Annotated in this window: 216 protein-coding genes and 9 pseudogenes (1 of these 225 running past the window's edge); 103 read left to right on the top strand and 122 right to left on the bottom strand. The window is 72.5% G+C overall.

Features of this window, described 5'->3' with window-relative positions:
* Positions 1-68, top strand: partial view of an ATP-dependent DNA ligase gene (locus tag AB0F82_RS01130; RefSeq protein ID WP_362622415.1) — the end only. 958 nt of this gene lie to the left of the window's left edge; the window shows 68 of its 1,026 coding nt (coding positions 959-1,026); its start codon lies beyond the left edge, outside the window; its stop codon occupies positions 66-68.
* 215 nt (positions 69-283) lie between these two features.
* On the opposite strand, the gene AB0F82_RS01125 is transcribed toward AB0F82_RS01130, so the two are convergent.
* Positions 284-1,750, bottom strand: a complete 1,467-nt coding sequence (locus tag AB0F82_RS01125; RefSeq protein ID WP_362622413.1) for an aminotransferase class I/II-fold pyridoxal phosphate-dependent enzyme — start codon at positions 1,748-1,750, stop codon at positions 284-286.
* 230 nt (positions 1,751-1,980) lie between these two features.
* Between AB0F82_RS01125 and AB0F82_RS01120 the strand changes: the two genes are divergently transcribed.
* Complete coding sequence (locus tag AB0F82_RS01120) at positions 1,981-2,208, top strand: hypothetical protein (RefSeq protein WP_362622411.1); 228 nt, start codon at positions 1,981-1,983, stop codon at positions 2,206-2,208.
* A gap of 410 nt (positions 2,209-2,618) precedes the next feature.
* Here the strand turns inward: AB0F82_RS01120 and AB0F82_RS01115 are convergent, their stop codons facing one another.
* The 4 genes from AB0F82_RS01115 to AB0F82_RS01100 all read right to left on the bottom strand — a co-directional run bounded on the left by AB0F82_RS01115 (position 2,619) and on the right by AB0F82_RS01100 (position 6,563).
* Positions 2,619-4,208 carry a phytoene desaturase family protein gene (locus AB0F82_RS01115; protein WP_362622409.1) on the bottom strand — a complete coding sequence of 530 codons (1,590 nt, stop codon included), beginning with the start codon at positions 4,206-4,208 and terminating at the stop codon, positions 2,619-2,621.
* Positions 4,201-4,653 carry an SRPBCC family protein gene (locus tag AB0F82_RS01110; RefSeq protein ID WP_356810947.1) on the bottom strand — a complete coding sequence of 151 codons (453 nt, stop codon included), beginning with the start codon at positions 4,651-4,653 and terminating at the stop codon, positions 4,201-4,203. The genes AB0F82_RS01115 and AB0F82_RS01110 overlap by 8 nt, the downstream gene beginning before the upstream one ends.
* Positions 4,654-4,751: 98 nt before the next feature.
* The gene (locus AB0F82_RS01105) at positions 4,752-5,081 is read right to left on the bottom strand and encodes a plasmid stabilization protein (protein WP_356810946.1); all 330 of its coding nucleotides are present in this window, start codon (positions 5,079-5,081) and stop codon (positions 4,752-4,754) included.
* A 288-nt stretch (positions 5,082-5,369) separates the two neighbouring features.
* Entirely contained in the window at positions 5,370-6,563 is a 1,194-nt protein-coding gene (locus AB0F82_RS01100; RefSeq protein ID WP_362622405.1) for an amidohydrolase, read from the bottom strand.
* A gap of 918 nt (positions 6,564-7,481) precedes the next feature.
* Here AB0F82_RS01100 and AB0F82_RS01095 point away from each other — a divergent pair.
* The gene (locus tag AB0F82_RS01095) at positions 7,482-7,880 is read left to right on the top strand and encodes a profilin (RefSeq protein WP_362622402.1); all 399 of its coding nucleotides are present in this window, start codon (positions 7,482-7,484) and stop codon (positions 7,878-7,880) included.
* A gap of 273 nt (positions 7,881-8,153) precedes the next feature.
* Here AB0F82_RS01095 and AB0F82_RS01090 read toward each other — a convergent pair whose 3' ends face one another.
* Positions 8,154-8,594: an STAS domain-containing protein gene (locus tag AB0F82_RS01090; protein ID WP_362622400.1), complete on the bottom strand. Its 441-nt coding sequence runs from the start codon at positions 8,592-8,594 to the stop codon at positions 8,154-8,156.
* 234 nt (positions 8,595-8,828) lie between these two features.
* Here AB0F82_RS01090 and AB0F82_RS01085 point away from each other — a divergent pair, with 234 nt between their 5' ends.
* The gene (locus tag AB0F82_RS01085; RefSeq protein ID WP_362622397.1) at positions 8,829-9,263 is read left to right on the top strand and encodes a hypothetical protein; all 435 of its coding nucleotides are present in this window, start codon (positions 8,829-8,831) and stop codon (positions 9,261-9,263) included.
* Positions 9,264-9,648: 385 nt separating this feature from the next.
* Positions 9,649-9,750, top strand: a pseudogene (locus tag AB0F82_RS01080) (VOC family protein); the annotation flags it as partial.
* Between the two features lie 336 nt (positions 9,751-10,086).
* On the opposite strand, the pseudogene AB0F82_RS01075 reads toward AB0F82_RS01080, so the two are convergent.
* Positions 10,087-10,350: pseudogene (locus AB0F82_RS01075) on the bottom strand (GAF domain-containing protein); the annotation flags it as partial.
* Positions 10,351-10,779: 429 nt separating this feature from the next.
* On the opposite strand from AB0F82_RS01075, the gene AB0F82_RS01070 reads away from it, so the two are divergent.
* From AB0F82_RS01070 to AB0F82_RS01060, 3 genes are all read left to right on the top strand, one after another.
* Positions 10,780-11,259: a DUF5133 domain-containing protein gene (locus AB0F82_RS01070; RefSeq protein ID WP_362622394.1), complete on the top strand. Its 480-nt coding sequence runs from the start codon at positions 10,780-10,782 to the stop codon at positions 11,257-11,259.
* Positions 11,260-11,354: 95 nt separating this feature from the next.
* Entirely contained in the window at positions 11,355-11,768 is a 414-nt protein-coding gene (locus tag AB0F82_RS01065; RefSeq protein WP_362622392.1) for an SRPBCC family protein, read from the top strand.
* Between the two features lie 326 nt (positions 11,769-12,094).
* Complete coding sequence (locus AB0F82_RS01060) at positions 12,095-12,841, top strand: UdgX family uracil-DNA binding protein (RefSeq protein WP_362622389.1); 747 nt, start codon at positions 12,095-12,097, stop codon at positions 12,839-12,841.
* Between the two features lie 417 nt (positions 12,842-13,258).
* On the opposite strand, the gene AB0F82_RS01055 is transcribed toward AB0F82_RS01060, so the two are convergent.
* The 8 genes from AB0F82_RS01055 to AB0F82_RS01020 all read right to left on the bottom strand — a co-directional run bounded on the left by AB0F82_RS01055 (position 13,259) and on the right by AB0F82_RS01020 (position 20,597).
* A complete protein-coding gene (locus AB0F82_RS01055) occupies positions 13,259-13,627 on the bottom strand; it encodes a PRC-barrel domain-containing protein (RefSeq protein ID WP_362622386.1) in 369 nt (122 codons plus the stop codon).
* A gap of 99 nt (positions 13,628-13,726) precedes the next feature.
* A complete protein-coding gene (locus AB0F82_RS01050) occupies positions 13,727-13,888 on the bottom strand; it encodes a hydrophobic protein (protein WP_356810935.1) in 162 nt (53 codons plus the stop codon).
* A 622-nt stretch (positions 13,889-14,510) separates the two neighbouring features.
* Positions 14,511-15,227, bottom strand: a complete 717-nt coding sequence (locus AB0F82_RS01045) for a potassium-transporting ATPase subunit C (RefSeq protein ID WP_362622383.1) — start codon at positions 15,225-15,227, stop codon at positions 14,511-14,513.
* Between the two features lie 22 nt (positions 15,228-15,249).
* Positions 15,250-17,358, bottom strand: coding sequence for a potassium-transporting ATPase subunit KdpB (kdpB, locus tag AB0F82_RS01040; RefSeq protein ID WP_362622381.1), 2,109 nt, complete (start codon positions 17,356-17,358; stop codon positions 15,250-15,252).
* Entirely contained in the window at positions 17,355-19,034 is a 1,680-nt protein-coding gene (gene kdpA, locus AB0F82_RS01035) for a potassium-transporting ATPase subunit KdpA (protein ID WP_362622378.1), read from the bottom strand. The genes kdpB and kdpA overlap by 4 nt, the downstream gene beginning before the upstream one ends.
* Positions 19,035-19,042: 8 nt before the next feature.
* The gene (gene kdpF / locus AB0F82_RS01030; RefSeq protein WP_037860493.1) at positions 19,043-19,132 is read right to left on the bottom strand and encodes a K(+)-transporting ATPase subunit F; all 90 of its coding nucleotides are present in this window, start codon (positions 19,130-19,132) and stop codon (positions 19,043-19,045) included.
* Between the two features lie 304 nt (positions 19,133-19,436).
* Positions 19,437-19,928 (bottom strand): helix-turn-helix transcriptional regulator, encoded by a 492-nt coding sequence (locus AB0F82_RS01025; RefSeq protein WP_362622374.1) that lies wholly within the window; start codon positions 19,926-19,928, stop codon positions 19,437-19,439.
* Positions 19,929-20,177: 249 nt separating this feature from the next.
* Entirely contained in the window at positions 20,178-20,597 is a 420-nt protein-coding gene (locus AB0F82_RS01020) for an arsenate reductase ArsC (RefSeq protein WP_356810932.1), read from the bottom strand.
* Between the two features lie 95 nt (positions 20,598-20,692).
* Here AB0F82_RS01020 and AB0F82_RS01015 point away from each other — a divergent pair, with 95 nt between their 5' ends.
* The 7 genes from AB0F82_RS01015 (at position 20,693) to AB0F82_RS00985 (ending at position 25,433) form a co-directional block, all read left to right on the top strand.
* Positions 20,693-21,007, top strand: coding sequence for an ArsR/SmtB family transcription factor (locus AB0F82_RS01015; protein ID WP_362622371.1), 315 nt, complete (start codon positions 20,693-20,695; stop codon positions 21,005-21,007).
* Positions 21,008-21,099: 92 nt separating this feature from the next.
* Positions 21,100-21,876: an MIP/aquaporin family protein gene (locus AB0F82_RS01010; protein WP_362622368.1), complete on the top strand. Its 777-nt coding sequence runs from the start codon at positions 21,100-21,102 to the stop codon at positions 21,874-21,876.
* Positions 21,877-22,126: 250 nt separating this feature from the next.
* Positions 22,127-22,390 (top strand): hypothetical protein, encoded by a 264-nt coding sequence (locus AB0F82_RS01005; RefSeq protein WP_362622365.1) that lies wholly within the window; start codon positions 22,127-22,129, stop codon positions 22,388-22,390.
* An 86-nt stretch (positions 22,391-22,476) separates the two neighbouring features.
* The gene (locus AB0F82_RS01000) at positions 22,477-23,463 is read left to right on the top strand and encodes a bile acid:sodium symporter (protein WP_362622363.1); all 987 of its coding nucleotides are present in this window, start codon (positions 22,477-22,479) and stop codon (positions 23,461-23,463) included.
* A gap of 353 nt (positions 23,464-23,816) precedes the next feature.
* Entirely contained in the window at positions 23,817-24,446 is a 630-nt protein-coding gene (locus tag AB0F82_RS00995; protein WP_362622361.1) for a DNA polymerase ligase N-terminal domain-containing protein, read from the top strand.
* Between the two features lie 46 nt (positions 24,447-24,492).
* A complete protein-coding gene (locus tag AB0F82_RS00990) occupies positions 24,493-24,828 on the top strand; it encodes a hypothetical protein (RefSeq protein WP_362623390.1) in 336 nt (111 codons plus the stop codon).
* Positions 24,825-25,433 (top strand): endonuclease, encoded by a 609-nt coding sequence (locus AB0F82_RS00985; protein WP_362622359.1) that lies wholly within the window; start codon positions 24,825-24,827, stop codon positions 25,431-25,433. Before AB0F82_RS00990 ends, AB0F82_RS00985 begins: the two co-directional genes overlap by 4 nt.
* A 54-nt stretch (positions 25,434-25,487) precedes the next feature.
* Here AB0F82_RS00985 and AB0F82_RS00980 read toward each other — a convergent pair whose 3' ends face one another.
* Both AB0F82_RS00980 and AB0F82_RS00975 read right to left on the bottom strand, forming a co-directional pair.
* The gene (locus AB0F82_RS00980) at positions 25,488-25,730 is read right to left on the bottom strand and encodes a hypothetical protein (RefSeq protein WP_362622356.1); all 243 of its coding nucleotides are present in this window, start codon (positions 25,728-25,730) and stop codon (positions 25,488-25,490) included.
* Positions 25,731-26,047: 317 nt separating this feature from the next.
* The gene (locus AB0F82_RS00975) at positions 26,048-26,368 is read right to left on the bottom strand and encodes a helix-turn-helix transcriptional regulator (protein ID WP_362622353.1); all 321 of its coding nucleotides are present in this window, start codon (positions 26,366-26,368) and stop codon (positions 26,048-26,050) included.
* A 129-nt stretch (positions 26,369-26,497) separates the two neighbouring features.
* Here AB0F82_RS00975 and AB0F82_RS00970 point away from each other — a divergent pair, with 129 nt between their 5' ends.
* The 3 genes from AB0F82_RS00970 to AB0F82_RS00960 all read left to right on the top strand — a co-directional run bounded on the left by AB0F82_RS00970 (position 26,498) and on the right by AB0F82_RS00960 (position 30,072).
* Entirely contained in the window at positions 26,498-26,851 is a 354-nt protein-coding gene (locus AB0F82_RS00970) for an STAS domain-containing protein (protein ID WP_362622350.1), read from the top strand.
* Between the two features lie 172 nt (positions 26,852-27,023).
* Positions 27,024-27,347 carry a plasmid stabilization protein gene (locus tag AB0F82_RS00965; protein ID WP_362622347.1) on the top strand — a complete coding sequence of 108 codons (324 nt, stop codon included), beginning with the start codon at positions 27,024-27,026 and terminating at the stop codon, positions 27,345-27,347.
* 244 nt (positions 27,348-27,591) lie between these two features.
* Positions 27,592-30,072 (top strand): SpoIIE family protein phosphatase, encoded by a 2,481-nt coding sequence (locus AB0F82_RS00960; protein ID WP_362622344.1) that lies wholly within the window; start codon positions 27,592-27,594, stop codon positions 30,070-30,072.
* 26 nt (positions 30,073-30,098) lie between these two features.
* Here the strand turns inward: AB0F82_RS00960 and AB0F82_RS00955 are convergent, their stop codons facing one another.
* Positions 30,099-31,607, bottom strand: coding sequence for an SDR family NAD(P)-dependent oxidoreductase (locus AB0F82_RS00955; RefSeq protein ID WP_362622341.1), 1,509 nt, complete (start codon positions 31,605-31,607; stop codon positions 30,099-30,101).
* A 490-nt stretch (positions 31,608-32,097) separates the two neighbouring features.
* On the opposite strand from AB0F82_RS00955, the gene AB0F82_RS00950 reads away from it, so the two are divergent.
* Positions 32,098-34,071 carry a copper resistance CopC/CopD family protein gene (locus AB0F82_RS00950; protein WP_362622339.1) on the top strand — a complete coding sequence of 658 codons (1,974 nt, stop codon included), beginning with the start codon at positions 32,098-32,100 and terminating at the stop codon, positions 34,069-34,071.
* Between the two features lie 84 nt (positions 34,072-34,155).
* Here AB0F82_RS00950 and AB0F82_RS00945 read toward each other — a convergent pair whose 3' ends face one another.
* Both AB0F82_RS00945 and AB0F82_RS00940 read right to left on the bottom strand, forming a co-directional pair.
* Positions 34,156-34,893: a DUF1775 domain-containing protein gene (locus AB0F82_RS00945; RefSeq protein ID WP_362622336.1), complete on the bottom strand. Its 738-nt coding sequence runs from the start codon at positions 34,891-34,893 to the stop codon at positions 34,156-34,158.
* Between the two features lie 385 nt (positions 34,894-35,278).
* On the bottom strand, positions 35,279-36,217 hold the full coding sequence (locus tag AB0F82_RS00940) for a glycoside hydrolase family 16 protein (RefSeq protein ID WP_362622334.1): 939 nt from the start codon (positions 36,215-36,217) through the stop codon (positions 35,279-35,281).
* A gap of 430 nt (positions 36,218-36,647) precedes the next feature.
* On the opposite strand from AB0F82_RS00940, the gene AB0F82_RS00935 reads away from it, so the two are divergent.
* The 3 genes from AB0F82_RS00935 to AB0F82_RS00925 all read left to right on the top strand — a co-directional run bounded on the left by AB0F82_RS00935 (position 36,648) and on the right by AB0F82_RS00925 (position 40,543).
* The gene (locus tag AB0F82_RS00935) at positions 36,648-37,082 is read left to right on the top strand and encodes a hypothetical protein (RefSeq protein WP_362622332.1); all 435 of its coding nucleotides are present in this window, start codon (positions 36,648-36,650) and stop codon (positions 37,080-37,082) included.
* Between the two features lie 105 nt (positions 37,083-37,187).
* Entirely contained in the window at positions 37,188-39,269 is a 2,082-nt protein-coding gene (locus AB0F82_RS00930) for a bifunctional polysaccharide deacetylase/glycosyltransferase family 2 protein (RefSeq protein WP_362623383.1), read from the top strand.
* Positions 39,266-40,543: an acyltransferase family protein gene (locus AB0F82_RS00925; RefSeq protein WP_362622329.1), complete on the top strand. Its 1,278-nt coding sequence runs from the start codon at positions 39,266-39,268 to the stop codon at positions 40,541-40,543. The genes AB0F82_RS00930 and AB0F82_RS00925 overlap by 4 nt, the downstream gene beginning before the upstream one ends.
* A 35-nt stretch (positions 40,544-40,578) precedes the next feature.
* Here AB0F82_RS00925 and AB0F82_RS00920 read toward each other — a convergent pair whose 3' ends face one another.
* Both AB0F82_RS00920 and AB0F82_RS00915 read right to left on the bottom strand, forming a co-directional pair.
* A complete protein-coding gene (locus AB0F82_RS00920; RefSeq protein WP_362622327.1) occupies positions 40,579-41,067 on the bottom strand; it encodes a peptidoglycan recognition protein family protein in 489 nt (162 codons plus the stop codon).
* Between the two features lie 379 nt (positions 41,068-41,446).
* A complete protein-coding gene (locus AB0F82_RS00915) occupies positions 41,447-42,019 on the bottom strand; it encodes a DM13 domain-containing protein (RefSeq protein WP_362623381.1) in 573 nt (190 codons plus the stop codon).
* A gap of 57 nt (positions 42,020-42,076) precedes the next feature.
* Here AB0F82_RS00915 and AB0F82_RS00910 point away from each other — a divergent pair.
* A pseudogene (locus tag AB0F82_RS00910) lies at positions 42,077-42,507 on the top strand (SDR family NAD(P)-dependent oxidoreductase); the annotation flags it as partial.
* A 201-nt stretch (positions 42,508-42,708) separates the two neighbouring features.
* Here AB0F82_RS00910 and AB0F82_RS00905 read toward each other — a convergent pair.
* A complete protein-coding gene (locus tag AB0F82_RS00905) occupies positions 42,709-43,650 on the bottom strand; it encodes a 5'-nucleotidase (RefSeq protein WP_356810913.1) in 942 nt (313 codons plus the stop codon).
* 255 nt (positions 43,651-43,905) lie between these two features.
* Between AB0F82_RS00905 and AB0F82_RS00900 the strand changes: the two genes are divergently transcribed.
* Positions 43,906-44,178 carry a hypothetical protein gene (locus AB0F82_RS00900; RefSeq protein WP_362623378.1) on the top strand — a complete coding sequence of 91 codons (273 nt, stop codon included), beginning with the start codon at positions 43,906-43,908 and terminating at the stop codon, positions 44,176-44,178.
* A gap of 158 nt (positions 44,179-44,336) precedes the next feature.
* Here the strand turns inward: AB0F82_RS00900 and AB0F82_RS00895 are convergent, their stop codons facing one another.
* Both AB0F82_RS00895 and AB0F82_RS00890 read right to left on the bottom strand, forming a co-directional pair.
* A complete protein-coding gene (locus tag AB0F82_RS00895) occupies positions 44,337-46,760 on the bottom strand; it encodes a phospholipase D-like domain-containing protein (protein WP_362622324.1) in 2,424 nt (807 codons plus the stop codon).
* A 199-nt stretch (positions 46,761-46,959) separates the two neighbouring features.
* Positions 46,960-47,559, bottom strand: coding sequence for a TetR/AcrR family transcriptional regulator (locus AB0F82_RS00890; RefSeq protein ID WP_362622321.1), 600 nt, complete (start codon positions 47,557-47,559; stop codon positions 46,960-46,962).
* Positions 47,560-47,858: 299 nt separating this feature from the next.
* Between AB0F82_RS00890 and AB0F82_RS00885 the strand changes: the two genes are divergently transcribed.
* Positions 47,859-48,326, top strand: a complete 468-nt coding sequence (locus AB0F82_RS00885) for an ATP-binding protein (protein WP_362622318.1) — start codon at positions 47,859-47,861, stop codon at positions 48,324-48,326.
* On the opposite strand, the gene AB0F82_RS00880 is transcribed toward AB0F82_RS00885, so the two are convergent.
* The 10 genes and pseudogenes from AB0F82_RS00880 to AB0F82_RS00835 all read right to left on the bottom strand — a co-directional run bounded on the left by AB0F82_RS00880 (position 48,290) and on the right by AB0F82_RS00835 (position 66,526).
* Positions 48,290-49,282 (bottom strand): helix-turn-helix transcriptional regulator, encoded by a 993-nt coding sequence (locus AB0F82_RS00880; RefSeq protein WP_362622315.1) that lies wholly within the window; start codon positions 49,280-49,282, stop codon positions 48,290-48,292. The genes AB0F82_RS00885 and AB0F82_RS00880 overlap by 37 nt on opposite strands.
* 137 nt (positions 49,283-49,419) lie before the next feature.
* Complete coding sequence (locus AB0F82_RS00875) at positions 49,420-53,157, bottom strand: S8 family peptidase (protein WP_362622312.1); 3,738 nt, start codon at positions 53,155-53,157, stop codon at positions 49,420-49,422.
* A 99-nt stretch (positions 53,158-53,256) separates the two neighbouring features.
* Positions 53,257-56,136 carry an NHLP bacteriocin export ABC transporter permease/ATPase subunit gene (locus tag AB0F82_RS00870; protein ID WP_362622310.1) on the bottom strand — a complete coding sequence of 960 codons (2,880 nt, stop codon included), beginning with the start codon at positions 56,134-56,136 and terminating at the stop codon, positions 53,257-53,259.
* A gap of 1 nt (position 56,137) precedes the next feature.
* Positions 56,138-58,429, bottom strand: a complete 2,292-nt coding sequence (locus tag AB0F82_RS00865) for an NHLP family bacteriocin export ABC transporter peptidase/permease/ATPase subunit (protein ID WP_362622307.1) — start codon at positions 58,427-58,429, stop codon at positions 56,138-56,140.
* Positions 58,426-59,232, bottom strand: coding sequence for an HlyD family efflux transporter periplasmic adaptor subunit (locus AB0F82_RS00860; protein ID WP_362622304.1), 807 nt, complete (start codon positions 59,230-59,232; stop codon positions 58,426-58,428). Before AB0F82_RS00860 ends, AB0F82_RS00865 begins: the two co-directional genes overlap by 4 nt.
* 99 nt (positions 59,233-59,331) lie before the next feature.
* Positions 59,332-59,571 carry a hypothetical protein gene (locus AB0F82_RS00855; RefSeq protein WP_356811498.1) on the bottom strand — a complete coding sequence of 80 codons (240 nt, stop codon included), beginning with the start codon at positions 59,569-59,571 and terminating at the stop codon, positions 59,332-59,334.
* A gap of 439 nt (positions 59,572-60,010) precedes the next feature.
* Positions 60,011-62,014, bottom strand: coding sequence for a DNA helicase RecQ (gene recQ, locus AB0F82_RS00850; RefSeq protein ID WP_362622301.1), 2,004 nt, complete (start codon positions 62,012-62,014; stop codon positions 60,011-60,013).
* A gap of 485 nt (positions 62,015-62,499) precedes the next feature.
* A pseudogene (locus AB0F82_RS00845) lies at positions 62,500-62,769 on the bottom strand (hypothetical protein); the annotation flags it as partial.
* A gap of 399 nt (positions 62,770-63,168) precedes the next feature.
* Positions 63,169-64,020: a class I SAM-dependent methyltransferase gene (locus AB0F82_RS00840; protein ID WP_362622299.1), complete on the bottom strand. Its 852-nt coding sequence runs from the start codon at positions 64,018-64,020 to the stop codon at positions 63,169-63,171.
* 52 nt (positions 64,021-64,072) lie between these two features.
* Complete coding sequence (locus AB0F82_RS00835; RefSeq protein WP_362622297.1) at positions 64,073-66,526, bottom strand: SpoIIE family protein phosphatase; 2,454 nt, start codon at positions 66,524-66,526, stop codon at positions 64,073-64,075.
* A 708-nt stretch (positions 66,527-67,234) separates the two neighbouring features.
* On the opposite strand from AB0F82_RS00835, the gene AB0F82_RS00830 reads away from it, so the two are divergent.
* Positions 67,235-68,524 (top strand): extracellular solute-binding protein, encoded by a 1,290-nt coding sequence (locus AB0F82_RS00830; RefSeq protein WP_362622294.1) that lies wholly within the window; start codon positions 67,235-67,237, stop codon positions 68,522-68,524.
* 162 nt (positions 68,525-68,686) lie between these two features.
* On the opposite strand, the gene AB0F82_RS00825 is transcribed toward AB0F82_RS00830, so the two are convergent.
* On the bottom strand, positions 68,687-69,853 hold the full coding sequence (locus AB0F82_RS00825; protein WP_362622291.1) for a hypothetical protein: 1,167 nt from the start codon (positions 69,851-69,853) through the stop codon (positions 68,687-68,689).
* A gap of 212 nt (positions 69,854-70,065) precedes the next feature.
* The gene (gene eno / locus AB0F82_RS00820; protein ID WP_362622289.1) at positions 70,066-71,373 is read right to left on the bottom strand and encodes a phosphopyruvate hydratase; all 1,308 of its coding nucleotides are present in this window, start codon (positions 71,371-71,373) and stop codon (positions 70,066-70,068) included.
* A 188-nt stretch (positions 71,374-71,561) separates the two neighbouring features.
* Here eno and AB0F82_RS00815 point away from each other — a divergent pair, with 188 nt between their 5' ends.
* Complete coding sequence (locus tag AB0F82_RS00815; RefSeq protein WP_362622287.1) at positions 71,562-71,984, top strand: MarR family winged helix-turn-helix transcriptional regulator; 423 nt, start codon at positions 71,562-71,564, stop codon at positions 71,982-71,984.
* A 6-nt stretch (positions 71,985-71,990) separates the two neighbouring features.
* Here the strand turns inward: AB0F82_RS00815 and AB0F82_RS00810 are convergent.
* Positions 71,991-72,196, bottom strand: a pseudogene (locus AB0F82_RS00810) (diaminopimelate decarboxylase); the annotation flags it as partial.
* Positions 72,197-72,297: 101 nt separating this feature from the next.
* Entirely contained in the window at positions 72,298-72,633 is a 336-nt protein-coding gene (locus AB0F82_RS00805) for an SAV_915 family protein (RefSeq protein WP_362622285.1), read from the bottom strand.
* Positions 72,634-73,042: 409 nt separating this feature from the next.
* On the opposite strand from AB0F82_RS00805, the gene AB0F82_RS00800 reads away from it, so the two are divergent.
* Genes AB0F82_RS00800 through AB0F82_RS00790 form a run of 3 tightly spaced genes read left to right on the top strand, consistent with a single transcriptional unit; the run spans position 73,043 to position 74,885 of the window.
* Positions 73,043-73,447 carry a hypothetical protein gene (locus AB0F82_RS00800; RefSeq protein WP_362622282.1) on the top strand — a complete coding sequence of 135 codons (405 nt, stop codon included), beginning with the start codon at positions 73,043-73,045 and terminating at the stop codon, positions 73,445-73,447.
* A gap of 52 nt (positions 73,448-73,499) precedes the next feature.
* The gene (locus AB0F82_RS00795) at positions 73,500-73,901 is read left to right on the top strand and encodes a hypothetical protein (RefSeq protein WP_362622279.1); all 402 of its coding nucleotides are present in this window, start codon (positions 73,500-73,502) and stop codon (positions 73,899-73,901) included.
* A gap of 9 nt (positions 73,902-73,910) precedes the next feature.
* Positions 73,911-74,885, top strand: a complete 975-nt coding sequence (locus tag AB0F82_RS00790; protein ID WP_362622276.1) for a phosphotransferase family protein — start codon at positions 73,911-73,913, stop codon at positions 74,883-74,885.
* Positions 74,886-74,988: 103 nt separating this feature from the next.
* On the opposite strand, the gene AB0F82_RS00785 is transcribed toward AB0F82_RS00790, so the two are convergent.
* The 9 genes from AB0F82_RS00785 to AB0F82_RS00745 all read right to left on the bottom strand — a co-directional run bounded on the left by AB0F82_RS00785 (position 74,989) and on the right by AB0F82_RS00745 (position 89,215).
* Entirely contained in the window at positions 74,989-75,732 is a 744-nt protein-coding gene (locus AB0F82_RS00785) for a class I SAM-dependent methyltransferase (RefSeq protein WP_362622273.1), read from the bottom strand.
* Between the two features lie 203 nt (positions 75,733-75,935).
* A complete protein-coding gene (xdhC, locus tag AB0F82_RS00780) occupies positions 75,936-76,817 on the bottom strand; it encodes a xanthine dehydrogenase accessory protein XdhC (protein WP_362623376.1) in 882 nt (293 codons plus the stop codon).
* A 1-nt stretch (position 76,818) separates the two neighbouring features.
* Positions 76,819-79,218 carry a xanthine dehydrogenase molybdopterin binding subunit gene (gene xdhB, locus AB0F82_RS00775; protein ID WP_362622270.1) on the bottom strand — a complete coding sequence of 800 codons (2,400 nt, stop codon included), beginning with the start codon at positions 79,216-79,218 and terminating at the stop codon, positions 76,819-76,821.
* Positions 79,215-80,672 (bottom strand): xanthine dehydrogenase small subunit, encoded by a 1,458-nt coding sequence (locus tag AB0F82_RS00770; protein WP_362622268.1) that lies wholly within the window; start codon positions 80,670-80,672, stop codon positions 79,215-79,217. Before AB0F82_RS00770 ends, xdhB begins: the two co-directional genes overlap by 4 nt.
* A 433-nt stretch (positions 80,673-81,105) precedes the next feature.
* On the bottom strand, positions 81,106-82,554 hold the full coding sequence (locus AB0F82_RS00765) for a serine/threonine-protein kinase (RefSeq protein WP_362622265.1): 1,449 nt from the start codon (positions 82,552-82,554) through the stop codon (positions 81,106-81,108).
* Positions 82,551-83,363, bottom strand: coding sequence for an FHA domain-containing protein (locus AB0F82_RS00760; RefSeq protein ID WP_362622262.1), 813 nt, complete (start codon positions 83,361-83,363; stop codon positions 82,551-82,553). The genes AB0F82_RS00765 and AB0F82_RS00760 overlap by 4 nt, the downstream gene beginning before the upstream one ends.
* 303 nt (positions 83,364-83,666) lie before the next feature.
* Complete coding sequence (locus AB0F82_RS00755; RefSeq protein WP_362622260.1) at positions 83,667-85,733, bottom strand: family 43 glycosylhydrolase; 2,067 nt, start codon at positions 85,731-85,733, stop codon at positions 83,667-83,669.
* Between the two features lie 40 nt (positions 85,734-85,773).
* Positions 85,774-87,288: a peptidoglycan DD-metalloendopeptidase family protein gene (locus tag AB0F82_RS00750; RefSeq protein WP_362622257.1), complete on the bottom strand. Its 1,515-nt coding sequence runs from the start codon at positions 87,286-87,288 to the stop codon at positions 85,774-85,776.
* Between the two features lie 265 nt (positions 87,289-87,553).
* The gene (locus tag AB0F82_RS00745) at positions 87,554-89,215 is read right to left on the bottom strand and encodes a peptidase M23 (RefSeq protein WP_362622255.1); all 1,662 of its coding nucleotides are present in this window, start codon (positions 89,213-89,215) and stop codon (positions 87,554-87,556) included.
* 215 nt (positions 89,216-89,430) lie between these two features.
* Between AB0F82_RS00745 and AB0F82_RS00740 the strand changes: the two genes are divergently transcribed.
* Positions 89,431-90,084 (top strand): cutinase family protein, encoded by a 654-nt coding sequence (locus AB0F82_RS00740; RefSeq protein WP_356811516.1) that lies wholly within the window; start codon positions 89,431-89,433, stop codon positions 90,082-90,084.
* Here the strand turns inward: AB0F82_RS00740 and AB0F82_RS00735 are convergent, their stop codons facing one another.
* Together AB0F82_RS00735 and AB0F82_RS00730 are read right to left on the bottom strand one after the other, a co-directional pair.
* Positions 90,085-91,224 (bottom strand): BTAD domain-containing putative transcriptional regulator, encoded by a 1,140-nt coding sequence (locus tag AB0F82_RS00735; protein WP_362622253.1) that lies wholly within the window; start codon positions 91,222-91,224, stop codon positions 90,085-90,087. It abuts the gene before it with no gap.
* 124 nt (positions 91,225-91,348) lie between these two features.
* The gene (locus AB0F82_RS00730) at positions 91,349-91,846 is read right to left on the bottom strand and encodes a metallophosphoesterase family protein (RefSeq protein WP_362622250.1); all 498 of its coding nucleotides are present in this window, start codon (positions 91,844-91,846) and stop codon (positions 91,349-91,351) included.
* A gap of 363 nt (positions 91,847-92,209) precedes the next feature.
* Between AB0F82_RS00730 and AB0F82_RS00725 the strand changes: the two genes are divergently transcribed.
* On the top strand, positions 92,210-92,578 hold the full coding sequence (locus tag AB0F82_RS00725; RefSeq protein WP_362622248.1) for a hypothetical protein: 369 nt from the start codon (positions 92,210-92,212) through the stop codon (positions 92,576-92,578).
* A gap of 13 nt (positions 92,579-92,591) precedes the next feature.
* Here the strand turns inward: AB0F82_RS00725 and AB0F82_RS00720 are convergent.
* Together AB0F82_RS00720 and AB0F82_RS00715 are read right to left on the bottom strand one after the other, a co-directional pair.
* Positions 92,592-93,609, bottom strand: a pseudogene (locus AB0F82_RS00720) (amidase); the annotation flags it as partial.
* A 52-nt stretch (positions 93,610-93,661) separates the two neighbouring features.
* Entirely contained in the window at positions 93,662-95,401 is a 1,740-nt protein-coding gene (locus AB0F82_RS00715) for a SpoIIE family protein phosphatase (protein WP_362622245.1), read from the bottom strand.
* A gap of 371 nt (positions 95,402-95,772) precedes the next feature.
* Between AB0F82_RS00715 and AB0F82_RS00710 the strand changes: the two genes are divergently transcribed.
* Positions 95,773-96,252, top strand: coding sequence for an MSMEG_6728 family protein (locus AB0F82_RS00710; RefSeq protein WP_362622243.1), 480 nt, complete (start codon positions 95,773-95,775; stop codon positions 96,250-96,252).
* Between the two features lie 84 nt (positions 96,253-96,336).
* Entirely contained in the window at positions 96,337-97,521 is a 1,185-nt protein-coding gene (locus AB0F82_RS00705) for a zinc-dependent alcohol dehydrogenase (protein ID WP_362622240.1), read from the top strand.
* An 81-nt stretch (positions 97,522-97,602) separates the two neighbouring features.
* Here AB0F82_RS00705 and AB0F82_RS00700 read toward each other — a convergent pair whose 3' ends face one another.
* Positions 97,603-97,812, bottom strand: a complete 210-nt coding sequence (locus AB0F82_RS00700) for a DUF2945 domain-containing protein (protein WP_362623373.1) — start codon at positions 97,810-97,812, stop codon at positions 97,603-97,605.
* Positions 97,813-98,037: 225 nt separating this feature from the next.
* On the opposite strand from AB0F82_RS00700, the gene AB0F82_RS00695 reads away from it, so the two are divergent.
* Entirely contained in the window at positions 98,038-99,231 is a 1,194-nt protein-coding gene (locus AB0F82_RS00695) for a spore photoproduct lyase family protein (RefSeq protein ID WP_362622237.1), read from the top strand.
* Positions 99,232-99,363: 132 nt separating this feature from the next.
* Positions 99,364-100,557 carry a glycoside hydrolase family 64 protein gene (locus AB0F82_RS00690; protein WP_356811524.1) on the top strand — a complete coding sequence of 398 codons (1,194 nt, stop codon included), beginning with the start codon at positions 99,364-99,366 and terminating at the stop codon, positions 100,555-100,557.
* 64 nt (positions 100,558-100,621) lie between these two features.
* Here the strand turns inward: AB0F82_RS00690 and AB0F82_RS00685 are convergent, their stop codons facing one another.
* The gene (locus tag AB0F82_RS00685; protein WP_362622234.1) at positions 100,622-100,951 is read right to left on the bottom strand and encodes a hypothetical protein; all 330 of its coding nucleotides are present in this window, start codon (positions 100,949-100,951) and stop codon (positions 100,622-100,624) included.
* Positions 100,952-101,033: 82 nt separating this feature from the next.
* Positions 101,034-101,339 carry a hypothetical protein gene (locus AB0F82_RS00680; RefSeq protein ID WP_362622231.1) on the bottom strand — a complete coding sequence of 102 codons (306 nt, stop codon included), beginning with the start codon at positions 101,337-101,339 and terminating at the stop codon, positions 101,034-101,036.
* Between the two features lie 391 nt (positions 101,340-101,730).
* Here AB0F82_RS00680 and AB0F82_RS00675 point away from each other — a divergent pair, with 391 nt between their 5' ends.
* Genes AB0F82_RS00675 through AB0F82_RS00655 form a run of 5 tightly spaced genes read left to right on the top strand, consistent with a single transcriptional unit; the run spans position 101,731 to position 106,067 of the window.
* A complete protein-coding gene (locus AB0F82_RS00675; RefSeq protein WP_362622229.1) occupies positions 101,731-103,293 on the top strand; it encodes an ATP-binding protein in 1,563 nt (520 codons plus the stop codon).
* Positions 103,294-103,299: 6 nt separating this feature from the next.
* Positions 103,300-103,704, top strand: coding sequence for a roadblock/LC7 domain-containing protein (locus AB0F82_RS00670; RefSeq protein ID WP_356811528.1), 405 nt, complete (start codon positions 103,300-103,302; stop codon positions 103,702-103,704).
* On the top strand, positions 103,701-104,060 hold the full coding sequence (locus tag AB0F82_RS00665) for a DUF742 domain-containing protein (protein ID WP_356811529.1): 360 nt from the start codon (positions 103,701-103,703) through the stop codon (positions 104,058-104,060). The genes AB0F82_RS00670 and AB0F82_RS00665 overlap by 4 nt, the downstream gene beginning before the upstream one ends.
* Positions 104,041-104,661 (top strand): GTP-binding protein, encoded by a 621-nt coding sequence (locus AB0F82_RS00660; protein ID WP_356811530.1) that lies wholly within the window; start codon positions 104,041-104,043, stop codon positions 104,659-104,661. Before AB0F82_RS00665 ends, AB0F82_RS00660 begins: the two co-directional genes overlap by 20 nt.
* Complete coding sequence (locus tag AB0F82_RS00655; RefSeq protein WP_362622225.1) at positions 104,658-106,067, top strand: cytochrome P450; 1,410 nt, start codon at positions 104,658-104,660, stop codon at positions 106,065-106,067. Before AB0F82_RS00660 ends, AB0F82_RS00655 begins: the two co-directional genes overlap by 4 nt.
* A gap of 57 nt (positions 106,068-106,124) precedes the next feature.
* Here AB0F82_RS00655 and AB0F82_RS00650 read toward each other — a convergent pair whose 3' ends face one another.
* From AB0F82_RS00650 to AB0F82_RS00630, 5 genes are all read right to left on the bottom strand, one after another.
* Positions 106,125-107,234: a terpene synthase family protein gene (locus AB0F82_RS00650; RefSeq protein WP_362622223.1), complete on the bottom strand. Its 1,110-nt coding sequence runs from the start codon at positions 107,232-107,234 to the stop codon at positions 106,125-106,127.
* Positions 107,231-108,148 (bottom strand): methyltransferase domain-containing protein, encoded by a 918-nt coding sequence (locus tag AB0F82_RS00645; RefSeq protein WP_362622220.1) that lies wholly within the window; start codon positions 108,146-108,148, stop codon positions 107,231-107,233. The genes AB0F82_RS00650 and AB0F82_RS00645 overlap by 4 nt, the downstream gene beginning before the upstream one ends.
* 343 nt (positions 108,149-108,491) lie before the next feature.
* The gene (locus AB0F82_RS00640) at positions 108,492-109,271 is read right to left on the bottom strand and encodes a DUF72 domain-containing protein (protein ID WP_362622217.1); all 780 of its coding nucleotides are present in this window, start codon (positions 109,269-109,271) and stop codon (positions 108,492-108,494) included.
* A 213-nt stretch (positions 109,272-109,484) separates the two neighbouring features.
* Positions 109,485-110,387, bottom strand: a complete 903-nt coding sequence (gene bla / locus AB0F82_RS00635; protein WP_362622215.1) for a class A beta-lactamase — start codon at positions 110,385-110,387, stop codon at positions 109,485-109,487.
* 91 nt (positions 110,388-110,478) lie between these two features.
* Entirely contained in the window at positions 110,479-111,726 is a 1,248-nt protein-coding gene (locus AB0F82_RS00630; protein WP_362622212.1) for a saccharopine dehydrogenase family protein, read from the bottom strand.
* Positions 111,727-111,839: 113 nt separating this feature from the next.
* Between AB0F82_RS00630 and AB0F82_RS00625 the strand changes: the two genes are divergently transcribed.
* The gene (locus AB0F82_RS00625) at positions 111,840-112,547 is read left to right on the top strand and encodes a TetR/AcrR family transcriptional regulator (protein WP_362622209.1); all 708 of its coding nucleotides are present in this window, start codon (positions 111,840-111,842) and stop codon (positions 112,545-112,547) included.
* A 223-nt stretch (positions 112,548-112,770) separates the two neighbouring features.
* On the opposite strand, the gene AB0F82_RS00620 is transcribed toward AB0F82_RS00625, so the two are convergent.
* Positions 112,771-113,346, bottom strand: a complete 576-nt coding sequence (locus AB0F82_RS00620) for a hemerythrin domain-containing protein (RefSeq protein ID WP_362622207.1) — start codon at positions 113,344-113,346, stop codon at positions 112,771-112,773.
* Between the two features lie 177 nt (positions 113,347-113,523).
* Between AB0F82_RS00620 and AB0F82_RS00615 the strand changes: the two genes are divergently transcribed.
* Together AB0F82_RS00615 and AB0F82_RS00610 are read left to right on the top strand one after the other, a co-directional pair.
* Positions 113,524-113,790: a DUF4235 domain-containing protein gene (locus AB0F82_RS00615; protein ID WP_362622205.1), complete on the top strand. Its 267-nt coding sequence runs from the start codon at positions 113,524-113,526 to the stop codon at positions 113,788-113,790.
* 54 nt (positions 113,791-113,844) lie between these two features.
* Positions 113,845-114,399, top strand: coding sequence for a GNAT family N-acetyltransferase (locus AB0F82_RS00610; protein ID WP_362622203.1), 555 nt, complete (start codon positions 113,845-113,847; stop codon positions 114,397-114,399).
* A gap of 306 nt (positions 114,400-114,705) precedes the next feature.
* Here AB0F82_RS00610 and AB0F82_RS00605 read toward each other — a convergent pair whose 3' ends face one another.
* The 4 genes from AB0F82_RS00605 to AB0F82_RS00590 all read right to left on the bottom strand — a co-directional run bounded on the left by AB0F82_RS00605 (position 114,706) and on the right by AB0F82_RS00590 (position 120,524).
* Entirely contained in the window at positions 114,706-115,695 is a 990-nt protein-coding gene (locus AB0F82_RS00605) for a hypothetical protein (RefSeq protein WP_362622200.1), read from the bottom strand.
* 58 nt (positions 115,696-115,753) lie between these two features.
* Positions 115,754-116,272: a hypothetical protein gene (locus AB0F82_RS00600; RefSeq protein ID WP_356811541.1), complete on the bottom strand. Its 519-nt coding sequence runs from the start codon at positions 116,270-116,272 to the stop codon at positions 115,754-115,756.
* 108 nt (positions 116,273-116,380) lie between these two features.
* On the bottom strand, positions 116,381-118,798 hold the full coding sequence (locus tag AB0F82_RS00595; RefSeq protein ID WP_362622197.1) for a proprotein convertase P-domain-containing protein: 2,418 nt from the start codon (positions 118,796-118,798) through the stop codon (positions 116,381-116,383).
* Between the two features lie 112 nt (positions 118,799-118,910).
* Entirely contained in the window at positions 118,911-120,524 is a 1,614-nt protein-coding gene (locus tag AB0F82_RS00590) for a phospholipase A2 (RefSeq protein ID WP_362622194.1), read from the bottom strand.
* A gap of 186 nt (positions 120,525-120,710) precedes the next feature.
* Between AB0F82_RS00590 and AB0F82_RS00585 the strand changes: the two genes are divergently transcribed.
* The 3 genes from AB0F82_RS00585 (at position 120,711) to AB0F82_RS00575 (ending at position 123,565) form a co-directional block, all read left to right on the top strand.
* Positions 120,711-121,460 (top strand): hypothetical protein, encoded by a 750-nt coding sequence (locus AB0F82_RS00585; RefSeq protein WP_356811544.1) that lies wholly within the window; start codon positions 120,711-120,713, stop codon positions 121,458-121,460.
* A gap of 59 nt (positions 121,461-121,519) precedes the next feature.
* A complete protein-coding gene (locus AB0F82_RS00580; protein WP_362622191.1) occupies positions 121,520-122,998 on the top strand; it encodes an MFS transporter in 1,479 nt (492 codons plus the stop codon).
* Between the two features lie 162 nt (positions 122,999-123,160).
* The gene (locus AB0F82_RS00575; protein ID WP_362622189.1) at positions 123,161-123,565 is read left to right on the top strand and encodes an ATP-binding protein; all 405 of its coding nucleotides are present in this window, start codon (positions 123,161-123,163) and stop codon (positions 123,563-123,565) included.
* 128 nt (positions 123,566-123,693) lie between these two features.
* Here AB0F82_RS00575 and AB0F82_RS00570 read toward each other — a convergent pair whose 3' ends face one another.
* The 4 genes from AB0F82_RS00570 to AB0F82_RS00555 form a co-directional block, all read right to left on the bottom strand.
* On the bottom strand, positions 123,694-123,960 hold the full coding sequence (locus AB0F82_RS00570; RefSeq protein WP_356811547.1) for a DUF6296 family protein: 267 nt from the start codon (positions 123,958-123,960) through the stop codon (positions 123,694-123,696).
* Positions 123,961-124,209: 249 nt separating this feature from the next.
* A complete protein-coding gene (locus AB0F82_RS00565; protein ID WP_362622186.1) occupies positions 124,210-124,743 on the bottom strand; it encodes a copper chaperone PCu(A)C in 534 nt (177 codons plus the stop codon).
* Between the two features lie 50 nt (positions 124,744-124,793).
* Positions 124,794-127,100: a heavy metal translocating P-type ATPase gene (locus AB0F82_RS00560; RefSeq protein WP_362623371.1), complete on the bottom strand. Its 2,307-nt coding sequence runs from the start codon at positions 127,098-127,100 to the stop codon at positions 124,794-124,796.
* 53 nt (positions 127,101-127,153) lie between these two features.
* Entirely contained in the window at positions 127,154-127,396 is a 243-nt protein-coding gene (locus tag AB0F82_RS00555) for a hypothetical protein (protein WP_362622183.1), read from the bottom strand.
* A gap of 142 nt (positions 127,397-127,538) precedes the next feature.
* On the opposite strand from AB0F82_RS00555, the gene AB0F82_RS00550 reads away from it, so the two are divergent.
* Complete coding sequence (locus AB0F82_RS00550; protein ID WP_362622182.1) at positions 127,539-127,814, top strand: hypothetical protein; 276 nt, start codon at positions 127,539-127,541, stop codon at positions 127,812-127,814.
* The gene (locus AB0F82_RS00545; RefSeq protein WP_362622179.1) at positions 127,814-128,107 is read left to right on the top strand and encodes a hypothetical protein; all 294 of its coding nucleotides are present in this window, start codon (positions 127,814-127,816) and stop codon (positions 128,105-128,107) included. Before AB0F82_RS00550 ends, AB0F82_RS00545 begins: the two co-directional genes overlap by 1 nt.
* A gap of 93 nt (positions 128,108-128,200) precedes the next feature.
* On the opposite strand, the gene AB0F82_RS00540 is transcribed toward AB0F82_RS00545, so the two are convergent.
* Complete coding sequence (locus AB0F82_RS00540) at positions 128,201-128,551, bottom strand: SH3 domain-containing protein (protein ID WP_362622176.1); 351 nt, start codon at positions 128,549-128,551, stop codon at positions 128,201-128,203.
* 327 nt (positions 128,552-128,878) lie between these two features.
* On the opposite strand from AB0F82_RS00540, the gene AB0F82_RS00535 reads away from it, so the two are divergent.
* Both AB0F82_RS00535 and AB0F82_RS00530 read left to right on the top strand, forming a co-directional pair.
* The gene (locus tag AB0F82_RS00535) at positions 128,879-129,310 is read left to right on the top strand and encodes an SsgA family sporulation/cell division regulator (protein WP_362622173.1); all 432 of its coding nucleotides are present in this window, start codon (positions 128,879-128,881) and stop codon (positions 129,308-129,310) included.
* Between the two features lie 181 nt (positions 129,311-129,491).
* A complete protein-coding gene (locus AB0F82_RS00530; RefSeq protein ID WP_362622170.1) occupies positions 129,492-129,686 on the top strand; it encodes a hypothetical protein in 195 nt (64 codons plus the stop codon).
* Positions 129,687-129,809: 123 nt separating this feature from the next.
* On the opposite strand, the gene AB0F82_RS00525 is transcribed toward AB0F82_RS00530, so the two are convergent.
* Entirely contained in the window at positions 129,810-130,184 is a 375-nt protein-coding gene (locus AB0F82_RS00525) for a helix-turn-helix transcriptional regulator (protein WP_362622167.1), read from the bottom strand.
* Positions 130,185-130,379: 195 nt separating this feature from the next.
* Here AB0F82_RS00525 and AB0F82_RS00520 point away from each other — a divergent pair, with 195 nt between their 5' ends.
* Together AB0F82_RS00520 and AB0F82_RS00515 are read left to right on the top strand one after the other, a co-directional pair.
* Entirely contained in the window at positions 130,380-131,300 is a 921-nt protein-coding gene (locus tag AB0F82_RS00520) for a SigB/SigF/SigG family RNA polymerase sigma factor (protein WP_436842019.1), read from the top strand.
* A gap of 85 nt (positions 131,301-131,385) precedes the next feature.
* Positions 131,386-132,522, top strand: coding sequence for a mechanosensitive ion channel family protein (locus AB0F82_RS00515; protein ID WP_362622162.1), 1,137 nt, complete (start codon positions 131,386-131,388; stop codon positions 132,520-132,522).
* Here AB0F82_RS00515 and AB0F82_RS00510 read toward each other — a convergent pair.
* The 8 genes from AB0F82_RS00510 to AB0F82_RS00475 form a co-directional block, all read right to left on the bottom strand.
* Positions 132,503-133,345, bottom strand: coding sequence for a class II glutamine amidotransferase (locus tag AB0F82_RS00510; RefSeq protein ID WP_356811555.1), 843 nt, complete (start codon positions 133,343-133,345; stop codon positions 132,503-132,505). The two genes, AB0F82_RS00515 and AB0F82_RS00510, sit on opposite strands and share 20 nt — an antisense overlap.
* Positions 133,346-133,518: 173 nt before the next feature.
* On the bottom strand, positions 133,519-133,770 hold the full coding sequence (locus tag AB0F82_RS00505) for an EF-hand domain-containing protein (RefSeq protein WP_030652127.1): 252 nt from the start codon (positions 133,768-133,770) through the stop codon (positions 133,519-133,521).
* Positions 133,771-133,870: 100 nt separating this feature from the next.
* On the bottom strand, positions 133,871-134,422 hold the full coding sequence (locus tag AB0F82_RS00500) for a rhodanese-like domain-containing protein (RefSeq protein WP_362622158.1): 552 nt from the start codon (positions 134,420-134,422) through the stop codon (positions 133,871-133,873).
* Between the two features lie 315 nt (positions 134,423-134,737).
* Entirely contained in the window at positions 134,738-135,247 is a 510-nt protein-coding gene (locus tag AB0F82_RS00495; protein WP_356811557.1) for a hypothetical protein, read from the bottom strand.
* A 107-nt stretch (positions 135,248-135,354) separates the two neighbouring features.
* Entirely contained in the window at positions 135,355-136,287 is a 933-nt protein-coding gene (locus tag AB0F82_RS00490) for a 2-dehydropantoate 2-reductase (protein ID WP_362622156.1), read from the bottom strand.
* Positions 136,284-137,243, bottom strand: a complete 960-nt coding sequence (locus AB0F82_RS00485) for a DMT family transporter (protein ID WP_362622153.1) — start codon at positions 137,241-137,243, stop codon at positions 136,284-136,286. Before AB0F82_RS00485 ends, AB0F82_RS00490 begins: the two co-directional genes overlap by 4 nt.
* Before the next feature lie 53 nt (positions 137,244-137,296).
* Positions 137,297-138,031, bottom strand: a complete 735-nt coding sequence (locus tag AB0F82_RS00480; protein ID WP_362622150.1) for an ArsR/SmtB family transcription factor — start codon at positions 138,029-138,031, stop codon at positions 137,297-137,299.
* A 59-nt stretch (positions 138,032-138,090) separates the two neighbouring features.
* Positions 138,091-138,615 carry a hypothetical protein gene (locus tag AB0F82_RS00475; RefSeq protein ID WP_362622147.1) on the bottom strand — a complete coding sequence of 175 codons (525 nt, stop codon included), beginning with the start codon at positions 138,613-138,615 and terminating at the stop codon, positions 138,091-138,093.
* A gap of 117 nt (positions 138,616-138,732) precedes the next feature.
* On the opposite strand from AB0F82_RS00475, the gene AB0F82_RS00470 reads away from it, so the two are divergent.
* Positions 138,733-139,566 carry a class I SAM-dependent methyltransferase gene (locus AB0F82_RS00470; protein WP_356811562.1) on the top strand — a complete coding sequence of 278 codons (834 nt, stop codon included), beginning with the start codon at positions 138,733-138,735 and terminating at the stop codon, positions 139,564-139,566.
* Here the strand turns inward: AB0F82_RS00470 and AB0F82_RS00465 are convergent.
* The 3 genes and pseudogenes from AB0F82_RS00465 to AB0F82_RS00455 all read right to left on the bottom strand — a co-directional run bounded on the left by AB0F82_RS00465 (position 139,547) and on the right by AB0F82_RS00455 (position 141,004).
* Positions 139,547-140,072 (bottom strand): annotated as a pseudogene (locus AB0F82_RS00465) (NUDIX hydrolase). The gene AB0F82_RS00470 and the pseudogene AB0F82_RS00465 sit on opposite strands and share 20 nt — an antisense overlap.
* Positions 140,073-140,141: 69 nt before the next feature.
* The gene (locus AB0F82_RS00460; RefSeq protein WP_362622144.1) at positions 140,142-140,639 is read right to left on the bottom strand and encodes a GNAT family N-acetyltransferase; all 498 of its coding nucleotides are present in this window, start codon (positions 140,637-140,639) and stop codon (positions 140,142-140,144) included.
* Entirely contained in the window at positions 140,636-141,004 is a 369-nt protein-coding gene (locus AB0F82_RS00455) for an ArsR/SmtB family transcription factor (protein ID WP_356811564.1), read from the bottom strand. The genes AB0F82_RS00460 and AB0F82_RS00455 overlap by 4 nt, the downstream gene beginning before the upstream one ends.
* Before the next feature lie 482 nt (positions 141,005-141,486).
* Here AB0F82_RS00455 and AB0F82_RS00445 point away from each other — a divergent pair, with 482 nt between their 5' ends.
* From AB0F82_RS00445 to AB0F82_RS00435, 3 genes are read left to right on the top strand one after another with little or no spacing between them, the layout of a single operon-like run.
* Positions 141,487-141,693: a hypothetical protein gene (locus tag AB0F82_RS00445; protein ID WP_362622142.1), complete on the top strand. Its 207-nt coding sequence runs from the start codon at positions 141,487-141,489 to the stop codon at positions 141,691-141,693.
* A 56-nt stretch (positions 141,694-141,749) separates the two neighbouring features.
* A complete protein-coding gene (locus tag AB0F82_RS00440) occupies positions 141,750-143,117 on the top strand; it encodes an FAD-dependent oxidoreductase (protein WP_362622138.1) in 1,368 nt (455 codons plus the stop codon).
* Positions 143,114-144,355 carry an MFS transporter gene (locus AB0F82_RS00435; protein ID WP_436842018.1) on the top strand — a complete coding sequence of 414 codons (1,242 nt, stop codon included), beginning with the start codon at positions 143,114-143,116 and terminating at the stop codon, positions 144,353-144,355. The genes AB0F82_RS00440 and AB0F82_RS00435 overlap by 4 nt, the downstream gene beginning before the upstream one ends.
* A gap of 87 nt (positions 144,356-144,442) precedes the next feature.
* On the opposite strand, the gene dacB is transcribed toward AB0F82_RS00435, so the two are convergent.
* A complete protein-coding gene (dacB, locus tag AB0F82_RS00430; RefSeq protein ID WP_362622132.1) occupies positions 144,443-146,089 on the bottom strand; it encodes a D-alanyl-D-alanine carboxypeptidase/D-alanyl-D-alanine endopeptidase in 1,647 nt (548 codons plus the stop codon).
* 141 nt (positions 146,090-146,230) lie between these two features.
* Here dacB and AB0F82_RS00425 point away from each other — a divergent pair, with 141 nt between their 5' ends.
* Positions 146,231-146,449, top strand: coding sequence for a hypothetical protein (locus AB0F82_RS00425; protein WP_362622129.1), 219 nt, complete (start codon positions 146,231-146,233; stop codon positions 146,447-146,449).
* Positions 146,450-146,534: 85 nt separating this feature from the next.
* Here AB0F82_RS00425 and AB0F82_RS00420 read toward each other — a convergent pair whose 3' ends face one another.
* The 6 genes and pseudogenes from AB0F82_RS00420 to AB0F82_RS00395 form a co-directional block, all read right to left on the bottom strand.
* On the bottom strand, positions 146,535-146,789 hold the full coding sequence (locus AB0F82_RS00420; protein ID WP_362622126.1) for a hypothetical protein: 255 nt from the start codon (positions 146,787-146,789) through the stop codon (positions 146,535-146,537).
* Entirely contained in the window at positions 146,786-147,658 is an 873-nt protein-coding gene (locus AB0F82_RS00415; RefSeq protein ID WP_356813237.1) for an isocitrate lyase/PEP mutase family protein, read from the bottom strand. Before AB0F82_RS00415 ends, AB0F82_RS00420 begins: the two co-directional genes overlap by 4 nt.
* A gap of 144 nt (positions 147,659-147,802) precedes the next feature.
* Positions 147,803-148,111, bottom strand: coding sequence for a carotenoid oxygenase family protein (locus tag AB0F82_RS00410; protein ID WP_436841994.1), 309 nt, complete (start codon positions 148,109-148,111; stop codon positions 147,803-147,805).
* An 8-nt stretch (positions 148,112-148,119) separates the two neighbouring features.
* Positions 148,120-148,377, bottom strand: a pseudogene (locus tag AB0F82_RS00405) (carotenoid oxygenase family protein); the annotation flags it as partial.
* A 168-nt stretch (positions 148,378-148,545) separates the two neighbouring features.
* Positions 148,546-148,950, bottom strand: a complete 405-nt coding sequence (locus AB0F82_RS00400) for a hypothetical protein (protein ID WP_362622123.1) — start codon at positions 148,948-148,950, stop codon at positions 148,546-148,548.
* 124 nt (positions 148,951-149,074) lie between these two features.
* Complete coding sequence (locus AB0F82_RS00395; protein WP_356813240.1) at positions 149,075-149,971, bottom strand: oxygenase MpaB family protein; 897 nt, start codon at positions 149,969-149,971, stop codon at positions 149,075-149,077.
* 108 nt (positions 149,972-150,079) lie between these two features.
* Here AB0F82_RS00395 and AB0F82_RS00390 point away from each other — a divergent pair, with 108 nt between their 5' ends.
* Both AB0F82_RS00390 and AB0F82_RS00385 read left to right on the top strand, forming a co-directional pair.
* On the top strand, positions 150,080-150,430 hold the full coding sequence (locus AB0F82_RS00390) for an STAS domain-containing protein (protein ID WP_362622120.1): 351 nt from the start codon (positions 150,080-150,082) through the stop codon (positions 150,428-150,430).
* A gap of 64 nt (positions 150,431-150,494) precedes the next feature.
* Positions 150,495-150,953 (top strand): DUF5709 domain-containing protein, encoded by a 459-nt coding sequence (locus tag AB0F82_RS00385; protein ID WP_356813242.1) that lies wholly within the window; start codon positions 150,495-150,497, stop codon positions 150,951-150,953.
* A 41-nt stretch (positions 150,954-150,994) separates the two neighbouring features.
* Here the strand turns inward: AB0F82_RS00385 and AB0F82_RS00380 are convergent, their stop codons facing one another.
* On the bottom strand, positions 150,995-151,531 hold the full coding sequence (locus AB0F82_RS00380; protein ID WP_362622117.1) for a SixA phosphatase family protein: 537 nt from the start codon (positions 151,529-151,531) through the stop codon (positions 150,995-150,997).
* A 111-nt stretch (positions 151,532-151,642) separates the two neighbouring features.
* Here AB0F82_RS00380 and AB0F82_RS00375 point away from each other — a divergent pair, with 111 nt between their 5' ends.
* On the top strand, positions 151,643-152,017 hold the full coding sequence (locus AB0F82_RS00375; RefSeq protein ID WP_356813244.1) for a hypothetical protein: 375 nt from the start codon (positions 151,643-151,645) through the stop codon (positions 152,015-152,017).
* 40 nt (positions 152,018-152,057) lie between these two features.
* Here the strand turns inward: AB0F82_RS00375 and AB0F82_RS00370 are convergent, their stop codons facing one another.
* Positions 152,058-152,243, bottom strand: coding sequence for a hypothetical protein (locus tag AB0F82_RS00370; protein WP_356813245.1), 186 nt, complete (start codon positions 152,241-152,243; stop codon positions 152,058-152,060).
* Positions 152,244-152,379: 136 nt separating this feature from the next.
* On the opposite strand from AB0F82_RS00370, the gene AB0F82_RS00365 reads away from it, so the two are divergent.
* Positions 152,380-153,597 (top strand): FUSC family protein, encoded by a 1,218-nt coding sequence (locus AB0F82_RS00365; RefSeq protein WP_362622113.1) that lies wholly within the window; start codon positions 152,380-152,382, stop codon positions 153,595-153,597.
* Positions 153,598-153,643: 46 nt separating this feature from the next.
* Positions 153,644-154,030 (top strand): VOC family protein, encoded by a 387-nt coding sequence (locus AB0F82_RS00360; protein WP_356813247.1) that lies wholly within the window; start codon positions 153,644-153,646, stop codon positions 154,028-154,030.
* 46 nt (positions 154,031-154,076) lie between these two features.
* On the opposite strand, the gene AB0F82_RS00355 is transcribed toward AB0F82_RS00360, so the two are convergent.
* The 3 genes from AB0F82_RS00355 to AB0F82_RS00345 form a co-directional block, all read right to left on the bottom strand.
* On the bottom strand, positions 154,077-154,232 hold the full coding sequence (locus AB0F82_RS00355) for a DUF6131 family protein (protein WP_167389254.1): 156 nt from the start codon (positions 154,230-154,232) through the stop codon (positions 154,077-154,079).
* Positions 154,233-154,845: 613 nt separating this feature from the next.
* The gene (thpR, locus tag AB0F82_RS00350) at positions 154,846-155,466 is read right to left on the bottom strand and encodes an RNA 2',3'-cyclic phosphodiesterase (RefSeq protein WP_362622109.1); all 621 of its coding nucleotides are present in this window, start codon (positions 155,464-155,466) and stop codon (positions 154,846-154,848) included.
* A gap of 26 nt (positions 155,467-155,492) precedes the next feature.
* Positions 155,493-157,100: an FAD-binding oxidoreductase gene (locus tag AB0F82_RS00345; protein WP_362622106.1), complete on the bottom strand. Its 1,608-nt coding sequence runs from the start codon at positions 157,098-157,100 to the stop codon at positions 155,493-155,495.
* Positions 157,101-157,168: 68 nt separating this feature from the next.
* On the opposite strand from AB0F82_RS00345, the gene AB0F82_RS00340 reads away from it, so the two are divergent.
* Positions 157,169-157,807 (top strand): TetR/AcrR family transcriptional regulator, encoded by a 639-nt coding sequence (locus tag AB0F82_RS00340; protein WP_362622103.1) that lies wholly within the window; start codon positions 157,169-157,171, stop codon positions 157,805-157,807.
* Between the two features lie 57 nt (positions 157,808-157,864).
* Here the strand turns inward: AB0F82_RS00340 and AB0F82_RS00335 are convergent, their stop codons facing one another.
* Positions 157,865-158,827 (bottom strand): ArsR/SmtB family transcription factor, encoded by a 963-nt coding sequence (locus tag AB0F82_RS00335; protein ID WP_362622101.1) that lies wholly within the window; start codon positions 158,825-158,827, stop codon positions 157,865-157,867.
* An 84-nt stretch (positions 158,828-158,911) separates the two neighbouring features.
* Between AB0F82_RS00335 and AB0F82_RS00330 the strand changes: the two genes are divergently transcribed.
* On the top strand, positions 158,912-159,985 hold the full coding sequence (locus AB0F82_RS00330; protein WP_362622098.1) for an alpha/beta hydrolase family protein: 1,074 nt from the start codon (positions 158,912-158,914) through the stop codon (positions 159,983-159,985).
* A gap of 144 nt (positions 159,986-160,129) precedes the next feature.
* Here the strand turns inward: AB0F82_RS00330 and AB0F82_RS00325 are convergent, their stop codons facing one another.
* Positions 160,130-161,113 carry an aldo/keto reductase gene (locus tag AB0F82_RS00325; protein WP_362622095.1) on the bottom strand — a complete coding sequence of 328 codons (984 nt, stop codon included), beginning with the start codon at positions 161,111-161,113 and terminating at the stop codon, positions 160,130-160,132.
* A 100-nt stretch (positions 161,114-161,213) separates the two neighbouring features.
* Here AB0F82_RS00325 and AB0F82_RS00320 point away from each other — a divergent pair, with 100 nt between their 5' ends.
* The gene (locus AB0F82_RS00320) at positions 161,214-161,795 is read left to right on the top strand and encodes a TetR family transcriptional regulator (RefSeq protein WP_362622092.1); all 582 of its coding nucleotides are present in this window, start codon (positions 161,214-161,216) and stop codon (positions 161,793-161,795) included.
* A gap of 136 nt (positions 161,796-161,931) precedes the next feature.
* On the opposite strand, the gene AB0F82_RS00315 is transcribed toward AB0F82_RS00320, so the two are convergent.
* Positions 161,932-162,387 carry a hypothetical protein gene (locus AB0F82_RS00315; RefSeq protein ID WP_362622089.1) on the bottom strand — a complete coding sequence of 152 codons (456 nt, stop codon included), beginning with the start codon at positions 162,385-162,387 and terminating at the stop codon, positions 161,932-161,934.
* 321 nt (positions 162,388-162,708) lie between these two features.
* Here AB0F82_RS00315 and AB0F82_RS00310 point away from each other — a divergent pair, with 321 nt between their 5' ends.
* From AB0F82_RS00310 to AB0F82_RS00290, 5 genes are all read left to right on the top strand, one after another.
* A complete protein-coding gene (locus AB0F82_RS00310) occupies positions 162,709-164,121 on the top strand; it encodes a family 2B encapsulin nanocompartment shell protein (RefSeq protein WP_362622086.1) in 1,413 nt (470 codons plus the stop codon).
* 89 nt (positions 164,122-164,210) lie between these two features.
* On the top strand, positions 164,211-165,581 hold the full coding sequence (locus AB0F82_RS00305) for a family 2 encapsulin nanocompartment cargo protein terpene cyclase (protein ID WP_362622084.1): 1,371 nt from the start codon (positions 164,211-164,213) through the stop codon (positions 165,579-165,581).
* A gap of 14 nt (positions 165,582-165,595) precedes the next feature.
* Positions 165,596-166,480 (top strand): geranyl diphosphate 2-C-methyltransferase, encoded by an 885-nt coding sequence (locus AB0F82_RS00300; protein WP_362622081.1) that lies wholly within the window; start codon positions 165,596-165,598, stop codon positions 166,478-166,480.
* Positions 166,481-166,596: 116 nt separating this feature from the next.
* Positions 166,597-167,538, top strand: a complete 942-nt coding sequence (locus AB0F82_RS00295) for an NAD-dependent epimerase/dehydratase family protein (RefSeq protein WP_356813261.1) — start codon at positions 166,597-166,599, stop codon at positions 167,536-167,538.
* Entirely contained in the window at positions 167,535-170,906 is a 3,372-nt protein-coding gene (locus tag AB0F82_RS00290) for an aminotransferase class I/II-fold pyridoxal phosphate-dependent enzyme (protein WP_362623368.1), read from the top strand. The genes AB0F82_RS00295 and AB0F82_RS00290 overlap by 4 nt, the downstream gene beginning before the upstream one ends.
* Before the next feature lie 11 nt (positions 170,907-170,917).
* Here the strand turns inward: AB0F82_RS00290 and AB0F82_RS00285 are convergent, their stop codons facing one another.
* The 11 genes from AB0F82_RS00285 to AB0F82_RS00235 all read right to left on the bottom strand — a co-directional run bounded on the left by AB0F82_RS00285 (position 170,918) and on the right by AB0F82_RS00235 (position 182,424).
* Complete coding sequence (locus AB0F82_RS00285) at positions 170,918-171,496, bottom strand: toxin (RefSeq protein ID WP_362622077.1); 579 nt, start codon at positions 171,494-171,496, stop codon at positions 170,918-170,920.
* Positions 171,493-171,945: a helix-turn-helix domain-containing protein gene (locus AB0F82_RS00280; RefSeq protein ID WP_362622075.1), complete on the bottom strand. Its 453-nt coding sequence runs from the start codon at positions 171,943-171,945 to the stop codon at positions 171,493-171,495. Before AB0F82_RS00280 ends, AB0F82_RS00285 begins: the two co-directional genes overlap by 4 nt.
* 300 nt (positions 171,946-172,245) lie before the next feature.
* Positions 172,246-173,409, bottom strand: coding sequence for an MAB_1171c family putative transporter (locus AB0F82_RS00275; RefSeq protein WP_362622072.1), 1,164 nt, complete (start codon positions 173,407-173,409; stop codon positions 172,246-172,248).
* Between the two features lies 1 nt (position 173,410).
* Positions 173,411-174,139, bottom strand: a complete 729-nt coding sequence (locus AB0F82_RS00270; RefSeq protein ID WP_362622068.1) for a TetR-like C-terminal domain-containing protein — start codon at positions 174,137-174,139, stop codon at positions 173,411-173,413.
* A 141-nt stretch (positions 174,140-174,280) separates the two neighbouring features.
* Positions 174,281-176,833 carry a discoidin domain-containing protein gene (locus AB0F82_RS00265; protein WP_362622065.1) on the bottom strand — a complete coding sequence of 851 codons (2,553 nt, stop codon included), beginning with the start codon at positions 176,831-176,833 and terminating at the stop codon, positions 174,281-174,283.
* 173 nt (positions 176,834-177,006) lie between these two features.
* On the bottom strand, positions 177,007-179,391 hold the full coding sequence (locus tag AB0F82_RS00260; RefSeq protein WP_362622062.1) for an excinuclease ABC subunit UvrA: 2,385 nt from the start codon (positions 179,389-179,391) through the stop codon (positions 177,007-177,009).
* Positions 179,392-179,488: 97 nt separating this feature from the next.
* Positions 179,489-179,902 (bottom strand): VOC family protein, encoded by a 414-nt coding sequence (locus AB0F82_RS00255; protein ID WP_030027260.1) that lies wholly within the window; start codon positions 179,900-179,902, stop codon positions 179,489-179,491.
* Between the two features lie 10 nt (positions 179,903-179,912).
* Entirely contained in the window at positions 179,913-180,365 is a 453-nt protein-coding gene (locus tag AB0F82_RS00250; RefSeq protein WP_362622058.1) for a helix-turn-helix transcriptional regulator, read from the bottom strand.
* Positions 180,366-180,542: 177 nt separating this feature from the next.
* Entirely contained in the window at positions 180,543-181,637 is a 1,095-nt protein-coding gene (locus AB0F82_RS00245; protein WP_356813270.1) for a carboxylate-amine ligase, read from the bottom strand.
* Positions 181,638-181,821: 184 nt separating this feature from the next.
* Complete coding sequence (locus AB0F82_RS00240; RefSeq protein ID WP_362622054.1) at positions 181,822-182,070, bottom strand: hypothetical protein; 249 nt, start codon at positions 182,068-182,070, stop codon at positions 181,822-181,824.
* Positions 182,071-182,100: 30 nt separating this feature from the next.
* Complete coding sequence (locus tag AB0F82_RS00235; protein WP_356813272.1) at positions 182,101-182,424, bottom strand: plasmid stabilization protein; 324 nt, start codon at positions 182,422-182,424, stop codon at positions 182,101-182,103.
* Positions 182,425-182,589: 165 nt separating this feature from the next.
* On the opposite strand from AB0F82_RS00235, the gene AB0F82_RS00230 reads away from it, so the two are divergent.
* On the top strand, positions 182,590-182,832 hold the full coding sequence (locus AB0F82_RS00230; protein WP_356813273.1) for a DUF6213 family protein: 243 nt from the start codon (positions 182,590-182,592) through the stop codon (positions 182,830-182,832).
* A gap of 18 nt (positions 182,833-182,850) precedes the next feature.
* Here AB0F82_RS00230 and AB0F82_RS00225 read toward each other — a convergent pair whose 3' ends face one another.
* Entirely contained in the window at positions 182,851-183,285 is a 435-nt protein-coding gene (locus AB0F82_RS00225) for a DUF5133 domain-containing protein (protein WP_362622051.1), read from the bottom strand.
* A gap of 207 nt (positions 183,286-183,492) precedes the next feature.
* Here AB0F82_RS00225 and AB0F82_RS00220 point away from each other — a divergent pair, with 207 nt between their 5' ends.
* The 5 genes from AB0F82_RS00220 to AB0F82_RS00200 all read left to right on the top strand — a co-directional run bounded on the left by AB0F82_RS00220 (position 183,493) and on the right by AB0F82_RS00200 (position 189,209).
* Entirely contained in the window at positions 183,493-184,410 is a 918-nt protein-coding gene (locus AB0F82_RS00220) for a hypothetical protein (protein WP_362622048.1), read from the top strand.
* Between the two features lie 138 nt (positions 184,411-184,548).
* Complete coding sequence (locus tag AB0F82_RS00215; protein WP_362622045.1) at positions 184,549-186,702, top strand: CHAT domain-containing protein; 2,154 nt, start codon at positions 184,549-184,551, stop codon at positions 186,700-186,702.
* Between the two features lie 12 nt (positions 186,703-186,714).
* The gene (locus AB0F82_RS00210; RefSeq protein WP_362622043.1) at positions 186,715-188,133 is read left to right on the top strand and encodes a lipase/acyltransferase domain-containing protein; all 1,419 of its coding nucleotides are present in this window, start codon (positions 186,715-186,717) and stop codon (positions 188,131-188,133) included.
* Between the two features lie 43 nt (positions 188,134-188,176).
* The gene (locus AB0F82_RS00205) at positions 188,177-188,689 is read left to right on the top strand and encodes a GNAT family N-acetyltransferase (protein WP_362622040.1); all 513 of its coding nucleotides are present in this window, start codon (positions 188,177-188,179) and stop codon (positions 188,687-188,689) included.
* A 94-nt stretch (positions 188,690-188,783) separates the two neighbouring features.
* A complete protein-coding gene (locus tag AB0F82_RS00200; RefSeq protein WP_362622038.1) occupies positions 188,784-189,209 on the top strand; it encodes a secondary thiamine-phosphate synthase enzyme YjbQ in 426 nt (141 codons plus the stop codon).
* Positions 189,210-189,229: 20 nt separating this feature from the next.
* Here the strand turns inward: AB0F82_RS00200 and AB0F82_RS00195 are convergent, their stop codons facing one another.
* On the bottom strand, positions 189,230-189,688 hold the full coding sequence (locus AB0F82_RS00195) for a hypothetical protein (RefSeq protein ID WP_362622035.1): 459 nt from the start codon (positions 189,686-189,688) through the stop codon (positions 189,230-189,232).
* 186 nt (positions 189,689-189,874) lie between these two features.
* On the opposite strand from AB0F82_RS00195, the gene AB0F82_RS00190 reads away from it, so the two are divergent.
* The 6 genes and pseudogenes from AB0F82_RS00190 (at position 189,875) to AB0F82_RS00165 (ending at position 195,482) form a co-directional block, all read left to right on the top strand.
* Positions 189,875-190,795, top strand: a complete 921-nt coding sequence (locus AB0F82_RS00190) for a YhjD/YihY/BrkB family envelope integrity protein (RefSeq protein WP_362622032.1) — start codon at positions 189,875-189,877, stop codon at positions 190,793-190,795.
* Positions 190,796-190,836: 41 nt separating this feature from the next.
* Positions 190,837-193,521, top strand: a complete 2,685-nt coding sequence (locus AB0F82_RS00185; RefSeq protein ID WP_362622030.1) for a LuxR C-terminal-related transcriptional regulator — start codon at positions 190,837-190,839, stop codon at positions 193,519-193,521.
* Between the two features lie 185 nt (positions 193,522-193,706).
* The gene (locus tag AB0F82_RS00180; RefSeq protein ID WP_030662027.1) at positions 193,707-193,904 is read left to right on the top strand and encodes a hypothetical protein; all 198 of its coding nucleotides are present in this window, start codon (positions 193,707-193,709) and stop codon (positions 193,902-193,904) included.
* Between the two features lie 124 nt (positions 193,905-194,028).
* On the top strand, positions 194,029-194,493 hold the full coding sequence (locus AB0F82_RS00175) for a DUF7144 family membrane protein (protein WP_362622028.1): 465 nt from the start codon (positions 194,029-194,031) through the stop codon (positions 194,491-194,493).
* Positions 194,494-194,731: 238 nt separating this feature from the next.
* Positions 194,732-194,998: pseudogene (locus AB0F82_RS00170) on the top strand (NAD(P)-dependent oxidoreductase); the annotation flags it as partial.
* Between the two features lie 244 nt (positions 194,999-195,242).
* On the top strand, positions 195,243-195,482 hold the full coding sequence (locus tag AB0F82_RS00165) for a chaplin (RefSeq protein ID WP_356814989.1): 240 nt from the start codon (positions 195,243-195,245) through the stop codon (positions 195,480-195,482).
* A 65-nt stretch (positions 195,483-195,547) separates the two neighbouring features.
* Here the strand turns inward: AB0F82_RS00165 and AB0F82_RS00160 are convergent, their stop codons facing one another.
* The gene (locus AB0F82_RS00160; protein WP_436842017.1) at positions 195,548-195,889 is read right to left on the bottom strand and encodes a carbonic anhydrase; all 342 of its coding nucleotides are present in this window, start codon (positions 195,887-195,889) and stop codon (positions 195,548-195,550) included.
* Between the two features lie 350 nt (positions 195,890-196,239).
* On the opposite strand from AB0F82_RS00160, the gene AB0F82_RS00155 reads away from it, so the two are divergent.
* Positions 196,240-196,887, top strand: a complete 648-nt coding sequence (locus tag AB0F82_RS00155) for a hypothetical protein (RefSeq protein WP_362622025.1) — start codon at positions 196,240-196,242, stop codon at positions 196,885-196,887.
* 27 nt (positions 196,888-196,914) lie between these two features.
* Here the strand turns inward: AB0F82_RS00155 and AB0F82_RS00150 are convergent, their stop codons facing one another.
* Complete coding sequence (locus AB0F82_RS00150; RefSeq protein WP_362622022.1) at positions 196,915-198,399, bottom strand: glycoside hydrolase family 18 protein; 1,485 nt, start codon at positions 198,397-198,399, stop codon at positions 196,915-196,917.
* A gap of 221 nt (positions 198,400-198,620) precedes the next feature.
* Here AB0F82_RS00150 and AB0F82_RS00145 point away from each other — a divergent pair, with 221 nt between their 5' ends.
* The gene (locus AB0F82_RS00145; protein WP_362622019.1) at positions 198,621-198,893 is read left to right on the top strand and encodes a hypothetical protein; all 273 of its coding nucleotides are present in this window, start codon (positions 198,621-198,623) and stop codon (positions 198,891-198,893) included.
* Positions 198,894-199,110: 217 nt separating this feature from the next.
* Here the strand turns inward: AB0F82_RS00145 and AB0F82_RS00140 are convergent, their stop codons facing one another.
* From AB0F82_RS00140 to AB0F82_RS00130, 3 genes are all read right to left on the bottom strand, one after another.
* Positions 199,111-199,479, bottom strand: coding sequence for a VOC family protein (locus tag AB0F82_RS00140; protein WP_362622016.1), 369 nt, complete (start codon positions 199,477-199,479; stop codon positions 199,111-199,113).
* Positions 199,480-199,517: 38 nt separating this feature from the next.
* Complete coding sequence (locus AB0F82_RS00135; RefSeq protein ID WP_362622013.1) at positions 199,518-200,624, bottom strand: PP2C family protein-serine/threonine phosphatase; 1,107 nt, start codon at positions 200,622-200,624, stop codon at positions 199,518-199,520.
* A gap of 111 nt (positions 200,625-200,735) precedes the next feature.
* Entirely contained in the window at positions 200,736-201,566 is an 831-nt protein-coding gene (locus AB0F82_RS00130; RefSeq protein ID WP_362622011.1) for a LysR family transcriptional regulator substrate-binding protein, read from the bottom strand.
* Positions 201,567-201,624: 58 nt separating this feature from the next.
* Between AB0F82_RS00130 and AB0F82_RS00125 the strand changes: the two genes are divergently transcribed.
* Positions 201,625-202,029: a DUF5997 family protein gene (locus AB0F82_RS00125; protein ID WP_362622008.1), complete on the top strand. Its 405-nt coding sequence runs from the start codon at positions 201,625-201,627 to the stop codon at positions 202,027-202,029.
* Between the two features lie 88 nt (positions 202,030-202,117).
* Here AB0F82_RS00125 and AB0F82_RS00120 read toward each other — a convergent pair whose 3' ends face one another.
* Together AB0F82_RS00120 and AB0F82_RS00115 are read right to left on the bottom strand one after the other, a co-directional pair.
* Positions 202,118-202,693, bottom strand: coding sequence for a YdeI/OmpD-associated family protein (locus AB0F82_RS00120; RefSeq protein ID WP_362622005.1), 576 nt, complete (start codon positions 202,691-202,693; stop codon positions 202,118-202,120).
* A gap of 74 nt (positions 202,694-202,767) precedes the next feature.
* Entirely contained in the window at positions 202,768-203,223 is a 456-nt protein-coding gene (locus AB0F82_RS00115) for a DoxX family protein (RefSeq protein ID WP_356814980.1), read from the bottom strand.
* A gap of 473 nt (positions 203,224-203,696) precedes the next feature.
* Here AB0F82_RS00115 and AB0F82_RS00110 point away from each other — a divergent pair, with 473 nt between their 5' ends.
* The 5 genes from AB0F82_RS00110 to AB0F82_RS00090 all read left to right on the top strand — a co-directional run bounded on the left by AB0F82_RS00110 (position 203,697) and on the right by AB0F82_RS00090 (position 208,715).
* A complete protein-coding gene (locus AB0F82_RS00110) occupies positions 203,697-204,650 on the top strand; it encodes a tellurite resistance/C4-dicarboxylate transporter family protein (RefSeq protein WP_362622003.1) in 954 nt (317 codons plus the stop codon).
* A 128-nt stretch (positions 204,651-204,778) separates the two neighbouring features.
* Positions 204,779-205,213, top strand: coding sequence for a VOC family protein (locus tag AB0F82_RS00105; protein ID WP_362622001.1), 435 nt, complete (start codon positions 204,779-204,781; stop codon positions 205,211-205,213).
* A 79-nt stretch (positions 205,214-205,292) separates the two neighbouring features.
* A complete protein-coding gene (locus AB0F82_RS00100) occupies positions 205,293-205,979 on the top strand; it encodes an epimerase (protein ID WP_362621998.1) in 687 nt (228 codons plus the stop codon).
* A 57-nt stretch (positions 205,980-206,036) separates the two neighbouring features.
* Entirely contained in the window at positions 206,037-208,322 is a 2,286-nt protein-coding gene (locus AB0F82_RS00095; protein WP_362621995.1) for an AAA family ATPase, read from the top strand.
* 24 nt (positions 208,323-208,346) lie between these two features.
* Positions 208,347-208,715: an NTP pyrophosphohydrolase gene (locus AB0F82_RS00090; protein ID WP_362621992.1), complete on the top strand. Its 369-nt coding sequence runs from the start codon at positions 208,347-208,349 to the stop codon at positions 208,713-208,715.
* A 7-nt stretch (positions 208,716-208,722) separates the two neighbouring features.
* Here the strand turns inward: AB0F82_RS00090 and AB0F82_RS00085 are convergent, their stop codons facing one another.
* Entirely contained in the window at positions 208,723-209,220 is a 498-nt protein-coding gene (locus AB0F82_RS00085) for a hypothetical protein (RefSeq protein WP_362621989.1), read from the bottom strand.
* Between the two features lie 476 nt (positions 209,221-209,696).
* On the opposite strand from AB0F82_RS00085, the gene AB0F82_RS00080 reads away from it, so the two are divergent.
* The 6 genes from AB0F82_RS00080 (at position 209,697) to AB0F82_RS00055 (ending at position 213,253) form a co-directional block, all read left to right on the top strand.
* The gene (locus AB0F82_RS00080) at positions 209,697-210,110 is read left to right on the top strand and encodes a response regulator (protein ID WP_362621986.1); all 414 of its coding nucleotides are present in this window, start codon (positions 209,697-209,699) and stop codon (positions 210,108-210,110) included.
* Between the two features lie 135 nt (positions 210,111-210,245).
* Positions 210,246-210,620 (top strand): YbjQ family protein, encoded by a 375-nt coding sequence (locus AB0F82_RS00075; RefSeq protein ID WP_356814973.1) that lies wholly within the window; start codon positions 210,246-210,248, stop codon positions 210,618-210,620.
* Between the two features lie 47 nt (positions 210,621-210,667).
* The gene (locus AB0F82_RS00070) at positions 210,668-211,297 is read left to right on the top strand and encodes a class I SAM-dependent methyltransferase (protein ID WP_362621983.1); all 630 of its coding nucleotides are present in this window, start codon (positions 210,668-210,670) and stop codon (positions 211,295-211,297) included.
* Positions 211,298-211,575: 278 nt separating this feature from the next.
* Positions 211,576-212,046, top strand: a complete 471-nt coding sequence (locus AB0F82_RS00065) for an LPXTG cell wall anchor domain-containing protein (protein WP_362621980.1) — start codon at positions 211,576-211,578, stop codon at positions 212,044-212,046.
* Between the two features lie 8 nt (positions 212,047-212,054).
* A complete protein-coding gene (locus AB0F82_RS00060; RefSeq protein WP_362621977.1) occupies positions 212,055-212,738 on the top strand; it encodes an RNA polymerase sigma factor in 684 nt (227 codons plus the stop codon).
* Positions 212,735-213,253: a hypothetical protein gene (locus tag AB0F82_RS00055; protein ID WP_362621974.1), complete on the top strand. Its 519-nt coding sequence runs from the start codon at positions 212,735-212,737 to the stop codon at positions 213,251-213,253. Before AB0F82_RS00060 ends, AB0F82_RS00055 begins: the two co-directional genes overlap by 4 nt.
* A gap of 54 nt (positions 213,254-213,307) precedes the next feature.
* On the opposite strand, the gene AB0F82_RS00050 is transcribed toward AB0F82_RS00055, so the two are convergent.
* Positions 213,308-213,763, bottom strand: coding sequence for a MarR family winged helix-turn-helix transcriptional regulator (locus tag AB0F82_RS00050; RefSeq protein ID WP_362621972.1), 456 nt, complete (start codon positions 213,761-213,763; stop codon positions 213,308-213,310).
* A gap of 189 nt (positions 213,764-213,952) precedes the next feature.
* Between AB0F82_RS00050 and AB0F82_RS00045 the strand changes: the two genes are divergently transcribed.
* The 3 genes from AB0F82_RS00045 to AB0F82_RS00035 all read left to right on the top strand — a co-directional run bounded on the left by AB0F82_RS00045 (position 213,953) and on the right by AB0F82_RS00035 (position 217,369).
* A complete protein-coding gene (locus AB0F82_RS00045) occupies positions 213,953-215,200 on the top strand; it encodes an MFS transporter (RefSeq protein ID WP_362621969.1) in 1,248 nt (415 codons plus the stop codon).
* A gap of 40 nt (positions 215,201-215,240) precedes the next feature.
* The gene (locus tag AB0F82_RS00040; RefSeq protein ID WP_362621966.1) at positions 215,241-215,687 is read left to right on the top strand and encodes a GlcG/HbpS family heme-binding protein; all 447 of its coding nucleotides are present in this window, start codon (positions 215,241-215,243) and stop codon (positions 215,685-215,687) included.
* Positions 215,688-215,749: 62 nt separating this feature from the next.
* A complete protein-coding gene (locus AB0F82_RS00035; RefSeq protein ID WP_362623365.1) occupies positions 215,750-217,369 on the top strand; it encodes a beta-N-acetylhexosaminidase in 1,620 nt (539 codons plus the stop codon).
* A 69-nt stretch (positions 217,370-217,438) separates the two neighbouring features.
* Here AB0F82_RS00035 and AB0F82_RS00030 read toward each other — a convergent pair whose 3' ends face one another.
* Positions 217,439-217,744: a DUF3040 domain-containing protein gene (locus AB0F82_RS00030; RefSeq protein WP_362621963.1), complete on the bottom strand. Its 306-nt coding sequence runs from the start codon at positions 217,742-217,744 to the stop codon at positions 217,439-217,441.
* Positions 217,745-217,858: 114 nt separating this feature from the next.
* On the bottom strand, positions 217,859-218,683 hold the full coding sequence (locus tag AB0F82_RS00025; protein WP_362621960.1) for an endonuclease I family protein: 825 nt from the start codon (positions 218,681-218,683) through the stop codon (positions 217,859-217,861).
* A gap of 227 nt (positions 218,684-218,910) precedes the next feature.
* Between AB0F82_RS00025 and AB0F82_RS00020 the strand changes: the two genes are divergently transcribed.
* Positions 218,911-219,483 (top strand): DJ-1/PfpI family protein, encoded by a 573-nt coding sequence (locus AB0F82_RS00020; protein WP_362621958.1) that lies wholly within the window; start codon positions 218,911-218,913, stop codon positions 219,481-219,483.
* Between the two features lie 107 nt (positions 219,484-219,590).
* Here the strand turns inward: AB0F82_RS00020 and AB0F82_RS00015 are convergent, their stop codons facing one another.
* Positions 219,591-220,403 carry a glutamate ABC transporter substrate-binding protein gene (locus AB0F82_RS00015; protein ID WP_362621955.1) on the bottom strand — a complete coding sequence of 271 codons (813 nt, stop codon included), beginning with the start codon at positions 220,401-220,403 and terminating at the stop codon, positions 219,591-219,593.
* 218 nt (positions 220,404-220,621) lie between these two features.
* On the opposite strand from AB0F82_RS00015, the gene AB0F82_RS00010 reads away from it, so the two are divergent.
* Both AB0F82_RS00010 and AB0F82_RS00005 read left to right on the top strand, forming a co-directional pair.
* Positions 220,622-221,740 carry a hypothetical protein gene (locus AB0F82_RS00010; RefSeq protein WP_356814961.1) on the top strand — a complete coding sequence of 373 codons (1,119 nt, stop codon included), beginning with the start codon at positions 220,622-220,624 and terminating at the stop codon, positions 221,738-221,740.
* 126 nt (positions 221,741-221,866) lie between these two features.
* The gene (locus AB0F82_RS00005) at positions 221,867-222,418 is read left to right on the top strand and encodes a TerD family protein (RefSeq protein ID WP_362621953.1); all 552 of its coding nucleotides are present in this window, start codon (positions 221,867-221,869) and stop codon (positions 222,416-222,418) included.
* The last annotated feature ends 133 nt before the right edge of the window (positions 222,419-222,551 follow it).

Raw genomic sequence — 222,551 nt, 5'->3', positions numbered from 1 at the left:
TGCGCCTGGACGTGGCTGCGGAGGAGGTGCCGCTCTTCAGCCCCGGGCCGAGCGCGGCCACCGGCTGAAAGCCGGGGTGAGCACCTGCACGGAGGGGGAGGTGGAGCAGGTGCTCACGGGTGGCGGCCGGAGGCCGCTCAGCGCGCCGGCCGCCATGTCCAGCGTAAATTGACCAGGCGGGCGACGTCACATGCCGGTCGTGCGGAGCTGCCGAGAGGCCCCGGCGCGCCCAGCGACGCCGTGCCGGTCGCAGGGAGCCGACGGAGCCGGCGCGTTGCCGTGGTCAGTCTTCGCGGAGTACGCGGATGCTCTTCACCTCCGTGTCGACGGCGTCCGGCACGACCATGCCGGATTCCACCCCGGTCCGCAGGTAGCGCAGGACGTCAGCGGTGAGGCGTTCGCCGGGCAGGGCCGCGGGAATGCCGGGCGGGTAGGGGGTCAGCATCTCGGCGGCGATCCGACCTTCAGCCTTCTCCCAGGGCACCTGCTCGGTAGGGCCGAAGAAGGCGTCGCGGGGCAGCGCCCCCTGCTCCAGACGCAGCCTTGGGGGTGACGGCACCTCCACGGGCTGTCCCGTCCGAAGCTCTGCGGTGTGTGCAGCCAGGTCGGTCAGGGCCGCCAGCAGCACTTCGACCGTGTCACCGTCGTCGGCGTGGGTGAGCTGGGCACTGATGCGGCGGTGGTCGGCGAGATGGAGGTTGATGCGGTGGTTCTCCCGCAGCCAGTCGGCCGCACGGTAGCCCGTGACTCCGGACGCGCTGATGTCGACGATGACTTGGAGAGGATCCATGTCCGCTGCCCGGCCCGGCCCGCAGAAGTCCTCGTGGCCGTGCACGTGCATGCCGTCGATACGGGAAATGCGGTCGCGGGACTTCCGTGCGAGGGCGAGCGCGTGGTCGTAGAGGGCCTCGCCCTGCTCGACCATCTGTCGACGCCATCCGTCCAGTGCCGCGTACACGAGGACCGAGGGGCTGGTGGTGCCGAGCAGGTCTTCCCGGCTCTTGAGGACCTCGGCCTTCACCAGGTCGCCCTGGAGGTGGAAGACGGAACTCTGCTCCAGGCCGGAGCCCATCTTGTGGACGGAGGTCACGCACACGTCTGCGCCGGCGTCCATGGCCCAGGTCGGCAGGTCCGGGTGGAAGGGGAGGTGGGCGCCCCATGCCTCGTCGACGATCAGGGGGCGGCCCCGGCGGTGGCACACCTCGGCGATGGCGGACAGGTCGGAGCAGGTGCCGTAGGGGGTGGGCGTGGTCACCAGCGCGCCGCGGGCGTCGGGGTGCTCCGCGAAAGCCGCCTCGAAGGCCTCGGCGGAAGGCGGGTGGGCGAGGTGCCGCTCTGCGTCCCATTGCGGATCGACCCAGACGGGCTGGATGCCCGAAAGGATCAGGCCCGAGATGACGGACTTGTGCGCGTCGCGTCCCACCAGCAGCTTCTCGTGCGGACCGGCGACCGACAGCATGGCCGACTTCACCGACAGGGAGCTGCCGCACGTGGAGAAGAAGGCGTGGTCCGCCCCGACGGCATCGGCCATCAGCGCCTGCGCCTCCTCCACGATCCCTTGGGAGGACGTACGGTCGTCCAGCCCGCTGGTGGCGAGGACATCGGACCGGAACACCGCCTCGCCGAGCACCGCCAGGACACGGGGGTCGGTGCCGCGTCCTTGTTTGTGCCCCGGGGGTGTGAACGGAGTCTGGCCGCTTTCGTGGTAAGCGGCCAACGCGTCGAGTACTGGTGCCTTCGATTGATCCATATCGCACGTCTGCCCCGAGGCGGCCCATGAGAACGGACATTTTGCGGGTCCCCCTCAGTGCAGGCGCCGCCACCGCCACGACCACGGTGAGCTCTCCAGGACGCCGGCCCCGGCCGTCGTCGAGCTCGCCTCGACGGTGGTGCGGGAGCAAGCGTGCCCCGCGCCGATTGGGGCAGGGGGTTCGTGGGACCCTGCCGCAGCGCGGTGATCTCAGAAGGGATCTGATCCCCATGACGCGCGAGCTTCATCCTTCTTCCCGGCTCCAGGAGCGTTTGGCCGAACCGGCGCGGTCGTGGGCGGTCGGCATGTTGACGGCGACGCTTCCGGGCCCTGCCTGTTCGGCGGAGCAGGTCCTGTCCGCCGTGGCCGCGCGAACCGGCCTGCCGGTAACCGAAGTGGCGCGTGCGATGGTGGCCGAATCCCGTGGCACACCTCTACCGGTCGGTCTGGAGCTTTGAACCAAGCCGTGCAAGCCGCCCGCGGCAGCATCGCGCCCCGAGACCCTGGAACGTACCTGACGCCGAACCGCGCGGATGCCGAGCGGGCTCTGAGCCGGTTCTTCGACGCCCGTCTGCGGCGATCGGTTCCCGCGGGACGGCCGAAGCCGTTCGTGTTCGCCCTTTGCGTGGCGATGGGGCAGCGCAGCGCCCACAGCGCGCTGCCGGCGGCGGAGGAGATCACGCCGTCAAACGGCTGGAACCGCGGATACTGCCGCAGGGCGGCTGATCAATTGCGGCGAGGGACTGCCAGAGGTACGGAGCGTGCGTACTCGGGTGGCCTGAGGCACCCACGCAGGGGCACGCGCCACGCGTGCGGGGTCGTACGCGGCGGTACGACCGCTGCCCCCGGCGCGCTTGCGACGTGCTCGTCAAACGCGTTGGGCGCGGTGGAGGAGGGCGTGGAGTCCGTGGCGTCGCAGGGCGGCCCGGGCGGCGTTCGCGCCCGGAGCGCCGTGGACGCCGCCGCCCGGGTGGGCGGCCGCGGAGGCCAGGTAGAGGCCCTTCACGGGCGTCTCGGGCCTGCCGGTACCCGGGGTGGGGCGGAAGATCGCCTGCTGGTGGAGGGCGGTGGTGCCGTTGTTGATGGCGCCGTTGTGGAGGTTCTCGTCCATGGCTTGGAGGGTGGTGGGGGCCAGGATGCGGCGGGCGCGGATCAGTGAGCGGAAGCCGGGTGCGATGCGTTCCACCTGTGCTTCGATGCGGTCGGCCATGGCTTCCTGTTCACGGGCGTCCCAGCGGCCGGTGATGCGGTCGGGGCCGGCGTCGGAGGTGATGTGTTGCGGGAGGTGGGTGTAGGCCCAGGCCGACTCCGTCCCGGCAGGTGAGCGGGTGGGGTCCGCGGTGGTCATCTGGCCGAAGAGGGTGAACGGCTCGTCGGGGACCTGTCCCGCGGCGATCTGTGCGGCGAACCGGGTCAGGCCGTCGACGCCGTCGGCCACGTGTACCGTTCCCGCTCCGGCTGCCTGCGGAGCCGTCCACGGCACCCGGCCGGTCAGTGCCCAGTCGAGCTTGAAGGTCGCGAAGTCCCAGTGGAAGTGTTCCAGGTCCCGCAGGAGGCGGGACGGGAGGTGTTCCTCGCCCACGAGGTCCCGGTACAGGGCCTGTGCCGACGTGTCGGCCAGTACGGCGCGCCGCGCGCCGACGGTCTCTCCACCCCCGGTCCTCACCCCGACCGCGGTGCCGCCGCGTACGACGACGGCCGCGACGCGCTCCCCGCAGCGCAGGGCTCCTCCGCGGCGTCGGAGGCGGCTCACCAGCGCCGCCGTCAGGGCGCCGGAGCCGCCGACCGGGACGGGGAAACCGTGGCTCTGTCCCAGCATCGACATCAGCCAGCCGAAACCACCGCTGCCCGCCGCCTCCGGCGCCAGGTCGGCGTGCAGGGCGTTGCCGGCCAGCAGGAGCCGACCGCCTTCGCCCCGGAACTCCTCCTCACCCAGCCGGCGCACCGGCAGGGCCAGCTTGCGGGCCAGCCGCAACCCGCCGGAGGCGCGAAGTCTCGCGGCCAGTCGGAGACCGGAGCGGACCGGTGGGAAGGGCGTGAACAGAGCTTGTACGAGGTCAGGTCCCACCCGGGCCCACGTCCGGTACATGTCCTCCCAGGCCTCGCCGTCGGCGCCCGCGAACTCGGCCAGGCCGGCGCAGGTGTCCTGCACTCGGCGTTCCAGCACCGCACACCGGCCGTCCCTCAGCGGGTGGGCCAGCACGGAGGGGGCATGGCTCCAGCGCAGGCCCTCGGCGGCGAGATCGAGCCGCGCGAGTACCGGGGAGGCCGCGGCCAGAGGGTAGAAGGCGCTGAAGACGTCCGAGACGTAGTCGGGGTGCACGCCGCGGTCGCTTCGTACCGCTCCTCCGGGCTCCTCCTGCGCCTCCAGGACCTCCACGCTCCACCCTGCGTCGAGCAGCACGTTCGCGGCCACAAGCCCGTTCGGCCCGGCACCGATCACCACTGCGTCAGGCACGGAGCACCTCGTCGGGCTGCTGCTCCACGACGCTGGCCAGGCGGGCCAGCATGCCCCGGTGGCGGAGCTGCAGGGCCGCTTCGCTCACGGAGTTGTGCAGGGAGCCGCCCAGGCCGCGCAGGGGGTGCTCGTCGCAGATCACGAGGGTCTCCTCGCCCCACGGCCTGAGCTGGAGGAAGATCCTCGCCGTGCCGAAGGCTTTGAACGCCGCTTCCAACTCCAGCTCCCGGCCGGCCTCCTGGTGGCGTACGGTCGTCGTGCCGTCGGTGGACCAAGGGCCGATACGGACCGTGTAACGCAGCTGGGAACCCACTGCGGGCCAGGTGTGGTCGAGGGGCGTGGACTCGGACGGGCCCACCACCCATTCCCCGTACAGGGTCGGATCGGCGAGTACGTCCCACACCTTGTGAGGGGGACGCCGGATGAGCTTATGACGTACGGCCACGGGGACTCCTCCTGTTGCCAGAGCGGTATGGGCGGGTGCAGCGCGCCGAGCACCCGAGCAGGGGAGGGAAGCCGGCCTGCCCGGGGTGCCTGTCGCGGTCAGTGGCCGAGGGCGTTCTTGAGCTGCTGCTTGGTCATCGTGGAGCGGCCCTCGATGCCGCGCTTCTTCGCTTCCTCGTACAGGTCGTCCTTGGTGCGTTCGGAGGAGCTGCCGCGGCCACGGGACTGCTCGCCGCCGCGTTGCGAGGCGGACTTGCCCTGGGTGGAGCTGCGGCTCGCGGTCTTGCTCTCGCCCGATTGGGCACGCTCCTTGTTCACCGTTCGGGAGGCCATTTCCTCGGCGCGGCCCTCCGACATACCGCGCTTCTCACCCGACTCCTTGATGTGTTCGTACTGACGCTCGCGCTTGGGGCTGGATCCTCGGGGCATGACGGAACCCTTCATCGACGGTGGTGTCACGGTCATGGTGCGGGTACCCGGATGACGTCGCATCTCACCCGACTCGGACCGGGTGTCCTCGTGGCCGCGACCGGTCGTGGCGTCCGTTGCCGCACATGGGCAGGGCGCACCCGCTCGCCCAACGGGATACGTGCCGGTGCGTTGGGCCACCGGGTCCGGTCCGGCAGGGCTCGACCCGCCGAAAGGGCCTGCGAGAGTCCCGCCTCGGGGCGGGGGAGAGCAGGTTCTCGTCCGGTACGGGACGACCGCTGCCCGGAATCAGAGGCCTGCCGCCTCCTTCTCCCGCCGGCGGGCCCAGGCCCGGGAGGCGAACCCGGCGTCGGTGAGCACGTCGGCCGCCGTGCAGGCCAGGGCTTCGGCAGCCGCCAGCATCACCTCGCGACCCCGCGGCGAGTCTGCGGCCCGCGCGAACGCGGGAGTGTGGTCCGAGGCGTCCTGGCCCAGGATCGCGACGAACGGATGGATGGCGGGGACGCGGCTGCTCACGTCTCCGATGTCGGACGAACCAAGGAACACCCCGCCGACCGGCTGGGTGAGCCGGATGCCCGAGCGTGCGATGTGCAGGCTGAACCGGTCCGAGAGCACGTCGTTGTCCCGGAAGTGGGCGTAGCCCTTGCCCACGCGGGCCACCTCGACCGTGGTGCCCGTCGCGGCCGCCACACCTTCCGCGCAGCTGCGGAGGTCGGCGACCAGCACATCGAGCGAAGCGCTCGTGGCCGCGCGCAGTCCGAACAGGCCCTCGGCGAAGGCCGGCACGATGTTGGTCGCGCTGCCTCCATCCGTCACGATCCCCTGAACGTGAGAGCCGGACGGCAACCGCCTGCTCACCACGGCCATGGTGTTGAACAGCTGGATGAGGGCGGCCAGGGCGTCGATCCCGCGGGTGGGATCGCCCGTCGGATGCGCCGCCCGGCCGTGAAAGCCCACTCGGACCTGGGTCTGCGCGGTGAGTGGCGCCCATGACCAGTCGTGCACGCCGGGATGGAACATCAATGCGGCGTCCACCCCGTCGAACACGCCGGCGTCGGCCAGGGCGACCTTCCCCCCGCCCCGCTCCTCCGCCGGTGTCCCCACGGCGAGCACCGTGCCCTCGACGTCCTCCAAGACGCTGCGCAACGCCAGGGCGGCCCCCATCCCGGCCGCGGCGATCAGGTTGTGTCCGCACGCATGCCCCAGGTCCGGCAGCGCGTCGTACTCCATCAGCAGCGCCACGCATCGGCCCGCCCCCCTCCCCGCACGGGCCACGAAAGCCGTGTCGAGTCCGGCGGTCCCTGCTTCGACCGCGAACCCGGCCCGCCGCAGTTCGCCCGTGAGCAGCCGGGCCGCCCGGTGCTCCTCGTAGGCGAGTTCGGGTGCCCCGTGCAGGGCGCGGCTGACTGCCCACAGACTGTCCGCCCGGCGGCTGCACTCCCGCCGCAGCCGTGCGTACAGGTCATCGGATGGATCGCCCACGTCGCCTCCTCGCAGCCTTGTGCCCGCTTCTGTCCAGCGGGCGGCTGATTACGCACGCCTGCGCCAGGGGCGCCGGACCCACGGTCTGCGGATGACTGCTCGGCAGGCACATCCTGGAAGGAGGAGCGGGCGGCAGTGCTGCGGAAGGGCGGAGGCGCCACGTGGGCATACGGAGGCACAGCCGGCCCCGGGGGACCGCACCGTGGTGGTGATGGGGCGGCGCGGGGGCTGGCAGCGGCCCTGACCCGGGCGTTCGACGATCGAGGTGTGCGACTGGCCCTGCTGGGCCCGGAGGGAGAGCGCCTGCGGGAGCTGACCGCCTCACTGCACGACGAAGCGGCCTGCTGGGAGGTTGACGTGACCCGCCTGGCTCCGTGCCGTCCAACCGGTGCGGGCCTGCCTCCCGGCCGTCGTAACCCACGTCGCCCGCACCCGGCTGCCGCGCCTGCGGCCCCTGGAAGCCATGGCGGCTCATAGGGGAAGCGGTTGCGCCTTCGGGTGTGCGGGGTCGTCGTCCGTGGGGCTCCGTAGGAGCCGTCCCGACACCGTCCCGACAAGCCGGAGGATGCGCGCCGTCGCGCCTGGAGCCGGAGCGTGCCCGACTGCCGTGTCCGCCCTGGCCGCGGGGGTGTGACGGCGTCCGCCGGTGCCGCAGCCGCCGCGCCGACGCCGATGTACGTCCGGCGGTATCCACGATGCCCATGCGGGTCCGGGCTGAGGACGTACCCGATCGCTACCACAGCAGGGGTCGGACGCCGGCTCAGCGACGTCCCCCACGGCTGAGGCGCCGGCGTAGCAGCCCTCCTGAGGGGCAGGTGCCTGGCAACAAGGCGCGTCTGCGTCCCTCCTCGCGGCGCCCCACTACAAGCCGTAAGGCCGCCGTACTTCGTGCGGCCTCAGGAGGATGGGGATTGCGACATGGACAGGGCAGCAGCAGAGCTGCGGCGCGCACTCGCCGCATCCAGCTGTGTCGCTCAAGCGGAAATCCTGCGCATGGACGGTACCGCCCGGTGCTCGACAGGCCGGTTCCTGACCACGGTGCAGGAGGGGAGACGGCTGGTCCGGGTGTTCGACGAACCAGCGGATGCCCTCGCCCACGGCATCCTGGTCGGCGGCCGCACCTATGCGGTAGCCGAGGCGAACGGCCACGTCGTGCACGGCAGCCACGCTGACACAGGCGTCGTCGCCGTGAAGTGCCCCCCTTTCGTCATCGTCGGCCTGTACACCGAGGGGCGACGGCCCGCCGACGTGGTACTCGCATTGGACAGGCTCGCCGCTCTCGTCACCTCGCACCTCCAGCCGCCGGGAGGAGAGTGAGGTGCACGGGTTCCTGCTGGGCGCGTGTGCTGCTGCCAGGCGCCGCCGGCTTTCGGGCGACTGCCGGGCTCCGGCCCCGGGTCGGCCCACATGGACGGCCTGGATCGCGGCCCGTCACCACCTGCCTGGGGGCCCTCGACGGCTCTGCACGGCTCTGCGCTCCGCACTCGATCAGGACCGGCGACCACCCGTTGGACCACCCGTTGGGGGCGGCACCGTCCGGCCGGCCCGTCCTGGACCGCTGGCCGGGTCCGTCGGTGTCGCGGCGTGCCGTCACGTCCGGTCTGTGGTCGTCACGTCCGGTCTGTGGCCCGCGCCGGTGCGGACCACGCCTGTGGCGCGTGCGGATTCTGCGGCTTCTCGCAGGGTGCAGCGCAGGAGCCGGGTGGGCGTCGCACGACGGTCTTGGTCGTCGGGCTGGATCAGGTCGTCGGTGAAGCCCAGGAGCTGCCGGGGCTGGTGCTGCCAGTTGTAGGCGAAGAGGGCGACGCCCCTGGAGCGGGTGTCGCGGGCGAGGTCGAGCAGGGTGCGGAGGCCGACGACATCGAGGAAGGACAGACAGCGCATGTCGAACGCCACCGCCGCGACATCTTGGTTGAGGGCCTCCTGCACCGCGTTCAGGGCCTGGCCGCAGTCCGCGTCCAGCTCTCCGACGGGTGTGACGACCACGGTCGCACCGTAGCGTCTGATGTGGATCTCGAAATCGCTTCGCATGCTGCCTCGCCTCGCCCGAACAGCCGGGAGGACCCTTCCATCCTCGTCCCGCGCCCGACCCGCCCGCAACCATCGGCGGCCGTGTGAGCGTCCGGCCCCCGCCGGGTCCTGCGGGTTGCCGAACCGGGCGGGGCCAACGACGTCACGGGCATGCACCTGAGGCGACGACGCCCGTTTGACATGGTCCGAGGGCGTGCCAGGGTTGTAGGTGGGGTCAACGCTGGGAGGTTCCGCATGGCTTCCTGTTCGGCATGGGGTTCCGTCGCGAGGCAGCTTCCGCTGAGGCTGACGGCCGGCACCTTCTTCCTGAACTCCGGCCTGTCGAAGCTCCGCGCGGACGAGACGACCGCTGAGGGGTTGCAGCAGTTCGCTGCCCACACGTATCCGTTCCTGGGCAAGCAGGACGCCCAGAAGTTCGTCCGACTGCTCGCCGCGGGCGAGTTCGCCATCGCCGCTGCGCTGCTCGTGCCGGTCGTTCCTGCCGCAGTGGGCGGAGCTGCGCTGACCGCTTTCTCCGTTGGCACGCTCGGGCTCTACCTGCGTACGCCGGGGATGCGGGAGGAAGGCAGCCTGCGCCCCACGGAGCAGGGAATCGCGCTGGCCAAGGACGTTTGGCTGCTGGGGATCGGCGTCTCCCTCATCGCGGACGGCGTGAACGGCCGCCAGTGACGCACCCGCGCACCACACGAGGGTTGACCCCTGCCCTCCCCTTGACGTGCAGAGGGCAAGAGGGCAAGGGGGCAAGAGGGCCCGGCCTTGCCGGCGGCGGTCAGGTCGCAGGGCTCGGTCTTGAGACGCCTGCGTACGGGACGAGCCACGTGCCTCAGGTCGGCGGCGGCACCTTATGGGCGTGGAAGGTGCCCTCGGTCCACTTCCCCTCGACCTCGGGCGGGGCTCCCTGTCCGTGGAGGCTGCCCGGCACGGTCATGGGCCGGGCTGGGCGGACCGGCGTTTCACTGCCTCGGGTCCGGTGCTGGATCCACGATGCGCGGATCCCAGCCGTAGCCGCAGAAGAGGGCGGACTGCGGCGATCCGGTTCGGGTCGCCTCGGTCGGACGTGGACGACCTCGACGGCGAGGAGGCGCGGGCGCTGGCCTTCGCTGCCACGGTCTACGTGGACCCGGCCGGTCATCCGTTCTGCCTCTGCCTCCACTGACCCGTACCGGGCTCTGCCTCCACTGACCCGTACCGGGGCGCGGGGCGCGGTGGCCACGTCCCGCGCACGCGTCGCCGGCCTGGGGAGGTCGCCCAGTACGGCTTCGGGCGCGATACGGCGTTGGACGATCTCGGCGGCGATCTCGGTAGGGCGGTGGTGGTGACGATCGGCGAAGGCGGTGAGGTGCCGGGCCGCCTGGGCCGGGGTGATGTCGGCGGTCGCGGCGAGCATGCCGGTGGGGGCGTCGAAGGCGGCCTTCCCGGACAGGACCGACTGGGTGCGGGTGGCGATGTCCTCGGCTCGGAGGCCGTCCTTCTCCCAGGTCAGCGCGGTGGTGGTGACATCGGCGAGGGCGCGCAACAGGGTCGTCTCGCCCTCGCCGAGGGAAGTGGGCCGCCGGGCGAGAAGATTGAGGGCGCCGATGGCCTTGCTCCGGGCGATCAGGGGCACCGCGTGGGCGCTGCCGTAGCCGGCCGCGAGGGCGAGGGGGACGAACTCCGGCCACCGGTCCCCGTCGGCTTCGAGGTCGTCGGCGTGTGCGGGGATGCCCTGGTGGAAGGCGTCGGTGCAGGGACCCTGCCGGATCTGGGCCTGCCACATCTCGGTGAGTTCCACGGTGTGTCACGGGGCTTCCCCACCTAGGGGGCGGCAGCCTTGAACAGCAGACCCGCAAGGGCCTTGGTCCGGGTGCACGGCGGGCGCCGTGAACAGGTCCGGCGCGTAAAGGTCGCGAGGGGAGCCCGTCCGGCAGGCGGGGGCGCCGAAGCCTCGATACGACGGAACCAGGCTGGTCCATCCCTCCCACCATCCCAGGGCTCCGGCGGGGCGAACCGGTGGCCGCCCCACGAAAATTCCGGAGCGCGGACGCGCCACCGGCACGGCGTGCCGCAGAGGCCACTGTGCGATGCGCGGGAATACCTTCCGTTAGCACGTCGTCGCATTCCGGGACGGCTCCGCCCCCCACTTCGGACGAAGGGCTCCCACGTGTCTCCAGCCGGTGACCGACCTCCGCGCCCGACCGCTGCCGTCGTGGCGTCGGACACGCCCGCCGGGCTTCCGGCCGGAGCGCCGACGACCGTCCGGGCGGTGGGCATGCTGATGGCCGCGACACCGTGCGGTGCCCGTGACGCGCACCGGATCCTCGCGGCGGCCGCAGACCTCGTCCGCTCGAGCCCCGACGCCGTGGCGGCGGTCATCGTCGAGGGCTCCTGCGGCACTCCGGTACCCGGGCAGGTGGAGCGGGCCGTGCGCCGGGCGATGGAGGCGGCTCGTACGTCCGGGCGGCCGGAGGGGCCGCTCGTCGGGCTCCTGCCTGCCGCGACCAGGGTGCAGGAGGTCCTGACCCGGTTGCGTGTCTGCCGGTCCCGCCTCGGAGTCGCGCCCGAGGACCCCGCGGCGCTCCGTGCCATGGACGATGCCGCCTACACCCTGTGCGTGCTGATGTGCCGGCCGACCGTCCACGAGGCGGTCCTCGCAGCCGAGGCCCGTCTCGCCCGCCCTGCCCAGTAGCCCCTTTGCTGTGTCCGTGGCGCGTGCGTGACGGCGGCCGGGGTGGGGCAGGCGCCGGTACGGACGATTCGGAACGAACGAGAGGTGGCGATCCGATGACCGAGTACGAGCGGTCCCGTACGATGCCCGCCCTGCCGGAGCACGTCTTCGACCAGGCGTCCAACGTCGGGCAGATGGACCAGTGGCTCCCGCCCGAACTGCACGTGCACGCCGAGGAGCTGCCTTCCGTGCGCGTGCGTCAGGACGGTGCCGAGGACGACAAGGCGGCCGTTCTGCGCGCCAGGGCGGACCAGATGCGGCTCGAGTGGGGGAGCCGCGAGAGCGGCGGGTACACCGGGTGGCTCCAGGTGGCCGGTCATGACGGGGGTCCCGCCGAGGTGAAGGTGCACCTCTCCTTCCTCACCAGCGAGACCGATCCGGGGGAGCAGGCCGTGAACGAGGCCCTCGACCGCAGCCTCGCCCGCCTGGAGGAGCAGGTGCGCCTCCGCGTCGACGGCGCGGCGGGCTGAGCCCCGCGAGGCCGGCCGGGGCAGGGGCGCCCTGGGAGCGCCCGCCCGTCAGCGTCGGCTTCAGCCCTGCCCCGGGCAGTCGTACGGCAGGGGCGGGAACCGGTGCCCCCGGACATCGGTGCTCTTGCTCCAGAGGTGCTCCTTGCCGCAGTCGCAGGCGTAGATGCCGCTCCGGGGAACGATTTCACGCGAGGGGCTGCGCGCGGGCTGCCCCGTCCGGCGGTTTCGTGAGGAGCCCCTCGGGCAGAGCCGACTGCCGGTCGGTGGCGCTGCCACGGAAACGACCGAGGCGCCCGAACGGCATCCACGGCTGGAAGGCGGCGGTCATGGACCGCGCGAACGCGTCTCGCGCCCCGGCCTCGGACGGCGGCCAGGGGGATGGCCAGGGGAACGACGGCCAGGGGAACGGCGGCCAGGGGAACGGCGGCCAGGGGTACGACGCGACTCCCTACCTGCCCTCCCGCGGCGGGCTGGCGGCTCTGCGCCGCGCCGCGGCCGACTGTCACGGCTGCCCGCTCTTTCAGGACGCCACCCAGACGGTCTTCGGCAAAGGGCCGGCGCGTGCGCGGCTGATGCTGGTCGGGGAGCAGCCCGGAGACCAGGAGGACCTGAAGGGCGAGCCCTTCGTGGGCCCCGCGGGTCAACTGCTGCGCCGGGCCCTGGACGAAGCGGGGCTGGGTGACGAGAACGCGTATTTCACCAATGTGGTAAAGCACTTCAAGTTCACCCCGGCCCCGCGCGGCAAGCGCCGGATCCACAAGGCTCCGAGCCTGCGGGAGATGACCGCGTGCAGACCCTGGCTGGCGGAGGAACTGAAACTGGTCGCCCCCGAGGTGCTCGTGGTGCTGGGAGGAACGGCGGGCAAGGCGCTGCTCGGATCCTCCTTCCGGGTGGGTGAGCGGCGTGGTGCCCTGCTGCCGATGCCGGACCCCTTCGGTGAGGAACCCGGAGCCGCCCCCGGCCAGCTGCTGGCGACGGTCCATCCCTCTGCCGTCCTGCGGGTAGACGACCGGGAGGCGGCCTTCGCGGGACTGGTGGCCGACCTGTCCGTGGCCGCCACCGCGCTGGAGTAGGAGCCGGGCAGAGCGCGCTCCCGCGTCGGCCGGCGGCTCCGTGCCCGAGAACCGGCCGGTTGCCGGTCGAGCCCGGCGGATCGCGGTTCGCCGGGCTCCGCCGGGGTAGCCGCTGTCGCCCGGTCCCTGCCCGATCCGCAGGTCGGCGATCTGCTCGAAGCGCTTTCGGTGTGAGCGAAACCGGCGGTCGAAGACGAAGCCGCCAGGGGCGCCTTCGCCAGTCGGCCTCGGCGCCCTCGGACTACTACCTGAAGGACACGGGCAGTCAGGGGCCCGGACCGCGCGCCGCGGTCCGGGCCCTGCCCCGTGCGGTGCAGCCCTGCGGCGCGGTGTCATTACGGCTGCCCCTGACCGGCCACGACGTCGGTCCCGGCACCCGGGGGGTGCCGGGACCGACGTCACCGGGCGGGGGTGGGATCAGGCGGGTCGGCCGCCGAAGGGGGCGCCGGTGCCGTAGTACGTGCCCAACTCCTCCCGGTACCCGGCGTTGCCGAGGTGCTTGTCCCGGTGGAACTCGGGCGCGTTCTTGATCTGTTCCTTGGTGCGGTCGACGTAGACCGTCTTGTCCTCCGGGTCGATCCGGATCACGGTGCTCGCCGGCAGCAGGACCTCCTTGCCGAAGATCCAGACGCCGGTGTCGACGACCAGGTAGGCGTCACCGACCTCGTCGGAGTGCTTGTCCACCTTGCCGATGCCGCCGTCGGTCGCCTCGACCTTGTAGCCGGTCAGATCGGTGCCGGCCAGGTGGCCCGAGGTCGACTTGTAACTCCACACATGCTCAGTCACGCGAAAAACAACTCCTCCGGTCAACGGAGGGCGGCGGGAAATGAATTCCTGCCGACCTCCTCGTTCCGTACGTCGTGCAGAACCGCGCTTGTCGCACGGCTACCAGCGATACCAGCGGCCACTACCGCTCTTGGGTCGGGCGACGAATCCGATCAGCCACAGGATCAGGACTGCGACAGCCACCCACCAGAGAATCTTCACCGCGAAACCCGCGCCGAAGAGGATCAGGATCAGCAGAAGAACGAGAAGCAGGGGAACCATGGTTATCAACCTCCGAAGCACCGTGTGCCCGACGGCACCCCGGCCATGCATTCGACTTTATTTGTTTCTTATCCGGGCTGCTGGGCAGGAGATTGCCCCGGGTGACGCGGTTCTTGCGCGGATGGTCCTCCGCTGACGTTCGCCCCGGCACCCGAACCGCCCCGGCTGCCGTACGAGCAGCTCCGCGCGCAACTTCCCCGGGTGCTGGAGGGCGGCCGGGTGGACGAGGCCGAGGTGCGTAGTGCGCTCGCCGCGCTGGACCTGGAGCCGGCGATCCGTACCGAGGTGAAGGCGGACGGCGGCCGGGTGGGTGTTCTCCTGTCGGTGAAGGGCAACGGCTTCGACGCGCAGGACTGCCTTCTTGCCCGCGTGGGCCCCGGCGCCACCGATGTGTGGGTACCGCCCCGCATTCATCGGATGCCCGGGAGGGCGGCTGCACCGTCGGCAACGCCCTGGACTCGAGACCGTCACCGCACTGAACGGGGTGCCTGGCTGCGGCGATGTGCGCTGCACGGCCGGTTCCTTCGGCGGGCGGAGCCGGCGGGACGCTGGGGGCCGCCGCCCAGCGGTGGCCGTGGGAGATGCGTGTCCCGTCGGCTCCGGTCCCCTGTTGTGCGGAACATCAGCTCCTGGCCAGGGCCTTGAGCGCGATGTTGAGTTCGAGGACGTTGACGCGGGGTTCGCCCATGAAGCCGAGGGTGCGGCCGGTGGTGTGGTCGGCGACGAGCTTCTCGACCTGCTTGACGTCGAGCCTGTGCTGCTCGGCGACGCGGTGGACCTGGAGCTTCGCGTACTCGGGGGAGATGTCCGGGTCGAGGCCGGAGCCGGAGGAGGTGACGGCGTCGGCCGGGACGTCCTCGGGCTCGACCCGGTGGACCGCGGTGGAGTTGTCGACGATGACGGCTTCCTTGGCGGCGACGACCTGCGCGCAGAGGGTGCCTTCCTCGGCGTGCTTGGTGCACTGGCCGTTGACGGCGCCGTTGTCGGCGGAGCGGTTGGTGGCGCCGGAAAGGATCAGCGAGTACCGGGTGTTGACACTGTTGCTGCCCAGGCCGTTGGAGGGGCGCGGCTGGAACCACCTGAGGTCCGGCCTCGCCGCCTCCTCGGGGTCGTCGGGGTTCCGCTTGGGCAGGTCGTAGCGCTGCCCGATGAGGGAGGAGCCGACGACCTGGCCGCTCTTGTCCTTGATCTCGGAGCCGTTGGCCTCTTCGTTGAAGAGGGTCTGGGCGATCCCCGTGACGGCCAGCGGGTAGAGCACGCCGCAGATGATGGTCAGAACCAGCAGGGCCCGCAGGCCCGCGCCGATCAGGCGCGCTGTGTTGCTTACAGAGTTGTTCATGGCGGATCAGCACGTTCCTGATTCAGGCGAGGCCGGGGATGAGGGAGATGAGCATGTCGATGAGCTTGATGCCGATGAACGGGGCCGTCAGGCCGCCCAGTCCGTAGATTGCGAGGTTGCGGCGGAGCATCTTGTCGGCGCTGGTGGGCCGGTAGCGGACGCCCTTGAGGGCGAGCGGGACCAGCGCGATGATGATCAGCGCGTTGAAGACGACGGCGGAGAGGATCGCGGAGTTGGGGGAGGACAGGCCCATGATGTTGAGCGTGTCCAGCCCCGGGTGGACCACGGCGAACATGGCCGGGATGATCGCGAAGTACTTCGCGACGTCGTTGGCGATGGAGAACGTGGTCAGGGCGCCACGCGTGATCAGCAGCTGCTTGCCGATCTCCACGATCTCGATGAGCTTGGTGGGGTCGGAGTCCAGGTCCACCATGTTCCCGGCCTCCTTGGCGGCCGAGGTACCCGTGTTCATCGCCACGCCGACGTCGGCCTGGGCCAGCGCCGGTGCGTCGTTCGTACCGTCGCCCGTCATCGCGACGAGCTTGCCGCCGGCCTGCTCCCGCTTGATGAGGGCCATCTTGTCCTCGGGCGTGGCCTCGGCGAGGAAGTCGTCCACACCCGCCTCCTCGGCGATGGCCTTCGCGGTGAGCTTGTTGTCGCCCGTGATCATGACGGTCCTGATCCCCATGCGGCGCAGCTCGTCGAACCGGTCGCGCATGCCCTCCTTGACCACGTCCTTGAGGTGGATGACACCGAGGACACGGGCACCCGTCTCGTCCTCCACCGCCACCAGGAGCGGCGTACCGCCGGCTTCGGAGATGCGATGGGCGAGGAGGTCGGCGTCGTCGGGGACCCGGCCGCCCTGCTCCCTGACCCACGTGATGACGGACCCGGCCGCACCCTTGCGGGTCTTCCTTCCGTCGACGTCGACACCCGACATGCGGGTCTGGGCGGTGAACGCGATCCACTCGGCCTGGGCCAGTTCACCCTGGTGGCGTTCGCGCAGCCCGTACTTCTCCTTCGCGAGGACCACGATCGAGCGCCCCTCGGGCGTCTCGTCGGCCAGCGAGGACAGCTGCGCGGCGTCGGCGAGTTCGGCCTCCGTCGTGCCCTCGACCGGGACGAACGCAGAGGCCCGGCGGTTGCCGAGGGTGATGGTGCCGGTCTTGTCGAGCAGCAGCGTCGACACGTCGCCGGCGGCTTCCACCGCACGCCCTGACATGGCGAGGACGTTGCGCTGGACGAGGCGGTCCATGCCGGCGATGCCGATGGAGGAGAGCAACGCGCCGATGGTGGTGGGGATCAGGCAGACGAGGAGCGCGGTGAGCACGATCATCGACTGCTCGGCGTCCGCGTAGATCGCGAACGGCTGGAGCGTGACGACCGCCAGCAGGAAGACGATGGTGAGGGATGCCAGCAGGATGTTGAGGGCGATCTCGTTGGGCGTCTTCTGCCGGGCCGCGCCCTCGACGAGGGCGATCATCCGGTCGATGAAGGTCTCACCGGGCTTCGTCGTGATCTTGACGACGACCCGGTCGGAGAGGACCTTCGTGCCGCCGGTGACCGCACTGCGGTCGCCGCCCGACTCGCGGATGACCGGTGCGGACTCGCCGGTGATGGCCGACTCGTCGACCGAGGCCACGCCTTCGACGACGTCACCGTCGCCGGGAATGATGTCGCCGGCCTCGCAGACCACCAGGTCGCCGATCTTGAGATCGGTGCCGGGAACCTGCTCCTCGCCCGTGCCGTCGTTGGCCAGGCGGCGGGCGACGGAGTCGGTCTTGGTCTTGCGCAGGGTGTCCGCCTGGGCCTTGCCGCGGCCCTCGGCGACGGCTTCGGCGAGGTTGGCGAAGACCGTGGTCAGCCACAGCCAGGCGGTGATGGCCCAGCCGAACCAGTCCGTCGGATCCTTGACGGCCAGGACGGTGGTGACGACCGAGCCGATCAGGACCACGAACATGACCGGGGACTTGACCATGATGCGGGGGTGGAGCTTGCGGACCGCGTCGGGGAAGGACTTCAGCAGCTGCTGCGGGTCGAACAGGCCTCCGCCGACTCGCCCGGCAGGCGGCTCGTGGCCGGTGGTGCGCAGGTCGTCGTGCGGCGCACGGGTCGGAGTGGCGGTGCTCATGCTGCGAGCCCTTCGGCGAGCGGGCCCAGCGCCAGGGCCGGGAAGTAGGTCAGACCGGTGATGATGACGATGGTGCCGACGAGAAGGCCCGCGTACAGCGGCCTGTCCGTACGGAGCGTGCCCGCGGTCTCGGGAACGGGCTTCTGCTCGGCCAGCGAGCCGGCCAGCGCGAGGACGAAGACCATCGGCAGGAAACGGCCCAGCAGCATGGCGATGCCGATGGTGCTGTTGAACCACTGGGTGTCGGCGTTCAGGCCGGCGAAGGCGGAGCCGTTGTTGTTGGCGCCGGAGGTGTAGGCGTAGAGGACCTCGGAGAAGCCGTGCGCGCCGGTGTTCGTCATCGAGTTGCCCGGGGTGGGCAGGGCCATGGCGGCCGCGGTGAAGCAGAGCACGAGCGCGGGGGTGATGAGGATGTAGCAGGCGGCGAGCTTGATCTCGCGGGTGCCGATCTTCCTGCCCAGGTATTCGGGGGTGCGGCCGACCATCAGGCCGGCGATGAACACCGCGATGACCGCCATGATCAGCATGCCGTAGAGGCCGGAGCCGACGCCGCCGGGCGCGATCTCGCCGAGCTGCATGCCCAGCAGCTGAATGCCGCCGCCCAGCCCCGTGTACGAGGAGTGGAACGAGTTGACCGCACCGGTCGAGGTGAGCGTGGTCGCGACCGAGAAGATCGAGGAGGCGGCGATGCCGTACCGGGTCTCCTTGCCCTCCATGGCGCCACCCGCGACATCGAAGGCCGGGCCGTGGTGGGCGAACTCGCTCCACATCATCAAACCGGTGAAGGCGACCCAGATGGTGCCCATGGTGGCGAGGATCGCGTAGCCCTGGCGCGTGTTGCCGACCATGCGGCCGAAGGTGCGGGTCATCGCGAAGGGGATGAGCAGGATGAGGAAGATCTCGAAGAGGTTCGAGAAGGGCGTGGGGTTCTCGAAGGGGTGGGCTGAGTTGGCGTTGAAGTAGCCGCCTCCGTTGGTGCCCAGCTCCTTGATGACTTCCTGCGAGGCCACCGCGCCGCCGTTCCACTGCTGCGTGCCGCCCATGCCGTGCTGGTTCGAGAACTGGCCGACGTCGTGGATGCCGGCGAAGTTCTGGATGGCTCCGCAGGCGACCAGGACGATCGCGCCGATCACGGACATGGGCAGCAGGATGCGCACGGTGCCGCGGACCAGGTCGGCCCAGAAGTTGCCGAGCTCACCCGTACGCGAACGGGCGAAGCCCCTGACAAGGGCGGCCGCGACGGCCATGCCGACGGCGGCCGAGACGAAGTTCTGCACCGCCAGGCCTCCGGTCTGTACGACGTGGCCCATGGCCTGCTCGCCGTAGTACGACTGCCAGTTGGTGTTGGCCACGAACGATGCGGCGGTGTTGAAGGCCTGGTCCGGGTCGATCGACACGAAGCCGAGCGAGCCGGGCAGGACGCCTTGCAGACGCTGCATCAGGTACAGGAAGAGGACGCTCACGGCGGAGAAGGCGAGGACGGCGCGCAGGTAGGCGGGCCAGCGCATCTGGGCCGACGGGTTGGCGCCGATGGCCCTGTAGATCCACTTCTCCGGCTTGTAGTGCCTCTCGGAGGAGTAGACGCGGGCCATGTGGTCGCCCAGCGGACGGTACGCCAGAGCCAGCGCGGCGATCAGCGCGAGCAGTTGGAGCACACCAGCGGTTTCGGGGCTCATGTCAGTGCTCAGAACCTCTCCGGGTACACGAGGGCGAGGACGAGGTATCCGAGGAGGGAAACGGCTACGACGAGGCCGACGACGTTCTCGACGGTCACAGCTTGGTCACCCCCCGGGCGATGAGAGCCACCAGCGCGAACACCGCGACCGTGGTGACGACGAAGGCCAGATCGGCCATCGCGAGCTCCTGAGTGAAGTGGGAAGAGATGAATCAGCCAGTTGGCCGATGACGAGACAACCGTGTCTTCACCCGGGTGTTAAGCCGCTTTGACGGGCTCCATACGAGGGCAGGAGAACCCTTAACGCCACCCTGACGGTGCAGGCGTGCCAGCCCCCTGCACGGCATCAGCCCTGGTGAAGCAGGCTGCCGGAGTCCAGGGGAAGAGCGGTCGAGCCTGCCCTTCAGCAGGGGTGGCGATCGCTCCGGGCGCGCGGACGGACACGCACGGGTCGGCCCACGACGAGCTGCTGGCGAGCGCGGATGGCTTCAGCCGCATCGCAGAGGAGGGCCCCCGACACGCTGGGCCTGCTGCAACGGTTCCTCGGCGGCCGCGTCCGCGTCGGCGGTCCGCTGCCCGACGGCTGGACCGAGGTATGGGTCGACGGCCCGTGGACGCGGGCCCGGGCGGTCACCGCGGACATGCCGTCCTGGAACGCTCCGGACAGCGTTCGCCACGCCCTGGCGAGGTCGAAGTCGGGCGGCCGGACCACCGGTTCGCCGGTCGGCTCGACGGAGGTGACCCGGCTGAGCCGGAAGGTGCGCAGGCCCTTGTCCGTACCGGCTACCAGGTAGTCCACGCCCGCCTTGGCCACGAGCCCGAGGGGGTCGACGGTGCGTTCGCCGGCTGGTTTGCCGACGCCCGCGTACCCGAGGTGGACGCGGATCCCGTCCACGACGGCGCCCTGGAGCGCGGAGCGGTGGGCGGCATCGGCGGTGACGGCGTTGCGGGACCAGTCCGTGGTGTCGACGCCCCCCGCCCGGGTCGCGGCGTGGGCCCTGCCCCCGCAGGGTCGGCGGCAGGGCCCGGACCAGCTTGCGCAGGGTGGTGCGCAGTTCGGGGGTGCCCGGGTGGCGAGTGCGGTGAGGGCGGCGAGGGCGGTGAGGCGTTCGGCGCCACCGTCCGGTCTGTCGCGTCGCGTGCCTCAGGCCTTCCGCTTGGCGTCGATCTCGGCGATCAGGCCCTCGATGAGGCCCTTGATCTCGTCGCGGATGGGGCGGACGGCCTCGACGCCCTGGCCGGCCGGGTCTTCGAGCTGCCAGTCGAGGTAGGTCTTGCCGGGGAAGTAGGGGCAGGCGTCGCCGCATCCCATGGTGATGATGTAGTCCGACGCCTGGGCGGCTTCGGGGGTGAGGACCTTCGGCTTCTGGTCGGAGATGTCGATGCCCAGCTCTGCCATGGCGGCGACGGCGGACGGGTTGATCTGCTCGCCGGGCACGGAGCCGGCGGAGCGGACCTCGACGCGGTCACCTGCGAGGTGCCGCAGGAAACCCGCCGCCATCTGGGAGCGGCCCGCGTTGTGGACGCAGACGAACAGGACGGAGGCGGCGGGAGCGGTGGACATCTGTTCTTCCTTGGGGTGAGGCGACTGCGACCGAAGGAGTCGATCAGGTCAGTGCGGGCTGGTGTCAGCTCCAGCTGATGTGACAGTATCAGTCCATGATGACGTCAGTCGACACTGATCTGATCCGGGTTCTGGCCGACCCGCTCAGGCTCCGGATCGTGACCCTGCTCGCCCGCGAAACGCTCTGCACCACCCACCTGGTGGAGGAGACGGGTGCCAAGCAGACGAACCTCTCCAACCACATGAAGGTGCTGCGTGAGGCCGGGGTCGTGGAGACGGAGCCGTGCGGGAGGTACATCTACTACCGCTTGCGCCCGGAAGTCATCGAAGCGCTCGCCGGTCAGTTCGCCGACCTCGCCGCGATCGCGCGAGCCACCGCCGAAGCGAACCTCAAGCGGTCCTGCCCATAGGTCGTGTCGTCAAATTCCCGCCCGGCCGGCGGGCTTTGACGACACTCCCCAGCCCTCCGCGCTTTGCCTCACCTGCCCGAGGAGAACCAGCCTTGACCGCCACCACGCCCGTCGGCACCCCGAAAGCCGCCGACGTGCCCCAGCCGGCACCCGGCGCGACCCCGCCCCGCACCCCGCTCATCGCCCGCGCCGCCGCCGAACTGGTCGGCACCGCGGCCCTCGTGGCGGTCGTCGTCGGCTCGGGCATCCAGGCCACGAAGCTCACCCAGGACATGGCCCTGCAGCTGCTGGCCAACTCCACCGCCACGGTCTTCGGACTCGGTGTCCTCATCGCGCTCCTCGGCCCTGTGTCCGGTGCCCACTTCAATCCGGTCGTGACGGCGGCCGAGTGGTGGACCGCCCGCCGCGGCGGCGCCGGCGTGACCGCCCCCGAGGTCGCCGTCTACGTGCCCTCGCAGATCGCCGGCGCGATCGCGGGGGCGGTCCTGGCGGACGCCATGTTCGGCGAGCCGCTGGTCAAGTGGTCCACCCACGACCGCTCCGCCGGGAACCTGCTGCTGGGCGAGGTCGTGGCGACCGCGGGCCTGATCCTGCTGATCTTCGGCCTGGCCCGCACCGACCGCCTCCGCCTCGCCCCCGCCGCGGTGGCGTCGTACATCGGCGCCGCCTACTGGTTCACCTCCTCCACCTCCTTCGCCAACCCGGCGGTCACGATCGGCCGCGCCTTCACCGACACCTTCGCGGGCATCGCGCCGGCCTCGGTGCCCGGCTTCATCGGCATGCAGCTGATCGGTGCGGCGGTGGGCCTGGCCCTGGTGGCGGTCATCTTCATGCGCGGCAGGATCGAACAGGACCGGTCCGACGCCTGATGCAGCGCACCGACGTGGTGGTGACCGGCGGCGGCCAGGCAGGGCTCGCCGCCGGATACCACCTGCGCCGCCCGGCGGCGCCCGGCAGCACACCTGGGGCTCCCTGCGCCTGTTCTCCCCGGCCAGTACTCCTCCCTGCCCGGGCGGCTCATGCCCTCCCAGCCGGGCCGGCTCCAAGCTCGCCGAGCGCCCCGCCCGGTGGCGGGCCCTCGCCGCACAGGCCACCAGCCGCGAAGAGATCACCGACGGAATGCGCCTGGCCTTCCCGAGCACCCCGGCGCTGGCCGGCGACCTCGCCACCCCGGCGGCGGCCGAGCAGCACTGCTGCGCGTTCTTCGACTTCGCCCTGAGCCTGGCCCCGCCCGCCCGCCCGCCCGACGCTGACGGTGCGCGCGCCCGAAGCCGCGGGCTCCCTGCTCACCGACCTGTTCGGGGCCACCGTATGAACCCGGGGACGAAGCCCTTCGCCACATCCCTCCTCGCCGGGCCGGGAGTGCTCTGCGCCGCCCGCTGACGGACACGCCCGCTTGCCACAATGAGCCGGGCCCCGCCCATGGCCGGCACACGATCAGCACGGACGTACAGCAAGGAGTCCCCAGGGTGTCGCAGGAGCCGCAGGGCCTGGTCGAGCGCATGGAGCACCACCAGATCCCGATCCACCTCGGCGCCATGGCCCTGGGCGCCCTCCTCGGCGGGGCGGTGCCCGCGGCCGGGCCGGGATTGGAACACGCCATCAACCCCGTCCTGGGGGCACTGCTCTTCGTGACCTTCCTCCAGGTTCCGGCCGGCGGTCTGCTCCGCTCCCTGCGCGACGGCCGGTTCCTGTCCGCGGCCCTGGTCGTGAACTTCGTGGTCGTCCCCCTGGTCGTCGCCGCGATGTTCACCTTCCTCCCCGCCGACCAGGCCGTACGCATCGGCGTCCTGCTGGTCCTGCTGTGCCCGTGCGTGGACTACGTGATCGTTTTCAGCGGCCTGGCCAGCGGCTCCAGCAGGCGCCTGCTGGCCGCCACGCCCCTCCTGCTCATCGTGCAGATGCTGCTGCTGCCGGGCCTCCTCCACCTGTTCATGGGCGCTGACCTGGCAGACATCGTCGAGGTCGGTCCGTTCGTCGAAGCGTTCCTGGTGCTCATCGTGATTCCGCTCGCGCTGGCCTGGGCGCTTCAGGCGTGGGCGGCGCGCAAGCCGGCCGGCCGGAGGATCTCGGACGCGGCCACGACGACGATGGTGCCGCTGATGGCCGCGACGCTCGTCACCGTGGTCGCCTCCCAGGTCCCCGAGCTCGGCGGCAGCCTCGCGGACGCAGCCGCGGTCATCCCCTTCTACGTGGCCTTCCTCGTCGTCATGGCCTTCGCCGGACGGACGATCGCGCGCCTCTTCGGGCTGGACGTTCCCGCTTCCCGGGCGGTGGTCTTCACCGGTGCGACGCGCAACTCCCTCGTCGTGCTGCCGCTGGCCCTGGCCCTGCCCGACGACCTGGCGCTCGCCCCGGTCGTGGTGGTCTCGCAGACCCTGGTCGAGGTCATCGGCATGGTCGCCTACGTACGCCTGGTCCCGCGCCTGGTCCCGGAGCCGGCCACGGTCGCGTGAGGACGGTGCAGAGCAGGATGAACGCCGGTCGGCTCCCCGCCTCCGGCCCGTGCTCGCGGAAGCCGCCGGTCGTACGGGCGGGCGGGCGGCAGCCCGCATGCCGATGTGCGGGACACGCGCTGCCGAGATCGGACGGCAGCCGAGAGCTCGGACCGGCGGTGGCTCACGCGGTGACCGTCCGCCCGCATCGTGGCCGCGGCCGGTGCCTGCCGTGATCGCGTCCGCGCCGGCGTGGTCGAACACTCTCTGCGTGTCTCCAGTGACGACTGGAGCCCCGGGTCCCGGGGTAGCCGCCTGACCGGGGCTGCTTCCACGACCGCCACGACCGCCCGAGACGTGCGGGAGGAGGGGCCATGACCGGCGCGGAAGAACTGGCGAAATATCACAGACGGCGGGACTTCGCGAAGACGGCAGAGCCGCAGGGCGCGGCCGCGGGAGGTACGGGCGCAAGTGCGCCTTCCTACGTCGTTCAGATCCACGACGCCCGCAGCATGCACTTCGACTTCCGTCTCGAAGCCGACGGCGTACTGAAATCCTTCGCCGTGCCCAAGGGGCCTTCCCGCGATCCGCACGACAAGCGCTTCGCCACGCCCACGGAGGACCATCCGCTGGAGTACCGCGACTTCGAGGGCGTGATCCCACAGGGCGAGTACGGCGGAGGGACGGTGATCGTCTGGGACGAGGGCACCTACCGCAACCTCACGTCGGACCGGGACGGCAACGAGGTTCCGCTCGCCGAGGCGCTGGACCGCGGCCACGCCTCGTTCCTCCTCGAAGGCCGCAAGCTCCACGGCGGCTACGCCCTCACCCGGATCCGCGGCACCGGCGACGGGGAGCGAGAGGCGTGGCTCCTGGTCAAGGAAGCCGCCGCGCGGGGGGCCTGCGCCGGTACGCCCGACCCCCGGCGGGCCCGGTCGGCCCGTACCGGCCGCACGCTCGGGCAGGTCGCGGCGGCCGCACGGTCGGCGGGTGATCGAGAGTGAAGACGCCGCCCCCGGGCGGTTCGCGACCGACGGAAGGGAGAGCGTGATGACGGCGGCGAAGGGATCGGCCGGGGCCAGGCGGATACGGGCCGGCGGGCGGACCGCCGGGATCGGCCACCCGGACAGGATCCTGTGCCCCGGCGACGGCACCACCAAGGCCGACCTCACCGGGTACTACCGCACCGTCGCCCGCAGGATGCTGCCCCACCTGCGCGGACGCCCCTTGCGGCTGGAACGCCGCCCGGCCGGGACGCAAGGCCCCGAGGGCACATCGCCCCGCCGCCGAGGTCCTGGCGGCCCGCGACCGCGACCGGCTCACCACCGATCCGCGCAAGACGGCCCGGCGGCGCCGCCGGGCCGGGACGGAGGGATGACGCCGTGACACAGCGCACCACGGTCCGGGACCTGCTGGACGAGCACGGACGGACCCATGCCGAGCAAGCGGGCATCCGGTTGCGGAACACACCCGCCCCGCTCTACCAACTCCTGTGCCTGTGCGTGCTCTTCTCGGTGCGCATCAAGGCCGACATCGCCGTCGCCGCGGCCCGCGAGCTCTTCGCGGCCGGGATGCGCACGCCCCGGGCGATGGCCGCGGCGTCCTGGCAGGACCGGGTGGACGCCCTCGGCCGCGCCCACTACCGCCGTTACGACGAAGGCACCGCCACCGCACTGGGGGAGGGCGCCGAGCTGCTCCTGGATCGCTACCACGGTGACCTGCGACGGCTGCGTGACACCGCCGACGGTGATCCCGGTCGGATCCGCGAGCTCCTCCAGGAGGTTCCGCGGATCGGACCGGTCGGATCCGACATCTTCTGCCGCGAGGTCCAAGGGGTGTGGCCCGAGCTGCGTCCCGCTTTCGACCGCCGGGCCCGTGACGCCGCCGCCGCGCTCGGGCTTCCGAAGACGGCGGCGGGCCTCGCCCGTCTCGTCACCGCGGACGACCTGCCGCGGCTGGCGGCCGCCCTGGTCCGGGCCGGGCTCTCCTGAGGAACCGGAGCGCTGCGGGAGTGCTCACCGGGCAGGGGGGTACCGGGGGAGCCATCAGGAAGCGGGTTCGTGGTCGAACCAGTAGTCGCCGGCCGCGAGGTAGCGGAACGAGTGGCTGCTGTTCGCGGGGAGGGAGGCCTCGGCCGCGCGGGTGCCGTCGCCCCCGGGTTCCAGGGGGTGCGCGGCGGGGTTCCACTGGGTGCAGTCTCCGACCACGCTCACTGATCCCTGCGGGCTGTCCTCCGGCAGGACGGAGGTGACCTTGTTGCGGCCCTTGATTCGCTGGCGTTCGAGCATGCTGGCCTCCGGCGGTGATGGGGTCGGCGGCGCGCTGGTGCATCCTCGCCCGCGTCCGGGCCGGCCGTGGTGGGACGGACCGCGTGCCGCGGGGCGGGTATCCGGCCGGCGGCGTGCATGGGGCGGAAGGGGGCTGACGGGCGCGTCGCGGGCGAGGGGTCGAGGAACATCCCGGCATCCGTTGCGGGACCCGGCCGGGTGGCTTCGTCGACCGGCCGGGCCCCGCGTGCATGGACCTCTCGTCGCCCTGCCACCGTGCCACGCGCGAGGCCGCACCGCGCGCCGGAGGACGGGCGGTGTACGCCGGACGGGGGATGTCAGGGCGCGGTCCGGGTCGCAGGCGGATCGTCGGCGAAGAGGGCGAGCAGCCCGGCGTTGTCGCGGCCCGCTTCGGCGGGGTGGCGGAACTTCGCCCCCGGGCTGATGCGGTAGTGGTTGCGTCGTCCTTCGCGTACCCGGCTGAGGTACCCCTCCTGCTCCAGGTCCGCGACGATCGACTGGACGGTCCGCTCGGTGAGCACGCAGGTCTCGGCCACCTCCCGCAGGCGCACCCCGGGGTCGCGGGCGAGGGCGAGCAGGACGCGGGCGTGGCTGGTCAGGAACGTCCACGACCCGTGGGGAAGGCCTGCATCACCCATGCCTCAAGCTTGCGCCAATATTCACATTATATGTCCTGTTTTTCACGTATTTTTTGACGTAGGTCGTTCGGATGCCGACGATGCTGTTGGGAAGTAGAAGCGGCCCCAGAGCGTGTGGGGGAGGCATCCATGACCGCCAGCCTGTCCGAACACCGCCCCTGCGCCCCGGAAGCGCCGGGCATGGAGGTCGGTGTCGTCCCCGGCCCGCAGCCCGGGACGGTGCAGGTCGTGGTGAGGGGTGAGATCGACTTCGACAACGCCACGTTCCTGCGCGAGGTTCTCCTGGCCGCCCTCGTCTCTCACCGGGCCACCCTCCTCGTGGACTTGCAGCGGGTGACCTTCTGTGACTGCGCCGGCCTCAACACCCTCCTGACCGCCCACCGCGCGGCCCTGCGGGCCGGACGCGGCCTGCGCATCACGGCGGCGGGCCGCCGGGTCGAGCGGCTCCTGAACCTCACCGGCACCCGCCCACTCCTCTCCTGAACGCGTGCGCGAGGAGCAGGTGTCCCCTGACCGCGTCCGCACCGAGGGCGGACCACCTGGGCCTCGCCGCCGGGAGTCCCGAACGGACGCGGGAGCCGGCGGAATGAGAGGGCCGGGGCCGGGAAGGCGCAGCACAGGTACCGAGATCGCACACCGACCGAGGAGGGTTGTCATGCCCCGTGGTTCCAGCCCCAAGCGGGAACGGCAGTACGAGCACATCAAGGAGAGCGCCGAGCAGCGCGGCGAGAGCACGGAGCGCGCCGAGGAGATCGCCGCCCGCACCGTGAACAAGGAACGCGCCCGCTCCGGCGAGTCGAAGACCGCCTCCCGGTCCTCGATCCAGGACATGTCGTCCTCCAAGCGCGGCGGTCAGCGCTCCCACAGCGGTGCGCAGGGCCCCACCAAGGAACAGCTGTACAACGAGGCCAAGCAGAAGGGCATCGAGGGCCGTTCGAAGATGGACAAGGAAGAGCTGAAGCGGGCGCTGGACCACTGAACGGCCGGTTCGGCACGTACGACGGCCGGCTGCACGTGCAGCGGGGTCACCGGCCCTGGCGGGTTGGCTCCGCCAGGGCCGGGGTGCGTGCCGGGGCGACCCTCTGCCGACGTACAGCGGCGCGGTGATACTGAAGGTATGCAGACTGCTCAACGCCTGGTCCCCGATCACTCTGGGTGGTCGCTGCGGTAATGCCCGCGGTGCGGTCCGTTCGGCAGGTCGAGCAGGTCGAAGGGTGGCGGCGATGGACGCACTGGCGCCGGGATCGGGCGAGGTGCCCGAGGACCCGTTCGCGCTGCACAACTCCGCCTCGGCGGTTCTGGACGACCACGGCAGGGTCGTCGGCTGGAGCGAGCGCGCACAGGAGCACCTCGGCTACCAGCCCGACGAGGTGTTGGGCCGCATGGCTTTCGAGTTCCTGTCCGACGCCCGTGACCGTAAGGCGGTCCGGGCCGCGGCTGCCGCGTGCGTGCGCGATCGGGGCTGGTCCGGCGTCCTGCCCGTCCTGCACCGCAGCGGCCGACGGGTGGAGCTGGGTTTCCGAGCCCGCGCCGTCATCCGCGCCGACTCGGCCCGCGAGTGGTTCCTCGTCGTCGCCCCCGCGGAGGAGGTGCTCCAGTGGGAGACGGACAGGTCGGTCCTTGACGGCCTGTTCCGGCGCTCCCCGATCGGCCTGTCCGTCCACGCCCCCGATCTGAGCATCCTGCGGATCAACCGGGCGCTGGCCCGGTTCACGCAACTCCCCGCGGCGGAGATCCGCAGTCGACGCATCGGCGACTTCCTCATCGGTCCGGACGTGGAGACCATCGAATCCCGACTGCGACGGGTGCTGGAGACGGGCGCGCCCCTCATCTTCACCGAGCAGCCCTGCCGCCTGAGGAGCGACCCCGACCACGAGCGCGTGGTGTCGGTGTCGGCGTTTCGGATGCAGCGCCCTTCCGGCGGGATCCTCGGAGTCACCCAACTGGTGGAAGACGTCACCGACCGCTACCGGGCCCGGCGGCGGCTCGCCCTGCTCAACCGGGCGAGCGCCCGCATCGGAACCACGCTGGATCTCGGCCAGACCACGCAGGAGCTGGCCGACGCCGCCGTCCCCGACCTCGCGGACGCCGTCTCGGTGGACCTGCTGGAGTCGGTCGCCCGGGGCGACGACACCGCCGAGGAGTCGAGCGGACCGGTCCGCAGAATGGCCGTCCACTCGGTCGTGGCAGAGGCGCTGCGGGTGATGTACTCCGCCGGGGAGGTCTTTCACTTCGACCCCCGCACGCCCCAGGCCCGGTGCCTCGCCGAGCAGCGGCCCATCCTCGAACCGGTGCTGCGGAGCAGCCTCGGCTGGTACTTCCAGGACCCGGAGCGCACGCAGCGCGCCCTCGACCTGGACGCTCACTCACTGATCGTCGTACCGCTGACGGCCCGCGGTCTGCTCCTCGGCCTGCTCAGCCTGTGGCGGGCCGGGCGGCCCGAGCCGTTCGAGCAGGACGACCTCACACTCGCGGAGGAATTCGCCGCACGGGCCGCCGTGTGCATCGACAACGCCCGCCGCTACACCCAGCAGCACCAAGCCGCCTTGACCTTGCAGCGCAGCCTGCTTCCGCAGGAGTTGCCCGAGTACAGCGCTGTCGAGGTCGCGCACCTGTACCTGCCCGCCGATCCCGCCACCGGTGTCGGCGGCGACTGGTTCGACGTCATCCCGCTGTCCGGAGCACGCGTCGCCCTCGTCGTCGGCGACGTCGTCGGCCACGGGCTGCACGCCGCAGCCACCATGGGCCGCCTGCGCACCGCCGTGCACACCCTGGCCGGTCTGGACTACGCACCGGACGAGGTCCTCTCCCACCTGGACGACCTGGTCAACCGCCTGGCGGCTGAGCAGGAGACTGTCGACGGACGCTCGCGGGGCCAACAGATCGTCGGCGCGACGTGCCTCTACGCGGTCTACGACCCCACCTCCCGGCGCTGCACCATGGCCCGGGCGGGCCACCTGCCCCCCGCCGTGGTGACCGCCGACGGCACGGTGAGCCTGCCCGACCTTCCCGAGGGGCCGCCGCTGGGTCTGGGTGGACTCCCGTTCGAGTCCGCGGAGTTGGAACTCGCCGAGGGAAGTCTGCTGGCGCTGTACACGGACGGCCTGGTCGAGGCCCGTGGCCTCGACCTCGACGAGGGACTGGAGCGGCTGAGAGGAGCCCTGTCCCGGCCCGGCAGCCCGCTGGCGGAGACCTGTGCGGCAGTGCAGGACGCCCTGCTGCCGGACCACCCGCCGGATGACGTCGCGCTCCTCCTCGCCCGCACCCGGGTGTTGGCGCCGGAGCAGATCGCCTCCTGGGAACTGCCCGCGGAGGCGACCGCCGCAGCCCGGGCGCGGCACCTGGCGGAGGCCACACTGGCCGGGTGGGGCCTGGAGGACCTGGCCTTCACCGCCGAACTGGTCGTCAGCGAACTGGTCACCAACGCCTACCGGTACGGCGGCGGCACGCCGGTGACCCTGCGGCTCATCCGCGACCGCAGCCTGATCTGCGAGGTCTCCGACGGCAGCAGCACCGCCCCGCACCTACGACGGGCGCGCACCACCGACGAGGGCGGGCGCGGCCTCTTCCTGGTGGCCCAGCTCACCGAACGATGGGGTACCCGCTACACCCGGGACGGCAAGACCGTCTGGACGGAGTTCCCCCTCGCCGCAGCAGCGGAGGGGCACTTCGCGGCTGCGGCGAGCCTCGCCCTCGACTGGTGACACGGTTCGGATCGAATGCCGGGGGATCACCACGGGACCTGCTGGTAGTCCTTCAGGAGGACGCCGTGTACGGGGGCGCCGGCCTCCCCCTGCACGATGGGGTGGTAGATCCGCGCGGCACCGTCCACGACGTCCAGCGGCGGGCGCCAGCCGGTCGCGGCGTGCCGCTCCCGGGCGGGGAGCGGTTTCTCGTCGGTGACCCAGCCGGTGTCGACACTGCAGGTGTGGATGCCCCGGGCGGCCAGGTCGGCGGCGCTCGTGCGGGTGAGCATGTTCAGGGCGGCTTTGGCCATGTTGGTGTGCGGATGGTCGCTGGTCTTGTTGCGCACGGCGAACTGCCCCTCGACCGCCGAGACGTTGATGAGGTAGCGGCGGGGGTGCGGGGAAGCATCCAGAAGGGGCAGCAGGTGGTCGGCGAGCAGGAACGGCGCGACGGCGTTGACCAGCTGGACCTCCAGCAGCTCGGTCGGGTCGATCTGTCCCAGGCGCAGGGTCCAGGAGTTGGTCGCGGCCGTCTCGGGCAGCAGGCCCGCCTCGTCGACGTCCTCCTGCGGCAGCGGTACGGCCACCGAGGCGTCCACCGCGTGGGCCGTACGGGTCAGGGCGTCGGGCAACCGGAACCGTGGGGCGAGCTCCGCTGCCCATGGCAGGGGCGCGGTGCGCGGGCCGGGTACGGAGAATCCTGGAGCGGTCCAGATCCGTGGCGCGGTCAGGGACGAGGGGGACGGCACGGATTCGCCGGCGGACAGCGCGGCGTACGCCTGAGGAGAGCGGCGCAGGGTCTGGGCCGCGTTGTTGATCAGGATGTCCAGGGGGAGCCCCTGGGAGAGCATGTGGTCCGTGAAGGCGAGGACCTGCCGGGGATCGCGCAGGTCCAGGGCGGCGATCCGCAGCCGTTGCCACCAGTCCGCGGCGCCGGGGACCGCCGCGAAGCGGCGCACCGTGTCCTGGGGGAAGCGGCTGGTCACCGTGAGCTCGGCTCCGTCCCGGAGGAGCATGAGCGCGACCTGGAAGCCGATCTTGACGCGCCCGCCGGTCAGCAGCGCGCGCCGGCCGGTGAGGTCGGTGCGGGTCGTGCGGCGGGCGAGGTTCTCGCCGGCGCATTCGGGACACAGCAGGTGGTAGAAGTCATGGACGCGCCGGTAGTGGTTCTTGCAGATGTAGCAGCGTTGGGGGCGGTTCAGCAGTCGTGACGGCCCGTCACTGTCCGCTGTACGGAGCGCCGGTCGGCGCTCCCCGTTCGGCCCGGGCCCAAGACGCACGTACTCGCTGACGGTCAGGCCTCGTCCCGGCGCGGCCGGTGCGGGCAGAGCGGCGTCCATGACGCGGTCACCGGCGCCCATCGCGGTGGCGGCGAGCAGCTTCGCGTCGGCCGCGGCCCGTGCCGCACGTGCCTCGGCACGGCGCCGAAGGCGACCGTCGCGCACGAGTTGGCCGGCGGCCCGTTCCAACAGGCGGCGCTGGGCATCGTCCACGGGTAGCTGCCGTGCCTGGTGGATCAGGTCCAGGCAGATCTGTATGTGCTCACTGTCCATGGGGTGCCTTAGGTGTGATGGATCGTTCTCGGCTCTCCCTCTCCACCGGGCGGCGTCCATCGGACGTGGACGACCGGGCGACGCGCAGCGGAGGGCAGCGGGGCGCCGGTGGGATGACGGAAGGCGTGCTCGTGGACGCGTACCTGGGGCGCCGCGTCCGGAGGTGGTGATCAGGATAGGCCGTAGGCCGAGAAGCCGGGCGTCTTTTCCGGCCCGGACCCGGCGCCCCGGCCCGGAGACCCGGCGTCCCGGCGTCCCGGCGACCGGCCGACACGGGGTCGGTCGTGAATGCCGTCGACATCGCCCAGGCGCCGGCTGCCCTCGGCCCGTCACCCACCTACGCGCTGGGCCGGCGCGGATCACCGCGCGCGGACTTTAGCGGAAGTTGCTCAACAAACGCCCGGGGCGAGCCGGCGCCGCTATCGTCCACATCTCCGTGCGCGCACCGCCCGGCGCTCGCCGCTGACGCAACCTCGGAGGCTGCCTGCCCATGCGCCCAGTACCGCGTCCCGCCCGGACTTCGCTGACCGTACTGGCGCTGCTCGCCGCCGTATGCGCCCTGCTCGTCGCAGGGGCGGGCTCGGCCTTCGCGCACGCGGGCCTCACCGGCTCGGACCCCGCCGACAGCAGCGTCCTGAAGGAGGCACCGCGGCAGGTCACGCTCATCTTCACCGAGTCGGTGACGTTCTCCGAGGAGTCGGTGAGAGTGCTGTCGCCGGAGAACCAGCGGGTGAACCCCGCCCCGGCGCAGTACGTGGACGGCAGGGGCAACACCGCGCGGGTGCAGCTGTCGGACGCGCTGCCCCAGGGCACGTACACGGTGGCCTGGCGGGTGGTATCCGCCGACGGCCACCCCATCTCCGGCGCATTCGTCTTCTCCATCGGCAAGCCGTCCGAGACCGCAGCCGTGGTGCCGGACGGTTCGTTGGACGACTCGGTGGTCGGCCGTCTCTACGCGTTCTTCCGCTACCTCGCCTACGGCGGGCTCGCGCTCCTCGTCGGCGCCGCCGCGTTCGTCGTCGTGTGCCTGCCCGGCGCCGCTGGGGCCCGGCCGGTGCGACGGCTACTGGCAGCAGGATGGGCGGTGTTGGCGGTGTCCACCGTGGCGCTCCTGTCGCTGCGCGGCGCCTACGAGACGGGCGGCCGCCTGACCTCGGTGTTCGACCTGTCCCAGCTCGGTCGAACCGTCGGCGGACGGCCCGGGACGGCGCTCGTGGTCCGCCTCGTGCTGGTGGCCGCTGCCGCTGTGTTGCTCAAGCGGTGCGCCGTACGGCTTCGCGGCCAGGACGCCGGAGCCGAGCCGCAGGACCTCGGCAGGGGTGTCCGCCGGGCCGGAGTGGCGCTCGCCCTGGGTTTGGCGTTCACCTGGGCAGCCGCCGAGCACGCCTCTGCCGGCATCCAGGTGCCGCTCGCCGTTCCCGTCGCGGTGCTGCACCTGGTGGCCATGGGGGTCTGGCTGGGTGGCCTGGTCACCCTTGTGACCGTCCTTCGGAGCCACGGCTCCGAAGGACGCACGCTCCCGGCGGGCGCGGTCAGCCGCTTCTCCACGATGGCCTCCGCCGCCGTCGCCGTGCTGGTCGGCACAGGGGTGTACCAGTCCTGGCGGCAGGTCGGCTCCTGGGAAGCGCTGACCAGCACGTCGTACGGGAAGACCCTCCTCGTGAAGGTCGCCGTCGTGGTCGTCCTCCTGTGGGTGGCGTCGTTCTCACGCCGCTGGACCGCCCGCCTCCTCCACGAGGCCGCCCCGGCCGCCGAGGCCCGGACGGTGCCCCAGCCCGAGCGGGTGAAGGCGACGGCCGGTGCACCGGCCGTGCCCGCAGCCACGGACGCGGGCGGCGCGCCGGATGTGCCCGGTGGGGGAGAGCTACGCGGCGCAGCCGGGCCGCCGCCGCCCGAGGCAGACGTACAACAGCACGTACAACAGCACGTACAACAGCACGTACAACAGCGCGTACACCAGCGCAGACTGCGCCGGACAGTCGCCGTCGAGGCGGCACTCGGCGTCGTGGTCCTTGCGGCATCCACCCTGCTCACCGGCACCCAGCCCAGCCGTGCCGCGGGCGAGAGCGCGGCGGCCGCGGCAGCGGCTGCGCAGGAGCCCCAGGCCAAGGTGGCCACAGTGCCCTTCGACATGGGAAAGGCCGGCCACCAGGGCTCCGTACAGATCACCCTGGCCCCGGGACGCGTCGGGGAGAACACGGTCGAGGCCGTCGTGTTCAGCGCGGACGGTGGTCTCGCCACCGTTCCCGAACTCCGCCTGACCCTGACTCAGGAGTCTCTGCGGATCGGCCCGATCGACGCCAGACTCAAGAATCAGAAGGGGTTCTGGGCCGTCTACGACCTCCAGCTGCCCATGCCCGGTGAGTGGACCCTCAACATCACGGTGCGTACGAGCGAGATCGACCAGGTGACCGTGCGCGGGAGCGTCCACATCGCACCGTTGCAGAGGCGACCGGCGGCGTAGCCCACCGGCGGACCGGTGCTGCCCGTGGGAGAGGGCCGGGGCGGGTGCACGGGGCATCCCGTACACCCGCCCCGCCCGTTCGGTTCAGGTCTGCCGGCTGCGGCGCGTCCACCGGACGGCGCCCGCGCCGCCGAGCACGACGAAGGCTGCGACCACGGCCACGATGACGCCGTTGCCGCTCTCCGGATCCGCTGCACTCGCCGCCTCCGCGTCCGGGGACGCGGTCGACGCCGACGGAGCCGGGGACGACGGTTGGGCGGTCGGAGCGCTCGGAGCGCCCGGATCCGGTGGGGGAGACGGGCTCGCCGCGATCGGCTTCGCGCCGGGCGCAGCGGGTTGCAACGTCAGGAGCGGGGCAGGGTTGTCGACCTTCCGGCCGTCCGCCGGTACTTCGATCCACCGGGAGACCTTGCCGTCACCGTACGTCTCCAAGGTCTTGAACGCCAGGGACCTCGCGTCGGGCAGTTGGCGCACCGTGATGCTGTACTCGGCGTCGGTGCCGGTCGCCAGCGCCGCACCGCCGAGGCTGTAGCCGTCGGGGGTGGCGGTCAGCTTCCAGTCTTGGGGGGCCTCCTTGAGGGTCACGGCGTCCGGGGTGATGCCCTGGGGGAGGACGACGCGCAGCTCGGTGATGCCCGCGGTGTCCGATTCCGCCTCGGAGGTGAAGGACAGGGTGACGTTCTCGGCCAGGGCGCGCGGGTCGGAGGCGGAGACCTCGGCATGGGCGGCTGCCGGTCCGACCGCGATGCCCAGGAGCACCGCCGAGCCGACGGCGGCGAGGCCGAGGCGGCGGAACGGGAGGTGATCGTGCGAGGTGCGCATGGCGAAAGAACCCCTCGGTACGTGGAGCGGATGGCCGCCGTTCGCCGCCGGGACACCGGGTCTCCCGAGGCCGCGGACACGAGCGCATCCCTGCACGGGCGTCGTTCATGTCCGGCTCATCATCGCCCGGCCCCGCTCCGCATGCTTCCCGACTGTCAAGGGAGGAGCAGTTTTTCCGGCCGGGAACCAGGCTCACCCCGCCGGCGACGGTTTCGAGTCCGGCCACCGGGTCCTGGCGCCCGCGACCAGCGTGCAGTCGCTGGACTCGCTCAGCGGCGAGCGCGCGTAGTTCGTGAGGGCGACGAGCCGGGCCCCGGCTCTGCGCGCGCCCCGGGCGGCGGACGGCCGTGCGTGAACGCGGTGTCGGGGTGCCTCGGCCGGCTGCTCAGGCCTTCGGCACGGTGTTGACGTAGGTGGTGCCCGCGTCGTAGAAGCCGTCCACCGTCTTCTGGACGTCCGCCTGGGAAACGGCCTCGTCCGCCTTGTAGTAGACCCAGTTGACCTTCATGTCCCAGGTGCGCGGACCGCCGGGGGCGGGGGTGTCGATGAACCAGTTGCTGAAGTGGATGTCCATCTTCTCGCGCGGGACGTACTTGCCGGAGCTGGTGAACAGTTCCTTGCCGTCGAGGGAGTAGGTGACCTTTCCGTTCATCGCGGTGACCATCAGGACGTGCCAGCCCTCGGTGCGCTGCTTGAGCGTGTGGCTGACCCGGTCCGGCGGGTCGGCCTTGTGCCAGCTGACGGTGTCGAGTCGCGGACCAGCCGTGCCCCAGCCGCCGTTCGGCAGGTACTCGAAGTCGAGCTCGCTGTAGTTCGCCGAGTCGTCCGAAGGGGAGATCGGGAAGAAGGTCTGGACGACGTGGTCGCCGTTGCGGCCGCTCGTGGGCTTGCCGCTGAAGTGGACGCGGGCGGCGAAGGTCCCCGTGAAGAGGTTCTTGCCGGTGCCCTGTACCTCCACCTGCTTGGTGCCCTGCTTGGTGCCGTCCGTGGAGGACTGCAGTTGCAGCACCCTGCCGCCCTGGGCGGTCGTGTCGGCGGGGAAGCCGGCGCCGGCTCTGGACCAGGTGTCCTTGATCCCGGGGCCGCCTCCGCCGGTACGCACCTCCCAGCCGTGGGCGGCGAGCGACGGGTCGTCGGGGCCGCTGTACTGGAAGGTGTCGAACAGGGTTCCCGGCGGACCGGACGGGGTCGGCGAGGTGCTGGGGGCGGGCGCGGCGGCGTCGTCGCCGGGGCCACCGGAACACGCGGCGAGTACGCACAAGAGGGCGGGCAGCGTGAGCGCCGCCCACACGCGGCGACGAGGGGTGCGGCGGGGCTGGCTCACACGGGCTCCTTGGGGCGTAGAGGCGGTACCTGGACACGCCCTCTGCATGGGTGATCGTCACCGGCCGAACCGATGAGGGCGTCATCCTAAGGTGCTCATCGGCCGTGCGGGTGACCGCCCGCGTGGACCGTCCGCGTGACCGCCCGGATGGCAGCGGGGGCTGTCCTGGGCGGTCCGTACGCGCACCATCGGTACCGGCGACGGGGGTGCGTGCCTACTAACCGGTACGGCAAATTCCGTTTCGATCTGATCACAGCCCTCGGATGGATCGGCTCATATGCCGACATCGGGCCCAAGTCGCTTCGGGCCGGTGCACTAGCGTTCGCCCTGCGATCCCGCGGTCTACGTACCCTGCAATGAAAGGCCTCGCAAGGTGCGCCCAGCCATGACGTCCGTCCAGCGCGGATCGGAACACCAGACACATCCTGGAATGTCCGAGTCGGCCTTCGAGGAACCCGCCCCCGCACCGGTGTTCGTCGACCAGTCGGGTCTGCGTGGCCGTCTGCTGAGGGGTTTCGGCTGGCCGGTCTCCGTCGTCGGCGCGATCCTGGCGGTCGCCATGGGCAGCAGCCTGATCGGTGTGCAGGCGGACGCCCCCGCGATGGGCATACCCGTGCAGCCCTCGCGCTCACCCGTGCCGTCGCCGTCGCCGACCGGGTCGTCCCCGTCAACCTCGTCGTCCTCACCTCGGGCGGTCGCGGGGTCCGCTGCTCCCGGGGCGAAGGCGACCCCGACCGCCAAGACCACGGCGACCCCGTCGAAGCCCGCGGCCGCCCCGTCGAAGGCGGCCGCCACCCCGCCGAAACCCGCGACCACCGCGCAGCGCGGGGCGAAGCCTTCGGGCCGGCCGGCCAAGCAACCCTGATCACCGGCACCACCATCTCCAGGAGCGCCATTGTCCCGCCACCAGCGCCGCCGGCAGTCCTTGCTCAGGCCGCGCCGACTGGCCGCGCCACCGCTGCGCTTCTTCATGCCGCTCTCCCTGCTGGCATGCCTGCTCGCCCTGCTCGTGCTCCGCGGCCTCGCCACCAACGAGGCGTTCCACGACTCCCGCATCGCGATCTCGGTCGACAAGACGACCGTGCCGGCCAACCTGCTCAAGGGCGGCCCGGTCATCGACGCGCGCGGCGCCAAGAACGAGCACCCCGTGAGCTACCACATCCCCGACCGCACCGCGGTTCTGAGCTTTGACGACGGTCCCTCGCCGGAGTGGACTCCGAAGATCCTGGAGCTGCTGGCGGCCCGTGACGTCCGTGCGGACTTCTTCGTCACCGGCGCCATGACCACGCGCCACCCGGAGCTGATCCGGCAGATCGTCGCGGGCGGACACGAACTCGGCGTGCACACCTTCACCCACTCCGACATGGCGTACCAGTCCCGCGCCCGGATCGGCTGGGAGCTGGCGCAGACACAGCTGGCGCTGGCCGGCGTCGCGGGCGTCCACAGCGCGGTGTTCCGCCCGCCGTACTCCTCCGATGCCTCGGCGCTGGACGACTGGAACTACCCGGTGATCAAGTACGTGGGTGCGCGCGGCTACCTCACCGCGTTCATCGACCGCGACACCGAGGACTGGAAGCGTCCCGGAGTCGAGCAGATCGTCAAGGCGGCGATGCCGTCCAAGCCCGGCGCGGGCGCGCTGATCCTGATGCACGACGCGGGGGGTGACCGCACCCAGACCATCACCGCGCTCGGGCAGATCATCGACAAGCTGAAGGCCCAGGGCTACCGCTTCACCACCATCTCCGAGGCCCTCGGTGCCTCCAGCGCCACCGTGCCGGTGCACGGATACCAGCTGTGGGCGGGCAAGGGATTCGTATGGGCCACCCAGTTCGCCGTGCACACCTTGCCGGTGCTGGTCGGGCTGCTGGCCCTCGTCGGCTTCCTCAACTTCGGCCGGTTCGGGCTGATGCTCGTCCTCGCGCCGGTCCACGCCCGCCGCTCCAAGCGGCGGGACGCCTGGGGACCGCCCGTCACCGAGCCGGTCACCGTGCTCGTCCCGGCCTACAACGAACGCGAGTGCATAGCCAACACCCTCCACTCCCTGGCCGCCAGTGACCATCCCATCGAGGTGATCGTCATCGACGACGGCTCCTCGGACGGCACCGCTGACATCGTCGAGGAGATGGACCTCCCGTTCGTCCGGTTGATCCGCCAGGTCAACGGCGGCAAGTCCAGCGCGCTCAACACCGGCATCGCGGCCGCCTCGTACGACGTCATCGTGATGATGGACGGGGACACCGTCTTCGAGCCGTCCACCGTTCGCGAGCTGGTCCAGCCCTTCGGCGATCCGGCGATCGGCGCGGTCGCGGGCAACGCCAAGGTCGGCAACCGCGAGAGCCTGATCGGTGCCTGGCAGCACATCGAGTACGTCCTCGGCCACAACCTGGACCGCCGGATGTACGACATGCTGGGCGTCATCGCGACCATCCCCGGCGCCGTCGGCGCGTTCCGCAAGGAGGCCCTGCGGAGGGTCGGCGGGATGAGCGACGACACCCTCGCCGAGGACACCGACATCACCATCGCCGTGCTCTGCGACGGCTGGCGGATCGTCTACGCCGAGCACGCCCGCGCCTGGACCGAGGCGCCCGCCAGCCTGCAGCAGCTCTGGTCCCAGCGGTACCGCTGGAGCTACGGCAGCATGCAGGCGATGTGGAAGCACCGCGGCGCGGTGACCGCCCGCGGCCCGGCCGGGCGCTTCGGCCGTGTGGGGCTGCCGCTCATCGTGCTGTTCGGCGTGGTCGCGCCGCTGCTGGCGCCGCTGGTCGACCTGTTCCTGCTGTACGGCGTGCTGTTCGGGGACGCCCCGATCACCCTCACCAGCTGGGGCGGCTTCATCCTGCTCCAGGCCGCGCTGTCCTGGTACGCCTTCCGGCTCGACCGCGAGAAGCCCTGGCACCTGATCAGCCTGCCGATCCAGCAACTGGTCTACCGGCAGCTGATGTACATCGTCCTGCTGCAGTCCGCGATCACGGCGATGACCGGTGGCCGACTGCGCTGGCAGAAGCTCCGGCGCACCGGCGAGGTCGCCGTACCGGTGGAGGCCTCACCGTGACCGCATCCTTCGACCTCGGTCGCTCCCGGGACACCATGCAGTTGAGGATCCCGGCAGCACTGCGGGCCGAGCCGGCGCGGGAGCCGGAGCCGATGCCCGCACCGGAGCCTCAGGCGCAGTCGTCGGCCGAACGCAGGGGCGGCCGGGACCGCTATTTCGACCTGCTGCGCGCGCTGGCGCTGGGCCGCGTGCTGCTCTACCACAACTTCGGCTGGTTCTGGCTGCCGCTCGTCTTCCCGTCGATGGGCGTGATGTTCGCCTTGGCCGGCTCCCTGATGGCCCGCTCGCTCAGCCGTCCCGCCCTCGGCGTGATACGCGGCCGACTCCGCCGCCTGCTGCCGCCGATGTGGCTGTTCGGCGCCATCCTGATCGCCCTGCAGATCCTCGACGGCTGGGGCCCCCAATCCGAGGGCCACCCCACCTGGTGGTGGTCCAAGCTGGCTTTCTGGATCCTGCCGCTGAGCACCCCGCCGTACGCGGAGGAGCTGACCGGCTTCCAGTACGTGGAACCGAGCTGGGCCACGCAGATCATCGTCCCGCTCTGGTACCTCCGTGCCTACCTCTGGTACGTCCTGCTCTCGCCGCTGCTGCTCCGGGCACTGCGACGCTTTCCGGTGGTGACGCTGTCCGCTCCGCTGGCGATGGTCATCGTCATGAACACGTTCTTCGTGGACCAGGAGTTCGTCTACAGCCGGGTCTGGGAGAACGCCAACGACTTCGCCACCTTCGGCGCCTGCTGGATCCTCGGCATGGCCCACCAGGAGGGCCTGCTCAGGAAGATCCCGCAGTACGTGCTGCCGTCCGTCGCGCCGCTGATCATGGTGGCCGGCTTCTGGTACCTGCAGACCCGTCCGGTCGATCCGACCGTGGTGACCGACATCGAGGCCTGGCCGATCGCCCAGGCCCTGTGGTCCTTCGGTTTCGTCGCCATCCTGCTCCACGTCAGCCCGTCCTGGGATCGGTGGCCCAGGCCGCTGGAACGCTGGAACGGCCTGGTCGGCCTGCTCAACGCACGCGCCGTCAGCGTCTACCTCTGGCACCAGCTCGCCCTGGTGGCCGCCGTCCCGCTGATCGACCCGCTCTGGAGCGTCCCCTTCGTCTACGCGAACTTCAAGTGGCTGCTGGCCAGCCAGTGGTTCACGCTGCTGGTGGCGATCCCGCTGCTCGGGCTGCTGGTGCTGACCTTCGGCTGGGTCGAGGACCTGGCCGCCAAACGCCGGCCGCGCCTCTTCCCGTACCCCCGCCGCCGGGGCCGCCGCCGAGCCGCCGACTGACCCGGGCCGCACCCGGGCTGATCCGGTGGGGCCGCCTACCGGGGGTACCTCGTGCGGACCGTGCTGAGGATCTCTCCCGCCTGGGCGGAGCGGAGAGGGCCCGGGCAGGAGTGGCCGCCCCAGTCCCGGCCGCCCATGCGGTGGATGCCCAGTCCCCGGCCCTGCGGTGTGGAGGCGGGTGCGAGCGGCCAGCCGTGCTGGGCCATGCCCCAGGCGTAGATGCGGGCGACGGAGTCCACCTGCTGCGCGGTGAGCGGCCGGCTCGCGAACCCCGAGGTCTCCACCGAGAGCCACGACGGGTTGCCGGTGCCCTGCGCCCAGGCCCGGTCGTGCGCGGAGACGTACTGTTCGATCTCGCCGGACTGCGAGACCCAGAAGTGGGCGGAGGACTGCACCGCAGGGTCGCTGAAGTGGCCGTGGAGCGAGTTCTCCCCCTCCTGCACGTGCAGGATCAGACCCCGCATCTCCCGGAGCCCGCCGGGAGTGAAGTTCACGGACAGGGGCTTGCGGGTGGCGTCCGGCATCCACGCCTGCCTCCCTGGTTCGGGAGCCGCCTCGGCAGGCGGTGGCGCTGCCCCGCCCGCGTCCCGCGTCCCGGTTCTGACGGGCCCGGGGTCCCCGCCGCCGGGGTCGAGCACGACGCCGAAGGCGGTGGCGACAAGTCCGCTGCTGGCGCAGAGCATTGCGGTGCGGCGCGACACGAGCCGTGGCTTCGGTTTGCGGTGGGTCACGCGAGCGGCGCCCTGGCTACGGCTCGTCGGGAACGGAGCATCGGAGGGGTCCCTTGCTGGACTGGCGTTCTCCAGCGGAATGCTTCCCGACCATTAGTGTCGGAATGGGACCGGATGATGACCGTTTCGTGACGGCCGAGCGGGCGCGGGCCCGCCCGAGGTCACGCCGAGGTCACGCCGAGGTCAGGGCCGCCGCGCCGAAGGAGACGTCGAAGCGGTCGCACCAGATGGTGACGCTGCTGTACTCGGCCAGGTTCACGGCGGCCGGGATCTCGTAGTTCTGGTCGCCCTTGTTGCCCTTGAGCTTGCCCAGGCTCACGTACTTGCCGTCGTCGAAGACGCGCCAGCCGGCGACGCCCTCCTTCACCGGGGCGTCGGTCAGCCAGACGCGCAGGTCCGGGCCGTTGCTGGTGTCGAGGCCTTCCAGGCGGAGGGTGTGGGACCCGTCGGCCAGTCGGATCAGTTTCGCCGTGCCCGTGGTGGCGTGCTCGTGGCTGATCAGGGTGCCCTGGGCGAGGGTCTGCGGGCCCGAGGGGCCGGACGAGCCGGAGGAGCCCGAGGAGCCGGACGAGCCCGAGGAGCCGGACGAGCCGGTGGGGCGCTGTGGTGCGGCCGCGGTCGGCAGTGCCTCGCTGACGGTCTCGTCCCGCCACAGCTTCCACGGCTGGAACCAGTACGAGCCGACGCCCAGCACCACCGTCACCGCGACCAGCGCTCCGGCCCACACCCAACCGCGCCGCTTCACATCCACCACTGCCTGCCCCACTTCGTCACCGGTCCGCTCAACGGCCCGTTCACCGCCATTCAAGTCCAGAACGCCGGCCCCGACCACCCGCTCGTCTGCCGGATCGCGCTCGTGGCCGGAGCGACCCGCGGGGCCGGCCGCGCGCAGGCCGTCGAACTCGGCCGGGCCGGTGCGACCGTCTACGTCACCGGCCGCACCACCCGGACCGCGCCGGCGAGGTCGGCCGGACGACCGGAACCATCGAGGAGACCGGCGAGTTCGTCACCGCGGCCGGCGGCGCCGGCATAGCGGTGCCCACCGGCCACCTCGACGAGGACCAGGTACGCGCCCTCGCCCGGCGGATCGACCGGGAACACGGGCGGCTCGACGTACTCGTCACCGACCTGTGGGGCGGCGAGCACCTCCTGGCCGGCTCCGTCTTCGGTAAGAAGAGCTGGGAGACCCCCCTCGCCGATGGCCTGCGCCTCCTGGAAATCGGCGTCCGCTCGCCGTGGTCCTCACCTCCCACACCGACCAAAGCGCTCACCGCCGGCACCTCACCGCCCTGCACGCGTACCCCGCCGCACGGGAGGCCCGGAGGTACTTCCGGGCATGAGCGGGAGCAGACGACGGCCGAGGTGTGGTCGGCGGGTGTGCCCCGAGGCCGCCCCCCCGAGGCCGCCCCCCGCTGTACCCCCTGGCTCCGCGGATCAGCCGGGCTCCGCGGGCGTGTTGACGACTCCGAACGGCACGTGGACGCTGGGGGTGGCGGGGGCGGTGCCGTTCAGGTGCGAGACCTGGTCGTCGAAGAAGATGTGCGGATCGAGGACGCTCATCACGGCCGCCTTGTCGATGCCGCCGAGGAAGAACGCGTCGTTGACCCGCAGCCCCCACCGCTTGAGGCTCCGCACGGCACGTTCGTGCGCGGGCGCGTCCCGGGCGGTGACCAGGGACACCCGCAGCCGCAGTTGGTACCCGGGGTCCTCGCGACGCTTCTCCTCCTCGCGGCGCTGGATGCGGTTGATGCCCGCGAGGAACTCGCTCAAGGGGCCCGGGTCGTGCGGGGTGGTCGCGTTGAGGACCTCGTGCGCGCGGAAGCCGTCGATGCCGACGTCCTGGAAGATCCGCTCGGAGGAGTCGCCCGCCAGCACGCCGTCGAAGTCGAAGGCGATACGGAGCTCCTGGTCATCCTCGTCGTCGACCCGGGCCGTCTGCAGCACGTGCCCCGCGGGCAGGCCCTCCGCCACCGCCTGACGGACGTCGGAGCCGTCGGCCGACAGGAACAAGGACATGTTCAGAGCGCGCATGAACCGGTGTGCCGACCGGCCCTGCCGGAATACGGCCCGGCTGATGGGCAGACCGTGCGCGGCGATCGAGCGCATGACACGCAGACCGCTGTCCGGGTCGTTGCGCGAGAGGATGATGACCTCGACCAGCGGATCGGACGGGTCCGCGAGGTCGTTCAGCGACAGCAGGCGCCGGACGAAGGGGAAGGCCACGCCCTTGGCCAGGACGTCGTCCGCATGGGCCTCCTGATGGGCCCGGTACGCGTCCTCGCCCTGTTCCCGGAACACCGCGTCGCAGTCGGCCAGGTCGAACAGGGCGCTGGAGGCGATCCCGATCACCAGGCGGTCGGACAGGTCGTACTTCATGGCGCCCCCTGCTGGCACGTGTGCGACATCGGGATGATCATCCCCCGTTCGTACATGCCGAAAATACATGCCCGTCCCCGCCCCGGGCCCGTACCCGTGCCCGTCCCCGTGCCCCGGCGGGCCGCCCGCTCGTGGACGGGCGCCGGCGGTCGTACGGTGGTCATGGCGACCGGAACGGCAAGCAGGGCCAGGACGCCGCGTCGGGCTCTTCGCCGTCCGGTCGGGCGACCGCACACCGAGAGCAGGTGCATCCCCTTGCGCACGTCAACCCGTATCGCCAGTGTCCTCGCCGGAGCGGCCCTCGCCCTCGGCGGCACGGCTCTGACCGCCCCCGCCGCCCATGCCGACGTGACGGCCTGCATCGACCAGGTCGAGCGCGAGATCCAGGGCGGGGAGGCCCCGGACCCGGTCCGGATGGCCTGCTACGTCGGTCTCACCGGCGACCACGAACAGTGCGTGGTCGGCCTGGCCGGGAGCGGCGTCACGAACGGCACCGCGGTCGCCGCCTGCCGGGTGGCCCCCAACTAGGCCGTTTCCTTCGGATCACCTCGCCGGACTCCACCGCGCCGCCATCTCCATCTGGTTGGCGAGGTGATCCGAAGGAAACGGCCCAGTGCTCCGGGCACGGCGCCGGCCTCCAGGCGGAGTTGCAGGGCCTGGAGGCCGGCGCCGCGGCTTCGGTGCGGCTACTTGTTGAGGAAGCCGTCCCGCAGGCGCATCTCGTTGAAGCCGTTCTGGTCGTAGTCGTCCGAGTACGTCAGCGAGAGGCGGCCGGTGGGGGCCAGCGCCACCGCCGCGCCCGACTGGTGGCCTCCGGTCACCACGTTCATCCGGGTCACCGGCAGACGCCCGGCCGTCGTGCCGTCGGCGTTGAAGCCGGCGGCCCACACGTCGCCGAAGCCGTCCACGAACGCCTCCCGCCACGCCACGACGAACGAGCCGTCGGCAGCGGCGGCCACGTCCGGCTCGGACTGCGCGCCCACCGGGCGGTTGGGGTCGACCGGTGCGCTCGCCGTCCCGCTCTCGGAAACCGTCCGTGTCTCGACGCCCGCCGGTACACCGGTGGCGGAGAAGAAGCGGTGCTGGATCCGCTCGGGCCGCACGACCGTCCCGGCGCCGTTGGTGTACTCGTCGCCCCAAGCGAGGACCATCCGGCCGTCTGGGGTCTGGGCCACCGCGGGCTTGGACTGCTGTCCGTCGGTGAGGGTGTTGGCGACCCGGCGGGTCACGGCGAACCCGCCCGTCGTGTTCAGCTTGGCCAGGCCGATGTTGATGCCGCCGTTGCCGTCGGCGTCTTCCTCCCAGGCGATCGCCGTGTTGCCGGACGCGTCCATCGCGGCGTCGGGGCGGCGGTTCGAGCCGGCCGCACCCGCGGTGATGGTGCTGACCTTGACGTCCTGGTAGCGCAGGGCCCCGGCGCCGTCCCAGCTGCTCGCGAGGACCTGGTTGAGCGTGGACCCGTCGGCGGTGTCCTCCCACGCGACCGCATACGCGCCGGTGCCGCTCACGGCGACGGTCGGGCGGAGCTGGTCACCGTCGCCCGAGGCGTGCGGACGGGGCAGGCTGGTGACCGTACCGTCCGGGGTGACCTTGCGTACGGCGATGTCCGCGTACTTGTTGCCGTCCGGGTCGGCCGCCCACACGACGACCGCGTTGCCGGCGTCGTCGATGCCCACGTCGGGCTTCTGGTTGGACCAGGTGGCATTGGTGCCGCTGGTGCTCAGCTTCTTCTCGTCCCAGAGGGGGACGCCGTCCCTGTACATGCGGATGTACACGTCCGTACCGAGCTCGGTGTCCGCCGCGTCGTGCCGGTCGCCGCTCTCGAAGACGACAGCCGTGTACGCGGTCGTTCCCGAACCGCTCGACGCCATCGCGCTGTAGTGCTGGTCGCCGGCCGCCGCCACGTTCACCCGCGAGTAGTGCTCGGGGGAACTGCCGTACTTGGCGGCGTCGATGTCGACCGCGGTCGTGCGGACCTTGTCGAAGTTGTCGACGAAGGCCTGGTAGACACCCGGGTCGTCGATCCGCAGGAGGGTCTCGTCGTTCTTCTTGAGCGCCCCCGCGGTCCAGTTGTGCGAACCGGTGTAGACGTGGCGGACCTGCTTGCCGGCCGCGTCCTTCCACTCGGTCAACAGGTACTTCGAGTGCACGGTGGCGCGATTGCACGAGTACCCGCCGACCTTGTAGCGGCAGCCGCCGGCGCGCAGCCCGTACGCGTTGACGTCCAGCGCCGTGAGTTCGTTGACGCCCTTGTTGCCGCCACCGCTGCTGTAGTCGTGTACGACGGCGTCCACCGAGCATCCGGCCCTGCGCTTGCGCTCCAGCGCCTCGTAGACGGCGGGCCGGGTCGACCTCTGGTCGAGTTCGGCAGCCGCGATGCGGATGCGGCCCGCGCTGCCGGGCGTGCAGACCACCTGGTCGATGAAGGAGGCGAGGATGTCGGCGTTGCCGTAGTGGGCCGCGTCCGAGGCGGTGTCGCGCGGGAAGAAGATCGCCTCCACCGGGGCCGTCGGGTCGTCGTACGTGTGGTCGTACGTCGTGTGCAGCGAGTCCGCGGCGTGCTGCACCTGCCGGTTGAAGGCTGCCCGGTAGCGCGTGGCCAGCGTCGCGTTCCCCGTCACGGTGACGGCGTTGTTGATCTCGCCGTCCTGGCCGCCCGCCATGTTCTGGGAGGACTGCCAGACGACGTTCTTGGCCCCGTTGCTCAGCAAATCGAACACGACGTACTTGTTGTGCGAGATGGCGGCTTCGTCCCCGGCGCCGTTGCCGAGGCAGCTGTTCCGGCACAGAGTGAGGGAGCTGCCGCCCGTGAGGTTCGCGGCGAAGGCGTCGAGCGAACCGCTGGCGGCCTGCTCGACAGCGATCTTCAGTGTGACGCCGCGTGCCTGTGCCGCGAGCAACCTGTCCTGGATTCCGGTGGAGTTGTTGAGCAGGAACATGCTCATGTAGAGCGTGCCGGAGTCGGCGAGGTCGATCAGCCGGTTCAGGTCGCTGGAGATCGAGAAGTCGTACGTGCCGTTCACGGTCGGGTAGTTGAAGACCGACGCGTAGGGTCCGGACGGAACGGTCTCCGCTCGGGCGGCTGAGGGGGCCAGCAGTGAGAGAGCCACTGCGGCAGGGGCAACTACCGCGAAGGCGCGGCGTATTCCTGGGTGCATGCTGTTCCTCAGTGGTGCTGCAAAAAACGGAATGGCGCACTCTAGCCCATGCCGCGGCCGCGTGGATCACGGGGTCGCGGCGCGCGCGGCTCGCCTCCACGGGGCGGCGAGCACAAGGGAAGATCGGGGCCGCCCGGGCCGGGCAACCGTGTTACCCGGCGGCCCGCCATCCGGGCTCCAGGCGGTCGAGCAGCATGTGGAAGGCCGCCGTCGCCCGGTCCCAGTCGCCGTCGGCGAGCGGCGCGTGGAGCAGTCCCAACGCGGCATCGACCACGAGCACCGCCTCGGCGGCCGCCCTCTCGTCCGGCATGCCGAGGCCGGCGAACGCGGAGGTCAGCCGGCGCCTCCATTCGCCGAGCGTGTTGCGCATGACCGGTCCGTACCGGCCGGGGTTGATGACGCTGGCCGTCATCACCTCGAAGGTCACGGGCAGGATGTCCCGGCGTCCGGGGGCCGTGAACCGGCCCCACAGCTCCTCCAGCACGCGCCGCATGCCTGCGGCGTCCGTGGGGGCTCCTGCGACGTCGAGCGCCTGCCGCAGGAGCATCAGCGGCCGCCCCTCGTCCTGTGCGAGGGCTTCGGCGACCAGTCGGTCCTTGGTGCCGAAGTAGTAGAGGAGCATGCGGTCGCTGGTGCCCAGTGCCCTGGCGAGCGGGCGCAGGGACAGGTCCGCCAGTCCGTTGCGGACCACGTACTCCCGGACCCGGCGCAGCAGATCGGCCCGTTTCCCCAGGTCAGCCGCCCGTCCCATGCTCGTCACCAACCCTCGCAACCCTGTGCCCGGAATGTTCTTATCTGAGACATGTTTACTGTAGCAACCATTACGTGTATATTTAAGGTGTAGCGACTGCTACAAGATCAGGGCGAGTGATTGGAGTGATCAGCATGGCCGCCCGGGACGCCGGCCTTCACGCAGCGCACGGTGGGCAGTACGTGGACCCTCACCCGCGCACCTCCTGGACCGCACGGCAGACGGCACTGTGGGCGCGGGCTCTCGCCCCCCACCGGACACCTGGCGTCTGCATCGGCGCGAGGGACACCTCCTGGGCCGTGGCTCGCGAACCGTCCTCGGTGGGTCTCGCACGGCGCGCCCTCACGGCCCAGCTGTCGTCCTGGGGCCTCCACGAGGTCACCGACACCTCCCGACTCCTGGTCAGCGAACTGATCACGAATTCCCTGCGCCATGCCCACGGACCTGTCCGGGTCAACCTGCGCGTACGCGGCGCCCTCCTGCGCTGCGAGGTGGAGGACGCGAGTCCGGCCGGCCCCGTCCCCGGCACCCCCGGCCCCGACGCCGAAAGCGGACGCGGCATGGAGCTCGTCGACGCCCTGGCCCAGGACTGGGGCAGCGACCGCACGAGGACCGGCAAGACGACGTGGTTCGAACTGGTCATCCCCGACCCCAACCCCGACCGTGACCCCCACCCCCACCCCGACCCCGGGCGCGCCCGGGCGTCCGCGCGGACACGCGCGCGGCACCTTCAGTGCGCTTCCACCCATCCGTGCCGGACGGCGTGACCGCCGAGCTGCATCCGGGTGCGTACTCCGGCCAGGTCCATGAGATGGCGCAGGCGTCGGTGCAACGTACGCGGCGACAGGCCGAGTTGTGCCGCGGCCGTCTGGTCGGTCAAGCCGGCCAGGAGCAGGGCGAGGATCCTGCGGTCCAGGTCGGTCGGGCCTTCCTCCGCGCGCTCGACGGCGGATTCGGTTCCGCCGCCGGTGCCGGACAGCTCGAGCGGGTGGGCGCCGTGCCATACCGTCTCGAAGAGCGCGTCCAGGGCGTCCAACAGGCCGCTGCGGTGCAGCAGCACGGCGCCGGGCTCCCCGTCCGGTGTGACCGCGAGCGGGACGAGGCCGAGGTCGGCGTCGGCCAGTACGAGTTTCATCGGCACGTGGTCGGCGACCCGCAGTTGCACGCCGTTGTGCAGCGAGTCGATCGCGTCGGCGACGATGCCCGGCTCGGCCAGCACGGCCCGGTCCAGGACCACCCGGAACCGCACGCCCCGGCCGATGGCCACGGGTTCGGCCGTGTTCTCGTCGGGCGGCACGGCGACGAAGGGTGCGGTGATGAAGGTGCGGACCTGGCTGCGCGCCGCCTGCTGGACCTGTAGGAAGCGATGACGGATGGCGTCGACGCCGGTGACGACCTCGATCAGATCGCTGATGCTGCTCCCGGTCATCGCCGCACGGTGTTCCTCGGCGAAGGTCACCAGCGCCTGCTCGGCCCTGCGCAGGCCGTCCCGGTGCTGGCTGATGAGAGCGCCGAGCGCCATGGCCGGCGGCGCCGCGGTGAACCGCTTGTCCGCCGACCTCGTCACGAGTCCCCACTCGACCAGACGGGACAGGGCCCTGTCCACGTCGGAGCGCGGTACGACGAGCAGGTCGCAGAGCAGCGCCGCAGCGGAATGCGGCTGTCCCAGGAGCGCGCGGTAGACGCGCTCGTCGTGGGGATCGAGACCCAGAACATCCAGCATCGACGACCGACTCTCTTCCGCTTCCCGCAGCGGGGAGAGTATCCGCCATGGTGGCAGACCCTGAATAGTCCCTGCTGGGAGCTGGTACGAGGGGAAGGGTCCCGGGGAGTCGCCTCCCCGGGACCCGCCGGTGGGGCTCATCGCAGGCCGTACGCCCGGATGATCTCGTTCTTGACGCTGAAGCCGCTGTCCGTCTCGGCGGCCGCGCGGACCGAGAGGAAGCCGCCCGGCTTCTTCGCCGTCTTGAGCGATCCCGTCCAGTAGCCGTCGGCGCCCTTCTGCAGCGTCACCTTCTGCCAGGTGGCGCCGTCGTCGTAAGAGACGTCCAGCTTCACCGAGGTGACGGTGCCCGGCACGGCGGCGAGGTCCATCGACACGGGCTTGAGCGCGATCTGCCGGGTCGTACCGGCCGGGACGTCGCCGTGCAGATCCGTTTCCATCCTGTAGTTCAGGTTCAGCACCGAGAACCGCTCGAAGAACTCCGAGTCGACGGTGTCGGACATGAACGTCCACTCGGTGTGGGTGCGCGTCGACAGCCGGAAGACCTCGCCGGGCCGCTCGGCGTCGAGGACGGCGCGGTAGGGCAGCCTGCCCGCCGGCACCTCGATCCACTGCATGTCCGTGCCGTTCGGATTGTCGTGGATCAGTTTGTCGCCCTGGAAGACCCGCAGACGGGTCGGTGTCTCACCCCACGGCAGGAAGCCGCCCAGCCGCATGTTGTCGCTGGCGGAGGCCCATGCCTGCACGTTCCAGGTCATGTGGTCGCCCCAGCGGGAGTTGTACACCCCGAAGGACTCCCCCTGACCGGGCCGGGTCGCCGGAGCGAACCAGTCCAGGCGGGTGGTGCTGCCCTTGGCGTACGTGTTGTCACCCGAGACCATCACCCACGGCATGCCCTCGACGCCCTGCGCGTGGAACTCCCGCCAGACCTGGCCGGGAGTCACCCATTCGGTGCGGGTGCCCGGGTGCCACTCTCGCTCGGGGAGATTGAAGGACGGGCTGAGGGTGAAGTCGGAACGGTAGCCTTCCGCCACCCCGCCGTCCGTGGCCGAGTAGTAGCGGGCGTCGATCCGGGCGAGCTCGGCCTTCGTCGGCTTGTAGACCAGCGCCCGGTCCGGCACGTGGCCGGAGTAGTTCCGGGTCAGGTCGTAGACGAACGGCGTGTACGCGGTCTGCTTGAGGGTCAGTTGGAAGATTCCCGCCTTGGCCGTGGCGATGAGGGACGTGCCCGCCTCGCGGTGCACGGTGGCGACCGGGATGGCCGACTCACCCACGTACTCCATCAGCCCGCCGACGCCGTCGTTGACCACGATCAGCGCCTTCGCACCTGCCGCTGTCGCGGCCTCGGTGCGCTCCTGCGGCGTGACCTCGTCGCTGCGCTCGACGACGACGACCCTGCCCTTCGCGCGGACCTCGGCGTATTCGGCGGCCGCACCGGTGCCCGCGTAGGCCGCGCTCACCCGGTCCGTGGCAGTGCCCAGGGCGCTGCCCGCCTGCACCAGCGCGTCGAAGCGCAGCCGATCGCCCATCGCGCTCAGGGCGAGCCGCGGCTCGCCCTTGCGCCAGCGGGTGGTCAGCGTGAACTCGCCCTGCTCCATCGGCTCGGTCGGCGTGACGTAGACGTCGTCGTACGTCGGCGGCAGAACGTAGGTGCTGCGGTGGTCGAAGAAGGGGTCGAAGCCCGTGTGGTGGACGTTGAAGTCGACCTTGCTCTGACGGTCCTCGGTGCGCTCAGGCGCCTCGGTCTCCAGCAGGCGCGCCTTGCGGGCGTCCAGCACCACGTCCGCGGAGCGGTCCTTGAGCACGGTCTCCGGGTCGACCATCACGGCCAGACCCGAGCGGTCCGCCTTCTCGCCGGCCACGTCGAGGTACGACGTCACGGTGTACCGGCCGGAGGCCATGCGCATGGTGGTCGAGCCGTCGACGTAGAGGTTCCACGGCCAGGAGTCGCCGGCCTGGTTGACCGTGACCCAGCCTGCGGCGGGCTTGCCGTCCCGGCCGACCAGCTTGATGTTCAGGTCGTAGCGCTCCTCCTCCTTGAGCAGCGCCACCGAGGTACGGGTCACCGGCTTCCCGGTGGCCGCGTCGGTGCCCGTCACGTAGCCGACGTGCCGGCCGGCCGCGGCGGCCCGCGGATCACCGGTCACCGGGACGACGGCGGTGCCGCCCGCGGGGACGCTCACCCTGGTGGCTCCCAGCCTGAACGGCCCGCCGGCGCCGGCCTGCGCGAGGTTCAGGCTGACAGCGGTGGACCCGGAGTTGGTGAAGGTCAGGTCCTTGGTGACGGCGACGTCGCTCGGCTCGTGCGGCCATGTGTAGTTGCCGAAGAAGAGCGACCCGGTGCCGTGGACGGCGGTGCGCACGGCGGCGGCCACGTCGAGCCGGCCGGCGCCGACCTCGTACGGGGAGTACTGCTCGTCCAGCCCCTTCGCGGTGCTCATCAGGTGTTCCTTGAGCCGGGCGCCGGTCCAGTCGGGGTGCTGCTGCGCCAGGACGGCCGCCGCACCGGCCACGTGCGGGGTGGCCATCGACGTGCCGCTGAGGGTGCGGTAAGGGCCTTCGCCGCCGCCGCTCATCTCCTGCGAGCGGGCCGCGGTGATGTCCACTCCGGGCGCCGCGATGTCCGGCTTCATGCCGCCGGAGTAGGCCAGCGGTCCGGTGCTGGAGAAGGACGCCAGCCGGTCCTGCTTGTCCGTGGCGGCCACGGTCAGCGCCGAGGAGGCCGCGCCGGGGGAGGAGATGGTTTCCGGACCCGCGTTGCCCGCGGCGATGACGAACAGGGTGCCGTACTGCGCTGTCAGCGCGTCGACCGCCAGCGACATCGGGTCGCTCCCGTCCGTCGGGTAGGAGCCGCCGAGGCTCATGTTGACGACGTCCGCACCGGACTCGGCGGCCCACTGCATGCCGGCCATGACCCAGGAGTCCTGGCCGGAGCCCTCCGCGCCGCCGAGCACCTTGCCGACCATGAGGTCGGCGCCCGGCGCCACACCCTTGTGGGCACCGCCGGAGGCGGCGCCGGAGCCCACGATCGTCCCGGCCACATGGGTTCCGTGCCCGTTCACGTCGGTGACGGCCTCACCCGGTACGAAGCTGGCCGTACCGTCGATCAGGCCTGCCAGATCCGGGTGGTTGACGTCTATGCCGGTGTCGAGCACGGCGACCTTGACGCCCTTGCCGGTGTAGCCGGCCGCCCAGGCCTCGGGCGCGCCGATCAGCGGAACGCTCTCCTTCAGGGCGGCCTTCACGCGCCCGTCGAGCCACAGCTTCGCCACCCCCGCGCCCAACGTGGCGCTGCCCTGCGGGGCGACGTCGGCCCAGAAGGTACGGGCCTGCGCCTTCTCGGTGGCCAGCGCGGCGCCGCCGATGCCCTTGAGGTCGCGGGTCAGCCTGCTGCCCCGGGGAGCCGTCGGCCCGCCGGCCGAGCGGGACTTCGACCGGTCGTACGTCGCGATCAGCGGCACCGCCGCCGACTTCGCGTCGTCGTAGCCCATCTCGATCAGGTCGGTGACGTTGAACAGACGCCGGTCCAGCTTGTCCGCGCCCAGCAGCGGCACGGCCTCGTCCGGGATGACGAACAGGTCGCCCTTGATCTGCTGGACCTTCACGCCGCCGAAGGCACTGGGCGGCCGGTCGACGTCTGCGGTCTGTTTGCCGTCCGCCATCGTGGTGACCGTGACGACGTCACCGGTGACCAGGGTGACCTTGTGGGTCGCCGAAGGCCTGGCGGGAGCAGGGGGTTTGCTCGGAGCGGCTTGAGCCGGGGCATGCAGGGCCGCGAGGCCCGACACCAGCAGCGGGACCACGGCGGTGACCGAGACCAGCTGCCGGCGCCGGCGCACGCGTCGGGAGGCGGAAGCCTGGGAGGGGGAGGACATGACAAGGGTCTATCCGCCCGGGAACACCGGCGTGAAGGCCCCGGCGCGGCAGGTCCTCGCCATGGCAAGGACTTGTCAGCCGTGGACCGCGCGATTCGGTCAGTGGAGCTGGCGGCGGACCAGGGTGTGGAAGAGGCCGGCGGGGTCGGCGAGGAGCTCGGCCGGGGGGCCCTGCTGGACGATCCGGCCGTCCGCCATGGCGATCACGCGGTCGGCGTCCATGACGGTGGAGAGGCGGTGGGCTATCACCAGGCGGGTGGTCCGCAGGGCGCGGGTGGATTCGATGACCACGCGCTGGGCTTCGTTGTCGAGGGCGCTGGTGGCCTCGTCGAGGAACAGGATGCGCGGCTTGCGGATGAGGGCCTGGGCGATCATCAGCCGTTGGCGCTGGCCGCCCGAGACGGTGCCCCCGCCGTCGGACAGGATGGTGTGCATGCCCATCGGCATGGCCTTGATGTCCTCCGCCAGGCCCGCCAGCGCGGCGGCCTCCCACGCCTCTTCGAGCGTGAACGTCCCGGCGCCGCGGATGCAGTCGAGGATGGACCCGGAGAGGGGCTGGGCGTTCTGCAGGACGACCCCGCACTGGCGGCGTACGGCCGCCCGGTCGAGGGCCGCAAGGTCCTGGCCGTCGTAGAGCACGCTGCCCGAGGCGGGCTCGTCGAAGCCGATCAGCAGCCGCAACAGCGTCGACTTGCCGCAGCCGCTGGCTCCGACGATCGCGACGAACTCGCCCTGTCCGACGCGCAGGCTGACGTCGTCGAGGACGAGCGGGCCGTCGTCGGCATAGCGGTAGGACAGGTTCTTGGCTTCGAGGGCGCCGGTCAGCTCCCCCGGCGCGGTATTGGAGCGGGCCACCTCGGGGGTCTCCCGCAGGACCGGTGCGATCTGCTCGAACATCGGCAGCACCGAGGCGGCCGAGACGAGCGCCCCGGTCAGCTGCGTCACCGACGACACGAGCATGGTCAGCGCGGTGCTGAAGGTGAGGAACTCGCTCGCGGACAGGGCGCCGCGGGCCGGTCCGGCCAGCAGCACGAACATCACCAGCGTGCACAGCGGCAGGTGAACGGCCCCGAGGACCGTGCTGACGTTCTGTATCCGGCCGATGCGCTGGTGCAGGTCGCGCGTACGGGCGAACTCCCGTGCCCAGGACGCGTACGCGAAGCTCTCGGCCGCGGCGACGCGGAGCTTGGGCAGGCCGCGCAGCGTCTGGAAGGCCTGGTTGGCCAGCCGGTGGCCGAGCGTGTTCAACCGGCGCTCGTAGCGCAGCTGCCACAGCCCCAGGACCAGGAAGACCCCTGCGATGACGACCAGCACGGCCAGCGCCGCCATCGCCAGCGGCACGCTGTAGACCAGCAGCAGCACCAGGTTCACCACGCCGACGGTGCACGCCTGTACGCATACCGGGCCGATGCCGGACAGGACGCGGCGGACGGCGCTGACGCCCATCGCCGCGCCGGCCAGTTCGCCGGTGGAGCGGCCCGCGAAGAACGTCGCCGGCAGGCGCAGCAGCCGGTCCCACACCGCCGGTTGCAAGGTCGCCTCGATGCGGCCCTCCATGCGCAGCAGGGAGGTGTTCTGCAGCAGCATGAAGACGGCCGAGACGATGCCGGTCGCGACCAGCGCCAGCCCTGTCTGCACGATGAGGCCGTTCTCGGCCTGCGGGACGTACCGGCCGAGGACCTGGCCCGTGCCGATCGGCACCAGCGCGGCCAGGACCACCGAGACCAGCCCGCCCAGCAGCAGACTGCGCAGCTCGGGGAGGGTGCCGCGGACGCTGAAGCGGAGCAGCGCCGGCAGGCCCACCCGCCCGTCGGGCAGGGGGCGGTACAGCATGACGGCGCGCGGTTCGAAGGTGGTCGCGTCGCTCTTCCCGACGCGCTCGCGCGTGCCGGTGGCGGGGTCGAACGCCTCGTAGCCGCCGCGCCGCCACAGCAGGGCGACGGGCGTGCCGTCCTTCTCGCGCCGGCCCACCAGCGGGCCGCTGTTCTCCCGCCACCAGCGCCCGCCGAGCCGGACCGGGCGGGTGCGGATCCGTGAGGCCAGCGCGATGCGTTCGACGGGGTCCAGCTGCTCGGACGCGGAACCGGCCCCGGCCGGCGGGGTGAGGGTGATGCCGGCCGCGTCGGCGACGACGCGGCACGCCGCGAAGGTCGCGTCGACGCTCGCGCCCCGGTGGGTGTCCCGGCGCGAACGGGCGATGGACGCCAGCAGCGTCCGGTCCGCCTCGGTGCGGGCGGCGCGGCCCGCCTCGATCCCGGCGGCCGTGCGGTCCTCGTGCGCGCGCTCCAGCTGTTCGATCCAGCCGTCCAGGGCGTACAGCAGCCGGTGCTGCTGGTCGACCATGCCCTGCCACATCGCCGGGTCGACGAGGAGGGTGCCCACCGCCTCCGCCGCGTACACGGCGCCGTACTGCACGCTGCCGGGAGGGATCCGCATCCACAGGATGTCGTCGTCGGCCCCGCCGCGGCCGGCGCCGGCGACACCGTCCAGCGGTGCCTCGTAGAGCACGCGCAGACCGCGGCCGATGCCGCGCGCGAAGGCGTCCTCCAGCGGGCTCGGCCGTCCCGCGGGGGAGGGGCCGTACCCCCCGCACTCCCCGTACTGCGGATACTCCCCGTACTGCTGGTAGTCGGAGTACTGCGGATACTCCGCGCGGTACAGCTCGCGCAGCTCGATCCGGCGCAGCCGGCATCCCTGGAGCGGCCGGCCGGACAGGGTGTGCCCGGGGCCCTCCGCCGGACCGAGCAGCAGCGTGCCCGGCTCCAGCCGGCCCAGGAAGTGCCAGTGCCCGGCCTGCGCGGCGTCCACGGCGAACAGGTCCAGCTCGCCCTCCACCACCAGCCACAGGACGAGCGGGCCCTCCAGGGACAGGCTGCGCACGCCCGCGCAGTCGAGGGGCGCACCCAGCGCGCCCAGGGCGGCGACGACCGGGTCGGCCGCCGCGGCGGCGGTGGCGGCGGTGTGGTGCGGGTACGTCACCTCAGTGCTCCTTGACCAGTGAGGCGTACGCGCCCCCCGCGGCGACCAGTTGCTCGTGCCGCCCGCGTTCCACGACCGTGCCCCGGTCGAGCACGACGATCTCGTCGCTGTCGCGCACCGTGCTCAGCCGGTGGGCGATGACCACGCAGGCACAGCCGCGGCGGCGCAGGTTGTCGATGATGATCTGCTCGGTCACCGCGTCCAGGGCGCTGGTCACCTCGTCGAGCACCATCACGCTGGGGCGGCGCACCAGCGCCCGCGCGATCTCCAGGCGCTGGCGCTGCCCGCCGGAGAAGTTGCGGCCGTCCTGCTCGACACGGCTGTGGATGCCGCCGGGGCGGCGGGCCACCACCTCGTACACGGCGGCGTCCTCCAGCGCGGCGACGACGGCCTCGTCCGCGATGGTGGGGTCCCACAGCGTGACGTTGTCGCGGACGGTGCCCTCGAAGAGGAAGACGTCCTGGTCGACGAAGGACACGGACGCGGCGAGCGCGCCGCGCGGGATGTCCTCCAGCCGCATCCCGTCGATGCGGATGGCGCCCGCCCAGGGGGTGTGCAGGCCGGAGATCAGCCGGGAGACGGTGGACTTGCCGCTGCCCGAGCCGCCGACGAGCGCGACCTGCTGCCCCGGTCCGACCGAGAGCGAGAAGCCCTCGAACAGCGGGGCGTCCAGCGGGCTGTAGCCGAAGGTGATGCCGTCCAGCTCCACGTGCCCCTTGAGGCGACGGGTGGAGGCGGCGGGCTCGCGCCGTGCGTATACGGGGTCGACGGGGAAGTTCTCGACGTCCCCCAGGCGGGCGACGTCGGCCGCGAAGTCCTGGATCCGGCCGGCGACGCCGCCCAGCCGGGAGATCGGCGCGGTGAAGCTGGTCACCAGGGCCTGGAAGGCGACGAGCAGGCCGACGGTGAGGTGGCCCTCCACCGCCCGCAGGCCGCCGATCGTCAGGATCAGCGCGCTGTTGAACGCCGCCAGCGTGGGTGTGACGATCGCCAGCCACGCGCCGGGCACGCCGAGCCGCTGCTGGACGTCGAGGGTGACCGCGTGCTGGCCGGCCCAGCGGCGGAAGAAACCGTTCTCGCCGCCCGTCGCCTTCATCGTCTCGATGAGCTGGAGGCCGCTGTACGCGGTGTTGGTCAGCCGGGCGCTCTCGGCGCGCAGCTTGCGGGTACCGGTGGCCCTCACCCGGATCGCGATCCGCAGGGCGACCACGTTGAGCAGCGCCACGGCCACGCCCACGAGCGTGAGCTGCGGGTCGTACGTCCACAGCAGCACCGCGTAGAGCACGATCACCACCGCGTCCACCGCCGCGGCGGACAGGTCACGGGCGAGGGTCTCGGCAACCGCGTCGTTGGACTGGAGGCGCTGGACCAGATCGGCCGGGTTGCGCTGGGAGTAGAAGGTGACCGGAAGTCTGAGCAGGTGCCGGAAGAAGCGGGCGCTGCCCAGGGTCGAGGAGATGACGCGCCCGCGCAGCAGGTTGGCTTGGAGCAGCGCGGTGAGGGTCGCGGTGAGTACGAGGGTGACGGCCATCGAGGCGAACAACACGCCGAGCAGGGACGTCTGCTGCCCGATGAGGAACATGTCGATGTACGTGCGGCTCAGGGCCGGCACCGACGCGCCGACCGCCACCAGGAGGAGGCTGCAGAGCACGGCGGCCGCCATGGTGCCCGAAGTGCCCCGCAGGCGGGCGGGGATGCTGTCCAGGACCCCCGGCCTGCGGCCGCCTCGGCGGAAACCGTCACCGGGCTCGAAGGTGAGGACGACACCGGTGAAGCTCGTGTCGAACTCGTCCATGGGGACGAACCTGCGGCCCTTGCCGGGGTCGTTGACGTACACGCCCCGGCGCCCGAACCGCCGGGCCGTGCCCTCGTAGACGACGTAGTGGTTGAACTCCCAGAACAGGACGGCCGGGCCGCGCACCTCGGCGAGCGCGGACAGGTCCATCTGCATGCCCTTGGCCTTCAGCCCGTACCCGCGGGCCGCCTTGAGGAGGTTGCTGGCGCGGGAGCCGTCCCGGGAGACCCCGCAGGCGATGCGCAGTTCTTCGAGCGGGACGAAGCGGCCGTGGTGGCCGAGCACCATGGCCAGGGCGGCGGCGCCGCACTCCACCGCCTCCATCTGCAGCACGGTGGGGGTGCGCACGGGGCGGGGCGTACGGCCCCTGGGGGTGGGCGCGGGTGTGCGTGCCGGTCCGCGGCGAGCGCCGCGCTTCGGCTCCGGGCGGTGGCGCCGGCGTCCGGCGGGCGGGAGGTGGGGCGCCCGCGGGCGTGCTCCGGCCTGTGGCGCGGTCATGGCAGCAGCCAGTCGACGGGGCGCTGCGCGGCGAGGTGGACGGCGCCGGTGACGGGCGTCCGCGAGTCGACGGGGTACGGGGGCCCGTCCGCGGCGGACCACCGGTAGCCGGACGGGGTGGAGGAGGAGCGTTCGAGCCGTACCACCACGGCCACCGGGCTGCCGTGGCGGGAGAACTGCTCGGCGAGCCCGCCGTCGCCGAGGAAGCCGGCGATCTGTGCCTGCGTGAGGGGTGCGCGGCCGACCGCGGTGACGCGTCCGCGCAGCACGCCGAACCGCTGCTGCGGGACGGACTGGAGGCTCAGGTCGACGGGGGCGCCCACGGGGATCGACGAGCCGCTGCCGCCCGGCACGTACAGCACGGCCACCAGCGGGTCCTCGGGGTCCTTCACACGTTCCACGGTGGCGACGTCCGCACCCGTGGCGACGACCGAACCCACCTTGGCCACCAGCGTCGTCAGCCGTCCTCCGGTCACCACGCGCACGGGCCGTTCCCCCTGCTCCGTACGGACGTTGAGCAGGGGCGCGCCGGCGGCCAGCATCTGGCCCTCCTCGGCGAGGACGCCCGTCACCTGTCCGGCGACCGGCGTCTGCAGGACGTAACTGCCCTCGGCCCGGGTGAGGATGCCGGGTGCGCTCAGCCTGGACGACACGCTGCCCGTGCAGGCCCAGTAGCCCGCGGCGGCCATGACGATGACCGTCACGGCCAGGACGAGGCGCCCCTGCGGGCGTGCGAAGCGAACGGGCAGGTCGAGTTCTTCGGGCGATTGCAGCTTGGAAAGAGCCTTTTGGCGAAACTGCACGGACTGTTCCTTCGGCTGCATTCGTATCGGTGGGGCACGGGGACAGCGGTGAACCCCGGAGCCGTGGGGGATGCTCCGGGGTTCACCGGCATATCCCGATCAGAGACCGGCGCGACCGGCGTTCACCGAAACGCCGGTGATGCCCGTGACCAGGCCGGGGGCGTGGGAGACGATGCCCGTCGCGGCCTGGACGGTGTGGAGGGAGCCCGCGACGCCCACGATGTCGTTGACATCGCTGGTCACGGCGCCGGCCAGGCCGCCGGACACGCTGATGATGCCGCCGGACACGGCGTCCAGCTCGGTGTCGTCGATCTCACGGGTCTCGATGTCGTTACGCATGGAGCGCACCTTTCAATGGGGGGAGGAATTCATCGCCGCTGCCGGTTTCCGGTGCTGCGATGCGCAAGATGAAAGCACGCGAACGGGCTACTCACCCAATCCCGTTGACTGCCCATCACGGGAGAAAGGGTGCCGGTGACAACGGACGTGCAGCTTGATTCACGCAATGGTGGCGACTTCTTCACGAGATCGAGTAACAGATACGGACCGCGCCGTGCTTACGTGGAACGAAACGGCGTAAATCGGCCCGAAATGGAGGGGTCCTGCCGGTCGTAGGGAGGGCTCGGGGAGGCTGCCTGTCGAGATCGCGGACACGATGTGCAGGTTTGTGCAGGGCACAGGGCGTGACGGGGCCACTACGACCGGTGTGCGTACGGCGAAGGGCCGGGTCGTCGGCTGACGACCCGGCCCTCGGCCGGCTGCGGTCGGACCTGGCGGACTACTGCCAGTCCTCGTCCCAGGGCGGCGGCTCCATCCCCTCCGGGTCGAAGGGCGGCTCGTCGGGGTCCGGACCGGAGGGGGCCGCGGTGTCGGAGCGGGCAGGGAGCGCGGACGCCGCGGCGGGCCCGGCCGGAGCGGCGGGCCCGGCGGCGCCGCACTCCGCCAGCGTCTTGAGGACGCCTTCGGCGTACTTGGCGAGCTTGGCCTCGCCGACGCCGCCGATGGTGGCCAGCTCCTCCACCGTGGCCGGCAGCCGCGTCGCGATCTCCCGCAGCGTCGCGTCGTGGAAGACGACGTACGCCGGTACGCCCTGCTCCTTCGCCGTCTCGGCCCGCCAGGCGCGCAGGGCCAGGAAGACCGGCTCGGCCTCGGCCGGCAGGTCGGCCGGTACGCGGTTGCCCTTGCCCGAACGCGACCCGGGCTCCTTGCGGGAAGGGGCGGCGGGCGCCTTCTCCTTCCGCATCGGGACGCTGCGGCGTCCCCCCAGCACCTCGCCGCTGTCCTCCGTCAGCACGAGCGTTCCGTAGTCGCCCTCCACCGCCAGCAGCCGCTGCGCCAGCAGCTGGCGCACGACACCCCGCCACTCCGCGGTGCCCAGGTCCGCCCCGACGCCGAACACCGACAGCGCGTCGTGGTCGAACTGGATGACCTTGGCCGTCTTCTTGCCCTGGAGGATGTCGATGATCTGGCCGGCGCCGAACTTCTGCCGCCGCTCCTTCGCCAGCCGCCACACCGTCGACAGCAGCTTCTGCGCGGCGACCGTCCCGTCCCAGGACTCGGCCGGCGTCAGGCACGTGTCGCAGTTGCCGCAGGGCGTGCCCTTCTGGCCGAAGTACGCCAGCAGCCGCACCCGGCGGCACTCGACCGTCTCGCACAGCGCCAGCATGGCGTCCAGGTGCATGCCCAGGGAGCGGCGGTGCGCCTCGTCCCCCTCGGAACCGTCGATGAGCTTGCGCTGCTGGACCACGTCCTGCAGGCCGTACGCCAGCCATGCCGTGGCGGGCTCGCCGTCGCGGCCGGCGCGGCCCGTCTCCTGGTAGTAGCCCTCGACCGACTTCGGGAGGTCCAGGTGCGCCACGAAACGCACGTCCGGCTTGTCGATGCCCATGCCGAAGGCGATCGTGGCGACCACCACGACCCCGTCCTCCCGCAGGAAGCGCGCCTGGTTCGCCGCGCGCGTCCGGGCGTCCATTCCGGCGTGGTACGCCACGGCGTCGATGCCCTGCTCCACCAGCGAGGCCGCGGTCTTCTCCACCGAAGCCCGGGACAGGCAGTACACGACACCGGCGTCCCCGGCGTGCTCGGTCCGGATCAGGTCCAGCAGCTGCTTGAGCGGGTTGTTCTTCGCGACGATGCGGTACTGGATGTTCGGCCGGTCGAAGCTGGCGACGAAGTGCCGGGCGTCCTCCAGGCCGAGCCGCGCCACGATCTCGGCGTGGGTGGCCTCCGTGGCCGTCGCGGTCAGCGCGATCCGCGGCACCTTGGGCCAGCGCTCGTGCAGCAGGGACAGCGCGAGGTAGTCGGGACGGAAGTCGTGCCCCCACTGGGCGACGCAGTGCGCTTCGTCGATCGCGAAGACCGACACCTTGCCCCGGTCGAGGAGCCGCTGGGCGCTCTCGGTGCGGAGCCGCTCGGGGGCAAGGTAGAGCAGGTCGAGCTCGTCCGCGAGGAAGGCCTGCTCTACGGCCTGCCGCTCGTAGGGGTCCTGCGTGGAGTTGAGGAATCCGGCCCGTACCCCGAGCGCGTTCAGCGCGTTCACCTGGTCCTGCATGAGCGCGATGAGCGGCGAGACCACGACGCCCGTGCCTTCCCTGACCAGCGCCGGGATCTGGTAGCAGAGCGACTTGCCGCCGCCGGTCGGCATCAGCACGAGCGCGTCGCCGCCGCTGACCACCTGCTCGATGATCTCCTGCTGCTCGCCGCGGAAGGTGTCGTATCCGAACACGCGGTGCAGTACCTGCAGAGCGTCGGAGGTATCGGGGGAAGTGTCCGGAAGGGCCATCCGAGAAGCCTAACGGCACCCGCCGACACGCCGGGTCCGTCCACGGGAACCGGCGGCCGTCGGGAGCGCGGGGACCGAGGCACCGGATCATCAGGGCATCAGGGCATCAGGGCATCAGGGCTCAAGGTGTCGCCGTCCGGGCGTGACGGGCGGCGCCGAGGCCGCATCGAATGGGCGACGCCCTGCAGCGCCGTACGCAGCAGCCCGCCGAGGGCGCCGTCGTCGTCGCCGTCCGGCCGGTACGGCTCCTGCCCCAGGCCCTCCCGTACCGGCCGACCTGCGTGGCGAGGCTGCGGCAGGTGCGGTCCGCCGCCGACGGCGACCAGCGGCCGCGGGGGTTGCGGGCCGCCCCCGCGCAGAGCAGCGTCGGGCGGGGTTCTCCTCCCACGCGGAGCGCTTCCGCAGGGTCGGTGCCATGGCGGGAGACGGCCGGCCCATACCCCCGCCATGACACCCCATGGCCCCGAACAGGCCTGCTCGGGCGGTCAGTTCACGCGTTCGACGCGGGCCCGTCGGATCAGGTTCTTGCCGGGTTCGCGCACCTTGTCGAAGGCGGCGTTGTTGAGCAGGACGCAGCTGCCGGAGGGGCCGTTCACGGTGACGGTCGTGGCCTGGCCGTTGTCGAGGTTCGTCACCTTCAGCTTCGTCCCGACGGGGAACGTCCCGCTGGTCGCCGCCGGCGGACCCGCTTCACCCGACAGCGTCACCGTCGACCCGGGACACACGACGTCGGGGGCGGCGGCATTACCGGTCGCCACCGTGACGACGACCCCTCCCGTGACCAGCGCTGCCGTGGTGGCAGAGAGCACGATCTTCTTCGTAAGACTCATCGTCCGTTTCCGGGACATTGACACTCCTCGATCCGATGGGCACGGCCTCCCCTACGTCCTGCATACGCCCGCCGTCACAAGCGAGTTCGGTTCTTGTCGCCGTGTTACAAATCCGGTGGGGACGCAGCCCGCGGGTGCTGCGCGCGGCCTGACACGGTGGCCCGGGACACCCGCGCCGCATACGAACGCGCAGGTGGCGGCCCTGCCACTGATTCCGGTCGACGTCTGCGGCGCTCGCGGCGACCGGCCGGACCGCCAGGCGGACGGCGGCTCGGCCCTGATCCTTAAGGTTCAGTTGACCCCGCCTTAACCCTCCAAGGGGCGTCAGGCGCGCGTCGCCCGGATGATCCAGACCGCCGACGCGTAGCGCACCCCGTCGTCGGTCTCATGGGCGGTGAGGGTGGCCCTCAGATCGTCGATCGCACGACGGCGGCCCCCGTCGTCGAGACCGTCGAGCATCCAGCCGTGCAGGCCCAGCGTGAACCGCTCCGCGTCGGCCGCGTCCTCACCGAACCACATCGCCTCACGGTGCGGCTCCAGCCGGACGTCCGTGAAGCCGGCGGCGCCGAGAACGGCCCGTACGCGCGCGGGATCGGCCAGCGAGAACGGCCCGGGAGCGTCGGGGGCGGGCCCGGCCGTCGGGCGTCCCGCAGCCAGGGCCCGCGTGAAGGCGAGGAACCACTCGTTGCCCGCCGGCTCCTGCCAGACAAGCTGCACGAAGCGTCCGCCGGGGCGCAGCGCACCGCCGATGTTGCGGAACGCGGCGACCGGGTCGGCGAAGAACATCGATCCGGTGCGGCTGACGGCCAGGTCGAACGACGCCGCGGGGAAGGCGTGGACCTGGGCGTCCGCCTGCACGAACTCGGCGTTGTGCACGAACTCGGCGACCGCCCGCCGCCGTGCCACGCTCAGCATCGCCGCCGACAGGTCCACGCCCAGCGCCCGGCCGGCGCTCGCTCGCCGTGCGGCGGCGCGGGTGGTCTCGCCGGTGCCGCAGCCGATGTCCAGCACCCGGTCGGCGGGGGACACGTCCGCCGCCGCGAGGAAGTGCGTCCGGTAGGGGCGGATCGCGCGGTCGAACCGGTCGGCGTGCTCCGCCCAGTACGCGCCCTCCCGTCCGTCCCAGGCGCGCGCCTGCTCGGCGTTGGCGGGATCGACCCGAGGAGTGCTGCTCACGGCCACCACCTCCTGTGGTTCCGTACCCGGACCGCCGGCCGGCGCGGATCCGTCAGACGAGGGGCAGGTTCTGTTCGGACCAGACGGTCTTGCCTCCCATGGTGTAGCGGCTGCCCCAGCGGTGCGACAGCTGGGCGACGATGTACAGGCCGCGCCCGCCTTCCTCGGAGTTCCTCGCGCGCCGCATCCTCGGCTGCGTGTTGCTGGAGTCGGAGACCTCGCACGTCAGGGTGTCCGCCCGGATCAGGCGGAGCCGGACGGGGCCGCCGGCGTGGCGGATGGCGTTGGTGACCAGCTCGCTGACGATGAGCTCCGTGCTGAACGACAGCTCGTCGAGGTCCCAGGCCGTCAGCTGGGCCAGGACGAGATGACGCGCTTCGGCGACGACCGCCGGGTCGGCTTCCAGCAGCCACGTCGCGACGGAACCGGTGTCCACCACCCGGGTACGGGCCAGCAGCAGCGTGACGTCGTCCCTCAGCCTGCCCGGCGGCAGCCCCTCCACGATGTCGTGCCGGGCCTGGCGCAGCGGCTTGCCGAGTACGCCCGAGCGCAGCAGCCGCTCCGCCAGGTCGCGCATGCCCTCGTCGACGTCCCCCTCCCCGCGCTCGATCAGGCCGTCGGTGTACAGGGCCAGGACGCTCCCCGGCGGCAGGACGAGTTCGACCGGCTCGAAGGGCCAGCCGCCGACCCCCAGGGGCGGGCCGGGGCTCAGCTCGACGTACTCCACCGTTCCGTCCGGGCCGACCACGGCCGGCGGGGGGTGTCCGGCGCTCGCCATGACGCAAGAACGGGTGACCGGGTCGTACACGGCGTACAGGCAGGTGGCCCCGGCCGGCCCGCCGGGCAGTGGAATGCCCGCGCCGCCGTCGTCCGCGTCGTCGCTCTCGGCCTCGGACGCCACCTGCACCACCATGTCGTCCACGTGCGCCAGCAGTTCCTCCGGTTCCAGTTCCAGGTCCGCCATCGCGCGTACGGCGCTGCGCAGGCGCCCCATCATGGCCGTGGCGTGCAGCCCGTGACCGGCGACGTCACCGACCACCAGGGCGACACGGGCCGACGACAGGGGGATGACGTCGAACCAGTCGCCGCCCACTCCGCTGTCCGCGTCGGCGGGCAGGTACAGACCGGCGGCTTCCACCGCGGGCTTCTCCGAGGTGGCCGGCGGCAGGAGGCTGCGCTGCAGCCCCAGGGCGGTGCGGCGTTCCTTGGTGTACCGACGGGCGTTGTCGACGGCGACGGCCGCCCGGGCGGCGATCTCCTCCAGCAGCGCCAGGTCGTCCTCGTCCAGCGGAGCGGAGTCACCGGTGCGCCAGAGCGTGAGCCGTCCGAACCTGATGCCCCGGGCGCACAGCGGGGCCGTCATCGCCGAATGGGCACCCGGGACGGTCGAAGCCCACTCCGGGACCGCGTCGTTCCCGGGATCCGCGGGCCGGCCGCCCGGCCCGGTGACCAGCTCTCCCCGGCACGCCCGCTCCGCGGACGCCGAGGGTGGCGCCGCGAACCGGGCCGTCGTCCCCGTACGCAGTACCTCCGGTTCCGTCCCGGCGACGGCCATCCGGATCAGGGGCAGGGGGAGGTGGTCGGCGGCGGCCGGTTCTCCGCCGGTGAGCACGGTCTCCGCGAGGTCCACCGCGGCGCAGTCGCCGAACGAGGGCGCCAGGACCTTCACCAGGTCCTCCACGGTGCGCAGGACCGACAGCGACCCCCCCAGCGCTCCGGTCGCGCGGTAGAGGAGGTCCAGCCGCCCGCGCGAGCGTTCGTGGTCGGTGACGTCGGTGAACACCGCCGCCACACCCATCGGCCGGTCGTCGGGCTCCTGGAGCCGGAACGCCTGGATGGTCACGATCCGGCCGCCCCGCGGATCGTCCAGGGTGCGCACGGTCGTGCTGAAGCCGGTCAGGGGCGTCCCGCTGTCCAGGACCTCCTGCAGCCGGGCCTCGACGGTGCGCGCGTCCTCGGCCCACAGGAAGTCGGCCAGGCGCCGGCCGTACAGTTCGACGGGCACCCCGGTGTACGGCAGCAGGTGCGTGTTCGTCCGCAGCAGGCGCAGGTCCCTGTCGAAGACGGCCAGGCCGACCCTGCCCTGGAGGAAAAGCTCGTTGGTGAAGGCGTGGTCCTGGCGCCATCGGGAGACCAGCTCCAGGGGTGCGCCGAGTACCAGGAACCGGCCCGCCTTCTGCGACGTGCCGTCGTTGAGCGGGACGACGCGGAAGCCGATCTCCAGCTCGCCGCCCGAGCCGTGCCGCAGCGTGGCCCGGCCCTCCCAGCCCTGCCCGCCCGCGCAGCCGCTCCACCCGCTGTGGGCCGGCACCGCCTCCCAGCCGCCCGAGTCCACATCCGCGAGGAGGTCCCGTGCCGGTCGGCCGCACACGTCCGCGGACCGGCGCTGCAGGAGGGCCTCGGCCGCCGGGGTCCAGGCGAGGACCGTCCCGGCGCCGTCCAGCAGGGCCGCGGCCGTGTTCGTCACGGCGAAGGGATAGTCCTGGTTGCTCTCACTGGCGTGCATCCGTGCCCATCTCGTCCGCAGGCCCCGCTGTCCCCATGCTGGTCGATGTCCGGGGCGGGAGCCAGAGGCGTTGCGCCGTCCGGTACCGCTCCGGGCGTCATTCCCAGTGTCTCGCGAGCAGGCTCCGGGCACGGCGCGTGGCGCGCTCGACGGGACCGCTTCGCGGGTACGAGACCCCGGCCCTGCGGGCCTGGGGTGGACAAGAAGCCCCTGGGCCGTCTCTTTCGGATCTTGTGCCCGCGTCGTCCGGTGCCGTGCCGCGCCGCGCCGTAGCGTCGGGGCTCCCGCGTACGTCCAGTACACGGCGGGCTCCTCCGCGCTGCTTTGGGACACCGCTCGTGACGGGCCACAGCCTCCGGCGCCGCCACGAGCGGGCCCTGGCGGCTCGCTGGACGGACCGCCCGGAGACGGCGGTTCCACCCGACCGCCGTACAACGGAGCCGGTGGCCAGGACCGGTCTGGAAACGGCCGGACCCCGCCGAACGGGTCCGCCGCCTCGGGATCCGTTCTCCGCGCGTCGGACCGGTCGGCGGTCGTCGGAAGCCACAACCGGGCGGACCCCGGCCTGGATCTTCGGCCACACCTGCTCCGCGAGCGGAATCAATCACTCCACCTCAGGAGATGATTCCGGCCACCGGGCCGCAGGGCACCCCTGGCAGGGTGCGTCCGTGCGCGGCAACATCGAAGCGACATCAGGGGAATACGCTCGTGCGACGAAGAATCTCCGGGCCGGCCGCCACCGCGCTCGTACTCGGCCTCCTGCCGCAACTGTCCGGATGCGGTGTCCCTGGCGGCGGCGCGGGTGACGGCGGAACGCTCCGCCTGGTTGCCGCCGAGTACGGCGACACCCCGGCCACCAGTTCCAAGGCCTACTGGGAGAAGGTGACCGGCGCGTTCACCGACGCCAATCCCGGCATCGAGGTCGAGGTCCGGCTGCTGCCGTGGGCGGACATCGACCGCGAGGTCTCCCGCATGGTCAAGGCGGGCGAGGCCCCCGACGTGGCGCTCATGGGCTCCTACTCGGACTTCGCCGCGCAGGGGAAGCTGTACTCCGCGGAAGAGCTCCTGTCGGTCGGCGCCGAGGCGAACTTCCTCCAGCCGCTCGCCGACGCGGGGACCTTCGACAATCGCCTCTACGGCCTGCCCTTCGTGGCGAGCAGCCGTCTGCTGTTCTACAACAAGGCGCTCTTCACCAGGGCCGGCGTCGCCGCGCCGCCCAGGACATGGTCCCAGCTCAAGGCCGCCGCCAAGGCGCTCAAGGACAAGGGCGTGAAGTACCCGTACGCCCTGCCCCTGGGCCCGGAGGAAGCACATGCCGAGGCGCTGATCTGGGAGCTCAGCAACGGCGGCGGCTACGCCGACGGGCGGGGCAGCTACAGCCTGGACTCCGAGGAGAACGTCCGCACCTGGCAGTGGGTCAGGGACAACCTGGTCACGCCCGGACTGGTCGGGCCCACTGCGCCGTCCGAGACGAACCGTGCGGACGCCTTCGCCGCGTTCCTGAGGGGCGAGGTCGGCATGCTCAACGGCTACCCGTCGCTCGCCCACGAGGCGGCCGCGAAGGGGATCGACGTCGGCACCGTCGCCATGCCCGTCTCGGACTCGCTGGACAGCGGCGAAAGCCCGCCGACCGTGGGCGTGGCCGACTGGATGGTGGCCTTCAGGCAGAACGGCAAGCGGGCCGAGACAGGCAAGTTCCTGGAGTTCGTCTACCAGGACAAGAACCTGGCGGACTTCGTGGACCGCTACCACCTGCTGCCGGCCACCACCTCCGCCGCGCGGACCCCGGCCGGCGGCGGCCTCAGCCAGACCGACGAAGACTTCCTGAGCGCGCTGCGGACGGCCCGCCTCTACCCGGTGAACGACCCGTCATGGGTGGCGGTCAGCGACGCGATCAAGCGCAACATCGGCCGCGCCGTCGCCCCGGGCGGCGACCCCAAGGCCGTCCTGGAGGACATTGCGCACAAGGCGGAGCAGGCCGCCGCCGACAGAACCTGACCGCGCTTCGGGCCCGGTCGGGCGCACGGCACGCGGGAACCTCACGGTCCCGGCGGCCGTGCGCCCGGCGGCCGTGCTCCGACCTGTCCGAGCAGGCCTCGGCGAACGGCACGCCGATCCACGAGATCGCGGGGGAGGACCGCCGGATCCGAAGGACGCGCCCTACCGGGGGTCGAGGAGGGTGACGGCCTCGGCGAAGTCGGCGTAGGCGGGTTCGAAGGTTCGCGCGGCGACGAGGAACATCGAGCGGTCCGTCAAGGCCCGGGCGAGGCGCACGGGGTCGTTGGGCAGGCGGCGGGCGAGCGCCACGCCTTCGTCGAAGTACGGTGTGAGCCGATCCCCGAACTGGTAGGGACGGTTGCCCTCGCGGACGGCCGCGCGGATGCTGATCCTGCGCTGGACGTCGACCGCTTCGGGCATGCGGCCGGCCTCGCGCAGTTCCGCCGCCTCCGCTTCGAGCCGCGGCAGAGTGCCGAGGAAGGCATCCCGCGGGGCGCTCACGCAATCGAGGTCGGTGCCGAACGCCGGCATGGGCGACTCGGTGCTCGCAGCCGGTTCGCCGCCCCGCCCCGACAGCGCGAACAGGGTGACCCACCACCCGAGGATGCAGCTCCAGTTCTTCGGCTCGCCCGTCGTCGCCAACTCCTCCAGGACGGTCAGGGCTTCCTGCCGGGTGGCTGCGGCATCCGCCCCGTCCCCGGCGGCCTCACGCATCCAGGAGAGGTGTACCAATTCCCAGGTGAGTATGGCCAGCGCCGACCTCTGCTCGGCGGCCTTGCGCCGGGTGGCGTCGAGAAGTTCCCGGAAGACGGCCGATGCCTCGTCGTGCAGGCCTGCGCCCTCCAGGTTCGCGGCCCACTCGACCATGGTCCAGAAAGAGATCTCGGGTGTGCCGTTCCGGGCCGCCTTCTCGTTGAGTTCGGCGGCTTCCCGGAAGCGTCCCTCCTCGGCCAGGGCCGTCGCCAGCCGCCCGTTGCTCCCGGCCGCGGCCATTTCCTCGCAGGCCGCGCGTCCCTCCGCTCGGCGTCCGAGGGCGAACAGGGCCCTCTGGTGGGCGTTCAGGGCCCTGCGCAGCCGTTCTGCCCGGGTCGGCAGGCCGGCCTCGATCCTCCGGGCGGCCTCGACCGCCTCGGTGGTCAGCGCCAGTTCCACCTCCGGGTTCCGGGTGCGGTAGCTCATCAAGAGGAGCGCGTCCACGAGCTTCGGCAGATACGCCTTCGGGCTGACCTCAGCCAGAACCCGGTACGCGTCGACCTGTTCGAGCACACTCAGCCGGCCGGAACCCAGCAGCAGTACGCGGGCACGCAGAACGGCGTCGTGATTGATCATCCCCATGTTCCCCCAGTCTCCGGGTGATGCACGAAGGAGATTCTGGGAGTCGGGGAGCGGACCGGACAAGCCTCGCGAACTGTGCGTTCCGTCCTACGAAAAAGGCCGCTGACCTGTCATGATGTACATGCCCTTGCACCAATTCCCTGACCCCGTCCCCCTCAGGACCTGCCACCGGAGCTTGCCCTGCGGGGCTGTGGGGTGCGCGCCGTTCACGCCCGGCGGAGCGCGGAGCGGCCCGCGAAGCGCGCCGAGGCACCCAGCTCCTCTTCGATCCGGATGAGCTGGTTGTACTTTGCCGTGCGGTCGGAGCGGGAGAGCGAGCCGGTCTTGATCTGGCCGCAGCCGGTCGCCACCGCCAGATCCGCGATGGTCGTGTCCTCCGTCTCGCCCGAGCGGTGCGACATGACGGCCGTCCAGCCCGCCTCGTGGGCGGTGGCCACCGCTGCCAGCGCCTCGGTCAGGGTGCCGATCTGGTTGACCTTGACCAGGACCGAGTTGCCGACGCCCGTACGGATGCCCTCGCGCAGCAGCGCCTCATTGGTGCAGAACACGTCGTCGCCGGTGAGCTGGCAGCGGTCGCCGACGCGGGCGGTCAACTCGCGCCAGCCCTCCAGGTCGTTCTCCGCCATCGGGTCCTCGATGGAGAGGACCGGGTAGGCGTCGATGAGCTTGGCCAAGTGGTCGGCGTGCTCGGACGGCGTCCGGCGCACGCCCTCGCCGGCGTAGTCGTACACCCCGTCGCGGAAGAACTCCGACGACGCCGGGTCCATGACCAGGCCGATGTCCGTGCCGGGCCGGTAGCCGCTGCGCTCGATGGCGGCCACCACGAAGTCGAGCGCCTCCTCGGCGGTACGCAGCGCGGGCGCGAAGCCGCCCTCGTCACCGACCCCGGTGGAGTGCCCGGCGGCCAGCAGGTCGCGGCGCAGGGTGTGGAAGACCTCGCTGCCCATGCGGACGGCTTCGGCGAAGGTGTCCGCGCCCACGGGCGCGATCATGAACTCCTGGAAGTCGAGCGGATTGTCGGCGTGCGCCCCGCCGTTGACGATGTTCATCATCGGCAGCGGCAGGAGGTGGGCGTCGGCGCCGCCGAGGTAGCGGTAGAGGGGCTGGCGGTGGGCCACCGCGGCGGCCTTGGCGGAGGCGAGGGAGACGCCGAGAATGGCGTTCGCGCCGAGCCGGGACTTCGTGTCGGTGCCGTCGAGCGCGACCAGCGCGGCGTCGAGCCCCGCCTGGTCCGCCGCGTCCCGGCCGCGCACGGCGGCCGCGATCTCCGCGTTGACGTGGGCCACGGCGCGGTCGACGCCCTTGCCGTGCCAGCGCGTGGAGTCGCCGTCGCGCAGCTCCACGGCCTCCCGGGCGCCGGTGGAGGCACCCGAGGGGACGGCCGCGCGCCCCAGGGAGCCGTCCGTCAGGACGACGTCGACCTCGACCGTGGGATTGCCCCGGCTGTCGATGATCCGGCGGGCGATGACGGTCTCGATACGGGCGCCGACGGTTTCGACTGCCTTTGTGGACATGGTGGTTCCTCCCCGTTGGTCGTGTGCCGTGGCCCGGGCTGCGACGACGCCGGCGCTGGCCCGACGAGAGAAACCATACAGCCATGCTGTTCAGTTCCGCTGAACAGCATGGCTGTGCAGATCGGCTGCGCAGTATTGCTGTACAGGTCAGGTGCACAGCTTTGCTGGCCAACGGGGTAAAGTGCCCTATGCCCTCCTCGGAAGCCGCCGTCATCGCCGCGGAACTGCGCATCGCGATGGGCAGGCTCATCCGGCGCGTCAAGGACGAGGACCGCATCCCGCTCGGCCAGGCCGCCGTACTCGGCGCGCTCGACCGCAACGGCCCCATGACCACCAGCGACCTCGCCGCCGATCAGCGCGTACGCCCCCAGTCGATGGCCCGGGCAGTGGGGCTGCTCATGGATCAGGACCTGGTCACGCGCCGGCCGCACCCCACGGACGGCCGCAAGTCGCTGGTCGAGCTGTCGGACGCGGGCCGGACCGCCCTCGAAGCGGAGCGCGGCCGCAGGGCCGGTTGGCTGGCCCAGGCCATCGAGGCCGAACTCACCGATGAGGAGCGCGCGTTGCTGGCACGGAGTACCGCCCTGCTGGAGCGGCTCGCCGCGCGCTAGGGCCTCCTAGGCGCCGATGTCCCGGCTTCGGAAGTCGTCCAGCGTCTCGCGCCTGACCAGGGGCCGGGCCGCGCTCCCGTCGACCGCGACGACCGCGGGACGGCCCGCCAGGTTGTAGCCCGAGGCCATGGACAGCTGGTAGGCGCCGGCCACCGGTACGGCGAGCAGATCGCCTGGGTGACGTCGCCGGGCAGTGCCACACCGACGGCCAGGCCGCCGTGCGGGAGCCGCTGCGTGGACGCGGGCCAGACGGACAGGTCCTCCGCGGCGGTGGCGACCTCGGAAAGGACGGTGGTGGTCATCGCGGCTCCCCTCAGAAGGCTCGGACCGCGACGTCGGCCGTCCGGGCCGGCACCGGGGTGACAGCGGGAGCGGTGAAGGTCGGGTCGATCGTCAGAGGGCCCCGGCCGAGCGGTGCGGCGAACGCGCGGAGCGCGGACTCGGACAGCCGGATCCACGGGTGGCCCGCGCCGAGCGCCGCCGCCAGCAGATCGGGGCGGGTGAATCCGACGGCGGTGCGCTCGCCCAGAGGGGTGCGGAACAGCCGGAGCACCACCTGCGCGGTACCCGGCCGGACGGGCACGTAGAGGGGTCCGGCCGGGACCCGTTCCTCGGGCTCGGGGTCGCCGTCGTACCGGAACAAACACATGTGGCCCTCCCAGGGGAACCACGAGTGGCAGGTGGGGCCCCGGATGCGGGGAGGCGGTCCGGGGCGCGACGACGAAGCTGTCCCCGTCCACCCCCGCTGCGGGCCGCTCCGTAACGAGCCCCTTACGCCGACGCCCCGAGTCCATACGGATCGCTGACGCCCCCGCCCCGGGCGGCGCCAGGAAGCCGTCATGGCCGGCGCTCCAGGCGCCGGGTCCACGGGGGCTTGACTGGCCGCACCAAAGATATGACACTCGAAGTGCAATTTCTTTTGTGAGCGTAGGTAACGGTTCTTCACTTTGCGTCATGAAAGGTGAGACATGTCCAGCTACAGCGCCCGAGCGTGTGCCGGGCAGACTCCTGTCCGGGACGGGCGCACCGGCTCCGGCTCCGGCTCAGGTTCCGCTCGCATGCTCGCCGCCTATGCCGCAGCGGGCGCGGCCGTGGGTGCGGTGTGGATTCTCGGCGGGGACGCGCCCGCCTGGGAGCACGCGCTGCGCGTCCTCGTGGTGGTGCTGTGCGTCAGCGTGACCGGGCGCTTCGCCGGGCGCCGTCTCGCCCGCGCCGGGAGGGCCACGCTCGACCGGAAGCTGTTCTTCGGTCTGGTGGCGGCGAAAGTGCTCCTGGTGGGCGTGGCACTGCTCGTCGACTGGCTGGCAGGCCTGTGGTTCGCCGAGCCGGCATTGATCACCGCGGGGTTCCTGTTCGTGGCGGTTGCCGCCGGCGGTCCCGCGCTTCACGGCCGGCTGTCCCACGGCACCGGTGCGATCGGCCGCCACGGATCGCAGACGCCGGCGCCGGAGCACCTGCCGTGATCTCTTCGTCCTGCACACTGGCCGGACACCGGACCGAGGCAGGAGCAGCACCTTGACCACCACTGCGCACCGCTGGCACCTGCGGGGATCCGCCGGTCACACCTACTCCGGTGAGGAAGCCCGGCAGCTGCTTCGGCACCGGTGGGACTGGGGGAGTCAGGAGACGTGGTTCGAGAGCGATACGGGGCGGCTCTTGACCGTGGTCACCAACGGCGACCGCGCGATGGTCGTCCTGCGGGACGGGGAAGGCGATGCGGGTGAGCACCTCGTCGATCGGCGTGCCGAGGGCTGTTCCGGCGGCTACGCGCTCGCCGACGGCCAGGTCGACAGCTACGCCGACCGGGACACCGTCGCCTTCGACGTGGCAGGCCGTGCCGTGGCGTACGTCATCGAGCACGGCACCTGGCCGGCCTCCGCCCCTCGTGACAGGGATGCGTTCCCCGGGGGCGGATAGCCTGCCCCCATGGGTGAGGCAACTGAGGCCATGGACAAGGGACATGACGGCGAAGGCTGGGGAGCCACGCGCTCCTGGGTGGAGAAGGGGCTGGTCGAGGGGGAGCGCATCGCGCAGGTCGTGCGGCTGCGCGGCGGCTGGACGTCTCAGATGCGCCGCCTGGACCTCGCCGGACCGGGCGGTCGGCGCTCGCTCGTCCTGCGGTCCTTCGTCAAACCCTTCTACGTCCGGCACGCAGAAGGGCTGTTGACCCGGGAGGCGGCCGTCCTGCGTCGACTCGACGGCACGGACGTACCCGCGGCCACCCTCGCGGCCGTGGACGCGACCGCGCAGCACTGCGATCACCCGTCCCTGCTGATGACCCTGCTGCCGGGGACCGTACGCCTCGGCGATCAGGATGCCGACGACCGCGCAGAACTGCTGGCCCGCCAACTCGTTTCCATCCATCGGCTGCCGGTGACCGCGGCGCAACGCCCTCGGCCCTATCAGGCGTGGACCTCGCCCGAGCGGGTGACCCCGCCCGCTGCCACCGAGCGGCCCGAGCTCTGGCGGCGGGCGGTCGACGTCATCCGCCGGGAGCCGCCGGCCCATCAGGGCTGCTTCCTGCACCGGGACTTCCATCCCGGCAACGTCCTCTTCACGGGCAGCGGCGGTGGCCTCCGCATCAGCGGGGTCGTCGACTGGGTGGAGACCTCCTGGGGGCCGGCAGACCTGGACGTGGCCCACTGCTCGACGGCCCTCGCCCTCCTGCACGGGGTCCCCGCCGGCATGCGCTTCACCGACCGGTACGTCGACGCGGGCGGCACCCTGGCCGAGGGCAGCGCCCATCTCTACTGGCGGCTGCTGGACGCGCTGGGCTTCGCCCCGGACGCGGAGAAGGTCGCCGTTCCCTGGCGGGAACTGGGCCGCGTCGACCTGACACCCGATGTCCTGACCGGCAGGCTGGAGGGCTACATCGAGGCGCTGTTCGAGCGCTGTGCCTGAAGCAGCGGCGGCCGGGCGCGGGCGACCTGAGCGCCGCCCGCTCCCCCGCCAAGCACCTCAGGGGGGTCGAACCCCCGAGCGCGCTCCGGACCCGCTGCCGACGTCAGGCGCGGCAGCGCAGCATCTCCAGCGGCGGGTTGGCGTGGAAGTCCGCCCAGAACTCCGCGTCGAACTCGCGCTTGCCCGCCTCCGACACCGTCAGCGGCACCCAGGCCAACTCGCTGAATCCGGCCGCCGACAGGCACTTCTCGTACACCTCCCGGCGCGGGAGGTTGGCGACGAACGAGACCGGCGGGTCGAGCAGCGCCGTCGTCCGCACCTGCGGCCCGGTCTCGACCTGCGCGCCGGTGAGTTCGCTGCGGAAGCCGTACCTCTCCGGGGTGGGCCCGTCGAAGCGGAAGTCGGGCGACTGGTTGAGCAGGAAGAGCTCACCACCGGGCTTCAGGCTGCGGTGCAGGGCGCGGCACATCCGCTCCGTGGTGGCGACATCCTCGGCGTAGTTGAGGAGTTGGACCGCCAGGGCGACGTCGAAGCGCTGCGCGATGGGCCGCAGGTCGGCGACATCGCCGACCTCGTAGCGCACGCCCAGCGGATCACGCTCCTCCAACTGCTGTGCCACGGCGACCATTTCACCGGAGATGTCGATGCCGAGCACCTCCGCGGCGCCGCGCCGCCTGAACTCCCGACTGTAGAAGCCGGTTCCCGACGCCAGGTCGATGACCGACTTCCCGCGCACGTCCCCGACCAGGGCCAGGAAGCTGGGTACCACCACGTACTGCTCCAGGGGCAGGGCCTTGAACCCCTCGTAGGCCTCGCCGATTTCGTCGTACTGCTGCTGCGCGCTCATGGTGATGTCCTCCCCGTTTCGCTGTTCTCGGGCCACGCCCCCCCCGGGGGTGCGTCGCGGCTCCTGCCAGGAAGTCTCTACGGGGCCGGGCGGCCTCCCGTACTGGCAGAACCGACAAAGATCCCGGCATCGTCCCGGCATCGTCTACGGCGGGCCAGGGCGTAGCCGGCACCCGCTCGGCGCTACCGGCTACCGGCTACCGGCTACCGGCCAGCGGCCAGCGGCTCGGCGGACGGAGCGTGCGGAAAGGTCGTCACCGCTTCCGGTTCGGGGGCCCGGCCGCGGTCCTGTTCGAACGTCCGGAGCAGGTCCGCCGCCACGCTCACCGCGATCGTGGCGGGCTCCTTCCCGGTGATCCCCGAGATCCCGATCGGCGTCTTGATCCGGTCGATCGCGGCGGGGGCGTGGCCGCCCTCGGTCGCCAGGCGCCGGCGGAACCGCGACCACTTCGCCGACGAGCCGATCAGGCCGATCGAGCCCAGCCCGGCGGTGCGCAGGGCGGCGTCGCACAGCGCGGCGTCCTCCGCGTGGTCGTGGGTCATGATCAGGACGTGGGCGCCGGGTGGCAGCTCCGCGAGCACCTCCTCCGGAAGCAGCAGGGCGCGGTGCACGTGGACCTGTGCCACGGCGTCCGCGAGCACACCGAGCCGTTCCTCTGCGAGCATCTCCGGGCGGGTGTCGATCAGGTGCAGGTCGAGGTCCTGGCGGGCCAGGATGCGTGCCAGCTCCAGGCCGACGTGCCCGACGCCGAAGACCGCCACGGCCTCGACCACCGGCAGCGGTTCGAGCAGCACCGTGACGGCGCCGCCGCAGCACTGCAGGCCGTGCGGGCCGGTGACCTTGTCGTTGAGGGCGAACTCCATCAGTTCCGGCTCCGTATCGGCCGCGCCGGTCAGCTCGCGCGCCCGGTCGACGGCCACGGCCTCGATGTTCCCGCCGCCGATCGACCCCCACGTCTCGGTGCGCCCCACGACGAGCTTGGCACCGGCCCGTCGGGGCGCGTGTCCGCGTACGGTCGCGACGGTCACGAGCACGCCGGGTTCCCGGCGCGCCCGCAACCGCGCGACCGCGGCCACCCAGCTCATGTCAGGCATGGCTCAGGGCGCTTGCTTCGGCGGGGACCCCGCTGCCGTCGGGCGCGTGCCCGCCGGGCCGCGTGCCGCCGCTGCGGGCCTTCTCCACCGCCCAGTACACCGCCTCGGGCGTCGCCGGGGAGGCGAGTTCCACGCTGATTCCGCCGGGCCCGAACGCCGCGGCGGCCTGCCGCAGCGCCTCCCGTACGCAGAAGGCCAGCATCAGCGGGGGCTCGCCCACCGCCTTGGACCCGTAGACCGCACCCTCCTCCGTGGCGTTCTCCAGCAGCCTGACGTTGAACTCCTCCGGCATCTCCGAGAAGCTCGGCAGCTTGTAGGTGCTCGCAGCCTGCGTCAGCAGCCGGCCGCGGTTCGGGCCGTCGCCGGCGTCCCACCGCAGGTCCTCCAGCGTCAGCCAGCCCGCGCCCTGCACGAAGCCGCCCTCGACCTGACCGATGTCGATCATGGGGGAGAGGCTGTCGCCGACGTCGTGCACGATGTCCACCCGCCGGATCCGGTACGCGCCGGTGAAACCGTCCACCTCCACCTCGGCCGCGGCAGCGCCGTAGGAGAAGTACTTGAACGGCGAACCCCGGAACACCTTCGCGTCCCAGTGCAGGCCCTCGGTCCGGTAGAAGCCGGCCGCCGACAGCTGGACCCGCTGGAAGTACGCGGTGCGCACCAGGTCGTCCCAGGCCACCTGCGCGTCGCTGCCGAGGACCCGCGCGACGCCGTCGACGATGCGCACGTCCGAGGCGTTGGCACCCAGCTGGGTGCCGGCGACCTGGAGCAGCCGTTCACGGATCTGCTCGCAGGCGTCCTTCACCGCGGCGCCGTTGAGGTCTGCCCCGGCGCTGGCGGCGGTGGCGGAGGTGTTGGGCACCTTGTCCGTACGGGTGGGTGCCAGCCGCACCTTGTGCAGCGGGATGCCCAGCGTGGTCGCGGCGACCTGGAGCATCTTGGTGTGCAGGCCCTGCCCCATCTCGGTGCCGCCGTGGTTGATCAGGACCGAGCCGTCCTTGTAGACCAGCACCAGCGCGCCGGCCTGGTTGAAGGCGGTGAGGTTGAACGAGATCCCGAACTTGATCCCGGTGATCGCGAGAGCCCGCTTGGTGTACGGGTGCGCGGCGTTGAAGGCCGCGATCGAGGCCTTGCGGTCGGCGATGCCGGCGTCGTCGTGGACCTGGCGCCAGACGGCGGAGATCCGCTCGGGGTGCAGGACCCGCTGCCCGTACGGCGTCGAGTGGCCCTGCCGGTAGAAGTTGCGTTCGCGCAACTCCACGGGATCCAGGCCGAGGAGCGGTGCGCACCGGCCCATGATGTCCTCGATCACCAGCATGCCCTGCGGTCCGCCGAAGCCGCGGAAGGCCGTGTTGGAGACCTTGTTGGTCCTGGCGATGCGGCCGGTGACGCGCGCGTTGGGAATCCAGTAGGTGTTGTCGATGTGGCAGAGCGCCCGTGCCACCACGGGCTCGGACAGGTCCAGGCTCCAGCCGCCGTCCGCGGTCAGGGTGGCGTCCAGGGCCTGGATGCGTCCCTCGGTGTCGAAGCCGATCTTCCACGTGGCGTGGAAGCCGTGGCGTTTGCCGGACATGGTCAGGTCCTGGGTGCGGTTGAGCCGTACACGGACCGGCCGGCCCGTCAGCCTGGCGCCGAGGGCGGCGACTGCCGCGAACCCGTGGGGCTGCATCTCCTTGCCGCCGAAGCCGCCGCCCATCCGCAGGCACTGCACGGTCACCTCGTGGCTGTGCAGGCCGAGCACGTGAGCGACGATCTCCTGCGTCTCCGAGGGGTGCTGGGTGCTGCTCTGGACGAACATCTGCCCGTTCTCGTCGACGTGGGCCAGTGCCGCGTGCGTCTCGAGATAGAAGTGTTCCTGATCGGAGAAGTGGAACTCGCCGGTGAACACGTGCGCGGAGTCGTCGAAGCCGGCGTCGACGTCGCCGGTCACCATCACGGGCCGGGCGCCGTGGAAGCTCCCGGCCGCGATCGCCTCCCGCAACGTGATCACGGAGGGCTTCTCGTCGAGTTCCACCTCGACGGCCGCCGCACCGAGCCGGGCCGCCTCCAGGGTCTCGCCGAGCACCCAGGCGACGGCGTGGCCGTGGAACATGACGGTGTCGGGGAACAGCGGTTCGTCGTGCTTCATCCCGGCGTCGTTGACGCCGGGCACGTCGGCGCCGGTCAGTACGCGGACCACGCCGGGCACGGCGAGCGCGGGCCCGGTGCGCAGCGCGGTGATTGTGCCGTGGGCCTTCATGACCTGGACCGGGTAGGCGTGCAGTACGTCCTTGGTGCGGTGGACCAGGTCGTCGGTGTACAGGGCGGCGCCGGTGACGTGCAGGCCGGCGCTCTCGTGCGGCAGCGGAAGGCCGACGACGGGCTTCTCGGGGCGTTCGGACAGATGGCTCATGACGACACCGCCTCGGTGGTTCGCGCGTACAGCTTCATCAGGCTCTGGCCGAGCATCGCGGAGCGGTATCCGGCGCTGGCGCGGTGATCGTCCATCGGCGTGCCCTCGGTCCGCAACACCCGGGCCGCAGCCTCGGCGGTCCGCGCGGTCCAGGGCCGGCCCTCCAGTGCGGCCTCGGTGGCGAGGGCGCGGATCGGGGTGGCGGCCACGCCGCCCAGGCCGATGCGCGCCTTGCGGACGGTCCCGTCCTCGATGTCGAGCGCGAACGCCACCGCGACGCTGGAGATGTCGTCGAAACGACGCTTGGCGATCTTGTGGAAGGCCGCGACCGGTGACAGCGGCAGCGGGACGCGCACCGCGCGGATCAGTTCGCCGGGGCGGCGCACGCTCTGCCGGTAGCCGGTGAAGTAGTCGCGGAGGGGTACCTCGCGCTCGCCGTCGGCGTCGGCGAGCACCAGGGACGCCTCCAGTGCGAGCAGTACCGGCGGGCTGTCGCCGATGGGAGAGCCGGTACCCAGGTTGCCGCCGAGGGTCGCGCTGTTGCGGATCAGCCGGGACGCGAACTGCGGGAACAGCTCCGCCAGCAGCGGGACGCTGCCGTCGAGGCGGCGTTCGATCTCCGTGAGGGTCTGCGCCGCCCCGATCTCGATGTGGTCGGATCCGACGCGCAGTTCCCGCAGTTCGGGCAGCCGGTCGACCGCGACCACACAACCGGCGCGACGGGAACGGATGTTGACCTCGACGCCCCAGTCGGTGCTGCCGGCGACGACCACCGCTTCGGGCCGCTCGCGCAGCAGCCGCAGCGCGTCGGCCAGGGTGCCCGGCCGCAGGAACGAGCTGTCGTCCTGTGTGTACCGGGTGGCGACCGGTTCGGGCGGGGACTGCTCGCGGCGCCGCGCCAGGGGGTCGTCCTCGGCGGGCAGGCCGACGGCGAACGCGGCGTCGCGGATCGGGCGGTAGCCGGTGCAGCGGCACAGGTTTCCGCTCAGCGCGTGCAGATCGAAGCCGTTCGGACCGTGCTCGGAGCCGTCGGCCCGGCCGGCATGCGCGCAGCGGTCGGGCCGGTAGTACTCGGAGGCCATGCTGCAGACGAACCCCGGTGTGCAGTAACCGCATTGGGAGCCGCCGCGGACGGCCATCTCCTCCTGCACGGGGTGCAGCACGGCCGGCGTACCGGATGCGTCGGCGGCGGCGAGGCCCTCGGAGGTGACGACCTCCTGCCCGTCGAGCGCCGCGACCGGGACCAGGCAGGCGTTGACCGCCACCCAGTCGGTGGGCTTGTTCACGCCGGGACGGGCCACCAGGACCGAACAGGCGCCGCATTCACCCTCGGCGCAGCCTTCCTTGGTACCGGTCAGGCCCCGCTCGCGGAGGAAATCGAGCACCGTGGTGTGGGGCGGCGCCGGGGAAATCGGTGTTTCTTTCCCATTGACCGTGATCCGCGCCGCTACCACGGCACGTCCTCATTTCGGCGCGCGGTCGATCGGACTGTCCAAGTCGCCATTTCAGAGCTTTCTCTTCCGGTGGTCGCGGCCCGGGAACGCGCAGCGCGACGCCTCGGCACGCGACGGCGTGCCGTAAGTGGTGACATAGATGAGAAGGTGCCGGGGCCGCAATGGGGCACGCCGACGAGGGGGCTGCTCAGCAGCCGTGGGCTACACGACCCGGAGCCCAGGCGATCTGGTGTGCGAGGCGAATCAGGCCGGAGATGGTCGACATCCGGTTTCGCCTCCTTCCAGCAGCTCACGAGCGGGTGCGGTCGAAGTTACGTTGCCGCAGCTTCATCGGTCAAGCACTTGTCGGTGCATTGCACGAAAGCCGGCCACCGCGACCGGCCGGTATTCCTACGCGGAACCAGCGGAGCCCGCATTCCCTTCGGTGGCGGCGTCACTGTACGGCGGCGGGGTGCGGGCACCCCGGCAGCGACGGCCGGTCCTTGGTCCGTACGGCGGGGAGCCACGCCGTGGACTGCGCGGAGCCGGCGGGGAGACGGACGCGGTACCAGCGGGTGGAATGCCGGTCCTCCTCGTCGATGATGGGCCGGCCGTCGGCCAGCTCGCACTCGGCGGCGAGGACGTCGCCGTGCCACACCCGGGTCGCCACGACGTTCTGCGCGGCGTACGGCTTCCGGGGATCGATCGCCAGGCCCAGGCTGCACTGCTGGTCCCGGTCGGACCGCTCCTGGCAGCCCCGCTCCGCGTTGAACACCCGGACCGTGCCGGTCACCGCGCCCGTACGGCCGGGCGGAGCGTACGAGCCCGCGCGTACCCCGTCCGCGCACAGGGCCGCCCCGGCGATGCCGCAGAGCGCGGTGGCCAGTACGGCGGTGCGGGCCCGGCCGCCCTGCCGCCTTCCCGCCCCCGGTGCCGCTTCCGCCCCCGGCATCCCCTGCCGGGCGGCGGAGATACGGGCGAGCAGGCTGTCGGCGGTGTGCGGGGCGCGCGCCGCGTGCGTCGGGGCGAGGCAGTCGGCGGCCAGGTCGCGCCAGAACGGCGGCAGGGCGTGGTCCAGGCGCAGCGGGGCACGGCCCGCGCCGTACTCCTGGACCGCCGCGCCCCGTGCCACGGGGGTGGCACCGGCGAACGGAGAGCCTCCGGACGTGAACACCTCATGGATGACGATGCCCAGCGCCCAGATGTCGGCGGTCGGCCGGACCAGTACGCCGAGTTCCCCCAGGGGCGCCCGCCAGCGCTCGGGCGGGAGGTAGTCCAGGGTGCCCATGGGCGGCGCGTAACCGTGCGTCCCCGTCAGCTCGGTGGCGAGGCCGAAGTCCGAGAGTTTCACGGAGCGGTCCGCGCCGAGCAGGACGTTCTCCGGCTTGAGATCGGCGTGGACCCAGCCCGAACGGTGGAGATGGGAGAGCCCCTCGCAGATCTGCGCGATCAGCCGGCCCCGTTCGGCCTCGGGCACCCCGGCGTCGACCAGCTCCCGCAGACTGGCCGCGGCCCTCTCCATGACCAGCACGATCGCCCCGTCCAGGGCGGGCCGGTCCGGTGCGCGGAGCACGAAGGTCTCCAGGAAGCCGATCAGGCGTGGATGCCCCAGACGGCGCCCGAGTTCGACCTCGCGGCGGGCGGACTCCACGATCCTGCGCGCCTGGCGCGGCGCGAGAACGGCGGTCGGCATGATCTTGAGCGCCACCTCGGCGGGGCCGGGACGGCCGCCGGCGGGAGCGCGGGCCGGGAGTACGTCGGCCGGCCGCGCCGCGTAGACCGTGGACCAGCCTCCGGACCCGATCAGCTCGGTGACCACCCAGCTCCCCACCCGGTAGCCGGGCGGGAGCAGGTCCGCGCGGTCGCACTCGGTCGTACCGCCCAGGCCGAGCCGTGCAGTCATCGCCCGGCCTGCCGCTCCCGCCCGCGAGCCCCCGTCAGGGGCGGCAACAGCGCGAGGTGTTCCTCCCGTACGAGCCCGAACCGCAGCCCGAGCCCGACGATCTCCTCCCGCTTGCCGTTGCGGCGTTCGCCCCTGCCGTGCTCGGCGGGGTGGTCCAGGACCCCGATGCGGAGCTTCTCGTCGGCGAGGTAGTCGATGTGCGAGCTGACCGCCCGCGCGGTGAGAGCGCCGCAGGCGGGGTGCGGCCTGAGCCGCTCGACGATCTGCGGGGTGGTGGGTACCGCCACGCGGGACTGGTCGCGCAGGCGCGGTTCGCAGAGCGCGACGAGGACGAGGAAGTAGGTGGCCGTCTCGTCCAGGGAGTACGCGGTGACCGTGCGGTTGCCCCAGGGGACGCCCATGGCCTCCGGGTCCAGATAGACGTGGTCGGGCGCGAACACCTGGAAGGAGACGGGGACGTCGCCGCGGGCGGGCAGCACCACGCGCGCGAACTCGAACGGGACGGGCGCCCCCACCCGTCGCGGCGGAACCCTCAGGTATTCCCCCGCGCCCTCCGGGTTCTCCACCAGATAGCTGTGGGTGCTGCTGTGGTTCGTCAGCTGCCAGTGGTCGTCGGTCACGCGGATCTCACCGGCGAGCCGGGAGATCGCCGCGTCGGCGAGGCGCAGCTCGACGGGTACCGCGGTGGAGCCCCGCCCGAAGCGGGCGACCTCGCCCGGGCCGAGCCGCAGGGTCACCGGTTCGCCGCACGGTGCGCCGCCGCCGGTGCCACCGCTTCCCCGCGGCAGATGGACGACTACGCCGCTCACCGTTCCCCCTGTTCCACGCGTCGCACTTGCCGGACGTGCGGAACGATACTCACCTCACGGGGGAGTTGACCGGCGTACTTCGGCCACTTCGGCCGGGGCCGCCGACGGGGGCGGCGGTTCGCGGACGGCGACGGCCGGGGCGCCGGGATCTGGCCCGCTGCGGCGGGCGCGCAGGCCGCGTCGAGCCGCCCACAGTGGGCAAAGTCACCGTGTCACAAAGGGGCGGAACGCCGCTTCGAGGGCTTCGCGGCGCGTCCTCGCCCCTGTTTTCCCTGTGCGGGTGGCGAGATCCGGACGCCCTGGTCAGAGCGCGGGACTGCCCGACGCGAGGGGCGCGACCGTGCGATCACCGAAGGCCGACCACGGCCGCCACCCGCCCCTCGGCCGGGCCTGGACGCGGGTCCGCAGCCGGCCCTCGGCGGTCACGGCGAAGACGTGGGTCCGCCCGGCCGGGTCGAGCACGGCCGTGGGGGTGGCGGCGAGCCGGACACCGGGCTCGCCGAACTCCCCGCCGGGTGCCGGGTCCCCGCCCGGAGCGACCTGCCAGCGGTGGTCCAGACGGGCGCCGCCGGGCGTCAGGGAGAACGCCTCCAGCCGGCCGTCGGCGTTGACGGACAGCGCCGGAGCGGCCGCGCTCCAGCCGAACATGGGCAGCCATGCGTCCCAGCCGCCGCTGGGCACGGTCTGCCGCCGGTGGAAGGTCCCCACGCCCGACGGTCCGATCGCGGTGACGGTCAGCCGGCCGCTGCCGTCCCGCGCCACCCGCGGGGCCGCGCCGGCCGCCGTGCCGAACCGGTGCCAGGCGGCGGTCCAGGGGCCGCCCGGGGCCTCCTGCCACCGGTGGTCGATCGCGGCGCCGCCGGGTGCGAGTGCGAACACCTCCAGCCGGCCGTCGGCGTTGGCCGCGACCACCGGCGGTGCGCCCGCGGGCCCGCCGAATCCGGGCTCCCACGGCTCCCAGGCCGGTGCCCCGGGTGTCCGCTGCCGGCGCCGTGCGACGGAGGCGCCGCCGGGACTCAGGGCGAAGACCTCCAGTCGGCCGTCGGCGTCCCGGGCCACGGCGGGGGCGGCTCCGGCCGGGCCGCCGAACTCCTCCCATGCGTACCAGCCGCCGTCCGGCCGCTGCGCCCGGTGGTGCAGGTTCGCCCCGCCCGGCGCGAGCGAGAACACCTCCAGCCGGCCGTCGGCGTCGCGGCCGAGCGTCGGTACGGCGCCGGCCGGCCCGCCGAAGGTCTCCCACCGCGACCAGGTGTCGGCGTCCGGATCGAGCTGGACCCGCCGCAGCACCGACAGGTCCGAGGCGTCGAGCGCGAACACCGTGAGGCGGCCGTCGGCGTCGAGCCCGGCCACCGGATGGTCCGGGCTCTGCCACGGCGGTGGCGTGTCCCGCCAGTGCAGGGGTGCCACGTACAGCCCGTGCCGGAACCAGCCCGCGGCGGTGGCGTACCACCGCTCCCCGTCGGCGACCACCTCGACGGCGTGACCGGGTACGTGCCCCGCGTCTCCGGCGAGTTCGAAGCGGAAGGGATCCCGGGACGCCAGCACGTCGGTGCCCTCGTATCCGCCCCGCGGCCCGACGAACAGGTAGTACCAGCCGCCGCGTTCGACGACGTACGGCGACTCCGTGACCGACACCGTCGCGTCGGTGCTCGCGTCGGTGAACGCGACACCCGGTTCGCTCCAGCGCAGGAGGTCGGCGGAACGGCGGTGGGCCACGACGTGGCGGCCGCCCGCGCCCGCGACTTCGGTGTAGTACATGACCCACTCGCCGCCGACCCGCAGCACCATCGGGTCACGCGCCGCGAGCCCCCGGAACAGCGGGCCGGACGGCTCACGGGTCCAGGTGAACAGGTCGGTGGACGTGGCGAGGTTGATCGCGGCGCCACGCGCGCCACCCGCGGCGTAGAACATCCAGTACCTGCCGTCCGCCTCGACGACGTGCGGCGCCCAGAGGTGTTCCTCGCCGAAGTAGGACGGGTCGACGGTGAGCGCGTCGGGGTGGGTGGTCCACGGTCCGTGCGGGCTCGGCGCGGAGGCGTGCGCGAAGGACGTCTCCGCCGAGCTGTCCGGGGATTCGCCGCGGGGCGCGCTGTTTCCGACGATGCCGAACAGGTGCCAGCGGCCGCCGGCCTTGATCAGCGTGTGGTCGTTGAGGTAGCGGGGGCCGGCGGCGGTGGCGGGGTCGTGGACGTATGCGAAGGGGCCCGCGCCGACCCACTGGCGGGGCGTGGCGTCCCCCGCGGTCCCCGTCCCGGTCCCTGGCCCTGGCTCTGTTCCGGCCCCGGCCGTGGCACGGCCGGCGCCCAGGAGCGGGAGCGTGCCCGCCCCGGCGGCACCCTTCAACAGGGTCCGCCTGCTGATCGGAAGCATGGTCTCTCCAGTCGGAAGGGCGGGCGGGCACGGGCGCGGATCAGTCGAGGGCGGGGCCGGCCCCGTCGTTGACCCACATCCACTCCGACCAGGTCGCGAACCCGGTCTGCCATTTGTGGTAGGTGCCGGCGCGGCCGGAGGCGAAGACCTCGATGCGGCCGTCGGCGTTGGCGGCCGCCGTGACTTCGGTGCCGCCGGTGCCGAAGGCGGCCCACTCGCCGTAGCGTGCGTTCGGGGCGGTCTGCCAGGTGTGCATCGCGGTGACGGCGTTGACGGCGAAGACCTCCACGCGGCCGTCCGGGGTGCGTTCGCTGGTGAGCTGCGCGTCCGCGGGACCGCCGGTCGGCTCCCACTGCGACCAACTAGTAGGCCCTGCCTGGTACTTGTGGAACACGCCCACCGGCCCGGAGGCGAACACCTCAAGGCGGCCGTCGGCGTTGCGGTCGACGGTCAGGTCGTGGCCGCCGCCACCGAAGTCCTCCCATGCGGACCACCCTCCACCGGGCGCCGTCTGGTACTGGTGCTGGAAGGTGGTGCCGTTGAGCGCGAACACCTCCAGACGACCGTCCGGTGCCTTCTCCATCTCGACACGGCTGTCGGCGGGGCCGCCGGCGGGCTCCCACTCGGACCAGCCGCCGTTCGCGGCCGTCTGGTACCGGTGGAAGAGCCCGACCGGTCCGGAGGCGTAGACCTCGATGCGGCCGTCGGCGTTCACGCCGGCGGCGGTGTCCTTGCCGCCGCCGCCGAAGGCCTCCCAGTTCGACCAGCCGCCCGACGGGGACAGCTGCCAGCGGTGCTGGAAGGTGCTCCCGTTGACGGCGAACACCTCCAGGCGTCCGTCCGCGTTCGGCGCGATGGCCAGTTCGGCGCCGCCGCCCGGTCCGCCGAGCGGCTCCCAGGCCGACCAGCTGCCGTTGACCTCCTGCTGCCAGGCGTGGTGCACGCCGTCGGCGCCGGCCGCGAACACTTCCAGACGTCCGTCCGCCGAGCGTGCCGACACCACCCGGCCCGACTCGGCCGGGTGCACCGGGGGCTTGGGCCGCGGACCGCTGCCCGGCGTACAGGGCAGCACCACGCCGCGCTCCGCCAGGTAGGCCTCGGGGTCGATGCCGTACGAGGTGGACGGGTCTCCCCAGATCCGCAGGTGCAGGTGGGGGCCGGTGGAGTTCCCCTCGGCGCCCATCAGCGCGATCTGCTGGCCGGCCGCGACGCGGTCGCCGACGGAGACGTCCCGCCGGGTCATGTGCCCGTACTCGGAGATCCTCCCGTCGGGGTGCAGGACGCGGATCCACTGGCCGTAGTCGCCGGTGTACCCGGAGATGGTCACCTCGCCGTCGCCCACGGCGTAGATCGGCGTGCCCACGTTGTTGGCGATGTCGACGCCGTTGTGGCCGCTGTGGAAGTGCTGGGACACGAACCCTGCCGCCGGGCACGCCGCGGTGAGCTCGGCGGGCCGGGCCGCGGCCGGAGTGGTGCTCACCAACAGGGCCGGCAGCAGGGCGGCTGTCGCCGCGAGAACACAGTGCAGTGCGCGTCGGAATGGTTTTGGAAGCACGGGACGCTCCTCCCCCTCGGCGGTCCGGGCGTGCGAACGGTCTGGAAGGTAGCAACGGCGCCGGAGCGGGAGACCCCGGAAGGTTACGGACTGACAGCCGGCAGCCGGTCCGCTAGGGCGGGTCCGCGGGGCACCGCCGGCCGAACCGGCGCTTCCGGACTGCGTGACCACGGCCGGGGCCCGATGGACGGGCCGCCGGGGCCCGACGGACGGGCCGGGCTCCGGCGGCGGCGTACGGGCGGCGGCTGCGGGGGCGTCCGGTTGACTAGTTGACCGCGGGGCCGGAACCGTTCAGCCAGCCCCACTCCGACCAGCTTGCGAACCCGGTCTGCCACCGGTGGTAGACGCCGGCGTGGCTGGTGCCGAAGACCTCGATGCGGCCGTCCGCGTTGTTGCCCGCACCGACCGCCGTGCCGCCGCCGCCGAAGTCCACCCACGGCGAGAACGCGGCGTTCGGGCCGGTCTGCCAGGCGTGGCTCGCGGCGCCGGCATTGATCGCGAACACCTCCACGCGGCCGTCGACCGACCGGGAGGTGGTCAGCTCGGCGTTGGCGATCCCGCCGGTGCCCGTCCACTGCGACCAGGAGGTCGGGCTCGTCTGCCAGCGGTGGAACACACCGTTCGCGTTGGACGCGAACACCTCCAGCCTGCCGTCCTGATTGTGGCTGGCGGTCACGGCGTGTCCGCCGCCGCCGAAGTTCTCCCAGGCGGACCAGCCGCCGTTGGCGCCGGTCTGGTAGAGGTGCTCGAACGTCGAGTCCGACAGGGCGAAGACCTCGAGGCGGCCATCGGGGGCGTTCTCGACGGCCAGCCGCGCGTTGGCCGGGCCGCCGCCGGTGCCTTCCCAGCCGGCCCAACCGCCGCTGGGCGCGCTCTGCCAGCGGTGGAAGACCCCGTCGGGGTTGGAGGCGAACACCTCGATGCGGCCGTCGGCGTTGCTGCCCGCTGCCAGGCGGTGGCCTCCGCCGCCGAAGTTCTCCCAGGTGGACCAGCCCGCACTGGGCGCCGTCTGCCACATGTGGTCGAAGGTGCTGTCCGACAGGGCGAACAGCTCCAGGCGCCCGTCCGCGTTGGCCGCCACGGCCAGCTGCGCGTTGCGCGGACCGCCCGCGAACCGCCACTGCGACCAGTCGCCGTTCACCGCGGTCTGCCACGAGTGGTAGACGCCGTCGGCGCCGGCGGCGAACGCCTCCAGGCGTCCGTCCGCGGACCGCCCGGACACCACCCGGCCCGAGGCGTAGGGGTGCCGGGGGCCGCTGCTCATACCGGACCACAGGGCGTTGGCGATGAGCGTCGCGTCGTCCGCCTCGATCGCGTACAGGCCGCGCAGGTCCTCCCGGGGCCGCTGGACGTGCCAGCACACCTCGCCGATCGCCTCGTCGTTCCACGAGCCGCCCGGATACTGCTGTTCCATCGCGTCGAGGAAGGCGTTCGTGGCGTGGGCCGGGTTCAGGCGCTCCTCCCGCGTACCCCACCAGTCCTGCTGCTGGAACAGGCCGAGGCTGGTGTAGTCGACGGCCTGTGCGTAGTTGTTCATGCTGCTTTCCACGATGATCGTGGCGATGGCGATCGCGGCGGCGCGCGGACCCAGCCCCCGGTCCTTCACCGCCTGCGTGACCATCCGCGCGCAGGACATTTTGTAGCCGTTCAGGTAGCCGGCCATCTTGGCGTGCAGCTGCGGGTTGAGCTGATCGGCCATGACGCCGTCGGCGGCCGACGGTCCGGCCGGGTCACAGGGGACGGTCGGAATGGCGAAGCCCTGCGGGCCGCCGAAATAGCGGGAGACGCCGGCGCGTTGGCCGTCCGGGCCCGGAAGGGGCCCTTGCCCGGCCATGGCGGGCGAGCTGGTCATCGCGATGACCAGGGCCCAGACCCCGGCCATGACGGCCAGTCCGGTGAACATGCGGCATAAGCCGATTCTCGACATGGTGTGCCCTTTTCGTCGCGTCGTGGAGTGCCCGGCGCTGCCGGCCGGTCCTGTCCGGTCGCCGGCGGCCGACGGTAGGAGGCAGCGATGAAATGCCGATGGCACGGGTTTCATCGGGATGTCATCGGCCGCTGCCACTGTCGTCCGGTGACCTCGGCCGACCGCGTACGCACCGGGAAGCGGACGCGCGGGCCGACTACTTGGGGAGGATCGACATGCGAGCACGAAGGATGGCGGCGGCGTCGGCCGGACTTCTTCTGACAGCCGGAATCTCAGTGGTACAGGCGCCCACGGCGCAGGCCGCGGCTCCGTGCGAGGGTACCTACACGATCGTCGTCGGCGGCACGGGCAGTTCGTGGAACAACGACGGCTTCTACGGCAACATCCAGCAGCACGTCGGGTACCCCACCCAGATCCCCAACGGCGCGAGCGCCCGCGCGGGCGTCAACGAGCTGAACCGGCTGGTCCGCGACCAGCGTGCCGCGTGCCCCGGCCAGCACGTCAAGATGGGCGGGTACTCCCTGGGCGCCGCGGTGGTGCACATCTGGGTCACCGAGAACTGGCAGACCTTCGACAACGTCAACGCCGTCCTCATCTCCGACCCCAAGCGCCAGGGCCCTCCCGGTGCCAACGGCGGAGCCGTGCCGTTCGGAGGCTTCGTCGGCGCCCCGCTCGCCGGCGCCGACAAGTTCTTCGGCAACGTGCCGGTCAAGACGATCTGCCACTGGGACTACGTCTGCGACGAGTCCGCGGGCATCTGGACCTACCCGGAGAACCACGTCAAGAACTACCCCGCCGACTTCAACATGGATCACCACAACGACAGTGCCAACGAGGTCTGGTACAACGGCGCCTGGTATCCGGCGTAGTCACACGAGGCGCGTCGGCCGCGTCGTCGGCGGCGGCCGCGTCGGCGGCTTCCGACCGCCCGGCGGGGTGGGGCCGGGGCCGTCGTCGTCACCGCGCAGGATCATCTGTCGGGTCCGCCGCAGCATCCGGCTCGGCGCGACCCCCAGGTCGTCGGCGAGCCGGCGGCGGGCGCGATCGAACACGGTCAGGGCGTCGGCCTGCCGGCCGGCCCGGTACAGCGCCCGCATCAGCATCGCGGCCAGCTGCTCGTTCAGGGGGTCCGCCGAGGACAGGGCGAACAGCTCGGCGATCGCCTCCGACTCCTGGCCCAGCCGCAGTTGCGCCTCCAACTTCCGCTGCACGATGGCGGTCCGGCGCTCGCCGAGCCGCATCCGTTCCAGCTCGGCGAGCGGTCCGGGCAGGCCGGCCAGGAGCTCCCCGCGGAACAGCTCCAGCGCCTGCGCGCACAGGCGGACCGCCTCGGCCGGTTCGCCCGCCCGATCGGCCCTGCCGATGTCGGCGACCAGTTCCTCCATGCGCGCCACGTCCACGTCCACCGCGCCGGCGACCAGCCGGTAGCCGTGCCGGGTGTGCTCGATGACCGAGTCCGGGCCGTCGTGGTCCGAGCCGTTGCCGCTCCGCAGGGCCTTGCGCAACCGGTAGACGTACACCGGCACCACGTTCGCCGCCGGCGGCTCCATCCCCCATACGTCGTCCAGCAGTTCGTCCCGGCTGAGGATCCGCCCCGCGCCCAGGGCCAGCGCCGCGAGTACGGCCTGCTGGCGGAGGTGTCCCAGGTCGAGGGGGCGACCGTGCTGCGTCGCCCGCAGCGGCCCGAGCAGACAGATCCGTATCCGCCGGCCGGCCGGCCGACCGGCGGCGCTCCGCGGCACCGGGTCCGGCGGGCGGGTGCGGGGGCCACGTCCGGGGGCGACCAGGCCGCAGTCGAAGGCGTGGACGATGGCGGCGGCGCGGTCGCGCAGTCCGAGTTTGGTGAGGATCCGCGCGAGGTGTGCGGCCACGGCGTCCTCGGGGAGGGCGAGGGCGGCGGCGATCTCCTCGTCCCGCAGCCCGCAGCCGACCGCGGACAGCACCCGGCGTTCGAGGGGCCCCAGCACGGTGCCGGTCGGGCGGCGGTCATCGGTGGCGGTCGTCGGCATCGCGGCTCCCCGGGCTCCGGACTGGTCGGTCTGACGGGCGCCGACAAGCTAGTCAGGAGAACAGGGGGCAGGGCATCCGGAAGGATCCGGAGTGACATGCGGGCCCGGCATCCCTATCGAGGCCTCACACGGGCAGTCGGTGGAGGACGACATCGCACAGGGCGCCGTCCTCGGCGGTGAGGGTCAGGTAGGTGTGGTGGGGCTGGCGGCGGCGGTCGGTGGGGGAGCCGGGGTTGAGCAGGCGGAGCCCGCCCGGGGCGGTGGAGTCCCAGGGGATGTGGCTGTGGCCGAACACCAGGACGTCCGTGTCGGGGAAGAGCGCGGCGCACCGCCGTTCGCGTCCGGCGGCCGGTCCGGTCTCGTGGACGACGGCGAAGCGCAGGCCGCCGATTTCCGCGCGGGCGACCTCGGGCAGTCTGCGGCGCAGGGCGGGCCCGTCGTTGTTGCCGTACACGGCGATCAGGCGCCGCGACCTCGACTCCAGTACGTCGAGGGTGGCCTCGTCGGTCCAGTCCCCGGCGTGGATCACGACGTCGACCTCGCCGACGGCCGTCAACAGGTCCTCGGGAAGGCGCTTGGCCCGCGAGGGCACGTGCGTGTCCGAGGTCAGCAGCAGCCTCATGGGCCCACGGTAGCCGCCACTTTCCGGCGCACGGCTCCCGGCACACCGCCCCGTACGGTGAGGGCGGATCCCGGCCATGGCGTGAATTGCATCACGGGGGGCGATTGTGTCACCCCTTGTCCGTTTCCGCCTGGGCGAACCGCCCGGTCAGGGGGTTACGTTGCTTCCCACCACCGGCGTCGTCCCGACCCGGGCGACAGGAGCGCGATGAGGATGACTGCGGCCGCGCGGGTCGTGCTGTCGGCCGTCCCGGCGACGGGCGCTCTCGGCGCCTGGGGCGCCTTCTTCTCGTCGTGAGGGCGCTGGGCGGCCGTCGACCGCCCCGCGCCCCCGTGCGGCCCGCCCCACCCCAAGGAGAAACGCATGCCGGTGAAGCAGAGGCCGCGCCCGTGCCGCCGGCTGTCCGCCGGCTGGGCCGTCGTCCTTTCCTTCGATGTCCTGGCCACGCTCATTACGGGCCTCGTGCTGTGCGCCGCAGGCGCGCTGCTGCCCGGGATCACGGAGGACTACGGCCCCGCCACCGAGCCCACCTCGCCCATGGCCATGGCGTTGTTCCTGTCCGCCCTCCTGCTGGTCTCGTCGCTGGCCGGGACGGCGGTCCTGCTCTCGCGGGCCGGCACCGAGCGTTCGCGTACGCTCGCCCTCCGGCTCTCGGCCGTTCGGCTCGCACTGATCGTGCTCCCGGCCGCCGCCTTCGTGGTGTACGGCATCATCACCATCGAGCTCGCCTGAGGCGACCCCGGTACTACGCCGCCGGTGCCAGGTCGCGGGCGGTGCCCGTCCGCTCGTACGCGTGCCCCGCGCGCAGCACCGCCGCCTCGCCGAAGGGCCTCCCCATGAGCTGCATGCCGATCGGCAGGCTCTGCGGGTCCAGGCCGACCGGGACGGTCAGCGACGGGACGCCCGTGACGTTGGCGGGGGCCGACAGTCGTACGTAGGCGTCGGAGGCGCTCTCCACTGTGCCGTCGCCCCAGGTCACGGTGGTCTGCCCGGCGTCGACGGCCGTCATCGGCACGGTGGGCGCGGCGATCACGTCGACCGCGCCGATGTCCGTCGTCTCCAGCCACGCCTGCCGTACGAGCGTCCGCGCCCGCTGAGCACGCAGGTAGTCGCCGGGTCATCAGCTCGCCCTCCTCCAGCAGGACCCTTACGTCCGCCGAGTAGAGGTCGGGCACCGCCCGCAGCGTCCGCTCGTGGTACGCCGGTGCCTCGGGCACCATAAGCCCCCACTGGGTCGCCCGGATGTAGCGCGTCATTGGGATCTCGACGTCGACGAGCCGTGCGCTGAGGGCCTCCAGCCGGGCGATCGCGCCCCGTACCGCGGCTTCGACGTCCGGGTGGACGTGGTCGAAGTAGTAGTTGCGCGGCACACCGAACCGAAGCCCCGTCAGGTGCGTGCCGGGGCCCGGCCGGTAGTCGCCGGGCGGCGGCGCGACGGACGCCGGGTCGCGCGGGTCGTGGCCGACGAAGGCGGCCAGGACCCGCGCGGCGTCCTCCACGGTGCGGGTGATGGGCCCGACGTGGTCGAGCGACCAGGACAGCGAGGTCACGCCGTGCCGGGGCACCAGCCCGTACGTGGGCTTCTGGCCGACGACCCCGTTCAGGGCGGCATGCACCCGGATCGATCCGCCGGCCACCCGGCTCCGGTCCCAGGCGTTGCCGGTCTGAGGGGTGGTCAGGCCGTAGGCGAACTCGTGGGTGTGGGTCTTGCCGACGAACACCGCGCCGGCCGCGGAGAGCCGTGCGGCGACCGTGCCGAACGCCGGGAAGGCCGCACGCGGTGTCCGGACCCCGAAGCCCGCCGGGGCGGCCGGGTCAGGGAGCGCACACGCGTACCGCGAACAGGACCGCGTCGTCACGGGCGTCCCGGGGAGCGACGGCGTCCATGAGGGACCGCAGCAGACCGTCCAGCGGAACGTCCGGGGGAGCGGCGGCGAGCCGGTGGGCGAGCCGGTCGACGTTGTCCTCGATGTCCCCGCCCGGCTCCTCCACCAGCCCGTCGGTGTACAGCAGCAGGGTGGTGCCCGGGGCCAGGGAACGGCTGTCGCAGGTGCGGGGACCCGGCTCCAGGGCGTGGTGCAGCAGCACGTCGTGTTTCGTGAGGCTCTCCACGGCGCCGTCCGCGGTGACCAGGAGCGGGGCGGGGTGGCCCGCGTTGCTCCACCTCAGCTGCCAGTGGCCGTCGCCCATCGGAATGAGATGGGCGTGGAGGGCGGTGCCGCTGGCCGGGAGGTGCAGCCGGCGGCAGGCCCGTTCGAGCGCGCCGAGCGCCTGTTCCGGGCCGTCGCCCGGATGGTCGTGATCGGCCTGGCGCAGCATGCTGCGTACCTGGCCCATGAGGGAGGCGGCCCGCGTGTCGTGCCCGGTGATGTCGCCGACCGTCAGCGCCACGGCGCCCGCCGCTTTCGTACCCGGTGCCACCGGCAGGGGATAGGTGTCGTACCAGTCACCGCCCACCATGTCGTCCTGCGCGGCCGGCCGGTACAGGGCCGACAGCTCCAGGCCGGGTACGTCGGGGAGTTCGGTGAGCATGGCACGCTGCAACTGCCGGGCGACGGTGACCCGTTCGTCGAGGTGCAGGGCGCGCTCGACCGCCTGGGCCGTGTAACCGGCGAGCGTGGTCAGGACCGCCCGCTCGTCCACGCCGATCCCGTGCGGGGCGTCCCAGCCCAGGACCAGCGCCCCGAGGGTGCCGTGCGTGCCGCGCAGGGGCAGGCAGGCGGCGGTGCCGTGGTCCAGGGTGTCGAACGCCGGGGTGGCCAGGGGGCGGCGGCCGGGAGCGGTGTCGGCCCCGTCGCTCTCCGGCGGCGTACGGACCACGATCATCCGGTTCTCCCGCACCGCGCGTGCGACCGGCCAGTCCGAACCCAGGGGGAAGGCTCCGGTGCCGGCGACGCCGGCCCCGCCGGGCGTGGCGAAGTCGCCGTCGACGGGACTCAGGACGTGGTGGAGGATGCCCTGCCGCACCAGGACCAGATCGATGCGGGCCGGCTTGAGGTCCCCGCTGACCAGGTCCCCGACCCGCTGGCGGACGTCCTCCAGGCCGCTGGTGTCGGCGAGGTCCTCGGACGCCCGCAGGAGCAACTCGGACCGGTTGAGGAGTTCGTGCACGCGGGTCGCCTCCCCGGCCGCCGCGTGCGCCGCGTCCTCCGCCGCCTCGCGGGCCTGGCGGACGGTCTCGGAGCGCGTCCGCATCCGCATCTGCGCGCTGCACGCGGCGGCGAGGTCCGACAGGTCCCGTACGTCGTCCTCGCTCCACGCCCGGGGGGCGCGGTCCGCGACCGCGAGGACGCCCAGCAGCTCACCGGAACCCCCGACGAGGGGGACGCCGCCGAACGCGAAGGGCGCGCCGTCGTCGTCACCGGCATGGGACAGGAAGCGGGGCCGCCCGTCCCCGGCGACCCGCCGGCAGTACGCCAGTACCGCAGGGTCGGGCCCCGTCCCGGTCGGCCAGCACTCGGGGACCGCGCCCGCGGCCTCTGCTGCGGGCTCCAGCCAGACGAGCCCCAGCGGTACCGCCAGAAGCCGTGTGGCGAGCCGGGCGAACCGATTCAACCCGTTTCCTCTCCTACCGGGTTGCACCTGCAGCCTCGATACCTCCCATCGTAGAGGTGTCCCGCCGATCATGCCGGGTCCGGCCCGACGTGCCGTGACGTGCCCTGACACGCCCTGACACGCCCTGACGTGCCCGCGCCGAGGCGCGGCACCGCCTGCTGCGGGAGGCGGTGGCGGGCGGGTTTCGGACGCGGTTTCGGTGGTCCTCCGAAGGGCAGGCGCACGCCATGGACCAGTCGAGGCACCCGTACGCGACGCACTGACCGCGTACCACCGCGACGGGGAGACCCCTACGCCCCCGAGCCACAAGCAAGGCCGCGCGGCCGACGGGGCCCTCGACGACCGGGCACACGGAGACGAGGAGGAGACCCTTGCAGACCTTCCTCCCCTTCCCGTCGTTCCGGGCCTCGGCGGCCGTGCTCGACACCCGGCGGCTCGGGAAACAGCGCGTCGAGGCCCTCCAGGTACTGCGCGGCCTGATCGTCCCGGACTACGGATGGCGCAGGCATCCGGCCGTTCGCATGTGGACCGGCTACGAGGAGGCGCTCGTCCGGTACGGGCTGGACGTCTGCGGGACCTGGACGGCCGAGGGGCGCGCCGACACCTGCGCCGTCACCCTGGTCCAGGACTTCCGGGCCTGGCTGCCGGGCGCGGAGCCGAGGACCCAGCAGCAGTTGGCCGCCGACGGCGACCTCCCGCCGTGGCTCGGTGCCCCGGACTTCCACCGGAGCCACCAGTCCGCGCTGGTCCGCAAGGATCCGGACTTCTACCGCCCGCACTTCCCCGAGGTCGCGGACGACCTGCCGTACGTCTGGCCCGCCTCCGACCGCACGCCGGGGCGGGCGCGGTGACCGCGCCGCGCCCGGTTCCCTCGGACGGATGCGGGCACGCGCCAGGTGTACGGAGAAATCCTCGGGGGGCGAGAAGGAGGCGTCATGAGGGCTCTGACCTGGCAGGGCAAGCGGGACGTACGCGTCGACACGGTGCCCGATCCCACGATCCGCGACGGCGACGACATCATCGTCAAGATCACGACGACCGGCTTGTGCGGATCCGATCTGCACCTGTACGAGGTCCTCGGCGCCTTCCTCGACGCCGGTGACATCCTCGGCCACGAACCGATGGGCGTCGTCCAGGAGGTGGGGCCGGAGGTCACCGCCCTGAAGCCGGGGGACCGGGTCGTCGTCCCCTTCAACATCTCGTGCGGGTCGTGCCACATGTGCGCACGCGGACTCCACTCCCAGTGCGAGACGACACAGGTCCACGAGCACGGCAGCGGCGCCGCCCTCTTCGGCTACACCAAGCTCTACGGCCAGGTGCCGGGCGGCCAGGCCGAGTACCTGCGGGTGCCCTTCGGCAACGCCCTCCCCATCAAGGTCCCGGAGGGGCCGTCCGACGAACGGTTCGTGTACCTGTCGGACGTGCTGCCGACCGCCTGGCAGGCCGTCGAGTACGCGGACGTACCGCCGGGCGGCAGCGTCGCCGTACTGGGCCTGGGACCGATCGGCGACATGAGCTGCCGCATCGCCGCCCACCGGGGCGCCGACACGGTCATCGGCGTCGACCTGGTCCCGGAGCGACTGGACCGGGCCCGCGGGCGCGGCGTCCGGGCCCTGGACGTCCGGCAGGGCGGCGACGAGCTCGCGGACGCCGTCCGCGAGCTCACCGGCGGCCGGGGTCCCGACGCCGTGATCGACGCCGTGGGGATGGAAGCCCACGGCAGCCGCGTCGCCGCGGCCGTGCAGGGCGCGACCACGCTCCTGCCGGACGCCCTCGCCGGAGCCCTGATGAAACGCGTCGGAATCGACCGGCTCGCTGCGCTCCACACCGCGATCGACCTCGTACGCCGCGGCGGCACGGTCTCCGTGTCGGGGGTGTACGGCGGCGCCGCCGATCCGATGCCACTGCTGACCATGTTCGACAAGCAGCTCACGCTGCGCATGGGGCAGGCCAACGTACGGCGCTGGGTCGACGACATCCTCCCGCTGCTCACCGACGACGATCCGCTGGGCGTGGAGGACTTCGCCACCCACCGGCTGCCGCTCGAAGAGGCGCCGGACGCGTACGAGATGTTCAGCAAGAAGGCGGACGGCGCCGTCAAGGTCCTCTTCACACCCTGACGTCAAGGTCCTCTTCACACCCTGACGTCAGGGTCCTCTTCACACCCTGACCGCGCCGACCGCTGCCGCTCCATCCGGTCGTCAGCCGGAGCGGCCCTTCTTGCGCAGGGCGTCCGGCTTGTGCACGGCCGACCGGCCGGACGCGTCGCTCTCCACCTCGTACTGCGGCTCCTCCTCCGAGGCGTCGACGGTGCGGCCCGCCGCACGCGTGCGCTCCGTGATCTTCTTCTTCACCTTTCCCGTCACCTCGTTGCCGCGGCTCCTCCAGGAGACCTCGTCGCCCCGGCTCAGGTTCTTCTCCGCGTCCTTGCCGCCCCCGCCGCCCGTACCGCCCCTACCGCTCCTGGTGCCCCTGTCGCCCTTGGAGTCCACGGCCTTCCCTTCTGTTCCGGCCGGCCGGCCGCCGTCCGGCGGCGCGGCCGCACTCGCCGTCCGCGTCCCAGCCTGGGCCAGGCGCACGCGCCACGCACCTGCTGGGCCTACAGTGGACGGTCCCTGATCCAGCAGGAGACGTACATGCGAGCCCACCCGCCCGGCGGCCGACCCGACGACGGTGCGCAAGACGCCCTGTTCGGCCCGGAGGACATCGACACGGGGCAGGCGTCCCGCGCGCAGGCCGACACCGGCCCGCTGTTCCGGGACTCCCCGACCGCGCGCCGGCTGCTGTCCGTACGGGCGATCTACGCCGAGCCCGCGGCCGCGGCCTCCCCGCGCGGCAGACAGGTCCTCGCCCGCTACCCCGACGCGGAGATCGTCCTCGTCGCCTCGCACTGGCGGATCCCCGACCTCCACGGCAACGAGGGGAACGTCGACCGCTGGGTCCGCATCAAGACCGAGACCCTGGTCCTGGGGGAGAAGAAGACGCTCAGCACCCGGCCGAACGGCCGCTCCGCGGACTGGATCGCACCCGGGCCCGCCAACGGCTGCGCCATGGCCTGCGCCTACTGCTACGTCCCGCGCCGCAAGGGGTACGCCAACCCGATCACCGTCTTCACCAACATCGAGCGCACCATCGCCCACCTCTCCCGGCACGTCGCGCGCCTCGGCCCCAAGCCCGAGGCCAACCAGTGCGATCCGACCGCATGGGTCTACGACATCGGCGAGAACAGCGACTGCTCGGTCGACGCCCTGATCAGCGACAACGTGGCCGACCTGGTGGGTGCCTTCGCGCGGTGGCCGACCGCCAAGGCGTCCTTCGCCACCAAGTTCGTCAACCCCGACCTGCTCCTCCTGGACCCCCGCGGCCGTACCCGCGTGCGGTTCTCCCTCATGCCGCAGAGCGACTCCAAGCTGCTCGACATCCGCACCAGCCCGGTGGAGGGCCGCATCGCCGCGGCCGGGGACTTCCTGGACGCGGGCTACGAGGTCCACTTCAACCTCTCGCCCGTCGTCCTGCGCCCGGACTGGGAGCGGGACTGGGCCCTCCTGCTGCGGCAGATGGACGACGTGCTGCCCGCCCGGGTGAAGGACCAGGCCGCCGCCGAAGTGATCATGCTGACGCACAACGAGGACCTGCACGACCTCAACCTGGGCTGGCACCCGCGCGCGGAGGACGTCCTGTGGCGGCCCGGCATCCAGCAGCCGAAGCGCTCGGAGAACGGCAGTTGGAACGTCCGCTACCGGGGTGAGGTGAAGGCCGAGGCCGTCGCGACGATGCGCGCCCTCGTCGCCGCCCACGCGCCCTGGCTCCGGATCCGGTACGCCTTCTGACCGCTGATGTTGTGTCAAGAGTATTGACAGAAGTTGAACACAATCGGACGCTGAGAGCGCTCTCACGCTTCAATATATCGATCCCTGCCCTCGCCCATATCCCCCCTCGGCAGGTCCCCCCACGCAAGGAGGATGAGAGTGTCCCGCTTGTCGAAAGCGCTGGCGTTCGGCATCTCGGCGCTGTCCGTCGGCGCCGGTGTGCTGTTGTTCGGTCCGCCGCCGTCCGCCGAGGCCGTACCGGCGACCATCCCGCTCACCATCAAGAACAACTCCGGTCGCAACGAACCCGTCTACATCTACAACCTCGGCACCCTGCTCGCGACGGGCCGGCAGGGCTGGGCCGACGCGAACGGAGCGTTCCACCCCTGGCCCGCCGGGGGCAATCCGCCCACCCCCGCCCCCGACGCGGCGATCGCCGGCCCGGCCAACGGGCAGACCAAGACGATCCGGATGCCCAAGTTCTCCGGACGCGTCTACTTCTCGATCGGGCAGAAGCTCGTCTTCAAGCTCACCAGCGGCGGCCTGGTGCAGCCCGCCGTGCAGAACCCCTCGGACCCCAACCACGACATCCTGTTCAACTGGTCGGAGTACACGCTCAACGACGGCGGCCTGTGGATCAACAGCACCCAGGTCGACATGTTCTCCGCCCCGTACGCGGTGGGCGCGAAGGCGCCGGGCGGCACGGTCAAGAACACCGGCCACCTCAAAGCCGGCGGCTACAACGCCGTTTTCGGCGGGCTGCGTTCGGCCGGCTGGGGCGGCCTGATCCAGAACCGCCCGGACGGCACCCCCCTGCGCGCGCTCTCGCCCGGCCACGGCATCGAGGCGGGCGGAATCCCGGCCGGCGCGATGGACGACTACATCAACCGCGTCTGGAACAAGTACAGCTCCTCCACCCTCACGGTGACGCCGTTCGCGAACCAACCGAACACCAAGTACTACGGCCGGGTCTCGGGCAACGCCATGAACTTCACCAACGGTTCGGGGGCGGTGGTCACCAGCTTCCAGAAGCCCGACTCCGACAGCGTCTTCGGCTGCTACAAGCTCCTGGACGCCCCCAACGACACCGTCCGCGGCCCGATCTCCCGCACCCTGTGCGCGGGCTTCAACCGCTCGACGCTCCTGACCAACCCGAACCAGCCCGACGCCGGCGGCGCCGGCTTCTACCGCGACGCCGTCACGAACCACTACTCCCGCCTCATCCACGCCCAGATGGCGGACGGCAAGGCCTACGGCTTCGCCTTCGACGACGTGGGCGCCCACGAGTCACTGGTCCACGAAGCCGACCCGCAGGAGGCCTTCATGACGCTGGAACCGTTCAACTAGGAACCGACCTGCCGACACGTGCGGAGCCGGTCCGCCCCTTCCGTCCCGGCGCCACCTTCCGTCTTCAGTGGTTGTGGCGTGCCCCGTGTTCCAGCCACTGGGGGCGGGGCGCGCCGGCCCCGGGGCCGGAGGGGAAGAGGGGGGCCCGCCCGCCGGGGGCCGTCGCGGTGAGCGGGACCCCGAGGCTCTGGCACATGCGCTGGGCGCGGGCCAGTGCGCTGAAGGTCATGGGGGAGGGCGAGCGGCTCGGCAGTTCGACCGTGACCCGCTCGGGGCGGTGCGCGTGGACGAGGGATTCGATCTCCAGGGCGGCCGCCGCCCGGTCGGTGACGCTCAGCTCGTGCAGGATCCGCACGTGCAGCGTCCCATCGGCGATGTGGTGACTGATGACCATGCCGCACCTCCTCCGCACACCGGGCCTCCGGACCCCACCAGTGTGCGGCAGGCGGCCCGCCCGGACGAGTCGGACCGCCCCCTCACGCCTTGAGGGCCCGCCCCGCCACCGTCAGGGCCAGGCGGCGCGGAGCCGGCGTGGACGCGGTCGCGGAGAGCCGGTTGCCCATGCCGACGACGATGCTGGGCGGCGTCCTGTCGCGCTCCAGCGCCCGGCGGGTCGCCGTGACCACCTGCTCGGGAGTGGCCATCCGCCCGACGGCGGCGTCCTGACTGCCGACGACGTCGAAGAACTCGGTACGGACCGGGCCGGGCGAGACGGCCAGCACCCGCAGGGAGGACACCCCGCTGTCCGAGGCGACCGACCTCGCCCTCGACGTCCTGCTCACCGGCCTCGCGGCCCCCCGCGGTGACGCGGCCCGGCCGGGTGCCTGACCACTCGAAGCGGTGACTCCTCCGGCGCCGCACCCGGCCTGGGCCGTTAGCGCATTTCCGAGCGGTGCGCCACTTCGCGACCGAGCGGTGCGGCCGGTGCCGGCGGGGCTCCGGGGGTGGAGACCCGTGCCGCCGAGGCGCCGACGGGCCGTCGACCTCCCCTTACGCCGCCCGCCGCGGAGGACCGCCCGGCGCGGCGGCCGAAAATCGTTGCCGGAGATGGCGCATAACGGTTCCTTCGGTCCGATGAACTACAACGAAAGGGCCCATGCGGGCAGTTGGGCCTAGTTATGCTCCCGCCCACCGGTCAGAAGGTAACCCTTTTCCGATAATTCGAGGACGCCGATGGAGCAAAGAGACATTCCACCCGAAACGGCCCGCCCGGAGGTGGGAGCAAGCCGGGCGCTGCCCGCGATCGCGTCCCTGGCCGCCGTCTGCCTGGCCGGGGCGCTTGTTTCCTCCTCCGAGCCGGTCGGCACCATCCTGATCGCCGCCGGCGCCCTGTGCGCCGCCGCGGTGTTCGTGGAAGCCTTACGGCGCGGCCGCGCGCTCGCCGCCCGCAGCGCCCGGATCGCCGCACTCCAGCACACCCTGGCCCGCCAGGAGACCGAGGCGATCCGGCTGTCCGCCGCCGTGCTCCCCGAGGCCATCGAGCGACTGCGCCGGGGCGAGGTGGCCGAGGAGGTGCTCACCTCCCTGGGCGGCCGCGCCGGACACGGCAACCGCTGGGGCGACGACGCCGCCCTCACCCCCCGCTTCAGGGGCGCCCTCCAGGCCGTACTGGCCCACGTCATCGACGCCGTCGACAACGAGGAGAGCCTGCGCGACTCGGCGCAGCGGGCCTTCGTGAACGTCGCCCGCCGCGTGCAGGCGATCGTCCACCAACAGGCCCACGAGATGCGCGAGATGGAGGACCGGCACGGCCGCAATCCGGATGTGTTCGGCGACCTCCTGCGGCTCGACCACGGCACCGCCCTCATCGGCAGGCTCGCCGACTCCATCTCGGTCCTCGGCGGGGCGCGCCCCGGCCGGCAGTGGAGCAGGGCCGTCACCCTGTACAGCGTGATGCGCGGAGGGATGTCGCGGATCATCGACTACCAGCGCGTGGAACTCCACTCGGTCACGGAGGTCGCGGTCGTCGGCCCGGTCGTCGAACCGCTGATCCACACCCTCGCGGAGCTGCTGGACAACGCCACCCGCTACTCCCCGCCGCACACCCGGGTCCACCTCACCGCCGTCGAGGTGCAGTCGGGCATCGCCGTGGAGATCGAGGACGGCGGCCTCAGCATGAGCGAGGAGGCCCGGGCGCGCGCCGAGAAGATGCTTGCGCAGGCACAGTCCGGCATCGACCTCAACGACCTGGGCGAGACGCCGCGGCTGGGTCTGGCGGTGGTCGGCCGGCTGGCGCAGGCGTACGGGTTCCAGGTGTCGCTGCGCTCCTCCGCGTACGGCGGCGTCCGCGCCGTGGTCGTCGTGCCGCAGCACCTGATCACCACCGCGTCCGCGGCGACGGGCCTCGCCCACGGCATCGGCTCCTCCTCGGGGCCCAGGGCGGTGTCCGCGACACCGCGTGAGCACCCCGTCGACGCGACGTCGGCGGGCGTGTCCGTGCCCCGGCCGGCTCCGGCTCCGGGGCCGATGCCCGGGCCGATGTCCGGGCCGATGCCCGGCCCGATGCCGGTCAGCGACGGGCCGGCCTCCGAACGTACCGCGACCGGTCTGCCGCAGCGGCGCCGGAAGGACCGCGTCACCACCTCCGACGTCCGGCCGGCCCCGAGGCCGCAGCCGGCGGACGACAACGGCCCCGGAATGTGGCTGGAGGCGTTCCACAGCGGACTGGCCGGTGAGCCCGGCCAGGACGCACCGGGCGCCCAGGACTCGTCGGGTTCAGCGACCAAAGGGGCGTAAGCAGTGATGACTCAGCGAAGCAGCATGGACTGGATGCTCAAGGACCTGGCCGCCGGAGTGCCGCAGACGCGGCACGTGATCGTACTGTCCGCGGACGGGCTCTGCGTGGCGCAGTACGGGGCCGAGACGGACACGGCGGACCGCCTGGCGGCCGCCTGCGCGGGCCTGCAGAGCCTCGCCGGAGCGGTCGCCGCCGAACTGCCCGACTCCGAGGGCAGAATGCGGCTGGTCGTGATCGAGATGGACGGCGGGTTCTTCTACCTGATGGCCGCCGGAGACGGCTCCTACCTCGCGGTCCTCGCCGACGAAGGTGTCGACGCGGGCCTGATGGGCGCGCAGATGCGCAACCTGGTGACCCGAATGGGGGACCACCTGAGCAGCCCGCCGCGGCATGACGGGCAGCCCGCGTGAAAGAGCCGCCCGCAAGCTGGGAGGAGAGCAGTCCCGAACGGCTCTACGTCATCACCGGCGGACGCAGCGGACCCTCCACCTCCGTCCGGCTCGACCTCGTGACCTTAGTGGTGGCCAAAGGGCCTCCCCAGCCCGAGACGCAACCCGAGCAGGCCGCCATCCTGCGGATGTGCCGGTCACCGCTGTCGGTGGCCGAGATCGCCGCGTACGTGGGCCTGCCCGTGAGTGTCGTCACCGTGCTGGTCGGAGACCTGATGGCCGCCCAACGCGTGCACGTCCGCCCGCCCATTCCCGCCGCGCAGCTACCCGACCTTGCTCTGATCGAGGCAGTGATCGATGGACTTCAGAAGCTCTGACCCGCCCGCCGGGCCGCGCGAGGCGGACATACTGCCGCAGACGGCCGCGGCGGCCGTGAAGGTCGTCATCGTCGGCGGCTTCGGCGTGGGCAAGACGACGATGGTCGGTGCGGTCAGCGAGATCAAGCCGCTGACCACAGAGGAGACGATGACCAGGGCCGGCGTCGGCATCGACGACACCTGGGGCGTCGCCCGCAAGATCACCACCACCGTGGCCATGGACTTCGGCCGCATCAGCATCAACGACGAACTCGTGCTGTACCTGTTCGGGACACCCGGCCAGGAGCGCTTCTGGTTCCTGTGGCGCGGGCTGTTCGAAGGCGCGCTCGGAGCCGTCGTACTCCTCGACACCCGTCGGCTGGAAATCAGCTTCGACGTGATCGGACGGCTGGAGGAGCGCGGCGTCCCCTTCGTCGTGGCCGTCAACTCCTTCCCCGGCGCGCCCGAGCATCCGCTGGAGGAACTGCGCGAGGCCCTCGACCTGCCGCCCGCCGTTCCGATCCTCGTCTGTGACGCCAGAAGGCGGGAATCGTCCCGCGACGTACTGCTGACCCTCATGCGCTACCTGCACTCCCAGGCAGCCACCCAGGAGGCAATGTGAGCACCACCCCCACCCCACCGCCCGAGTGCCCCGCCCACGCCGCGGCGACCGCGGGCGGCCTGTACCGCCTGCACGGAGCGGAAGCCCAGGCGGACCCCCTCGCCCTGTACGAAAAGCTGCGGGCCGACCACGGTCCGGTGGCCCCGGTCCTGGTGAGCGGGGACCTCCCGGCGTGGCTGGTCCTCGGCCACCGGGAGAACCTGGACGTCGCCCGCACGCCGTCGCGCTTCGCCCGCGACCCCCGGGGCTGGCGCGACCTGAGAGAGGGCCGGGTGCCGGCCGACACCCCGCTCGGCCCCATGGTCTCCTGGGTGCCGGTGTGCAACTTCACCGACGGCCCCGTCCACGAGCGGCTGCGCGGGGCCGTGGTGGAGTCCCTGGAACGCTTCGACAAGCGCGGCATCCGCCGCTACGTGACGCGCTTCGCCAACCAGCTCGTCGACCAGATCGCGGCCGAGGGGTACGCCGACCTGGTGTCCGCCTTCTCCGACCAGCTGCCCATGCTGGTCATGACGCAGCTCATCGGGGCGCCCGACGAACACGGACCACTGCTGGTCAACGCGGCGCGCGACATGCTCCAGGGCACGGAGACGGCCCTCCAGAGCGACCGCTACGTCACCACCACGCTGGAGAACCTGGTCGTGGAGCGCAAGGCCAAGCCGGCCCGCGACCTCGCCTCCTGGCTGATCGAGCACCCGGCGGACCTCACCGACACCGAAGTGCTCATGCATCTGCGCGTCGTGCTGATCGCGGCCTACGAGACCACCGCCAACCTGATCGCCAACACGCTGCGCACCGTACTGACCGACCCGCGGTTCCGGGCGAGCCTCTCCGGCGGCCACATGACCTTGCCGGACGCCCTGGAGCAGGTCCTCTGGGACGACCCGCCGATCAACACGATCATCGGACGCTGGGCCACCGGGGACACCGTGCTCGGCGGCCAGCAGGTGAAGGCCGGGGACATGGTCCTGCTCGGCCTGGCCGCGGGCAACGCCGATCCGCAGATCCGGCCCGATCCGGCCGCGTCCGTCCACGGCAACCGCTCCCATTTGGCCTTCAGCAGCGGCCCGCACGAGTGCCCGGGCCAGGACATCGGGCGCGCCATCGCGGACACCGGCATCGAGGTCCTGCTGGACCGGCTGCCCGACCTCCAGCTGGCGGTCGACGCGAGCGAACTGCAGTGGCGGGGAACCCTGATGTCACGTCACCTGCTGTCCCTGCCGGTCCGGTTCGCCCCGCGCACGGGGGCGACCCCGGCCCCGCAGCTCCCGGTGGAGCAGCCGGCCGGGCACCCCGTCCACCCGGTGATCCCGCCGCAGCCGACGGCGCCGCCCGCGGTCGCCGTCGCCGGCGGCCGCAGGCGCCGTGGTGTCAGCTGGTGGCGCCGGCTGTTCGGCCGCCGCTGAGCCCGCCTCGCCCACCGAGGGCCCCGGCCGCACCGGCCGGGGCCCTCCGTTCGCCGCTCAGTCGCGGAGGTGCCGCCACCAGGCCGCCAGGGCCGGCAGGTCCGGCGGCTCGGTCCCGGTGACGCTCGGACCGTCGGCGAACCGGACCGTGAACACGGCGTCGCCGACGGGCAGCTGGTACCGGTTGCGCGGGCTGGCGTACCGGGGCGCACGGGTCTGCCACGTGATGGAGCCGGCGACGTAGTGGGTCAACGCCGCCAGGTGGCGACGCAGTTCGTGGTCCGCGTCATGGCCCGCGTCGTGCTCCAGGCGTGCCCGCAGCCCGAGGAAGAGGACCATCACCCGGTCCCGCAGCGCCACGGCGAGCGGTACCGCCTCGGCCGGCGAACAGCCCTCCTGATGGGCGAGGACGTTGACGAGGTTCACCTCGCGCGGTTCCAGGTGGTCGTCCTTGTCGTAGGAGAACAGGTCGTTGTCCGCGCTGACGACGAAACCGGCCGCGTCCGTCAGTGCCGTCAGGGCGGGGGAGCAGAGGACGTCCGCCGGCAGCCGGTCCCGGCGGGCGACGTCCGACCAGGTCAGGGAGAACCGCGTGCCGTTCGCGAGCGGCCCCATCGCGACGAAGTCGTTCAGCCCCGGCATCGAGTCCTCCTCCGCCCGGGCGGCGCGCCAGGCCGCCCCGAGCAGCCAGTCCCGTGTCCCCTCGACGAACCTGCGCAGCTCGTAGGGGGTGAGCAGGGCGTGGGTGCGGCCGACCAGGTCCAGCAGTGCGCGGGTCATGGGCCCCTCGGGCAGCAGGGACGCCCCGGGGTCCTCGATGGTCCGCAGCAGCCGTACCCCGTGTTCGACGACGGCCGCCGTCCCCACCTCGGCGGAACCGGAATCCTGCCAGTCGTCGACGGCGTTGGCCCAGTAGTTCCACTCGGTGAACAGCAGGACCGCTTCCGTGTCCCCGTCGGGGATGATGCGGCACGAGAAGTCGGCGCTGTGGGTGGCGAGCCCCCAGGCGCGCTCGACCGGATCGGGGTACACGCCGAAGGCGTCGAGCCACTCGACCGCCCGGGCCTCCACCTCCTTCGCGTCGGGGTGGACGAGGTCGCGCGGCAGGGGGCAGTAGAAGGGCGGCAGGTCCGTACCGAGGCGCGAGGGCCGTGGCGGCGCGGTCATCGGCCGCCGCCGATCCGGAAGCGCAGGAGCCGCGTCTCGACCGCGTGGTCGCGCCACAGCCGGAAGAACTTGCTGTGCGCGATCGTCGACTGTTCGAGCCGGTCGGCGGTCCAGGCTCCGGGTTCGGCGCCGGAGCCGGCTCTCAGCCGGTCGAGTTCGGCGGTGTTCCACGCCATGGACTGCACCCAGAACTCCGCCACCGAGTCCGTCACGTCCTCGTCCTGTACCAGCTCGAAGCCGGCCGCCTCGGCCGCGGCCAGGTACTCGGTGCGCCGGCCCAGCCGCGTTCTGTAGTAGCCGTCCATGAACTCCCGCCACTGCGACGCGCCCACGAAGTGCTCCTGGATCCCGAACCAGCCACCGGGTACCAGGGCCTTGGCGACGACCTCGAACAGCCTTGCGCGGTCGGTGTATCCGCTGCTCTCGTTGGCGTAGACGGCGTCGTACGCGCGGGTCTCGTCCAGGTCGTGGACGTCCGCCAGTACGGGCTCCACGCGCTCCGCGACCCCGGCGCGACGGGCGAAGTGCCGCACGATCGGGAGGTGTTCCGGTGCGACGGTGAGACTGGTGACCGACGCACCGTGCTGCTGCGCCCAGTAGAGCGAGGTTCCGCCCAGGCCGCAGCCGATGTCGAGCAGCCGCCGGGGAGGCGCCTCGTAGGCGCCCCAGGAACGGGCCGCGTGGTCGACTATCCGCTCCTGCCCGTCGAACAGGCTCCGCTTCAGGGTGTTCTGGGCGACGGTGGTGTCCGGTGGGCCGTCCGGATACAGCCCCACGTGGAAGTGGACGCGTGGGCCCGGACCGTACTTGTGCAGGATCTCCTGTGTCTTGCGGCTGTAGTAGAGCCGCACCGCGTCGTCCGCGGCCGAGCTCCGGCTGCTGCCTAAGGGCCATACGAAGGGTATAACGCGCATGGGGTGTCCGCCCTTTCGTGGGGTAGGGCCGTCCCCGGGACACGCCGGCGCCGCTCTCGTAGCGTCCCGAAGGGCACACTGTTGAAGCACGGACCATCCTGGCACTCCCGAGGCGCCGCGTCAGCCCGCTGGAGCAGCACGGTACCGGCAAGATCAGTGGGTTGTGGGCCGGTTGACGGTGATCACGAGCTAGCCCCTGACGTGGCCGGCGGTGGACGCCGTGTGGGCGTCGGCGATCTGCGTCAGGGGTGTGCGGTGCTCTCCCCGACGCGCAGCTCGCGCGCCCCCGCGGAACACCTCCGGCTCCGCGACTTCCTCGCACACGTCACCGGGAACCTCGACGTCATGCTCCGGCGTGCGCCTGGGACGGCTCCTGCGCCTGGGACGGCCCCCCTGCCGCGGACGGCACCAGCCGGATGAACGCCCGGGCGTCGGCCACGGCCGCCCCGCCCGGGTCGTTGTTGAAGTACGCGAAGACGTCCGCGTCCGTCGGCCAGGTGTCCGCGATCCGGGCCGCCCAGGTGTGCAGGGCCGTCCGGCCGTAGCGGGGAGCCGGCCGGGCACGGCCCTCGTGGAACCGTACGTACCCCCAGTCCGCGGTGCGCCACAGCGGTGTCACGGGCCGCGAACCGCGGTCGGCCCAGCACAGGGCCGCGCCGCGGTCGGTCAGGAGCGAGCGCACCCCCTCCGTCCACCAGGACTCGTGCCGGGGTTCGACGGCGACGCGCGTCCCGGCCGGGAAGCAGGCCAGGCACGCGTCCAGCGCGGCCGGGTCCGCCCGCAGGGTCGGCGGCAGCTGGAGCAGGACCGGTCCGAGCCGGTCGCCCAGGCCCGCCGCGTGCGCCATGAGCCGGTGCACCGGCTCGGCGGGCTCGCTCAGGCGTTTGATGTGCGTCAGGAAGCGGCTGGCTTTGACGGCCATGACGAAACCGGGCGGCGTGCGGGCGCGCCACTGGGCGAACGTCTCGGGTGACGGCAGCCGGTAGAAGGCGGCGTTGCTCTCCACGGTGCGGAAATGACCGGTGTATTCCTCCAGCCACAGGCGCTGTGGCCGGCCGGGCGGATAGAGCACGCCCGCCCAGTCGCGGTACTGCCACCCGGAGGTGCCGACGTACACGGTCATGCCATCCACCTGCCCGCAGCGGGGTCCGGCACACCTCCGCCCTCTGGGAGAGGCACGTACGACTGCACCGACGCCCCCCGGGGGGTGCAGATGAACGCGAGCGCGAGGGCCGAGGCGGCCGCGGCCGACCGCGACGCCGGTCCGGGCCGCAGAAGCCACGGAAGCGGCCGCGGGTCGGGGCGTCGGCCGCCGTCGGCGGACGCCCCGTGCCCGTCAGGTGAGCGCCGTCGCCAGCACTCCGGCCGCCCGGGCGACCAGTGCGTTCTCGCGCGGCGCGGTCGCATCCGGCTTGGTGGTCAGCACGGCCAGCTCCACGGGCGGCCGCCCGGGGGGCCAGGCGATGCCCACGTTGTTGTTGGTTCCGTACGACCCGGCGCCCGTCTTGTCACCGATCACCCAGTCGCGGGGCAGCCCGGCGCGGAACCGGTCGCCGCTCGTCGTGTTGGACACCAGCCACCGCGTCAGGAGCTCCCGGTGCCGCGGGACGAGCGCGTCGCCGAGCACGAGGCGCCCGTACGTGTGTGCGATGGCCCGGGGGCTGGTCGTGTCGGTCACCCGCGACGGCTCGGCCGAGTTCAGCTCGGGCTCCCAGCGGTCGAGCCGCGTCGTACGGTCCCCGACGGAACGGCAGAAGCGGGTGATCGCCGTGGGTCCGCCCAGCTCGCGCAGCAGCAGGTTCGCGGCGCAGTTGTCGCTCTGGGCGATGGCGGCCGAGCACAGCTCGGCCACCGTCAGCCCATGGGCGATGTTCTTCGGCAGCTCGGTCACCGAGCCGCCGCCCGCGGTGGTGACCTCGCTCTGCGTGTAGTGGATCCGCCGGGCGAGGAACTCGCCGTCGCGGTCCAGGTCCCGCATCACGGCCGCCGCAGCCGGCGCCTTGAACACCGAGCACATGGGGAACAGTTCGTCGGCGCGGTACAGCACCGTCCTGCCCGTCCTCGTGTCCCGCGCGTACGCCCCCACCCGCGCGCCGTACTCGCGCTCCAGCGCGCGCAGCCGCCGGACGGCCTCACCGCCCCCGCCGGGCGCCGCCGCACGGGCCGCGCCCGCCGGCAGTGCGGCGCCCAGCGCCACTCCCGCTCCCAGAGTCAGTACGGCACGACGGGTCTGCTCCACGTCGCCTCTCCTCTCCCTTTGACGGTCGCGTGGTCACAAAGACGCCGAAAATGATCAATCCGGTTGCGTCCGGCGGGAGGAGCGGGCGGGGTCAGTGGGTCGGATCGGGGGCGGGGCCCTGTTCGCGTACCGCCCAGGGCGAGCCGTACGCCGTCAGCAGGTCGAGGAACGGCAGTGGCGGCAGGGCCTCGGGACCCAGGACGCCGGCCCCGGACCACGCGCCGGTCGCGAGGAGTTCGAGCGCCACCACCGGGTTGACGGCGGTCTGCCATACGACGGCCTGGGAGCCGTACTCGCGCATCGACCACCGGTTGTCGACCACGTGGTAGAGGTACACCTCGCGCGGCCGGCCGTCCTTGGTGCCCTTGACCCAGGTGCCGGCGCAGGTCTTGCCCGTCATCCGGTCCCCGAGCGTCGCCGGGTCGGGCAGGCAGGCGGCGACCACGTCGCGCGGTGAGACGCGGACCGCGGCGCCGTCCTCGCCGCGGACCGGGACGCGGGCGGTGGAGTCCAGGCCCAGCGCGTGCAGGGCCTTGAGCTTGCCGATGAAGTCGTCACCGAGGCCGTACTTGAACGTCACCCGGCGGGCGCCGACCCAGCGCGGGAGCAGGAGGACCTCCTCGTGTTCGACGTTGACGCACTCCACCGGCCCGATGCCCTCGGGGAAGTCGAAGACCTCCGGCTCGCTGAACGGCTCGGTGGTGAACCAGCCGCGCTCGCTCTCGTACACCACCGGAGGGTTCAGGCACTCCTCGATCGTCGTCCAGATGTTGAAGGACGGAGCGAAGTCGTAGCCTTCGACGGTCAGGTTCGCGCCGTCGCGGATACCGATCTCCTCGATGTCGTCGAAGAGTTCGTCGGCCGCGTAGCGGGCGAAGACGTCCGAGAGGCCGGGCTCGACGCCCATGCCGACGAGTGCGAGGCGGCCCGACTTCTCCCATTCCGGAGCGCGTGCGAACTGCTCGTCACCGAGCTTCACCCCGCACTCGGCGTGCGGGCGGTCCGGGTGCGGGCGGGAGAGGGACATGGCCATGTCGACGTAGTGGCTGCCCGCCGCCAGCGCGGCGTTGAACAGGGGCATCACGAAGCGCGGGTCGGTGGCGTTCATCAGTACGTCGCACCCGTGCTCGATGAGCAGCGCGCTCACCGCGGCCTCGTCGGACGCGTCGACGCGGCAGGCGCCGAACCTCTGATCGCCGGTGCTCAGGGCGGCGACCGCGGTCTGCGCGCGGGCCAGGTCGTAGTCGGCGACGACGAAGCGGTCGAAGAAGGCACGACGGGCGGCGATCTTGGTGATCGCGCTCCCGACACCGCCGGCCCCCACAAGCAGAACACGCATGTCTTGGTCCTTTCCCAGCGAGGCGTGCGCCTCAGGGGCCTGATGGAACCGGGCGCTCCGAGTTAAGGTCAATGGTGTTGGCATAAGACCGGGACGTTACGGAGGCGGGCGGCATGGCGAAGGACGTTGTCCCGGAGGAAGCCCGCAGGCGGAGGCGGCCGACCCGGCAGGGGACGGTGCTGTCCGAGCGGCTGATCGTCGAGACGGCGCTGCGGATGGTGCGTGAGCACGGCAGCGCGGGCCTGTCCGCCCGGCGGCTCGGCGCCGCCCTCGGCGCGGACCCCAGCACCCTATACCGGTACTTCGAGGGCATGGACGGGCTCACCCTCGCCATCGGCGAGGAGCTGATCGGCCGGGCGCTCGCCGGCTGGGCCCCGACCGGCCGGTGGCGCGACGACCTGCGCGTCCTCGGCCTGCGCATCCACGGCGCCTACCTCGCCCACCCGCAGGCCGCCCTGCTGACCGCGAGCCGGGTGACCGGCAGGCCGCGCGAGATCGCGGCCGACGAGGCGATCCTGGGCATCCTGCGCGGGGCGGGCTTCGGCGACGAGGACGCGGTGCGGATCTACCACGCCTACATCGACCAGAGCCTGGCCTTCGCGGCGCTCGACGCGGGCCCGCTCGCGCTGACGGCAGAGGCCCGCGCGTCGGACGAGGAGCGGTGGGAGTCGACATACGCCCGCCTGCCGGCCGACGCGTACCCGAACATCGCGGCCACCGCCGGGCTGCTGTCCGCCCGTATGCCGCACAGCGCCTACCCGGTCGCGCTGGAGATGCTGCTGGAGACGGCGGAGCGGCAGCTGGCGGACTCCGGGGCCTGAGCCGGGGCGGCCGGGGCCCCACCACTTGCCCACCCCCCACCCCGGCCCTTCACGAGACCCGGGGCCGCCCACCGGTCGCCGCGGCGCCCCGGGACTGGACCGGCCGCTTCCCCGTGGCTGCCGGCACCTCGATGCCGGCCCGCCGGTTCCCGGGCCGGCCGGCCGGCCGGCCCGGCTCGGGCGGGTGGCGATGTACGGCTGACCGGGCGGGGGAAGAGGCGGCTCATGCCCAGTGGTGGTGGGGATACGGAGCGTCAGGGCCGGTGTCGGGTGCCGGCTCGGTGGGCCCGGTGCGGGTCGTGACCAGGGCGCGAGCGTGGTCCACCAGACCGGTGCTCGGGATGGCGGGGTGGACGGGCGCTCGCGTTTTCGCCCGGCGGACGTTCTCGCCCATCCGTTCCAGGGACTCCTGTGCGCAGGCCTCCCGCAGGCGCGGGAAGAGGTTCTCCTCCTCGTCCCAGACGTGCGCGGTGACCTCGGCCCGGAGGGCCGCGACGAGCGGATCGAACTCCGGCCCGTCGGCGTCGAGCCCTTCGAGGTCCTTGAGGATCTTCTCCATCCGGGCGTGCTCGGCGATCTCCCGGTCCGCGATGAGGTCACCGTCCGGGAACACTTCCCGCAGCGTCGGGTAGAGGTGCTCCTCCTCGGTGACGGTGTGCCGCACCAGCTCGATCGTCAGCCGCTCGGCCGCGGTCTGCCGCTCCCCGGCCGGGACGGCCCGCTCGATGATGTCGAACGTCTCGTCCATCTCACGGTGGTCCGCGGTCAGTTCGGTGATGACGTCGACTGCGTGTGCCATGGCCCAACTCCGTTCGTGGAGGATCGCCGCCGGCGCGGACCGCCGGCCGGCTTGCGCGTCTACCCGGCCTCGCGCCGGGCTAACGGCCGCCTCCAACGTTAGCCGCGCGCCGGAGCGGGCAGGCGCCGGGGGGAAGCGGACGCGAAGTGGACGCGAACCCGTCTTGAGGAGGCACCGATGAAGGCTTCGGCAGTCGCGTACAAGCCCGTGGGGCTGGCCCTCGGCGCCATCGGAGGCGCGCTGGCCGGCGCCGCGTTCAAACAAGTGTGGAAAAGGCTCGGCCACGAGGACGACGCGCCGAACGCCACCGACGAGGACCGCTCGTGGCGGGAGATCCTCATCGCCGCGATCCTGCAGGGCGCCGTCTTCGCTGCGGTCAAGGCGTCCATCGACCGGGGCGGGGCCATGGCCGTCCGGCGCCTCACCGGCACCTGGCCCGACTGACGGCCCACTGACACTGACCCGACCGTGCGCCTACGGTGCGATACGTTCATGTTCATGCACTTACTCGATCAAGTGGCCTGGCCGACCGCCCCGATACGGACCGAGCGGCTCGTGCTGCGCGAGTCCGAGGCCCGGGACCGTGCGGCGTTCGTCGAACTGTTCGCCTCGCCGGAGGTGGGCACCTACGTCGGCGGCTCGCGACCGCGTGCCGAGCTGGAGCGTGCGGTGCCCGAGGTGCCCGGCCGGCGTCCGGGCTTCTTCGTGATCGACCTCGACGGAGCGATGATCGGCATGGTCACGCGCGACCCGCGCGACCCGGGACGTCCCGGACACGTCCGGCCGGACGGCGGGGAGACCGAGCTCGGCTACATGTTCCTGCCACGGGCCTGGGGACGCGGCTACGCCGCCGAGGCGTGCGCGGCGGCCCTCGACTGGTTCGCCGGCGTACTTCCCGGCGAGCCCGTGGTGCTGTGCACCCAGAGCGCCAACGACCGCGCGATGCGCCTCGCGGCGAAGCTGGGCTTCACCGAGTGGGAGCGCTTCGTGGAGTACGGCGCCGAACAGTGGTTCGGTGTGCGGGCCGTCCGCCGGGGGACGCTCGGACCCTGAATCCGCGTCGCTCCGGATGGCGTCGGCTGCCTCCCTGTGCGAACGGGCGTGCCCCACTCCCGTGCGGAACGGGTCGGCAGTGCAGTGCTGATCGGACTTCGCCCTGTTCGGCGACGCGGGGACGGAGGTGCACGGCGAGCACGGCATCAGGCTCGGCTACTGGATGGTGGGCACGGTCGGTCCGGCCGCCTGGTCCCGCGCCCCGGGCAGGACGGCGGCGGAGAAGATGGTGGCGTGGGCCGTGTGGGTCGTCACCCAGATCGTGTCCCATTCCACGTGAGCCGGCGCCCGGGCGGACGGGGGCGGTCAGCGGCCGGCCTTGCTGCCGGCGGCGTTCACCGCGGCGCCGTTGCGGGACCGGATCGGGTCCAGCGTGCCGAGGTGCTGGGCGATGAGCGCGCTCTGGAGCCTGGACTCCTCCTTGAACCACACGTCGACCAGACCGGTCTGCGTCTTGCAGTCGACCTCGGCGACGGCGATGGCGACCTCCTCCGGGGAGGGCCGGCCCTGCACGTGGGGCACCCGGTCGGCCGCGTCGAAGGGGGTGGCGAGGCCCTTGTGGCCCTTGCCGTCCATGCACTGCGACCACTCGCCCAGGGCCTTCGTGACGGCCGGCAGCTTCATCGACTCGGTGAAGGAGTTCCCGTTCAGCTCGGCGACGAACGTCAGGTCGTCCTGCGTGGGCTTCTCGATCTGCCGGGCCGCCCAGTTCGTGCAACCGCCCTCGTGGAGCTTCTTGCCGTTGTACGAGTCGCGGGCGCGCTCGGGGCTCTGCTGCGGCGCACCCTTCGCGGCGGCGGCGGGCAGCTTCCGGCCGGTCAGCACCTCGAACTCCACCGGCTCCAGCTCCGGGACCTTCTGTCGCACCGGCTCGGCGGTCTCGTCGGGCAGGCCGTACCCGTGGGCGGCCGCCGTCTCCCGGTCGGTGAGACCGTAACGCCGCTCCATGTTCGCGTCGTTGTCGCTGGGCGGCGGGTTGGTGCCCTCCACCGGCAGCTGGACCGGAAGGCCGTAGTCGGCCATGCACCGCTCCTGGAGCTTGCGCACGGCCCCGTCGAGGACGACGGTCTCCTCGAAGGTCTGCATGTAGGCCTCGAGCGGGAGCGTCAGCCCCCGGGCCAGACCGCGCTCCGGGGTGGCCTTGGGCCACTTGGCCTTGTCGACCAGGGGCCGGTCCCCGGCCACGGGCGCCGCCGACGTGACGGACGACGTGCCGCCGCCGGCGCAGGAGGTCAGCAGGCTGGTGGCCGCGACCACCACGATCGCGGCGGCGGATGCGCGCTGGTTGAACTTCACGGTCTCGGCTTCCTTTTCGAGGGGGAGAGGGAGAGAGAAAGGGGGAGGGGCGAGCGGGTCAGGCGAAGTGCTGGGAGGCGTTCTCGTTCTTCAGCGCGGAGATCAGGTTCGACCAGGGGCAGTTTCCGTAGGGCTCCCGCTTCTGGAAGTACTGGGAGGTGCCGCCGTAGCCGGAGTTGAAGTACACGCGGTAGGCGTCGGTGCCCGAGCAGTTCTGCACCGAGGCGGCGTTGTTCTTCATGTACTGCCAGGCCCCGGTGCCGCTGCCGTTGAAGACGTACCGGAAGGTGGTGAGCGTGGAGCCCTGGTACTGGCTGGTCCCCGTGTAGTCGCTGACGTTGCCGTAGAACTGGGCCCAGCTGGAGGTGTAGGAGCCGTCTTTGACGGCCAGCTCCTTCGAGTTGTAGAAGAGCATCAGCAGGGGCTCGTTGGCGCAGTTGATCCACGTCACGTCGCAGTTCGAGGTGACCTTGTGCTCGGCCGCGTGCGCGCTGGTGGCGGTTGCCGCGACCAGGGCCGTGGCCGCCGTGACCGTGGCGAGCGCGGTGCCGAGGCGTGCGCGGGAGGTCTTCTTCATGAGCGGAGGAGCCTTTCGTGTGTCCGGGGCCGGGGGCGGCGCGCCCCGCACCCGCGGGTGCGGAGGGCGCGCCGTTCGCCGTCGGTCGTCGGGGTGCCGGAAGCCGGCTCAGAACCTGACGACGAAGTTGTTGACCGTGCCGGTGTTGCCGGTGATGACGTCGTCGACGCGGAGCTTCCACCAGCCGTTGACGGGCAGGTCGGTCCCGTTGACCGTGTAGGTCTTCTTGAAGACGCCCGACCCGGTGGACGTGCCGCTCGTACCGGCCGCCTTGAGCAGGTGGAAGGAGCCGTCCGGGGCGATCAGGTCGATCTTGAGGTTGGACAGGGCCTGGTGCTCGACGTGCACGAACACCTGGAGCTTGTCGGATCCGACGCCGGACAGGCCGTCGGCCTTGGTCCAGATCTCCGTGTAGTTCTTGTCCGGGATCGCCTTCACGGTCTGGTTCTCGTACGACGGGAACCCGAGCGACCAGCCCTTGAGGTCACCGGTGGAACCACCGGCCGAGTCGGTGACCTTCAGCGTCCACGTGCCGTTCGCGGTCGCGTCGGTGGCGTCCACTCCGTAGGTGGTCTGGAGGGTGCCGCCGGCCTCGGAGCCGTACGGCTTGAGGGTGAAGGACCGGTTGTCGGGGCTCGTGAGGACGAGCCGCAGGTCACCGATCTTGGTGTGGGTGAGGTTCGTGTAGACCTGGAGCGGGCCGGAGGCGTTGCCGGGGATCTCCGAGACGTTGATGGTCGAGGAGAGGGTGCCGGTGTCGGGGATGACCTGGCTGGTGGTCTTCTCGAACGGCGTCGGGAAGATCAGCGACCAGGTGGTCAGCTTGCCCGCGTCACCGTCGTCGGTGTCGGTCATCCGCAGCTTCCACTCGCCGTTGGCGGGCGAGTCGGAGGCGTCCACGGCGAACTGCGCGATGATGTTGTCGGCGCCGTCGGAGGCGCTGGCGTTCTTGAGCAGGTACGTCTTGCCAGTGGGCGAGAGGAGTTCCAGCTTGATGTCGCCCCGGTAGGCGTGGGTGATGTTGACGGACGCGGTGAGGTTCTTCGGTGCGTTGCCGGGGTACTCGGTGACGGTCACCGGCGAGACGGCCGGCGTGCCGGGCGTGCCCGCCCCGGTGGGGGCGTCGGGGATGTTCACGTCGAGGTCGTTGTCGACCTGGAAGGAGCGGGGCTTCTTGTCCGCCTCCGGCTTCGGCTCGATCGCCGTGACGGCCTTGCCGAGGTCGATGCGGGGCGTGCTCGTACCGCTGTAGGTGACCGAGGCGGCGCTGGTGGCGAGGAGCGACACCAGGCTGTCGATGCCCTCGGTGGGGTAGGTCTGCTTCAGCACGGCGAGGGCGCCGGCCACGTGCGGGGCGGCCATCGAGGTGCCGTTCTTACTGGCATAGGTGTTGCCGGGCACGGAGGAGACGATCGAGGTGCCGGGCGCGAACAGGTCCAGCAGCGGGCCGCGGTTGCTGAAGGTGGAGACCTGGTCGTCATCGGTGGTGGAGCCCACGGTGACGGCGGAGGACACGCAGCCGGGGGCGCTGACGGCGTCGGTGTAGCCGTTGTTGCCCGCCGCGACGACGGTGGCCACGTTCTCCGTGAGCAGGCTGTCGATGATCGGCTTGCGGGGGTCGGCGGCGCAGGCCGTCGTCCAGCGTCCGCCGCCCAGGCTCATGTTGGCGGCGACGATGTTGGTGCCGGCCTTCTTGAGCGCGTGGACCTTCTCCAGTCCCTTGATCTGGGAGCTGGTGAAGCTGAGCACGCACGGACTGGCTCCGGCGCCGCAGTACTCGTCGGAGTCGAACTTCGAGAACACCTGGACGGCGACGATGTCCGCGCCGGGGGCGACACCGCGGGTGGGCGCCCCGCTGATGCCGGCTCCGTTGCCGGCGGCTATGCCGGCGACGTGCGTTCCGTGGGAGCACGCCGTGCCCACGGTGGCGCAGGCGCCGGCCTCGGCGTCGGCGCTACCCGGGCCCGCCTGCTCGGCGCTGCCGTTCGGGCAGAGGCTGGTGGCGCCGTAGCTCTCGTCGTTGACGGAGAAGCAGGCCTCCGTCTTGACGCGGCCCGACAGGAACGGGTGCTTGGTGGCGACGCCGGTGTCGAGGACCGCGACGGCCGTGCCGGCGCCGGTCTTCCCGGCGGTGGCGGCCTTGTCGCTGCCGATCTTGACGGTGGACTCGTTCAGCGTCGGCGGGACCGGCACGTCCTCGGTGACGCTGAGGACGCCGGGCTTGGAGTTCAGTGCGTCAAGACCCGCACGGTTCACCCGGAGGGTGACCATCGGCAGGGTGTCGTAGGACACGAGGGTCTGGCCCGCCTCGGACGCCGAGGCCAGGTCCGTGCGCTGGTCGGTGACGACGTTGACGCGGACGGTGCCGCCGCTCGCCGTCTCGTCGAGGAGCGGCGGGTCGACCGGGCCGGTCGGCGCCGCGGAAGCCGGGCTGGTGCCGAGGAGCGGGTTGGCGGGCGCCGGTATCGCGGTGAGCACCAGGGCCGCCGCGGTGGCGGTCACCAAGGCCCATACGGGTCTTTTCACTTACTACTCCAGCTCGTGAAGGGGTGTTCGGGCGCGCAAAAGGGGGCCGGGCAGCGAGGCTTTCTCGTTGCCGGGCCCCCTCGCGTTCAACGGGGCCGGGACAGCTGACGGATCAGGTGGCGTTGGCGCCGTTCTTGGGGCGTCCGAAGTAGAAGACGGCCGTGTAGTAGGTGTAGGCGGTCGACCGGCAGGCACCCTTCCAGAAGTAGGCAGGGCAGGTGTTGTTGTACAGGATGTTGTAGAACGCGACATCGACTGAAATGCCCTTGTTGCGGTCCAGGTAGTAGCGGTAGCCCTTGTAGCTGTTGCCGATGGTGCCGTAGCCGTAGTCGTGCGAGTCACAGGCGGCACGGAAGTCCCAGCCTCCGGGCTTGTCGGATGCGCTGGTGCAGTGGTCGCCGTTGACGCCGATCACCCAGGCCTTGGTGGGCGTCTGCTTCCAGTACGGGTTCTTCCAGCCGTAGTGGGCGACCTTCGTGGCGCAGCCGCTGTACTGGTACCACATCCACGACACGGCGGTGGAGCAGTGACGCGGGTACGCCTGCGGGTCGGTGATCTCCGAGCCGCTGAAGTCCGAGGCGGCCGGGGTGATGCCCTCACCCTGGGCGATGCTGGGCGCACCCGACATCGCGCTGCCCGCGACCGGGACGGTGCCGGTGGTCTCCTGCGCCTGCGGGGCGGCGGCGCTACCGGAGAAGGTCAGCTCCCAGCGGGCGCCGTTGTCGGAGGTGGCGGTGGCGACGCGGTCGCTGCCGTCGTAGGTGTAGGCGTTGAGCTCGCTGCCCTCCGCCGGGTTGGTGACCTTCCGCAGCAGGCCGGAGGTGTCGTAGGAGTAGCGGGCCAGCGTCTGCACGGTCTGGTCGACGGTGAGGGTGATGTCCTTCACCTGGCCGTTGACGTCACCGAGGGCACTGCCCGAAGCGGTGGTGGCGGTGGCGTAGTTGACCTTGAGGGACTGCGCCGGGGTCTCCCCGCGGGCAGGCTCCTTGACGGCGGAGACACGGCCCACGGAGTCGTAGGAGACCGTGGACTGCTGGAACGCCTTGCTTCCCACCGCGGTGACGCGCCAGTTGTCGCCGCCGCCGCCGACCTGCTTCCACGTGAAGGAGGTCTTCAGGTCGGCCGCGGGGATCGGGTTGCCCGACTGGTCGACCGGGGCCTGGTCACCGGACTCGACGGTGGTCAGGTTGACGTTCAGGGTCTCCACGGCGGTCGTCTTCAGCGTGCCGAGCAGGTCGTCCCAGGTGATGCTCTCGACCACGGTCGAGCCGTCCGCCGACTTGTACGTGTTGACGCTGCCGCCGTTGGGGCCGGCGACCGAGTCGGTCAGGTCGTAGCGGGTGGACTCGTTGGTGTCCAGGTACGTCGTGGTGATCGCACCATTGCCCGTGGTCAGCTTCCGGTTGAGCTGCCCGCCGAGGAACTCGGCCTCCCAGCTGGGTCCGAACACGCCCAGGTCGGAGCGGGTGGCGGGGGCGTCCTGGGCCTGCGACACGCCCTGGGCCTGGGCGACGATCGTGTGGGAGCGGCCCATGAGGCCCGCGGGCACGTCGTTCTCGGCGATCTGGTAGCTGTTGCTCTCGGACACGTACATGCCCGGGCCGATGTTCTGGATCTCGCCCTGGGCGAGGGGCTGCGTGGGCAGCTCGGTGGCCGAGGCCATCTGCTGCGGGAGCAGCAGGGCCAGGGACACGGCGACCACGACAGGGAGCGCAGTTCTGCGCATGGGTGTTTCCCTCTCGATCAAGTCGACCGGCGGTGATCGACAAGCAGGACCGTAAGGAGGGCTTTTGTTGTCCGCAAAGCATTGCCGCGCCGATCAAAACACCCGGTTTTGTTGATTGTTGGATCCCGATCACGATGAGTACGAGTACTCATGTACGAGGTGATCGGCGTCGCGCATGATTCCTGCATGCGATCGACGTCTCTCTTCAAGCCCGTACTGGCGGCCGCGCTCGGCTGCATGGTCCTTTCCGGCTGCGGCGCCCAGAACGACACCCCCGAACGGGCCTCCGCGGGCAGCACGGTGGGGGACGAGCCGCGTGACCCGTCGTCGCCCGGCGGCGATCAGGAGGTGCGCTTCCTCGCCCTGATGAGCCGTACCGCGCAGGGCTGCGGCCCGGACGCCCCGAACGGCACGGGCGGTGGCGGCGTCCCGAAGCCGGAGGACCTGCCGGGCGCGGAGGCCGTACCCACGCCGAGGTACGGGCCGGGCCAGACCCCGCCGGGCGTCCCGAACGCCGACGGGGACATCCCCGTACCGCTGGACGATGCCGCGCCCCCGTCGAAGCCGGCCGGCGGCTCGGCCTCGCCCGCGCCGGCCCGGGAAGTACCGCTGACCGGTACCGAGAAGTGCGTCGGGGCCGAGCACGTGAAGCGGGTCGGCGACGCCTTCAAGGGCGCGAAGCCGACCGGCTACGAGGCGATGCAGAAGCAGTTGACGGGACTCGACTACCCCCTCTCGCGGATCCACCGGATGCCGGACCGCGCGGGCGCGCCCCGGGTCAGGGTCGACCTGCGCGTGATGGGCGGCCACGTGGCCCTGGAGGTCACCGCCGGCGGCAGCGGGGTCGTCGCCGAGGCGTTCGGCGCCCCGGAGACTGAGGACGTGAAGGTGGCCGACGTGACCCGCGGCCCGGGCCCGGACGCGCCCGCCTCCTGACCCCACGCGCCCGCCTCTTGACCCCGTTTGCTCCTGATCGACAGGGGCAGACGCGCGGCATGTCCGGGACAGGAGGGTCGACGACCATGGAAACCGTCACCACGAAGGTGCCCGCCCGACTGGACCGGCTGCCCTGGTCGCGGTGGCACTGGATGATCGTGATCGGGCTCGGCACCGTCTGGATCCTGGACGGTTTGGAAGTCACCGTCGTCGGCAGCATCGCCGGCCGCCTCTCCGAGGACGGCAGCGGACTGCCCATCACCGACGCGCAGGTCACCGGTCTCGCGGCCGCGCTGTACGTGGCGGGCGCGTGCTCGGGGGCACTGTTCTTCGGGCGGCTCACCGACCTCTTCGGCCGCAAGAAGCTCTTCCTGATCACGCTGGCCGTCTATCTGGGGGCCACGGCCCTGACCGCCCTCTCCTTCTCCGTCTGGTGGTTCTTCCTCTTCCGCTTCCTGACCGGCTTCGGCATCGGGGGCGAGTACGCGGCCATCAACTCGGCGATCGACGAGCTCATCCCCAGCAAGTACCGCGGCCGCGTCGACCTGATCATCAACGGCAGCTTCTGGCTCGGCGCCGTGGCCGGGGCCCTGCTGTCGGTGGTCGCCCTCAACACCGACGTCTTCGCACCGTCGGTGGGCTGGCGGCTGACCTTCGCCCTCGGGGTCGTCCTGGGCCTGGTCATCCTGCTCGTACGGCGCCACGTACCGGAGAGCCCGCGCTGGTTGTTCATCCACGGCCGGACGCAGGAGGCGGAGGACCTGGTCGCGGACGTCGAACGCCGGGTGGAGGAGGAGACGGGACGGCCACTGCCCGAGCCCGACCGGGCCATCACCATCACCGTGCGGCGCAGCATCGGCTTCGGGGAGATCGCGAAGACGGTGTTCCGCACCTACCCGCGCCGGGCCGTCCTCGGCCTCTCGCTCTTCGTCGGGCAGGCCTTCCTCTACAACGCCATCACCTTCGGCTTCGGATCCATCCTGATCACGTTCTTCGACGTCTCCAGCTCCGTGACCGGCTACTACTTCGCCGTCGTGGCCTTCGGGAACTTCCTCGGCCCGCTGTTCCTGGGCCGCCTGTTCGACACGCTCGGCCGACGGCCGATGATCGCGGGCACCTACATCCTGTCCGGTGTGCTGTTGTTCGCGACCGCCTGGCTCTTCGGCGCGGGGCGGCTCACCGCCGTGACCATGACCGCCTGCTGGTGCGTGGTGCTCTTCTTCGCGTCCGCCGGGGCCAGTTCCGCGTACCTGACCGTCAGCGAGATCTTCCCGATGGAGACCCGGGCGATGTCGATCGCCTTCTTCTACGCCGTCGGCACCGCCGCCGGCGGCATCTCCGGTCCGCTGATCTTCGCCGGGCTCACCTCCAGCGGGGTGGTCTCCGACGCGGTCCTCGCCTTCTCCATCGGCGCCGGGCTGATGGTGGCGGCCGGACTCGTCGCCGTCTTCTACGCGGTCGCGGCCGAGGGCCGCTCCCTGGAGGACATCGCCACCCCGCTGTCCGCCCGGGCCGCCGAGGCGGAACCCGCCCGCTGACGGACCGCTCTCCGCCCGTGGCGCCGGCCACCGAACGTGTGCGGACGGGCACGGAGGCCGGACGCGTGAAGGGTGGACGGGCGGGCAGGCGCACACAGGAAGCGCAACACCGGACACGTGCCGGGATGCGATCTTTTTCTACGGTTCCAGGAGAGCGGTTCCATGCCTCTCCAGCTGATACTGCACCTCGACCTGCACGGCCGGAACGCAGCGTCCCAGGCCCGGCGTGCGGCCCGGGCCCACCTCGCCGCGGCCGCGGCCGCGGCGAGCGATGACCAGCCGCTCCCGCTGGTGACGGTGGACACGGCGCTCCTGCTGATCAGTGAACTCGTCACCAACGCCGTCCGCCATACGGGCGGGGGCTGCCTGTTGGAGGTCCGTCTCGCGTCGAACGGGATCGACATCGAGGTCACTGACACCAGCGACGCCGAGCCGGAATCCAAGAGGCCCGACCGGCGCGGCGAGGGGGGCTGGGGGTGGCACCTGGTCAACCGGCTGGGGACCGACGTGGGGATCCGCCACCATGCGGCGGGAGGGAAGACGATCCACGTGCGCGTCCCCCGTTGACGTCCGCGCCCACCGGTGCCGGGCGGGGCTGCTCCCTGCGCAGGCTCCGCCCATCCGGCCTGCTCCTCCCGGGTACGGGACGGGCGCGGGCCCGGCCTGCCGGCCAGGCCGGGGCGGTGGTGCCGGCGTCAGGTCACCGCTCGGGCCCGCAGCACGCGGGCCGGCTCCTGGCCTCCGCCCGTCGCCAGCACCCGTACCTCGCCGCCGCTGCTGATCTCCGCCCGGACGATGCCGGTGGCGTCCTCGTAGACGGGGTGCCCGCCCGGTCCCGCCGCGCTGGTGCGGGTCATCCGGACAACGTCTTCGCCGACCCCGTCCGCGGCCGCGAAGACGACCTCGTAGGTTTCCGCGTCGCCGTCCGGGGACCGGGCGCCCTCAGGTTGCGCCGTACTCATGGCCGACCTCCTGCCGTGATGACGTCTGCCGTTCGCCGGCGGTGGCCGACTCTCCACCTGCCACGCTAAGCCCGGTCCGCCGCTCTGTCCTGGCCGGCCGCCCCCGCCGCACTGGTCCCGGCGGGTGAACGAGCGAGCGGGAGGGCACCCCCCGGGGGTGTCCCTCCGATCGTGCCGGGATCGCGGCCCGATCGACAGGGCACGCCTGGTGTCGTCGAAGTAGCGTGGGCCGCCCGAAGGGCGGGGCCGCTACTTCGACGACACTCCCCAGTCGCGGGGCCGTACCACGAACGCGACCGCGTCCACCGGTCCGCTGCGGCGGAAGTGCAGCACGAACGGCAGTGCGTCGCCCACCTGCCGACGGGTCTTGACCTTGATCGTCAGGTCCAGGGTGGTGGGCGTCATGACCAGGAAGTCACCCGCCGGGATGTTCGCGGAGGAGACCGTGCGCGTGGCTTCGCCGCCTTCGCCGACCCGCTCGTGCCGGTTCAGCGTGATCTCGCCCGCGACCGGCGAGGTCACCCCCACCAACTGGTCGTCGGAGTCGCCGGTGTTGGCGATCCGGAAGAAGGCCGTGGTGCGCTCCTCGCCCGCAGCGGGGAGGAGGATCCGGCCCACGCCGACGTCGATCCGTGCCGGGCTGCCCGCGGCCCCCGCTTTGGTCCAGGCCGTCAGACCCACCAGCATCGTCAGACAGGCCATCACGGGTACCAGCGTGGCGAGCAGCCCTTCGCGCAGGCTCCGGCGGCTGGGCCGGCGGCCCTCGGCCACCGCCTTCACCATCCGGTTCCCCGCCCGGCCGGCCGTTCGGATCGCAACGCGCAGGAGGTGCATCAACGGGGTGCCTTCCGTACGGGGGTGGCGAGGCGATGCGGCGCGGGCTGCCAGGTGCGCAGGCGCAGGCTGTTGGCCACCACGAGGAGCGAGCTGGCGGACATCGCGGCGGCGGCGAGCATCGGGCCCAGCAGCCCCACGGCCGCCAGCGGCACGGTCACCGCGTTGTAGCCGAACGCCCAGACCAGGTTGAGCCGGATCGTCGCCAGGGTGCGGCGGGCGAGGCGGACCGAGTCGGCGACCGCTTCGATGTCACCCCGTACGAGGGTCACGTCGGCGGCCCCGATGGCCACGTCCGTGCCGCTGCCCATCGCGATGCCGAGATCCGCCTCCGCCAGGGCCGCCGCGTCGTTGACCCCGTCCCCGATCACGGCCACCCGGCGGCCATGGCCGCGCAGCTGCCGGACGAGCGCCGCCTTGCCTTCCGGAGTGCAGTGGGCGTGCACCTGCGTGATGCCGAGCTCCCGGGCGACGGCCCGCGCGGTGGCCTCCCGGTCGCCGGTGGCCAGGACCGGTTCCACGCCGAGCCGCCGCAGCCGGTCCACCGCCCGGTAGCTGCCGGACCGCAGCACGTCGCCCAGTGCGATGAGCGCCTCGTCGAAGCCGTCCACCCGGACCAGGACCGGGGTGAGCGCGGCGGCCTCAGCCTCGGCCAGCGCGTGTGCCAGGGAGGCGGGCAGGCCCTCGCCGGGCGTGCGCACCTCCACCCGGCGGCCCTCCACGATCCCGGTGACGCCGCTGCCGGGGACGGCCAGGAAGCCGGTGACCGCCGGCAGCGGGCCCTCGGACGCCACGCGCTGCGCGTAGGCGACGACCGCGCGGCCCAGCGGGTGCTCGGAGCCCTGCTCGACCGCCCCGGCCAGCCGGAGGGCGGCCTCCCGGCCGATCCCGCCGGCGGTCCCCGTGACCCGTACGACGGACATGTGGCCGGTGGTGAGGGTGCCGGTCTTGTCCAGGACGATCACGTCGACGTGCCGCAGGGCCTCCAGTGCCTGCGGCCCCCTGACCAGGATGCCGAGGCGGGCGCCGCGGCCGGTGGCGGCCATGAGGGCGGTGGGGGTGGCCAGGCCCAGAGCGCACGGGCAGGCCACGACGAGGATCGCGACGGCCGCGGTGACGGCCGCCTGGGGGTCGGCTCCGGCGCCGAGCCAGAAGCCGAGCACGGTGACGGCCAGGGAGAGCACGGCGGGGACGAAGACGCCCGCCACCCTGTCGGCCAGGCGCTGGGCCCGCGCCTTGCCCGCCTGGGCCTCCGTGACCAGGTGCGTGATCCGGGCCAGGCGGGTGTCGGCGCCGACCGCCGTGGCCCGTACGAGGAGCAGGCCGCCCATGTTGACCGCGCCGCCCACCACCGCCCGGCCGGGGCCCACCTCGACGGGATCGCTCTCCCCGTTGATCAGCGACAGGTCCAGGGCCGAGCTGCCCGAGACCACGACGCCGTCGGTCGCGACCCGTTCCCCGGGCCGGACGACGAATCCCTGTCCCGGTACGAGCTCCTCTATGGGCATTCGGCGCTCCCTGCCGCCCTCGCTCACCGTCACGTCCTTGGCGGCCAGCCCGGCGAGGGAGCGCAGTGCCGCACCCGTGCCGCGCCGGGCACGCGCCTCCAGATGGCGGCCGGTGAGCACGAAGAGCGGGACGGCGACCGCCGCCTCCAGGTAGACGTGCGCGGTTTCGGTTTCGGTTCCGGCCGAGGGCAGGAGGCTGAACGGCATCCGCATGCCGGGATCGCCCGCGCCGCCGAGGAACAGCGCGTACAGGGACCATGCGAAGGACGCGATGACGCCGAGCGAGACGAGGGTGTCCATGGTGGCCGCCGAGTGCCGCAGTCCGCGGGCCGCCCTGAGGTGGAACGGCAGGGCGCTCCAGACCGCCACGGGGGCGGCCAGTACGAGGCACAGCCACTGCCAGTTGCGGAACTGCAGGGCGGGAACCATCGACAGGACGAGGACCGGCAGACAGAGCAGGGCGGTGATCAGCAGGCGTTCGCGGTCCTTGCGTGCCTCCTCCCGTGTCGGACCGGCGGGGTCGTCCGGGTCGTCGGGATCATCCGGACCGGGCGGAGCGCTCCGGCCGCTCGGACCGTCCGGACCGGTTGCGGTCCCCGGCGCGGCCCGTGGCGCGGGCGGCGGCACCAACTCCGCCCCGTATCCGGCCCGTTCGACCGCCGCCAAGAGGTCTGCGGGCGGGACGTCCGCCGGGTGGTGCACGCGCGCCCGGCCCGTGGCCAGGTTGACCGCGGCCGTCACCCCGTCGATGCGGGCCAGCCGCTTCTCCACGCGGTTCACGCACGCCGCACAGGTCATGCCTCGGACGACGAGGTCGGTGGTCACCCCGGCGACCGTGCTCCCCTCCGCCGTCACCGGTCACCGCCGAGGTGACCGCCCATGTTCCCGCCGCCGGGACCGGACCGCCCGGAGGAACCGGCGTCGCCCACGGTGCTCCGCATGCCGGGCGCCACCGGCCCGGCCGCGGAACCGACCCCGTACGCGAGGGCGAACATCGCCAGGAGCAGCACCACGAAGCCGGTCAGCGCCGGGGGAGGGCCCCACCGCCCCGTGGACGCGGGTGCCTGGACTGCGGACTGCTGTTCATCGGCCATCGACATTCCCTGATCCGAGGATTCGCTCACGGAGCCACCGCCCCGCCAGTTCCGCGCAGGTGGTCGGATGCCGTCGCGGCCTGGTTCCCGTTGGGTCCCGCCGGTTTCCGGCCGGTCAGCTCTCCCGGGGTAGGGGACGAAGGTGCTGCTGTCCTCGGCGACGGCCAGGGCGCGTCCCAGCGGCAACGGCTTTCTCGCCGAGGGCGCCATGGGCGCCGCCCGGGCGCTACGACTGCCCTGGCCCGAGGAGGAGTTGGCCGAACCCATCCGGCGCGCCGCCCGCACCTGCCCGGCCGAGGGCATCGCCGCCTGCGCCGAGGCGGGCATCGGCGGCGCCCTCTTCGGGCACACTCCGGTCGCACTCGGCGCCTACCAACGCGCGCGTGAAAACGGGCTGTTGCCGCCGCGGGTCAGCTGATGGTCCCCGCCGACCGGCTGCGTCCGGTCGGCGCGCACGAGGCCGACGGCATCCCCAAGCCCCCCGATCTCGGCCTGCGCACCGGCTTCGGCGGCGACCGGCTGTCCGCGGGCGCCCACGCCTGCCGCTGGGAGGACAGCGCGGGCGGCCTCACCCCCCGGGCAAGCGCGCCGACCTCGACGTACTGGGCGACGACCCGCGGCGGGTCGACCTCGCGCACCGGCGACATCGAGGTGGTGGCGACGTATGTCGACTGCCGGGAGGCCGGGAGGCCGGGAGGCCCGCGGAGGTGAAGGAGGGTGCCTTGTCGGCCAGGTGCGCATGAGGCGTGCATCAGGGGTGACCGGCGAGACACCCTCTGGGGTCCGCAGTGCGCCGGCGGACCGTCAGCAGGCGCGGACCGGCTGGTGGTCGTGGACGAAGCGGGCCGAGACCCAGCCCTTGGAGCCCTGGAGGCGGTACCAGACGGGGTTGCCGTCCACCCAGCCGCCGCGCTTCTGGCAGTGGAGGAGTACCCGCTGACCGGGGCGGAGCGACTTGACGACGGGGGAGTACACCGTCGCCCTCTCGCGTACGTGGAGGGGCGCGTCCGAGACCACCTCACCCACCGGGTACGCGGCCCGGGGCGCGGCGGCGGCCGGCGCGGCCCCGTGCTGCTGGGCGGCCCACCCGGCGCCGCCCAGCGGGCCGAGCGCCAGGCCTGCGGCCAGCGCGCACATCAATACGGACTTGTTCATTTTCGGCCCTCTTCTGCGAAAAACATCGGCGCGGGCATGCCGCGGCGGACCGCGGACGCTCGAGAGTGCCCGTCACGACTATCCGCGCGGACAGGGAGACTCCGGGGCCCGACACGTCCGCGGTTCCCCCCGATGGCCCGCGCACCGTCGAGCCGTACCCCTGTTCGGGGGCATGTCCGGATCCCGCTGTTTCGGACGCGGGCGAACGAGCAGACGCGAGCCATGGCACTCGGTGTCGTCGTGCCGTCGTGTCGTCGTGCCGTTCCGGCCGGACGGTGCGACCCCGGCCCCCTGCCGCCCGTCGCCCTCCTGCAGAGACGAGTCATCATGGACCACCGGCCTCGCGTCCCCGAGCAGAACCTGACCTGGACCACCGAGATCCACCAGGTCAGGACCCGGCTGCGGTTCCCCCTCCGGGCCACGTTCCAGTGGTCGTCCGCAGAGCCGCTGGGGGTCGAGGTCACCTTCCATCCCGTGGGGGCCCACGACGTGACGTGGCTGATCGGCCGAGACCTCCTGGCCAGGGGCCTGCGCACCCTGGCGGGAACGGGGGAGGTGCGGGTCCGGCCGTCCGCCGGACCCGGCCGTGCGGGACAGGTCCTCCTGCGGCTGGGTACGGCGCCCCCGTACGCCCTCTTCGTGCTGGACCGGGCGCAACTGGAGTCCTGGCTGGAGAAGACGTGGGCGGCGGTTCCGGCCGGTGCCGAAGCACAGCGCCTGGACTGGGAGTTCTTCGAAGGCCTGCTCGCGGACCACTAGCGGGTGCGTGCGGCAGGCGGCTGCTCCAGCGTCGAAGGAGGGGAAGAGATCCGGCCGAGCCGGCCCGGTGGCCGTACGCCCGGCAGCCGGCGCTCGGGGGCGCTCGGGGCGCGTTCGCTGCGGATCCGGCAGGCGTGTGGGCGCCGGGCCGCACGACGAACCCTGAGAGCAGGTGTGTTCCATGCGTACGTCGACACGTGTCGCAGGTGTCCTCACCGGCCTGACCCTCGCACTCGGCGGCACGGCCCCCGCCGCGCACGCGGACGCCACGGCCTGCATCAACCAGGTCGAGCGGGAGCTGCAGGGCGGCGAGGTCCCGTCCTACGTCAGGGCGGCGTGCTCCACCGGGCAGAGCGGTGACCAGGGGGGTGTGTGACGGCCCTGACCGAGGGCGGCGGTGTGACGAACGGCACCGCGGTGACCGCCTGCAAGGTGGCCCGGTAGGCGCGGCTCACGAACACAGGGTGCGTCACCGCGGCAGGCATCACAGCTGCACGCGTCACAGCAGGGGAAGGGCCCTGTCGTTGTGGACGCCGTCCGCGGCCTTGGGGCCGGGCGGCCCCGTCGGGGCGCCCAGGGGCCCCGCCAGGTAGGCCAGGAGGCCGGCGATCTCACGGCCGGCCTCCGCCGGGTGGCGGAAGCGCGCGCCGGGCGCGATGGCGTAGCGGTTGCGCCGTCCGTCCCGGGTCCGGGTGAGGTACCCGTCCGTCTCCAGGTCCGTGACGATCGCCTGAACGGTGCGCTCGGTCAGGTCGCAGCCCGCCGCGATGTCGCGCAGCCGGATCCCCGGGTCGCGCGCGATGGCGATCAGGACCCGGGCGTGGTTCGTCAGAAAGGTCCAGTGGTTCCGGCGACTCGTGTGCTCGTTCTCCACCCCGACATTCTCGTAGGGATGACTCGCGAAAAGCAAATCCAGAAAAGTCTTTCCGGTATAACTTGACGTGTGTCCGAGGCCCCGGCAGGGTGCAGGGAAGCGGAAGGGGACTTCCGCAGCGACCGAGCAACGAGCGACCGAGAGATCGCACAACGCGCCGCAAGCACCTGTGCCCAAGGAGCGAAGACGATGACCATGACGGCCACGACCGAGGCCACCACCTCGACGACGCCCGCCACGACGGCCACCACCCCCGCCGGTGGCGCCGCAGCGGGACCCGCGCTGAGCGGGCTGCCCGAGGTGCCCTGCCCGCGGGAACTGTCGACCGTCGACGCCCGGCAGCTGACCCGGGTGTTCTTCGAGCGGCTGCGGAGCCTCGAAGAGGGCACCCGTGAGTACCAGTACGTGCGCAGCACCCTGATCGAGATGAACATCTCACTGGTGAACTTCGCCGCCCGCCCGTTCCGCGACCGTCCCGGCGGCCCCGAGAACGAGGACATCGTCCAGGTCGGCATCATCGGCCTCATCAAGGCCATCGACCGCTACGACCCCGAGCGCAACACCCAGTTCACCACCCTCGCCGTGCCCTACATCACAGGTGAGATCAAGCGCCACTTCCGCGACACCACCTGGGCCGTGCGCGTCCCGCGCCGATTCCAGGAGCAGCGCCTGCTGCTCGCGAAGGCCACGGAGGAGCTGACCTCCGAGACGGACCACGCGCCCACCCCGGCGGAACTCGCTGCCCACTTGGGCCTCACCGAGGACGAGGTCCGCGAGGGCCTGGTGGCCGCCAACGCCTACTCCACGCAGTCCCTCGACGCGCCCCAGACCGAAGCCGGCGGCACCGGGGCCCCCGCGGGCGGACAGCCCGCCCGCTCCCTGGCCGAGACCGTCGGCGACCTCGACCCCGCCCTGGAGGCCGTCGAGGACCGCCAGGCCCTGGCACCCCTGCTCGCCGGCCTGGACGAACGCAGCACCCGCATCCTGGAGCTCCGTTTCGGCCAGGAGATGACCCAGGCGGAGATCGGCGAGGAGGTCGGCCTCTCCCAGATGCACGTCTCCCGCCTGCTCGCCCGCACGCTGGAGACCCTGCGCGAGGAGATGCTGCACGACTGACCGCGGTCCGAGGACCTCAGGCGGTCGGGCGCCCGTCGGCGCCCGACCGCCCCGACCCGTTCCCGAGACCTGACACCGGGGAGTCATGAACAGCTTCGTCCGACTGCTGGCCGTCCTCGGCGGCTCCGTCGTGCTCACCCTCTTCGTGGGCCGCCTCACCGACCTTCTGCTACGGCGGGCGGACGCCCGCCACCCCGAGACACCACTGTGGAACATGCTGCGCCGCTGCGGGCCGTCGGTGCGGGTGCTGCTGTTCACGGCGGTGCTGCGCGGGGCGTACCGCCAGATCGAATGGCAGCCGCTGCGCGAGCACGAGGCCGCCGTGGGCCGGACCCTGACGCTCGTACTCATCGGCGCGGGCGCCTGGTGCGTCGTCGGCATCGCCTCCGCCATCGTGGAATCCTCCTACGCCCACTACGCGTTGGGTACCCGCGACCCCTCCCGCGTGCGCCGGGTCCGCACCCAGGTGACGCTCATCAGAAGGTTCGTCACCGCCGTCGTCGCCGTGGTCGCGGCGGCCGCGATGCTGCTCACCTTCCCCGCCTTCCGGGCCGTCGGCACGTCCGTACTGGCCTCGGCCGGCATCATCGGCATCGTCGCGGGCGTGGCCGCCCAGTCGACCCTCGGCAACCTCTTCGCCGGCTTCCAGATCGCCTTCGGCGACATGGTGCGCATCGGCGACACGGTCGTCGTCGACGGTGAGTGGGGCGTGGTCGAGGAGGTGACGCTCACCCTGATCGCCGTGCGCACCTGGGACGAGCGCCGGATCACCATGCCCGTCTCGTACTTCACCTCGCGGCCCTTCGAGAACTGGTCGCGCGGCGGTGTCCAGATGACCGGCACGGTCTTCCTCCACTGCGACCACACCGCCCCCGTCTCCCTCATGCGCGAGAAGCTGAAGGAAATCCTGGACGGCTGCGAGGCGTGGGACGGCCGCGGCTGGGACCTCTCCGTCACCGACACCACCCCCACCACCATCGTGGTCCGGGCGATCGTCACCGCCCAGGACGCGGACCGGCTGTGGACCGCGCGTTGCGAGGTGCGTGAGCAACTGGTCGGCTGGCTGGCCGAGAAGCACCCGTACGCCCTGCCCCGCGTCGCCACGTCCACCGCCGTGCCCTCGCCGGAAGCCGGAGCGGGAGCGGGTGTGGGTGCGGGCATGGGAGCGCTCGCGGAAGGGCGTACCGAGGCCCGTGCCGACGTCAGGCGGCCAGCGGGGTAAAGGGGTACAGCCCGTCCGCACCCGGCTGCACGACGCCGTAACTGCTCTCCGGCACTTCGTTCCACGCCCCCGGCAGATTCCCGAGGGGCTCGGACACCACCAGGCGTGTCTCGTCGGACACGTCCTGGAGGAAGCGCACGTCGGGGTGCAGCCTGCGCAGCGTGTCCACCCGGCTGCTGTAGAAGAGCGACCGCGAGGCGCCCTGGCTGGAGTAGCGGAAGGCCCACACTGCGGCCCCGTCGGTGACGGCCACCGTCATCTGCATCGGGTACTCCACGCCGTGCTCGTGGCCGACGCGTTCCACCACCCCCACCATTCTGGCGACGGCGCCCGGAGGGTCCTCCTCCAGGCCGAAGGTGAGCGCCAGGTAGAACATGACCTCCGAGTCCGTCGTGCCCTCGATATCCCCGAACAGCGCGGGATCGACGAGCAGGGCGAGGTCCCGCCGCATCGCGTGGAAGCCGGCGATGGCTCCGTTGTGCATCCACATCCAGCGGCCGTGCCGGAACGGGTGACAGTTCGTCTGCTGCACCGCCGTGCCCGTCGACGCCCGGATGTGGGCGAAGAACACGGGGGAGGTGACATGGTCCGACAGCTCCCGCAGGTTGCGGTTGTTCCATGCGGGACCGACGTCCCGCATCAGGGCGGGCGTGCCGTCGCCGCTGCCGCCGTCCGGATACCACCCGATGCCGAAACCGTCACCGTTGGTCGTCTCCACGCCCAGCTTCGAGTGGAGGCTCTGGTCGATCAGCGAGTGGGCGGGTTTGTACAGGATGGTGTCGAGCAGCACAGGGGTTCCCGAATACGCCAGCCACCGGCACATGTGCGATCACCTGACTCGTCCGCCCCGTCCGGGTTGGTCGTGCCGCGGACCGGCCGGGGCCGTAACCGCCCGCGTGGGCGCCCCGCCGCCCACGCGCCATTCTCCCGCCGCCCGGCGGCGGCCGCACGCGGGACGACCGCACACAGGGCGCAGCGCGCCGGACGGCCCGGCGGCTACCAGCCGAAGCGGCGGTCGACGACGGCCGCGAACTCCTCGAAGCTCAGCACGCGGTCGCCGTTCTGGTCGGCGGCGTCGAAGAGGGCCGAGGACTCCTCGGTGTCCCCCACGCCCCAGAACGGGATCGCTCCCTGCGCGGCGAGGGTCGGACCCTTCGAGCGCAGGGCACCGATGACCTCGGCCCGTGTCAGGGTGCCGTCCTGGTCGAGGTCGAGGGCGTCGAACAACCGCCGGGCCTTCTCACTCATCACATGTCCTCTCAGCGGTGCACGCGCCGTCTCGGCCGGCGGGTCCTGTACCCAAGGACGCGCTGCGGCCCCGTGAGGTTGCCGCGGCCGGGGCCGGACCTCAGGGACGGACCTCGGCGCCCCTCCGGTTGAACGGCAGCCGGCCCAGTAGAACCGCCATCCCGCAAGTGCCGGTGAGCGCGGAGAAGACCAGTCCGCCGCCGATCGCCGCGGACAGCAGCGAGAAGGCCGGGTGGAGGAGCAGCCCGAGGAGCAGACCGGCCAGCACGAGGGCACCCGCCGCGCCGCGGACCTGGCGTTCCATCGCCCACACGGCCCGCGACCGGGCACCGCCGGGGTACTCCAGGGCGTGGCCGCCGGCCGCCCAGGCCTGCGTACCGCCCGTGAGACCAGTTGCGGGGATGCCGTGCGGGGCGAGGGTCGCGACGGCGTCGGCCGAGCGGGCTTCGGAGGCGCACACGATCAGCAGGGGGCGGCGTTCGGCGGCCCGCCGCAGTTCCGGCAGGCTCCGTACGAGCCGGTCGAGGGGGACGTTGACGGCGGCCGGGAGGTGGCCGGACGCGAACTCGCCCGGTGTGCGGACGTCGACGACGGTCAGTGCGCGCAGCCGTGGGTGCGCCTGCTCGACGTCGAGCGAGGTGGGGACTCTCATGGCGGACCTGGTCCTTGGCGCGGGGGAACGGAGGGGAGGTCCGGCGCCGCGCGCCGCACGGGGTGCGGTACGGCCCGCGGCACCGGAGCCATGCCGGGGATGGTAGGCCCCCGCGGGGCGGCCCGGCCGGATCCCGGCGGCCCTGCCACACGACTGCCATGTTCCGGAAACAGCCGGCGCCCGGGCGGGCCCTTGCCCGTTCGTGCTCACCAGCCGCTACAGCGGGGAATCAGCGCCGCTCGACCATGCCCGGCTGCACCCGTCCCCGCGGCCGGCCGCGGGGACGGCCCGTCGGCCCGGGGTGCCCGCCGGAGTTCAGTAGCGCAGGGCCGTGGCGGTCTGAGCCGACACCGTGCCGGTCAGCTTGTGCGTGCTGCGGGCCGTGCCCTGGCCCGTGCCCTTCCCGGCGACATCGGAGACCGTCACCACCACGGTGTCGACGACATGGCCGCTCTCATCCTTGAACTCGACCTGCACCGCGAAGGACTTGGTGGCGTCGTCGGTGTTGCGCACGGTCACGGGGACCGTCGTGTAGCCGTCCGCGTCGCCGGCCACGGCGCCCAGGGACACCTGGTCCTTGGCGTCCACCCCGCCCTTGACCTCGGCGAGCTTGTCCTTCGCGACGGCGGCCGCGGACTCGGCGGACTTCGCGGCCTCGGAGGCGGCCGACGAGACGGCCTCTCCGGCCGACTTCACCGCGGACGCGGCACTGGAGACGGTCCCGGCCGGGTCGCCGTCGCCGCCCGAACAGCCCGCGGCGCCGAGCGCCACCGCCGCCAGTACCACGCCTGCCGCACCACGCATCCACGCGACCGTCGCCACCACGCCTCCAAGGATGTTCCGGGCCCCCCAGTCAAAGCCCCGGCGACCCCCGGATGCCCACTGGACGGGGCATCCGGGTGAGGAGCCGCGGCGATGGGCGAGACAACCCCCTAGGGGGTGCGTCCCGCGGCCAGGCGGTGCTCGTGGACGCGGAGGTGGAGGGCGGCCAGGTCCAGCAGGGGAGTGGCCACCCCCAGCGCGCGGGCGCGGACGGTGAGGTCGGTCAGCACGTGGTCGGCCTCCGTCGGCGCTCCGGCGACCAGGTCGCGGTAGAGGGACGGGGTGAGGGGTGAGCCGGGGGTCGTGACCGTCGCCGTGGTGAAGGCCAGCTCGGCCGCGGGCACCGGGTGCCCGGCCGCTGCGGACACCGCCGCGGCCTCGGCGAGCAGGGACGCTCCGAGAGCCGCCCCGCCCGCGACGGCGTTCACCTCCCCGACGGTGCCGCGCATCAGGCAGGTGACGGCGACGAGGGTGGAGATGAAGACCCACTTGTGCCACATGGCGGCGACGATGTCCGCGGTCGGCGGCGAGTCGATGCCCGCCCCGGTCAGGACCGTACGGATCGCGTCCACCCGGGCCGAGGGACGGCCGTCGAGCTCGCCGGTCAGGATGACCGCGGGCGGCGCCATGCGCAGGATGTCGCCCTCCTCGTTCAGGGTGGTGACCACCTTCGCGACCCCGCCGAGGACTGCGCGGGCCCCGAGGCGCGCGACGAGCGCGTCGAGCTGGGCCACCCCGTTGAGCAGCGGTACCACGGCGGTCCCCCGGCCGACGGCCGGCGCGACGTCCGCCAGCGCCTGGTGCAGGGCGGTCGCCTTCACCGAGAGCAGGACCAGGTCGTAGTCATCGCCCGGGGCGCCCGCCGTCACCAGCTTCGGCGTGAGGCGGAGCTCCTCCCCCTGGCCGTCGACCCGCAGGCCGCGGGCCTCCAGGGCCTTCGCGCGGGCCGGCCGGACCAGGAAGGAGACGTCCTGGCCGGCCTGTGCGAGCCGGGCGCCGAAGAAGCCGCCGACGGCGCCGGCGCCGACGCTGAGGATCCTCATGCGCGGGTGCCTTTCGTGGGGGCGAGCGGGGTGCCGTCGACAGGGGTTCGAGGAGAGCGCGGGGTGCGCGGCGCATACCGGGAGACCGCGACGCCGGCCAGGCACAGCAGCCCGCCGAGCAGCGTCAGCCAGGCCGGTACCTCGCCCAGCAGAGCCCAGCTCAGCAGGACGACGATGGCCGGGACGGCGTACGTTGTCGCGCCCAGCCGGCCGGCGGGCATGCGCGCCAGGGCGTAGGTCCACGTGGTGAAGGCGAGGGCGGTGGGAACCACGCCCAGGTAGACCATGTTCAGGGTCGCGGACACCGGCGCCCGCGGCAGTTCGTCGAGCAGCCGACCCGTGAACGGCAGACAGACCGCGGCGCCCGTCATGCAGCTGTACGCGGTGATCTGGAGGGGCGTCCCGTACGAGAGGGCGGGTTTCTGGGCGATGACGCCGGTCGCATAGGCCACCGCTGCCAGCAGGCACAGGACCACTCCGAGGAGCGAGGTGGAGCCGCCGTCCCCCGACGACATGGACAGTCCCACGACCACCGCCCCGACGAAGGAGACGGCCATGCCGGCCAGCAGGCGCGGCGGCAGCGCCTCGCCGAGCAGGCGGGCGGCCAGGAGCGCCATGAGGATGGGCCCGGTGTTCACGAGCAGGGACGCCGTACCGGCGTCGACCAGCCGCTCGCCCCAGTTCAGCGCGACCGTGTAGCCGCAGAACCACACCACGCCGGAGATCAGGATCCCGCGCCACGCCTCGCGGGGCGGCAGGCCCTGGCGGCGGATCAGGAGCAGGACGCCGAGCACCAGCGAGGCGGCCAGCAGTCGGCCGAGGGCCAGGGCGCCCGGGGAGTACGCGGCGCCCGCGCTGCGGATGGAGACGAAGGCGGAGGCCCAGGCGAACACCGTGAAGGTGACGGCGCCGACCGTGAGGACACCGGGCGGGATCGGATTCGAGCGGAACGTCATGCCACCACTCTAGAACCGCAACATTTCGGCGTCGACCGAAATAATTTTCCAGCTCAGCCCCATTCCTGAGAGGTGATCCCCAGAAGGTCAGCGAAGGCCCGCTCGCCGGCCGCGGTCACCTCCAGTGCGCGCCCGCCGCCCGGTGGGCGCACCACCCAGCCCTCCGCCAGGGCCCGCGCGCACAGCCGCGCCCCCGCCAGGCCGCCCAGATGGCGGCGCCGCTCGGTCCAGTCCAGGCAGGAGCCGGCCGGCCGCCTGCGGCCTTCGCCCGCGAGGGCGATCCCGGCCTCGGCGCACCAGAGGCGGCCGGCTTCCGTCAGTTCGAACACGCCGCCCGTGCGCAGCAGTCCGCGCCGTTCCATCGCGTCGGTCACCGCCATGCCCAGCCGCCCGGCGAAGTGGTCGTAGCAGGTCCGGGCCCTGGCCAGCGGATCCGGTGCGCCGACCACCGGAACGGCGTGCGCTGCGTCCCGGTCCGGGACCGCGTACGAGGCGAGTTCGTCCAGCAGGCGGGCGGTCGCGGCGTCCGCGATGCGCACGTAACTGTGCCGGCCCTGCCGCTCGGTCACGCAGAGGCCGGCATCGAGCAGCCGGGTCAGGTGGCCGGAGACGGTGGAGGGCGCCACCCCTGTGGTCCGGGCCAGCTCGCCGGCGGTCCAGGCGCGGCCCTCCAGCAGCGTCATGCAGATCGAGGCCCGTGTCTCGTCGGCCAGGGCGGCGGCGAAGGCCGCCAGCCGGGCCGCGGGGGCCGCGGCGTCCCCGGGCGGCCCGGGATGCAACTCGTCCATGCGTCCAGGATGCCCCATGATTTCGGCATACGGCGAACCATTCGCCCCCGTCGGCGGTCTCAGTGCCCCGCCGCGGCCTTCACCAGGGCCACCGCCAGGCCGATCGCCGCGTCGAGGGCACCGGCCAGCAGGGCGACGGCCGCGCCGCTGCCCATGCGGACGCCGCCGTACCAACCCCAGCCGAAGAGGCTGGCGACGCTCACGCCGGCCGAGGCGTACAGGGCGGTCCGCAGGTCCATCACCCCCAGGGCGGAGGAGGTGATCAGGATCAACGGGGCGACGGCGGACAGCAGCAGGGGACTGCCGACCCACAGCATGCGCCGCAACTCGGCCCCGGTGGCGAGACGGCCGTGGACCACGCGGTGCGCCTGCTGGTCGGCGACGAGCGTCGCCAGCCACAGCCCGACGGCTGCGGTCAGCACCGTGGCCGCGGTCCCGGCGGCGTCGGCGTGCTCCGATGCGGCCAGACCGATCACCACGGAGATCATGGTGATGGTCGCGTACAGCCGCTCCTTCAGCCGGGCGGCGGCGGCCGCCGCCACGCCGGCGGGCGAACCGGCGTCTCCGGCATCGGCATGATCCATGCCGTCAGACTAGAGTGTGTCCGGCCCCGGACCCGCCCTCTGTCCTGACGGGGCTTCACGGGCCACACTGGTGGCTCGGGGGGTGCGACGCCCCCGTCACGAGGAGGCGGTGGCGTGGTGTCGGAAGACCCTGCGGAGCGGCCCGCTCCGGCGGTACGGCCCGAGGTGTGGGAGACGTACGGACCGGCCGATCTCAGCGCCGTGCCCGTGTTCGCCGGAGGGTTCATCAACTTCGGCTACTGGCACTCCCTCGACCTCGAAGGGCCGCTCTCGCAGGACGACCGGATCCGTAGCGAGCAGGACCTCTACCGGCACGTGCTCGACGCGGTCGCCCCCGACGGCGGCCGCGCCGTGGAGGTCGGCTGCGGCCTCGGCCTCGGGTGCGCCCTCGCCCTCGACGAGTACGGACCCGCCACGGTCACCGGCGTGGACATCCATCCCCAGCAGCTCCGGCGGGCCCGCGAAGCGAACTCCCCGCTCCTCGCAGCGCAGCCACGGCGGCTGCACTTCGTACTCGGAGCGGCCGAGAGCCTCCCGCTCGGCGACGCGGAGTTCGACTGCCTGTACAGCGTCGAGGCGGTCCAGCACTTCCCGGACCTGCCGGCGTTCGCCCGGGAGGCGGCGCGGGTGCTGCGCCCCGGCGGGCGGGTCGCGGTCGCCGGCTTCTTCAGCGTGGACGGCGCGTCCGCCCCCGAGGAGCGGCTCGCGGCGCTGCTGGAGACGTTCGCCAGCGGACTCGACATCGCCCGGCCGGTCTCCCGGCTCGCGGACGCCCTCGCCGAGGCCGGCTTCGGCGACGTCCGGGCCGACTCGATCGGCCCGCAGGTCTGGCCCGGCTGGGACCGCTGGCTCGCCCGCCTCTGGGCGCCCGGAACCTGGCCGCGGAATTTCATGGCCGCCTGGGAGCAGCAGATCTTGGACTACTACCTGGTCACGGCCGCCCGCCGGTAGCCGTCCGGGAGGTCGCCGCAGCTCCGAGCGGCCTCGCCCGGTGGCGCCGGAACGCCTCCCGGGCATCGGGGACGAACGCCTGGGCGCGGACGAGGTCGGCCAGTTCGCCCTCGGTCACCCAGCTGTGCCGGGCGATCTCGGAAGGATCCGGCCGGACGGGTCCCGTGACGACCGCCTCGTGCAGACCGAGCCAGTGCGGGCTGATCGCCCCCGCGCACAGGAACTTGAGCACGAAACGAGGGCGGGCGAGAACGCCGAGTTCCTCCGCCAGCCCCCCTCGCGGCGGCATCCTCGTACGACTCGCCGACGTTCACGGCGCCGCCGAGCATCCAGTTGAGGTGCCCCGGAAAGCGGGCGACACCGTCAGGGCGGCGGTGGACCAGGATCCGTCCCCCGTCGTCGCGGCACACGATCGTCGCCACGCGGTGCGCCCAGCCGCGACGAATCGCCTCCCTCCGGTCCACGACGCCCAGCACCTCGTCGTGCTCGTCGACCCGCTCAACCAGTTACCCTCGGCTGGTCCTGGGCCGACCCCATCGCCGCCCTCGCGCGTACGGGAGACCTGAATTCCCGGATCAGTTCACCAGGCCGCTGCGGCGCTCCAACAGGAGAACGTCCCGCCACGCGCCGTGGTGGCGGCCGATCCGCTCGCGGGTGCCGATGACGCGGAAGCCGGCTCCCTGGTGGAGGGCGAGGCTGGCAGTGTTCTCGGGAAAGATCCCGGACTGGATCGTCCAGATTCCCGCGGTCTCGGTGGAGGCGATCAGCGCGTCCAGAAGTGCGCGGGCGACGCCGCGGCCGCGGGCCTCGGGGTGGACGTAGACGGAGTGCTCGACCACGCCCGCGTACGCGCACCGGTCCGAGACCGGGCTCGCCGCCACCCACCCGAGCACAGCGCCACCGCCATCGAGGGCGACGAACCGGTGCTGGGGCAGCCTGCCTTCGTCGAACGCCGTCCACTGGGGGGCTCGCGTCTCGAAGGTGGCGTTGCCCTCGTCGATCCCGGCCTGGTAGATCGCCAGAACCTCCTCGGCATGCCCGGGCAACAGAGCCTCGATCCGCACTGCGCTCACGCCGTGACCCCCGCGCCGGACAGGAGGGCGCCCATCGCGGCGAGCACGGCAGGCTCGACCCGGTAGTAGACCCACGTCCCGCGCCGCTCGGAGGACAGCAGCCCGGCCTCCTTCAACTTCTTGAGGTGGTGGGAGACGGTGGGCTGGGACACCCCCACGTCGGAGATGTCGCACACGCACGCCTCACCGCCCTCGTGGGAGGCGACTGCGGAGAACAGGCGCAGGCGGACCGGGTCGCCGAGGGCCTTGAACATCTTCGCCGCGACCTCGGCCTCGTCCGCGGACATGGGGCGCTCGTTCAGCGGGGGGCAGCACGGGACGACGGCCTCGGGCTCCAGGAGCGGCAGAACCTTCGCATTCGACATACGTCTATGTTGACACATGTCGAAGCAGGCCGGGTGGGGCGTGCCTCACCAGATGCCGGGCCAGTCGGCGGGGCCGCGCGAGCAGCGTCCCGGCCGGCGCCGCGCAGGGTGTTCGAGGGCAGGCCGCGCCGCCACTCCAGCCCGACGAACGCGAGCCCCGGGTGGGTCGGGGAGGCGCCGCCGCGGTGCCGCGGGCGCGGGGGCGCAGCCGTGTCCAGGGTGTCGTCCCCGCCACGCCGCCGGCCCGGGCGTGAAGATCCGCACCGGCTGCCAACCGGCCCGCGTCGCGACGGAGGCGGGCAGCCGGTTCCGGGTCGACCTGGAGGACGGGCCGTTCTGGCGGCCGGGGCCGTGGTCGCGGCGTCGGGGGAGCTTCGGCAACAACCCCTCGAATTCGACGAATATCTATGTTGACGTTCATCGAAGCAGGTGCCATGCTGGCAACAAGACATCGACAGTCATCGAAACAACAAGGAGTCGTCATGACCGAGCCCGTCACCCCCGTCACCTCCGTCACCGAGACCGCAGCCTCGTGTTGCGGCCCGGCCCCCGCGCAGTCCGCCGCCGAGACGGCCCCCGCCCAGGCCTCGCCGTGCTGCGGCACCAGCGAGCGCGCGGAAGAAGCCGGAGCCTGCTGCGAGCCGCAGGCCAAGCGCGAAGCCGTCGCCACCGGCGCCGGCTGCTGCTGACCACCCGAGCCCGCCCCACCTGCCCGCCTGCTGCACGAAGACCCCGGAGACACGTCATGAGCGAGACCACCACCGACCTGCCCGTCGTCGTGATCGGGGCCGGCCCCGCCGGCCTGGCCGCCGCCGCCCACCTCCACGAGCGGGGGCTGGACTTCCTCGTCCTCGAAGCCGGTTCCCGCGCCGGAACGGCCACGCGCGAGTGGTCGCACGTGCGGCTGTTCTCCACCTGGGGTGAAGTTGTCGACCCGGCCGCCGAGAAGCTCCTGGCGCCGACCGGCTGGACCAAGCCCGACCCGGCCACCTACCCCACCGGCGGGGACTGGGCCGCCCTCTATCTCCAGCCCCTCGCCGACACCTTCGGTGACCGTGTCCGCTACCGGGCCCGCGTCACCGGCGTTTCCCGGGCGGGCCGCGACCGCATCGTCGACGCCGACCGCGAGGCCCAGCCGTTCGTGGTCCACGTCGAGTCCGGCGACGGCCGCGAGGAGCGTCTGTTCGCCCGTGCGGTGCTCGACGCCTCCGGCACCTGGTCCACCCCGAGCCCCGCCGGCGCGAGCGGTCTCGCAGCCCTGGGTGAGAAGGCTGCCGCGGACCGGATCACCCACCGCGTCCCCGACCTCACCGATCCCGCCGTCCGCGCCCGGTACGCAGGGAGGCGCACCGCTGTCATCGGCTCCGGCGCCTCCGCCTTCACCGCCCTGGCCTACCTCGCCGACCTGGCCAAGACGGACGACGGGGCCGGCACGCACGCCGCCTGGATCCTGCGCCGCGGTATCTCCGGCTCCACCTTCGGCGGCGGGGAGGCCGACGAGCTGCCCGCCCGCGGCGCGCTGGGACTCGCGGCCAAGGCCGCGGTGGACGGCGGCTACGCGGACGCGGTCACCGGCTTCCGCACCGACGCCTTCGAGCGGGACGGTGACGGCCGCCTGGTCCTGGTCGGCGAGGACGGGCGCCGACTGGACGCGGTGGACGAGGTCATCGTGCTGACCGGCTTCCGCCCCGACCTGTCCTTCCTGGACGAACTCCGCCTCGGTCTGGACGAGCGCCTTCAGGCCCCGCTCGCCCTGGCACCGCTGATCGACCCCAACCAGCACTCCTGCGGCACCGTCTACCCGCACGGCCAGGCCGAGCTCTCCCACCCGGAGAAGGACGTCTACCTCGTCGGCATGAAGTCCTACGGCCGCGCCCCGACCTTCCTGGCCATGACCGGCTACGAGCAGGTCCGCTCGATTGCCGCCCACCTCGCCGGCGACCACGAAGCCGCCGAGCGCGTCGAACTCACCCTCCCCGAGACCGGCGTCTGCGGCGGCGCGGGCCTCTTCGACCAGCCCGAGGCAGCCGAGCAGAGCGGCGGCGGATGCTGCGCAGCCCCGGCCACCCTCACCCTCGCAGCCCCCGCCGCGGTCTCCTCCGGCGGCTGCTGACGGTGCCGAACACCAAGGCCGGCGTGGCCGCGACCGGGACGGGGGTCCGGTCGCGGCCACGCGGCGTGCTGCCCGCCCTGTGTGTCACGCAGATCACCAGCTGGGGCGTCCTGTACTACGCCTTCCCCGTCCTCAACCCGGCCATCACCCGCGACACCGGCTGGCCCGCGAGCGCGACCACGGCCGCGTTCTCCGCCGCCCTCATCGTCTCCGCGGTCGTCGGCATCCACGTGGGCCGGGTGCTGGACCGTCAGGGCCCCCGCACGGTCATGACGGCCGGCTCCGTCCTCGGCCCGCTCAGCCTCCTCGTCGTGGCCGCCGCTCCCAACCTCGTGGTCTTCACCGCCGGATGGCTGCTGGCCGGGGCGGCGATGGCCGCCACCTTCTACCCGCCCGCCTTCGCCGCCCTCACGCGCTGGTGGGCTCCCGACCACATACGGGCCCTGACCGTCGTCACCCTCGCCGGCGGACTCGCCTCCACCGTCTTCGCACCCCTGACCGCCGTCCTCGCCGAGCACTACTCCTGGCGCACCACCTACGCCGTCCTCGCTGGAATCCTCGCCGCCCTGACCATCCCCACCCACGCCCTCGCCCTCCGCGCCCCCTGGCCGCCGGCCCCCCACGCTGGTTGCCACCAGTCGGCCGCCGGACCGGACCCCGCGGTGCGGAGCAGGGCGTTCTGGATGCTGGCCGCGACCTTCACCTTCTCGGGGTTCGCGATGTACGCCGCCGTCATCACCCTCGTCCCCCTCTTCCTCGAACGCGGCTACACCACCACCCAAGCCGCCTGGGCCCTCGGACTCGGCGGCGCCGGACAAACCCTCGGCCGCACCCTCTACGCCGCCCTCGCCCGCCACACCGGCACCCTCACCCGCACCGCAACCCTCGTCGCGCTCGGCGGGCTCACCACGACCGCATTCGCCCTCATCCCGGGCCCGTACGCCCTCCTCGTCGCGCTGTCCGTGCTGGCAGGGATCGTCCGCGGCAATCTGACCCTCCTCCAGGCCACCGCCGTCACCGACCGCTGGGGCACCACCCACTACGGCCGGCTCTCCGGACTCCTCGCCGCACCCGCCCACACCGCGGCCGCCCTCGCCCCCTTCGCCGGCACGCTCATCGCCGGCCCGCTCGGGGGCTACCCGGCCTTGTTCGCCGTACTGGCTGCCCTCTCAGCCGCTGCCGCCATCACGGCCATCGGCACCCGCCCGGCGAGGACCAGTACCAGGGCCAGGACGTGACGGCCGTCCGGGTCGGCCAGTTCCTGCTCCGTCCGCCCGCCAGGGTCTGGCGGCCGCCGGCCGAACCGGACCCCGCACCGGCGCCCGTCAGGGCGTGGGCGGCGCCTCCTGCAAGTAGGCGGCGATCATGGCGAGGTCGTTGGCGATGGCCACCACGTCCTGGGTGTTCGGGCCGGGGGTGGAGGCGCCGTTCACCCCCGCGTAGAAGGGGTCGAAGCGGCCGCCGCCCCGGTCCAGGTACCCGGCGATGGTGATGGCCCCGACGGCCAGCCGGTCGTTGAGCGCGTCCGCTCCCACCGCCGCACCGGTCTTGCCGAACACCTTCCCGCGCGCCGGGCAGTCGCGGCAGTTCGAGGCCAGCAGACCGTCGACGCCGAGGATGGGCAGCGCCTCCCGGAACAGCCGCGCGTCGGGCGTCCGCTGCCAGTACGCCAGCATCTGCACCAGCGCGGCGGGCGTGGCCCGGTCGGCCGGGTTGCCGCCCCGGCCGTCCGCCAACTGCAGCTGCCCGCGCTTGACACCCGCCTCGTCCAGGAAGCCGGCGAGGACCGGGAAGCCGTCCTCGCACTGGCGGCTGCCCGTGGACACGGCCATCAGGCAGATGCCCAGGTTGGCGCCCAGATTGTGGCTGACCTTGAGGATCAGCTTGGCGTACTGGGCGTAGGGCGGGGAGGTGTACGCGGCCACCCGCGGGCGGCCCTCGTAGTCACGGGGCAGCCTGGCGACCGGATGGGGACCGGCCGGATCCGCGGTGACCTCCACCCCGGCGCGCCCGAGGGCCTCGATCAGCGCGGCGCGCCCGAACGCGGCGGGGTCGGTGACGGGGGAGGTGCGCAGCAGCGGCTGGGCGTCCGCCGCGATGGTGCCCGAGAGCCGGATCCGGGTGCCCCCCTCCGTGGCCGTCACCGTGATGTCGGTCGGTTGGCCGGCGGCGACCGTCTTCACCGTGGAACTGACCTCGTACGGGGCGACCTTCGGCCGCCAGTCCAGCCGGGCGGTGTCGCCCGCCCGGTCCCCGGGACGGGTCAGGAGGTCGATCAGGTTGTCGTTGATGATCAGCGGCGTGGGGGTCGGGTCGAGGACCGGGTCGGGGGCGAACAGCCGGCTGTCGACGATCACGTCCCCGTCGACGCGGGTGATGCCCGAGGCGCGTACCTGCCGGGCGAGCTCGTCGATCCCGGCGAGGGGGTCCTCCGGCGTCAGGGTCGCGCCGGTGAAGTCGTTGGCGTAGGTGTGGTCGAGGTCCGTGTACGCGACCGTGCCGTCGGGGCGCGTCCTGCCGCCCATGGTCAGGTCGCCCTGGGCGACGAGGTCGAGGTCGCCGGTCAGGGTGGAGCCGCTGCGGTCGCCGACCGCGTAGACCGGTGTCACGAAGCGGTGTTCGGAGCCGAGGGTGTGCCACGGACCGGAGACGCTGATCAGCTTGGCGGTGGACCCGGGGACGAAGAACTGGTCGGGGTACATGCTGTGCACCACGCGGCCGCCGTCCGGCCCGGTCTGCAGCAGACCCCATTGGGCGTTGCGGTACTCCGGCTTCCGCATGATTTCCGTGATGCGCGGGTCGAGCCCGCCGGCCTCCCCGCGGCCGGACGACGAGGGGGCGGGGGTGGGAGTGGGGGGCGGGGACGGGGCCGCACCGGTCGCGGTGCCCGAGGCCGGCGCCACGAAGAGGAGCGCGGCGAAGGCGGCGGCCAGGGCGCGGCCCAGCGGGGCGGAAAGGTTCGGACCGTTCACAGCGCGCTCCGTTCGTCGCGGCTGCCTTTCCCGAGGCCTGTGAACAGGGTGGCACGGGCGGTTCCGGCATGCATGTCACCGCCGGCCGCACCCACCCGCGTCACATGCGGTGACCCCCGCGGGCAAGATCGTTCGCAGGGCATGCGACTGAACGTACGAACCGCCGCCCTTGCCCTGGTCCTCGCGGGCTGTGCCCTCTCGGCCGCCACCACCGCCCACGCCGCGGGGCCCTCCCTCGGCCCTGCCGCCGCCACGGTGGCGTCCGCACCTGCCGACGGTCCGACCGACGAGCTCACGGACGACCTGACCGACAACCTCGGCGACGTGGTCGAGGACCTCGACCTGTCGGGGGAGGACTGACGCGTACCGGCAGCGGAGAACGGCCGGTCCCGCCGCTGCGGGGCCGGCCGTTCCCGTCGGCGCCGGGAAGGGTCGGTCGGTCCGGTCAGTTGTCCTCGTCGCCGGGGCGCACCGCCTCGACGAGGGTGGCGAGCACCTCGACGGCGCTGCCGTCGTGGTCGCTGCCCGCCGTCCCGCTCCCGCTCTGGAGGTTGGCCGCGCGGTCGACCTCGACGACGGAGTCGGAGTGCGAGTTGTCGATGACGGTGATCAGGCTGCCGCTCGCGGCGGCCGGCGTTGCGCCGCCGCCGACGAGGGCCACCGCGAGCGCGGCCGCGGCCCGGATGCGCGCGCCCGTCACACCTTCACGCTCTCACGTGCCACCGGTACGGGGCGGTGGCGTGAGATGTTCTTCGTCAGCAGCCTCGTGGACTCGCCGACACCGACCTCCTCGCCGCCGTCCGCCGCGGGCAGCCGCCCGTCGGCGAGCCGCAGTTCGGCGAGGGCGGTGTCCATCGCCTTGTGCGCGGCGAAGAGGCACGGGGTGCTGTAGATGGCCATGTCGACACCGAGGTCGGTCAGCTCGCTGAGCGAGAGCCGCGGTGACTTGCCGCCTGCGATCTGGTTGAACAGCAGGGGCTTGCTGCCCACGGCCTCGCGGATCCGCTCGATCCACTCCACGCTGCGCACCCCGTCGACGAGTACGACGTCCGCGTCGGTCGCCGCCAGGGCCTGGGCGCGGTGGATGATGTCCGCCTCCTCCGTCGCGTCGGTCCGCGCGACGACGACCAGGTCCTTGCGGGTCGCCAGGACCATCTCCAGCTTCTCCAGGTACTCCGCAAGCGGCAGCACCTGCTTGCCGTCGGCGTGCCCGCACCGCCGGGGGCGCTTCTGGTCCTCCAGGATGACGCCGGAGGCGCCCATCCGCTCCAGCCCCTCCACGACGTGGCAGGCCACTTCGGGGTCGACGTAGCCGTCGTCGATGTCGACGAGCAGGTGGTGACGGGGGAAGGCGCCGCGCAGTCGCTGGACGAAGGCCACCATGTCGGGCCAAGCGATGAATCCGATGTCGGGCAGCCCGTAGTAGGAGGCGGCGAACCCGAAGCCGGACACGAACATCCCGTCGTAGTGCGCGGCCGCCACCGAGGCCGAGTACATGTCGTACACCCCGATGAGCGGCGTGGTGCCCGGCTTCGCGATCTGTTCCCGCAGCTTGTTCCCGTAAGTCATCGTTCGGTTCCTCCGAGGAGCGCATCGGCACAGGGAGGTAGAGAGCCGCGCCACCAGGACTCTTTACCTAAAGCAGATCCTTCCTTGGTGAAGTGCAGATCTTTCGCGGATGAAGCCTTTACTCACCCTGATGGCCCATCCGGTTCACCACAGAAACGTCACTGGGCGAGGCCGACCGCCGGGTTCACGCTCCGCCGGCAGCCAGCAGCCGTGCAGCCCGAGCGGCACCCGGAGGGGGATGCGGGCACGGGCCACCGGCCCCGCCGCCGGGTCCTCGGCGGGGATGACCAGGAACCAGCTCGCCCCGTCCGTACGGTCGGTGGCGAAGGTCAGCCGGTGCCCGTGCTCCTCGGAGTCCCGCCCGGGCTCGGGGGCGAAGACCGGCTCGCCGACGGACAGATCGCCGGCCTCCCGGACGCGGGAGCTTCCCGTCTCCGTGTCGTACCGGCGCACGGCGTCGTACGGCCCCCGGAGACCCGGACCCCGTGCAGCCTGCCGTCGCCGTCGATGGGGTAGAGGTACGAGCCGATCGGGGTGAACCGCGGGTTGGGGCCGTTGCGCAGGTACAGGCCGTCCAGCGAGGGCGGGAGTTCGCCCGTCACCTCCAGGGCGGCCACGTCGACCTCCTCCGAGACCGGGGCGAACGACCCCAGCAGGCGGGGGACGCGGGTGGGGTCGAATCGGGGCGGCGTCTGCGTGTTCACGGAACCCCCCGGCATGTGACCGGCGGGGTCCGGCGACCGGAAGGGGGCTCCCGCACGGGCGCGCTGTCACGGCACTCTCCAGTGCAACGCGGTCCCCGTACGTACGGGTGCCGGAGCGGGCCGGCCACGGCCGGCCGGACACCCGTGCCCGTACGGGCAGTCGGGCCGGCCCGTACCGGCAGGTCAGGCGGGGGCGAAGAGGTCCGCCCGGGCGTCGTCGAGGACGAAGCCGTTGTCGAGGCGGACGCGCACCGTCACCCGCGGCCCGTGCTCCCCGTGCGCGATCCACCCGGGTTCGAGGGAGGCGACCTGCTCCTCCAGCTGCTGCCTGCTCGCCGGGGGCATCTGGTGGCCGAAGTCGTCCAAGAGCGCCTTGAGTCGCACGTATTCGCGCACTTCGTGGCTCTGCTCCCGTTCCCGGGGCGCGTCCACGCGCTCGACGGTGCCCGCGGTGCCCGACGCGAGGGCGAGCGAGCCGACGCCGGTGTCCTCGCCCGCCGGGGAGGCCCCGGCCGTGACGACCGTCCCGGCCAGCCTGAGGTCTGCCGCCAGCTTGACGCGCTGGCCTTCATGGAGCTGGGGCGTCATCGATCGTTCACGTCTCCGGTGGGGGTCGGGGTCAGGGCCGGCGGTGGGGGTCGGGCGGCTGCCTACGCCAGTGTCCCACCCCTCCCCGACGGCGACGATCTTGGCTCTCGTGCTGGTCGGTTGCTCAGCCGCCGCCGCGCGGCGACGGTGGGGGAGCCGGCGGCAGGGCCCAGCGGATCGCCCGGGTCACCGCATGGCCGCCCGCCCGGGCGGCCGGGCCCGGCAGCCGCTCGGCCGCGGAGCCCGAGCCGCCGGCGACGGCCGCCCTCGCCCACGGCGGCAGCAGGTCCACGGCGGCCGCCGCGAGCAGCGCGTACGGCAGCCGGGCGGCCCCCGGCAGCGGCGGATCGGTCAACAGGAAACGGGCGGTGTCCCGGGACGCGGCCGTCGGCCGCAGGCAGGGCCGGAACCGCGCCAGCCGCGACGCCAGCTCCCGCACGTCCTCCGGCGGCCGGTCCGCGCCCAGCGCCCGGGCCACCCGTGCCGTGTCGGCGAGGTAGGCGTCGCAGCCCGCCGGATCCAGCGGGCGCCTGCCGTACCGCTGGTGGGCGCGCAGGAAGCAGTCCGCCTCGGCGATGTGCACCCAGGCCAGCAGCTCCGGATCGTCGGCCCGGTACGGCACGCCGTCGGCCGTCCGGCCGCGGACGCGGGCGTGGACCTCCCGGACGCGGGCCACCGCCGCCTCGGCGTCCGCGCTCGTGCCGAAGGTGGTGACCGCCAGGAAGGTACTGGTCCGGTGCAGGCGCCCCCACGGGTCGCCGCGGTAACCGGAGTGCGCCGCCACGGCGGCCATCGCCACGGGGTGCAAGGACTGGAGCAGCAGGGCGGCGAGGCCGCCGACGAACATCGACGCGTCCCCGTGGACCCGCCTGACCGGCCGGTCCGGGGTGAACCAGCGGGGCCCGGGAGCCGAGTGGATCCGCTCCCGGTTGCGGGCTCCGTCGGGTCCGGCGACGCGCAGGAACACCGCCTCGCCGGTTTGCCGCCTGATCCGCCGGACGGCCGTCGTCGGGCTCGCCATGTGCCCAGTATGCGCCCGGCGCCGCGCCGCGGTCCCATGGACCGTGGGACGGCCGGGACGGTTGAGAGGTACCGCGCCGGGCAGGTGCCCCGTACGAGGAGGTACGTCATGGCTGATGAGCACGCGCCCGTACCGGAGGCCGCCGCCGGCACCGAGCACCACGACCGTTACGTGGTGCGGGTGAGCGGCGACATGGACATGGACCACGCGGGCGAGCTGCGGGAGACGCTCGCCGCCGCCCTGTCACAGGCGCCCGAGGGCGCCGCGGTCACCGTAGACCTGCGCAACTCCTCCTTCTGCGACTCCACGGGCCTCACCACGCTGCTGGACGCGCGGCGGCACGGCGCACGGACGGGCCACGTCCTGCGCTTGGCCACCCCCAGCCACCAGCTGCTGCGTCTGCTCGAACTCGCCGGTTCGAGCGGCTCCTTCCCCCTGGACGCCTCCGTGCCCGGCTGAGCGGTCCGGGGACCGGTGCGCCCCCAGCCGGCGGCACGCCGACCCCGAACGATCGGAGAACCCGATGACCAGCGCCGACGAAACCTACGGCGACGACGTCTACCAGCCGCAGGAGACCGACGAGTCCGCCGAGGCGCAGCCCGACCTGGAGAACACCCTCGACGAACCGGGTCTCGACGAAACCCTCGACGCCGCCTACGTGCCCTTCGACCGTCCCTTGGCGGTCGACGACAGGGGGACCACCGCAGCCGAGGCGCGCACGGGCGAGACGCTCGAACAGCGCCTGGCGCGGGAGCAACCGGAGGTGTCGGACCAGGACGAGATCTCCGACGAGGCCGGCGACGCCATGCTGGTCGGACCGGACCGCGCGGGCCGCCTCGCCGCCGTGGACGAGTCCTCTCCGCAGCGCCACGTCTCCGTACTGGCCCGCGACGTCGGGATCGACGGCGGCGCCGCCTCGGCCGAGGAGGCCGCGGTCCACGTCGTCGAGGAACTGCCGCCGGGCGAGGACCTGGACGCCTGAGCGGCGCCGCCCGCTTCCCCTCCCGCGGCGGTCGTCCGGCGTCAGTGAGCCGGTGACCACATGGCGGTCAGGTGCCCCCTGCCGGGAGCCAGGTCCTCCCAGCCGCCCGCAAGGTCCACCACCACGACCCCGGACGTCGGGAACCCGTCCTTCAGCTGTTCCAGCAGCTCCGCCGACCCGGTCCCGCACAGGGCCGTGGCCAGCTCGTGGATACCGGTGTTGTGGCCGACCAGCGCCACGCAGCCGAGCCCCGCCCCACGCTCCGTCAATACGGTGACCAGCGCGTTGTGCGCCGCGTTGTAGAGCCTCTCGTCATAGACGACGTCCGGCGGGTCGGGCAGGGCGGGCGCCAGCAGCTGCCAGGTCTGGCGCGTCCTGCGGGAGGGCGAGCACAGCGCCAGGTCGGCGTTGTAGCCCTTGTCCGCCAGCCAGCGGCCCGTCCGGGGGGCGTCGGCCTTGCCGCGTTCGCCCAGGGCACGCTCGAAGTCCTCGGCGGGATCCCCTTTCGGAACCGCTTTGGCGTGCCGTACCAGCAGCAGTCGGCACCCGGTCGTGTGCGGCGCTGGGTCCGAGGACATGGCGGTCTCCCTTGCGGCGGGTGCGCGTACACGGTCATGGTGCGGTCGGCCGGCGGCGCGCGCACCCGGACGCGCACCCGGTCCGGCCGCGGGCGCACTACGCTCCACAGGATGGAACGCGCAGACGTACTCAGGCGAGTGATCGGCATCCTCACCGAGGCCCAGGACATCCGCCGGGCCGCCGAGGCGGGGGCGGACGAGGACATCCCGGCCGGGACGGCCGGAGTGGCCACACAACTCCTGAACGAGATGCTGCCGTCGATCAGCGTGCCCGCCGACGCGTCACCGCAGCAGGTGGCGACCCTGGTGGCGGAGGCGCTCGGTCCGGCCCTGCACACGATGGTCTCCGGTTTCAGCCTGGCGTTCACCAGCCTCGCGATCGCCCACGACGACGGGCGTACGGACATCTCCTCGATCGAGGTACTCCAGGAACTCGCCCTGGAGGTCGAGGCCGGCACCTACGACGGGGGCCCGTGGGAAACCTGACCCCGCCCGGAGGGCGGCCGGCGCCCGTGAGCGGACGACATCACTGCGCGTCCCGATCCTGCGGGTGGGACATCTTCCGCTCCTGCCGGATGCGCAGCTCCTCCGGCGTCTTGCCGGCGACCGGCTTGCTGGCCTCGGGGTGCACCGGGTCCGGACCCGGATGTTCCTGCGCCTGCTCTTCGCGGCCTCCGACCGGCTCCTGAGGCCTGCCCTCCGTACCCTTCATGGCTGTCGCTCCCTCGCAGATCCGATCAATGCGGACTTCGGACTCCCTCCACCTACCCCGCGGGTCACTCCCGACACGACCGGACCCATCTGTTCCGGTACGCGTCATCCGTCACAGGCTGGGAAGATGCCCAGACATGTCGGAAACGATCAGCAGCTTCGCCACCCGTGTCGTGCGCCGCCGCCGCGAGCCGGTCGCCGTCCAGGCGCTCCGCTCCACCGCCGCGGCCGTGATCAGCTACGTCGTCGCGCTGCGCCTGAGCAGCGAACCGAACCCGCTGACCGCGCCACTTACGGCGCTGCTCGTCGTCCAGGTCACGCTGTACTCCACGTTGACCACCAGCGTCCGCCGGGTCAACTCGGTGGTCGTCGGAGTCCTGATCGCCATCGGGTTCAGCGTGCTCGTCGGCCTTACCTGGTGGAGCCTCGGGCTGCTGATCCTGGCCTCCCTCGTGGTGGGCCATCTGGTGCGCGTGGACGAGTTCGTGCCCGAGGTCGCGATCAGCGCCATGCTCGTCCTCGGAGTCACCCAGGTGGCCGACACCGCCTGGGACAGGGTGCTGGAAACCCTCATCGGCGCGGTGGTCGGGCTGCTCGTCAACCTCCTCCTCGCACCGCCCCTCTGGATCGGCCCGGCCGGCGCCGCGATCACCGATCTCGCCCTGCGCATGAGCCGCCTGCTCGACCACCTCGGCGAGGAACCCCTCGGTCCGGGAAAGGTCGAACAGGCCGCCGCCCGGCTCCACGAGGCACGCCGCCTCGACAACGACATCGCTCAGGTCGACACCGCGCTACGGCAGGCCGAGGACAGCATTCGGCTCAATCCGCGGGTCAAGGAGGGCCTGCTCTTCCGGCTGGTGCTGCGCACCGGCCTGGACACCCTGGAGATCTGCGCGGTGGTGCTCCGGGTGGCCTGCCGGACCGTGACCGACCTGGCCAAGGCCCGCCCCGACGGTCCGCTGTTCGAGCCCGCGACCGCCGCGGCCCTGCGCGAGGTGCTGCGCCATACCGCGATCGCCGTGGAGAGCTTCGCCCAGCTGATCACCGCCCAGGTGAGCGCCAACGCGGAAGAGGCCGAGGCGCGCCTGACCGGCGAGCTGGCCGTGGCCCGGGCCCACCGCGACCGGCTCGCGGACCTGCTGCTGGCCTCCGCCCGCGAGGACCCCGAGCACTGGCAGTTGCGCGGTGCGCTGCTCACCGAGATCGACCGGGTCCTCGACGAACTGGGCGTGGAGAAGCGCTCGCAGCGCCTCCTGGAGGAGCTCGACCAGCACGCCCGTACGCAGCACAAGGGGCGACTGCGGGCGTGGACCCGCAGGCGCGGCCGCGCGGAGCGGGCGGAGCGGGCGGAGTGAGCGGGATGCGCGTGCGCCCGGGCGGCCCGTGCGCGAGGGTGGGGGCATGGTGCATGTACTGGGCAGCAGGGTCCTGCTCCGTCCCACGGACCCGGAGCGCTCCCGCACGTTCTACGGCGAAACGCTCGGCCTCGCCGTGTACCGCGAGTTCGGCACGGGACCCGAGCGCGGCACGGTGTACTTCCTGGGCGGGGGCTTCCTCGAGGTGTCGGGCCGGGCCGACGCGCCGCCCGCGCCGGGCATGCGGCTGTGGCTCCAGGTCGCCGACGTACAGGCGGCGTACGAGGAGCTGCACAGCCGCGGCGCCGAGGTGCTGCGGCCCCCGCTGCGTGAACCATGGGGACTGATCGAGATGTGGATCGCGGACCCGGACGGCGTACGGATCGCCGTGGTGGAGGTCCCGGCGGACCATCCGCTGCGCTACCGCCCCTGATCGGGGCGGATCTGGGTCCGCCGGGAGCGCCAGGAATGCCCCGGCGTCAGTAGTAGTGCTTGCGGCCGCCCACGGCGTGCCCGACCGCGCCCAGCAGCCAGAGCACCAGGCCGATGACGACGAGGATCACGCCTATCGTCCAGAGGATCGAGATCCCCGTGACGAAGCCGATGATCAGCAGGATGACGCCCAGAACGATCATGACTACCTCCTGGTTCTTGTCGAACCGGTTTGCAGGGCGTCTACCACGGTTGTGCGTCCTTATGCCTGTTTCGGCCCAGATGTCATTCAGCCCACGTCATTCAGCCCGGATGCCGGTCGGCCCGGGCCGGCAGTCCCACGAGCCCCGTGTCGCGCATGATGCGCTCGACCGTCTCGGTGAGGGCGCTGTGGGCTCCGACGACGGTCTCGACGCCACCGGGGAGGAGGTCGCGCCGGGCCGGCGCGCTGAAACTCGCTCGAACAGGGTGAGGTCATCCTCGCGGGGGATCGCGCGGCCGTGCGTGGCCTTTCCGGTCCATGGGGGCCGAACTTCGGCCTCTCCCGCTGAAGTGGGGTGAGGCGCGGTCCCTTCCGGAGCCCGTGGCGACTGCAGGGCGGGATCCCGCCGGTCACCGGAGTGGCCACGTCGATCACGGCGGCCGGCCGCCGCGGCCCGGGCCGGGAGTGGCTCGCCGATCACCAGGTGGTGGAGCGCATCGGCCCGGGCCCCGTGCGGCCGCGGGCCTGTTCCGCCTGCTCGCGCTGGGCGCCCCCGCGTTTCGGTGGCGCACCTCCGCGCGGCGCCGTAGGGCGTCCGGTACTCGACGGTGCCGCTAGCCGCCGTGCTGGAAGCTCCAGGCCTCGATGTCGCGGTAGTGGATCGGGCCCGGGCCGCGGCCGAAGTTGCTGCCCACCAGGTGCAGGCGGGCGGTCCGCCAGCGGCGGCCGGAGAACGCGGCGAGTCCGGCGGCGGCCTCCACCACGCACGCGGGATCGTTCCGGCGGGTCCGGGCCAGTGTGAGGTGGGGGCGCAGCGGGCGGTCCTCGAAGGGGACACCGCACTCCTTGACCACGGCGCGCACCTCGGAGGCGAGCAGGTGCAGTCCTTCGAGGTCGCCGTCGATACCGCTCCACAGCACCCGCTCGTCGAAGTGCCCGCCGCCGCGCAGTGCCAGTTCCAGGGGGCGGCGGGCCGCCGCGAGATCCGCCAGCGGCGGCCGCAGGAGCGGAACGGTCCCGACCGGCAGCTCCCCGAGGAAAGCCAGCGTGATGTGCCAGTCCTCGATCCGGTTCCACCGCATGCCCGGGTACGCCGCGTAGGCGGGCCGCAGCGCCCGCGCGAGCTCCTCCTTGGCGTCGTCGGGCGGGGCCAGCGCTATGAACACGCGAACGGTCGAGGGCTGGATCTGTTCCTTCACGGAGTCTTCGTACCGTACGCCGCCCGTTCCGGTCATCTTCCGGCCCGTCGCTGCGCTGCCGCTCAGTCGACGAGCACGCCCGGGTTGAGGATGCCCCGCGGGTCGAGCGCGGTCTTGGCGGCGCGCAGCGCGAGGGCGAAGGGGTCGGGGCGCTGGCGGTCGTAGCCCGGGCGGTGGTCGCGGCCGACGGCGTGGTGGTGGGTGATCGTGGCCCGGTGGCGGTGCAGGACGTCGCTCGCCACGGCCTTCAGGTCGTCCCAGAAGGCCACCTCGTCGCCGGGGCGGCCGGCGGCGAGGACGGTGAAGTACGGTGCCGCGCCGTCGGGATAGACGTGGGTCAGGCGGCAGTTGACGGCCGCGGGGTGGCCGGAGGCCTTGAGCGCGGCGTCCCCGACCTCCTTGCGGACCGCTTCGATCAGGCCGGGGATCCGGTCCCAGGTGGCCGCCGTCTCGAAGGTCTCCGCGACGGCGCCCATCCGGGCCAGACCGTCGCGGAGGTAGGGCATCCGCAGGAAGGCCGAGCGCCAGGCGCTGACGGCCGCGTCGGAGTTCGCGGCGTCTGCGCCGTCCACGCTGCCGGGCCTGCCGCCGTGGGAGCGGGCCAGGTCGACGGCCTGCCCGAGCCGCGCGGTGACCGGTCCGTCCGCGGACTCGAATCCCAGGACGAGCACGGCGGAGCCGTCGTGAGAGGCGCCCGACAGGGCGGCCTCGCCGCCGTCCAGCAGCCGGCAGTTGGCGGGGGAGAGGTCCGACTGCGCGATGGCGCGCACCGCGTCCAGCGCGGCGTGGAAGTCGGTGAAGGCGAGGGAGGCGGACGCCTTGTGGGTGGGGCGTTCCTGCAGGCGCACCCACGCCTCGGTGATGACCCCGAGTGCGCCTTCGGAGCCGAGGAACATCCGGTCGGGGGAGGGACCCGCGCCGGACGCGGGCAGCCGCCAGGAGGCGCTCGTGCCGGCCGGCGTGACCACGCGCAGGGACTGGACGAAATCGTCGATGTGCGTGCGCCCGGTGGCGTAGTGGCCGCCGGCCCGGGTGGCGAGCCAGCCGCCCAGGGTCGAGAACTCGAAGCTCTGCGGGAAGTGCCGCAGGGTCAGTCCGTGGGGGCGTAGCTGGTCCTCCAGGCTCGGCCCCAGCGTGCCGGCCTGGATGCGCGCCGCCCGGCCGACGGTGTCGACCTCCAGGACGCGGCCCATGGCGGTCAGGTCCAGGGACAGCACCGCGCGGTGGCCGTCGCCGCGGTACTCCACGCCGCCCGAGACCGAGGAGCCGCCGCCGTACGGGACGACCGCGACCTGCCGCTCGCCGGCCCAGTCCAGCACGTCGGCCACCTCCCGCTCGTCCGTCGGCCGTGCGACCAGGTCCGGGATGCGGCCGGGGCGTCCGCGCAGGGCACGCACGACGTCCCGGTAGGCCTTGCCCATGGCATGGGCGGCCCGCTCTTCGGGCCCGGTGGCGACCAGGTGCCCCAGACCGGCGGGGGGCTCCACGGCGGGCCGCTCGATGTCGAGGTCGCGGACGCGCGGGACGGGGAGGGGGTGGGCGAGGGTGCCGGGTACCAGGGCGCCCATCGCGGCGCACTCCGCGTCGTCGGGGTGCGCGTCCGCCCACCCCCACCCCCACCAGGACCGGGTGCGCGGTGCGGAGGTCGGCTGCGGCGTCGTACCGGGCATGGGGCGCTCCAGGGGTCGCGGGTCGCGAACTTACCTTGCGGTAAATTACTTACTGATAATATCCGTCCATGGCAACCCCACGCTCGAACGCCGGCACCAAAGGTGTCCCGCGGCAGCAGCGCCGGCAGCAGATCCTGGCCGCCGCCACGGAGGAGTTCGGCACCCGCGGCTACGCGGCCGCATCCCTCCCCGCCATCGCCGAGCGCGTCGGAGTCACCAAGACCCTGCTGCACCAGTACTTCGGCACCAAGGAGGACCTGTACCTCGCCTGCCTGGTGCCCGTCGGGGACCGCCTGCTGGACACCATCCGCACCGCCATGGGCCAGGACGGCACCACCGCGCACACCCCCCTGCGGGTGCTGCAGAGCATCTTCACCGCCCTGGAAGGGCAGCGGGAGGCGTGGTTCGTCCTGTACGACACCTCCCTGCCGGCCGACGGCGCCGCCGCCCGCCGGGCGGCTGAGTACTGGTCCGCCATCGACGCCCTGGCCGCCGGCGGTACCGCCGAACTGCTGCGCTCGGCCGGGTCCGACGACCCGCTCGACGCGGACGCGCTCACCTACGTCTGGCGGGACCTGGTCGCCACCCTCGTCCGCTGGTGGGTCAAGCACCCCGACCAGTCCCCGGAGGCCATGACCCGGCGCTGCGCCCGCCTCTTCGCCGCGGCCGCGGCCCTCACGTCCGATCCCGTCGACCCCTTCCGCTGACACCTTCGGGGAGCCGTCCGCCGAACAGGGCAGCTTCGCGGCCCCGCCGCTGGCGGACTACGGCGGCCCGGCACCCGCGACCAGAGTGCCGAGGGCCGTGCGCCGGTGGGTGACTGAGCGGCCCGTACGGGTCGTCGTCGCCAAGCCCGCCGATCTGAGCGCCGCCGCGTGGGAGGAGGCCGTCGCGTTGCTGACGCGGAGGGCGCGGGCCAGGGACGTCGTGGTGTGAGGCTCGGCGAGGAGGCGCAGGGCGTCGAGCCGGGTGCGGCCCAGAACGGCGGCCAGGGCCTCGACCTGGACGACCGCGCGCCCCGCCGTGGGCGGGAGGCCGGGACCGGCCGGGTACGTCAGGACGGCGGACCGGCCAGGGACGTCCTGAAGGAGTGGGCCCTCCGGGTGGAAGGTGGGCAGGAGAACCAGGCCGCGCCCGTAGAGGCAGACATCGCGGGCCGGTGCTGCGCCGGGCCATCTCCACACGCCCTCATGGAACCGGCTGCCCGGGGCCAGGGCGGTCAGCGCGGCGGCCACGCCGTGCTCCGCCACCGTCAGGGCGTAGCGGGTGAACTCCGCGCGGTGCAGGTCCTGCACGACGGGCCAGACCGGGGCGAGGACCGTCTCGTACGCCGCTTGCTGGGCGCGGTGCAGGGTGCGCCAGGCCGTCTCGTCGCCCGCGTGCAGGCCGCGGATCCAGCGGGGGGCAGCCATCGACCCGTAGACCCGTTCCAGCTCGGAGCGGACGACGCCGGGGCCGGCGGTGCGGATCTTTCCGAAGCCGTCGGCCATGGTGTCGCCGAGGACGTCGAGGAAGGAGGGCGGGCGGCCCGCCGGCACCAGGTCGGCGAGCGCGCCAGCGGCGGCCGGGAGAGAGCGCAGGACACGGCCGCCCCACTGTGCGAACAGCGGACCGCCTCGCCGGGCCACGGCTGTCGTCAGGGCGGCGTGCAGCTCCTGGAGCGGCGCCGGACGGGGTGCGAAGCGGATGCGGACGATGTCCGCTGCGGTGAAGTGGATTCGCAGCACCCTCACAACTCCTCGTTCCGGGCAGGCCTTTCGGCCAGGGCCTGAACCTTCGCACCGTGACGGCCCCGCCCCAAGGATGCACATATGACTTCTCGACGCACTCTTGTGAAAGGCACCCTGTTCGCCAGTGCCGCCGCCCTGCTGCCCACGGCTGCGTCCGCCGTCGGCGGCGGCTCGATCCTCCGGCTGCACGCGCCTGCCGGCCCGTACCCCGTAGGCATGCGCAGGGTCCATCTGACGGACCCCTCCCGAACCGACCCGTGGGTGGGCGGTGTGCGGGAGTTGATGCTGACCGTTCTGTATCCGGCCCGATCGGTGCGCGGCTTCTCCCGCGCCCCGCAGCTCACCCCGGAAGAGGCCGAGGTGTTCGCCGCGTACGCGCCGCTCGTTCGTCCGGGGCTGCCCGAGCCGGGGGCGGTGGACTGGGGCGAGGTCCTCACCCACGGGTATGTGGGCGCGCCGCCGCTGCCCGGGCGGCGGCCCGTGCTGGTGTACTCACCCGGCGGCGGTGACGCCCGGACGCTCGGCAGCACCCTCGCAGAGGACCTGGCGAGCCACGGCCGGGTGGTCGTCCTGGTCGACCACCCCGGTGACGCTTCCCAAGTGGAACTGCCGACCGGCATGCGAACGACGGTCCTGATCGGACCGCCGGATCCGGCGACCTTCCGCACCATGGTGGACACTCGGATCGCCGATCTGCGCCTGGTCCTGGACCGGCTCGGTGACCTGCCGCTCGCCCCGGTCATGGACTCCTGTCGGATCGGGTTGTACGGGCACTCCGCGGGCGGCACGGCAGCGGTGTACGCGGCCCTCCGCGACCCCCGGGTCGGGGCGGTGGCGAACCTGGAGGGCTACCTCGACCTGTACCCGACGCCGGTCGGATCCGAACGGCCGATGCTGCTGTTGCGCACCGACGGATTCGTGGGCGGCGGCCGAATCGAGTCTTCCTGGGAGAGTCTTCCCGGCCGCCGCGTGTTGCTCGCCGCCGCGAACCACTGGGCGTTCACCGACTACGGCCCGCTCGTCGCGCGGCTCCAGGACGCCGGTCTGGTGACGGCGACAGCGCGTGCGGCGCTCATCGGCACCGGCGACCCGGTGGTGACGCTCGATGAGGTACGGGCCCGGGTGGGGGCCTTCTTCGCCCGCCACCTGTCGTAGCCGGCCCGTGAGGCGGCGGGCGGTGGCCTGCTGCGGCCGCACGACGGCCGTCGGCCGTCCGTCGTCGAACGATCGGATGACGACGGTTCGCCTGCTTCCCGGCCGGCGTCGGCAGCGTGACGAGGGGTCCGGCCCCCGGGCCGGTCAGCCGTTCAGGGAGGCCATCAGCTCGGGGGCGTAGCGGTCGCCGGAGGCCACGCCGTGCGGGGCCACGGCGTCGATCGCGGCCAGTTCGGCCGGGGTGATCGTCACGGCGGTGGCGGCGACGTTCTCCTCCAGGTAGCGGCGGCGCTTGGTGCCCGGGATGGGCACCGCGCCCTGGTGGAGGGTCCAGGCGAGGGCGAGCTGCGAGGGCGTCACGCCCTTCTCGGCGGCGAGCCGGCGCACCTGGTCCACGACGGCCAGGTTCCGGTGGAAGTTCTCGCCCTGGAACCGCGGGTCGGTGCGGCGGAAGTCGTCCGCCGCGAAGTCGTCGGGGCTGGTGATGGCACCGGAGAGGAACCCGCGGCCGAGCGGGGAGTATGCGACGAGCCCGATCCCCAGTTCGCGGAGGGTGTCGAGCACGCCGTCGTGCTCGATGCCGCGCTCGAACAGGCTGTACTCGGTCTGTACCGCGGCCAGCGGGTGCACGGCGTGGGCGCGGGCGATCGTGGCGGGGGAGACCTCGCACAGGCCGATGTGGCGGACCTTGCCGGCCTCGACCAGCTCGGCCAGGGCCCCGACGCTCTCCTCGATCGGCACGTTCGGGTCGACGCGGTGCAGGTAGTAGAGGTCGATGTGGTCGGTGCCCAGGTGGCGCAGGGAGCGGTCGGCCGACCGCCGGATGTACTCGGGGCTCGCGTTGTGGCCGAGCAAGGCGCCCTCGTCGGTGAACTCGACCCCGGTCTTCGTGGCCACCACGGCCGCCTCGCGGCGGCCGGACAGGGCCTTGCCGAGCAGCTGCTCGTTGCGGAAGGGGCCGTAGCCCTCGGCGGTGTCGAGAAGGGTGACGCCGAGCTCCAGGGCGCGGTCGATCGTGGCGAGGGACTCGGTCTCGTCGGTGGCGCCGTAGTGGGCGCTCATGCCCATCAGCCCGAGGCCCTCGGCCCCCACCTCCAGGCCCTGGCGGCCCAGTGCGCGCATCTCCATGGTGTGCTCCTCGAAGAAAGTAACTAACCGGATAGATAGAGTCTGCGACGCGTCGGTGCCAGTTGTCAATAACTGGATAGTTACTTGCTAGGCTGCGGGCATGGCACGGGATTCCCACGCGACCAAGGCGCGCCTGCTCGACGCGGCCTTCTCCGAGTTCGCGACGTACGGCATCGCCGGAGCGCGCGTCGACCGCATCGCCGAGGCCGCGCAGGCGAACAAGCGGCTCATCTACGTCTACTACGGCAACAAGGAGCAGCTCTTCGACGCCGTGCTCCAGCGGGCCTTGGAGACCGGCTCGGAATCCGTCCCCTTCGACGTCGACGACCTGCCCGGCTACGCGGGCGCCGTCTTCGACCACCTCGTCGAGCGGCCCGAGCTGATGCGGCTCGTGCTGTGGAAGCAGCTGGAGCGCCCCGGGTCCACGGGCGCGGAGGCCGCATCCTACGAGGGCAAGATCGAGGCCGTGCGGCAGGCGCAGGAAGCGGGCCGCATCGACGCGGGCATCGCCCCCGCGGACGTGCTGACGCTGGTGATCGGCATCTCGCAGGCCTGGTTCGGAGCGGTGGGCGGCCCGGCGGCGGGAGCCACGGGCACCGCCTGGACCGCCGGCCGTCTGGCCGCCCACCGCGCGGCCGTGATCGAGTCCGTCCGCCGGCTCACGGCACCCGCGACCTCCTGACACCGGCGCCGCGGCCCGCGCCGTCCGTGCCGCCCGCGCCGTCCGTGCCGCCCGCGCCGTCCGTGTCGTCCGCGCCGCGTGGCGTCGGTGCCGCGAGGGGCGCGGCCGGGGATCCGGACCCGCTCCAGGGGTCCGGTCAGCGCGCCGGCGGAGCGGAGGGACGCTGGGCCAGCAGTTCGGCCACGTGCCGGGCGGTCTTCTCGCCCGCCCGCTGCTTGATCAGCCCCTCCTTCGCGGCGCCGCGGACGCGGACCGCGGTGGCCCCCGGTCCGGTGCCCGTCAGCGTCACGGTGACCAGGACCGGGTTCATGTTCCCGAACCCGCCGCCGACGAGGGCCCGGACGACCCGTACGTCGCCGGGGCGCTCCCCACCGGCCGTGCGCACCGGGGTCCCCAGGCGCAGGAGGACGTCGGCGGCGTGGGCGGCGGCCTCGGCCGGCGGGACACCGCCCAGCGCCAGCTCGACCTCGTGCACGTTCTTCTTCAGCCGCCGGGCCGCGAACTTCGCGCCGAACCGGCCGCCGGAGCCACCGCCGGCGGCTCCCGCCGCGCCCAGCGCCTCCGTGAGTATCAGGTCCTCGTCGTCCGTCACGGCGACAGCGTAAGCCGCCGCCGCGCGCGCCACGGAACCGGCCGCATCCACACGGAAGTTGGCCGTGCGACGCGGCTCTGGCGGAAAGCGCACGACGCACGTGTCCGGAACCGCCCAGACCATGATCAAACACGACGCCGCTGGAGATCACCGGTTCGAGGTAATCCCCTTCCCTTCTGGTGGGGGAACGAGTTCACGGACGGTTACTGTGCTTCCGGATCTAGAGGGATTGCCCGGGTATTCACCCTATTTTTCTTCTTTCACTGGTGACGTGCGCCCGCATGCGCTGATCACCGCCCGCACGAAGGAAAGGCCTGCGCGATGACCGTGGACACCAGCCCGGAGGCCCAGCTGGAGCCGACCCGGCAGACGAGTCTGGGCACGGCGGCCGCCCGCAACCTTGCCACCACGACCAAGTCCGCCCCCCAGATGCAGGAGATCACCTCCCGGTGGCTCCTGAGGACGCTCCCCTGGGTGGAGACCAAGGGCGGTACCTACCGCGTCAACCGCCGCCTGACCTACACCGTCGGCGACGGCCGCATCGAGTTCGTCCAGGACGGGGCCACCGTCCGGGTGATCCCCCGCGAACTCGGCGAACTCGCCATGCTGCGCGGCTTCGAGGACGAGCAGGTACTGGCCACGCTCGCCGACCGCTGCGTCCAGCGCGACTTCCGCGCCGGTGAGGTACTCATCGAGCGGGGCGCCCCCGCCGAGCGGATCCACCTCATCGCCCACGGCCGCGTCAACCAGACCTCCGTCGGCAAGTACGGCGACGAGATCGCCGTCGCGGTACTGGCCGACGGTGACCGCTTCGGCGAGAACGCGCTGCTGGACCCCGACGCGACCGCCGACTGCACAGCCACCGCCGAGACCTCCGGCACCCTGCTGACCCTCTCCCGCGCCGACTTCGCCGCCGTCCTCGACGCGGCACCGAACCTCCGCGCCCACATCGAGCGGTTCGGCTCGCTACCGGACCAGCGGCAGAACAAGCACGGCGAAGCCGAGATCGCTTTGTCCGCCGGCCACACCGGCGAGGCCGAGCTCCCCGGCACCTTCGTCGACTACGAACTCAAGCCGCGCGAGTACGAACTCTCCATCGCCCAGACCGTACTGCGCGTCCACACGCGCGTCGCCGACCTCTACAACGGGCCGCACAACCAGACCGAGGAACAGCTCAGGCTCACCATCGAGGCGCTGCGCGAGCGCCAGGAGTACGAACTCGTCAACAACCGGGAGTTCGGCCTGCTCCACAACGCCGACTTCAAGCAGCGCATCCAGACCCACTCCGGCCCGCCCACCCCGGACGACATGGACGAACTGCTCTGCCGCCGCCGCGGCACCAAGTTCTTCTTCGCCCACCCCAGGACGATCGCGGCGATCGGGCGCGAGTTCAACGCCCGCGGGCTCTACCCGGACCACGTCGACCTCGGCGGCCAGCAGGTCCCGGCCTGGCGGGGGGTCCCGATCCTCCCCTGCAGCAAGATCCCCATCAGCAAGGAGAACACGAGCTCCATCCTCGCCATGCGCACGGGCGAGGACAACCAGGGCGTCATCGGCCTGCACCAGACCGGGCTGCCCGAGGAGTACGAGCCGGGCCTGTCCGTGCGCTTCATGGGCATCAGCGAGCAGGCGATCATCTCGTACCTGGTCACCACCTACTACTCCGCAGCCATCCTGGTGCCCGACGCCCTCGGCGTGATGGAGAACGTCCAGATCGGCCGCCGGCGCGACTGACGGCCCGGCCGCCGTCAGCCCGGACCCTCCCGGATCCCGGCCGCACGTGCCCGGGATCCGGGACAGCCCACCTCACCTAGGAGCCACGGATGCCCGTTCCCGGGCCTTCCCCTGCGCAGTCGAGCCCGCCTGCCGCCGCGGCCCGCTTCGAGGCCCACGGCCACGGCCGCGGGGCCGACGCCGTCACCGTAGGCAAGCCCGCGCTGCCGACCGGGCCCGCACTGCCCTTCGGGCCGGCGGCCGCCCGGCCTTCCCCCCTCGCCCCCGATGCGCCGCCCGTACCGGGCAAAGGACCGGGCGGCGACCTGGTCGCGGAGCCGGCTCGGGTGGCCGCCGCCGCGACGGCCACACCGAACCCCGCCCTGGAGCGGATCATGCGTGGCCCCAGCGGCGTGGGCACCGAGGGGCTGTTCTTCACCCCCCGTCAGGCCCCGCCCACCGCGCCGGCACCCGAGGCGCCCGCGCCCCCGCCGGCGGCGGAGGGCCGGCCGATCCCCGGCCTGTACCACCACCCGGTCCCGGAGCCCGACCCAGCCCGCGTGGCGGAGGTCAGCCGCCGGATCAAGCGCTGGGCGGTGGACGAGGTGGAGGCGTACCCACCGGAGTGGGAGGACCAGTTCGACGGCTTCTCCGTCGGCCGCTACATGGTCGCCTGCCACCCGGACGCCCCGACTGTCGACCACCTGATGATCGCCACCAGGCTGATGGTCGCCGAGAACGTGGTCGACGACTGCTACTGCGAGGACCACGGAGGTTCGCCGGTCGGACTGGGCGGAAGGCTTCTGCTGGCGCACACCGCACTCGACCCCGTCCACACCACGGCGGAGTACGAGCCGAAGTGGGCGCGAACACTTCTCTCGGACGCGCCCCGGCGCTCCTACCGCTCGGCCATGGAGTACTTCACTCGGGCGGCGACGCCGTCGCAGGCCGACCGGTTCCGGCACGACATGGCCCGGCTCCACATGGGGTACCTCGCCGAGGCCGCCTGGGCCGAGACGAAGTACGTCCCGGAGGTGTCCGAGTACCTGGCGATGCGCCAGTTCAACAACTTCCGCCCCTGCCCCACCATCACCGACACCGTGGGCGGCTACGAACTCCCGCCCGAGCTGCACGCGATGCCCGCCATGCAACGGGTGATCGCGCTGGCGGGCAACGCCACCACCATCTCCAACGACCTCTACTCCTACACCAAGGAGCTCGAAAGCCCCGGCATGCACCTGAACCTGCCGGTGGTCATCGCCCAACGGGAGGGCCTCTCCGACAAGGAGGCCTACCTGAAGGCCGTCGAGGTCCACAACGACCTCATGCACGCCTTCGAGGCCGCGGCCGCGGAACTGGCCGTCTCCTGCCCCGATCCACGCGTGGTGCGCTTCCTCCGGGGCGTGGCCGTCTGGGTCGACGGCAACCACTACTGGCACCAGACCAACACCTACCGCTACAGCCTGCCCGACTTCTGGTAAGGATGGACTTGTTCGTGACTAGCACCGATCTCACCGTTGCCGCCGCCACCTCGGCCTTCATTCCCGCCCCGGCGACGCCCTACCAGGGCGACATCGCCCGCTACTGGGACCACGAGGCACGGCCGGTGAACCTGCGCCTCGGCGATGTCGACGGCCTGTACCACCACCACTACGGCATCGGTGACATCGACCACGCCGCCCTCGGGGACACCGAGGACAGCGCATACGAGAAGAAGCTGATCGCCGAGCTCCACCGCCTGGAGTCCGCGCAGGCGGACGTCCTGCTGAGCCACCTCGGCAGCATCGGGCGCGGCGACACGCTCGTGGACGCCGGCTGCGGCCGCGGCGGTTCGATGGTGATGGCCCACCAGCGGTTCGGGTGCAAGGTCGAGGGCGTCACCCTGTCCGCCAAGCAGGCCGACTTCGCGAACCAGCGCGCCCGCGAGCTGGGCATCGAGGACTCCGTCCGCGCCCGCGTCTGCAACATGCTCAACACGCCGTTCGAGACCGGGCAGGCCGCCGCCTCGTGGAACAACGAGTCGAGCATGTATGTCGACCTGCACGACCTGTTCGCCGAACACTCCCGCGTCCTCGCGGTCGGCGGCCGCTACGTGACCATCACCGGTTGCTGGAACCCGCGTTACGGCCAGCCTTCGAAGTGGGTCTCCCAGATCAACGCGCACTTCGAGTGCAACATCCACTCCCGCCGCGAGTACATGCGCGCCATGGCCGACAACCGCCTCGTCCCGCAGGCCGTCATCGACCTGACCCCCGAAACCCTGCCCTACTGGGAGCTGCGTGCGACGTCGTCCCTGGTCACGGGTATCGAGGAGGCGTTCATCAACTCCTACAAGGACGGCTCCTTCCAGTACGTCCTGATCGCGGCCGACCGCGTCTGACGCCGGGCGAAGGAGGCCGGGCCCGTGCGGACGGGCCCGGCCGCCGCATGTCAGAGGTTGTCTTGTACTGGCCAAACTCGTAAGAGATCGATCAGGTCTCGCGCTACTGTGCGCCCGTGAGTCTTCATGTCGTCATGGGTTTCGGGCCCGCGGGCGCCGCCACCGCCCGTTTGCTGGCCGAGCAGGGACATTCCGTACGCGTCGTCACCAGGTCGGGCAGAGACCCGGAACCGGGGATCGAGCACCTCGCGCTCGACGCGGCCGACCGGGAGCGGCTGACCGCCGCCGCCCGGGGCGCGACGGCGATCCACCACTGTGCCGCGCCGCCCTACCACCGCTGGGTGCGCGAATGGCCGCCGCTCGCCGCCTCGGCCTGCGCCGCGGCCGAGGCCACCGGGGCCGTCCTGGTCATGCTGGGCAACCTCTACGGCTACGGGCCGGTGGACGGCCCCATGACCGAAGGGCTGCCCCTCGCGGCGACCGGCCCCAAGGGCCGCGTACGCGCCGCCGCGTGGGAACAGGCGCGGACACTGCACGAACAGGGCCGCATCAGGGCGGTCGAGGTGCGGGCCTGCGACTTCTTCGGCCCCGGCGTCACCGACGGCGGGCACCTCGCCGGACGGGTCGTGCCGGCGCTGCTGCGCGGCAGGCCGGTCTCCACGCTCGGTGACCCGGACGCACCGCACAGCTGGACCTACCTCCCCGACGTGGCGGCGGCGATGGCCGAGGTCGCCGGCGAGGAGCGGGCCTGGGGACGCCCCTGGCACGTCCCGACCCGACCCGCGCACTCCGTGAGGGAAATGGCGGACCTGCTGGCCGCCGGCGCGGGAACCGGGCCGGCGGTGGTGCGCAGGATCCCGCCGGCAGTACTCGGCCTCGCGGGTCTGTTCTCCCCGCTGATGCGCGAACTCAAGGAGATCCGCTACCAGTTCGACCGTCCCTTCGTCGTCGATTCGAGCGCCTACGAGGCCGCGTTCGCGGTGCGCGCCACCCCCGTCGACGAACAGGTCAAGGCCACGCTCGACTGGTGGCGCGCACACCCGACCACCACCCGATGACCTCCGTGACAGGGGCCCGGCCCCCGCTGCAGGGGCGCGAGGCGATAGCGGTCGTGGGCATGGCCTGCCGGTTCCCGGGAGCCCGGAACCCCAACGAGTACTGGCGGCTCCTGACGGCCCCGCGGGCACAGTTCTCCACCGTCCCGGACTCGCGCTGGCGCAGCGCCGCCTTCCTCACCGACGACTTCCGCGACACCTCGTCCGCCTACACCGACACCATGGCGCTGCTTGCGGACGTGGGCGACTTCGACGCCGCGCACTACGGGATACCGCCGCGCCGGGCCGCCGCGATGGACCCCCAGCACCGGCTGCTCATCGACCTCGCCCGCGAGGCGATCCAGGACGCGGGATGGGAGGCCGACGGCTTCGACCGCGAGGAGACCTCGGTCATCACCGCCCTCACCGAGAGCGGCTACCGCGAACTGAGCACCATGCGGATACGGATGCGCCAGCTGGCCGGCGGCGAGTTCGGAGCCCCGGCGGCGGATCCCGGCTGGCAGGAGACCGTACGCGCGGTCCACGGCCTGCACGGTACGTCCGTCGCCGGCCTGCTCCTCAACATGGGACCCAACACGATCAGTTCGGTCTTCGACCTGCACGGCGAGAGCTACGCCCTGGACTCGGCGTGCTCCGGCGGGCTCATGGCCGTCGCCAACGCGGTCCACGCGCTGCGCGCGGGCCGCTCCCGCATCGCGATCGCCGGTGGCGCCCAGCTGATCCTCGCCCCGGACCTGCTGGTGGGGCTGTGCCGGATAGGCGCCATCTCGCGCAGCGGCAGATGCCTGCCCTTCGGCGCCGAGGCCGACGGCTTCGTACTGGGGGAGGGCGCCGGCGTCCTGGTGCTGCGGCCCCTGTCCGACGCCCGGGCAGCCGGCGACCGCGTCTACGCGGTGATCCGCGGCGTGGGCACGGCCAACGACGGGACCGTGCAGGGCGGACTGCACCCCCGGGCGGGCGGCCAGCTCAGGGCCCTGCGCCGGGCCTACCGCGACGCGGACCTGTCCCCTGGCGCCGTGGGCTACCTGGAGGCGCACGGCACCGGTACCACCGTCGGCGACCCCGTCGAGCTCGCGGTCCTGGGCGAACTGCGCGGTGCGGACGCCGCTCCCGCCCACCTCGGCGCGGTCAAGGCGGTCGTCGGGCACTCGCTCAACTCCGCAGGACTGGCCGGACTCATCAAGACGGTCCTGGCCGTGCAGCGGGGTGTGATCCCGCCACAGCCGGAGTTCGGCCTCGCCGACACCGCCGCCCTCGACGCCGCGCGGCTGACCGTCGCGACGGCACCGGTCCCGTGGTCCGGGAGCGGCCTGCCCCGCCGTGCGGGCGTGAGTGCCTTCGGCTTCGGCGGTACCGGCGTCCACATGGTCGTGGAGGAGTGCCCCGAGCCGCCCGCGGCGCGGGCACCGGCCGAGGGGCCGTACGAGCTGGTCCTCACCGCCCGGGACCGGACCGGTCTGGCCCGGTACGCCAGGGACGTGGCGCGGACCATCGCCGAGGACGGGCCGCCGCTGGCCCGGGTGGCGGACACCCTGGCCCGCCGCGCCCCCTTGACGGAGCGCCTCGCCCTGGTGGCGCGGGACAGCGCCGACGCCGCCGCCCGGCTGACCGCGGCGGCCTCGGCGCTGGAGGCCGGGAATGCCGGAGAGTCCGTGGCGACGGCCGCCGGACCCCCCGCGGCCGGACGCACACCGCCGTGCACCCTGCCGCCGAGCCCGCTCGCCCCGCGCCGCCACTGGGTCGTGGACGATGCGGCACGGGAGGTGGCGGAGCTCCCCGTGGGCCCCGCGACCGAACGCGCACCGGTCGAGCCGGCCGCCTCCGCCGAGCCGGCCGCGCCCGCCGTGTCCGGCGCTTCCGCCGCTCCCGGCCAGGACACCGCGTCCCTCGTGCTGGCGGAGGTGTCGCGCACCGGGGTGTTCCCCCTCGCGGACCTCAGCGAGGACATGACGCTGGTGGCCGGCCTCGGCTTCGACTCCCTCATGCTCCAGGAACTGGCGGTCAACATCGGCAAGCACGCGCCCGGCTTCCGCTCCGAGGACCTGTTCGCACCCGAACTCACCGTCGGCGGGCTGATCGCGCTGCTCGATCCGGACCGTGCGGGGCCGGCCGCCCCCGTCCGGCCGCAGTCCCACGGGGCACGGACGGCCGAATGGCGCGCCGATGCCGCGAGCGTCGACGCATTCCCGGAAGTCACCGTCTTCGAGCAGCGCCTGGGCACGGTCACCGCCGGTGGCGCCGCCTTTCCGTACTTCCGCGTCCACGAGGGCACCATCCGCGACACCACCGTGATCGGCGACCGCTCGTACCTGTCCTTCGGGAGCTACAACTACCTCGGCATCTCGGGCCATCCGGCGGTCAACGAAGCCGTCCACCGGGCCGTGGAGCGGTACGGGACCTCGGTCTCCGCGAGCCGCGTCCTCTCGGGCGAGCGGGAGCTCACGGTCCGGCTCGAAGGCGCCCTGGCCGATTTCCTCGGCGTGGAGGACTGCCTCACGCTGGTCAGCGGCCACGCCACCAACGTCACCGCGATCGGGCACCTCGTCGGCGCGGGAGACCTGGTCCTGCACGACGCGCTGGCCCACGACAGCATCCTGCAGGGCTGCGCCCTGTCCGGAGCGGCGCGACGTCCGTTCGCCCACAACGACGCCGACGGTCTGGAACACCTGCTGCGCCTCAACCGGTCCCGCTTCCGCCGGGTGTTGATCGTCGTCGAGGGCGCGTACAGCATGGACGGCGACCTGGCAGACCTGCCCGCCGTCATCGAGCTGAAGAAGCGGTACGGCGCCCTGCTGATGGTCGACGAGGCGCACAGCATCGGCACCGTGGGCGAACACGGCCGTGGAGTCGGGGAGTTCTTCGGCGTAGACCGGTCCGACGTGGACCTGTGGATGGGCACCCTCTCCAAGTCCTTCGCCAGCTGCGGTGGTTACCTCGGCGGAACGGCCCGTACGGTCCGGTGGCTGCGGCACACCCTCCCCGGCTTCGTCTACAGCGTGGGACTCACCCCGGCCAACGCGGCCGCGGCCCTGGCCGCCACCGAGCTGATCGCCGCGGAGCCCCACCGCGTACGCGCACTCAGACGCAACGCCGCACTGTTCCTCCGTCTGGCCGCCGCAGCCGGTCTGGCGACCGGCTCCAGTGCGAACACCCCGATCGTGCCGGTCCTCCTCGGCGACTCGACGCGCACCCTGCACGTCGCCGACCGGCTGTTCGCCCGCGGGGTGATCGCCGATCCGATCTTCCATCCCGCCGTCGAGGAGGGGCTGTCGAGACTGCGGTTCTTCCTCACGTGCGAGCACCGGGAGGACGACATCCGCCGGGCGGTCGCCGCAGTGGCCGAGGAGGTGACGGCGTCCGCCGGTGCCTGACCGGGCCATCGTCAGAACAGCGTTCGTTCGATCCGGCTGAGCATGGCGCTGGTCCCGGGGTCGCCGGCCGCTGCCGCCTCTCCGGACGGGGCGGCACCGTCCCGCCCCTCCGCGCCGCCCATCCGCTGGGAGAGCAGGTAGGCGATGATCTCCGCCTCCTGCTCCTGTACGTCGTCGTAGGCCGCGCGCAGGAGCATGTCGCGTACGAGTTCGGGGTCGAGGTTGGGGAAGAGCAGACGGGCGGCCGTCTCGTCCAGCCCGCCGGCCCCGCGATGGCAGCAGATGATGTGGCCCAGCTCGTGCAAGATGATGTGCTCCTGATGCGCGCTGGTGGTGTTGGCGTCGTAGAAGATGAGGTCCTCGTCGCGGGCGGCGACCCACATGCCGCACGGATGCGACGAGGGCATCTGCATCGGGACCAGGATGATCGGGCGGCCCCGCGCCTCGCCGAGGTGGCGGCACAGCTCGGCGACGTCGGTCGCCGCCGGCAGGTCGAGTTCGGCGATCCGCTCCGCACCGGCCTTCCGGAGCTTCTTGAGCTGACTGCGGCGGTCCTGGTCCGCCGACCGCTCCTTCCTGGCGCCCCTCATTCGGGGCCGGAGGGGTCGTCGACGGGCGGGAGGCCCTGCAGCTGCCGGTACTGGTCCATGATCGCCGTGATGGCCCGGAGGTTCTCCTTCTTCATCCCGGCCGCCCGCATCGCCACGGCGCGGACCCCGGACTGTCGCAGCGCCTCGATGGCGGCGATCTCACTGAGGACCGACTGGGCGACCTTGTCGTCGAAGAAGTAGGCGACCGAGACGCCGAAGAAGCGGGCGAGGGCGGCGAGGAGGTCGGGGGAGGGATTGGAACGCTTTCCGGTGCGCAGCTGCGACAGGTACACGCCCCCGACCTTGAGTTCGGGGTTGACCCGCTTCAGTTCCTCCGCCACCTCGGCGTTGGTCCAGTGCTTGCCCTTGGGACGAACCGTCTTGAACAGGTCGTCGAGACGCACTGCGAGCAGGGGCCGGTCATCGCCCCCGGTCTCGGTCTCCGTCATGGTGAACCTTCCTCCCGTCACCTCCTCGGCATAGCCCTTGGCTATACGTCACTTTCCCAGAATAGCGGTCAGTTGACAATTGGCCTGGACTCCGCCAACGTTGGGTCTCGCCGATAGCTGTCAGCTAACGCGACTCACGGGGGAAACGGGGTCGTGTTGCTGCGGAAATCGGACTGGCCCGGCCCTCGGGGGATGGGCCGGGCCAGTCCGGGCGGAAGCCACCCGTCCGGCCCGATGGAACACGGGGGAACGGGAGAAGCCCGCCCGGTTTGACGGGGGATGCAAACCGGGCGGGAGCTCTCAACTCGCCTTGCTGAGCTTACTGTAGGCGGCGGCAACCTGGGTGAGCCAGGCGACTTCCGCTCCGAAGTTGTCGGTGTCCCGGTCGTCGAAGTCACCGGCGTCCTTGCTGTGGTCGGGGACGATCCCGGTCCGCTTCGCCTTCAGGGCCTGCTTGATCTGCGCCGCTTCGGCGAAAGCCTGGCGCAGCTCCGCGCCCGCCTCCCCTGCCGTGTCCCCGTCCGCAACGCCGGCCGCGTTCGTCTCGCGGTCGATGTAGGGCCTCAAGTCCCGCCATCCGTCGCGGATTTCGACCACCCGGCGGTGCAGCCGGTAGTTGAGGTCGGATACCGAGGACCCCGGGGGCTCCAGCGCGATGTCCGGCGAGGCCTCGTACAGGTCCCGCCAGAGCGGGTGCAGAGCCCGGTACGACCGGTAGCTGCGGGCCCACTCCGTCAGTCGTGAAACGGGCGGCCCCCAGAGGGAGTTGATCAGGCTGAGGGAGAGGATCACGATCCCCGAGGCGCTGAAGACGTTCGAGGCGAGCTTCCAGGCGCCGATGTCCACCCCGGCCGCCGCGGTCAGGATGTTGACCGTACGGGCTGTGCAGTAGAGGAACAGCACCACGGCGGCGACCGACAGCATCCGCAGGGCCTGTCGCAGCGAGGCGTTGTCGGTCATCCGGGCGTACGGGCCGCACTGGCGGTAGATCGTCACGCACGGAACCGCCTGGGAAACGATGAAGACCAGGAGGTAGGTCAGGAGCAGCGGCCTGCTGGTGCCGTCGAAGTCCGAGGTCGGCCGGCCGGGGCCGTCCGCGAGGAAGAACAGGGCCGTCAGCAGCACGTCCAGGACGATGCCGGTGATCAGCCAGTACCTGGTCCCGCGGGCCGCCGCCTCGTCCGTCGCCGCCCAGCGCAGCAGGATGATCTGCGCGGCGACGCAGAAGGCGACGGCGGCCAGGTGCATGATCAGGATGGCCAGGTTGCCGACGCCCAGGAAGCTCCCGCCGCCCATGGCGACGGCGCCCATGGTGAAGGTGAGGCACTGGAGCAGCAGGGTGGCGATCAGCGCGCGGTAGGCGCCGTCCCGCCAGCTGCGGTGGGCTTGGGAGAGGCGGTAGAAGAGCGCGGCGTAGGAGGAGAGCGCCGCTGTCGCGAAGCAGAGGGTTCGGATCGCGTTCACGTCAGTGGCCGCCCTCGCCCAGCGGGACCACGAGTCCGACGGTCTCGGCCGTCACGGCCACGGCGTAGTCGAAGTAGGCGGCCTCGTCGCGGACGCTGTCGTGCGTACGGCTGAAGACCTGGAACACCAGCAGCCCGATCAGGCTGCTCCACAAGGCGATGCCGCGTTCGACGATGTCCGAGAACGGAGCCGGGGGCGCACCGCCGAAGAGGTCCAGGGCTTCCGGTCGGAGCAGCGACGGGCCTGACCGCGTCCGGCGGGGCGGGGTCAGTTCACCGCCTTCCAGCGCCGACCGCAGGATGCCGGCGAGCACCGCGGGAGTGCGCGAGGCGGGCGCGACGGTGTCCTGCGGGGCGTGGTAGCCCGGCACGGGCGAGCCGTAGATCAGCGTGAACTCGGCCGGGTGGGCGAAGGACCACTGCCGCAGGGCGCGGGTCGCCGCGAGCAGCCGGGCGCCCGCCGGCGCACCGGTGTCCGCGGCGGCCCGGTCGGCCTGCTCCATCGCGGCGCCGGACGCGTCGTAGGCGTCGATGACCAGCGCCGTCAGCAGGTCGTCCCGGTGCGGGAAGACGACTTCCACATCGGTGACGGCGAGACCGCTGCCGCGGGCCACCCCGTCCAAGGACAGTCCTGCCGCCCCCAGTTCCCTCATCTGGCGGCGGGCGGTGTCCTTGACCACCGCCGACAGGGCCATGTCGTTGTCACTCGATCGGGTTGTGGAAACGTCCATGCGCGAACCGTACCCGTGGACGACCGGACGGACAGCCGAGTCGCCCGAACACCCGTGCCACCCGCCGTGTTCCGGCCACGGCGGGTGGGGTGGGGGCCGGGTGAGGCCGCTTCGGGCCACGGCCGGCACGCGGCCTGCCGGTCAGGAGACGGTGACGAACTGCCCGATGCTCGGCACCCCTTGGGCGTCGAGGGCGAAGAGCATGTACGTCCCCGGCAGTACCACGCCGGTGTCCGAGGGGATCGACACCGTGTACGCGCCCGCCCCCGCGGGAGTGGACACGAGCGGGACCCGCCGCTGGTCGTTGTCGGTGGAATGGGTCGCGGCCGCGGCCCGCATCAGGACGAACGACGACACGGACGACTCGGTCCTCACCGTCAGCGACGTGCCGGGAGCCGCCCTCGGGGGCACGCCCCCGGTGATGACGGGCCTCGGCTTCGGCGTCCCGTCCGCGTTGAGCAGGTAGGGCGGCGTGAAGACCGCCCCGTCGGGATGGTTGGTGGCGCAGTCGCCGCACAGGCCGCCGCCGCCGGAGAAGATCCGTCCGTCCGGCAGCAGGTTGGCCACACTGTGGTAATTGCGCGGGACGGCCATGGTGGCGAGCGGGGTGAACCTGCCGGTCGCCGGGTCCCAGAGCTCGGGGGTCAGGACCGAGGTGGCGTCGCTGAACGGCACCGGCTGGGCCTGGCCGCCGAAGACGGCCACCTTGCCGTCGGGCAGGACGACGCTGTTGCTGAACGCGCGGGCGTACTCCATGTCCCCGGTAGGGGCCGCCTGGACCTGGCTCCCCGAGATGCCCACGGTGTAGGCGCGCCGCGTGGCGGGGGAGTCCTGGTACGCCGGCGAGCCGCCCAGTGTGACCAGCTTGCCGATGTCGTACGGGACGGCGTTGCCGGTCATGGCGTCCTGGCTGTCGGCCCGGGTGCCGGCGGGCGTCACGGCGCCCTGGCCGCTGGTCGAGATCCAGTTCATCTGCTTGCTCGGACCCAGCTGCAGGACCTTGCCGCCCGAAGTGGCGTGCAGCCACATGTGGTTGTCGGCTCGGTAGGGGCCGGCCGGATCGGCGGTCAGCGCCTGCGCGGCGGGGACGCCGGGGAGTCTGCGCCACGTACGGGTGTCCGGCGACCAGACCTCGCCGGCCTTGTCGGTGCTCGCGCTGCCGCTCCAGGACCCGCCGAGGACGAAGGCCTCACCGGTGGAGAGCAGGGTCATGGCCTGGTAGCCCCGGGCGATGTTCATGCTGGTGGTCGCCGACCAGGAGTCGGTGGCCGGGTCGTAGACGCTGGCCTTCTCCGCGTTGCTGCCCCCGGTGACCAGCACCCGGCCGTCGGCCAGCATGGCTATGCCGGGGCAGAACATGTCGTGGCCGGTGTTGTCGATGCGGCGCTGGGTGACCTTGCCCGTCTTCAGGTCCAGGATCGCCGTCTGCGTGTAGCCGCTGCTGCCGCCGAAGCGGTCCACCGCGTACGCCGACCACGCGAGGAGCTTGTCGCCGGGCAGGGCGGCGGTGGCCACGGGCACCAGCGGGAAGCCGATGATCCGGCCCCAGGAACCGTGCACGGCGGGGCTGGCCGGCCCGCTCAGGCGTATCTCGCCCGCCGAGGTCCACGGACCGCGGCCGCCGGCCTCGCTGGTCACGGTGAGGCGCACGTACCGGGCGTGCTCGGCACGGGTGAAGGTGGCGGTCTTGGCGGTTTCGTCGTCCCGCCAGGTGCCGGAGGCCACCGGGGCGCCGAAGGCGAGGCCGTCGGTGCTGGTCGCGACGGTGTACGCGCCGGCGCGCCCGTTGGGCCCGTCGCCGCGGGGATGGTAGGTGAGCGCGGAGACGACCACCGTGCGGTGCATGTCGATGGTGATGCTGTGCGGCAGCGGAGCGGGGGTGCCGGACCACTTGCTGTGCCAGATGGTGTTGGCGTTGCCGTCGAGGACGTTGGCGGCGCGGCCGTTCTCGCCGGTGGTCTCCTCGTCGCTCGCCGTCGCCGTCCACCCCGCCCGGGACAGGTCCACGGTGGCGGCCGGGGTGCCGGGGTCGCCCAGCAGGTCGATCTCGGCGGCGGAGGTCCAGGGCCCGCGGTTGCCGGCCTCGGTCAGCGCCGTCAGCCGCACGAACCGGGCGCCCGTCGGGGCGAATCCGAGGGTCTTGGCGGTCGCATCGTCCGCGAGGGTCCCGGTGGCGAGGGGGCTGCCCCAGTTCTGGCCGTCCGCGCTGACGTTGATCGCGTATTCGCCGACGCGCCCGTTGGCGCCGCCCGCACGGGGGCGGTAGACGAGCGCGGAGACGACCGCCGTGCGGTGCATGTCGATGGTGATCGTGTGCGGCAGCGGAGCGGCCGTCGCGGTCCACTTGCTGTGCCAGATGGTGTTGTTGTCACCGTCGAGGACGTTGGCGGCGCGGCCGTTCTCGCCGGTGGTCTCCTCGTCGCTCGCGGTCGCCGTCCACCCGGCCCGGTCGAGGACGGGGGCCGCGGGTTCCATGGCGTTCGCCGGCGCGACGCCGTGGTGCGGTGACTGTACCGCCGCCTGCTGGTCGGTGGGCACGGGCGCGGCCCGCGGTCCCGGGGTGCGGCCGGCCGCGGTGCTCGTGACCGCGAGCCATGGCGTCAGGCCGATCAGCAGGGAGCCGAGGGCGAAGGCTATGAGCAGGTGGGAGCGGCGTAAGAGACGAGAAAGTGCGAGGGGGCGCCTGGACTGCAATCTGACCTCCTGGGGCGAACTGATGTGCCCCGAAGAAGATAGTCAGCGCAAGGACAACTCATCCGGAAGTGTGGAGAGTTGGCGGGAAATCACAACGGCCCGTACGCGTCCGCGAGCCCCGCGGCCGAAAAGGCCGCGGGGCTCGCGGGGCCGCGCGGGGCCGGCGGCGGGGGTCAGGCGCCCACGTAGGCCGCGAGGTGCTCCCCGGTGAGGGTCGAACGGTCGGCGACGAGATCGGCGGGCGTGCCCTCGAAGACGATCCGGCCGCCGTCGTGGCCGGCCCCGGGGCCGAGGTCGACGATCCAGTCGGCGTGCGCCATGACCGCCTGGTGGTGCTCGATGACGATGACCGACTTGCCCGAGTCGACGAGCCGGTCGAGCAGGCCGAGCAGTTGTTCGACGTCGGCGAGGTGGAGACCCGTGGTCGGCTCGTCCAGGACGTACACACCGCCCTTGTCGGACATGTGCGTGGCCAGCTTCAGCCGCTGCCGCTCGCCGCCGGACAGCGTCGTGAGCGGCTGGCCGAGGCTGACGTAGCCCAGCCCGACATCGGCGAGCCGGCCGAGGATGCGGTGCGCGGCCGGCGTGGCCGCCTCACCGGACCCGAAGAACTCCAGCGCCTCGGTCACCGGCATCGCGAGCACCTCGCTGATGTCGCGGCCCCCCAAGTGGTAGTCCAGCACCGACGCCTGGAAGCGCTTGCCCTCGCAGTCCTCGCAGGTGGTCGCGACGCCGGCCATCATCGCCAGGTCGGTGTACACCACCCCCGCGCCGTTGCACGTGGGGCAGGCGCCTTCGGAGTTGGCACTGAACAGCGCCGGCTTCACCCCGTGGGCCTTCGCGAAGGCCTTGCGGACCGGGTCGAGCAGACCGGTGTACGTCGCCGGGTTGCTGCGCCGGGACCCGCGGATCGCGCCCTGGTCGATCGACACGACCCCTTCGCCCGCCGGGATCGAACCGTGGATCAGCGAACTCTTCCCGGAGCCCGCGACTCCGGTGATGACGGTGAGAACCCCCAGCGGGATGTCCACGTCGACGTCACGCAGGTTGTGCTTCGCGGCGCCGCGGATCGCGAGCACGCCGGTCGGCTTGCGCACCGTCTCCTTCAGCGCGGCCCGGTCGTCGAAATGCCGGCCGGTGATGGTGCCGCCCCTGCGCAGCCCGTCGACGGTGCCCTCGAAGCAGACGGTTCCGCCCGCCGTCCCGGCGCCGGGACCGAGGTCGACGACGTGGTCGGCGATGGCGATCGTCTCCGGCTTGTGCTCCACGACGAGCACCGTGTTGCCCTTGTCCCGAAGCCGCATCAACAGGCCGTTCATGCGCTGGATGTCGTGCGGGTGCAGCCCGGTGGTGGGCTCGTCGAAGACGTACGTGGTGTCGGTGAGCGAGGAACCGAGGTGGCGGATCATCTTCACGCGCTGCGCCTCGCCGCCGGAGAGCGTGCCCGCGGGACGATCCAGGGAGAGGTAGCCGAGCCCGATCTCGACGAACGACGCGAGGGTGTGGTGGAGCGTGGCGAGCAGCGGTGCCACCGAGGGCTCGTCGAGGGAGTCGACCCATTCGGCCAGGTCGCTGATCTGCATCGCGCACGCGTCGGCGATGCTGACCCCCTTGATCTTCGACGACCGGGCCGCCTCGGTGAGCCGGGTGCCGTCGCAGTCGGGGCAGGTCGTGAAGGTCACCGCCCGGTCGACGAACTCCCGGATGTGCGGCTGCATCGACTCGCGGTCCTTGGCCAGCATCGACTTCTGGATCCGGGGGATCAGCCCCTCGTAGGTCATGTTGATGCCCGCGATCTTCATCCTGACCGGCTCGCGGTGGAGGAAGTCGTGCAGTTCCCTCTTGGTGTACGTGCGGATCGGCTTGTCGGCGTCGTAGAGGCCCGACTCGCTGTAGAGCCGGTAGCTCCAGCCGCCGGGCTTGTAGCCGGGGACGGTGAGCGCGCCGTCGTTCAGCGACTTGGAGTCGTCGTAGAGCTGGGTCAGGTCGAGATCGGTGACCGAGCCCCGGCCCTCGCAGCGCGGGCACATCCCGCCGGTGATGCTGAAGGAGCGGCGCTCCTTGACGGTCTGGCCGCCGCGCTCCACGGTGACCGCGCCCGCTCCGCTGATGGAGGCGACGTTGAAGGAGAACGCCTTGGGCGAGCCGATGTAGGGCTTGCCGAGCCGGCTGAAGAGGATGCGCAGCATCGCGTTGGCGTCGGTGGCGGTGCCCACGGTGGAGCGGGGGTCGCCGCCCATCCGCTGCTGGTCGACGATGATCGCGGTGGTCAGGCCGTCGAGGACGTCGACCTCGGGCCGCGCCAGCGTCGGCATGAAGCCCTGCACGAAGGCGCTGTACGTCTCGTTGATCAGCCGCTGCGACTCGGCGGCGATCGTGTCGAAGACCAGCGAGCTCTTGCCTGAGCCGGAGATGCCGGTGAACACCGTCAGGCGGCGCTTGGGGATCTCGATGCTGACGTCCTTGAGGTTGTTCACGCGGGCGCCGTGCACGCGGATCAGGTCGTGGCTGTCGGCGGCGTGCCGGGCGGGGGGCTGCGTGTTCTTCCTCGTGGCCATGCTTGACGTCTCTCCATCCATGGTGCGGGCCTCGGCCGCGGTCACGGTCACGCCGGTCGGCGCGGCCGTGACCGGGGCCGTCAGGGGCGGGTGGTTCCTACTGCTTGCGGGGCTGGTTGAAACGGAGCATGTTGCCCGCCGGGTCGCGGAAGGCGCAGTCGCGGACACCGTACGGCTGGTCGATCGGCTCCTGCATGACCTCCCCGCCGGCCGCCCGGATGCGTTCGAAGGTGGCGTCGACGTCGTCGGTGGAGAAGATGACACCGCGCAGCATGCCCTTGGCCAGCAGTTCAGCCATGGCCTGCCGGTCCGCGGCGGGGGCGCCGGGGTCGGCGAGCGGCGGTTCGAGGACGATCTCGACGTCTTGCGAGGGTGAGCCGACGGTCACCCAGCGCATCCCTTCGAAGCCGACGTCGTTGCGTACCTCCAGGCCCAGGACGTCGCGGTAGAAGGCGATCGCCTTGTCGTGGTCGTCGACTGCGATGAAGCACTGCGAGAGGTTGATGTTCATGGCTCCGACGCTACGAGGCGCCCGCCGATTCCGCTTCTCCATTCCTGATCGGTTCACGGCGGATCGGTTCACCACCCCTGACCGGTCGTGTCATGAACTTCGCGACGCACGCCGGGATGGCCTCGCCCGCCTCGTGCCGGCGGGCCCGGTAGGCGCTGGGGCTCTCGCCGACCAGCTCGGTGAAGCGCGAGCTGAATGACCCCAGCGACGTGCTCCCGACGGCGATGCAGACATCGGTCACGCTCATGTCGCCCCGCCGCAGCAGAGCCTTCGCCCGCTCGACGCGCCGGGTCATCAGGTAGCTGTACGGGGTCTCCCCGAAGGCGGCGCGGAAGCTGCGGGAGAAGTGCCCGGGGGACATCAGGGCGACCTTCGCGAGCGCCGGAACGTCCAGCGGCTGCGCGTAGTCGCGGTCGATGACGTCCCGGGCGCGGCGCAGCCTCACCAGGTCTTCCAGGGTCATGCCCAAAGCATCGCACGGCGCGGGCCGCTCGCCCCGGCGTCCGCGGGATCCGGCCGAGTCCGCGCAGGACCGTCGCCGCGGCGAGGGTCCTGCTGACCGCCTGCTCCTACGTGGTCACGACCCGGGCACGGACCCTGCCCCGACCCGACCGAGTGGGCCTGGCCCCGGCCCGGCCGCTCAGCCGGAGGGGGAGTCGCCGACGATCAGGCTTCTGAGGGCCGGCATGCCGCCCTCCCGGAGGGCACGCCGCTGCCGGTCGGCCGGCGTCCCCTCCTGGAGGAGGCGGTGGACGAGGGACGACACCTCGCGCTCGTCGCCCGACTCCGCCAGGGCCGGAGCGACATGGGCGAGCAGGGAGTACAGCACGTCACCGCTGCTGCGGCAGCGCCCGTCGGGATCGACCAGGGTGGAGTTCAGGCCGTGCCGGGCCGCGTGCCAGTTGGCGGCCTGCAGCAGCTCCGGCCGGCACCGCACCGGAGCGGCCCCGGCCTTCTCCTCGGCGAGGGCGACCGAGACCAGCGCGCGGACCAGGCCCGCCAGCATCACCGCGTCGTCGGCCCGCAACTGCACGTCCAGGCACCGCACCTCGACGGTCGGGAAGCGGTCGGACAGACGCGCCTGCCAGTACAGCTGGCCCCGGTCGGCGATCACCCCGGAGCCGACCAGGGCGTCGATCCGCTCCTCGTAGTCGGCGAGCCCGTCGAAGTACGGTGGCGGGCCGCTCACCGGCCAGCGGCCGAAGACGATCGTGCGCCAGCTCGCGAAGCCGGTGTCCTTGCCGTCCCACAGCGGGGAGTTGGCCGACATGGCAAGCAGCGTGGGAAGCCATACCCGGATGCGGTTCAGCACCGCGACGCCGGTCTGCGGATCGGGCACGCCCACGTGGACGTGCATGCCGTTGATCAGCTGTTCGTCCACCAGCTGCCGTGCCTGGCCCTCCATCCTGAGGTACCGCGGCTTGCGGGTGACCGGCACCGCCGACGTGTCCCTGAGCGGTGCGGCCGCGGCCATGGCGACCCGGCAGCCGTGCTCCTCCGCGGCCGACGCGACCGCGTGGCGCAGCCGCAGGAGGTGGCCGCCCACCTCCTCCAGCTCCGTGCAGACCGGCGTGGCGACCTCGACCTGCGCCTGGAGCAGCTCGTCCTGCACCTCGCCGTCCTCGACGAGCGGACCGAGGCCCGCCGCCCTGCGCACGTACTCGGCCCCGGGGACCGGCAGCACCGTCACCGGGTCCACCAGGAGGTATTCCTCTTCGACGCCGAATGTGATCACGCCGTGCGGTTACCCCGGGAGCGGCACGATCATCCGCCGAATGCGCCGACCGGCCTAGGGTGTGTCCGTGAAGCCCCGCCTGCGGGGGCGCCCGCACTCCGGGCGGCCGGCGCTGCTTCGCGGGCACTACCCAGGACGTGTTTTCCGGATTCTGTCGGGCAGCGCGGGCCCGGCACCGGACCGCTCAGCGGTCGTCGTCCCCCGGCTCGGTGCGCTCGCCCCGCGCGGGGTGCGGGCGGACCTGTTCCTCGCGGCCGGTGCCCGGACGCTGCCGCTTCGCGGCATGGGCGTCCGCCTCCCCGTCGGCCCCGCCGTCCGAACCGCTCAGGACGGCCTCGTCCGCCTCCCTGCGGGCCTCCCGGTCACCGCTCTCGCCAGGCGCCTGTGACGGGGTGGTCCGCTCCCGTCCCTGGTTCTTCCCGTGTCGTGTCATGGTGTCCTCCTTCGTCGGCGTGCGCCGGGCTCAGTAGCCCAGCTCCCGCTTGAGCTCGGCCTTGTCCATGGACGACCGGCCATGGAGGTTCTTGCGCCGGGCTTCCTCGTAGAGCTGGTCGTAGGTCGGCCCCTGGGCACCCTTGTGGGAGTGCAGTCCGCCGCGCTTCGCGGACGACATGTCCTCCAGCGAGGTCCTGCTCGCCGTCTCGGACTCGCCGGCCCGGGCCCGTTCCTTGTTCACGGTCCGAGCGGCGATCTCCTTGGCCCGCTCCGGGCTCTCGCCGCGCTCTTCGGCGCTCTCCTTGATGTGCTCGTACTGGCGTTCCCGCTTGGGGCTGGAACCGCGAGGCATGATGACTCCCTGGCTGCTGTGCGGGCGGTCCGGTACGTCGGGCGCCTACCCCTGGCGGGACGCCGCACACGGCCCGCCCCGGCCCGCGGCCCGGGGCGGCAGGTGGATTGGCCGGCCGTTGACCGGGTAGTCGCCGCGGACAAGGGTTCTCCGGGAGGGCTTGCCATGATCCACGTGTCGATACCGCTGATCCCCGCGACGGACGGCGCACTGCTGATTCCCGCCGACCACGTGACCACCCTGCTGCGCCGCCTCGCGGCGGACTGGGTGCAGTCGGCCGAATCCGGCGAGCTGCGCGGCGACCGGCAGACCGCCGGCGACCTTTCCGGAGTGCTGACGGAGCTCGCCGACCAGATCGACGTCGAGTGCATCGGGTTCGCCTCCGCACTCGACGACGACAACGCCTGAGGGGAGCCGCCGCGCCGGTCAGTCCGGTCCCGCTCCCTCCAGGTGCAGTTCGGCTGCCAGGACGGCCTCGTGGACGGTCGACCGGCCCATCAGCACACACAGGGTGTAGGCGACGTCGTCCATGGCCCTGCGGGCCGTCCCGTCGCCGGGGGCCGAGGCGAGTCGCTCCCGCGCCGTCCGGAAGCGGGCGAGGACCTCCCCGGTCCGGGCCCGGCTGGGCAGCAGCCCCACACCCCGGACGCCCCGGCCGCCCTCCGGCCCGGGCCGGGGGCCCAACAGGGCATCGACCGCCCGGCGCAGCGCCCGCTCCCACCGGGCGGGTACCGGTTCCCCGTGCGCGCCCGCGACCACCGCGGCCGCGAAGTCCGCCAGCGGGAGCTGTGCCAGCTCGGCGGCGGCCGCCAGTACGAGCCGCGCCTCGCGGGTCCCGCAGGGTGCCTGGGCCATCACCATGCCCGTGGCCCACTCCACCGCCTGCTCGCCACGGAGGACCGGTACATGCCCTTCAGAGGACTGATGAATGCTTTGAGACGTCACCGATCATCCTTTCAACCGAAGGCTGCGCGAGCGGTGGAGGGAAGTATGGAAGGTATTCCCGCGCCGACTGCCTTCCCACACCCGAAGTAGGCTCCCTGGCCGCCGCCTTGTAGGTTCGGCCGCATGACCTTCACGACCCCACCGCGGCCGCTCGACGTCGAGGCCCTGTTCCCGGGGCTGGCCGCCCATCGCGCGACGGCGACCCGGCTGCACCCCCGCGCCGGCAGTCCGACGGCGCGGGACAGCCACGTGGGAGGTCCGCTGCTGTGGCCGGCCGGCGAGCCGTGGCCGGTGTGCGACGAGCCGCACCGGCACAGCGGGCCGCTGCTCGCGGTGGCCCAGCTCTACGCCCGGGACGTTCCGGACCTGGCCGCCGGACCCGACGGCTGCGATCTCCTCCAGGTCCTCTGGTGCCCTTTCGACCTCCACGGGCCCACGGGGCACGGCATGCACGTACGGCTGAGGTGGCGGCGGTCGGCCGAGGTGCGTGAGGTACTGGCGCCGCAGCCGGCACCGGCGCGCTTCGGCTTCGACGGGTACCTGCCCAACCCCTGTGTGCTGCACCCGGAGCGGGTCACCGAGTACCCGTACATCGAAACGCTGACCGGCGAGCTGGGCGAGCGCGTCGAGGAGTGGGAGGACGCGCAGGAGGAGGCCGCCTACGAGGCCGAATGCGAGCAGGGCTTCGAGGTCGAGTGCGAGGACGGCCACGGGGCCGGGGGCGAACCCCCGCCCGCCCGGCCGAGCTACCAGTGCGACCTGTCCGTCGCGCCCGGCTGGAAGGCCGGCGGGCACGCGGCGTGGAACGTCACCGGGCCCGGGAGCACGGACTGCCCCGGCTGCAGCCGCGGGATGCGCCTGCTGCTGACCGTCGACTCGTACGAGTGGCGTTCCGACACCGAGAGTTGGCGCCCGCTGCCCACCTCCGCCGGAGCCGACGCGAACCGCCCGACGTCAGTGGCCGTGGCCAACTTCGGCAAGCTCAACATCTTCGCCTGCGCCCACGACCCCGCCCACCCCCACCGCTTCAGCCTGCAGTGAGGTTGAACGTCGAACCTTCGCCCCGTACTTCGCCCTGCTTCGCCAGGGCCGGGCAACGAATCGGTGGGATAATCCTGTGTGGGGAGACCGGCGCCGCACACCGGATCGCAAGGCTCGGGCGACTCGAAGGAGGACGCGATGAGCACCCCCGCCGCTACCATCGCCGACCTGCTGGAGAACGTACCGAGGGCCGCCAACCCGGCCACGCGGCCACCGCCCCCGCCCCCCGAGGAGGCACCGCGCGCCGACGGCCCGTCCCTGCGCATCACGGTGATGTGGGGCGACCTCGCGGAGGTCGCCGCCGACCTGCACGTCACAGGGCACTACCAGTCGGTGGTGCCCGCCGACGCGGAGCTCGCCCTGGACCGCGCCATATCCGTCGGGCCCCGCGGACTGATCACCGCGCACACCAAGCTCGGCTGGATCGACGCCCAGCTGGGGGAGGTCACGTACTTCCCGTGCGGAGACGGAACGGTGCGGTCCGCCGCCGTCGTCGGCATGGGCCCGATGGGGACCCTCACGGAACGCCGCGCCGGCCAGCTGTACGCCTCCCTGCTCGGCGAAGCGGTGGCGCTCGGCCACGTCGGGACCATGGCCACCGTGCTCATCGGATCGGGCACGGGAAACCTCAGCGTGAAACAGGCGGCCCGCGCCCTCGTACGGGGATTCGCCGGGGTCCTCGCCGCGCTGACGACGTCCCCGACGCCGCCCCGCCTCACCGAGGTGCTCCTCGTGGAGGTCGACCGACTGCGCGCCGAGCAGCTGCACCTCGCGCTGACCGAAGCCACCGCGAACCTGCCCCGGCTGAGGATCACCCCGGAGCTGCGCGAGGGCGGCGGCGGCCGGATGTCCAGGCCCTCCGCCGCCGTGTACGCCCTGGCCGCTCTCACCGGGCTCGGCGGACCGGACGACGAGAGCGCCCTGCGCGCCGTACTGAAGGACTTCGACGACAACATCCAGGCGCAGATCCGCGAGCAACTCATCGACCTGGCAACGGTGAAGCGCACCGACCTCTCCCTGACGGTCGGCCGGTCCGCAGAGGCACCGGACGGCTCCGTGCCCGTCCGGATGTCCGTGCAGTCGGGCATCGGCGGGCTGCGCTGGGCCGCGCTGACCGGGCGGGCGACCGTACCCGAACGGCTCGTCCCCGTGGAGATGGGCCTGCTGCGGGAACTCGTGGACCGGCTGACGGAGCCGAGCGTCGAGGACGCGCGCGAACTGCCCGACCTGCTCTCCCGGTTCGTGGTCCCCTCGGAGTTCCAGCGGCTGATCACCGACGACGCCACGGTGCTGCTCGAACTCGACCGGGACACCGCCTCCGTACCGTGGGAGTTCCTGACCGAGATCCGGCAGGCGGGCGCCGAGAGGCGCGACCCGCTGGCGATCCGCACCCAGCTGTCCCGGCAACTGCGCACGCCCTACTCGCGCGTGATGACCGAGGGGCTGTCGGACGGGCCGCTGAGCGCCCTGGTGATCGGCGACCCGGGGGACCCGGAGAAGGGCTTCAAACTGCCCGGAGCCCGCGAGGAGGCCCTCGGCGTCGCCGCCCAGCTCAGGGAACTGGGCGTGAACGTCACCCTGTTCATCGGCGCGACCAACGCCTCCCGCGAGCAGGGGGTCGATCTCGCGCGGCGCCTCGACGTCCTGCGGGTCCTGCTCTGCGGCGGCAACCACATCGTCCACTACTGCGGACACGGCGACTTCGACTTCTCCGGTACGGGTCGACGCGCGGGCTGGGTCTTCGCGGACGGCCTGCTGACGTCCCAGGAGCTGACCATGCTCGAACAGCCGCCCCTCATCGTCATGGCCAACGCCTGCTACACGGCCCGCCTCGGCGGCCCGACCGGCCCCGGTACGGGGACCGGGACCGGCGCCGGCGCGGGCGCGGGCACCGGCGCCCAGCCCGTACCGTCCGCGGTCGCGGACCGGACGCCGTGGGGGAACCCGCAGGCCGCGCTGGTACCGAGCCTCGCCGACGAGTTCCTCCGCGCGGGTGTCGGGCACTACATCGGGGCGGCCTGGCGGATCCCCGACGACCAGGGGGTCACCTTCGCCCGGCAGTTCTACAAGAACCTGTTCTCCGACGGCACCGGCGACGGCCCGCCGACCGTGGGCGGCGCGGTCCGGGCGGCCCGCAAGGCGATCTACCGGCCGGACGCCGGAAGCGAACAGGACCCGGGCACCGTGACGAACGGGCAGCGGCAGAGCGCCTGGGCCGCCTACCAGCACTACGGGGACGCGGCCGAACCGTTCGCCCCGCCCGGCACGTCCGACCGGCCGGGGAGCAGCTAGGAGGTTCCGCTCATGGCCAGGATTCCGATGGGTGACGTCGTCGTACTGCTCCCCGGCATCACCGGGAGCGTACTGACCAGGAACGGCAAGGACGTCTGGGCGCCCTCGCCGTCCGCCGTACTGGGAGCGCTGGCCAGCCTGGGCGGCTCGCTGGACTCCCTCGAACTGCGGGGCGACGACTGGCGCGCGGACGATCTCGGAGACGGCGTCGTCGCCGACCGGCTGGTGCCCGACCTGCACACCCTCCCCGGCCTGTGGAAGATCGACGGCTACACGGCGGTCGAGAGGTTCCTGCTGGACCGGTTCGACCTGGAGAAGGGCAGGAACTACTTCCCGTTCCCCTACGACTGGCGGCGCGACAACCGGGCCGCCGCCCGCCGACTTGCCGAACGGAGCACCACCTGGCTGCGCGACTGGCGCGAGACGAGCGGCAACAACGCGGCCCGGCTCGTCCTGGTCGGGCACTCGATGGGCGGACTCGTCGCCCGCTACTTCGTCGAGGCCCTGCACGGATGGAGGGACACCCGCGCCGTCGTGACCTTCGGCACCCCCTACTACGGCTCCCTCAACGCCGTCGAGTTCCTGTGCAACGGCTTCCAGAAGCGGATCGGCCCCTTCGAACACGACCTCACCCGCCTCCTGCGCTCCCTCACGTCCCTGCACCAGCTCGTGCCCGTCTACAAGTGCGTGTACGGGCCGGACGGCCGGGCCGCGGTCCCCGCCAAGGCCGGACTGCCCGGCTGGCAGCCGCAGTGGAGCAGCCATCTCACCGAGTTCTTCGAGGAGATGGAGAACGCCGCCGACGAGAACCGGAAGGATCCGGCTTGGGAGGCCGACCCGGTGGTCTACCACCCCATCGTCGGCATGGACCAGCCCACCCTGCAGTCGGCCAGGATCACCGACCACAAGGCCGTGACGCTGAGGGCCCGCGACGCCTTCGACGAGGGCGGCGACGGCACCGTCCCCAAGCTGTCCGCCGCGCTCTCCGGCACCGAGGACGCCCGCACCTTCGTCCCGCAGAAGCACGGGAGCCTGCAGAACCAGGAGGCGATGCTCGATCACCTGAAGGGCATCCTGCAGTCCCTGCACGACATCCGCATCGACGACCTGCGATCCGCCGTGACCTCCTGGTTCAGCTACCTCGGCGACGACCTCTACCTCGTCGACGAGCCCGTCGTCTGCGAGATCGGAGCCAACAGCGCCCTCCGTGACCGGGACCTGCCCGAGATCGAGGCCAACCTCTCGGTGACCGACCGCTCCACCGGTCTGAGCGTCCGCAACGTGCCCGTCACCGTCCCCCGGGTGCGGCAGCAGTTCACCCTCGGCCTCCTGCCCCCCGGCACGTACGACCTGCTGATCAGGGCGAAGGCCGACACCGCGCCCCTGTCCGACGTCTTCGTCGTCGCCGACCCCAACACCGCGCAGCCCTGACCCGGCCACGGGTCCCCTCGGCCGGGGATGCCATCCTCTCGTCATGAGCGAGCACACCACGGCGACCGTCGTCCGCAGCGTCGGCCGCCTGGTCCGGGAACCGGACGCACTGGCGGCACTGCTGACCGCATACCACCTGCGCACCGAAGAGGAGAAGGGGAACCCGGTCGCGGACGCGACCCGGCTGCCCCCGCGCTACCGCGCCGAGATCCAGGACCCGCGCACCGCCTTCGCGGACGACACGGTGCTGATCGCCGTCGAGGGCGGCGTTGCGGCGGGCTGTCTCGTGGTGACCGCTCCGGCCGGCGGGAGTGCGGAGATCAAACGGTTGTGGACCGACCCGGCCCGTCGGGGGCGCGGCATCGCCTCCGTGCTGCTCCGCGAGGCGATCGCCCACTGCGCGGACAGCGCTGTCTCCACCGTCCGCCTCTCCGTGTGGCGCTGGCGGACCTCCGCGATCGCCCTCTACGAACGCTCGGGCTTCCGGGTCACCGGATCGTGGGACCCGCGCGAGGACCTCGTGTGCATGGAGTACCCGGCGGCGACCCGGAGGTGAGAGACCTCCGGGGCCGGCATCGCGGACCTCCGGTCACCCGCCGGCACCGGCCTGGTTGCGCCGGCGCGGAGCGGGGCGGGGCGAGGATGGCGACATGGCAGACACCTTCGTATCGCGCACCATCGACGTGACGACCGGGGACCGGGAGACCGTCCACGACCTGACCTCGGCGTGTGCCGCCTTCCTCGGGGAGGTGGCGCGCGGCCGGAGCGGACTGCTCAACGTCTTCACGCCCCACGCCACCGCCGGGCTCGCCGTCATCGAGACGGGAGCGGGCAGCGACGACGACCTGCTGACCGCCCTGAAGTCGCTGCTGCCGGCCGACGACCGGTGGCGGCACCGGCACGGCTCGCCGGGCCACGGACGCGACCACGTCCTGCCGGCGATCGTCCCGCCCCACGCGACGCTTCCGGTGATCGACGGGACGCTGGAACTGGGAACCTGGCAGTCCGTCACCCTGGTGGACACCAATCGGGACAACCCCCGCCGTCAGGTCCGGCTGTCCTTCCTCGCCGGCTGACCCGGCCGCCGAGCGGGCGCTCACCAGCGCCAGGTGAGGGATCCGCCCTCCGCCACCTCCGACCAGCGTCCGGCGGCACCGTCGAGCGCCGCGCACGCCAGGGCGACCTGCCCCTCGTCGAGCGGGCTCCGGCCCACCCCCCTGCCCTGCGTGCTCAGCCCGGACCAGACGCGGTAGGCCCAATTGACGGACAGCTCGGCCCGCAGCACCGCGTCGCCGCCGCGCCGCAGGACCTTCAGCCCCGACCGGCGGTGGCGGGTCGGTACCACCGGTTCGAAATCCTCGAAGGTCGCGCCCTGCGCCATGGCCCCCCAGAACCCGTCGGTGATCGAGAGCGCGCTCTCGACCGCCGCGTGCACGAGGTCGTGCGGCATGCTCGGGCCGGTCGCCCGGCCCAGCAGCCGCACGTCCGGCCCCCGCCGGCCGCGCACTTCGAGATCGTGCCGGTTGTCCGGAAGCTTCCGGAAGATGATCTCCATCGTCACTTCCCTCCTGCGCCTGACGGGTCCGGCCCGGATCGTAGTCGTGCGGCCGCCGTGGCCGCGCGCCTTTTTCCCGCGCGGAAACCGGCCTCCCGACGTGCCGGACCCCCCGGGCTGCCCCATCCTGCTCATGGACGGCAACCGCAGCTGACAGGCGCCGTCCCCGCGGAAGGAGCCGTCACCGTGTCCGGACCGCGCGACGACAAGTCGCCCCGCTTCACCGTGCCGGGCTGGATGCGCAAGTACACGCCGTTCCTGGGCCGGACCCTCGAACAGTTCGCCCGCGTCAACCTGCTGGACTGCGCGACCCGGCTGGCCGCGCAGGCCTTCCTCGGCGCGATCCCCGCCATCTTCGTCATCGGGGCCCTCGCACCCGACTGGCTGCGCACCCAGCTCATCTCCACCGTCAGCACGACCCTGGGCCTGACGGGTCCGGCGCTGGACCAGATCCGCGCGGTGTACCAGGCCGGTGACACGGCGGCCGTCGCGAGCACCGGGGCGGTGGGCGTCGTCGTCACGCTGCTGTCCGCGACCGCCTGCAGCCGCGCCCTCCAGCGGACCTGCGAGCGCGCGTGGCACCTGCCGAAGGCGGGCGCCCGGCTCGCGGCCTGGCGCTGGGTGGCCTGGCTGCTGGTCTGGCTGGCGGCCCTGTTGTTCCAGGGGCCGGTCCAGGAGGCGTTCGGGGCAGGCCGGGCCCTCGGTGCGGTCGTCTCGCTCCTCAGCGGGACCCTGCTGTGGTGGTGGACCCAGCACCTCCTGCTGGGCGGCCGGGTCGCGTGGCTGCCCCTGCTCCCGGGCGCCGTCCTGGTCGCGGTCGGCGAGAGCGTGCTCAGCTGGGGCTCCAGGTTCTACATGCCCCGCGCCATGAACCACAGCCTCCAGCAGTTCGGCGGCCTCGGGCTGGTCTTCGTCATCCTGTCCTGGCTGATCACGTTCTTCGTCGTCGTCACCATGGGCATCGCCCTGGGATACATCCTGGCCCACGAACACTGGGCGGCCCACCGGCTGCGCACCCCGGACGACCCGCCGGACCCGGCCGCCACCCCGCAGCCCGCCCGCACCTCACCCGGGGCGGGTGACCCGAGTGGTGATCACGACCGATGACGGCTTGAGTGGAGGCTGTGGCCCGACCACAGTGCGACCCGATGCTCACGGCCAGATTCACCGCACCGGCCGTGCCGAAGACCCTCGTCCACCGGCCCGAGCTGCTCAGACGCCTGACGGCCGGGGTACAGGGCCCGCTCACCCTGATCAACGGTCCGGCCGGCTCCGGCAAGACGGTGCTCACCGCGCACTGGGCGGCGGCCGGCGGGCGTGCGCCACGGGCCCCCTTGTGGCTGACCGTCGAGCCCGACGACGCCCCCGGCGTCTTCTGGGCGTACGTCCTGGAGGCCCTGCACCGGGGCGGGGTCGAGCTGCCCGCCGCCGTGGGCCGACCGACCCGCGCCGAAGGGGTGACCCAGTCGTTTCTGGTGCGTCTGGCGGCGGGCCTGGCCGAGTCGGCGCAGCAGCCCGTGGTCCTCGTGCTGGACCAGTTCGACACGGCCCAGCCGCCCGCCATGACCGAGGGCCTGGACTTCGTTCTCCGGCACGCCGCCGGAGGGCTGCGCATCGTACTCACCAGCCGGACGGACTCCCTGCTCCCACTGCACCGCTACCGCGCGGCGGGCGAGATCGCGGAGATCCGGCACGCCGACCTCAGGTTCACCCACGCGGACGCCGAGGCCCTGCTGGGCGAGCACCGGCTGGACATCTCCCAGGCGGGCATCCGGCTGCTGATGCGGCGGACCGAGGGATGGGCCGCGGGGGTGCGGCTGTGCGCCCTCGCGATGCAGCGCAGCCCGGACCCGGAGGCCTTCGTCCGGCAGTTCGCGGCCGACCGCACCACGATCGCCGACTACCTGCTCAAAGAGGTGCTCGACGCGCAGCCGCCGGACACCCAGGACCTGCTGCTGCGCGTCAGCGTCACCGACCGGGTCCACCCCGACCTCGCCGACGTGCTGACCGGCCGCGACGACGCCGCCCGGACACTCGCCGGGCTGGCCCGCGACAACGCGTTCCTGGAACAGGTCGACGCCTCGGCCTGGTACCGGCTGCACCCTCTGTTCGCCGAGGTACTGCGCGCACACCTGCGCCAGCGCCACCCCGGCCTGGAGCAGCAGCTGCACGGTCGGGCGGCGCGCTGGCTCGCCGGGACCGGCCGGCTCACGGAGGCGGTGGTCCAGGGGGCCGCCGCCGGCGACTGGCCGTTCGCCGCGGGGCAGCTCGTCGACGACCTCGCGATCGGACGGCTGTTCACCGGCCTGGAGGCCGAGCAGCTGAACCGGGCCTTCGCGGCCCTGCCGGCCGAGGCGCCGGGCGCGGCACCCGCGCTGGTCGGCGCGGCCGCCCGGCTCGTCGTACAGGACATCCCCGGATACGAGGACGCGGCGCGGCGCGCGGACTCCCGCCTGAGCCCCGGCTCCGGCGCGGCGGCCCGGCTCAGCCGAGCCTTCCTCGGCGTGCTCGCCGGTCGCACGAGCGGCGACCTCGCGGCGACCGAGCGGGCGGCGGCCGACGCCGAACGCGTGCTCGGCGAGCTGCCGCCCCTGCGCGTCGCCGCGCACCCCGAGTTGCGCGCCCTGCTCCTGGCGGCCCTCGGCGCGGTGCGGCTCGGCGCCGGGCGGTTCGACGCCGCCGAGAGCGCCCTCACGGCGGCCGTCGAGGCCTGCGGAGGACCGGGTACGGAGCCGGGCACGGCCCCGGCCACGGCACCAGGTACGACACCGGGCACCGATCCGCGAACCGATGCGGACGCTGATCCGGGCACCGATCCGGGGACGCAGTACCCGCTCTGCGACGCGCTCGGTTCGCTGGCCCTCGCCGAGCTGATGCGCGGCCGGTTGCGGCGGGCCGCCGAGCACGCCCGAGCCTGCCTCGTCGTTGCCGAGCAGGCGGCGCTCCCGCCCGAGCGCCGGTCCGGCGCCGGCCACCTCGTCCTGGCGGGCGTCGCCGTCGAGCACGACGACCTGCCGGCCGCCCGCTCCCACCTGGACCTGGCCACGGCGATCGCGGCCGCCGGGCCCCGCCCCGATGCCGTGGCCGCGGTCCTGACCGCCGTCATCGGCGCCCGGATCGGGGTGTACGGGGGCGACGGCGAGGCCGCGCTCGCCGTACTCGCCCGCCTGCGCCCGGCAGCCGCGGCCGTGCCCGCGTACGCACGGGCGTGGGCGGTGGACGAGCTGGCCGTCGCCGAATCGGCCGCGCACCTGGCGCGCGGTGACGCCGCAGCGGCCCTTCGGGTACTCGACGCCGCGCCCTCCGGGCGGCCCGAGCACGCCCTGGCCCGTGCCCGCGCTCTCCTGGCGGCCGGCCGCACGGGGCCCGCCGCGCGGGAGCTGGCGGGCCTGCCCGCGGACGAAGGCCTCGCGGCGCCGGCCCGGCTGGCGGCGTGCCTGCTCGGGGCGCAGCTCGCCGAAGCGGAGGGCGACACCGAGGAGGCGCGGCGCAGGCGGGCCGAAGCCGTGGACCTCGCCCGGCCGGAGGGACTGCGCCTGCCGTTCGCGGGGGGCGGCTCCCGCGTACGCCGGACCCCGCCCGAGGCCCCGCGGCCGGCACCGGGCCGCGGCCGTCCGGCCGACGGGCCGCCGCCCGTGGTGGAGTCGCTCAGCGCGCGGGAGGCAGAGGTTCTGCGCCAGGCCGCGCGGATGCTGTCCACCGAGGAGATCGCGGCCGAGCTGTACGTGTCGGCCAACACCGTCAAGACCCACCTGAAGAGCATCTACCGCAAGCTCGGCGTCGCCCGGCGCAGCGACGCCGTCCACCGGGCGCAGGATCTCGGCCTGCTGTGAGGCCCTTGGCGCACCGCCCGTGGCGCACTGCACGTGGTGGGCGAGCGCGCGGCGCCATCGCCCGCCACGGGCGATGACCGGACGCGGGGCGCGGGGCGACGATGGCCGGGCACCACCAGGCCAGCTGCAGCTGCAGCTCCCGCTCCAGCACTGAAGTCTTCCTACGGAGAGAAGTGAGTGCTCTCATGCGCTACGAGTTCCGCATCTCGGGCGTCGTGCCGGACACACTCGCCGCGAACTTCCCCGAGCTCGACCGGATCCCGGTCCGGGAGCAGACGCTCCTCCTCGGCATCGTGGCGGACGAGGCACACCTGTACGGGCTCCTCACACGCTTCCAGTCCCTGGGCCTGCGAGTGCTCGAAATGCGCCAGGTACCCGCCTGACGCCGCGCCCGCCACCGGACCCGGAAGGGAGGACCACCCGCTTCGGGTGATCACAAGAAGCCGTCGGCCGGACGACACTGCGATGAGTGTCCGGCGCGGTACCGCCAACTGTGAGGTGAGTTCGATGGGCCAGTCGACACCGACCGGGGGAACTTGGAACACCGGCCCCGCGCCGGGCACCACACCGCTGTCCAGCGGTGGCGACGGAACCGGAGGAGCGGTCGGCACGTTCTTCGCCGCGGTCCTCCTCGTCGTGACCGGATGCCTCGCGATCATCCAGGGCATCGCGGCCATCGCCGAGGACGACGTGTACGCGCGCCTCGGCAGCTACGTCTTCGAATTCGACCTGACGGCGTGGGGATGGATCCACCTCATCGTCGGACTCGTCGTCGTCCTGACCGGAGTGGGCCTGTTCTTCGGCTCCAACGTGGCCAGGGGCGCGGGCATCGCCCTCGCCAGCCTCAGCATCATCGTCAACTTCCTTTGGCTGCCGTACCAGCCGTGGTGGTCGATCATCATCATCGCGATCGACGTGTTCATCATCTGGTCCCTGTGCACGAGTTGGTCGCACAAGCCCGCGACCGCGTGACCAGACGCGGTGGGTACGCGAGCACCCGGTCCGATCCGACGGACCGGGTGCCGCCGCGCGCGTCGTCCCCGGCCCGGGCGAAACCCCGCCCGTGCCCGGTGACGACGAAGCACTTTGCGGCACACTCCCCAGGAGCATTCCCATGTCCCTTCGCCGCCCCCGCACCCTGCTCGCGATGGAACCCGGGCTGCGTTCCCGCCTGCTGGACGACGCCGCCACCCGCCGAGGCGGAGGTCCTGCCCTGGTCGACGGGCCGGCCCTCACGGCCGAGCTGACGTCCGGCCCGCTCCACGCGGTCATCGACGTCACCGAGCCTGAGGTCCTGCCCGCCGACTCCCCGCTGTACGACCTGCCCAACGTCCTGCTCACGCCGCACATCGCCGGGTCCCTCGGCGACGAACTCCACCGCATGGCCGACTCCGCGATCGAGGAGATCGCCCGCTACGGCGCCGGTCTGCCGTTCGCCCACGAGGTGCGCCGCGAGGACCTCCACCGGACCGCCTGAACCGCAGCCAAGCGGTCCCGGTGACGGGGGAAGTCGAAGGAGGCGGGTCGGCCGCCCGCTCGAACAGGGCCTCGAACCGGCCCTCGCGCGGATACGACCAAACGGAGGCCGTGGGACACCTCTTCGGGGGAACGGAGCCGTCCGGACTTCGGCCGACGGTGGTCGGCTGCCGAAGAAGGAGGGGCGGTCCCCCTCGGGGCCGTGCGGTGCTCCGGCACCGCCCTGCACGACAAGGAGATTCCACGTGTCGCGTGTTTGGAAGAGTGCGGGCCTCGCCCTGGTGCTGGGTCTGGCGGTCATCGGCGGTGCGTCCTCGGCCTCCGCGGACTCCGTCGCGGAGGGCTTTGCGGTCGGCTCGCCGGGCGTCCTCTCGGGCAACGTCGTCCAGATCCCGATCCACATTCCGATCAACGTCTGCGGGAACAGCATCAACGTGATCGGCGCGCTCAACCCGGCCGCCGCCAACACCTGCGTCAACGTCTGAACGACGTAGCACCGAGCCCGTCCCGGCCGGACCCCCGGCCGGGACGGGCCGTTCGTGCGTCCGGTTCAGGACAGGACGCGTACCTGCTGGTCGCGCAGGTCGTAGCGGGCGGCGGCCACGGCCAGTTCACCCGCCGCCACCTTCCGCGCGGGGTCCGGCTCCGCGGCCAGGCGTCGCCGGACGCCGCGCGCGTGCGCGTTGATCGTTGCGTCGACCCTGGCGTCCCCGTGCTGACCCCGCTCTACGGACGGTCGTATCTGATCGGCGAGGTACCGGATGTGGGCGGGCAGCGGCTCGCCCGTCCCGTCCGCGTGGACGGCCGCCGCGACGGCTCCGCAGGACTGGTGGGCCAGGGGCGCGAGCCGCTGCTGTCCTAGACCCCTGGGACGCGCGACTCGCGCCGGCAGGTCAGCCGCAGCTGCCGGCCGCCCTCTGGGTGCCGCACGTGCCCAGCAGCTCGCTGACCACGAGCAGGACGTCGTTCACGTCGGCCCCGGGACACCTGGCCCGGAGGAAGCGTACGGCGGCGCGGCTCACCGGCACGGTGGCCGAAAGGAAGGCTGCTTCATCCCCTTTCCAGCTGCTTCCTCCTCCACGGGCATCCCCGCGGGCAGGTCCGCGCGACCGTCGGCGATCGGGCCGACCGGCAGCGGCCGAACGAGCGGGGCAGGAGATCACGCGGACGGCGGCGGACCCCCGTACCGCGCCCGCCCCGCGGCGTGCGAGGCTTGCCCGGCACCCGGAAGGAGATCACACCATGCACACGCCGAGCCGGCCCGAAGACCTCGACCACCCCGACGAGTTGTGGGCCCGGGCCGCGATCATGGCCATGGTCGACGCCGCCTGCTCCACCCGCACGGAATTCGCCCTCGACGAGGACGGCCTGTGGTGCCACGCCACCGGCGCCGGCGGCTGGTGGCGCCTGAGCGTGTTCGACGGGGGACGTGCCGTGTTCTGCGGTCAGGACCCCGACGGCAGCCACACCCACGTGGGCGGCGAGCAGATCGACTTCCTGGCGGGCGGGCCCGACTGGCTGCCCTGGGACCTTCTGCGGGACGACGCCGACGGCAACCTGCTCGGCTTCGTGTACTGGTGGGAGGACGGTGCCTGGCACCGCATCCCGTACCCCGAGGAGGTACGCGAGGACGGACTGGAGGGAGCCGCGCCCTGGGTCGGCTCGCACGAGGAGTTCCTCGGGCTCACGGCTTCCTCCCTCGATGTCCCCTCCGTGCACGAGCGGGCCCTCACCGGGGCCGTCGACCGGTTCGCGGCGCTCGCGCGGGAGGGCAGGGCCGACGCCGACGCGGTGACGGCCCTGCTGACCGTGCCCGGCGCGGAGGGCCGCCCCGCTCCACGCCTCGACGTGGCGCTCGACATCGCCGGCCGCGCGGGCATCCTGGCCTGAGCCGGCCGAAGCCGGACGGTTCGTCCGCTACTTGAGGGCGGCGAACGCCCGGGTGAAGGCCAGCGGCTGCTGGAGGATCGAACTGCAGGTGGCGTCGGCGTAGTTGACGGCCCCGGCGGCGCACTGCTTGTCACGCGTCGAGGACCACATCGCCAGCCTGCCGATCCCCTTCGCCGCCGCGAACTCCACCAGCTGCGTGGCGTCCGCGACGGTGAAGACCTCGCTGGCCACGTCGTTGACACCGATCATCGGCGTGACGGCCACGGCCTTCCAGGCCGCCGCGTCGGAGAGTCCGAGCACCCCCTTGATCTGGGCCTGGGTCGCCGTCGCGGCCTGGATCGCGTACTGCCCCATGTCGCCGCTGTACGCCGGCCCGTAGTCCATAGCCATGATGTTGACGGCGTCGACGCGGACGCCGTTCTTGCGGGCGTCGGCCAGCAGCGCCACGCCCGGCTGGGTCAGGCCCTCGGGCATCACCGGCAGGGTGAAGGCCACGTCCAGACCCGGGTGGGACTTCTGGAGCTTGGCGATGGCTTGCGCGCGGCGGGCGTTGGCGGCGGTGTCCGGCAGGGCCGCGCCCTCGATGTCGAAGTCGACCTTGGTGAGCCGGTACTGGTCGACGACCTTCCCGTAGGCGGCGGCCAAGTCGTCCACGGTGGCGCAGTTCAGCGCCAGTTCGTGCCCGGCGGCCCCGCCGAAGGACACGCGGACGTCGCCGCCCTTGGCGCGCAGCGCACCGATCTGCGCGGCGACCTTGTCGTTCGCGAGATCGGTGACGCCGCCCCACAGCGGTGCGCAGCCGCCGCCGGAGGTGATGAAGGCGAGGTGGAACTCCTTCACGCCGGTCTGGGCCGCCGTGTCGAGCAGGTCGTACGCGGGGTACAGGGAGGTGTCCACGTACGGTGCGAAGCGCGCGCCACCGCCTGTCGGGGCGGTCGCGGTCGCCGTGGGGGAGGGCGAGGCGGTCCGGGTCGGTGCGGCGGAGGTGGCCGACGCCGTCGGGGCCGTGGTCGGCGCCGCGGTGGCGGTGGGACGGGCGGTGGGGCGCCCGCTCGGCTGGGCCGTCGCGCCCTGGTCCACGGAACACTTCACCCCGTTGATGCGGCAGCCCGTGGGTTCGCCGGGTGCTCCGGAGCCGCTCGCCACGAAGCCGACGGTAACGGAGGCGCCGGCCGCCAGCTGCCCGTTCCAGTCGGCGGGCTTCACGGTGACGCGCCGGCCGGCGACGGTGTGGGTGCCGTTCCAGAGCGAGTCGATCTTCGTGCCCTCCGGCAGGTCGAACTCCAGCGTCCAGCCCGACTGCGCCTGGCCGGTGCTGTTGGTGATGACGTACTGGCCGGTGTAACCACCGCTCCAGGAGCTGGACTTCGTGTAGACGGCGCCGACGGTACCGGCGTGGGCGGTCCCGGTGAGCGCGAAGGCCGCACCGCCGATCACCGCCGCCGCCACGATCGCGCCCGTGACCCTCGCCGTACGACTCGTCCTGCGCCGGTGACCGACTGTGCTGCCCATCGCGTGCCTGCCTCTGTGTTACTGGGGAGTTGGGGTTGCGGCAGCACGCTAGCCGCACCGAAACGGACATTCGTTCGTTTCGGTGCGGTCCTGGTGAGTCTTAGGTTCCGCTTAAGGAAGGGGAAAGCGGGACATCAGGAAGCCGCCTCGCGGTGTGGGGTGGTGCCGCCGGTCGTACGGTGGAAGGGGGCACGGAAACGACCGCGGGTGAGGTGTGCTCCATGCGAAGGTCCGTCCGAAGCGCCGGGGTCCTCACCGGTCTGATCCTCACGCTCGGCGGCATCGCCGCCGCCCCGACCGCGACGGCGGACATCCCCGCCTGCACGCAGTTGGCCGCGCAGGCCGGTACGGAGACCACCGACGCGGTCACGGCCGCGTGCCGACGCGGGGTGGTCGGCGACCTCCAGGGCTGCGTGACCGGCCTCACCGGGGCCGGAGTCCCGAGCGGCGCGGCCAACGGCGCCTGCCGCCTGGCCGCCCAGGAACCCCGCTAGAAGCCGCCCCGGCCTCACCGCCGCCGGTAAGCAGCCCCCGGGAGCACGGCGTTGTGGTGGGCACGGTGTACCTCGCGCGGCGCGAGGGGGCGGCGCCACACGTCGCCCTGAAGACCATCCACCCCCCAACTCCCCGACCACGCCGAGCTGCTGCTCCGCTTCGAAAGCGAGGTGGAGGTCCTCTTCATGGTCCATCAGTCGGGTCGGGTCAGGGGAGTCAGCCGTGGGTCGCGTCGATCACGCAGAACCGGTTGCCTTCGGTGTCCGCCAGCACCACGAAATCGGGGTCCTCCGGGTAGGAGTCCCAGTCCACGTGCCGCGCACCCAGCGCCACCAGGCGTGCCACCTCCGCCGCCTGCTCTTCCGCGTCCGCCGCGTACAGGTCGAGATGGACCCGGGGGCGCTCCTGAACGGGCGTGACGCTGCGCCCGAGCGCCAGTCCGGGTCCGCCGCCGGCCGGGACCAGCACGGTCCAGTCGTCGTCCACTTCACCGTCGCGCGGTACGTAGCCCAGCGCCCCGCCCCAGAATTCCGCGGCCCGCCGCACGTCCTCGGCGCCCATGACGATCGTTCCGATGGTCAGCATGATCCGATTCTGGCAAACGCCGCCCGGCCGGGGCCGCCTCAGGGCTGCGCGGGCCGCTCGACCGCGACCATCGCCGCGTCGTCGCCCAGGGTGTTCCCGGTCGCGTGCACGAGGAGGTCCTCGCACAGGTGGTCCAGCAGCGCCTGCGGGTGCGCGCCGACGCACGCGGCGACCCGCTGCGAGAGGGGATAGAAGGTGCCCGCCCGGTCGCGCGCCTCTAGGACGCCGTCCGTGTACAGCAGGAGCACGTCACCGGGCCCGAAGGAGAAGGTCTGAGCCGTGACCGCGGACGCAACGAGCCCGGCGAGACCCAGCGGTGGCGCGGACCGGACGACGTCGAGACTCGAGACCGTGCCGTCGCGGCGCAGGACCAGCGGCGGCGGATGCCCGCAGCTGACCAGGCGCACCACCGGCTCGTCGTCGGGGATCTCCAGCACCGCGGCCGTCACGAAGCTCTCGCCCTCGTCCCCGCCGCCGTCCAGGTCCGCGGAGACCGCGGCCTCCAAGTAGTCCACCAGCCCGGCCAGCCCGGCCTCCTGGTGCGTGGAGGCCCGGAAGGCTCCGAGGACGAGCGCGGCGTCCCCGACCGCCTCCAAACCCTTGCCTCGGACGTCGCCGATGATGAAGCGCGTCCCCGTGGCCGTACGGGCGGCCGCGTACAGGTCGCCGCCGATCCGGGCCTCCGCCGCCGCGGCCAGGTACACCGAGGCGACGCCCAGCGGTCCGATCCGGTCGCGCAACGGCCGCAGGACGACCTGCTGGGCGGTCTCGGCCACCGTGCGCAGCTGCACCACCTCCTTCTCGTGCACCTCCCGCAGGTGGGCGAAGAAGGTCACGAAAACCGAGATCATCACGAGCGCGATGATCTGGAAGGTGTGGTTGAGGTCGGTCAGCGTGGTGCGCGTCGTCGAGACCACCACCTGGGCGAGCACGGCCACCAGCCCCACGAAGCCCGTCATCCGGGGCCCCGCGAACGAAGCCGTCATGGCCGGCGCGGCGACCAGGAACGGCCCGAGGTGCACCTCGGGCGGGGCGAGGATGTCGACCACCGTCACGACGGCGATGAGCGCGAACGGGGCCACCAGCTGCGCGTGGCTCAGCTGCCGGGACCGGTGGTGGCGCGTGTGCGGCGGCCGGAGATCCATCCCTCCTGCATACACCGGGAGGCGATCGCGATCCCCGAGGCCAGGCCGTTGCAGGACCGGGGGGTCCACCGACGGTTCAGCCGGTCCCGCGGCCGCCGGGGTGTCGTGGGCCTACGGACGCCGGCGGGGCTTGCCGCCCTTGCCGCCCTTGCCGCCCTTGGCTCCGCCGGAACCGCCGGAACCGCCGCGCGGGCTCTTCCCGGCCGACTTCCCGGACGCGGGCTTTCCGCTGCCGCCCCCGGTTCCGCGCCGTGCGCCGGCGCCGCCGGCCTTGCCGGCACCCGCCTCCGGCCGCTTGCCCTTCGCCTTCGGCTGCGGAGGGGTCTGCGGACGGCCCCGCGTGCTGTTCACGGTCCGGCCGCGGACGATCCCGATGAACTCCTCCACCAGATCCGGGGTGGGATCCGCCTGCGGCCACGACAGCGCCACCCGTGACGTGGGCGCGTCCGACACCGGCCGGTAGGTGAGGTCCCTGCGGTGGTGCAGACGGGCCAGGGACTGGGGTACGACGAGTACGCCCACGCCCGCCGCCACCAGCTCGATCGCGTCCGCCGTCGTGGCGGGCCGCTCGATCGCGGGCCGGCCCGGCAGCTTCTCCCAGTCCAGTGTGTCGTCGAGGGGCTGCCAGACGACCTCGTCGGCGAGGTCCTCGGTGGTGACCTCCTCGGCAGCCGCCACGACGTGGTCCTTGGGGACGACGACCACCGTCGTCTCGGTGTAGAGGGGGATCGCGCTGAGGTCCGTACGGTCGACCGGGAGCCGGACGAAGCCCGCGTCGGCGTCACCGGAGCGCAGTACGCCGAACACCTCGGCGGAGGAGACCTGGGCGAGGGCCAGCGGGACGTCGGGCAGCCGCTCGTTCCAGATCCGCACCCACTTCGCAGGGGTCACGCCGGGGACATAAGCGAGCCGAAACGCATGGGGTACTTCCGAGCCTGTCACCCCGCAAGGTTACCGGGCGTGGTCGGAACCCGTGCACACGCTCGATACCCTTGACCTCATGACGTCGCACCAGAACACCCAGACGATGAAGCCCGCTACCGCGGCGAAGAAGCTGGGCGTGTACCTCGAGGCCACCCCCGCAGCGTTCCAGGAGGGTGTCGTCTCGCGCAGTGAATTGAGTGCGCTCCAGGCCGACCCGCCCGAGTGGCTCCAGGAGCTGCGCCGCAACGGCCCCCACCCCCGCCCGGTGGTCGCCTCCAAGCTGGGCGTCTCCATCGCGGGCCTCGCCCGTGGCGGAGTCACCGAGCCCCTCACCACCGAACAGATCGAAGCACTGAAGCAGGAAGCCCCCGAGTGGCTCCAGCGGGAGCGGGCCACCCAGGCCGACGTCCGCAAGGAAGCGGTCCGCATCAAGGAGCGGAACGCCGAGCGGGCAGAGAAGGCGCGCGACCAGGAGTCCTGACCCGCGGCGCGGATCCCGTCAGGCCCGGCCCTCCCTCACGGGGAGGACCGGGCCTGACGCCGTCTTCCGGGTTCGTCGTCGCACCGGCTCACTGTGGAGGGTCGCCCGCCAGCAGGCGCACGGCCCGGTCGAGCCTGGCCCGCCTGGTCTCCGGCGTGAGCGCCTGCAGCAGCGGCAGGGCCACCAGATAGCGCCCGGTCCGGTCCAGCGCCTCGAAGGCCGCACGGGCCTCGGGGCGGGCTTCGAGCGCCGCTTCGAGGTCCTTCGGCACCCCCGCGGTCCGCTGCGACGCGTAGGCGCCGCCCCAGCGGCCGTCCGCCTGCGCCCGGCGCACCTCGGCCAGCCCCGGTTCACGCATCCGGCCCGCCGCGGTCAGCACGGCGACCTTGTCCACGTTCACCTGCGACCACAGGCTCTTCGCCCGCCGCGGCACGTACTTCTGCAGGTAGTGGAGCTCGTCGAGGGAACGCCGCTGCCCGGAGATCCAGCCGTAGCAGAGGCCGATGTCGACGAGCTCGTCGTCGGTGACCGACGGAATGCCGGACTTCTTCTTCGCGACCTTGATCCACACCCCTTCCCGGCGCGTGTGGTGCTCGGCGAGCCAGCTCTCGAACGCCTCGGCGTCCGCGAAGCCGACGATCTCCACCCCGTTGAGTTCGTCCATGCGCCACAGGCTATCGGCCGCCCCTGGGGGCCGGTCCGCGCTGCCACGGCTGACGCAGAACCGATTCCTGCGGGTCAGGCGGCCACGGTCTCCGGGCGGGTGTCGTCACGGTGCCCGGAGGCGGCCGAAGCGCGTGACGCGAACAGGGAGTCCAGTGCGAGGGCGCCGGGGCCGGTGAACACCAGCAGCAGGAAGGCCCAGCAGAACATCGCGGAGGCCTCGCCGCCGTTCTGCAGCGGCCAGAGCGCACCGGGCTGGTGCACCGTGAAGTACGCGTATGCCATCGAACCAGAGGCGACGAAGGCAGCCGTCCGGGTGCCCAACCCGAGCAGGACCAGGGCGCCGGCAACCAGCTGGATGGCGGCCGCGTACCAGCCGGGCCAGGTGCCGGCCGCGACGGTACCGCCGCCGTGGGCACCGCCGAGGACGCCGAAGAGGGAGGCCGCCCCGTGCGAGGCGAAGAGCAGGCCCGTGACGATCCGGAACAGGCCGACGGCGTAGGGCTGGGCATGGTCGAGACGTGCGTTCATGGGGGGAGGCTCCTTCGGTCGGGGACGGGTCCCGAAGTCGTGCCGAACTGCTCGAGCGCGAGCGAGCCATAGGTTAGGTAGGCCTAACAGTCGTGACAAGCGCGAGTTCCGGCCACCCCACCGGACGCTACGCCGGCTCCTGCGGGCCCCGTCGGCGGTGCGCGGGGCCTTCCCCCGCCCGGCCTGCCGGGGCCGGTCCGTGCGGGGATGCCGACGAGGGGGCGAGGGGCGAGGAGCGAGGAGACGCGGGGCGGGGAGACGAGAGGACGAGGAGACGAGGGGACCCCGCCGGTCCGTTCCCCTGTGACGCACCGGCAGGTCTTCGTCCCCCGCCGAGCCCAGGACCGGGCCGCACCCCCGCAGGTGCACTGCGCGCACGTTCCCTCGATCTTCCGCGCAAGACGTTCGGCGCCGGTCGGCCCGGTCGGCCCCGCCCGCTGGCGGTCCGCCTGCACGTGGGGTCCGCTGGAGGCGTGAGCATCCTCCCCGGCCCGGGCTGGTGGGCCGGCCTCCCGCCGGCGGCGGGAGCCGTCGTCATGGCCACGGGCATCCTCTCCGTCGCGCTGCACATGACGGGGCACGAGGCCCTGTCGCAGGTCGCCTTCGTCATCGCCGTCGCCCTGTGGCTCGTACTCGCCGTCGACTTCACGGCCCGGCTGCTCGGCGACCGCGGGCGGTTCCGTGCCGAGGCCGACACCCCGGCCGCCCTGACGGCCGTCGCCGCCACCACCGTCATCGGTACCCGGCTCTCCCTGTCCGGCTGGCAGAGCGCGGCCGCCGCCCTGCTCGCGCTGGCGGCGCTCCTCTGGCCCGGCCTCCTGCTCAACGTCGTGCGGCACTGGCGCCGCCGCATGCCCGGGGGCGCCTTCCTCGGCTGCGTGGCCACGCAGGGGCTGGCCGTCCTCGCGGCGGTGCTCGCCGCCGTCGACCGCCAGGACTGGCTGGCCCGAGCGGCGCTGGCCGCCTTCTGCCTCGGGCTGCTGCTGTACGTGGCCGCCCTCTTCCGCTTCGACCTGCGCGAGGTGGTGGGCGGGGCGGGCGACCACTGGGTGGCGGGCGGTGCCCTCTCCATCTCCGCCCTGGCCGGCTCCAAGCTCACCGCGTCACCCGTCTGGACCGGGTGGGCGCACACGGCCCTGCGTACCGTCACGCTCGTCGCCCTCGCCCTGTCCCTCGTCTGGTACGTCGTCCTCCTCACCGCCGAACTGCGCCACCCGCGGCCGCGCTACGACATCCGCCGCTGGGCCACCGTCTTCCCGCTCGGCATGACCTCCACCGCCTGCCTCTCCGTCGCGGACCCGGCCGGCATCGCCTGGCTGGTGCCGCTGGGCGAAATCCTGCTCTGGACCGCCGTGGCCGCCTGGCTGTTCACCTTCGCCGCACTGGTCGCCTCCCACCTCGCCGCCCGGCGCGCACCGACCCCGTAGGGGTCGTCGTGCCGATCAGGCCGGGCTCGCGGCGCCCGACACCGCGCCCGGCCCGGCCCGATCGGCAGGACACCCCGCCGGGCGCCGTTCCTGTGGCGCGCTCGACGCCCGGTCAGTAGGGTCCCGGCATGGCGTACACGTTCCAGGTGACCATCGACTCGCCCGACCCGCACCCGCTCGCCGACTGGTGGGCCGACGCCCTCGGCTGGGAAGTGGAGCCCAGCGACGAGCAGTTCATCCGCGGCCTGATCGCCGCGGGGCACGCGACCGAGGACGACACCACCACCCACCGCGGCACCCTCGTCTGGAAGACGGGCGCGGCGATCCGCCACCCGGAGGGGCTCGAAGGCGCGCCCCGCATCCTCTTCCAGCTCGTCCCGGATCCCAAGACCGTCAAGAACCGGGTGCACCTCGACGTGCGGACCGGCGACGACGACCCGCAGGCACTGGTCGAACGCCTCGTCGCCAAGGGCGCGAAGCACCTCCACGAGGGCCGCCAGGGCCCCAGCGTGTGGACGACCCTCGCCGACCCCCAGGGCAACGAGCTCTGCGTCTCACACTGAGGCGCCCGGACAGCTCACGCCGCACCGGCCCCGCCCCGACCCCGCGCGCGGGCGCCCGGCACGGCCTACGCTTCCACGGGTGAACGTCATCCTCTTCGGCGCGACCGGGATGCTCGGCCGGGGCGTCCTGCGCGAATGCCTGCGCGACGACTCCGTCGACGGCGTCCTGGCCATCGGACGCCGCCCGCTCGGCGTCACCCACCCCAAGCTGCGCGAGCGGGTGCAGGACGCCCCGTCCGACCTGGCCGCCGCCGGGGTCGACCCGGCCGCGTACGACGCCTGCTTCTTCTGCCTCGGCGTCTCCTCCGTCGGCATGAAGGAGGAGGAATACCGGCGCGTCACCCACGACCTGACCCTCGCCGTGGCCCGGCCGCTGGCCGCCGCCAACCCCGGAATGACCTTCGTCTACGTCTCCGGGGAGGGCACCGACAGCACCGGACGGGGCCGTTCCATGTGGGCCCGCGTCAAGGGGCGGACCGAGAACGACCTGCTGGAACTCCCCTTCCGTGCCTACATGTTCCGCCCGGGCATCGTCCAGCCGGTGCGCGGCGTAACGTCCAGGACCCGGCTCTACCGCGTCCTCTACGCCGTCACCGCGCCGCTGGTCCCGCTGCTGCGGCGGTTCGCACCCGACCTCGTCATCACCTCCGAGGCCTTCGGCCGTGCCATGATCGCCGTCGCCACTCCCGGTACCGAGGTCCCCGGCCACGTGCTGCGGCCCGCGGACATCAACCGCCTGGGAGGCGCCCGGACCAGGCGTAATTGACTACCGGGCGCACCCTCCCGCAGGCGAGAATGAGCCATCTCAAACCGGGAGGACCCCATGAGCCAGGAGACCCTGACTCTGCATGACCTGCTGCCCGCCCAGGCGCTGGCCGACTCGATCGACGCCGGGTACGTGACCCGCAAACCGCACCCCGAGCTGCCGCTGTCCATCTACACGTACACGCGGACGGCCCAGTACGAGCGCGTCTGGAACGAGGTCACCACGCGCTGCCGCGGTCTCGTCGCCGACGACGAGACCGGCGCGATCGTCGCCCTGCCGCTGCCGAAGTTCTTCAACGTCGGCGAGCACGAGTCGGGTCAGCCGTACGCCCCGGCCCTCCCCGACGAGCCGTTCGAGGTGTACGACAAGGTCGACGGCAGCCTCGCGATCGTCTTCCACTACGCGGGCCGCTGGCGGGTCGCCTCCAAGGGGTCCTTCATCAGCGCCCAGGCCGTCTGGGCGCAGCGGCGGCTGGACGGCGCGGACACCGCGGCGCTGCAGCCGGGCACCACCTACCTCGCGGAGATCCTCTACCCGCAGAACCGCATCGTCGTCGACTACGGGGACCGTCGCGACCTCGTCCTCCTCGCGGCCTTCGGCCCGGACGGCACCGAGGTCCCGCTCGCCGAGGCCGCGGCCCACTGGGACGGGATCGGCTCCGTCGTCACGGTGTGGCCCGCCATGCCCCTCGACGAGCTGCTCGCGCTGACCGAGTCCAACACCCTGCCCGGCGGGACCTCCGCGAACGGCATGGACGCCGAGGGCTTCGTACTGCGTTTCGCCTCCGGCGTGCGCGCCAAGGCCAAGCTGTCCGAATACGTACGGCTCCACAAGGTGCTCACCGGCGTGACCGCGCGGGACATCTGGCGCGGCCACGGCGTGCAGCGCTTCGCCGGCCTGCCCGCCAAGCAGCTCGCGCAGGGCCTGAACTGCACCGTCGCCGACATCGAGGCCTCGGGCGGAAAGCCCCTGGACGCGCTTCTGGAGCAGGTGCCCGACGAGTTCGACCACTGGGTGCGCGAGGTCATCGCCGGCCTGGAGGAGGCCGCCGCCCGCCACGAGCGCGCGATCGACGAGGCGTACGCGGGCCTCGCCCACTTGGCCGCCGACCGGGGTGCCTTCGCCCGGGCGGTCGCGCAGCTGCCCGACCGCACCGTCCGGCCCGCGATGTTCATGCGGCTCGACGGTCGGCCGACCGAGCTCACGACCTGGCGCCGGGTACGGCCGGAGGCGGCCGACCCGTACATCACCGACGAGGAGAACAGGACCGTGTCCGAGGAGGACGACCGGACCGCGTCCGCGCAGGAGCGGACGCCCGCCGCCGTGCCCGCCCGCACCCCCGGGGCGGCGCCGCGGATCCCGGCACCGGTGGCGGACCGGACCGACCGCCCCGCGCGGCGGGAGGCCCCGCTGCCCGTCGTCCACGTCATGACGGGCCTGCCCGCCTCGGGCAAGACGACGGCCGCGCGGGCCCTCCAGGCCGAGGCCGGCGGCCGTATGCGCCGGGTCAACCTCGACGACCTGCGGGCCATGCTGGACCTGCCGGACCCGGCGCGGGGCCGCAGCTTCGCGCACGAGCAGACCGTGCTGGCGGTCCAGGACGCGGCGATCCGCGCGGCCGTCGACGGCGGCTTCGACGTGGTCGTCGACAACACCCATCTGACCAAGCACATCCCGAAGCGGCTGAAGGCGGCGGTCGGCGGTCTCGCGACCTTCGTCGTGCACGACTTCACCGACGTCCCGCTGGAGGAGTGCCTGCGCCGGGACGCCGCCCGTGAGCGCCAGGTCGGCGAGGAGATCATCCGCGTCCTGGCCGAGAAGCACCGCAACGCCCGCAAGGGCGGCTGGCGGCTGACGACGCAGTGGATGAACGGCGGTTCCGGCGCGGTGGCCGCGCCGCCCGTGACGCCGTACGTCCCCGACCCGGCGCTGCCGACGGCGGTGATGTGCGACATCGACGGCACGCTCGCGCTCACCGGCGACCGGGGGCCGTACGACTTCACGCGCTGCGAGCTCGACCTGCTCAACGAGTCGGTACGGCACGCGCTGGACGCCTTCCGGCGCGCGGACGGCGACGTGATCGTCCTGCTGTCGGGCCGTGGCGAGGAGTACCGGCCGCAGACCGAGGCGTGGCTGCGCCGCCACGCCGTTGCTTACGACGAGCTGTGGATGCGTGCGGCGGGCGACACCCGCCGCGACGACGTGGTCAAGGCGGAGCTGTTCGACGCGCACGTCCGCCACCGGTACGCGGTGCGGGTGTCGCTCGACGACCGGGACCGCGTCGTCGCGGTCTGGCGCCGGATGGGCCTGCCCACCTGGCAGGTCAACTACGGCGACTTCTAGAGTGCGGAGGTCTGGAGTGCCCGGGTGAGGACCGTCCTGATCGTCGATGCCGCGAACGTCGTCGGGTCCGTGCCGGACGGCTGGTGGCGCGACCGGCGCGGCGCCGCCGAACGGCTGCGCGACAGGCTGGCCGCCCGGGTCGTCGGCCGGGAGGACGACGAGGAGATCGTTCTCGTCGTCGAAGGCGCCGCCCGCGGTGTCGGGTCCGTGCCCGGCGTACGGGTCGAGGCGGCGCCCGGCAGTGGTGACGACCTGATCGTGGAGCTGGCCGCCGCCCGTGCGGAGGACGGCTGCCCGGTGGTCGTGGTCACGGCCGACCGCGAACTGCGGGCACGGGTCCGGGCGTACGGTGCGCGGTGCGTGGGACCGCGCACCGTACGCCCGGTGGACTGACCACGGGTCAGCGGCAGTACTTCACCTCGGAGAGGTTCTTGACGTAACGGGCGGATACCCAGCGCTCCTTCTCGTACGCCTTCGCGCGGTTGGGGTCCTGGCGGTCCTCGCGGTCCTCACGGTCCTCGCGGTCCTCGCGGTCCTCACGGCCGGAGCCGTTCTCCCAGTTGTCGCGGTCCTCGTGCAGGCGGTACCAGATGCGGTTGCCGGCGACGTTCTCGCCGTACTTCTTGCACTCGATCTCGACCCTGCTGTTCGGCTGCACGTGGCCGACGGCGCGGGACGCGGTGGTCGGCTTGCTGCGGACCTTCAGCGGGCCCTTGGAGACGACCTTGCCGAAGGCGTACTTGTGGTACGGGTACTCGCCGGGCTGCGCGGACGCGGGCACCTCACCCACGATGATCTCCCGCGGACCCTCGTCCGCGACGGCGGCGCCCACCCCGACCAGACCGAGAACCAGGCTTCCGGTGGCGAGAGCGAGGGTGGTTCTGGTGGGCTTCAGCATGAGCCGACTCCTCTGTGAAGACGTCCGACCGGCCGCGGCGCGCGGCACGGGATGGCAACCGACGTTGCCAGGGACGACTATGGCCAGGAGGGGAGCCGCAGCCCCGATGACTCACCGGCTTTTAGCCCGATATGACCAATCTGTCCACCGGGGTGTGGCGGCCGTGCCCGCCCCCGTACGGGCACGGCCGCGCAGCGGGGCCCCGGGGGGACGGGGCCGGCTGCCGGCCGTGCGGCCGACAGAGCAGCAATCTACGGGCGCGACGCCCTCGGCCGCGCCCATCCAAGGGTTGAGACCGGCCTACCGCGTTGGGTGGCGGTCCCCTACAACCAGGGGAGTAGACAAGGGGGTTGACGTGCACTTCACCGGACGAACGGCGGCGGTCCGGGTCCGCGCCACGCGTGCGGCAGCCGGCCGGAACGTGTACGCCGTCCGCCCGCGGGTCGCCGCGGCGCGACCGGGAGGGGACGACGCGGATGCCGTCCGGACGCGTCGTCGATGACCAGTTCCTGATCCGGTCAGACGTGACCGCCCTGCTGAACGCCGCCCCGGGCCAGGAGGTCGCGGGCGAGGCGGCCGCCGGGGACGAGGCCGTGCGGCTCGCCGCCGAGACCCGACCCGACGTCGTCCTCGTGGACATCCGCAGGCCCGGCACGGAGGGCATCGCCGCCGCCGAAGTGGTCCTCGCCGACGGCGGGGACACCACGGACGGCGGGCCCAAGGTGCTCGTCCGGACCCCCTTCGACTCCGCCGAGTACGTCTTCCACGCCCTGCGGCCGGCGCCGACGGCTTCCTCGTCAAGGACACCCCGTCCGAGCGGCTCCGCGCCGCCGTCGCCACCGTGCACGCCGGCGGGATGCCCTTCAGCCCGCGGGCCCTGCGCGGACTGATCGACACCTATGGCGCCCCGACGGCCGACCGGCAAGGCTCACCGGTCACGCCCCCGCACGGCGCCGGCCGCCCGAACGCCCTGTCCGCCGGGGCTCCCGGATGCGGCGGCGGGCGGGGCGCGCCAGAGTGGGCGCATGGGTATCGATGACTACGGCGGCGGAGCCGGCGCACACGAGAGCGGCGTGCTCGTCGTGACGACCAACGACGTCCCCGGCTACCGGGTCGAGCGGGTCATCGGCGAGGTCTTCGGACTCACCGTGCGCTCCCGCCATCTGGGCAGCCAGATCGGCGCCGGACTCAAGTCGATGATCGGCGGTGAGCTGAAGGGCCTCACCAAGACCCTGGTCCAGACCCGCAACCAGGCGATGGACCGGCTCATCGAACAGGCCAAGGCGCGCGGCGCGAACGCCGTGCTGATGATGCGCTTCGACGTCACCGACGCGGCCGACGTCGGGACCGAGGTGTGCGCCTACGGGACGGCCGTCGTCCTGGTCCCCGCCTCCGCCTGAGGCGTCCTTGTACGGTGGTTCCCCTCCGGAGACGAAGGGGCGGGCCGATGGGTCGACGCAAGTCAGCGGCAGAGGTGTTCGACGCGCTGGGGGAGCGGTACGAGGAAGTGTTCGGGCAGGTGCCCGGCCAGATCGAGGCCCTCGACTGGCTCACCGCCCGGCTGCCCGCGGGAGCCCGCGTACTGGACGTGGGCAGCGGCACCGGACGGCCCACCGCCGAGACACTGGTCCGGGTCGGCTGCGACGTGACCGGCATCGACGTCTCGGCGGCCATGGTCGCCCTGGCCCGCGCCAGGGTCCCGGGAGCCCGCTTCGAACAGGCCGACGTACGCACGTACACGCCGCAGCCCGGCGGCTTCGACGCGGTGTGCTCCTTCTTCCCGCTGCTGGTCATGGACCAGCCGGAGGTGGCGGCGGCGCTGGACCGGATGGCGTCCTGGACCGCACCCGGCGGGTACTTCGTGATGGCCACGGTGCCGGGGGACATCCGGGGCCTGGACATCGAGTGGATGGGACACGAGGTCACCGTCAGCAGCCTGTCCACGGAGGACCACCTGGCCCGGCTCGCCGACGGGGGCCTGGAGGTCCTGCACCACCACGCCGCGACGTTCCGGCCCGTCGGCGACGGGGCGGTTCCCGAGGAACACCTGTTCTGTTACGCCCGCCGCAGCCCCTGACCGCCCCCCTGGGCCGCGCCGGACCTCGCCGGAGGCTCCGTGGCGGATGCTCTCGCGGTCAGGCGCCGGACGGCCCTGGTGCAGCTGGTGGCCCGGCGGCCTCGGCTTCACGACACGTCCACCCGTGCGGGGAACCGGTGGACATGCCCGGAACGCCCGCTGAACGACGCCGGGTCGGAAAGTTTTTCCGGTGGCGCGGCAACCTCCCGGCGGGTCGCGCGTCGTGCGGGGGTGAAGGGGCGCAGTCCGCGTCCCCGACCCGACCGTGGAGAACCACCGTGAAGAACCTGAAGCGTGTCCCCCTGGCCGTCCGCCGCACGGCGGTCGCCGCGGCCGCCGCGGGGACGGCCGTCGCCCTCGCCGGCCCGGCCCACGCCGCCGGCGGCGGCTCGGCCGCGCCCTCCCCGTCGGTGAGCGTCCCGGCTGGCGCCTCGCCCAGCGTCTCGCCCAGCCAGGGCGGCCCCGCGCCTGCTCCCTCGATCAGCACCCCGCCGCGCAACGGCAAGGACGCAGCCGGCGCGTCTCCCAGCGCCGCCCCCAGCGCCTCCCCGAGCGTCCCGGGGACCGGGGCCGGGCCCAGCGCGTCCCCCTCGGCGCCCGCCGCGGCGCCCGCCGCGGCGCCCGACGGGGCCGATCTCGCGCATACTGGCTCCTCGGCGACGACCGTCGCGATGGGGGCAGGGGCGACCGGTCTGATCCTCGCCGGCGCCGGAGCCCTCTACGCCGTGCGGCGCCGCGCGAACAGCTGAGGACCTCCGTGCTCCACCTCGCACCACCCGTCGGCCCCCTCACGCCCGGTTTCGGCCCGGTGTGGCGGGGCCTGTGGTCGTTGCTGCGCCGCGAGCGCTCCACCGCCCCGCGCGTCGCCCCCCGGTCGTACGGTCCGGCATACGGAACCGCGTACGAGGCCGGGCCGTCGCCCGCGCACGGCCACCCGGGCGACGGCGACTCCGGGCAGCCCACCGTCACCGAGCTCTACCACGCGCACCGGCTGAGCATGGTCCGGCTGGCGGTGCTGCTCGTCGACGACCTCGCCACCGCCGAGGACGTGGTCCAGGATGCCTTCACCGCCCTGTACCGGCGCCACGGCGAGCAGATCGCAGACGTCGACAACGCCCTCGGATACCTGCGCACCTCGGTCGTCAACACCGCGCGCTCCGTCCTGCGCCGCCGGCGCACCGTTCGGTCCTGGACCCCGCCTCCGGCGGTCGACGAACCGTCCGCCGAGGACCACGTCGTCCTGGACGAGGCGCACCGCGAGGTGCTCGCCGCGCTCGCCCGTCTCACGCCCCGCCGCCGGCAGGTCCTCGTCCTGCGGTACTGGGCCGACCTCAGCGAGGCGGAGATCGCGACCACCCTGGGGATCAGCCGGGGAGCGGTGAAGTCCAACGCGAGCCGCGGCCTGGACGCGCTGGAACGGAATCTGGAGGGACGGATATGACGCCTGTCGGCGAGCGCCCCGGCGAACACCCGGGCGAGCGCCCCGTGGAGCGCAGGCTGCGCCAGGCGCTCGACGCGCGCGCGGACGGCGTCGACGTCCGCCGGCTGCGTCCGGCGAGCCCGCCGGGCGCGCGGGCGGGCCGGCGGCCGGTGGGGAGGCTGCGGCGGTTCGCGCTGCCGCTCGCCGGTCTGGTGGCGGCCGCGGCCGCCGGGATCGGGTACCTGCTCCTCGGCCCGGACGCGGGGCCGGACCCACAGCTGCCCGCCACTCCGCCGGAGGTCACGGCCCCGGGGCCGTCCACCGGGCCCCCGCCGGCACCCTCGCCGAGCCGGCCGAGCCCGGCCCCGAGCGGGGCCGCGCCGTCGGGCCCCTCGGGGTCCCCGGCCCCCGGCCGGTCGCTGAGCCCGTCGGCTCAGGCCTCTCCGCAGCGCTCGGGACCGGTGACGCCGTCGTACGGTTCGTCCGTCGCGCCCGGCGCGGTGACCACATCGTCCCCGCCGCCGCCCGGGCAGTAGGGCGGTGCGGACCGGACCGGGCTGCCCGATGCGGTCCGGTCCGGTCCGCACGGCCTACGCCGTGCGGAGGTTCTCCACGGCCACCACCAGCGGCGCCAGTTCCGGCTTGCCCGCCGCCTCGTCCAGGGCCTCCCGCAGGGCGGTGTCGTTCGTGGGGCGGGCCGCGGCCAGCAGCGCGAGTCCGGACTCGCTCACGTCGGTGTAGATGCCCCGGCGGTCGGTGTCGCAGATGTAGCGGTTGAGCAGGCCGCGGTCCTCCAGCCTGCTGACCAGTCGGGTCGTCGCACTCTGGCTGAGCACCACCGAGTCGGCGACCTGGTGCATCCGCAGATGTCCGCCCGGTCCGTCGTGCTGGCGGCTGAGGACGTCGAGCAGCGAGTACTCGCGGACGCTGAGGCCGTGGCCGGCCTGCAGGGCCCGTTCGATGTGCGCCTCGATCCGGCCGTGCAGGAGCGAGAGGGCGCACCAGCCCTGGGAGAGGGCGGTGAGCGCGCTGTCCGTAGCCGTCATGGGCTCTCCTCCGTCGAAAGCGTCGAACGCGCCGTGCGGGCGTGTGACCACCAGGATATGCCAGCACTGCAATATCCCGCGCTTGCAAATATCCCGCGTCTGCAATTAATGTGGACGCACGTAAACGGCGGCAGCATTGATGAGCGCAGGCCGCACCCGCACCACCACCTCCCTGAAGGGCACTTCCCCATGCCTCTCGCACTTCTCGCCCTCGCCGTCGGGGCCTTCGGGATCGGCACCACCGAATTCGTGATCATGGGCCTGCTCCCCGAGGTCGCCTCGGACTACGGAGTCTCGATCCCCACCGCGGGCTTCCTGGTCACCGGCTACGCCCTCGGCGTCGTCCTCGGCGCCCCCCTCATGACCGTGCTCGGCACCCGCATCCCCCGCAAGCGCATGCTGATGCTGCTCATGGGCCTCTTCATCGCGGGCAACGTGCTCTCCGCCCTCGCCCCCGCCTTCGGCATGATGCTCAGCGGCCGCGTCGTCGCCTCGCTCGCCCACGGTGCCTTCTTCGGCATCGGCGCGGTCGTGGCCGCGGAGCTCGTCGCCCCCGAGAAGAAGGCCGGCGCGATCGCCATGATGTTCACCGGCCTGACCGTGGCAAACGTCGTCGGCGTCCCACTCGGCACCCTCGTCGGACAGACCGTCGGCTGGCGCGTCACCTTCGTGATCGTCGCCGCGCTCGGCGTCGTCGGCCTGCTCGGCATCGCCCGCCTGGTGCCCGACCTGCCCCGGCCCGAGGGCGGAGTGCGCATCCGCCGCGAGCTCGCCGCCTTCCGCAACGTCCAGGTGCTGCTCGCGATGGCCATGACCGTGCTCGGCTTCGGCGGCGTCTTCGCCGCGATCACCTACATCACGCCGATGATGACCCACGTCGCCGGCTTCGCGAACTCCTCCGTCACCTGGCTCCTCGTCCTCTTCGGCCTCGGCATGGTCGCCGGCAACCTCATCGGCGGCCGATACGCCGACCGCGCCCTCATGCCCATGCTCTACGTGTCCCTGGGCGCCCTCGCCGTCACCCTCGCCGTCTTCACCCTCACCGCCCACACCAAGGCGGGCGCCGCCGTCACCGTCGTACTGATCGGCGCCCTCGGCTTCGCGACCGTGCCCCCGCTCCAGAAGCGGGTCCTCGACCAGGCCGCCGGAGCGCCCACCCTGGCCTCCGCCGTCAACATCGGCGCCTTCAACCTAGGCAACGCCCTCGCCGCCTGGCTCGGCGGGCTCGTGATCGCCGCCGGGCTCGGCTGGACCGCCCCCAACTGGGTCGGCGCCGCACTCGCCGCCTCCGCCCTGGTGCTGGCCCTCGTGTCCGGAGCGCTGGAGCGCCGTACGGCCGGACGCGCGGCCCGCTCCGGCGGCCGGGTGGTCGCGGCCGCCGCTGCGGCTCCCGCCGCGGCTCCCGGGACGACCGCCGCCGTACCCGCCCGCCACTGATCCCCCTTCCCCGTACGAACCCGCGCAAGGAGAAACCGGCATGTCCACCGCCACCCGCACCCCCACCGCCACCCGCACCGCCGTCGCCCCGCTGACCACCGAGGACGCCGAGCTGCTCGTCGCCGTCGCCACGTCCGCCGCCGAAGCGGCCGCGGCCACCGTCAGCGTCACCGTCCTCGACGCCGGCGGCCACCTGCTGGCCTTCCGCCGCGACGACCGGGCCGTACTGATCTCCGGCGAGACCAGCACCCGCAAGGCCTACACGGCCCTCCAGCTCGACGCGCCCACCGCCGACCTCCTCGACGCGGTCCGCCCCGAAGGCCCCTTCCACACGCTGCCCACGGCCCTCGACCGTCCCCTGCTGTTCATCGCGGGCGGGCTGCCCGTCCACCGCGACGGCCGGCTCATCGGCGCCGTGGGCGTCGGAGGCGGCGCCCCGGACCAGGACCACGCCTTCGCCTCCGCGGCGCTCGACGCCCTGGTCTGAGACCGCCGGGTCGCGCGCCGGTGTCCCCCGTGCCACTTTGGTACGGGGGACACGGGTACATGATGCGGAAGACGAAGAGGCACAGGAGGGTCCACGCCATCGCGACGGCAGGTGTCGCCGCGCTGGTCACCCTTGCCCTCCCGGGGTGCACGGCAGCGTCCGACGAGATCCGCGCCCCCAGCCCCACCGCCCCCGGCGCCGCCGGTACGACGACCACCCCGGCCGCCGCCCCCACCCCGCCGGCCCCGTCCCCGACCTACGCCCTGTCCACGGCCCCGCGCACCATCCCGGCCGTACGGGAACACGAGCCGGCCCGCGGTCCCGGCTGGAAGGCCGCCCCCGGCGCCCGCGTGGTCGTCGCGCAGGACGACGCGGCCGCGCTCGCCGACGAGGCCCGGCTGCTCGCCGGCGAACTGGGCCTCGCCTACGGCGAGTCGGCGGTGCCGCGCGCCGGCGACGTGGAGCTCTCGGTGGAGGGCTCGGGCAAACCCGAGTCGTACACCCTCACCGTCAAGGACGGCCGCGTACGCATCAACGGCCCCGACGAAGCAGGCGTCTTCTACGGCACCCGCACCCTCAAGCAGGCCGTGCGCGCCGCGGGCTCGGCCCCCGAGGGCACGGTACGGGACGGCCCGGCCAAGCCCCAGCGCGGCCTCAACCTCGACATAGCGCGCAAGCACTTCACGCCCGACTGGATCAAGGGGCGGCTGCGCGAGATGGCCGACCTCAAGCTCAACCAGCTCGGCCTGCACTTCTCCGACGACCAGGCCTTCCGGATCCAGTCCGACAGCCATCCCGAGATCGTCTCCACCCCGCACCTCACCAAGGCGCAGGTCCGCGACATCACGGCGCTCGCCTCCCGGCTGCACATCACGGTGGTCCCGGAGATCGACTCGCCCGGACACCTCGGCGCCGTCCTGCGCGCCCACCCCGATCTGCAACTGCGCGACGTCAACGGCAAGGCGGTCAAGGGAGCGGTGGACATATCCAACCCTGCCTCGGCCAAGCTCGTCGACGACCTGCTGCGGGAGTACCGGCCGCTCTTCCCCGGCGGTGCCTGGCACCTCGGCGCCGACGAGTACCAGGCCCTGGTCGTCCGGGACCCGCAGGCTTCTTTCCCGCAGCTCACGCGCGCGGCGCAGCAGCGCTACGGGCCCGCAGCCCGTGTGCAGGACCTGGCCACGGGGTGGCTGAACGACCGCGCCGGCGTGGTCCGCCCGTCGGGCAAGGCGCTCAAGGCGTGGAACGACGGCTTCTTCGGCGGCGGGGTGACCGACGCCGCCAAGGACATCCAGGTCGAGTACTGGACCGGCAAGGAGATCGGCGCCCGCCCGCCGCTGGAGTACCTGCGCGAGGGCCGCAAGCTGGTGAACCTCAACGACGAGTACCTGTACTACGTGCTAGGCGAGCCGAACCAGTTCACCTACCCCACCGGCCGGCGGATCTACGAACAGTGGACGCCGCTGGTGCTGCGCGGCACCACCCCCGTTCCGGCCTCCTACGACGGCCAGATCCTCGGCGGGCGCCTCGCCGTCTGGGCCGACCTGTCCGGCGCACAGACCCAGGACCAGGTGGCGGCGGGCATTCGGCTGCCGCTGGCGGCGCTGTCCCAGAAGGTGTGGGACGCGCGGACGCCGCAGCTGCCCTGGTCGGACTTCCAGGCCCTCGCCGGCCGGCTTTGAGCGGGCGGCTCCTGAGCGGCCGGACCGGCCCCGGGCCGGACCGGCTCCGGAGCGCGTACGCCCGTCCGCTCACGCCTCCGCGCGCGGCCTGACCCGTCGGCGGCGGTGGTGGGCCCACTCGACGGCCGGCGGCAGGGCCGTCACCACCGTCAGGACCCAGGCGGCGGAACAGCTCCAGAGCAGCGCCTCGGACACGGTCACCGAAGCCGCGACGAACAACGCCGTCGTCACCGCGGCCCACACCCCGGCCCAGGCGGCGCGGCGCCGCCGGCGCCCAGACCGCATCATCCGGTCGAGGCCGCGGTCACCCTTGAGTTCTGCCTCGATCGCGGAGAGGGCGCGCTGCTCGCGATCGGAGAGGCCGGCTCCGTCCATTACGACGCACCTCCGCGGGCTGCCGCCGCCGGGCGCGGACCGCAGCCTGTGGGCTGCGAATACCCGGCCTGACGCGCGTCAACCCCCGGAGGCCGCCGTGGCCGCCGAGCGACGTCACCAGATGGACTCGACCCACTCCGGGTGGTCGATGAACGGGTTGCGGTTGTGCTGGTAGACGTCGAATATGACCTGGTTGCGGCGCTGCTCGAAGGCGTCCGGCGGGTCCATCTGGTTCCACTGCTTCAGCAGGCTGATCCGGCCGAAGAGCGGGGCGGAACCGTTGTTCACCTTGTCGTTCATCTCCAGGTCCGCGAAGCCGTCCCCGCCCTGGTAGCGGACGGCCATGTAGAGCAGCATGCGGGCCACGTCGCCCTTGACCGCGTCGCGGGGCTCGAAGGAGTCGGCGTCGGTCAGGCTGCCCGGTGCCTCGCTGACGGGGCTGCCGCCCTTGTCGAAGTCCTTGTTGCCGCGGGTGCTGTTGACGGTGACGTCCTCGGGCCGCAGGTGGTGCAGGTCGGTTCCCGGGCCGGTGGCCGTGCCGAAGTCGCCGTGGCTCTTGGCCCAGACGTGCTCGCGGTTCCAGTCGTTGGCGCCGCCGCCGTTCGTCGACTTGGACTGCGAGCGGCCGGAGTAGAGGAGGATGACGTTGTTCGGGTTCGCCGGGTCCTGGTCGGTCGCCTTCAGGGCGTTCCACACCCCGTCGTAGCTGACCTTGGACTGCGTCTTGATGATGTCGTGCAGGGCCGCCTTCAGGGCGGCACCGGTCTTGCCCTCGGCGGGCGCGTAGTACGCGTCGTACGACGCGGCCGCGGCGGGGGCGGCCCCGGGGGTCCGGGGCGCCGCCGTGCCCTGCTGGCCCGCGGACGCGGCCGCCGGTACGGCGATCAGGGCGACGGCGGCGAGGCCGGCTGCCCAGGGGGTCAGGCGCGAGATTCTCATCGGGTGGGGGGTACCTCTCCGTACGCACCGTCCCCGCCCGGGGAATTGGCGGGGGATCAGGTGGCAGAGCGAGGATTGCATTGTCATGTGCCCATCAGGCAAAAAACTTGTGTCGGGGAGGTGGAAGCCAGGGTGTGCGCCCCCGTCGCCGCGGGCAGGGTAGCGATGGCCCCGGCGGGGCCGCCCGATCGTGAACCGCCTTGTCGACAGCCTCGTCAGGAGCAGCCATGGCAGTGAAGATCCTCATCGTGACCGGCGACGCGGCCGAGTCGCTGGAGGTGCTGTATCCGTACCAGCGCCTGCGCGAGGAGGGGTACGAGGTCCACATCGCGGCCCCGCAGGTGAAAAAACTGCGCTTCGTGGTCCACGACTTCGAGGACGGCTTCGACACCTACACCGAGAAGCCCGGCTACACCTGGCCGGCCGACCTGGCCTTCACGGACGTGGTGACGGAGGACTACGCGGCGCTGGTCGTCCCGGGCGGCCGGGCGCCCGAGTACCTGCGCAACGACCCCGAGGTGCGACGGATCCTGGCCGCCTTCGCACAAGCCGACAAGCCGATCGCACAGATCTGCCACGGCCCGCTCATCACCGCCGCCGCCGGGGGCCTGGCCGGCCGCCGGGTGACCGCGTACCCGGCGCTCGAGCTGGACATGAAGGCCGCGGGCGCCGACTTCGAGGACTCCGAGACGGTGGTCGACGGCACGCTGGTCTCGGCCAGGGCGTGGCCCGACCACTCGCGCTGGATGCGGGAGTTCCTGACGGTCCTGCGCGGCAAGGCCCCCCGTGGCCTGACCTGACCTGACCTGACCTGACCGGCGCGGCCGTCCGGGCGCCGCGCGGAGCGCGGACGTACGGGTGGCGGCGACCCCGGCACAGGGGTCACCGCCACGCGTCTGGGCGGGCGTCAGCTGCCCGTGGTGATCGCCGGAGCCGGCTCGTACTTGTAGTTCGAGCCGAAGTTCTTCTTCACGGCCGCTTCCCAGGATCCGTCCTGGACCATCTTCTTCAGCGCGTCGTTGATCTTGCGCTGGAGTTCCTTGTCGCCCTTCTTGACCCCGATGCCGTAGTTCTCGTTGCTGAGGCTCTGGCCCGTCAGCTTGAACTTGCCCTCGTTGCCCTTGCGGGCGGCGTACCCGGCCAGGATCGCGTTGTCGGTGGTCATCGCGTCGACGCGGCCTTCCCGGAGGGCGACGATGCAGTCCGAGTAGTTGCCGAGCTCCAGCAGGGCGGCCTTGGGCGCGAGGTTCTTCTTGAGGTTCTCGGCGGAGGTGGAACCGGTCACCGAGCACATCGTCTTCGAGTTGAGGTCCTCGGCCTTGGAGATCGAGGTGTCCTCGGCGCGGGTCAGCAGGTCCTGGTGGGCCACGAAGTACGGGCCCGCGAAGTCGACCTTCTCCTTGCGCTTCTCGTTGATCGAGTAGCTCGCGACGACGAATTCGACCTCGTTGTACTGCAGCAGCAGCTCGCGGTCATTGCTGAGGACCTGCTTGAACTCGATCTGGTCCGGCTTGTAGCCGAGTTCCTTGGCCACGTAGGTGGCGACGTCCACATCGAAACCGGTGAAGGTGCCGCCGGTCTCCCGCATGCCGATGCCGGGCTGGTCGAACTTGATGCCGATGGACAGGGTCCCCTGGTCCTCGTCTCCACCACCGCATCCCGAGGCGGTCAGGGCGAGGGCGATCACTGCGGCGACCGCACCGGCCTGGGGAACCTTCATGCTTGCACTCTTTCCTGGGGGAACGCGGGACGCGTCACCGGGATCGCCGGGCGTGTGGAACCGCGGGAACGTACGACACGTCGAGACATGTGTACGAGGAAGCTAGGAAGAGGGCGACCTTAGCGTCACTACATTTGAGCGAAACTTGAGGATAACGATCCGGCTCGACCGTAATTTCTTCGGTGAAACCGGGTCTCACCAGGAGAAAGGTGGCGGGTGTGGGAACAGGTTCGGTACGGGTGGATGGAAATGCGCTGCTTTTGGGAGAAGGGGTGCAGATCCGGTTCATACGGACCCTGCGCCTGCCTGAATCGGGAACGCACGCGCTGCCGCCGGGGCTGGGGGAATTCCCGCTGCGCCGGGTCGAGGACCACCCCGACACGGTCCCGCCGGAGTGGCTGGCGAAGGGCGGCGTGATGCTGCCCGTGTACCTGCGCGAGGCGATGTGGCTGAGCTTCGGCGGGACCCGGACCCCCGCCGCGCTCCAGGTCGGCGTCGGCAAGGTGTGCGCCGTCTCCGGCGCGCGCTGGAGCGGCAGGCTGGCGCGCTCCCCGCAGAACTACGTGGTGCTGCCGCGGCAGCCCTGGCTGGACGGCATCAACTCCGGGGACGGGACGGTGCGCCAGTTCGTCGCCGTGCCGCTGGGGCTCGGCGCGACGGTCGAGGGGCAGGTCACCGGGGAGGAGACCACCGGCGGCGTGCAGCTCCAGGCGTTCGAGCTGGGCCGCGAGGCGCTGGCGCAGTGGCACCGGGCCGAGCGGGCGCGACTGGCGCCGCCCCCGCCACCGCCCGGGAGCCAGGGGCTGTACGGAGCTCCGGCCGCGCAGGCCCCCATGGGCGCGGGCTTCGGCGGCCCGGTCCCCGCCCCGATGATGGCCCCGCCCGCGCCGGCGGGGGCCCCGGCGCCCCGGTCGGCGGCTCCCGGCGGCAGGTCGGGTCCGCCCGCGGCCCCCGCGATGGGGCTCGGCGTCGGCGGCAGCATGCACCAGGAGGTCTACCGGGACGAGCGCCCGCTCTCCGACTGGGCCGAGGAGCCGGCCGCGCGGGTCTTCGTACACCTGGTGCCCCCGCCCGCGTGGCGCGCGATCACCGGGGAGGAAGCGCCGCCCTCGCCGGTCGACCGTGCCGCCTACACCAGGGCGGGGCTGCCCTGGTTCGACTACTACGACGAATCGGCCACCGACCTGGCGCCGGCCGATGCCCTGAGCGGGGTCAAGCCGGTGGGGGAGTGGCTCGGCGACGACCACGCCCCGTGGGTGGAGCCCGCCTCCGGCCAGGTCAAGCCGCTCGGGAACGCCCCGAGGCCGGGCAAACCCGTACAGGACGGCGACTGGTAGCCGCGGGGGGCGCCGACGGCGCGACCGGATCGGCCCGACTGGCCTGGAACGTACGGCCGTTCGGGCCGAGACGGGGTGCCCGTGGGATCATGGGCGGGCAGTACCCGCAAACGAAGGGGGAGTTCGGTGACCGGTGTACGCAAAGGACTGGCGAAGGTGGAGGTCGCGCTGCGGTGGGACCCCAGCCCGGCCGGCACTCCCGCGAACGACCTCGACATCGTCGCAGCCGTCTACGCGGCCGCTGATCCGCACGGGACCCCCGTCCAGCTCGTGCACTTCGGCAGCCGGTCGCCGGACGGAACCATCAACCTCAACCGGGACAGCCACACCGGCCAGGGCTTCGGCTTCGACGAGGTGATGACGCTCGAACTGCAGAGGATGGGGCCGCAGTTGGGCCGTGTGGTGATCGGTGTGGTCATCCAGGACACCGGCACCGGAGCGGGCGGGGGCGAAGGCCGGGCGAAGACCTTCGCCGATGTCGCCGGCACGGGCTTCCGGATCCGGGAGGGTCACACCGACCTCGCCCAGGGCGATTTCGCGGGCGTGCCCGCCGCCACCGCCGCCACGGTCGCCGAGTTCACCCGGGACGCCTCGGGCGCCTGGTCGTTCGATGTGCGACTGGAGGGCTTCGACGCCGACCCGGAGGAATTCACCCGGGCCATGGGCGGGGTCCGCTGAATGCGGCGGAGATCGCCGCGGAGCCGCTCAGAGCGGGCGGCGGCCACTCGGGTGCCGAGTGCCAGCCCCTCCCAGTCGGTGTTGCCGACGCCCGAGACGGTGAGGGTGGCGGCCAGCCGGCCGGTCGTGGTGC

This window comes from Streptomyces virginiae, assembly GCF_040638905.1.
GTDB lineage: Bacteria > Actinomycetota > Actinomycetes > Streptomycetales > Streptomycetaceae > Streptomyces > Streptomyces virginiae_B.
This window is presented reverse-complemented; position numbering and strand designations above follow the sequence as displayed.

Bases quoted from the DNA above. Each gene is read 5' to 3' on its own strand.
- AB0F82_RS00380 (WP_362622117.1), bottom strand. From the start codon at position 151,531: ATGTCCTCGGACCCAGCGCCGCACACGACCGGGTGCCGACTGCTGCTG.
- AB0F82_RS00690 (WP_356811524.1), top strand. From the start codon at position 99,364: ATGAGAGTGTCCCGCTTGTCGAAAGCGCTGGCGTTCGGCATCTCGGCG.
- AB0F82_RS00960 (WP_362622344.1), top strand. From the start codon at position 27,592: ATGGACGCACTGGCGCCGGGATCGGGCGAGGTGCCCGAGGACCCGTTC.
- AB0F82_RS00530 (WP_362622170.1), top strand. From the start codon at position 129,492: ATGCGTACGTCGACACGTGTCGCAGGTGTCCTCACCGGCCTGACCCTC.
- AB0F82_RS00950 (WP_362622339.1), top strand. From the start codon at position 32,098: ATGCGCCCAGTACCGCGTCCCGCCCGGACTTCGCTGACCGTACTGGCG.
- AB0F82_RS00670 (WP_356811528.1), top strand. From the start codon at position 103,300: ATGACTCAGCGAAGCAGCATGGACTGGATGCTCAAGGACCTGGCCGCC.
- AB0F82_RS00175 (WP_362622028.1), top strand. From the start codon at position 194,029: ATGGGCCAGTCGACACCGACCGGGGGAACTTGGAACACCGGCCCCGCG.
- AB0F82_RS01005 (WP_362622365.1), top strand. From the start codon at position 22,127: ATGCGCCTGGCCTTCCCGAGCACCCCGGCGCTGGCCGGCGACCTCGCC.
- AB0F82_RS01090 (WP_362622400.1), bottom strand. From the start codon at position 8,594: ATGCGAAGCGATTTCGAGATCCACATCAGACGCTACGGTGCGACCGTG.
- AB0F82_RS00980 (WP_362622356.1), bottom strand. From the start codon at position 25,730: ATGCTCGAACGCCAGCGAATCAAGGGCCGCAACAAGGTCACCTCCGTC.
- AB0F82_RS00705 (WP_362622240.1), top strand. From the start codon at position 96,337: ATGAGGGCTCTGACCTGGCAGGGCAAGCGGGACGTACGCGTCGACACG.
- AB0F82_RS00735 (WP_362622253.1), bottom strand. From the start codon at position 91,224: ATGCCGACGACCGCCACCGATGACCGCCGCCCGACCGGCACCGTGCTG.
- eno (WP_362622289.1), bottom strand. From the start codon at position 71,373: ATGTCCACAAAGGCAGTCGAAACCGTCGGCGCCCGTATCGAGACCGTC.
- AB0F82_RS01095 (WP_362622402.1), top strand. From the start codon at position 7,482: ATGGACAGGGCAGCAGCAGAGCTGCGGCGCGCACTCGCCGCATCCAGC.
- AB0F82_RS00560 (WP_362623371.1), bottom strand. From the start codon at position 127,100: ATGACCTGTGCGGCGTGCGTGAACCGCGTGGAGAAGCGGCTGGCCCGC.
- AB0F82_RS00835 (WP_362622297.1), bottom strand. From the start codon at position 66,526: ATGCACGCCAGTGAGAGCAACCAGGACTATCCCTTCGCCGTGACGAAC.
- AB0F82_RS00030 (WP_362621963.1), bottom strand. From the start codon at position 217,744: ATGGACGGAGCCGGCCTCTCCGATCGCGAGCAGCGCGCCCTCTCCGCG.
- AB0F82_RS00855 (WP_356811498.1), bottom strand. From the start codon at position 59,571: ATGCGTAACGACATCGAGACCCGTGAGATCGACGACACCGAGCTGGAC.
- AB0F82_RS00260 (WP_362622062.1), bottom strand. From the start codon at position 179,391: ATGGCCACGAGGAAGAACACGCAGCCCCCCGCCCGGCACGCCGCCGAC.
- AB0F82_RS00645 (WP_362622220.1), bottom strand. From the start codon at position 108,148: ATGCGCGTTATACCCTTCGTATGGCCCTTAGGCAGCAGCCGGAGCTCG.
- AB0F82_RS00240 (WP_362622054.1), bottom strand. From the start codon at position 182,070: ATGACACGACACGGGAAGAACCAGGGACGGGAGCGGACCACCCCGTCA.
- AB0F82_RS00125 (WP_362622008.1), top strand. From the start codon at position 201,625: ATGACGTCGCACCAGAACACCCAGACGATGAAGCCCGCTACCGCGGCG.
- AB0F82_RS00500 (WP_362622158.1), bottom strand. From the start codon at position 134,422: ATGAGAGTCCCCACCTCGCTCGACGTCGAGCAGGCGCACCCACGGCTG.
- AB0F82_RS00050 (WP_362621972.1), bottom strand. From the start codon at position 213,763: ATGACGGCTACGGACAGCGCGCTCACCGCCCTCTCCCAGGGCTGGTGC.
- AB0F82_RS00105 (WP_362622001.1), top strand. From the start codon at position 204,779: ATGGCGTACACGTTCCAGGTGACCATCGACTCGCCCGACCCGCACCCG.
- AB0F82_RS00945 (WP_362622336.1), bottom strand. From the start codon at position 34,893: ATGCGCACCTCGCACGATCACCTCCCGTTCCGCCGCCTCGGCCTCGCC.
- AB0F82_RS01060 (WP_362622389.1), top strand. From the start codon at position 12,095: ATGGACCGCGCGAACGCGTCTCGCGCCCCGGCCTCGGACGGCGGCCAG.
- AB0F82_RS00510 (WP_356811555.1), bottom strand. From the start codon at position 133,345: ATGTGCCGGTGGCTGGCGTATTCGGGAACCCCTGTGCTGCTCGACACC.
- AB0F82_RS00290 (WP_362623368.1), top strand. From the start codon at position 167,535: ATGACCTCCGTGACAGGGGCCCGGCCCCCGCTGCAGGGGCGCGAGGCG.
- AB0F82_RS00580 (WP_362622191.1), top strand. From the start codon at position 121,520: ATGTCCGGGACAGGAGGGTCGACGACCATGGAAACCGTCACCACGAAG.
- AB0F82_RS00395 (WP_356813240.1), bottom strand. From the start codon at position 149,971: ATGGCGAGCCCGACGACGGCCGTCCGGCGGATCAGGCGGCAAACCGGC.
- AB0F82_RS00905 (WP_356810913.1), bottom strand. From the start codon at position 43,650: ATGAAGTACGACCTGTCCGACCGCCTGGTGATCGGGATCGCCTCCAGC.
- AB0F82_RS00025 (WP_362621960.1), bottom strand. From the start codon at position 218,683: ATGAGAATCTCGCGCCTGACCCCCTGGGCAGCCGGCCTCGCCGCCGTC.
- AB0F82_RS00215 (WP_362622045.1), top strand. From the start codon at position 184,549: ATGAGCACCCCCGCCGCTACCATCGCCGACCTGCTGGAGAACGTACCG.
- AB0F82_RS00490 (WP_362622156.1), bottom strand. From the start codon at position 136,287: ATGAGGATCCTCAGCGTCGGCGCCGGCGCCGTCGGCGGCTTCTTCGGC.
- AB0F82_RS00590 (WP_362622194.1), bottom strand. From the start codon at position 120,524: ATGCGCAGAACTGCGCTCCCTGTCGTGGTCGCCGTGTCCCTGGCCCTG.
- AB0F82_RS00310 (WP_362622086.1), top strand. From the start codon at position 162,709: ATGACCGTGGACACCAGCCCGGAGGCCCAGCTGGAGCCGACCCGGCAG.
- AB0F82_RS00355 (WP_167389254.1), bottom strand. From the start codon at position 154,232: ATGATCGTTCTGGGCGTCATCCTGCTGATCATCGGCTTCGTCACGGGG.
- AB0F82_RS00220 (WP_362622048.1), top strand. From the start codon at position 183,493: ATGACCTTCACGACCCCACCGCGGCCGCTCGACGTCGAGGCCCTGTTC.
- AB0F82_RS00075 (WP_356814973.1), top strand. From the start codon at position 210,246: ATGGGTATCGATGACTACGGCGGCGGAGCCGGCGCACACGAGAGCGGC.
- AB0F82_RS00740 (WP_356811516.1), top strand. From the start codon at position 89,431: ATGCGAGCACGAAGGATGGCGGCGGCGTCGGCCGGACTTCTTCTGACA.
- AB0F82_RS00270 (WP_362622068.1), bottom strand. From the start codon at position 174,139: ATGGACGTTTCCACAACCCGATCGAGTGACAACGACATGGCCCTGTCG.
- AB0F82_RS00040 (WP_362621966.1), top strand. From the start codon at position 215,241: ATGTCCACCGCCACCCGCACCCCCACCGCCACCCGCACCGCCGTCGCC.
- AB0F82_RS00520 (WP_436842019.1), top strand. From the start codon at position 130,380: ATGACGGCCACGACCGAGGCCACCACCTCGACGACGCCCGCCACGACG.
- AB0F82_RS00875 (WP_362622312.1), bottom strand. From the start codon at position 53,157: ATGTCCTCCCCCTCCCAGGCTTCCGCCTCCCGACGCGTGCGCCGGCGC.
- AB0F82_RS00615 (WP_362622205.1), top strand. From the start codon at position 113,524: ATGAAGGCTTCGGCAGTCGCGTACAAGCCCGTGGGGCTGGCCCTCGGC.
- AB0F82_RS00485 (WP_362622153.1), bottom strand. From the start codon at position 137,243: ATGACGTTCCGCTCGAATCCGATCCCGCCCGGTGTCCTCACGGTCGGC.
- AB0F82_RS00920 (WP_362622327.1), bottom strand. From the start codon at position 41,067: ATGCCGGACGCCACCCGCAAGCCCCTGTCCGTGAACTTCACTCCCGGC.
- AB0F82_RS01125 (WP_362622413.1), bottom strand. From the start codon at position 1,750: ATGGATCAATCGAAGGCACCAGTACTCGACGCGTTGGCCGCTTACCAC.
- AB0F82_RS00015 (WP_362621955.1), bottom strand. From the start codon at position 220,403: ATGAAGGTTCCCCAGGCCGGTGCGGTCGCCGCAGTGATCGCCCTCGCC.
- AB0F82_RS01105 (WP_356810946.1), bottom strand. From the start codon at position 5,081: ATGCCCCGAGGATCCAGCCCCAAGCGCGAGCGTCAGTACGAACACATC.
- AB0F82_RS00600 (WP_356811541.1), bottom strand. From the start codon at position 116,272: ATGAAGAAGACCTCCCGCGCACGCCTCGGCACCGCGCTCGCCACGGTC.
- AB0F82_RS00370 (WP_356813245.1), bottom strand. From the start codon at position 152,243: ATGAAGGGTACGGAGGGCAGGCCTCAGGAGCCGGTCGGAGGCCGCGAA.
- AB0F82_RS00340 (WP_362622103.1), top strand. From the start codon at position 157,169: ATGGCAACCCCACGCTCGAACGCCGGCACCAAAGGTGTCCCGCGGCAG.
- AB0F82_RS00365 (WP_362622113.1), top strand. From the start codon at position 152,380: ATGTCGGAAACGATCAGCAGCTTCGCCACCCGTGTCGTGCGCCGCCGC.
- AB0F82_RS00790 (WP_362622276.1), top strand. From the start codon at position 73,911: ATGGGTGAGGCAACTGAGGCCATGGACAAGGGACATGACGGCGAAGGC.
- AB0F82_RS00330 (WP_362622098.1), top strand. From the start codon at position 158,912: ATGACTTCTCGACGCACTCTTGTGAAAGGCACCCTGTTCGCCAGTGCC.
- AB0F82_RS00325 (WP_362622095.1), bottom strand. From the start codon at position 161,113: ATGGAGATGCGCGCACTGGGCCGCCAGGGCCTGGAGGTGGGGGCCGAG.
- AB0F82_RS00480 (WP_362622150.1), bottom strand. From the start codon at position 138,031: ATGGACGAGTTGCATCCCGGGCCGCCCGGGGACGCCGCGGCCCCCGCG.
- AB0F82_RS00695 (WP_362622237.1), top strand. From the start codon at position 98,038: ATGCGAGCCCACCCGCCCGGCGGCCGACCCGACGACGGTGCGCAAGAC.
- AB0F82_RS00475 (WP_362622147.1), bottom strand. From the start codon at position 138,615: ATGGATCATGCCGATGCCGGAGACGCCGGTTCGCCCGCCGGCGTGGCG.
- AB0F82_RS00805 (WP_362622285.1), bottom strand. From the start codon at position 72,633: ATGTGTTTGTTCCGGTACGACGGCGACCCCGAGCCCGAGGAACGGGTC.
- AB0F82_RS00045 (WP_362621969.1), top strand. From the start codon at position 213,953: ATGCCTCTCGCACTTCTCGCCCTCGCCGTCGGGGCCTTCGGGATCGGC.
- AB0F82_RS00965 (WP_362622347.1), top strand. From the start codon at position 27,024: ATGCCCCGTGGTTCCAGCCCCAAGCGGGAACGGCAGTACGAGCACATC.
- AB0F82_RS00815 (WP_362622287.1), top strand. From the start codon at position 71,562: ATGCCCTCCTCGGAAGCCGCCGTCATCGCCGCGGAACTGCGCATCGCG.
- AB0F82_RS00250 (WP_362622058.1), bottom strand. From the start codon at position 180,365: ATGACCCTGGAAGACCTGGTGAGGCTGCGCCGCGCCCGGGACGTCATC.
- AB0F82_RS01020 (WP_356810932.1), bottom strand. From the start codon at position 20,597: ATGTCCACCGCTCCCGCCGCCTCCGTCCTGTTCGTCTGCGTCCACAAC.
- AB0F82_RS00505 (WP_030652127.1), bottom strand. From the start codon at position 133,770: ATGAGTGAGAAGGCCCGGCGGTTGTTCGACGCCCTCGACCTCGACCAG.
- AB0F82_RS01050 (WP_356810935.1), bottom strand. From the start codon at position 13,888: ATGGTTCCCCTGCTTCTCGTTCTTCTGCTGATCCTGATCCTCTTCGGC.
- AB0F82_RS00660 (WP_356811530.1), top strand. From the start codon at position 104,041: ATGGACTTCAGAAGCTCTGACCCGCCCGCCGGGCCGCGCGAGGCGGAC.
- AB0F82_RS00195 (WP_362622035.1), bottom strand. From the start codon at position 189,688: ATGGAGATCATCTTCCGGAAGCTTCCGGACAACCGGCACGATCTCGAA.
- AB0F82_RS00785 (WP_362622273.1), bottom strand. From the start codon at position 75,732: ATGAGCGCGCAGCAGCAGTACGACGAAATCGGCGAGGCCTACGAGGGG.
- AB0F82_RS00205 (WP_362622040.1), top strand. From the start codon at position 188,177: ATGAGCGAGCACACCACGGCGACCGTCGTCCGCAGCGTCGGCCGCCTG.
- AB0F82_RS00535 (WP_362622173.1), top strand. From the start codon at position 128,879: ATGGACCACCGGCCTCGCGTCCCCGAGCAGAACCTGACCTGGACCACC.
- AB0F82_RS00305 (WP_362622084.1), top strand. From the start codon at position 164,211: ATGCCCGTTCCCGGGCCTTCCCCTGCGCAGTCGAGCCCGCCTGCCGCC.
- AB0F82_RS00515 (WP_362622162.1), top strand. From the start codon at position 131,386: ATGAACAGCTTCGTCCGACTGCTGGCCGTCCTCGGCGGCTCCGTCGTG.
- recQ (WP_362622301.1), bottom strand. From the start codon at position 62,014: ATGGCCCTTCCGGACACTTCCCCCGATACCTCCGACGCTCTGCAGGTA.
- AB0F82_RS00120 (WP_362622005.1), bottom strand. From the start codon at position 202,693: ATGGACGAACTCAACGGGGTGGAGATCGTCGGCTTCGCGGACGCCGAG.
- AB0F82_RS00585 (WP_356811544.1), top strand. From the start codon at position 120,711: ATGCGATCGACGTCTCTCTTCAAGCCCGTACTGGCGGCCGCGCTCGGC.
- AB0F82_RS00390 (WP_362622120.1), top strand. From the start codon at position 150,080: ATGGCTGATGAGCACGCGCCCGTACCGGAGGCCGCCGCCGGCACCGAG.
- AB0F82_RS00610 (WP_362622203.1), top strand. From the start codon at position 113,845: ATGCACTTACTCGATCAAGTGGCCTGGCCGACCGCCCCGATACGGACC.
- AB0F82_RS00140 (WP_362622016.1), bottom strand. From the start codon at position 199,479: ATGCTGACCATCGGAACGATCGTCATGGGCGCCGAGGACGTGCGGCGG.
- AB0F82_RS00755 (WP_362622260.1), bottom strand. From the start codon at position 85,733: ATGCTTCCGATCAGCAGGCGGACCCTGTTGAAGGGTGCCGCCGGGGCG.
- AB0F82_RS00975 (WP_362622353.1), bottom strand. From the start codon at position 26,368: ATGGGTGATGCAGGCCTTCCCCACGGGTCGTGGACGTTCCTGACCAGC.
- AB0F82_RS00800 (WP_362622282.1), top strand. From the start codon at position 73,043: ATGCTCGCCGCCTATGCCGCAGCGGGCGCGGCCGTGGGTGCGGTGTGG.
- AB0F82_RS00990 (WP_362623390.1), top strand. From the start codon at position 24,493: ATGACGGCGGCGAAGGGATCGGCCGGGGCCAGGCGGATACGGGCCGGC.
- AB0F82_RS00625 (WP_362622209.1), top strand. From the start codon at position 111,840: ATGGCGAAGGACGTTGTCCCGGAGGAAGCCCGCAGGCGGAGGCGGCCG.
- AB0F82_RS00935 (WP_362622332.1), top strand. From the start codon at position 36,648: ATGTCCGAGTCGGCCTTCGAGGAACCCGCCCCCGCACCGGTGTTCGTC.
- AB0F82_RS00150 (WP_362622022.1), bottom strand. From the start codon at position 198,399: ATGGGCAGCACAGTCGGTCACCGGCGCAGGACGAGTCGTACGGCGAGG.
- AB0F82_RS00360 (WP_356813247.1), top strand. From the start codon at position 153,644: ATGGTGCATGTACTGGGCAGCAGGGTCCTGCTCCGTCCCACGGACCCG.
- AB0F82_RS00210 (WP_362622043.1), top strand. From the start codon at position 186,715: ATGGCCAGGATTCCGATGGGTGACGTCGTCGTACTGCTCCCCGGCATC.
- AB0F82_RS00745 (WP_362622255.1), bottom strand. From the start codon at position 89,215: ATGTCGAGAATCGGCTTATGCCGCATGTTCACCGGACTGGCCGTCATG.
- AB0F82_RS00225 (WP_362622051.1), bottom strand. From the start codon at position 183,285: ATGGTGATGGCCCAGGCACCCTGCGGGACCCGCGAGGCGCGGCTCGTA.
- AB0F82_RS00650 (WP_362622223.1), bottom strand. From the start codon at position 107,234: ATGACCGCGCCGCCACGGCCCTCGCGCCTCGGTACGGACCTGCCGCCC.
- AB0F82_RS00730 (WP_362622250.1), bottom strand. From the start codon at position 91,846: ATGAGGCTGCTGCTGACCTCGGACACGCACGTGCCCTCGCGGGCCAAG.
- AB0F82_RS00620 (WP_362622207.1), bottom strand. From the start codon at position 113,346: ATGGCACACGCAGTCGACGTCATCACCGAACTGACCGCGGACCACCGT.
- AB0F82_RS00455 (WP_356811564.1), bottom strand. From the start codon at position 141,004: ATGTCGAATGCGAAGGTTCTGCCGCTCCTGGAGCCCGAGGCCGTCGTC.
- AB0F82_RS00445 (WP_362622142.1), top strand. From the start codon at position 141,487: ATGACCGAGCCCGTCACCCCCGTCACCTCCGTCACCGAGACCGCAGCC.
- AB0F82_RS00080 (WP_362621986.1), top strand. From the start codon at position 209,697: ATGCCGTCCGGACGCGTCGTCGATGACCAGTTCCTGATCCGGTCAGAC.
- AB0F82_RS00375 (WP_356813244.1), top strand. From the start codon at position 151,643: ATGGAACGCGCAGACGTACTCAGGCGAGTGATCGGCATCCTCACCGAG.
- AB0F82_RS00055 (WP_362621974.1), top strand. From the start codon at position 212,735: ATGACGCCTGTCGGCGAGCGCCCCGGCGAACACCCGGGCGAGCGCCCC.
- kdpA (WP_362622378.1), bottom strand. From the start codon at position 19,034: ATGAGCCCCGAAACCGCTGGTGTGCTCCAACTGCTCGCGCTGATCGCC.
- AB0F82_RS00675 (WP_362622229.1), top strand. From the start codon at position 101,731: ATGGAGCAAAGAGACATTCCACCCGAAACGGCCCGCCCGGAGGTGGGA.
- AB0F82_RS00725 (WP_362622248.1), top strand. From the start codon at position 92,210: ATGCCGGTGAAGCAGAGGCCGCGCCCGTGCCGCCGGCTGTCCGCCGGC.
- AB0F82_RS00640 (WP_362622217.1), bottom strand. From the start codon at position 109,271: ATGACCGTGTACGTCGGCACCTCCGGGTGGCAGTACCGCGACTGGGCG.
- AB0F82_RS01120 (WP_362622411.1), top strand. From the start codon at position 1,981: ATGACGCGCGAGCTTCATCCTTCTTCCCGGCTCCAGGAGCGTTTGGCC.
- AB0F82_RS00255 (WP_030027260.1), bottom strand. From the start codon at position 179,902: ATGAACATCAACCTCTCGCAGTGCTTCATCGCAGTCGACGACCACGAC.
- xdhB (WP_362622270.1), bottom strand. From the start codon at position 79,218: ATGAGCCATCTGTCCGAACGCCCCGAGAAGCCCGTCGTCGGCCTTCCG.
- AB0F82_RS00230 (WP_356813273.1), top strand. From the start codon at position 182,590: ATGATCCACGTGTCGATACCGCTGATCCCCGCGACGGACGGCGCACTG.
- AB0F82_RS00020 (WP_362621958.1), top strand. From the start codon at position 218,911: ATGGCAGTGAAGATCCTCATCGTGACCGGCGACGCGGCCGAGTCGCTG.
- AB0F82_RS00200 (WP_362622038.1), top strand. From the start codon at position 188,784: ATGGCAGACACCTTCGTATCGCGCACCATCGACGTGACGACCGGGGAC.
- AB0F82_RS00185 (WP_362622030.1), top strand. From the start codon at position 190,837: ATGCTCACGGCCAGATTCACCGCACCGGCCGTGCCGAAGACCCTCGTC.
- AB0F82_RS00400 (WP_362622123.1), bottom strand. From the start codon at position 148,950: ATGACGCCCCAGCTCCATGAAGGCCAGCGCGTCAAGCTGGCGGCAGAC.
- AB0F82_RS00385 (WP_356813242.1), top strand. From the start codon at position 150,495: ATGACCAGCGCCGACGAAACCTACGGCGACGACGTCTACCAGCCGCAG.
- AB0F82_RS00155 (WP_362622025.1), top strand. From the start codon at position 196,240: ATGCACACGCCGAGCCGGCCCGAAGACCTCGACCACCCCGACGAGTTG.
- AB0F82_RS00440 (WP_362622138.1), top strand. From the start codon at position 141,750: ATGAGCGAGACCACCACCGACCTGCCCGTCGTCGTGATCGGGGCCGGC.
- AB0F82_RS00955 (WP_362622341.1), bottom strand. From the start codon at position 31,607: ATGGACAGTGAGCACATACAGATCTGCCTGGACCTGATCCACCAGGCA.
- AB0F82_RS00825 (WP_362622291.1), bottom strand. From the start codon at position 69,853: ATGATCAATCACGACGCCGTTCTGCGTGCCCGCGTACTGCTGCTGGGT.
- AB0F82_RS00425 (WP_362622129.1), top strand. From the start codon at position 146,231: ATGCGACTGAACGTACGAACCGCCGCCCTTGCCCTGGTCCTCGCGGGC.
- AB0F82_RS00995 (WP_362622361.1), top strand. From the start codon at position 23,817: ATGACCGGCGCGGAAGAACTGGCGAAATATCACAGACGGCGGGACTTC.
- AB0F82_RS00970 (WP_362622350.1), top strand. From the start codon at position 26,498: ATGACCGCCAGCCTGTCCGAACACCGCCCCTGCGCCCCGGAAGCGCCG.
- AB0F82_RS00570 (WP_356811547.1), bottom strand. From the start codon at position 123,960: ATGAGTACGGCGCAACCTGAGGGCGCCCGGTCCCCGGACGGCGACGCG.
- AB0F82_RS01085 (WP_362622397.1), top strand. From the start codon at position 8,829: ATGGCTTCCTGTTCGGCATGGGGTTCCGTCGCGAGGCAGCTTCCGCTG.
- AB0F82_RS01065 (WP_362622392.1), top strand. From the start codon at position 11,355: ATGACCGAGTACGAGCGGTCCCGTACGATGCCCGCCCTGCCGGAGCAC.
- AB0F82_RS00630 (WP_362622212.1), bottom strand. From the start codon at position 111,726: ATGCGTGTTCTGCTTGTGGGGGCCGGCGGTGTCGGGAGCGCGATCACC.
- AB0F82_RS00115 (WP_356814980.1), bottom strand. From the start codon at position 203,223: ATGAACGCACGTCTCGACCATGCCCAGCCCTACGCCGTCGGCCTGTTC.
- AB0F82_RS00035 (WP_362623365.1), top strand. From the start codon at position 215,750: ATGCGGAAGACGAAGAGGCACAGGAGGGTCCACGCCATCGCGACGGCA.
- AB0F82_RS00235 (WP_356813272.1), bottom strand. From the start codon at position 182,424: ATGCCTCGCGGTTCCAGCCCCAAGCGGGAACGCCAGTACGAGCACATC.
- kdpB (WP_362622381.1), bottom strand. From the start codon at position 17,358: ATGAGCACCGCCACTCCGACCCGTGCGCCGCACGACGACCTGCGCACC.
- AB0F82_RS00765 (WP_362622265.1), bottom strand. From the start codon at position 82,554: ATGACTGCACGGCTCGGCCTGGGCGGTACGACCGAGTGCGACCGCGCG.
- AB0F82_RS00320 (WP_362622092.1), top strand. From the start codon at position 161,214: ATGGCACGGGATTCCCACGCGACCAAGGCGCGCCTGCTCGACGCGGCC.
- AB0F82_RS00930 (WP_362623383.1), top strand. From the start codon at position 37,188: ATGCCGCTCTCCCTGCTGGCATGCCTGCTCGCCCTGCTCGTGCTCCGC.
- AB0F82_RS00865 (WP_362622307.1), bottom strand. From the start codon at position 58,429: ATGACCGCGCCACAGGCCGGAGCACGCCCGCGGGCGCCCCACCTCCCG.
- AB0F82_RS00145 (WP_362622019.1), top strand. From the start codon at position 198,621: ATGCGAAGGTCCGTCCGAAGCGCCGGGGTCCTCACCGGTCTGATCCTC.
- AB0F82_RS00180 (WP_030662027.1), top strand. From the start codon at position 193,707: ATGCGCTACGAGTTCCGCATCTCGGGCGTCGTGCCGGACACACTCGCC.
- AB0F82_RS00575 (WP_362622189.1), top strand. From the start codon at position 123,161: ATGCCTCTCCAGCTGATACTGCACCTCGACCTGCACGGCCGGAACGCA.
- AB0F82_RS01015 (WP_362622371.1), top strand. From the start codon at position 20,693: ATGATGACGTCAGTCGACACTGATCTGATCCGGGTTCTGGCCGACCCG.
- xdhC (WP_362623376.1), bottom strand. From the start codon at position 76,817: ATGAGCTGGGTGGCCGCGGTCGCGCGGTTGCGGGCGCGCCGGGAACCC.
- AB0F82_RS01045 (WP_362622383.1), bottom strand. From the start codon at position 15,227: ATGAACAACTCTGTAAGCAACACAGCGCGCCTGATCGGCGCGGGCCTG.
- AB0F82_RS00685 (WP_362622234.1), bottom strand. From the start codon at position 100,951: ATGGTCATCAGTCACCACATCGCCGATGGGACGCTGCACGTGCGGATC.
- AB0F82_RS00095 (WP_362621995.1), top strand. From the start codon at position 206,037: ATGAGCCAGGAGACCCTGACTCTGCATGACCTGCTGCCCGCCCAGGCG.
- AB0F82_RS00070 (WP_362621983.1), top strand. From the start codon at position 210,668: ATGGGTCGACGCAAGTCAGCGGCAGAGGTGTTCGACGCGCTGGGGGAG.
- AB0F82_RS00890 (WP_362622321.1), bottom strand. From the start codon at position 47,559: ATGGGACGGGCGGCTGACCTGGGGAAACGGGCCGATCTGCTGCGCCGG.
- AB0F82_RS00415 (WP_356813237.1), bottom strand. From the start codon at position 147,658: ATGACTTACGGGAACAAGCTGCGGGAACAGATCGCGAAGCCGGGCACC.
- AB0F82_RS00555 (WP_362622183.1), bottom strand. From the start codon at position 127,396: ATGGCCGATGAACAGCAGTCCGCAGTCCAGGCACCCGCGTCCACGGGG.
- AB0F82_RS00565 (WP_362622186.1), bottom strand. From the start codon at position 124,743: ATGGTGAAGGCGGTGGCCGAGGGCCGCCGGCCCAGCCGCCGGAGCCTG.
- AB0F82_RS00280 (WP_362622075.1), bottom strand. From the start codon at position 171,945: ATGACGGAGACCGAGACCGGGGGCGATGACCGGCCCCTGCTCGCAGTG.
- AB0F82_RS00135 (WP_362622013.1), bottom strand. From the start codon at position 200,624: ATGGATCTCCGGCCGCCGCACACGCGCCACCACCGGTCCCGGCAGCTG.
- AB0F82_RS00285 (WP_362622077.1), bottom strand. From the start codon at position 171,496: ATGAGGGGCGCCAGGAAGGAGCGGTCGGCGGACCAGGACCGCCGCAGT.
- thpR (WP_362622109.1), bottom strand. From the start codon at position 155,466: ATGACCGGAACGGGCGGCGTACGGTACGAAGACTCCGTGAAGGAACAG.
- AB0F82_RS00540 (WP_362622176.1), bottom strand. From the start codon at position 128,551: ATGAACAAGTCCGTATTGATGTGCGCGCTGGCCGCAGGCCTGGCGCTC.
- AB0F82_RS00085 (WP_362621989.1), bottom strand. From the start codon at position 209,220: ATGCTGAAGCCCACCAGAACCACCCTCGCTCTCGCCACCGGAAGCCTG.
- AB0F82_RS00880 (WP_362622315.1), bottom strand. From the start codon at position 49,282: ATGCTGGATGTTCTGGGTCTCGATCCCCACGACGAGCGCGTCTACCGC.
- AB0F82_RS00345 (WP_362622106.1), bottom strand. From the start codon at position 157,100: ATGCCCGGTACGACGCCGCAGCCGACCTCCGCACCGCGCACCCGGTCC.
- AB0F82_RS00545 (WP_362622179.1), top strand. From the start codon at position 127,814: ATGGTCCCCGCCGACCGGCTGCGTCCGGTCGGCGCGCACGAGGCCGAC.